This window comes from Ancylobacter mangrovi (assembly GCF_024752335.1).
Lineage (GTDB): Bacteria > Pseudomonadota > Alphaproteobacteria > Rhizobiales > Xanthobacteraceae > Ancylobacter > Ancylobacter mangrovi.
In genome coordinates this window covers 339,822-565,102 of sequence record NZ_JANTHY010000003.1, presented here as the reverse complement: position 1 = coordinate 565,102, position 225,281 = coordinate 339,822, and the positions used below count along the sequence as shown (strand labels likewise).

General features: G+C 70.3%; 201 protein-coding genes, 1 other RNA gene, 1 pseudogene and 2 riboswitches (2 of these 205 cut by a window edge). Of the genes and pseudogenes, 80 read left to right on the top strand and 123 right to left on the bottom strand.

Going from position 1 to position 225,281, the window contains the following annotated elements; all coding sequences use genetic code 11:
• The 4 genes from NVS83_RS12270 to NVS83_RS12255 form a co-directional block, all read right to left on the bottom strand.
• Window positions 1-611, bottom strand: the 5' portion of a protein-coding gene (locus tag NVS83_RS12270; RefSeq protein WP_258739551.1) for an arabinose transporter. Its footprint begins 577 nt before the window's first position; the window shows 611 of its 1,188 coding nt (coding positions 1-611); its start codon is at window positions 609-611; its stop codon lies off the left edge, out of view.
• Between the two features lie 165 nt (window positions 612-776).
• Complete coding sequence (locus NVS83_RS12265) at window positions 777-1,169, bottom strand: GFA family protein (RefSeq protein WP_258739550.1); 393 nt, start codon at window positions 1,167-1,169, stop codon at window positions 777-779.
• A gap of 74 nt (window positions 1,170-1,243) precedes the next feature.
• The gene (locus NVS83_RS12260) at window positions 1,244-2,569 is read right to left on the bottom strand and encodes an LLM class flavin-dependent oxidoreductase (protein ID WP_258739548.1); all 1,326 of its coding nucleotides are present in this window, start codon (window positions 2,567-2,569) and stop codon (window positions 1,244-1,246) included.
• An 84-nt stretch (window positions 2,570-2,653) separates the two neighbouring features.
• Window positions 2,654-3,832, bottom strand: coding sequence for an NADH:flavin oxidoreductase/NADH oxidase (locus NVS83_RS12255; protein ID WP_258739547.1), 1,179 nt, complete (start codon window positions 3,830-3,832; stop codon window positions 2,654-2,656).
• Between the two features lie 394 nt (window positions 3,833-4,226).
• On the opposite strand from NVS83_RS12255, the gene NVS83_RS12250 reads away from it, so the two are divergent.
• From NVS83_RS12250 to NVS83_RS12220, 7 genes are read left to right on the top strand one after another with little or no spacing between them, the layout of a single operon-like run.
• On the top strand, window positions 4,227-5,819 hold the full coding sequence (locus tag NVS83_RS12250) for an ABC transporter substrate-binding protein (protein ID WP_258739546.1): 1,593 nt from the start codon (window positions 4,227-4,229) through the stop codon (window positions 5,817-5,819).
• Window positions 5,819-7,225 carry an MmgE/PrpD family protein gene (locus NVS83_RS12245; RefSeq protein ID WP_258739545.1) on the top strand — a complete coding sequence of 469 codons (1,407 nt, stop codon included), beginning with the start codon at window positions 5,819-5,821 and terminating at the stop codon, window positions 7,223-7,225. The genes NVS83_RS12250 and NVS83_RS12245 overlap by 1 nt, the downstream gene beginning before the upstream one ends.
• Window positions 7,226-8,206, top strand: a complete 981-nt coding sequence (locus NVS83_RS12240; protein WP_258732649.1) for an ABC transporter permease — start codon at window positions 7,226-7,228, stop codon at window positions 8,204-8,206.
• Window positions 8,207-8,220: 14 nt separating this feature from the next.
• Window positions 8,221-9,045, top strand: coding sequence for an ABC transporter permease (locus tag NVS83_RS12235; protein ID WP_258739544.1), 825 nt, complete (start codon window positions 8,221-8,223; stop codon window positions 9,043-9,045).
• Window positions 9,046-9,053: 8 nt separating this feature from the next.
• Window positions 9,054-10,079, top strand: coding sequence for an ABC transporter ATP-binding protein (locus NVS83_RS12230; protein WP_258739543.1), 1,026 nt, complete (start codon window positions 9,054-9,056; stop codon window positions 10,077-10,079).
• Window positions 10,066-10,965, top strand: coding sequence for an ABC transporter ATP-binding protein (locus tag NVS83_RS12225; RefSeq protein WP_258739542.1), 900 nt, complete (start codon window positions 10,066-10,068; stop codon window positions 10,963-10,965). Before NVS83_RS12230 ends, NVS83_RS12225 begins: the two co-directional genes overlap by 14 nt.
• A 19-nt stretch (window positions 10,966-10,984) precedes the next feature.
• Entirely contained in the window at window positions 10,985-12,496 is a 1,512-nt protein-coding gene (locus tag NVS83_RS12220) for an argininosuccinate lyase (protein WP_258739541.1), read from the top strand.
• Window positions 12,497-12,630: 134 nt separating this feature from the next.
• Here the strand turns inward: NVS83_RS12220 and NVS83_RS12215 are convergent, their stop codons facing one another.
• From NVS83_RS12215 to NVS83_RS12195, 5 genes are all read right to left on the bottom strand, one after another.
• Complete coding sequence (locus tag NVS83_RS12215; RefSeq protein WP_258739540.1) at window positions 12,631-14,004, bottom strand: LLM class flavin-dependent oxidoreductase; 1,374 nt, start codon at window positions 14,002-14,004, stop codon at window positions 12,631-12,633.
• 41 nt (window positions 14,005-14,045) lie between these two features.
• Window positions 14,046-14,861, bottom strand: a complete 816-nt coding sequence (locus tag NVS83_RS12210) for an ABC transporter permease (RefSeq protein WP_258739539.1) — start codon at window positions 14,859-14,861, stop codon at window positions 14,046-14,048.
• Complete coding sequence (locus NVS83_RS12205) at window positions 14,858-16,117, bottom strand: ABC transporter permease (RefSeq protein WP_258739538.1); 1,260 nt, start codon at window positions 16,115-16,117, stop codon at window positions 14,858-14,860. The genes NVS83_RS12210 and NVS83_RS12205 overlap by 4 nt, the downstream gene beginning before the upstream one ends.
• 100 nt (window positions 16,118-16,217) lie before the next feature.
• On the bottom strand, window positions 16,218-17,261 hold the full coding sequence (locus tag NVS83_RS12200; RefSeq protein ID WP_258739537.1) for an ABC transporter substrate-binding protein: 1,044 nt from the start codon (window positions 17,259-17,261) through the stop codon (window positions 16,218-16,220).
• Window positions 17,261-18,421 (bottom strand): ABC transporter ATP-binding protein, encoded by a 1,161-nt coding sequence (locus NVS83_RS12195; RefSeq protein WP_374115057.1) that lies wholly within the window; start codon window positions 18,419-18,421, stop codon window positions 17,261-17,263. Before NVS83_RS12195 ends, NVS83_RS12200 begins: the two co-directional genes overlap by 1 nt.
• 629 nt (window positions 18,422-19,050) lie before the next feature.
• Between NVS83_RS12195 and NVS83_RS12190 the strand changes: the two genes are divergently transcribed.
• Window positions 19,051-20,004 carry a LysR family transcriptional regulator gene (locus NVS83_RS12190; protein ID WP_258739535.1) on the top strand — a complete coding sequence of 318 codons (954 nt, stop codon included), beginning with the start codon at window positions 19,051-19,053 and terminating at the stop codon, window positions 20,002-20,004.
• A 6-nt stretch (window positions 20,005-20,010) separates the two neighbouring features.
• On the opposite strand, the gene NVS83_RS12185 is transcribed toward NVS83_RS12190, so the two are convergent.
• On the bottom strand, window positions 20,011-21,153 hold the full coding sequence (locus tag NVS83_RS12185; RefSeq protein ID WP_258739534.1) for a LysR substrate-binding domain-containing protein: 1,143 nt from the start codon (window positions 21,151-21,153) through the stop codon (window positions 20,011-20,013).
• Window positions 21,154-21,654: 501 nt separating this feature from the next.
• Between NVS83_RS12185 and NVS83_RS12180 the strand changes: the two genes are divergently transcribed.
• Window positions 21,655-23,001: an LLM class flavin-dependent oxidoreductase gene (locus tag NVS83_RS12180; protein WP_258739533.1), complete on the top strand. Its 1,347-nt coding sequence runs from the start codon at window positions 21,655-21,657 to the stop codon at window positions 22,999-23,001.
• Window positions 23,002-23,144: 143 nt separating this feature from the next.
• Here the strand turns inward: NVS83_RS12180 and NVS83_RS12175 are convergent, their stop codons facing one another.
• Window positions 23,145-24,662, bottom strand: a complete 1,518-nt coding sequence (locus tag NVS83_RS12175) for a carnitine 3-dehydrogenase (RefSeq protein ID WP_258739532.1) — start codon at window positions 24,660-24,662, stop codon at window positions 23,145-23,147.
• Between the two features lie 10 nt (window positions 24,663-24,672).
• Window positions 24,673-25,575: a 3-dehydrocarnitine:acetyl-CoA trimethylamine transferase BcoG gene (gene bcoG, locus NVS83_RS12170; RefSeq protein WP_258739531.1), complete on the bottom strand. Its 903-nt coding sequence runs from the start codon at window positions 25,573-25,575 to the stop codon at window positions 24,673-24,675.
• A gap of 107 nt (window positions 25,576-25,682) precedes the next feature.
• On the opposite strand from bcoG, the gene NVS83_RS12165 reads away from it, so the two are divergent.
• Window positions 25,683-26,648: a GlxA family transcriptional regulator gene (locus tag NVS83_RS12165; protein WP_258739759.1), complete on the top strand. Its 966-nt coding sequence runs from the start codon at window positions 25,683-25,685 to the stop codon at window positions 26,646-26,648.
• Window positions 26,649-26,657: 9 nt separating this feature from the next.
• On the opposite strand, the gene NVS83_RS12160 is transcribed toward NVS83_RS12165, so the two are convergent.
• From NVS83_RS12160 to NVS83_RS12110, 11 genes are all read right to left on the bottom strand, one after another.
• The gene (locus NVS83_RS12160) at window positions 26,658-27,044 is read right to left on the bottom strand and encodes an ester cyclase (RefSeq protein ID WP_258739530.1); all 387 of its coding nucleotides are present in this window, start codon (window positions 27,042-27,044) and stop codon (window positions 26,658-26,660) included.
• Between the two features lie 149 nt (window positions 27,045-27,193).
• Complete coding sequence (gene choX / locus NVS83_RS12155; protein WP_258739529.1) at window positions 27,194-28,138, bottom strand: choline ABC transporter substrate-binding protein; 945 nt, start codon at window positions 28,136-28,138, stop codon at window positions 27,194-27,196.
• A gap of 201 nt (window positions 28,139-28,339) precedes the next feature.
• On the bottom strand, window positions 28,340-28,627 hold the full coding sequence (locus NVS83_RS12150) for a hypothetical protein (protein ID WP_258732631.1): 288 nt from the start codon (window positions 28,625-28,627) through the stop codon (window positions 28,340-28,342).
• Window positions 28,628-28,858: 231 nt separating this feature from the next.
• Window positions 28,859-29,080 carry a hypothetical protein gene (locus tag NVS83_RS12145; RefSeq protein WP_258732630.1) on the bottom strand — a complete coding sequence of 74 codons (222 nt, stop codon included), beginning with the start codon at window positions 29,078-29,080 and terminating at the stop codon, window positions 28,859-28,861.
• A gap of 162 nt (window positions 29,081-29,242) precedes the next feature.
• On the bottom strand, window positions 29,243-30,073 hold the full coding sequence (locus tag NVS83_RS12140; RefSeq protein WP_258739528.1) for an ABC transporter permease: 831 nt from the start codon (window positions 30,071-30,073) through the stop codon (window positions 29,243-29,245).
• Window position 30,074: 1 nt separating this feature from the next.
• Complete coding sequence (locus NVS83_RS12135) at window positions 30,075-30,938, bottom strand: ABC transporter permease (protein ID WP_258739527.1); 864 nt, start codon at window positions 30,936-30,938, stop codon at window positions 30,075-30,077.
• Between the two features lie 232 nt (window positions 30,939-31,170).
• On the bottom strand, window positions 31,171-32,415 hold the full coding sequence (locus NVS83_RS12130) for an ABC transporter substrate-binding protein (protein WP_258739758.1): 1,245 nt from the start codon (window positions 32,413-32,415) through the stop codon (window positions 31,171-31,173).
• Between the two features lie 166 nt (window positions 32,416-32,581).
• Complete coding sequence (locus NVS83_RS12125; protein WP_258739526.1) at window positions 32,582-33,682, bottom strand: ABC transporter ATP-binding protein; 1,101 nt, start codon at window positions 33,680-33,682, stop codon at window positions 32,582-32,584.
• 332 nt (window positions 33,683-34,014) lie between these two features.
• Window positions 34,015-35,244 carry a URC4/urg3 family protein gene (locus tag NVS83_RS12120; protein ID WP_258739525.1) on the bottom strand — a complete coding sequence of 410 codons (1,230 nt, stop codon included), beginning with the start codon at window positions 35,242-35,244 and terminating at the stop codon, window positions 34,015-34,017.
• Window positions 35,245-35,317: 73 nt separating this feature from the next.
• On the bottom strand, window positions 35,318-35,620 hold the full coding sequence (locus NVS83_RS12115) for an alkylphosphonate utilization protein (RefSeq protein WP_258732624.1): 303 nt from the start codon (window positions 35,618-35,620) through the stop codon (window positions 35,318-35,320).
• Window positions 35,621-35,682: 62 nt separating this feature from the next.
• A complete protein-coding gene (locus NVS83_RS12110) occupies window positions 35,683-36,951 on the bottom strand; it encodes a GTP cyclohydrolase II (protein WP_258739524.1) in 1,269 nt (422 codons plus the stop codon).
• Between the two features lie 227 nt (window positions 36,952-37,178).
• On the opposite strand from NVS83_RS12110, the gene upp reads away from it, so the two are divergent.
• The 6 genes from upp to hemA all read left to right on the top strand — a co-directional run bounded on the left by upp (window position 37,179) and on the right by hemA (window position 42,690).
• Entirely contained in the window at window positions 37,179-37,841 is a 663-nt protein-coding gene (upp, locus tag NVS83_RS12105; RefSeq protein ID WP_258732622.1) for a uracil phosphoribosyltransferase, read from the top strand.
• 19 nt (window positions 37,842-37,860) lie between these two features.
• The gene (nikR, locus tag NVS83_RS12100) at window positions 37,861-38,394 is read left to right on the top strand and encodes a nickel-responsive transcriptional regulator NikR (protein WP_258739523.1); all 534 of its coding nucleotides are present in this window, start codon (window positions 37,861-37,863) and stop codon (window positions 38,392-38,394) included.
• Window positions 38,395-38,497: 103 nt separating this feature from the next.
• Window positions 38,498-39,142, top strand: coding sequence for a HupE/UreJ family protein (locus NVS83_RS12095; protein WP_258739521.1), 645 nt, complete (start codon window positions 38,498-38,500; stop codon window positions 39,140-39,142).
• A 105-nt stretch (window positions 39,143-39,247) separates the two neighbouring features.
• Window positions 39,248-39,369, top strand: a riboswitch (guanidine-I (ykkC/yxkD leader).
• Window positions 39,370-39,520: 151 nt separating this feature from the next.
• The gene (locus NVS83_RS12090) at window positions 39,521-40,759 is read left to right on the top strand and encodes an agmatinase family protein (protein ID WP_374115056.1); all 1,239 of its coding nucleotides are present in this window, start codon (window positions 39,521-39,523) and stop codon (window positions 40,757-40,759) included.
• Window positions 40,760-40,815: 56 nt separating this feature from the next.
• Window positions 40,816-41,328 (top strand): hypothetical protein, encoded by a 513-nt coding sequence (locus NVS83_RS12085; RefSeq protein WP_258739520.1) that lies wholly within the window; start codon window positions 40,816-40,818, stop codon window positions 41,326-41,328.
• A 135-nt stretch (window positions 41,329-41,463) separates the two neighbouring features.
• The gene (gene hemA / locus NVS83_RS12080; protein WP_258739519.1) at window positions 41,464-42,690 is read left to right on the top strand and encodes a 5-aminolevulinate synthase; all 1,227 of its coding nucleotides are present in this window, start codon (window positions 41,464-41,466) and stop codon (window positions 42,688-42,690) included.
• A gap of 46 nt (window positions 42,691-42,736) precedes the next feature.
• On the opposite strand, the gene NVS83_RS12075 is transcribed toward hemA, so the two are convergent.
• Complete coding sequence (locus NVS83_RS12075) at window positions 42,737-43,855, bottom strand: AbrB family transcriptional regulator (RefSeq protein ID WP_258739518.1); 1,119 nt, start codon at window positions 43,853-43,855, stop codon at window positions 42,737-42,739.
• Between the two features lie 110 nt (window positions 43,856-43,965).
• Here NVS83_RS12075 and hemN point away from each other — a divergent pair, with 110 nt between their 5' ends.
• Window positions 43,966-45,285 (top strand): oxygen-independent coproporphyrinogen III oxidase, encoded by a 1,320-nt coding sequence (gene hemN, locus NVS83_RS12070; RefSeq protein ID WP_258739517.1) that lies wholly within the window; start codon window positions 43,966-43,968, stop codon window positions 45,283-45,285.
• A 131-nt stretch (window positions 45,286-45,416) separates the two neighbouring features.
• On the opposite strand, the gene NVS83_RS12065 is transcribed toward hemN, so the two are convergent.
• The 11 genes from NVS83_RS12065 to NVS83_RS12010 all read right to left on the bottom strand — a co-directional run bounded on the left by NVS83_RS12065 (window position 45,417) and on the right by NVS83_RS12010 (window position 59,473).
• Window positions 45,417-46,061, bottom strand: a complete 645-nt coding sequence (locus tag NVS83_RS12065) for a Crp/Fnr family transcriptional regulator (protein WP_258739516.1) — start codon at window positions 46,059-46,061, stop codon at window positions 45,417-45,419.
• 117 nt (window positions 46,062-46,178) lie between these two features.
• Window positions 46,179-46,532, bottom strand: a complete 354-nt coding sequence (locus NVS83_RS12060; RefSeq protein ID WP_258732612.1) for a response regulator — start codon at window positions 46,530-46,532, stop codon at window positions 46,179-46,181.
• Window positions 46,533-46,715: 183 nt separating this feature from the next.
• Complete coding sequence (locus NVS83_RS12055) at window positions 46,716-47,333, bottom strand: response regulator transcription factor (protein WP_258732611.1); 618 nt, start codon at window positions 47,331-47,333, stop codon at window positions 46,716-46,718.
• Window positions 47,317-48,468, bottom strand: a complete 1,152-nt coding sequence (locus NVS83_RS12050) for a two-component system sensor histidine kinase NtrB (RefSeq protein WP_258739515.1) — start codon at window positions 48,466-48,468, stop codon at window positions 47,317-47,319. Before NVS83_RS12050 ends, NVS83_RS12055 begins: the two co-directional genes overlap by 17 nt.
• A 93-nt stretch (window positions 48,469-48,561) precedes the next feature.
• On the bottom strand, window positions 48,562-49,767 hold the full coding sequence (locus NVS83_RS12045) for a pyridoxal phosphate-dependent aminotransferase (protein ID WP_258739514.1): 1,206 nt from the start codon (window positions 49,765-49,767) through the stop codon (window positions 48,562-48,564).
• A 112-nt stretch (window positions 49,768-49,879) separates the two neighbouring features.
• Window positions 49,880-50,548, bottom strand: a complete 669-nt coding sequence (locus tag NVS83_RS12035) for a PglD-related sugar-binding protein (protein ID WP_309486193.1) — start codon at window positions 50,546-50,548, stop codon at window positions 49,880-49,882.
• 66 nt (window positions 50,549-50,614) lie between these two features.
• The gene (locus tag NVS83_RS12030; protein ID WP_258739513.1) at window positions 50,615-52,600 is read right to left on the bottom strand and encodes a hypothetical protein; all 1,986 of its coding nucleotides are present in this window, start codon (window positions 52,598-52,600) and stop codon (window positions 50,615-50,617) included.
• 188 nt (window positions 52,601-52,788) lie between these two features.
• Complete coding sequence (locus NVS83_RS12025; protein WP_258739512.1) at window positions 52,789-53,970, bottom strand: DegT/DnrJ/EryC1/StrS family aminotransferase; 1,182 nt, start codon at window positions 53,968-53,970, stop codon at window positions 52,789-52,791.
• 248 nt (window positions 53,971-54,218) lie between these two features.
• Window positions 54,219-57,077, bottom strand: coding sequence for a rhamnan synthesis F family protein (locus tag NVS83_RS12020; protein ID WP_258739511.1), 2,859 nt, complete (start codon window positions 57,075-57,077; stop codon window positions 54,219-54,221).
• The gene (locus NVS83_RS12015) at window positions 57,077-58,471 is read right to left on the bottom strand and encodes a class I SAM-dependent methyltransferase (protein WP_258739510.1); all 1,395 of its coding nucleotides are present in this window, start codon (window positions 58,469-58,471) and stop codon (window positions 57,077-57,079) included. Before NVS83_RS12015 ends, NVS83_RS12020 begins: the two co-directional genes overlap by 1 nt.
• 39 nt (window positions 58,472-58,510) lie before the next feature.
• The gene (locus NVS83_RS12010) at window positions 58,511-59,473 is read right to left on the bottom strand and encodes an NAD-dependent epimerase/dehydratase family protein (protein ID WP_258739509.1); all 963 of its coding nucleotides are present in this window, start codon (window positions 59,471-59,473) and stop codon (window positions 58,511-58,513) included.
• A gap of 1,082 nt (window positions 59,474-60,555) precedes the next feature.
• On the opposite strand from NVS83_RS12010, the gene NVS83_RS12005 reads away from it, so the two are divergent.
• The 3 genes from NVS83_RS12005 (at window position 60,556) to NVS83_RS11995 (ending at window position 66,574) form a co-directional block, all read left to right on the top strand.
• Complete coding sequence (locus NVS83_RS12005) at window positions 60,556-62,886, top strand: rhamnan synthesis F family protein (RefSeq protein WP_258739508.1); 2,331 nt, start codon at window positions 60,556-60,558, stop codon at window positions 62,884-62,886.
• Window positions 62,883-64,346, top strand: a complete 1,464-nt coding sequence (locus tag NVS83_RS12000; protein ID WP_258739507.1) for a glycosyltransferase family 2 protein — start codon at window positions 62,883-62,885, stop codon at window positions 64,344-64,346. Before NVS83_RS12005 ends, NVS83_RS12000 begins: the two co-directional genes overlap by 4 nt.
• Window positions 64,347-64,447: 101 nt before the next feature.
• Window positions 64,448-66,574: a glycosyltransferase gene (locus NVS83_RS11995; RefSeq protein WP_258739506.1), complete on the top strand. Its 2,127-nt coding sequence runs from the start codon at window positions 64,448-64,450 to the stop codon at window positions 66,572-66,574.
• Window positions 66,575-66,604: 30 nt separating this feature from the next.
• Here NVS83_RS11995 and rfbA read toward each other — a convergent pair whose 3' ends face one another.
• The 5 genes from rfbA to mscL all read right to left on the bottom strand — a co-directional run bounded on the left by rfbA (window position 66,605) and on the right by mscL (window position 70,852).
• Window positions 66,605-67,477 carry a glucose-1-phosphate thymidylyltransferase RfbA gene (gene rfbA / locus NVS83_RS11990; RefSeq protein ID WP_258732599.1) on the bottom strand — a complete coding sequence of 291 codons (873 nt, stop codon included), beginning with the start codon at window positions 67,475-67,477 and terminating at the stop codon, window positions 66,605-66,607.
• Between the two features lie 19 nt (window positions 67,478-67,496).
• Window positions 67,497-68,378: a dTDP-4-dehydrorhamnose reductase gene (rfbD, locus tag NVS83_RS11985; RefSeq protein ID WP_258739505.1), complete on the bottom strand. Its 882-nt coding sequence runs from the start codon at window positions 68,376-68,378 to the stop codon at window positions 67,497-67,499.
• A complete protein-coding gene (rfbB, locus tag NVS83_RS11980; protein WP_258739504.1) occupies window positions 68,375-69,430 on the bottom strand; it encodes a dTDP-glucose 4,6-dehydratase in 1,056 nt (351 codons plus the stop codon). The genes rfbD and rfbB overlap by 4 nt, the downstream gene beginning before the upstream one ends.
• A gap of 37 nt (window positions 69,431-69,467) precedes the next feature.
• Complete coding sequence (gene rfbC / locus NVS83_RS11975) at window positions 69,468-70,028, bottom strand: dTDP-4-dehydrorhamnose 3,5-epimerase (RefSeq protein WP_258739503.1); 561 nt, start codon at window positions 70,026-70,028, stop codon at window positions 69,468-69,470.
• Window positions 70,029-70,429: 401 nt separating this feature from the next.
• Window positions 70,430-70,852: a large conductance mechanosensitive channel protein MscL gene (mscL, locus tag NVS83_RS11970; RefSeq protein WP_258732724.1), complete on the bottom strand. Its 423-nt coding sequence runs from the start codon at window positions 70,850-70,852 to the stop codon at window positions 70,430-70,432.
• 338 nt (window positions 70,853-71,190) lie between these two features.
• On the opposite strand from mscL, the gene NVS83_RS11965 reads away from it, so the two are divergent.
• Window positions 71,191-74,718 carry a PAS domain-containing hybrid sensor histidine kinase/response regulator gene (locus tag NVS83_RS11965; protein ID WP_258739502.1) on the top strand — a complete coding sequence of 1,176 codons (3,528 nt, stop codon included), beginning with the start codon at window positions 71,191-71,193 and terminating at the stop codon, window positions 74,716-74,718.
• Window positions 74,719-74,742: 24 nt separating this feature from the next.
• Here NVS83_RS11965 and NVS83_RS11960 read toward each other — a convergent pair whose 3' ends face one another.
• From NVS83_RS11960 to NVS83_RS11950, 3 genes are all read right to left on the bottom strand, one after another.
• Window positions 74,743-75,255, bottom strand: a complete 513-nt coding sequence (locus NVS83_RS11960; protein ID WP_258739501.1) for a hypothetical protein — start codon at window positions 75,253-75,255, stop codon at window positions 74,743-74,745.
• A gap of 116 nt (window positions 75,256-75,371) precedes the next feature.
• Entirely contained in the window at window positions 75,372-76,040 is a 669-nt protein-coding gene (locus NVS83_RS11955) for a response regulator transcription factor (RefSeq protein ID WP_258732592.1), read from the bottom strand.
• A gap of 97 nt (window positions 76,041-76,137) precedes the next feature.
• Window positions 76,138-76,602 carry a secondary thiamine-phosphate synthase enzyme YjbQ gene (locus NVS83_RS11950; protein ID WP_258739500.1) on the bottom strand — a complete coding sequence of 155 codons (465 nt, stop codon included), beginning with the start codon at window positions 76,600-76,602 and terminating at the stop codon, window positions 76,138-76,140.
• A gap of 117 nt (window positions 76,603-76,719) precedes the next feature.
• Here NVS83_RS11950 and NVS83_RS11945 point away from each other — a divergent pair, with 117 nt between their 5' ends.
• Window positions 76,720-77,715, top strand: a complete 996-nt coding sequence (locus NVS83_RS11945) for an alpha/beta hydrolase (protein WP_258739499.1) — start codon at window positions 76,720-76,722, stop codon at window positions 77,713-77,715.
• Window positions 77,716-77,761: 46 nt separating this feature from the next.
• Here NVS83_RS11945 and NVS83_RS11940 read toward each other — a convergent pair whose 3' ends face one another.
• The 3 genes from NVS83_RS11940 to NVS83_RS11930 form a co-directional block, all read right to left on the bottom strand.
• Window positions 77,762-78,448 carry a hypothetical protein gene (locus NVS83_RS11940; RefSeq protein WP_258739498.1) on the bottom strand — a complete coding sequence of 229 codons (687 nt, stop codon included), beginning with the start codon at window positions 78,446-78,448 and terminating at the stop codon, window positions 77,762-77,764.
• 31 nt (window positions 78,449-78,479) lie between these two features.
• A complete protein-coding gene (locus NVS83_RS11935; RefSeq protein WP_258739497.1) occupies window positions 78,480-79,094 on the bottom strand; it encodes a 2-hydroxychromene-2-carboxylate isomerase in 615 nt (204 codons plus the stop codon).
• Between the two features lie 168 nt (window positions 79,095-79,262).
• Window positions 79,263-79,694 carry a MerR family transcriptional regulator gene (locus tag NVS83_RS11930; protein WP_258739496.1) on the bottom strand — a complete coding sequence of 144 codons (432 nt, stop codon included), beginning with the start codon at window positions 79,692-79,694 and terminating at the stop codon, window positions 79,263-79,265.
• Between the two features lie 402 nt (window positions 79,695-80,096).
• Here NVS83_RS11930 and NVS83_RS11925 point away from each other — a divergent pair, with 402 nt between their 5' ends.
• Window positions 80,097-83,660, top strand: a complete 3,564-nt coding sequence (locus NVS83_RS11925; RefSeq protein ID WP_258739495.1) for a hypothetical protein — start codon at window positions 80,097-80,099, stop codon at window positions 83,658-83,660.
• Window positions 83,661-83,978: 318 nt separating this feature from the next.
• Here NVS83_RS11925 and pdeM read toward each other — a convergent pair whose 3' ends face one another.
• From pdeM to NVS83_RS11910, 3 genes are all read right to left on the bottom strand, one after another.
• Window positions 83,979-84,722: a ligase-associated DNA damage response endonuclease PdeM gene (gene pdeM, locus NVS83_RS11920; protein ID WP_258739494.1), complete on the bottom strand. Its 744-nt coding sequence runs from the start codon at window positions 84,720-84,722 to the stop codon at window positions 83,979-83,981.
• Window positions 84,697-87,276, bottom strand: coding sequence for a ligase-associated DNA damage response DEXH box helicase (locus NVS83_RS11915; protein WP_258739493.1), 2,580 nt, complete (start codon window positions 87,274-87,276; stop codon window positions 84,697-84,699). Before NVS83_RS11915 ends, pdeM begins: the two co-directional genes overlap by 26 nt.
• Before the next feature lie 67 nt (window positions 87,277-87,343).
• Window positions 87,344-88,270 (bottom strand): class I SAM-dependent DNA methyltransferase, encoded by a 927-nt coding sequence (locus NVS83_RS11910; RefSeq protein WP_258739492.1) that lies wholly within the window; start codon window positions 88,268-88,270, stop codon window positions 87,344-87,346.
• 50 nt (window positions 88,271-88,320) lie between these two features.
• Between NVS83_RS11910 and NVS83_RS11905 the strand changes: the two genes are divergently transcribed.
• From NVS83_RS11905 to NVS83_RS11890, 4 genes are read left to right on the top strand one after another with little or no spacing between them, the layout of a single operon-like run.
• On the top strand, window positions 88,321-89,391 hold the full coding sequence (locus NVS83_RS11905; RefSeq protein WP_258739757.1) for a ligase-associated DNA damage response exonuclease: 1,071 nt from the start codon (window positions 88,321-88,323) through the stop codon (window positions 89,389-89,391).
• Window positions 89,388-91,136 (top strand): cisplatin damage response ATP-dependent DNA ligase, encoded by a 1,749-nt coding sequence (locus NVS83_RS11900; protein WP_258739491.1) that lies wholly within the window; start codon window positions 89,388-89,390, stop codon window positions 91,134-91,136. Before NVS83_RS11905 ends, NVS83_RS11900 begins: the two co-directional genes overlap by 4 nt.
• Window positions 91,137-91,142: 6 nt before the next feature.
• Window positions 91,143-91,412 (top strand): DUF6460 domain-containing protein, encoded by a 270-nt coding sequence (locus tag NVS83_RS11895; RefSeq protein ID WP_258732582.1) that lies wholly within the window; start codon window positions 91,143-91,145, stop codon window positions 91,410-91,412.
• A 4-nt stretch (window positions 91,413-91,416) separates the two neighbouring features.
• The gene (locus NVS83_RS11890; protein ID WP_258739490.1) at window positions 91,417-92,784 is read left to right on the top strand and encodes an MATE family efflux transporter; all 1,368 of its coding nucleotides are present in this window, start codon (window positions 91,417-91,419) and stop codon (window positions 92,782-92,784) included.
• A 39-nt stretch (window positions 92,785-92,823) separates the two neighbouring features.
• On the opposite strand, the gene NVS83_RS11885 is transcribed toward NVS83_RS11890, so the two are convergent.
• Together NVS83_RS11885 and NVS83_RS11880 are read right to left on the bottom strand one after the other, a co-directional pair.
• On the bottom strand, window positions 92,824-93,912 hold the full coding sequence (locus NVS83_RS11885) for a quinone-dependent dihydroorotate dehydrogenase (protein ID WP_258739489.1): 1,089 nt from the start codon (window positions 93,910-93,912) through the stop codon (window positions 92,824-92,826).
• Window positions 93,913-93,918: 6 nt separating this feature from the next.
• Window positions 93,919-94,299, bottom strand: coding sequence for a DUF952 domain-containing protein (locus tag NVS83_RS11880; protein ID WP_258739488.1), 381 nt, complete (start codon window positions 94,297-94,299; stop codon window positions 93,919-93,921).
• A gap of 125 nt (window positions 94,300-94,424) precedes the next feature.
• Between NVS83_RS11880 and NVS83_RS11875 the strand changes: the two genes are divergently transcribed.
• Window positions 94,425-95,051, top strand: a complete 627-nt coding sequence (locus NVS83_RS11875) for a S24 family peptidase (protein WP_258732578.1) — start codon at window positions 94,425-94,427, stop codon at window positions 95,049-95,051.
• An 86-nt stretch (window positions 95,052-95,137) separates the two neighbouring features.
• On the opposite strand, the gene NVS83_RS11870 is transcribed toward NVS83_RS11875, so the two are convergent.
• Window positions 95,138-95,398: a YMGG-like glycine zipper-containing protein gene (locus NVS83_RS11870; protein ID WP_309486192.1), complete on the bottom strand. Its 261-nt coding sequence runs from the start codon at window positions 95,396-95,398 to the stop codon at window positions 95,138-95,140.
• Window positions 95,399-95,638: 240 nt separating this feature from the next.
• On the opposite strand from NVS83_RS11870, the gene NVS83_RS11865 reads away from it, so the two are divergent.
• Window positions 95,639-96,274, top strand: a complete 636-nt coding sequence (locus NVS83_RS11865) for a peroxiredoxin (protein ID WP_258732577.1) — start codon at window positions 95,639-95,641, stop codon at window positions 96,272-96,274.
• Between the two features lie 81 nt (window positions 96,275-96,355).
• Here the strand turns inward: NVS83_RS11865 and NVS83_RS11860 are convergent, their stop codons facing one another.
• From NVS83_RS11860 to def, 3 genes are all read right to left on the bottom strand, one after another.
• Complete coding sequence (locus NVS83_RS11860) at window positions 96,356-96,802, bottom strand: GNAT family N-acetyltransferase (RefSeq protein WP_258739487.1); 447 nt, start codon at window positions 96,800-96,802, stop codon at window positions 96,356-96,358.
• Entirely contained in the window at window positions 96,799-97,716 is a 918-nt protein-coding gene (gene fmt, locus NVS83_RS11855) for a methionyl-tRNA formyltransferase (protein WP_258739486.1), read from the bottom strand. Before fmt ends, NVS83_RS11860 begins: the two co-directional genes overlap by 4 nt.
• A gap of 81 nt (window positions 97,717-97,797) precedes the next feature.
• Window positions 97,798-98,355 carry a peptide deformylase gene (gene def / locus NVS83_RS11850; RefSeq protein WP_258739485.1) on the bottom strand — a complete coding sequence of 186 codons (558 nt, stop codon included), beginning with the start codon at window positions 98,353-98,355 and terminating at the stop codon, window positions 97,798-97,800.
• Between the two features lie 104 nt (window positions 98,356-98,459).
• Here def and NVS83_RS11845 point away from each other — a divergent pair, with 104 nt between their 5' ends.
• The 3 genes from NVS83_RS11845 to NVS83_RS11835 all read left to right on the top strand — a co-directional run bounded on the left by NVS83_RS11845 (window position 98,460) and on the right by NVS83_RS11835 (window position 101,187).
• Window positions 98,460-99,752, top strand: a complete 1,293-nt coding sequence (locus tag NVS83_RS11845) for a DNA recombination protein RmuC (protein WP_258739484.1) — start codon at window positions 98,460-98,462, stop codon at window positions 99,750-99,752.
• Window positions 99,753-99,909: 157 nt separating this feature from the next.
• Window positions 99,910-100,809: a LysR family transcriptional regulator gene (locus NVS83_RS11840; RefSeq protein WP_258739483.1), complete on the top strand. Its 900-nt coding sequence runs from the start codon at window positions 99,910-99,912 to the stop codon at window positions 100,807-100,809.
• Window positions 100,810-101,013: 204 nt separating this feature from the next.
• Window positions 101,014-101,187 (top strand): DUF1328 domain-containing protein, encoded by a 174-nt coding sequence (locus NVS83_RS11835; protein ID WP_258732568.1) that lies wholly within the window; start codon window positions 101,014-101,016, stop codon window positions 101,185-101,187.
• A gap of 241 nt (window positions 101,188-101,428) precedes the next feature.
• Here NVS83_RS11835 and NVS83_RS11830 read toward each other — a convergent pair whose 3' ends face one another.
• Window positions 101,429-101,974: a sigma-70 family RNA polymerase sigma factor gene (locus NVS83_RS11830; RefSeq protein WP_258732566.1), complete on the bottom strand. Its 546-nt coding sequence runs from the start codon at window positions 101,972-101,974 to the stop codon at window positions 101,429-101,431.
• An 11-nt stretch (window positions 101,975-101,985) separates the two neighbouring features.
• On the bottom strand, window positions 101,986-102,171 hold the full coding sequence (locus NVS83_RS11825) for a NepR family anti-sigma factor (RefSeq protein WP_258739482.1): 186 nt from the start codon (window positions 102,169-102,171) through the stop codon (window positions 101,986-101,988).
• Between the two features lie 249 nt (window positions 102,172-102,420).
• Here NVS83_RS11825 and NVS83_RS11820 point away from each other — a divergent pair, with 249 nt between their 5' ends.
• From NVS83_RS11820 to NVS83_RS11800, 5 genes are all read left to right on the top strand, one after another.
• Entirely contained in the window at window positions 102,421-103,224 is an 804-nt protein-coding gene (locus tag NVS83_RS11820; RefSeq protein WP_309486191.1) for a response regulator, read from the top strand.
• Between the two features lie 9 nt (window positions 103,225-103,233).
• Window positions 103,234-104,559 (top strand): sensor histidine kinase, encoded by a 1,326-nt coding sequence (locus NVS83_RS11815; protein ID WP_258739481.1) that lies wholly within the window; start codon window positions 103,234-103,236, stop codon window positions 104,557-104,559.
• Between the two features lie 452 nt (window positions 104,560-105,011).
• On the top strand, window positions 105,012-105,533 hold the full coding sequence (locus NVS83_RS11810; RefSeq protein WP_258739480.1) for a hypothetical protein: 522 nt from the start codon (window positions 105,012-105,014) through the stop codon (window positions 105,531-105,533).
• A 135-nt stretch (window positions 105,534-105,668) separates the two neighbouring features.
• On the top strand, window positions 105,669-106,253 hold the full coding sequence (locus NVS83_RS11805; protein ID WP_258732560.1) for a PRC-barrel domain-containing protein: 585 nt from the start codon (window positions 105,669-105,671) through the stop codon (window positions 106,251-106,253).
• 260 nt (window positions 106,254-106,513) lie between these two features.
• The gene (locus NVS83_RS11800) at window positions 106,514-109,312 is read left to right on the top strand and encodes a [protein-PII] uridylyltransferase (RefSeq protein ID WP_258739479.1); all 2,799 of its coding nucleotides are present in this window, start codon (window positions 106,514-106,516) and stop codon (window positions 109,310-109,312) included.
• A 174-nt stretch (window positions 109,313-109,486) separates the two neighbouring features.
• On the opposite strand, the gene NVS83_RS11795 is transcribed toward NVS83_RS11800, so the two are convergent.
• A complete protein-coding gene (locus tag NVS83_RS11795) occupies window positions 109,487-110,617 on the bottom strand; it encodes an acyltransferase family protein (RefSeq protein WP_258739478.1) in 1,131 nt (376 codons plus the stop codon).
• Window positions 110,618-111,024: 407 nt separating this feature from the next.
• Here NVS83_RS11795 and NVS83_RS11790 point away from each other — a divergent pair, with 407 nt between their 5' ends.
• Window positions 111,025-113,244 (top strand): transglycosylase domain-containing protein, encoded by a 2,220-nt coding sequence (locus tag NVS83_RS11790; protein ID WP_258739477.1) that lies wholly within the window; start codon window positions 111,025-111,027, stop codon window positions 113,242-113,244.
• A gap of 58 nt (window positions 113,245-113,302) precedes the next feature.
• Here NVS83_RS11790 and NVS83_RS11785 read toward each other — a convergent pair whose 3' ends face one another.
• Window positions 113,303-114,067: a M48 family metallopeptidase gene (locus tag NVS83_RS11785; protein ID WP_258739476.1), complete on the bottom strand. Its 765-nt coding sequence runs from the start codon at window positions 114,065-114,067 to the stop codon at window positions 113,303-113,305.
• 111 nt (window positions 114,068-114,178) lie between these two features.
• Entirely contained in the window at window positions 114,179-114,685 is a 507-nt protein-coding gene (locus NVS83_RS11780) for a GcrA family cell cycle regulator (RefSeq protein WP_258739475.1), read from the bottom strand.
• 442 nt (window positions 114,686-115,127) lie between these two features.
• On the opposite strand from NVS83_RS11780, the gene NVS83_RS11775 reads away from it, so the two are divergent.
• The 3 genes from NVS83_RS11775 (at window position 115,128) to NVS83_RS11765 (ending at window position 118,641) form a co-directional block, all read left to right on the top strand.
• Window positions 115,128-116,348, top strand: a complete 1,221-nt coding sequence (locus tag NVS83_RS11775) for an aspartate aminotransferase family protein (RefSeq protein ID WP_258739474.1) — start codon at window positions 115,128-115,130, stop codon at window positions 116,346-116,348.
• Window positions 116,345-117,316 (top strand): ornithine carbamoyltransferase, encoded by a 972-nt coding sequence (gene argF / locus NVS83_RS11770; protein WP_258739473.1) that lies wholly within the window; start codon window positions 116,345-116,347, stop codon window positions 117,314-117,316. The genes NVS83_RS11775 and argF overlap by 4 nt, the downstream gene beginning before the upstream one ends.
• Window positions 117,317-117,621: 305 nt before the next feature.
• Window positions 117,622-118,641 carry an Hsp33 family molecular chaperone gene (locus NVS83_RS11765; protein ID WP_258739472.1) on the top strand — a complete coding sequence of 340 codons (1,020 nt, stop codon included), beginning with the start codon at window positions 117,622-117,624 and terminating at the stop codon, window positions 118,639-118,641.
• Here NVS83_RS11765 and NVS83_RS11760 read toward each other — a convergent pair.
• The 6 genes from NVS83_RS11760 to NVS83_RS11735 form a co-directional block, all read right to left on the bottom strand.
• On the bottom strand, window positions 118,632-119,066 hold the full coding sequence (locus NVS83_RS11760; RefSeq protein ID WP_258739471.1) for a DUF1398 domain-containing protein: 435 nt from the start codon (window positions 119,064-119,066) through the stop codon (window positions 118,632-118,634). The genes NVS83_RS11765 and NVS83_RS11760 overlap by 10 nt on opposite strands.
• A 27-nt stretch (window positions 119,067-119,093) precedes the next feature.
• A complete protein-coding gene (locus NVS83_RS11755; protein WP_258739470.1) occupies window positions 119,094-119,555 on the bottom strand; it encodes a MarR family winged helix-turn-helix transcriptional regulator in 462 nt (153 codons plus the stop codon).
• 88 nt (window positions 119,556-119,643) lie between these two features.
• Complete coding sequence (argE, locus tag NVS83_RS11750; RefSeq protein ID WP_258739469.1) at window positions 119,644-120,810, bottom strand: acetylornithine deacetylase; 1,167 nt, start codon at window positions 120,808-120,810, stop codon at window positions 119,644-119,646.
• A 117-nt stretch (window positions 120,811-120,927) separates the two neighbouring features.
• Window positions 120,928-122,379, bottom strand: coding sequence for a TrkH family potassium uptake protein (locus NVS83_RS11745; protein ID WP_258732546.1), 1,452 nt, complete (start codon window positions 122,377-122,379; stop codon window positions 120,928-120,930).
• Between the two features lie 142 nt (window positions 122,380-122,521).
• Window positions 122,522-122,914, bottom strand: a complete 393-nt coding sequence (apaG, locus tag NVS83_RS11740) for a Co2+/Mg2+ efflux facilitator ApaG/CorD (protein ID WP_258739468.1) — start codon at window positions 122,912-122,914, stop codon at window positions 122,522-122,524.
• A 135-nt stretch (window positions 122,915-123,049) separates the two neighbouring features.
• Window positions 123,050-124,273 (bottom strand): O-succinylhomoserine sulfhydrylase, encoded by a 1,224-nt coding sequence (locus tag NVS83_RS11735; protein WP_258739467.1) that lies wholly within the window; start codon window positions 124,271-124,273, stop codon window positions 123,050-123,052.
• Between the two features lie 39 nt (window positions 124,274-124,312).
• Window positions 124,313-124,392: riboswitch (SAM riboswitch) on the bottom strand.
• 76 nt (window positions 124,393-124,468) lie between these two features.
• On the opposite strand from NVS83_RS11735, the gene NVS83_RS11730 reads away from it, so the two are divergent.
• The gene (locus tag NVS83_RS11730; protein ID WP_258739466.1) at window positions 124,469-125,590 is read left to right on the top strand and encodes a 2'-deoxycytidine 5'-triphosphate deaminase; all 1,122 of its coding nucleotides are present in this window, start codon (window positions 124,469-124,471) and stop codon (window positions 125,588-125,590) included.
• 12 nt (window positions 125,591-125,602) lie between these two features.
• Here the strand turns inward: NVS83_RS11730 and nudC are convergent, their stop codons facing one another.
• Together nudC and NVS83_RS11720 are read right to left on the bottom strand one after the other, a co-directional pair.
• The gene (gene nudC / locus NVS83_RS11725; protein ID WP_258739465.1) at window positions 125,603-126,559 is read right to left on the bottom strand and encodes an NAD(+) diphosphatase; all 957 of its coding nucleotides are present in this window, start codon (window positions 126,557-126,559) and stop codon (window positions 125,603-125,605) included.
• Window positions 126,556-126,984, bottom strand: a complete 429-nt coding sequence (locus NVS83_RS11720; RefSeq protein ID WP_258739464.1) for an HIT domain-containing protein — start codon at window positions 126,982-126,984, stop codon at window positions 126,556-126,558. Before NVS83_RS11720 ends, nudC begins: the two co-directional genes overlap by 4 nt.
• A gap of 349 nt (window positions 126,985-127,333) precedes the next feature.
• On the opposite strand from NVS83_RS11720, the gene NVS83_RS11715 reads away from it, so the two are divergent.
• The 3 genes from NVS83_RS11715 (at window position 127,334) to pip (ending at window position 130,835) form a co-directional block, all read left to right on the top strand.
• Window positions 127,334-128,398 carry an NAD(P)-dependent alcohol dehydrogenase gene (locus tag NVS83_RS11715; RefSeq protein WP_258739463.1) on the top strand — a complete coding sequence of 355 codons (1,065 nt, stop codon included), beginning with the start codon at window positions 127,334-127,336 and terminating at the stop codon, window positions 128,396-128,398.
• Window positions 128,399-128,553: 155 nt separating this feature from the next.
• A complete protein-coding gene (locus NVS83_RS11710) occupies window positions 128,554-129,762 on the top strand; it encodes an MFS transporter (RefSeq protein WP_258732538.1) in 1,209 nt (402 codons plus the stop codon).
• Window positions 129,763-129,884: 122 nt separating this feature from the next.
• Complete coding sequence (gene pip / locus NVS83_RS11705) at window positions 129,885-130,835, top strand: prolyl aminopeptidase (RefSeq protein WP_258739462.1); 951 nt, start codon at window positions 129,885-129,887, stop codon at window positions 130,833-130,835.
• Window positions 130,836-130,840: 5 nt separating this feature from the next.
• On the opposite strand, the gene NVS83_RS11700 is transcribed toward pip, so the two are convergent.
• Together NVS83_RS11700 and NVS83_RS11695 are read right to left on the bottom strand one after the other, a co-directional pair.
• Window positions 130,841-131,389 carry a hypothetical protein gene (locus NVS83_RS11700; protein ID WP_258739461.1) on the bottom strand — a complete coding sequence of 183 codons (549 nt, stop codon included), beginning with the start codon at window positions 131,387-131,389 and terminating at the stop codon, window positions 130,841-130,843.
• Window positions 131,390-131,523: 134 nt separating this feature from the next.
• Complete coding sequence (locus NVS83_RS11695) at window positions 131,524-132,597, bottom strand: class I SAM-dependent methyltransferase (protein ID WP_258739460.1); 1,074 nt, start codon at window positions 132,595-132,597, stop codon at window positions 131,524-131,526.
• 167 nt (window positions 132,598-132,764) lie between these two features.
• On the opposite strand from NVS83_RS11695, the gene ffs reads away from it, so the two are divergent.
• From ffs to NVS83_RS11675, 4 genes are all read left to right on the top strand, one after another.
• An RNA gene (ffs, locus tag NVS83_RS11690) (signal recognition particle sRNA small type) lies at window positions 132,765-132,863 on the top strand.
• A 170-nt stretch (window positions 132,864-133,033) separates the two neighbouring features.
• Window positions 133,034-133,270, top strand: a complete 237-nt coding sequence (locus NVS83_RS11685) for a hypothetical protein (protein ID WP_258739459.1) — start codon at window positions 133,034-133,036, stop codon at window positions 133,268-133,270.
• 274 nt (window positions 133,271-133,544) lie between these two features.
• Window positions 133,545-135,509, top strand: coding sequence for a DNA polymerase III subunit gamma/tau (locus NVS83_RS11680; protein ID WP_258739755.1), 1,965 nt, complete (start codon window positions 133,545-133,547; stop codon window positions 135,507-135,509).
• A 12-nt stretch (window positions 135,510-135,521) separates the two neighbouring features.
• On the top strand, window positions 135,522-135,842 hold the full coding sequence (locus tag NVS83_RS11675) for a YbaB/EbfC family nucleoid-associated protein (RefSeq protein WP_258732534.1): 321 nt from the start codon (window positions 135,522-135,524) through the stop codon (window positions 135,840-135,842).
• 30 nt (window positions 135,843-135,872) lie between these two features.
• Here NVS83_RS11675 and NVS83_RS11670 read toward each other — a convergent pair whose 3' ends face one another.
• From NVS83_RS11670 to ccoN, 12 genes are all read right to left on the bottom strand, one after another.
• Window positions 135,873-136,496, bottom strand: coding sequence for a hypothetical protein (locus tag NVS83_RS11670; RefSeq protein WP_258739457.1), 624 nt, complete (start codon window positions 136,494-136,496; stop codon window positions 135,873-135,875).
• A gap of 11 nt (window positions 136,497-136,507) precedes the next feature.
• On the bottom strand, window positions 136,508-137,149 hold the full coding sequence (locus NVS83_RS11665; RefSeq protein ID WP_258739456.1) for a TetR/AcrR family transcriptional regulator: 642 nt from the start codon (window positions 137,147-137,149) through the stop codon (window positions 136,508-136,510).
• Window positions 137,146-140,559 (bottom strand): acyl-[ACP]--phospholipid O-acyltransferase, encoded by a 3,414-nt coding sequence (locus tag NVS83_RS11660; protein WP_258739455.1) that lies wholly within the window; start codon window positions 140,557-140,559, stop codon window positions 137,146-137,148. The genes NVS83_RS11665 and NVS83_RS11660 overlap by 4 nt, the downstream gene beginning before the upstream one ends.
• 368 nt (window positions 140,560-140,927) lie before the next feature.
• Entirely contained in the window at window positions 140,928-142,097 is a 1,170-nt protein-coding gene (locus tag NVS83_RS11655; protein WP_258739454.1) for a hypothetical protein, read from the bottom strand.
• A complete protein-coding gene (ccoS, locus tag NVS83_RS11650; RefSeq protein WP_258739453.1) occupies window positions 142,094-142,285 on the bottom strand; it encodes a cbb3-type cytochrome oxidase assembly protein CcoS in 192 nt (63 codons plus the stop codon). The genes NVS83_RS11655 and ccoS overlap by 4 nt, the downstream gene beginning before the upstream one ends.
• Window positions 142,282-144,627, bottom strand: a complete 2,346-nt coding sequence (locus NVS83_RS11645; RefSeq protein WP_374115055.1) for a heavy metal translocating P-type ATPase — start codon at window positions 144,625-144,627, stop codon at window positions 142,282-142,284. The genes ccoS and NVS83_RS11645 overlap by 4 nt, the downstream gene beginning before the upstream one ends.
• A 41-nt stretch (window positions 144,628-144,668) precedes the next feature.
• A complete protein-coding gene (locus tag NVS83_RS11640; protein ID WP_258739451.1) occupies window positions 144,669-145,169 on the bottom strand; it encodes a FixH family protein in 501 nt (166 codons plus the stop codon).
• Window positions 145,170-145,231: 62 nt separating this feature from the next.
• Window positions 145,232-146,689 (bottom strand): cytochrome c oxidase accessory protein CcoG, encoded by a 1,458-nt coding sequence (gene ccoG / locus NVS83_RS11635; protein ID WP_258739450.1) that lies wholly within the window; start codon window positions 146,687-146,689, stop codon window positions 145,232-145,234.
• 323 nt (window positions 146,690-147,012) lie between these two features.
• On the bottom strand, window positions 147,013-147,921 hold the full coding sequence (ccoP, locus tag NVS83_RS11630; RefSeq protein WP_258739449.1) for a cytochrome-c oxidase, cbb3-type subunit III: 909 nt from the start codon (window positions 147,919-147,921) through the stop codon (window positions 147,013-147,015).
• 4 nt (window positions 147,922-147,925) lie between these two features.
• Window positions 147,926-148,081 carry a cbb3-type cytochrome c oxidase subunit 3 gene (locus NVS83_RS11625; protein WP_258739448.1) on the bottom strand — a complete coding sequence of 52 codons (156 nt, stop codon included), beginning with the start codon at window positions 148,079-148,081 and terminating at the stop codon, window positions 147,926-147,928.
• A gap of 11 nt (window positions 148,082-148,092) precedes the next feature.
• The gene (gene ccoO / locus NVS83_RS11620; RefSeq protein WP_258739447.1) at window positions 148,093-148,854 is read right to left on the bottom strand and encodes a cytochrome-c oxidase, cbb3-type subunit II; all 762 of its coding nucleotides are present in this window, start codon (window positions 148,852-148,854) and stop codon (window positions 148,093-148,095) included.
• 11 nt (window positions 148,855-148,865) lie between these two features.
• Entirely contained in the window at window positions 148,866-150,458 is a 1,593-nt protein-coding gene (ccoN, locus tag NVS83_RS11615; RefSeq protein WP_258739754.1) for a cytochrome-c oxidase, cbb3-type subunit I, read from the bottom strand.
• A 561-nt stretch (window positions 150,459-151,019) separates the two neighbouring features.
• Between ccoN and NVS83_RS11610 the strand changes: the two genes are divergently transcribed.
• A complete protein-coding gene (locus tag NVS83_RS11610) occupies window positions 151,020-151,319 on the top strand; it encodes a hypothetical protein (RefSeq protein ID WP_258739446.1) in 300 nt (99 codons plus the stop codon).
• A 156-nt stretch (window positions 151,320-151,475) separates the two neighbouring features.
• Window positions 151,476-152,129: a peptide-methionine (S)-S-oxide reductase MsrA gene (gene msrA, locus NVS83_RS11605; protein ID WP_258739445.1), complete on the top strand. Its 654-nt coding sequence runs from the start codon at window positions 151,476-151,478 to the stop codon at window positions 152,127-152,129.
• Between the two features lie 90 nt (window positions 152,130-152,219).
• Here msrA and NVS83_RS11600 read toward each other — a convergent pair whose 3' ends face one another.
• Complete coding sequence (locus tag NVS83_RS11600; RefSeq protein WP_258739444.1) at window positions 152,220-152,612, bottom strand: RcnB family protein; 393 nt, start codon at window positions 152,610-152,612, stop codon at window positions 152,220-152,222.
• Between the two features lie 404 nt (window positions 152,613-153,016).
• Here NVS83_RS11600 and cysG point away from each other — a divergent pair, with 404 nt between their 5' ends.
• Window positions 153,017-154,516, top strand: coding sequence for a siroheme synthase CysG (gene cysG, locus NVS83_RS11595; protein ID WP_374115044.1), 1,500 nt, complete (start codon window positions 153,017-153,019; stop codon window positions 154,514-154,516).
• Between the two features lie 17 nt (window positions 154,517-154,533).
• On the opposite strand, the gene hisG is transcribed toward cysG, so the two are convergent.
• The 6 genes and pseudogenes from hisG to NVS83_RS11570 form a co-directional block, all read right to left on the bottom strand.
• Entirely contained in the window at window positions 154,534-155,532 is a 999-nt protein-coding gene (hisG, locus tag NVS83_RS11590; RefSeq protein ID WP_258739443.1) for an ATP phosphoribosyltransferase, read from the bottom strand.
• Window positions 155,533-155,542: 10 nt separating this feature from the next.
• Entirely contained in the window at window positions 155,543-156,661 is a 1,119-nt protein-coding gene (locus NVS83_RS11585) for an ATP phosphoribosyltransferase regulatory subunit (protein ID WP_258739441.1), read from the bottom strand.
• 208 nt (window positions 156,662-156,869) lie between these two features.
• Window positions 156,870-157,796 carry an ATP phosphoribosyltransferase regulatory subunit gene (locus NVS83_RS23550; protein ID WP_374115054.1) on the bottom strand — a complete coding sequence of 309 codons (927 nt, stop codon included), beginning with the start codon at window positions 157,794-157,796 and terminating at the stop codon, window positions 156,870-156,872.
• Window positions 157,797-157,816: 20 nt separating this feature from the next.
• A pseudogene (locus NVS83_RS23545) lies at window positions 157,817-158,534 on the bottom strand (ATP phosphoribosyltransferase regulatory subunit); the annotation flags it as partial.
• Between the two features lie 119 nt (window positions 158,535-158,653).
• Complete coding sequence (locus NVS83_RS11575; RefSeq protein ID WP_258739439.1) at window positions 158,654-159,772, bottom strand: TIGR03364 family FAD-dependent oxidoreductase; 1,119 nt, start codon at window positions 159,770-159,772, stop codon at window positions 158,654-158,656.
• Between the two features lie 57 nt (window positions 159,773-159,829).
• Window positions 159,830-161,752: a tetratricopeptide repeat protein gene (locus NVS83_RS11570; protein WP_258739438.1), complete on the bottom strand. Its 1,923-nt coding sequence runs from the start codon at window positions 161,750-161,752 to the stop codon at window positions 159,830-159,832.
• A gap of 278 nt (window positions 161,753-162,030) precedes the next feature.
• On the opposite strand from NVS83_RS11570, the gene aptA reads away from it, so the two are divergent.
• The 3 genes from aptA (at window position 162,031) to NVS83_RS11555 (ending at window position 166,416) form a co-directional block, all read left to right on the top strand.
• Window positions 162,031-163,380, top strand: coding sequence for an omega-aminotransferase AptA (aptA, locus tag NVS83_RS11565; protein WP_258739437.1), 1,350 nt, complete (start codon window positions 162,031-162,033; stop codon window positions 163,378-163,380).
• Between the two features lie 70 nt (window positions 163,381-163,450).
• Window positions 163,451-165,928 (top strand): ATP-dependent helicase HrpB, encoded by a 2,478-nt coding sequence (hrpB, locus tag NVS83_RS11560; protein ID WP_258739436.1) that lies wholly within the window; start codon window positions 163,451-163,453, stop codon window positions 165,926-165,928.
• A gap of 245 nt (window positions 165,929-166,173) precedes the next feature.
• On the top strand, window positions 166,174-166,416 hold the full coding sequence (locus NVS83_RS11555; protein ID WP_258732506.1) for a hypothetical protein: 243 nt from the start codon (window positions 166,174-166,176) through the stop codon (window positions 166,414-166,416).
• Between the two features lie 20 nt (window positions 166,417-166,436).
• Here the strand turns inward: NVS83_RS11555 and NVS83_RS11550 are convergent, their stop codons facing one another.
• Complete coding sequence (locus NVS83_RS11550; protein WP_258739435.1) at window positions 166,437-167,756, bottom strand: hemolysin family protein; 1,320 nt, start codon at window positions 167,754-167,756, stop codon at window positions 166,437-166,439.
• A gap of 163 nt (window positions 167,757-167,919) precedes the next feature.
• Between NVS83_RS11550 and aroC the strand changes: the two genes are divergently transcribed.
• From aroC to NVS83_RS11535, 3 genes are all read left to right on the top strand, one after another.
• Window positions 167,920-169,032 carry a chorismate synthase gene (gene aroC, locus NVS83_RS11545; protein ID WP_258739434.1) on the top strand — a complete coding sequence of 371 codons (1,113 nt, stop codon included), beginning with the start codon at window positions 167,920-167,922 and terminating at the stop codon, window positions 169,030-169,032.
• A gap of 88 nt (window positions 169,033-169,120) precedes the next feature.
• Entirely contained in the window at window positions 169,121-170,425 is a 1,305-nt protein-coding gene (ribB, locus tag NVS83_RS11540; RefSeq protein WP_258739433.1) for a 3,4-dihydroxy-2-butanone-4-phosphate synthase, read from the top strand.
• Between the two features lie 151 nt (window positions 170,426-170,576).
• On the top strand, window positions 170,577-171,380 hold the full coding sequence (locus tag NVS83_RS11535) for a DUF1194 domain-containing protein (protein WP_258739432.1): 804 nt from the start codon (window positions 170,577-170,579) through the stop codon (window positions 171,378-171,380).
• A 12-nt stretch (window positions 171,381-171,392) separates the two neighbouring features.
• Here NVS83_RS11535 and NVS83_RS11530 read toward each other — a convergent pair whose 3' ends face one another.
• Genes NVS83_RS11530 through dxs form a run of 3 tightly spaced genes read right to left on the bottom strand, consistent with a single transcriptional unit; the run spans window position 171,393 to window position 175,408 of the window.
• Window positions 171,393-172,661 (bottom strand): class I SAM-dependent RNA methyltransferase, encoded by a 1,269-nt coding sequence (locus NVS83_RS11530; RefSeq protein WP_258739431.1) that lies wholly within the window; start codon window positions 172,659-172,661, stop codon window positions 171,393-171,395.
• Window positions 172,658-173,443 (bottom strand): TlyA family RNA methyltransferase, encoded by a 786-nt coding sequence (locus tag NVS83_RS11525; protein ID WP_258739430.1) that lies wholly within the window; start codon window positions 173,441-173,443, stop codon window positions 172,658-172,660. The genes NVS83_RS11530 and NVS83_RS11525 overlap by 4 nt, the downstream gene beginning before the upstream one ends.
• A 21-nt stretch (window positions 173,444-173,464) precedes the next feature.
• Window positions 173,465-175,408 (bottom strand): 1-deoxy-D-xylulose-5-phosphate synthase, encoded by a 1,944-nt coding sequence (dxs, locus tag NVS83_RS11520; RefSeq protein WP_258739429.1) that lies wholly within the window; start codon window positions 175,406-175,408, stop codon window positions 173,465-173,467.
• A gap of 273 nt (window positions 175,409-175,681) precedes the next feature.
• On the opposite strand from dxs, the gene NVS83_RS11515 reads away from it, so the two are divergent.
• The 3 genes from NVS83_RS11515 to NVS83_RS11505 are packed head-to-tail and all read left to right on the top strand — an operon-like array spanning window position 175,682 to window position 177,799.
• Window positions 175,682-176,935 carry a hypothetical protein gene (locus NVS83_RS11515; protein ID WP_258739428.1) on the top strand — a complete coding sequence of 418 codons (1,254 nt, stop codon included), beginning with the start codon at window positions 175,682-175,684 and terminating at the stop codon, window positions 176,933-176,935.
• On the top strand, window positions 176,932-177,519 hold the full coding sequence (locus NVS83_RS11510; RefSeq protein WP_258739427.1) for a protein-S-isoprenylcysteine O-methyltransferase: 588 nt from the start codon (window positions 176,932-176,934) through the stop codon (window positions 177,517-177,519). The genes NVS83_RS11515 and NVS83_RS11510 overlap by 4 nt, the downstream gene beginning before the upstream one ends.
• Before the next feature lie 28 nt (window positions 177,520-177,547).
• Complete coding sequence (locus tag NVS83_RS11505; RefSeq protein ID WP_258739426.1) at window positions 177,548-177,799, top strand: DUF1272 domain-containing protein; 252 nt, start codon at window positions 177,548-177,550, stop codon at window positions 177,797-177,799.
• A 6-nt stretch (window positions 177,800-177,805) separates the two neighbouring features.
• On the opposite strand, the gene NVS83_RS11500 is transcribed toward NVS83_RS11505, so the two are convergent.
• The 3 genes from NVS83_RS11500 to NVS83_RS11490 form a co-directional block, all read right to left on the bottom strand.
• Window positions 177,806-178,228: a DUF1284 domain-containing protein gene (locus tag NVS83_RS11500; RefSeq protein ID WP_258739425.1), complete on the bottom strand. Its 423-nt coding sequence runs from the start codon at window positions 178,226-178,228 to the stop codon at window positions 177,806-177,808.
• Between the two features lie 20 nt (window positions 178,229-178,248).
• A complete protein-coding gene (locus tag NVS83_RS11495) occupies window positions 178,249-178,524 on the bottom strand; it encodes an exodeoxyribonuclease VII small subunit (protein WP_374115043.1) in 276 nt (91 codons plus the stop codon).
• A gap of 67 nt (window positions 178,525-178,591) precedes the next feature.
• Window positions 178,592-179,521: a histone deacetylase family protein gene (locus NVS83_RS11490; protein ID WP_258739424.1), complete on the bottom strand. Its 930-nt coding sequence runs from the start codon at window positions 179,519-179,521 to the stop codon at window positions 178,592-178,594.
• Between the two features lie 203 nt (window positions 179,522-179,724).
• On the opposite strand from NVS83_RS11490, the gene NVS83_RS11485 reads away from it, so the two are divergent.
• Together NVS83_RS11485 and NVS83_RS11480 are read left to right on the top strand one after the other, a co-directional pair.
• Complete coding sequence (locus NVS83_RS11485; RefSeq protein ID WP_258739423.1) at window positions 179,725-180,717, top strand: L-threonylcarbamoyladenylate synthase; 993 nt, start codon at window positions 179,725-179,727, stop codon at window positions 180,715-180,717.
• A gap of 174 nt (window positions 180,718-180,891) precedes the next feature.
• Window positions 180,892-182,193: a cell wall hydrolase gene (locus NVS83_RS11480; RefSeq protein WP_258739422.1), complete on the top strand. Its 1,302-nt coding sequence runs from the start codon at window positions 180,892-180,894 to the stop codon at window positions 182,191-182,193.
• A gap of 678 nt (window positions 182,194-182,871) precedes the next feature.
• On the opposite strand, the gene NVS83_RS11475 is transcribed toward NVS83_RS11480, so the two are convergent.
• The 6 genes from NVS83_RS11475 to NVS83_RS11450 form a co-directional block, all read right to left on the bottom strand.
• Complete coding sequence (locus NVS83_RS11475; RefSeq protein WP_258732484.1) at window positions 182,872-183,354, bottom strand: F0F1 ATP synthase subunit B family protein; 483 nt, start codon at window positions 183,352-183,354, stop codon at window positions 182,872-182,874.
• Between the two features lie 10 nt (window positions 183,355-183,364).
• On the bottom strand, window positions 183,365-183,979 hold the full coding sequence (locus NVS83_RS11470) for a F0F1 ATP synthase subunit B (RefSeq protein ID WP_258739420.1): 615 nt from the start codon (window positions 183,977-183,979) through the stop codon (window positions 183,365-183,367).
• A gap of 82 nt (window positions 183,980-184,061) precedes the next feature.
• The gene (locus tag NVS83_RS11465; protein WP_258732482.1) at window positions 184,062-184,289 is read right to left on the bottom strand and encodes a F0F1 ATP synthase subunit C; all 228 of its coding nucleotides are present in this window, start codon (window positions 184,287-184,289) and stop codon (window positions 184,062-184,064) included.
• A gap of 65 nt (window positions 184,290-184,354) precedes the next feature.
• Window positions 184,355-185,119, bottom strand: coding sequence for a F0F1 ATP synthase subunit A (locus tag NVS83_RS11460; protein ID WP_258732480.1), 765 nt, complete (start codon window positions 185,117-185,119; stop codon window positions 184,355-184,357).
• 92 nt (window positions 185,120-185,211) lie between these two features.
• Complete coding sequence (locus NVS83_RS11455) at window positions 185,212-185,598, bottom strand: AtpZ/AtpI family protein (protein ID WP_258732479.1); 387 nt, start codon at window positions 185,596-185,598, stop codon at window positions 185,212-185,214.
• A 262-nt stretch (window positions 185,599-185,860) separates the two neighbouring features.
• Complete coding sequence (locus tag NVS83_RS11450; protein WP_258739419.1) at window positions 185,861-189,313, bottom strand: chromosome segregation SMC family protein; 3,453 nt, start codon at window positions 189,311-189,313, stop codon at window positions 185,861-185,863.
• Window positions 189,314-189,547: 234 nt separating this feature from the next.
• On the opposite strand from NVS83_RS11450, the gene NVS83_RS11445 reads away from it, so the two are divergent.
• The 3 genes from NVS83_RS11445 (at window position 189,548) to NVS83_RS11435 (ending at window position 191,971) form a co-directional block, all read left to right on the top strand.
• Window positions 189,548-190,099 (top strand): Lrp/AsnC family transcriptional regulator, encoded by a 552-nt coding sequence (locus NVS83_RS11445; RefSeq protein WP_258739418.1) that lies wholly within the window; start codon window positions 189,548-189,550, stop codon window positions 190,097-190,099.
• Between the two features lie 143 nt (window positions 190,100-190,242).
• Window positions 190,243-191,208, top strand: coding sequence for a DMT family transporter (locus tag NVS83_RS11440; protein WP_258739417.1), 966 nt, complete (start codon window positions 190,243-190,245; stop codon window positions 191,206-191,208).
• A 109-nt stretch (window positions 191,209-191,317) separates the two neighbouring features.
• Window positions 191,318-191,971, top strand: coding sequence for a methyltransferase family protein (locus NVS83_RS11435; protein WP_258739416.1), 654 nt, complete (start codon window positions 191,318-191,320; stop codon window positions 191,969-191,971).
• Between the two features lie 3 nt (window positions 191,972-191,974).
• On the opposite strand, the gene NVS83_RS11430 is transcribed toward NVS83_RS11435, so the two are convergent.
• Window positions 191,975-193,042: an FUSC family protein gene (locus tag NVS83_RS11430; protein ID WP_258739415.1), complete on the bottom strand. Its 1,068-nt coding sequence runs from the start codon at window positions 193,040-193,042 to the stop codon at window positions 191,975-191,977.
• 101 nt (window positions 193,043-193,143) lie between these two features.
• On the opposite strand from NVS83_RS11430, the gene NVS83_RS11425 reads away from it, so the two are divergent.
• Together NVS83_RS11425 and NVS83_RS11420 are read left to right on the top strand one after the other, a co-directional pair.
• Window positions 193,144-194,322 carry a site-specific DNA-methyltransferase gene (locus NVS83_RS11425; RefSeq protein WP_258739414.1) on the top strand — a complete coding sequence of 393 codons (1,179 nt, stop codon included), beginning with the start codon at window positions 193,144-193,146 and terminating at the stop codon, window positions 194,320-194,322.
• 22 nt (window positions 194,323-194,344) lie between these two features.
• Window positions 194,345-194,950: a glutathione S-transferase family protein gene (locus NVS83_RS11420; RefSeq protein ID WP_258739413.1), complete on the top strand. Its 606-nt coding sequence runs from the start codon at window positions 194,345-194,347 to the stop codon at window positions 194,948-194,950.
• Window positions 194,951-195,046: 96 nt separating this feature from the next.
• Here NVS83_RS11420 and NVS83_RS11415 read toward each other — a convergent pair whose 3' ends face one another.
• Together NVS83_RS11415 and mutY are read right to left on the bottom strand one after the other, a co-directional pair.
• On the bottom strand, window positions 195,047-195,235 hold the full coding sequence (locus tag NVS83_RS11415) for a CsbD family protein (protein WP_258739412.1): 189 nt from the start codon (window positions 195,233-195,235) through the stop codon (window positions 195,047-195,049).
• A gap of 87 nt (window positions 195,236-195,322) precedes the next feature.
• On the bottom strand, window positions 195,323-196,417 hold the full coding sequence (gene mutY, locus NVS83_RS11410; protein WP_258739411.1) for an A/G-specific adenine glycosylase: 1,095 nt from the start codon (window positions 196,415-196,417) through the stop codon (window positions 195,323-195,325).
• A gap of 118 nt (window positions 196,418-196,535) precedes the next feature.
• On the opposite strand from mutY, the gene NVS83_RS11405 reads away from it, so the two are divergent.
• Complete coding sequence (locus tag NVS83_RS11405) at window positions 196,536-197,090, top strand: DUF721 domain-containing protein (RefSeq protein WP_258739410.1); 555 nt, start codon at window positions 196,536-196,538, stop codon at window positions 197,088-197,090.
• A 121-nt stretch (window positions 197,091-197,211) separates the two neighbouring features.
• Window positions 197,212-197,898, top strand: a complete 687-nt coding sequence (locus NVS83_RS11400) for a DsbA family protein (RefSeq protein ID WP_258739409.1) — start codon at window positions 197,212-197,214, stop codon at window positions 197,896-197,898.
• 288 nt (window positions 197,899-198,186) lie between these two features.
• On the opposite strand, the gene NVS83_RS11395 is transcribed toward NVS83_RS11400, so the two are convergent.
• Together NVS83_RS11395 and NVS83_RS11390 are read right to left on the bottom strand one after the other, a co-directional pair.
• Entirely contained in the window at window positions 198,187-198,708 is a 522-nt protein-coding gene (locus NVS83_RS11395) for a VOC family protein (protein WP_258739408.1), read from the bottom strand.
• Window positions 198,705-199,814 carry a PA0069 family radical SAM protein gene (locus NVS83_RS11390; RefSeq protein WP_258739751.1) on the bottom strand — a complete coding sequence of 370 codons (1,110 nt, stop codon included), beginning with the start codon at window positions 199,812-199,814 and terminating at the stop codon, window positions 198,705-198,707. Before NVS83_RS11390 ends, NVS83_RS11395 begins: the two co-directional genes overlap by 4 nt.
• A 325-nt stretch (window positions 199,815-200,139) precedes the next feature.
• Between NVS83_RS11390 and NVS83_RS11385 the strand changes: the two genes are divergently transcribed.
• Window positions 200,140-200,724, top strand: coding sequence for a glycosyltransferase family protein (locus NVS83_RS11385; RefSeq protein WP_258739407.1), 585 nt, complete (start codon window positions 200,140-200,142; stop codon window positions 200,722-200,724).
• 18 nt (window positions 200,725-200,742) lie between these two features.
• Here NVS83_RS11385 and moaB read toward each other — a convergent pair whose 3' ends face one another.
• From moaB to NVS83_RS11365, 4 genes are all read right to left on the bottom strand, one after another.
• Window positions 200,743-201,303 carry a molybdenum cofactor biosynthesis protein B gene (gene moaB / locus NVS83_RS11380; RefSeq protein WP_258739406.1) on the bottom strand — a complete coding sequence of 187 codons (561 nt, stop codon included), beginning with the start codon at window positions 201,301-201,303 and terminating at the stop codon, window positions 200,743-200,745.
• Between the two features lie 3 nt (window positions 201,304-201,306).
• The gene (gene ypfJ, locus NVS83_RS11375; protein WP_258739405.1) at window positions 201,307-202,221 is read right to left on the bottom strand and encodes a KPN_02809 family neutral zinc metallopeptidase; all 915 of its coding nucleotides are present in this window, start codon (window positions 202,219-202,221) and stop codon (window positions 201,307-201,309) included.
• Between the two features lie 91 nt (window positions 202,222-202,312).
• Window positions 202,313-202,948: an alpha/beta hydrolase gene (locus tag NVS83_RS11370; protein WP_258739404.1), complete on the bottom strand. Its 636-nt coding sequence runs from the start codon at window positions 202,946-202,948 to the stop codon at window positions 202,313-202,315.
• A 57-nt stretch (window positions 202,949-203,005) separates the two neighbouring features.
• Window positions 203,006-203,938: a ring-cleaving dioxygenase gene (locus tag NVS83_RS11365; protein WP_258739403.1), complete on the bottom strand. Its 933-nt coding sequence runs from the start codon at window positions 203,936-203,938 to the stop codon at window positions 203,006-203,008.
• Window positions 203,939-204,168: 230 nt separating this feature from the next.
• Between NVS83_RS11365 and NVS83_RS11360 the strand changes: the two genes are divergently transcribed.
• A complete protein-coding gene (locus tag NVS83_RS11360; protein ID WP_258732459.1) occupies window positions 204,169-205,119 on the top strand; it encodes a LysR family transcriptional regulator in 951 nt (316 codons plus the stop codon).
• Here NVS83_RS11360 and NVS83_RS11355 read toward each other — a convergent pair.
• Window positions 205,112-205,555: a MarR family winged helix-turn-helix transcriptional regulator gene (locus NVS83_RS11355; RefSeq protein ID WP_258732458.1), complete on the bottom strand. Its 444-nt coding sequence runs from the start codon at window positions 205,553-205,555 to the stop codon at window positions 205,112-205,114. The genes NVS83_RS11360 and NVS83_RS11355 overlap by 8 nt on opposite strands.
• Before the next feature lie 203 nt (window positions 205,556-205,758).
• Between NVS83_RS11355 and NVS83_RS11350 the strand changes: the two genes are divergently transcribed.
• Together NVS83_RS11350 and NVS83_RS11345 are read left to right on the top strand one after the other, a co-directional pair.
• Window positions 205,759-206,868, top strand: coding sequence for a sugar-binding transcriptional regulator (locus NVS83_RS11350; protein WP_258739402.1), 1,110 nt, complete (start codon window positions 205,759-205,761; stop codon window positions 206,866-206,868).
• Between the two features lie 158 nt (window positions 206,869-207,026).
• The gene (locus NVS83_RS11345) at window positions 207,027-208,361 is read left to right on the top strand and encodes an NAD(P)H-dependent oxidoreductase (RefSeq protein WP_258732711.1); all 1,335 of its coding nucleotides are present in this window, start codon (window positions 207,027-207,029) and stop codon (window positions 208,359-208,361) included.
• A 31-nt stretch (window positions 208,362-208,392) separates the two neighbouring features.
• Here NVS83_RS11345 and NVS83_RS11340 read toward each other — a convergent pair whose 3' ends face one another.
• Window positions 208,393-208,647 carry a GlsB/YeaQ/YmgE family stress response membrane protein gene (locus NVS83_RS11340; RefSeq protein WP_258732456.1) on the bottom strand — a complete coding sequence of 85 codons (255 nt, stop codon included), beginning with the start codon at window positions 208,645-208,647 and terminating at the stop codon, window positions 208,393-208,395.
• 117 nt (window positions 208,648-208,764) lie between these two features.
• Here NVS83_RS11340 and NVS83_RS11335 point away from each other — a divergent pair, with 117 nt between their 5' ends.
• Complete coding sequence (locus NVS83_RS11335; protein WP_258739401.1) at window positions 208,765-209,280, top strand: YidB family protein; 516 nt, start codon at window positions 208,765-208,767, stop codon at window positions 209,278-209,280.
• Window positions 209,281-209,370: 90 nt separating this feature from the next.
• On the opposite strand, the gene NVS83_RS11330 is transcribed toward NVS83_RS11335, so the two are convergent.
• The 4 genes from NVS83_RS11330 to NVS83_RS11315 form a co-directional block, all read right to left on the bottom strand.
• Window positions 209,371-209,655 (bottom strand): hypothetical protein, encoded by a 285-nt coding sequence (locus NVS83_RS11330; protein ID WP_258739400.1) that lies wholly within the window; start codon window positions 209,653-209,655, stop codon window positions 209,371-209,373.
• A gap of 470 nt (window positions 209,656-210,125) precedes the next feature.
• Window positions 210,126-213,854: an error-prone DNA polymerase gene (locus NVS83_RS11325; protein WP_258739399.1), complete on the bottom strand. Its 3,729-nt coding sequence runs from the start codon at window positions 213,852-213,854 to the stop codon at window positions 210,126-210,128.
• Window positions 213,855-213,861: 7 nt separating this feature from the next.
• Window positions 213,862-215,334: a Y-family DNA polymerase gene (locus NVS83_RS11320; protein ID WP_258739398.1), complete on the bottom strand. Its 1,473-nt coding sequence runs from the start codon at window positions 215,332-215,334 to the stop codon at window positions 213,862-213,864.
• 4 nt (window positions 215,335-215,338) lie between these two features.
• The gene (locus tag NVS83_RS11315; protein ID WP_258739397.1) at window positions 215,339-216,244 is read right to left on the bottom strand and encodes an ImuA family protein; all 906 of its coding nucleotides are present in this window, start codon (window positions 216,242-216,244) and stop codon (window positions 215,339-215,341) included.
• 178 nt (window positions 216,245-216,422) lie between these two features.
• Between NVS83_RS11315 and NVS83_RS11310 the strand changes: the two genes are divergently transcribed.
• Window positions 216,423-217,850, top strand: coding sequence for an aminotransferase-like domain-containing protein (locus NVS83_RS11310; protein WP_258739395.1), 1,428 nt, complete (start codon window positions 216,423-216,425; stop codon window positions 217,848-217,850).
• Here the strand turns inward: NVS83_RS11310 and NVS83_RS11305 are convergent.
• A complete protein-coding gene (locus NVS83_RS11305; RefSeq protein WP_258739394.1) occupies window positions 217,833-218,261 on the bottom strand; it encodes a DUF983 domain-containing protein in 429 nt (142 codons plus the stop codon). The two genes, NVS83_RS11310 and NVS83_RS11305, sit on opposite strands and share 18 nt — an antisense overlap.
• A 271-nt stretch (window positions 218,262-218,532) precedes the next feature.
• Between NVS83_RS11305 and NVS83_RS11300 the strand changes: the two genes are divergently transcribed.
• Entirely contained in the window at window positions 218,533-218,751 is a 219-nt protein-coding gene (locus NVS83_RS11300) for a hypothetical protein (protein ID WP_258739393.1), read from the top strand.
• Between the two features lie 30 nt (window positions 218,752-218,781).
• On the opposite strand, the gene NVS83_RS11295 is transcribed toward NVS83_RS11300, so the two are convergent.
• Entirely contained in the window at window positions 218,782-219,381 is a 600-nt protein-coding gene (locus tag NVS83_RS11295; RefSeq protein WP_258739392.1) for an exopolysaccharide biosynthesis protein, read from the bottom strand.
• A 346-nt stretch (window positions 219,382-219,727) separates the two neighbouring features.
• Window positions 219,728-221,251: an aldehyde dehydrogenase family protein gene (locus NVS83_RS11290; protein WP_258739391.1), complete on the bottom strand. Its 1,524-nt coding sequence runs from the start codon at window positions 221,249-221,251 to the stop codon at window positions 219,728-219,730.
• 128 nt (window positions 221,252-221,379) lie between these two features.
• Here NVS83_RS11290 and NVS83_RS11285 point away from each other — a divergent pair, with 128 nt between their 5' ends.
• Window positions 221,380-222,852, top strand: a complete 1,473-nt coding sequence (locus NVS83_RS11285) for a sensor domain-containing diguanylate cyclase (protein ID WP_258732446.1) — start codon at window positions 221,380-221,382, stop codon at window positions 222,850-222,852.
• A 15-nt stretch (window positions 222,853-222,867) separates the two neighbouring features.
• Here NVS83_RS11285 and NVS83_RS11280 read toward each other — a convergent pair whose 3' ends face one another.
• On the bottom strand, window positions 222,868-223,275 hold the full coding sequence (locus NVS83_RS11280; protein WP_258739390.1) for a VOC family protein: 408 nt from the start codon (window positions 223,273-223,275) through the stop codon (window positions 222,868-222,870).
• Between the two features lie 164 nt (window positions 223,276-223,439).
• Here NVS83_RS11280 and NVS83_RS11275 point away from each other — a divergent pair, with 164 nt between their 5' ends.
• Window positions 223,440-224,213 (top strand): ferredoxin--NADP reductase, encoded by a 774-nt coding sequence (locus NVS83_RS11275; protein WP_258739389.1) that lies wholly within the window; start codon window positions 223,440-223,442, stop codon window positions 224,211-224,213.
• A 6-nt stretch (window positions 224,214-224,219) separates the two neighbouring features.
• Here the strand turns inward: NVS83_RS11275 and NVS83_RS11270 are convergent, their stop codons facing one another.
• Window positions 224,220-224,543: a hypothetical protein gene (locus NVS83_RS11270; protein WP_258732443.1), complete on the bottom strand. Its 324-nt coding sequence runs from the start codon at window positions 224,541-224,543 to the stop codon at window positions 224,220-224,222.
• A 118-nt stretch (window positions 224,544-224,661) separates the two neighbouring features.
• Between NVS83_RS11270 and NVS83_RS11265 the strand changes: the two genes are divergently transcribed.
• Window positions 224,662-225,150: a GNAT family N-acetyltransferase gene (locus NVS83_RS11265; protein ID WP_258739388.1), complete on the top strand. Its 489-nt coding sequence runs from the start codon at window positions 224,662-224,664 to the stop codon at window positions 225,148-225,150.
• 114 nt (window positions 225,151-225,264) lie between these two features.
• Here NVS83_RS11265 and ahcY read toward each other — a convergent pair whose 3' ends face one another.
• Window positions 225,265-225,281, bottom strand: the final stretch of a protein-coding gene (gene ahcY / locus NVS83_RS11260) for an adenosylhomocysteinase (protein ID WP_258732440.1). It continues 1,390 nt past the right edge of the window; 17 of the gene's 1,407 nt are visible here — the last part of the coding sequence; its start codon lies off the right edge, out of view; its stop codon occupies window positions 225,265-225,267.

Sequence of the window (225,281 nt, the reverse complement as noted above, 5' to 3'; positions counted from 1 at the left end):
GCCGCCGGCACCGTGGCGACACCCGGCAGGCGCGCAATCGCGACGAGGCCGAGGCAGGGCAGCACCGCGCTCGCGGCCATCGCCCCTGAAAAGCCGAAACGGTCGAGCAGCACGAGGCCGACCGGCCCGCCGAGCGCCAGCGCGCCGTAGATCGCCGCGCCGATCAGCGCCAGCACCCGGCCCGAGCGCGCCGGGCCGACGAGGCCGATGCCCCAGGCGATCACGCCGACGGCGACCAGGCTCTCGCCCAGCCCGAGCAGCAGCCGGCCGGCGAGCAGGATCGCGAACGCCGTCCACGGCGCCGGGGTCAGCAGCCCCGCACCGAGCGAGGTCAGCGCGCCCGCCACGTAGAAGCCGAGCCCGCGCGCCGCCGCGAGCCTCGCCCCGCGCCGGTCGGCGAGCCCGCCGGCATAGCCGCGCGTGAGGATGGTGGCGAGGAAGGCGATGCCCACGCCGAGCCCGGCCCAGACATTGTCGAGGCCGAGCTGGCGGGTGACGAACACCGGCACGACGGGAAGCGCCATGCCGACGCACAGATAGGAAAGGAAGAGAATGAGGGTGAGCAGCAGCAGGCGGGCCTGCGCCGGATCGCGGATGGACTGGAAGGGCATCGAAGGTCCCGAGGTTCAACCTCGGTCGACCGGGCGCAAAAAAAACGCACTCCGATCGACGAGGATCGTTGAGTGCGTTGGTTGACGTTAAACGCTTACGGCCAGCCTAGCTGGCGGATGCCCCTCCCTAGGCGGCCACGCCGCCGGTGTCAATGCACCCGCCCCCTATTCCTCGGATCGGCCGGTGCCCTCGCGGTCGCGCGCATAGTGGTGCGCGAGCGGGAACGGCGGCAGCCAGGATTCGCGGCGTATCGTCCACAGCTCGTAAGTCGGCACGAACCGGTCGGGCGCGTCGAGCGTGCCGAGATTGACCTCGATCTCGTCGCCACTGCGTCCGAACACGGAGGAACCGCAGCGCGGGCAGAAGAACCGCCCGTCATAGTCGCGTGTCTCGCCCACGACCGTCACCGCCTCCTCGGGGAAGATCGCCGACGCATGGAACAGCGCGCCGTGATGCTTGCGGCAGTCGAGGCAGTGGCACAGGCCGACCCGGTACGGCCGCCCCCGCGCCACGATCCGCACATTGCCGCACAGGCACCCGCCGGTGACCTGGTCCATCTGCGTCTCTCCCCGCTCGCTCGCGCCATGGTCGTCCGCCGGGGCCGTGACCGCAAGCGGCCGGTCCGGCGGCTCTACGCCATGGCCGGGCGCGGCAAGCCGAGCATCTCGCGCAGCATCGCCCCGTCATAGCCGGTGCGGTAGAGCCCGCGCTCCTGCAGGACGGGCACCACCTCGCGCCCGAAGTCGCCGAGCCCGGAGGGCGAGAGCGGCGGCACCAGCAAGAAGCCGTCCGCCGCCCCGGCCTCGAAGCGCTGCTGGATCGCGTCGGCGATCTGGACGCCGGTGCCCGCCACGGTCCAGTGCCCGCGATTGCCGGCGGTGCGGGCGGCGAGCTCCATCATGGTCAGCCCCTCGCGCTTGGCGAGGTCGATGAAAGGCTGGCGCCGGCTCAGCATGCCGGTGCCGGCCGGCAGGTCCTCGGGCAGCGGCGCGTTCGGGTCGTAGCCCGACAGGTCGATGCTGCCGAGCTTGGCCGACAGGCGCGCCAGCGCGATCGGCGCCGGGATCAGCCGGTCAAGCGCCTCGAGCCGCTCCTTCGCCTCGGCCTCGGTGGGTCCGATCGACGGCATCAGCGCCAGCAGCACCAGCACCGAATCCGGGTCGCGCCCATAGGAAGCCGCCCGCGCCTTGATGTCGGCATAGAAGGCGCAGGCCGCCTCGGTGGTGGTGTGGGTGGTGAACACCACGTCCGCCACCCGCGCCGCCAGCGCCCGCCCGGGCTCGGAGGAGCCCGCCTGCACGATCACCGGCTGCCCCTGCGGGCAGCGCGCAACGTCGAGCGGGCCGCGCACGGAGAAGTACTTCCCGGCATGGTTCAGCACGTGCAGCCCGGCGGGCTCGAAATAGCGCGGCCCGTCGCGGTCGAGCACGAAGGCGTCGTCGTCCCAGCTGTTCCACAGCCCGCGCACCACGTCGACGAACTCCTCCGCCCGGGCGTAGCGGTCCGCCGGGGCGAGGTGCTCCCGATTGCTGAAGTTGAGCGCCATGGCGACGTTGGAGCTGGTCACGCAGTTCCAGCCGGCGCGCCCGCCGCTCACATGGTCGAGCGAGGCGATGCGGCGCGCGACATGGTAGGGCTGCTCGAAGGTGGTCGAGGCGGTGGAGATCAGCCCGATATGCCGGGTCGAGACCGCCAGCGCCGACACCGTCACCAGCGGGTCGAGCCGCTCGATCACCGGGTCGGTGCTCAGCGATTCCATCGGCGCCAGGATCGGCGGCCCGACATCGGCCACCAGGATCAGGTCGAGCAGCGCCTCCTCGGCGGCGCGGGCGAGCTCCAGATTGGCGGCGAAGCTGCCATGCAGATGCGGGGCGGTGTCGGGATGGCGCCAGGCGGCGACGTGCTCGCCGCCGACCGAAAGGAATGTGCCGAACTTGATGTGCCGTGCCTTCGTCATTCTCTCTTCTGCCGGATTGTCTTCTGCTGCCTGATGAGCGGCCCGTCGCCGCCGCCTGCCTGTCCGCCGCCTTCGCCTGCCGCGTCAGCCTCCCGCCGCCGCCCGTCCCTCCGCGCCCGCAGCGGGCTGGTTGACCGGCATCCGGCCCTGCTCGATCCGCGCCTTGAGCCGGAACGAGAAGTCGCGCGGGAACAGGTCGAGATAGCCCTGAACGCCCAGCTCGCGCGCGGCATGCACCGGCCAGTCGGAGTTGAACATCAGCTCGCGCGCCATGCCGATCAGGTCGACCACGCCGCTCTCGAGGATCGCCTCGGCCTGCGGGGCGGTGGTGATCAGCCCCGGCGCCATGGTGACCGCGCCGAGCTCGGCCTTGATGCGGCCGGCATAGGGAAGGTGGAAGCCGGGAACACGTGGTACCAGCGGCATGTCGGTCGGCCCCTCGAGGCCGCCGGACGAGCAGTCGATCACGTCGACCCCGCAGGCGATGAGCTCGCGCGCCAGCGCCACCGTGTCGTCGAGCGACCACACGCCGCCCTTGCCGTCGACGCTGGAGACCCGGAAGAACAGCGGCTTGTCGTCGGGCCACACCTCGCGCACCGCGCGCGTGACCTCCAGCGCGAAGCGCATCCGCCCGGCGCGTTCACCGCCATATTCGTCGGTGCGGTGGTTGATCAACGGCGAGAGGAACTGCTGGATCAGGTAGCCGTGCGCGCCGTGGATCTCGAGGATGTCGAACCCGGCCTCTAGGCTGCGCCGCGCCGCCTCGGCCCAGGCCGCGGCGACGTCGACGATGTCGCCCTTCGACATCTCGTCGGGCACCGGAAGGTCGCGCCCGGCGGCGACCGCGCTCGCCGAGATGCGCCGCCAGGGCGGGCGGCCGGCGCGCGCGTCGTCCTGGGTGAGCGGCGCGCGATCGGCCAGCGGGCCGTGCGCGGAGGCCTTGCCGCCGGCATGGCCGAGCTGGATCGCCGGCACCGCGCCGAGGCCGCGCACCAGCTCGGTCACCTGCCGGAAGGCGGGGATCTGGTCGTCGCGGTAGAACCCGGCGCAGCCATGGGTCTTGCGCCCACGGTCCTCCACCGCCGTCTCCTCGTAGAAGACGATGCCCGCGCCGCCGAGCGCGTAGCGGCCCATATGCAGGAAATGCCAGTCGGTCGGGCTGCCCTCGACCGATCTGTACTGGCACATCGGCGAGGCGACGATCGGGTTGCGGGCGGCAACCCCCTTCAGGGCAATCGGCTGGAACAGTCGCGGCAGAGGCATGACGTCGTTCGCACCGCTACTTTCTTCGCACCGCTCCCCCGGCGCACCGGCCGGAAACGACGCGCCGGCAACCCTGTGCCGGCTCCCGCGCGAGGGGCCTCGCGCGCCGTCTATCGGCGGCCAAGTAGGGGTGTCATGTCAATGATGATCGACTTCGGTTTTTTTAAATCAGCATCAACGTTTTATGTATTTTACCCGCTAGAGGCCCGTAAATACCCTACAAAATGATGATGTAAATACGTAATTTCACGCCTCTGCGTAAAGGCGCGGGAATTTTTGCGCCCTTCCGGGCGCCCATAATCAACGAATACTGAACCTTCCACAAAAGCCGGACAAAGGGGACTCGGGTCGAATGAAGAAGGATGGGCTGATTACTCGCCGTGGCTTTGTGACGATGAGCGCCGCCGCGGCGCTCGCGCCCTATGCCGCGCCGCTGATCTCCGGCCATGCCGAAGCGCTCGCTCAGGCCAGCGACGAGGGCACGCCGAAGTCCGGCGGCAGCTTCGTGGTGGTGATCTCCGCCGACCCTTCCTCCTGCAACACCAGCCTCACCACCAGCGTGCCGGAATCGACCCTCGGCTCCTTCATCTATGAGGGCCTGACGCGCATCGAATCCGACTTCACCGCCGGCCCCAACCTCGCCTCCTCCTGGACCATCTCGGATGACGGGCTGGTCTATACCTTCAAGCTCGCCAAGGCGAAGTGGCACGACGGCAAGGACTTCACCTCCGCCGACGCCAAGTATTCGCTGGAGGAAGTGAGCGCCAAGTATGGCAGCCGCTTCAAGGCCGCCGCCTCCAAGATCAAGTCCATCGAGGCGCCCGATCCCGAGACGCTGGTGATCACCCTCACCTCCTCCTACGGTCCGATGCTGGTCTCGCTCACCGCCTATGGCGGCGCGGCGATGCTGCCCAAGCACATCTTCGAGGGCACCGACCCGCTCAGCAATCCCGCCTCGATCGACAAGCCCGTGGGCACCGGCCCCTTCAAGATGAAGGACTGGGCGCATGGCGACCACATCACGCTCGAGAAGAACAAGGACTACTGGCGCGAGGGCAAGCCCTATCTCGACGAGGTGATCCTGAAGATCATCCCGGACGGCGGCACCCGCGTGCTGGCGATGAAGGCCGGCGAGGTCGACTATTCCTATTTCTACTTCTTCCCGGTGAGCCGCGTCGCCGAGGCCAAGGCCGATCCCAACCTGCAGCTTCGCGAGAAGGCGCTGCCGGAGGACAAGATCATCATCTGGAACGTGCGCAAGGAGCCGTTCAACAACCCGAAGGTCCGACAGGCGCTCTACCGCGCCACCAACATGACCTACATCCAGCAGGTGGTTTACCAGAAGCTCGGCAAGGTCATGGTCAACCACATGGATTCGCGCCTCGGCTGGGCGCACGACGCCTCCATCGACCTGACCGAGAAGTATCCGTTCGACCTCAAGGCCGCGGCGGCGGCGCTGGACGAGGCCGGGCTGAAGCCCGACGCCAACGGCCAGCGCATGACCTTCCGCATGGCCTTCGATTCCGCCGACACCGACTACGGGCGCATCGCCCAGGTGCTGGCCAACAACTGGGGCCAGATCGGCATCAAGCTGGTCATCGACGCCGTGCCGCGCGCGGTGATGATCGAGCGCGTGTTCAAGGACTGGGACTTCGACGGCACCATCCAGGCCTATTCGACCAGCGGCGACCCCGCGCTCGGCGTGGCCCGCCTCTACGTGTCCGACGCCATCGTGAAGACTCCGTTCCGCAACGTGTCGGGCTACTCCAACCCGGAGGTCGACAAGCTGTTCGCCGAGGGGCTCGCCAAGACCGACACCAAGGCGCGCGGCGAGGCCTACAAGAAGGTCTCCGCCATCCTCGCCGAAGACATGCCGGTGTTCCCGATGTGGGAAACCGCGGCGATCAACGTCGCCACCACGCGGGTGCACGGGCGCTGGGCGTGGAGCGACGGCTACAGCTTCTGGGAAGACGTGTGGGTCGACTGATGAACGCGCAGGACATCGCCACGACCCAGGGCGGCCCGTCGCTGACGCGCCAGTTCGCCAATTACTGGTCGAGCGTCAGCTATGAGGAACTGCCGCCCGAGGTGGTGGCGATGTGCAAGCGCCTGCTGCTCGACACGCTGCTGGTCGGCGCGCGCGGCGCCGACAGCGACGATGCGCGCGCCACCACGGCGGGCGCCGCCGACGCCTTCGGCCCGCTCGCCGGCCCCTCGGCGCTGTGGGACGGCAGCGGGCGCACCGCCGCCCCGGCGGTCGCGGCGCTGATCAACGGCACAGCCACCCATGCGCTGGAATTCGACGATTTCGGCGGCTGCGGCCATTCCAGCGCCGTGGTCGTCCCCGCCGTCTGCGCCATCGCCGAGGCGGAGGGCATCGACGGGCGCGGCATGATCCGCGCACTGGCGGCGGGCTACGACCTCGCCCACCGCATGACCGCCGGCGTCGGCGGCTACCGGCCGCACAACGACCGCGGCTGGCACTCGACCGGCACCTGCGGCACCTTCGGCGCCGCCGCCGGGGCCGCCGCCGCGCTCGGCCTCGACGCGGAGCGCTTCACCTGGGCGCTCGGCATCGCCTCCTCCAACGCGGCGGGCACCTGGTCCTATCTCGGCGACGGCGCCATGACCAAGCGCTTCCATCCCGGCCGCGCCACCTCCAACGGCGTGGTCTCGGCCTATCTCGCCCGCAGCGGGCTCACCGGCCCCGCGCAAGCGTTGGAAGCCAGATGGGGCGGCTTCTTCAGCACCTATTGCGGCCCCGAGGCGGTGCCCGAAGCGGTAATCGACAAGCTCGGCGTCGCCTTCGGCGTCATGACCGCGGGCATCAAGCTGTTCCCCTGCTGCCGCGGCCTGCACTCCTCGATCGAGGCCCTGCTCGACATCATGAGCGAGACGCCCTGCACCGGCGAGGAGATCGACACCATCATCGTCCACGGCGCCGAGCGTACGCGCCGCCAGTTCTCCAAGCGCGAGATGACCACCATCCTCGACGGCCAGTTCAGCCTGCCCTACGCGCTCGCCAGCATCGCCACCAGCGGCGACGCCACGCTGGAGGAGTTCATCCCGCTGCGCACCGGCGACCCGCGCGTCGCCGCGCTGATGGAGCGCGTCGAGGTCCGCGCCGACCGCCCGCTCGGCCCCTATGACGAGCCGGACGTGGAAGTGATCCTGAAGGATGGACGCCAGCTCGCCAAGCACGTACCGGTCTCCAAGGGCGCGGCCGCCCGCCCGCCCTCGGACGCCGAACTCGCGCGCAAGCACGCGGCCATCGCCGCCCCGGTGTTCGAGCCCGAGGCGTTCGAGGCGCTCGGCGCCATGATCGCCGGCCTGGAGGATCTGAAGGACTTCCGCGACTGCACCCGTCTCCTCACCAGCGGCCGTCGTCGCTGAATGCGGTACTACATCGCGCAAAGGCTGTTCTGGTCGGTCGTCATCGTCTTCGGGATCGTGGTGGTCAATTTCGTGCTGACGCGGATCGTCCCCGGCGATCCCACGACGGCACTGGTCGGCGAATTCCCGGTGCCGCAGGCCTATATCGACCAGATCCGGCATGATTTCGGGCTCGACCAGAGCATTCCCGCCCAGCTCTACTACTACCTCGTCCATGTGGCGCAGGGCGATCTCGGCTTCTCCTTCGTCGGCCGGCAGAATGTGCTGCCGCTGATCCTCCGGCGGGCCGGCGTCACGCTGATCCTGATGCTGCCCTCGCTGACGCTCGCCTCGATCATCGGCGTGCTGATCGCGGTCCGCGCCGCGCGCCGCGCCGGCTCCTCGCTCAACACCTTCCTCACCGCGCTGAGCCTCGCGGGTGCCTCGGTGCCGGTCTTCTGGCTGGCGCAGATGCTGGTGATGCTGTTCGCGGTGCGGCTCGGCTGGCTGCCGGCGCAGGGCATGGTGTCGGTGCGGGCCAACTACACCGGCCTCGCCTATTTCCTCGACCTGCTGCGCCACCTCATCCTGCCCTCCTTCTGCATCACCATCTTCTATCTCGCCATCGTGGTGCGGGTGGCGCGCACCTCCATGCTGGAGATGCTGCACCAGGACTTCGTGCTCACCGCGCGGGCGAAGGGGCTGAGCGAGAACCAGGTCGTGGTGCGCCATGTGCTGCGCAACGCGCTGATCCCGGTCATCACCGTGATCGGCTACAATTTCGGCTACTCGCTCACCGGCGCGATCCTGACCGAGACCGTGTTCGCATGGCCGGGCATTGGCGGGCTGTTCGTCAGCTCGATCCACTATCAGGACTTCCCGGTCCTGTCGGGGATCTTCCTGCTGGCCGCGACGGCCGTCGTGGCCGCCAACTTCATCACCGACATCCTCTACGCCGTCGTCGACCCGCGCGTGCGCGTGGCGACGCTGAAGCCGGCCTGAGCGGAGGAGCCACCATGTATCCCGCTCTGAGGCGCATGTTCACCAATCCCGTCGGCATCGTCAGCGGCGCGGTCGTGCTGCTGCTGGCGCTGGCGGCGGTCGCCGGGCCGACCCTCTACCCGGTCGACCCCTTCGCGCTTTCGATGGAGGTCAATGCGGCGCCGAGCTGGCTGCACCCGCTCGGCACCGACGATCTCGGCCGCGACGTGCTCGCGGGCATGATCGAGGGCGCCAAGATCTCGCTCTTCGTCGGCATCTCCGCCGCCCTCGCCACCACCGTCATCGGCGTGCTGGTGGGCGCGGTCGCCGGCTATGTCGGCGGGCGGGTGGACGCGGCGCTGATGCGCCTGTCCGAGTTCTTCCAGGTGATGCCGACCTTCATCCTCGCCGTGCTGATCGTGTCGCTGATCGGCCCGGGCCTGACCCGCGTCATCATCGTCATCGCCGTATTGTCCTGGCCGCAGACGGCGCGCGTGGCGCGCGGCGAGATCATGCGCGTCTCCGAGCTCGACTATGTCGACGCGGCGCGCTGCATGGGCATACCGGGCTGGCGCATCCTCTATGGCGAGGTGATCCCGAACGCCATCGCCCCGGCACTGGCACTGGCCAGCCTCATCATGGCGCAGGCGATCCTGCTGGAGGCCTCGCTGAGCTTCCTCGGTCTCGCCAGCCCCGACATCATCAGCTGGGGCCGCATCCTCAGCGTCGCCCAGCAATATCTGTTCACGGCCTGGTGGCTGTCGGTGTTCTCCGGCATGGCGATCTTCATCACCGTGCTGGCCTTCAATCTTCTCGGCGACGCTCTCGCCGACGCCCTCAACCCGCGCCACGCTCACTGAGGGACCCCATGACCCGAACCATTCTCGAAGTCGACCGGCTCGCTCTCGTCTATACCGGGCGCGGCCGCGACGTGAACGCGATCCAGGACGCGAGCCTTCTCGTCAAGGAGGGTGAGGCCATCGGCGTCGCCGGCGAGTCGGGGTCGGGCAAGTCCACCCTCGCCCGCGCGGTGATGGGCCTGCTACCGCCCACCACCTCGCGCATCGTCGGCGGGCGGATCGTGGTCGAGGGCGTCGACGCCACCGGATTCGGCCCGTCCGACTGGCAGAGCCTGCGCGGCAGCTCGGTGGCCATGGTGTTCCAGGACCCGCTCAGCTTCCTCAACCCGGTGGTGCGGGTCGGCCGGCAGATCGCCGAGGGCATCGCCCTGCAGGACCCGCATGCCGACCGCAAGGCGCGCACCCGGGAGCTGCTGGAGCTGGTGAAGCTGCGTCCCTCGGTCATCGACGCCTACCCGCATGAGCTCTCCGGCGGCATGCGCCAGCGCGTGATGCTGGCGATCGCGCTCGGCTGCCGGCCGCGCCTGCTGGTCGCCGACGAGCCCACCACCGCGCTCGACGTGACGACCCAGGGCGAGATCCTCGCCCTGCTGGACGAGCTGCGCCGCACGCTCGGCATGGCGCTGGTGCTCATCAGCCACGACCTCGGCGTGCTGCGCCGGCTGTGCGACCGGATCTACGTCATGTATGCCGGCCACACCATCGAGACCGGGCGCACCGCGCAGGTGCTCGGCGCGCCGGCCCATCCCTATACGCGCGGCCTGATCGCTGCCTCGCGCCTCACCCGCGGGCCGGACGGGCGCTTCTCCACCATCGGCGGCGACGTGCCCTCGCTGCAGCAGCGCATCACCGCCTGCCCGTTCCAGCCGCGCTGCGGCTCCGCCATGCCGGTCTGCGCCGAGATACCGCCCTTCCTCGACACCGCCGAGCCCGACCATCGCGGGCGCTGCTGGCTGCTGACGCCGGAACCGGGCGGCGCGCCCGGCCTGCCCCCCGACACCCGCGCGAGCGAGGCCCGCAATGTCGGCGCCTGAGACCGCACGCGAGGAGACGGCGCAGGCCGGAAAGCCGGTGCTCGAGATCCGCAACATCTCGAAGACCTTCCACCTGCCGGGCGCCGAGGCTTTCAAGGCGGTCGACGACGTCAGCCTCTCGGTCCACCCGGGCGAGTGCGTGGCGATCGTCGGCGAGAGCGGCTCGGGCAAGTCGACCGTCGCGCGGATGGCGCTGTCGCTGCTGCGCCCGGACAGCGGGCAGGTGTTCCTCGAGGGCCGCTCGCTGCTCGACATGAGCCCGCGCGAACTGCGTACCCGCCGGCTCGCCATGCAGCCGGTGTTCCAGGACCCCTCGGCCTCGTTCAACCCGCGCCGCAGCGTGTGGTCGAGCCTGCGCCAGGCCATCGCCCAGGGCACCACGCCCGAGCCGGACATGCGCGCGCGCGCCCTCGAGCTGCTGTCCCAGGTCGAGCTGCGCCCGCCGGAGAACTATGTCGAGCGCTACCCGCACGAGCTCAGCGGCGGCCAGCGCCAGCGCCTCGCCATCGCGCGCGCCCTCGCCCCGCGCCCGCGGCTCATCATCGCCGACGAGCCGCTCTCGGGCGCGGACGTCTCGATCCGCGCCCAGATCCTCAACCTGCTGCTCGACCTGCAGGCGCAGCAGAACATCGCCTTCCTGCTGATCACGCACGACATGCTGGTCGCGCGCGCCCTCGCCCAGCGCGTGGTGGTGATGCATCACGGCCGCATCGTCGAGCAGGGCGAGACCGAGCAGGTGATGCAGTCCCCGCGCGAGGCCTACACCCAGCGCCTGCTCGCCGCCGTGCTCGACGTCGATCTCGCGCCTCCGCCGACGCCAACGCCGACGCCGGCATCCCCCTCGGCGCCGCCCGACAGCCTTCCGAACAAAGCCAGATCGGCGTGATCCGCCGGAGGATTGGGAAATGCTCAAGCAGAATTCGGCTGAATATCGCGGCTACCGCACCCCCGGCATCCGCCTCAAGGAAGAGATGATTCCGCATCTCGGCAAGGTGTATTCGAACCGCACCCAGTCGATGCTGCCGGCGCTGCACGCCTTCGACCAGGCGCACACCATCATGCTGATCGAACAGGGCGTGCTGCCGCGCGAGACCGGCATCGCGGTGCTGCGCTCGATCCGCAAGATGGAGGAGGAGGGCGTGGTCGCCGCACGCATGCGGGTGGGCGGCGGCCTGCATTCGGGCGAGCACTACGTCATCCGCGACCTCGGCGAGGAGATCGGCGGGCGCTTCCACGTGGCGCGCAGCTCCGGCGACCTCAGCTCGGTCGCCATCAACGTGCTGCAGCGCGAGCACTGCCTCGCCGTGCTGGAGGGGATCAACCGCTTCCGGTCCATGCTGCTGAAGCTGATCCCGAAGCACACCGGCTCGATCCTGCCGGGCTACAGCTTCGGCCAGCACGCCCAGCCCATGACCTTCGCCCATCTGTGGCTGTCCTGGGTGGCGACGCTGGAGCGCGACTTCGCCCGCATCCACGGCGCCTATCAGCGGGTCAACACCAGCCCGGCGGGCGCGGCCATCATGGTCGGCTCGGACTTCCCGATCGACCGCGAGCGCACGGCGGACCTGCTCGGCTTCGACGCGGTGCACGAGAACTGCGCCGACGCGATCCTCGAACTCACCGCCGACGACAGCCTCGAAGTGCCGATGGTGTTCTCCATCCTGTGCCATTCCATGGCCAAGTGGGCGGACGACCTGATCCTGTGGACCACGCGCGAATTCGACTTCGTCGAGATCCCGGACCGCTTCTGCGGCACCTCCTCGATCATGATGCAGAAGAAGAACGTCATCGGCCCGGCCGAGCTGAAGGCCAATTCCGCCGAGGCGATCGCCTGCGTCGTCTCCTCCTACCACGCGCTGAAGGGGCCGACCGGCCTGCCGATCAATGAGCGCTACCAGGCGCTCGACATGCTCTGGCGGGTCGGCGAGAGCCTGGTCGCGCATATGGACTGGTTCGGCGAGTTCCTGCCGGAGCTCACCATCCGCACCGACTATCTGCGCGAGCATTCCTGGCGCCACTGGGCAACCGCCACCGACCTCGCCAGCGCGCTGGTGCGCGGGCGCGACATGCCCTGGCGCACCGCGCACCAGATCGTCGGCATCCTGGTGCGCCTCAGCGAGGAGCGCGGCCTCACCCCGGCCGACGTCACCCCGGAGCTGCTCGACGAGGCGGCGATGCTCTATCACGAGAAACCGGTCGGCTTCACCCGCGAGGAGATCATGACCGCGCTCGACCCGGTGCTCTTCGTCGAGAAGCGCACCCTGCTCGGCGGCCCGGCGCCGAACGAGTCGCTGCGCCAGGTGGGCGTGTTCACAGCGCGCCTGGACGCGGACGAGGCCATCGTCGAGGGCATCCACACCCGCCTCGCCGCCGCCGAGACCAAGCTGCGCAGCACGGTCGACGAGCTCATCGCCTGACGGGCGGGCGCGGCGGCGGCCTCGCCGGCCACCGCGCTTCCTCTCCCCGCCGGGGAGAGGAGTCTCGGGTTTGAATCAGCGGCTTACCGCGCAAAAACCGCGCCCGGCGCGAGCCTTCGCACCCGCCGCAGCCCTCACGCGACCTCGTCGCGCGCGGGCGGGGCGGCGTAGCGGCTCGCCGGGCGGGCGAGGCCGAGATGGTCGCGCAGCATGGTGCCGCTGTAGTCCTCGCGATAGAGCCCGCGCCGCTGCAGCTCCGGCACTACCAGCTCGACGAAGTCGGTCAGGTCGTGCGGCATCACCGGGTGCATCACCATGAAGCCGTCCGCCGCGCCGGTGGAGAACCACTCCTCCATCTGGTCGACGACCTGCTTGGGCGAGCCCTTGAACAGCGTGTGCGAGCCCTGCGCCGCCCAGCGGCTGATCATCTGGCGCAGCGTCATGCCCTCCTGCCGCAGGAGCTGCTCGGCGACACCGAAGATCGCCTTGGAGGCGTTTGAGTTGGAATCGATGCGGCTCGCCGGCACCGGCTGGTCGAGGTCGAGCCCGGAGAAGTCGACCCCGGTCATGAAGAGCTGCAGCGCCGAGAGCCCGGCCGCCGGGTTCAGGCTGGCGCCGAGCCGCGCCAGCTTCTCGTCCGCCTCCTCCTCGGTGCGCCCGACATAGACCGGGATGCCCGGCATCACCTTGAGCTGGTCGGTCGCGCGCCCGAACTTCGCCATCCGCCCCTTGAGGTCGGCGTAGAAGGCCCGGCTCTCCTCGATCGAGGAGCCGATCGAGAACACCACCTCGGCGGTCTCGGCGGCGAACTCCTTGCCCGCCTCCGACCCGCCCGCCTGCGCGATCACTGGCCGGCCCTGCGGCGGGCGCGCGAGGTTGAGCGGGCCGCGCACCGAATAGTGCTTGCCCTTGTGGTCGAGCGGATGGAGCCGGTCGGGAGCGAAGTAGTAACCGCTCTCCGGGTCGCAGATGAAGGCGTCGTCGTCATAGCTGTCCCACAGCCCGCAGACGATGTCGAAGAACTCACGCGCCTTCTCGTAGCGCAGCGCGTGCGGCTCCAGCCCGTCAAGGCCGAAATTGTACGAGGTCGCCTGATGGTCGGAGGTCACCACGTTCCACGAGGCGCGGCCATGGCTGACATGGTCGAGCATGCCGAACAGCCGGGCGACGTTGTAGGGCTCGTAGAAGCTGGTCGAGAGCGTCGCGGCGAGGCCGATATGGGTCGTCTGCGCCGCCATCGCCGCCAACAGCGTCAGCGGCTCGGGCCGGTTCATCGAGTTGGTCCAGCGGGCGATGGATTCGTTCGGTCCCGGCGCCACCGCCGGGGAATCGGCGATGAAGATGAAGTCCATCTTCCCCCGCTCGGCGATGCGCGCGAGCTCGACCCAGTGCGCCAGGCTGGTCGCCGCATCATGCGGCACGCCCGGCTGGAGCCAGGCCGCCGGGTGGTAGCCGAACGCATAGGCGAAAGAGCCTAGGGCCATCTGTGCGGGCGGTCTGTGCGGCATGTCGGGTCTCCGGGGCTCGGGGGTCGGAAGGGGTCGGTCGCTCACGCCGTGCCGGCGCGCCCGCGCAGCGCCTGCATCACGAACAGCAGCACGGCGGCGAACACGACCAGGAACGTGCTGACGACGATGATCGAGGGATCGATGTTCTCTCTGAGGTTCTCGAAGATGTAGCGCGGCAGGGTGCGCTGCTCGGGCCCCGAGATGAACAGGGTGAGCACGATCTCGTCGAACGAGGTGACGAAGGCGAGCAGCACGCCGGACAGCACGCCGGGCAGGATCAGCGGCAGCGTCACGGTGAAGAAGCCGCGCACCGGGCTGGCGCCCAGGCTCGCCGAGGCCCGCGCGAGCCGCGGGTCGAGCGTGCGCAGCGCCGCCGACACCGTAATCAGCACCATCGGCGTCGCCACCAGCGTGTGGGCGAGGATCAGCCCGGTATAGGTCGCCACCAGCCCGAGCTGCGAGAACAGGATGAACAGCCCGAAGGCGACGATGATGACCGGCGCGATCATCGGCGCCAGCAGGAAGGCGGTGAGCGCGGTGGCGAGCTTGCCGGACAGCCGGCTGATGCCGAGCGCCGCGCTGATGCCCAGCACGCTCGCCAGCGCCGCGCTGGAGCTCGCGACGATCAGGCTGTTCATCAGCGCCCTTCGCCACGGGCCGGAGGCCAGCACCTCCTCGTACCAGCGCAGCGACAGGCCGGGCAGCGGGTAGTGCAGGAAGGTGCCGGAGCTGAAGGAGAGCGGGATCACCGCCAGCACCGGCGCCAGCAGGAACACCATGACGAGCGCGCTCACCACCGCATTGGCGACCCACCAGCCGCCGTGGCGGCGGACCATCTCGCGCGAGGCGCCGATCATGACTGCGCTCCGTCGGCGCCGAAGATGCGCTTGCTGGCGACGTAGATGATCAGCGTGATCGCCATCAGGATGATCGCCAGCGCCGCGGCCATCCCCCAGTTCACCGTCTGGGTGGCGTAGAAGGCGACGAAGTAGCTCATCATCATCTCCTTCGGCCCGCCGACCAGGGTCTGCGTCACGTAGAAGCCGATCGAGATGATGAAGGCGAGGCTCGCCGCCGCGCCGAGGCCCGGCAGCGCCTGCGGCAGGTAGGCGGTGAAGAAGGCCCGCACCGGCGAGGCGCCGAGCGAGGAGGCCGCGCGCATATAGGTCGGCGGGATCGCCTGCAGCACGCTGTAGAGCGGCAGGATCACGAAGGGCAGCAGCACGTGCACCATGGCGATGTAGGTGCCGAGCCGGTTGAACAGCAGCGGCAGCGGGCTCTCGATCACGCCGAGCGAGATCAGCGAGGAGTTGATGATGCCGTCCTTCTGCAGCAGCACGATCCACGCGCACAGCCGCGCGATCAGCGACACCCAGAACGGCAGCAGCACCGGGATCAGCAGCAGCCCGCGCCAGCGCGCCGAGGCGTTGGCGAGCAGGTAGGCGACGGGAAAGCCGAGCAGCAGCGCCAGCGCGGTCGCCACCGAGCTCATCCACAGCGTGCGCGCCATGATGTTGAGGAAGATCGCGTTTTCCGCCGGCGCGGCGACGATCGCCCCGTCCGGCTCCTGGCGCAGGTCGAAGGCGGAGAGGAAATAATGCGCCGTCACCGGCAGGGCGGCGCGGCGCACCACCTGCCAGATCTCCGGCTGGCCCCATTCCTTGTCGATGGCGATCAGTGCCGCGCGCGCATCCTGCGGCGGGCCGTCGGCACGCTCGAGCCGGGTCTCGGTACGGGTGAGCAGGCGGCGCGCGCCGGTCAGCTCGTAATTGAGGCGCGAGGCGAGGTGGAACAGCGAGCGCGTCTTGCCCGCCTCCACCAGGTCGCCGGCCATCGCCGCATAGACCGCGTCGGGCGGCAGGCCCTCGCCGTCCCACCGGCGGATCTGCGCCGCGACGTGGGGCAGGCTCTCGCCGACTTCCGGGCTCGCCACCGCGTACCAGAGCGTCTGCACCAGCGGCGCGCCGAACAGGGCGAGCGAGAACAGCAGCATCGGCATCACAAGCACGAAGCCGGCAAGGCGCCGGCGCCAGAGCGCGCCGCGCACTCCGCGCCGCAGCGAGGGGCGCAGCACCGCATCGGCATTGCCGGCGTCGAACACCATGTCGCTCATGCGCGGCTCCCCGGCCGGGCGCCGGCAGCAAGGGACGGCGCCGCAGCGCCGCCCCCGATCGCGCGTGACGCCACGCGGTCTTGCGTCACTGCGCCGCCAGTCACTGAGCGGCCCACGCGTTGAAGCGCTCGGTCAGGTCCTCCAGATGCTCGGCCCAGAACTCGTTGCTGGTGGCCACCGCATTGGTGAGGTTGTTCGGCGCGGTGGGGAACTCGGCGACCCGCTCGGGCTCCAGCATCGCCATCGCCTTCTTGCTGGCCGGACCGTAGGGGATCAGCTTGGCCTGCGCCGCCAGCGCCTCCGGGCTCAGCATGTACTTCATCAGCGCCAGCGCCTCCTCCTTCTTCGGCGAGCCCTTGACGATGACGAAGTAGTCATAGGTGTAGATCTGGCCGTTCCAGATATGCGCCAGCGGCTGGCCCTGGTTGTGCGCGACCGTCACGCGCCCGTTATAGGCGGCGGTCAGGGCGACGTCGCCGCCCGCCAGCCACTGCTGCGGCTGCGCGCCCGAGGTCCACCACTGGATCGAGGACTTGATGGTGTCGAGCTTCTTGAAGGCGCGGTCGACGCCCTCCTTGGTCGAGAGCACCTTGTAGACGTCGTCCGCCTTCACCCCGTCGGCCATCAGCGCGATCTCGAGGGTGAGCTGCGGGCCCTGCCGCAGGCCGCGCTTGCCGGGATACTTCTTGAGGTCGAAGAAGTCGGCCCAGCTCGTGGGCGGGTTCTTGATCTTGTCGGAGTTGTAGGCGAGCACCGTGGCCCAGCTCGACCAGCCGACGCCGCAGGGCGAGCCGAGCGCGCTCGGCACGAAGTCGTCGGTGTCGATCAGCGACTTGACGTCGATGGTCTCGTAGAGACCCTCCTCGCAGCCGCGGTAGAGGTCCTGCCCCTCGACGTCGACCAGGTCCCAGGTGACGTTGCCCGAATCCACCATCAGCCGCATCTGCGAGATGCCGCCGTCATAGGCGGCCTCGGTGATCTTGATGCCGGTCTTCTTGGTGTAGGGCTGCAGCATCGCCTTGCTGACGCGCTCGCTGGAGGCGCCGCCAAAGCCGGTAAAGGTGAGATCGCGCGCCGACGCGCCGGTCGCGAGCACGCAGAGCATGCCGGCGCCGACCAGAAATTGCCACGTGCGGGTCTTCATCAGTCGTTCTCCTGTTGGGGCCGGGTGCCGGCAGCGGAAGCGGGCGCCGTCATGGCGCGGCAATGAACGGGGTCCCAGCGCACCCCGACCGGCTGGCCCGGAAGGAGCCGCTCGGGAACCTGCTGGATCGGCAGCTTGACCATCAGCGTCTCGCCGCCCAGCGCCGAGAGGCGCAGCCGGCAGTGGTCGCCGAGATAGGTGACGTCGATCACGCTCGCGGGCAGCGCGTCGGCCTCGCCCGGGGCGGCGAGCACCATGCGCTCGGGCCGGATCGACAGCTCCACCGCCGCGCCGGCGGCGAGCGTGCCGACGGGCGAGGCGACGATGTGCGCGCCTTCCAGCGCGACCCGGCACTTGTTCCCCTCGATCGTCTCGATCTTCCCGCACAGGCGGTTGTTCTCGCCGATGAACTGGGCGACGAACGGGGTCAGCGGCGCCTCGTAGAGCTCGCGCGGGCCGCCGATCTGCTCGATACGGCCATTGTTGAACACGGCCACCCGGTCCGACATGGCGAGCGCCTCGCCCTGGTCGTGCGTCACGTAGAGCACCGTCAGGCCGAGCCGGCGCTGCAGGTCCTTCATCTCCACCTGCATGTGCTCGCGAAGCTGCTTGTCGAGCGCGCCCAGCGGCTCGTCCATCAGCACCATCTCGGGCTCGAACACGAGCGCGCGGGCGAGCGCCACGCGCTGCTGCTGGCCGCCGGAGAGCTGGGTCGGCTTGCGGTCGGCGAAGGCGCCGAGCCGCACCATGTCGAGCGCCGCGCGCACCTTCTCGCCGGCCTGGGCCCGGCGGATGCCGCGCATGCGCAGCGGGTAGCCGACATTGTCCGCCACCGACAGATGCGGGAACAGCGCGTAGTTCTGGAACACCACGCCGAGATTGCGCCGGTAGGCCGGCACGTCGGCGAGGTCGCGGCCGTTGAGGTAGATCTGCCCCTCGCTCGGCTCGTCGAAGCCGGCGAGCATCATCAGCGTGGTGGTCTTGCCCGAGCCGGAAGGCCCCAGCAGCGTCAGGAACTCGCCGGGCATGATGTCGAGGCTGAGATCCCGCACCACCGGCGCGCCGCGCGTATAGGACTTCGACACGCGGTCATAACGGACGATGGGGATGGGCGGCATGGGCGGGGCCACGCTCCCGGGCGGTATCGACACGTGCAGCATCTCGTGAACCTGTTGAAACGGCGCCCAGTACTGCAGGCACCGTGCCAAGGTACGTATCGTCAGGCTCACGGCGTGGAAAAATCACGTATCGGCCGTTTTTACCTTTTGAGATCGGCTCTGGATAGATATAACTTAACTAGAATATACATTGGGCATATACAGGCGATTACTGAATATGCAGGTGCTAAGCATTTGAACAATGCGAGATCACCTCAAGGCTTAGCGGGCGCCTTGATATGGATCAAATGCCCCCGCCGGAATAAGTGCAACAAGATTGGCTGACGCTTTGTGCGGCAGGCGCCGTATACCGGCCCTGCCCGGCAGATTGCGTGCGCACCAATGCCGCCCGCATCCGCCCCGCGCGCGCCGCCGCGGCGGGTTATAGGGTCTTGCAGCAGACAAACACACGATTGGGCGCACCCGCACCCGGAAAAGCCTTGCGTCAGCATGAAGAAAGCGATCCCGGCGCGCGGATTCACCTTGGCCGCTTAGCGGATCACGCCACCCGCGCGACCCGCTTTGCCGCGCCCGCGGCGCGCCATCCGGCGGCACGGGGCTTGCACACCCGTCACGCGGGCGAGGCCGCCGCGCTTTGCCCGGCCGGTACCCCGTGATAGGTGAAGTCGCCCATGCGATACACGCTGCGTCAGCTCGAATATTTCATCGCCGCCGGCGAGACCGGCAGCATCACGCTGGCCTCGGAACGGGTGCACATCTCCCAGCCCTCGATCTCGACCGCGATCTCCCATCTCGAGCGCGAGCTCGGCGTGCAGCTCTTCGTGCGCCACCACGCGCAGGGGCTGTCGCTGACCGCGATCGGCCAGAACATGCTGGCCGAGGCCAAGCGCCTGATCGAGCAGGCGGAGGGCATGTACTCGCTGGCCTCGGAGGCCAGCACACAGGTGCGCGGGCAGATCAATGTCGGCTGCGTCGTCACGCTGGCGCCGCTGGTGATGCCGGAGCTCGCCCATTCCTTCGAGGCCGCCTATCCCGGCACCCGGCTGCACCAGGTCTCCTACGACCAGGAAAGCCTGATCGCCGCGCTGCGCCGCGCCGAGGTCGACATCGCCGTGTGCTACGACCTGCACCTGCCCGGCGAGATCGACTTCCTGCCGTTGGCCAGCATGCCGCCGCAGGCCTGGGTCGGCGAAACCCACCCGCTCGCCCGCCAGCCGGCCACCACGCTGGAGGAGCTGGCGCCGCTCCCCTACATCCTGCTCGACCTGCCCGGCAGCCGCGAATACTTCCTGGCGATGTTCATGAAGGAAGGGCTGACGCCCAACATCACCGCCCGCTCGGCGCATCAGGAGATCGTGCGCACCATGGTGGCGAACGGCTATGGCTACTCGCTCGCCAATGTGCGCCCGCGCTCGGACATGGCGCTCGACGGACGGCGGCTGATGCGCCTGCGCATCGCCGGCGACGTGCCCTCGCTTCGGCTCGGCCTCGCCACGCTGGCGAACTTCCGCAAGTCGCGCCTGGTCGACGCGTTCCAGAGCCACTGCCAGAACTTCATCAGCGACAGCTACATCCCCGGCATGGCCGCGCTCAGCACCGAGCGCCGCGTGCTGCGCAGCGTCTGACCGCCCTCAGCCGGCGGCGAACAGCAGCCGGCAGCGCTCGGCGAAGGCCTTCACCGCCGGCTTCGGGGCGTCGCCATGTCGCGTCACCAGCGCGATGTGGCTCGGCTCGGTCTCGTCGGTCAGCGGGCGCGCGGTCAGCGCCCGGCCCTCGTAGGAAAGCCCGGAGGCCGGCTTGGTGGCGAGCAGCGCGTAGCCGAGCCCGCGCCCGACCATGCCCCGCACCATCTCGAAGGAGGAGATGCGGAAGCGCACGTTCGGGCTCAGGTTCTGCTCGGTGAACAGCGACAGGAAATAGTCGCCGCTCGGCGGGGCGTCGAGCAGGATCAGCGGCTCGTCGACGAGATCGACCAGCGACACCGCCGCATGGTTCGCCAGCGGATGGCGCTCGGGCAGCAGCACGTAGGGCGAGAGCGCCGCCAGCCGCTCGATGTGGAAGCCCTTGCCGACCGCGATGTCGTAGACCAGCGCGACGTCGACGTCGCCGTTCCTCAGGCTGTCGAGCACGCGGCGCTGGTCGCCCTCGACCAGTTCCAGCGTCACGCCCCCTTCCTCGGCGGCGAGCGATTCGACGATGCCGGGAATGACATAGGGGCCGAAGGTGTGGAACGCGCCGAGCCGGAGCGTGGTCGCCGCGATCTCGCCGCGCGGGCGGATGTCGATCGGCGAGGCGGTGCCGTAGGCCCGCTTGGCGTAGATCAGCGGCGAGCCCTCATCGGCCGAGAAGATGGTGTCGACACTGCCGAACACCACGAGGTGGCTGCCGACCCGCTGGCTCGACATGACCCGGCACTCGAAGGTCACCAGCGAGTCGATCAGCCGCGGCGCCCCGGTCGCCCCGCGGCCCCAGTCGCCGCAGGAGAACTTGTCGCCGTCCTCGGTCTTCACCCGGCTGGCGAAGCACTCGGAAATATAGAACTGGTCGTCGCGCAGCACGTTCACGCAGAACACGCCGTTGTCGATGATCGCCTGGGCGGCGGCCGAGTTGCTGTTCACGCAGATCAGCAGGGTCGGGGTGGCGGTATCGGCGGAGACCGAGGTCATGGCCGAGACGGTGAGGCCGTAGCGGCCGGCCGGGCCGTCGGTGGTGACGATGTTGACGGTGCATGCCGCGAAGCTCATGCCGGCCAGGAACTGCTGACGCAGGGTCATATCTGGCATGTCGAAGCCAACATTCATCGAGGCATTCTCCCACCCGTATTGTCGTGCATGTCGTTAAGCGGCCGCTGTCTCCTGGCCTTTCGGAAATCTGTCCGCCTCTCGACAGGCAGAAGGCCCGGCAATGTCTTGCCCTGACGTCGACAAGATCGCTCGGGGCGACGCCGCCGGGCCCGGTAGCAGGTCACGCATTGCGGATCGCATGACGAGCACTATCGGGTAGCCCCGCCCCGCGCGGGTTCGCAAATTGGATTTTCGGAACTAACGACACGGAAATTGGGAAGCTTGCGCAGCGTATCACCGGCACGCCTCCAGCAAGCGGCCGCGCGGAAACACGCGCGCGGGAAGGCAGCAGGTCGGGCGCGGGGCGGAGTCGGCCAGCCTATGCAGAAGGCCGGATTATCGTAATTTACCCGTTCCGGGCCCGGCCCTTACCGTTGCCTGATATAGATTGGCGAATCCTTCAGCCGGCAAACTGAACACGCGGAGGCGGCGATGGCGGGCAGTGCGAACATGGTCCTCGGCCTCCTCGCCATGCCCAACGGCTCGCACTCCGCCTCCTGGCGGCTGCCGGGCGCGCAGGATGGCGGCGCGATCGACATCGGCTACCAGCGCCGCCTGGTGCAGCTCGCCGAGCGCGGCAAGCTCGACTTCTTCTTCCTTGCCGACTCGCCGAGCCTGCGCGTCGACAACATGGATGTGTGGAGCCGCGCGCCCGCCTACCAGAATATCCTCGAGCCGCTGACCCTGCTCTCCGCGCTCGCCGGCGCCACCACCCATATCGGCCTCGGCGCCACCGCTTCGACCAGCTTCTTCGAGCCCTACAACCTCGCCCGCCAGTTCGCCTCGCTGGACCACATCACCGGCGGCCGGGCGGCGTGGAACGTCGTCACCACCGCCAACGACTACGCGGCCCGCAATTTCGGTCTGCCCCGGCTCCCTCCGCACGAGCAGCGCTACGCCCGGGCGCGCGAATTCGTCGACGTCGTGTTCCGGCTCTGGGACACGTGGGAGGACGACGCCTTCGTCTACGACCACGCGGCCGGCCTGTCCTACCTGCCGGAGAAGTTCCACCCCACCCATCACGAGGGCGCCGTCTTCAAGGTCGATGGCGGGCTGAACATCGCCCGCCCGCCGCAGGGCCGGCCGGTCATCATCCAGGCCGGCGCATCCGAGACCGGCAAGGCGCTCGCCGCCGAGACCGCCGAGGTTGTGTTCGGGCCGAGCGGCGACATGGCGACCGCCATCGCCTTCTACCGCGACCTCAAGGGCCGCCTCCCCGCTTTCGGCCGCGAGCCGGATGCGCTGAAGATCCTCTCCGGCATCTCGGTCGTGCTGGGTGAGAGCGAGGCCCATGCCCGCGAGAAGCTGCAGAGCTGGCACGACCTCGTCCATCCCGACGTCGCCCGGATCCGGATCGGCCAGGATCTCGGCAACAGCCTGATGGACCTGCCGCTCGACGAGCCGGTGCCGGAGGATCGCATCATCGAGGGCGCCGGCCAGCACCGCGCCTATGCGCAGGAGATCGTCGCCATGGTCCGCGAGGGGCTGACGCTGCGCGAGATCTGCCGGCGCTACAATCGCAGCCGTGCGTTCCTGTGCGGGACGCCGTCCCAGGTCGCGGACCTGATGGAGGAATGGATCGGCGCCGGCGCCTGCGACGGCTTCATGCTGTCGCCGCTCTCGCTGCCGGCCTGCCTCGAGGAATTCGTCGCGCAGGTCATTCCCGAGCTGCAGCGGCGCGGGCTGTTCCGCACCGAATATGAAGGCCGCACGCTGCGCGAGCATCTCGGCCTGAAGCGCCCCGAAAACCGCTCCGTGCCGGCACTCGCCGACGCCTGAGGCACTGCCCCGAACCGAAGCAGGCCCCCGGCGCTCGCGGACAGCGCACTCGCAGGCAGGCAGGGTGCTAACGGCGAGCTGGATCTGGCGGCTCGACGCCGCCCGCCCGACCGGCCGCCACTGAGGGCGACGACCGCCGCGCGTCACTCCGCGACGGCGGCCACCCGCTTCGCGCCGACCGACCGGCCGGCGCCTTCGGGCACGGCGAGCCGCGCATGGGCGTCGGCGATCGGGCGCAGCCGCGCCAGCACCGCCTCTGGCGCCGGGCCGGTGCGCCCGGCCGCCACGTCGACATGCAGCAGCATCTGCTCGGCGCTCGCCACCTCGCGCTCCGCTCCCGAGCCGGCGAACAGACGGTGGAACAGGTGGATGCGCTTCTCGTCCATCGCGAGAATCTGGCAGGTCGTGCGCAGCGTCTCGCCGAGGTGCGCCTCGTCGAGATGGCGGATATGGGTCTCGACCGTGTAGTAGCTGTGCCCGGCCTCGACATAGGCGAGGTCGGCGCCGATCAGCCGCAGCAGGGCGTCGGTGGTGTCGCCGAACACCTGCAGGTAGCGGTGCTCGGTCATGTGGCCGTTATAGTCGATCCAGGCCGGCGAGACCCGGCACTCCAGCAGTTCGAGCGGGCCGGACGGGTCCGCCGCGGCCGGCGCCCGCGCCCCGGCGAGCAGCCGGCGCTCGAAACCGGCCAGCAGCGCGCCGCCCCCCCAGCCGGCCCCGCCATGGCCCGCCTTCAGCGCCTGCAGGATGCCGACCAGGTTCTCATCGCGGATGCGCTCCAGCTCGCGGATCGAAAGCCCGCCCGCCTGCGCGTCCGACTGCGCGCCGATCTTCTCCACCAGCGCGTCGTCGAGCTCGACCACGTCGGTCAATCTGGTCCACGGCCATTTCAGGCAGGGGCCGAACTGGGCGAGGAAGTGGCGCATGCCGGCCTCCCCGCCGGCGATGCGGTAGGTCTGGAACAGGCCCATCTGCGCCCAGCGCAGGCCGAACGAGTAGCGGATCACGTCGTCCAGAGTCTCGACGTCGCAGATGTCGTCCTTGACCAGCCACAGCGCCTCGCGCCACAGCGCCTCCAGCAGCCGGTCGCCGACGAAGGCCTCGATCTCGCGGGCGATGACCACGCCCTTCATGCCGATCGCGTCCAGCACCGCCTTCGCCCGCTCGATCGTGTCCGGCGCCGTCGCCCGGCCGCCGACGATCTCGGCCAGCGGCAGCAGGTAGACCGGGTTGTAGGGATGGGCGACGAACAGCCTTTCGGGATGGCCCAGCCCCGCCTGAAGATCGGAGGGGAGTAGCCCGGAGGTGGAGGAGCCGATCAGCGCCCCCGCCGGCGCCGCGGCGTCGATCTGCGCCAGCACGGAACGCTTGAGGTCGAGCCGCTCGGGCACGCTCTCCTGCACCCATTCGGCATCCTTCACCGCCTCATCGAGGCTGGCGCAGAAGGCGAGCCGCCCGCGGGGGGGCAACGGCGCCTGCGTCAGCAGCCCATAGGCGCGCTCGGCATTGGCGATCACCTCGCCGACGATGCGCTGCGCCTCCGGGTGCGGGTCGAACACCGTCACGTCGATGCCGGCCAGCAGGAAGCGGGCAATCCAGCCGCCGCCGATGACGCCGCCGCCGATGCAGGCGGCGCGGGAGATGGGTGCCAGTCGCGTCATGTCCGCCTCCTCAGCGCTTCACCAGCTTCAGCTTCTCGCGCACCTCGGCGGGGCCGATGAGGCGCGCGCCCATGCCCGTCACCACGCCCGCCGCCTTCTCCACCAGCTGCGCGTTGGTGGCGAGCTGGCCCTTGCCGGCATAGAGGTTGTCCTCCAGCCCGACCCGGACATTGCCGCCCGCCAGCACCGCGGCGGCGGGATAGGCGAGCGCGTTGCGCCCGATCGAGAACGCCGAGAAGGTCCAACCCGCCGGCAGGTTGTTGACCATCGCCATATAGGTGTTGAGATCGTCCGGCGCGCCCCAGGGAATGCCCATGCAGAGCTGGATCAGCACCGGTTCCTCGATCAGTCCTTCCTCGACGAGCTGGCGGGCGAACCACAGATGGCCGGTGTCGAACGCCTCGATCTCCGGGCGCACGCCGAGCGCCGTCATCTGTCGCGCCATCTCGCGCAGCATGGACGGCGTGTTGGTCATGACATAGTCGCCGAGATTGAAGTTCATCGTGCCGCAGTCGAGCGTGCAGATCTCCGGCAGGCATTCGGCGACATGGGCGACGCGCTCGGTGGCGCCGGCCATGTCGGTGCCTGCCGCATTGACCGGGAACGGTGCCTCCACCCCGCCGAAGACGAGGTCCCCGCCCATGCCGGCGGTGAGGTTCAGCACCACGTCGACATCGGCCGAGCGGATGCGGTCGGTCACCTCGCGGTAGAGCTCGGGCCGGCGCGAGACGGCGCCGGTCTCGGGGTCGCGCACATGGCAGTGCACCACCGCAGCGCCGGCCTTCGCCGCGTCGATCGCGCTCTCGGCGATCTCTTTCGGCGTCACCGGCACGTGGGGCGAGCGCCCGGCCGTGTCGCCCGCGCCGGTGACGGCGCAGGTGATGAAGACATCGCGGTTCATGGACAGGGGCATGGCGTGGCTCCGGGCTGGCCCGCGCGGTGCGGGACGGGAGAAGCTTGACGGCAAAGCCGAACCGTGACGCAACTGTTTGCGCATCGGATTTGACACTTCGCGAAGCCATGATCTTCACCCATTCCGACGAGCCGTTGGACGTCACCCTGCTGCTGTTCCCGGGCTTGTCGCTGCTCTCGCTGGCGGCGACGCTCGACCCGATGCGCGGCGCCAACCGGGTGCTCGGGCGCACGGCCTATCGCTGGAAGCTGGTGTCGATGGACGGCACGATGCCGATGGCGAGCTGCGGCCTGCCGATCCCGGTCGAGGGCGCGTTCGACCCGGCGGCGCGGCAGGACGCGCTGATCGTGAGCGCCGCCTTCGAGGCCGCGACCTACGCCACCCCGCGCATCCTCAAGGCGCTGCGCGCCGGCGCCGCCCGCTCGCGCATCGTCGGCGGCATCGAATCCGGGCCATGGCTGATGGGCTTCGCCGGCCTGCTCGACGGGCGCCGCGCCACCACCCACTGGGAGGACCTGGAAGACTTCGCCGCCCGCTTCCCCCATGTCGACGTGCAGCCGGACCGCTTCGTGGTCGACGAGCCGGTGTTCACCACCGGCGGCGCGACGCCGGCGCTCGACTGCATGCTGTCGCTGATCCGCGCCCGCAACGGCTATTCCGCCGCGCTCGACGTCGCCAGCCTCTACATCTACGAGGAGATGGGGACCGGCTCGGACGTCCAGCCCATCGTCTCGCTCGGCCGCATTCGCTGGCACGAGCCGCGGGTGGCGGAGGCGATCCGCATCATGGAAACCCATATCGACCGGCCGGTGACGGTCGCCGCCATCGCCCGGCGGGTCGGCATCTCGACCCGGGCGCTGGAGACGCTGTTCCTCAAGACCGTCGACGCCTCGCCCGGCGCGTACTACGTCGCGCTGCGGCTGAACGCGGCGCGGCGGCTGGTGCTCGACACCAGCCTTCCCATCGCCGACATCGCCGAGCGCACCGGCTTTTCCGCCATCGCCTCGCTCTCGCGCGCCTATCGGCGCCAATTCGGCACCCCGCCTTCCGCGGCGCGCCGCGCGCGGCTCTAGCCGGCCGGCTCAGAGCTGGCCCGCCACAGCAGCCTTGTCGATGACCGACCAGACCCTGCGGATGCGCCCGGCGTCGAACTCATAGAAAACGTTCTCGGTGAAGGTGACGCGCCGGCCGTTGACGGGAAGACCGAACAGCAGGCCGGCCGGCGTGCAGTCGAAATCGAGGCGGCAGGCGATGCGCGGCGGGTCGCACATCAGGAGCCCGATCGAAAAGCGCAGGTCGGGGATCGCCCGGAAGTCCTCTTCCAGCATGGCACGATAGCCGGCGAGGCCGATGCCCGCGCCGTTATACTCCACCGCCTCGTCGACGAAGGTGCCGAGCCGGTCGAGCTCCCGCGCGTTGAGGCAGGCGATATAGCCGCGATAGGTCGCGCACAGTTCGTCGCGGGTCATGGCACCTCCCGGCTCGGGCATGGCATGAGGGTCCCACCGCTCGCGGACCCCTTCCGACAACGCACATCCGGCGGACGCGGGTCCGCCGGATGGTGCTTTGAAGATAGCCCGCAGGCGCCTCGGCGGAGCGGTCGCCTCCCCGGGGCGGCCTACAGGCCGAGCCCGCTCTTCACCGCCGGCAGGCCGGGCTTGCCGTCGAGCGAGGTGACGCCGTCGAGCCACTTGTCGAGAATGGCCGGGTTCTCCTTGATCCAGGCCCGCACCGCCGCTTCCGGCTGCATGCCCTTGTCGAGGATGTCGCTCATCAGCCGGTCCTCCATCGCCACGTCGAAGACGAGGTTGGTGAGGAAGCGGCCGACATTCGGGCACTCCTTCGCATAGCCCGGCCGGGTGAGGGTGAGCACGGTGGCGCCGCCGTCATTGGGGCCGAACACGTCGTGGCCGTCGCTGAGATAGGCGATCGGCAGGTTGACGTTCATCGGGTGCGGGCGCCAGCCGAAGAACACCACCGGCTCCTTCTGGCGGATCTTCTGCGCCACCTGGGCCAGCATGCCCTGCTCGCTCGATTCGACGAGGTCGAAGCCCTTCAGCTCGAAGTCGTTGGCGGCGATCATCTTGGAGATGGTGGCGTTCGCCCCGCTCCCCGCCTCGATGCCGTAGATCTTGCCGTCGAGCTTGTCCTTGAACTTCGCGATGTCGGCATAGGTCTTCAGCCCGGCACCATAGGCGTCCTTGGAGGTGGCGAAGCCGATCCGCGCACCTTCGAGATTGGTCGCGACCACCTCGATCTTGCCGGCCTTGACCAGCGGCACCTGGCTCGGCTCCTGCAGCGGCATCCAGTTGCCGAGGAAGACGTCGCGGTCGCCGTTCTCCAGCGACTTGAAGGTGATGGCGACCGACAGGATGGAGACTTCCGGCTTGTAGCCGAGCCCGTCCAGCACCTGGCGGGCGATCTCGGTGGTGGCCGTGATATCGGTCCAGCCGACGTCGGAGAAGCGGGGCCTGGCGCACGCGGCCGGGTCGCTGGCGAAGGCCGGCGACGCGATGAGCGCGGCGGACAAGCTGAGGCAGGCAACGAGACTGCGTGAAATCATTGCTGTTCCCCATGTTGGCGATCATGCCGCAGGCGGCATCGCAAGGGAAAGCCTACGCCGGTCGCCCGGCGCTGATTGATCGGTTCCGAAGGACGGATAACCGAATGCGTAGTCCGAGCCCGGCCTCTTCCCGCAGCGCGGGCACGCCGGACCCGCCTCCGGACGGCACCCGGGTAGCGTCGCGGCGGAGGAGGAAGTCGCTCAGCGGTTGCGGACCATCGGCTCGCGGCAGCGATAGCCGACGAAGCACTGCTTCATGTCCGAGGTCTGTATCCAGACCGGGAAGGTGGTCTCCGCCAGCCCGCAATAGCGCTGGTCCGACACGTAGCGGTCATAGATGTTCGGCCCGGTGGCCATCACCACCGCGCCCTTCTGGCGGACCATGTCGAAGGCGGCGGCGCAGCTCAGGTCGAGCGAGTTCGGCATCGACTGGGCGAGCGCCGGCGACGCGGCGAGGGGGAACGCGAGGGCGAACAGGACGGCACGCATGATGAGCCTCGGCACGCTAGGTGGGCGCCCGCTCCATCGGCGGCGGACGTATGATCATACTACGCGCGTGGGGGAGGAGCGGATCACATTGCGCGGATGCGCGGGAACAGGCGCACAGGTGCAGGCGTGGCCGCACGAGGGCGCGGCGGCATCGGGCGGGGATGCGCGGGCGTGAAGGCGCGGACGGGCGGCTGACGAGGACAGGTGCCGCGCCGGCGGGCGGCCGGAAGCTCAGCGGATGAATTCGATCGTGTCGAGCGCGATGAGCTGGTTGCCCTGATAGTTGTTGTCGTGCAGCCGGCACAGCATGAATCGGTCGGCGACCTCGATCGGGCCGTAGGCGGTGACCGTGTCGCCGCTGCGCAGCTTGATCGTCAGCGCGTGCTTACTGCTGTCCTTCGCCACTTCCTGGATCAGATCGCAGATCGTGCGCGTGCTGGTGCAGATGTTCATGGCATTTTCCCTCCCGTTTCGGCCCTTCGGACCAGCCCCTATTCGGCTCGCCCTTGCTGACGTCGTCAACCGTCAACATTTTCCGGCCTCAACGCGCCATGGAGTATCCGGTTCCTTACCGATCCGGCGCCGGCTTTTTGCCGGCCATCTGCCCCGGGGTCACTACCCCGCGACGCGGCGCGCCCGGCGCCGGCGCAGCACGGCGATGCTCACCAGCGCCACCACGATGATCGCCATCGAGAACACCGTGGTCAGCGTGCCGAGCGCATAGAGCACCGGCGTGGTGACGTTGGTGGTCATGCCGTAGATCTCGAGCGGCAGCGTGTTGAACGAGCCCGAGGTCATCAGCGTGCGCGCGAACTCGTCATAGGAGAGGGTGAAGCCGAACAGGCCGACGCCGATCAGGCTCGGCAGGATGATCGGCAGCACCACATGCGCGAAGGTCTGCCACGGCGAGGCGCCGAGGTCCCGCGCCGCCTCCTCATAGGCCGGGTTGAAGCGGTTGAAGACCGCGAACATGATCAGCAGGCCGAAGGGCAGTGTCCAGGTGAGGTGCGCGCCGAAGCCGGAGGAGTACCAGGCCGGCTCCAGCCCGGCCACGTTGAAGGCGAGGCCGATGCCGAGCGAGATCAGGATCGAGGGCACGATCAGGCTGGCGATGGTGAGGTAGAACAGCGGCCCCGCGCCGAGGAAGCGGCGGCGGAAGGCGAGCCCCGCCAGGAGCGAGACCACCACCGTGGTCGCCATGGTCATCAGGCCGAGCATCAGCGAGCGCGAGAAGGCGCCGCCGAAATCGCCCACCGCCTGCTGCTCGAACAGCAGGTTCTCAAACCAGCGCAGCGAGCTGCCGTTCATCGGGAAGGTCAGGCCCCCGTTCGGGCCCTGGAACGAGAGGATGAAGATCGTCGTCAGCGGCCCGTAGAGGAACAGCACGAACAGCACGAAGAAGGCGGTGAGCACGTAGAAGCCGGGGCCGCGCCGCTCGGAATTCATCTCACAGCTCCTTGCGGATGTTGACGATGCGCAGGATGCCCCCGACCAGCAGCAGCACCAGGATCAGCAGGATCACCGCATTCGCCGCCGCCGCCGGGTACTGCAGCAGCGCGATCTGGTTCGCCATCATCAGCCCGACCGAGGCCGACTGCCCGCCGGACATGAAGCGCACGGTGATGAAGTCGCCCATCACCAGCGTCACCACGAAGATCGAGCCGATGGCGATGCCCGGCTTGGCGAGCGGGATGATGACGTTGGTGAGGATCTGGAACCCGCTGGCGCCGGCGTCCCGTGCCGCCTCGATCAGCGAGCGGTCGATGCGCATCAGCGTGTTGAAGATCGGCGTCACCATGAACAGCGTGTAGAGGTGCACCATGGCGAGCACCACCGCGAAGTCCGAGAACAGCAGGAACTCCAGCGGCTGGTGGATGATGCCCAGACTCATCATCGTCTGGTTGAGCAGCCCGTTGCGGCCGAGGAACGGGATCCACGAGATCATGCGGATGATGTTCGAGGTCAGGAACGGGATGGTGCAGATCAGAAACAGCACCATCTGCGTCGTCGCCGTGCGGATGTGGAAAGCGAGGTAGTAGGCGACCCAGAAGCCGATCACCAGCGTCAGCGCCCACACGATGACGGTGTATTTCAGCGTGTTGATGTAGGTGCTCCAGGTCACCGGCGAGGTGATCGTCTCCTGGTAGTTGGTGAAGACGAAGGCCGGGAAGATCCGGATCGAGTCGTAGTCCCAGAAGCTCACCATGACGATGGTGGCGATCGGCAGCACCAGGAACGCGGCCAGGATCAGCGTCAGCGGCATCGCCTGCAGATAGGGCGCCAGTCGCGGGGCAAGGCGGGAGAGCGTCATGCGGCGGTTCCGGGTCGGGGCCTGCGCGTGGGAAGCCGGGCGAGAGGCGTGGGGCGAAGTCTCGGCGAGGTACGTATCGGCGGAGTCACGGAGTGGGCGAAGGCGTAGCGGGCGGCACCTGATGGAGGGCACCGCCCCCGCCGGGAGGGGGCGGGCGAGAGGCGCCGGCGCCCCCCGGCTCCGAAGCCCTCACCTCACCCCCCTCCCGGCAGGAGAGCCGTTGGCCGCCGCGTCAGGCGGCGATGAATTCGTTCCAGCGACGGACCATGTAGCGGTCCTCGTCCATCACCGAATTCCAACAGGCGACCGCGCCCATGCGCTCCTGGAAGGAGCCGCCGTCGCGGATCGCGCCGGCCGTGTACATCACCTTGCCTTCCGGCGAGAGGATGTCGGCCTTGGCCGGCTTGCCCAGCATCCAGAACGCCCACTCGTCCGGCGTCATGTTCTTCTCGGCGGTGGAGAGCACGGCCGAGTAGTAGCCCTGCCGGTTGAGATAGGCGCCGACCCAGCCGGACAGGTACCAGTTGATGTACTCGTAGGCCGCGTCGAGCTGCGCGCCCTTCAGGTGCTTGGCCATGCCGAGGCCGCCGCCCCAGGCGCGGTAGCCCTCTTCGAGCGGCTGGTAGACGCAGGGGATGCCCTTCGAGCGCACCGCCGCCACCGCCGGCGACCACATGGACTGGATCACCACCTCGCCCGAGGCCATCAGGTTGACGCTCTCGTCGAACGTCTTCCAGAAGGCGCGGAACTGGCCGTCCTTCTTGGTCTTGATGAGGAAATCGATGGTGAAGTCGATCTCCTTCTTGGTCATGTTGCCCTTGTCGGCATATTTGATCAGCCCGGCGCTCTCGCAGATCATCGCCGCGTCCATGATGCCGATGGACGGGATGTTCAGGATCGAGGTCTTGCCCTTGAAGGCCGGGTCCAGGATGTCCTTCCAGTTCTTGATCGGGCGGCCGACGAGGTCGGGGCGGATGCCCAGCGTGTCGGCGTTGTAGATGGTCGGGATCAGCGTCATCCACTGGGTCGGCGCCGAGGCGAAGGTCTTCGAATCCGGCCCTTCGACGAAGCCGACCGTGTTCGGCGCGGTGCCCTGGGCGATCGTCGATTCCGGCGTCAGCTTGCCGGTAGTGAAGATCGGGACGATCTGGTCGTAGTACTTGATCTTGGAGACGTCCATCGGCTGCAGCGTGCCGGCCGCGAACACCTTCTTGCAGATCCAGTACTCGATGTCGGCGATGTCGAAGCTGTTGGGCTGGGTGACGACGCGCTGGGAGACGGCGTCGGAATCGAGCGCCGTCATCTGCAGCGTGATGCCGAGGTCGGCCTTGCACTTCTCGGCGATGGCGTTGAGGTTCGAGACGCCGGTGCCGAACTGGCGCAGCGTGATCGGGTTCTGCGCCCAGATGGTGGGAAAGCCGGTGACGGCGCCCGAGCCGGTGGCGACGCCCGCGAGCGCGGCGGCGCCCTTGAGCATGGTGCGGCGGCTGATGCCGGCGCCGCGCGCGGCCTGCGGCCCGGCGCTCGTGGCGCCCGGCGTGGCGCTTCCCGCGCCCGTGCGATCCGTGGTCTTCCTGGTCATCGAAGTCTCCCGAGCGTTATGCAGCAGATTGGGGAACGGGCGGTTTCCTTGGGCAGTAAGGTCAGGCGGACGGCGACGCGTGCAGCATGTGGACGTCGTCCGCGGTCCAGGCGAGCGGCACCGCATCGCCGACGGACAGGGGCTTGGCGAAGAAGGCGGTCTCGGGCACCTGCACCGAGAACTCGTCGACCCCCGGAGCGGAGAGCGCGACCTGCACCTTCTGGCCGTGATACTCGATGTTCTGCACGAGGCCGGTCAGCCCGCAGCCGGTCGCGGTGCCCCCGGTATCGGCGATGTGCACGCGGTCGGTGCGCACCGCGATCTCGATCGGCTGGCCGACCTCGGCCGGCAGGCTTTCCGGCACCACGAAGGCCGCCCCGCCGGGCACCTCGAACATGATGCGCCCGCCATCCTTGCGGGTCACGCGGCCGGCGATGACGTTGTGGTCGCCCATGAAGCGGGCGACGAAGGCGGTGGCCGGGCGATTGAACACCTCGCGCGGGGTCGCCGCCTGCTCGATCCGCCCGCCATTCATCACCACCACCAGGTCGGACAGCGCCATCGCCTCCTCCTGACTGTGGGTGACGTGGATGAAGGAGATGCCGAGCTGGAGCTGCAGCTTCTTCAGCTCCTGGCGCACCCGGATCTTCAGGAACGGGTCGAGCGCGGAGAGCGGCTCGTCGAGCAGCAGCGCCTGCGGGTCGGTGATCAGCGCGCGCGCCAGCGCCACGCGCTGCTGCTGGCCGCCGGAGAGCTGGGACGGGCGACGCTCGGCGAGGTGGTCCATGTGGACCAGCTTCAGCATCTCCATCGCCTTGGCGCGCCGGGTCGCCTTGTCGACGCCCTTCATCTTCAGGCTGAAGGCGACGTTGTCGACCGTGTCGAGATGGGGGAACAGCGCGTAGCTCTGGAACATCATCGCCGTGCCGCGCTTGGCCGGGGCGAGGTCGGTGACCACCGTCGGGCCGAGCCGCACGTCGCCCTCGCTCACGCTTTCATGGCCGGCAATCATGCGCAGCGTCGTCGTCTTGCCGCAGCCCGAGGGCCCGAGCAGGCAGCAATAGGTGCCGCCGGGGATCTTGAGAGTGACGCCGTCGACCGCAAGCGCCGGACCGTAGCGCTTGGTGAGCTGGACGAGTTCGATGTCGGCACCGCTGGTCATGGTGTGGGCATGGCTCCGCCTGGCGTTCCCTGGACGTCACGCAAGCGATATGCCAATTGGCGGCGGGCAAGGTTTCCGCCGCCGGCAGCCCCGCCGAGGCGGGCGGATGGCGCCCGTCGCCGCGCGAAACGGCGGACGAACGCACATCGATTAGGCATGGTATGCGACACCTGCCCAAACTGGATACAATCTAGAGCTCGATCGTATCCAATCCGAGGATCGGTCGCCGCAACGACGGGCTCACGGGCCGGCTTGTGGGCTGCCTCATGGACGGCCGCAGCGTCTGCCGTCGCGGGACCCCGGCACCCGGGCGCCGCCGCCGCTCCTGATCCTTAGAACACCGTGCCGTCGGCGTCGATAGCGATCGGCGGCGGGCCGGCCGGCGGGCGGCGTTCGGCGGCGATGCGCCGGCCCGCGGCCCAGGTCCCGCCCTGCAGCATCTTCGCCAGCGGGAACTGCGAGGCGTCGAGCCCCAGCCGCTCGCGCACCGGGTCGGCGAGCCGGTCCATCAGCGCCACGGTCAGCGCCCGCCATTCCACCACCATCTCGCTGCCGACCGGCTGCTTCTGCTCGGGCAGCAACGGCGTGCACGGCACGATCGCGCCGAGGTCGATCAGCAGCCCGCCATTGCGGTATTCCGGCAGCGCGGTCAGCGCGTCGAGGTCGGTCACCGCGAAGCCGGCCGCCTCGAACGGCTCCAGCAGCGAATAGGTCAGCCACTGCGACAGCTTGTGGAACGGCACCAGATGGTTCGACAGGTCCGGCACCTCGACCCCCGGATGGCGCCCGACATCGCCGAGCGCGACGCCCTCCACCACCAGCCCCGCCGGCCAGATCGCCGACAGCCCGTCGAGCAGCGCCTCCAGAATGGTCGGCGCCGGCAGCCGGCCGAGCGGGGCCTTGTCGAACAGCGCGTCGTAGAGCCCGCCCGGGCGGATCACCCCGTCGCCGAACAGGTCCCTGCGGGTCGCCAGCGCGTGGCCGAGCCGGTTCAGCAGCGCCACCCGCCCCTCGAGCCCGACCAGCGGCTTGGCCTCGCTCACCTGGAAGTGGCGGGCCAGCGTGTCGGCGTCGATCCGCATCAGCGCGCCCGCATCGGCCCGCAGCGGTACCTTCGGGTCGGAGGAGAAGCCGCCCGCCTCGAACATGCGCAGGCTCGCCACCGCCAGCCCTTCCGAGCGCCCGATGGTGAGCCCGCTCGCCTCCTCGTGGTAGTACCAGGCATCGCCCGCCCCGGCGTCGAGCAGCACGCTCACCACCGCGAGGTCGATCATCACCCGCGCCCGCTCGGCCGCGTCGTTCGTGGGCAGGCGCTGCTCCAGCGCCGGCCAGCGCTGCAGCCCGCCGGCGTCAAAGTGGCGCCAGCGGCTGTGATAGGGGATGTCGAGCGTGGGATAGGCCTGCCGCGTCACCTCGGCCACATAGTCCGCCACCGTGCCGAGCGCCGCCTCGTCGACGGTGAAATGCGCCGAGCGGCCGGCCAGCACGTAGTCGAGCACCAGGTGACAGCGGGAGCGGACCGCGGCTGGCGAGCGCAGGGCGGCGAGTTCGGGCGGGATCATGCGGCGTCCTTGACTGGCTGAAGCGGGCCCGCGCCTGCGAAGGCCCCGCTCGGACGGTTCTGACAGGCGGGCGTCAGCGCCTGCGTACGAATTCGGTGCGCAGCACGAGGCCCTTGATGCCCTCGAAGCGGCAGTCGATCTCTTCCGGGTTGTCGGTAAGACGGATGGCGCGGATCACGGTGCCCTGCTTCAGCGTCTGGCCCGCGCCCTTCACCTTGAGGTCCTTGACGAGGACCACGGAATCGCCATCGGAGAGAACGTTGCCGGCGGCGTCGCGTACTGCGGAGGCCGCGGCCGCCGCGGCCGCCATCTCGGAAGCGGGACGCCATTCCCCGGTTTCCTCGTCATACACATACGCGTCGTCGTCGCCGGCCATATCCATCTCTTTCATCCTCGCACTCGCGCGCACCACCGGAGCCGGAGGCAAGGCGCAAGAGCCTATTCCTTCAGTGCGCGGCCCTGCGTCGCGTCGTATTGGCTCTGGAATCCGACGCCGTAATAGCCCGCGGAAACCTTCGCTTCCATCTCGACCCGCGCATCGGAGGGAATGAGATCGTCCGGGATCGGCACCCGCTCGACCACCTCGATGCCGGCGCGCGCCAGCGCGTTGAACTTCATGTCGCTCATCGAGGCGAAGCGGTCGATGCGGGAGATGCCGAGCCAGTGGAAGACGTCCGGCATCAGTTCCTGGAAGCGCATGTCCTGCACCCCGGCGACGCATTCGGTGCGTTTGAAGTAGGTCTCCGGCAGGTCGCCGCCCTGCTGGCGCTTGCGGGCGTTGTAGACCAGGAACTTGGTCACCTCGCCCAGCGCCCGGCCTTCCTTGCGGTTGTAGACCACGAGACCGACGCCGCCCTTCTGCGCCATCTCCACGCACATCTCGATGCCGTGGGCGAGATAGGGCCGGCAGGTGCAGATGTCGGAGGAGAACACGTCCGAGCCGTTGCACTCGTCATGCACCCGGCAGGCGAGCGGGGTCACGCCGTCGCCGATCTTCGAGGGGTCGCCGAACATATAGAGCGTCATGCCCCCGATCGGCGGCAGGAACACCTTGAGGTCGCCGCGCGTCACCAGCTCCGGGAACATGCCGCCCGTGTGCTCGAACAGCGCCCGGCGCAGCGCCCCCTCGCCCACCCCGAAGCGCTCCGCGATGCCCGGCAGGTACCACACCGGGTCGATCGCCGCCTTGGTGACGCGCACGTCCCCCTTGGGGCCGATGATGTCGCCGTCGATGGCGAGCCGCCCGGCGCGGATCGCCTCGCGGATCTCCGGCATGTCGATATGGGCGCGGGTGATGGCGATGCTCGGCCGGGCGTCGATGCCGGCGGCGATCTCCTCGGCGAACGCCTCCCCGGTCATGTGGCCGTAGGGATCGAGCGAGACGATCTTGCCCGGGTCGCCCCATTGCGGGTGCGGGCCGATCGGGTCGGAGGGCGAGGTGTCGGTGAGGTCGGCGCGGAAATCGGCGGTCAGCGAGCCGGCGGCGATGGCGAGCGCGCGATAGACCGAATAGCCGCCCGCATGGGTGCCGATGGCGTTGCGCCGCTTCGGGTCCGTCAGCGTCGCCACCACCGGGCCGCGCTCGCGCGGGGACGGGGCGCCCCAGTTCAGGGTCGGGGCGTCGGCGGCGACGCCGGTGGGCGCGCCATGGGAGGTGAGGACGATGTGGTTGCGGGAACGACCGCCTGCACTGGCATTGACGGACATGACTGGCTCGCTTCTCGTCCGGCCCTGTGCCGGGCTGCTGGGAAGCACTCAATGTGAGCGCCAATTCCCCCGTTCTGCAAGAGGTTGCGCGCGGAAGTGTTAAAAAATCGGACGAGATGGTCCGTTTTTTGTATCGGGAATCGCTCTTTCCGCTACGCTGTGGGAGGCTGGCGCGACCGCCGACCACCCACCTTCCGCCGACAGTCCCGAGCCCGAGCGAGCCGACGATGAACGCGCCCTCCGCCCCGACCCTAACCACGCCGCCTTCCACCGTCGTCGTCGATCATCCGATGATCCAGCACAAGCTGACGCTGATGCGCCGCACCCGCACGCCGGCGAACGAGTTCCGCCTGCTGCTGCGCGAGATCAGCATGCTCATGGCCTATGAGGTCACGCGCGACATGCCGATGGAGATGATCGAGATCGAGACCCCGCTCGCCACCATGCAGGCGCCGGTGGTGGCGGGAAAGAAGCTCTGCCTGGTCTCGGTGCTGCGCGCCGGCGGCGGCATCCTCGAGGGCATGCTGGAGATCCTGCCCGCCGCCCGCGTCGGCCATGTCGGGCTCTACCGCGACCCGGTCTCGCTCGCCGCGGTCGAGTATTATCTCAAGCTCCCGCGCGACATTTCCGAGCGCACCGCGATCGTGCTCGACCCGATGCTGGCGACCGGCAATTCGGCCGCCGCCGCGGTGGCGGAGGTCAAGGCCGCCGGCTGCCAGTCGATCAAGTTCGTCTCGCTGATCGCCGCGCCCGAGGGCCTCGCCACCTTCCACGAGGCGCATCCCGACGTGCCGGTCTACACCGCCGCCATCGACAGCCACCTCAACGACCACGGCTACATCGTGCCCGGCATCGGCGATGCCGGCGACCGCATCTTCGGCACCAAGTAGCGGCGGGCGGGCGCAGCCCATGCAGCGGGTCACCCTCACCATCGACGACGCGCTGCTCGCCACCGTCGACGCCTATGCCGCCCGCCACGGCTACGCCACGCGCTCGGAGGCGGTGCGCGACGCGCTGCGTGCCGCCCTTTCCGGCGCCTCGCTCGCGCCCCCCTCGCTGTTGGAGGGCGATCCCGCCGGCGAACCCGCGGCGCCTCCCGGCCCTCCGGCGGACCCCGCAGTGCCCTGCCACGCCACGCTCAGCTATGTCTACGACCACGAGAAGCGCGACCTCTCGCGCCGCCTCACCAAGGTGCAGCACGGCCACCACCACCTCGCCGTTGCCTCGCTGCACGTCCATCTCGACCACGATACCTGCCTCGAGGTCGCGGTGCTGCGCGGACCCGCCGACGCGGTGCGGAGCCTCGCCGACGAGGTGGTGACCCAGCGCGGCGTGCGCTACGGCCACCTGCACCTGCTGCCGGCGCCGGCCGACGCCCACCCGGGCCATGCGCACGATAACGCGGCGCATGATTTGCCCTCGCAGGCGCACAAGGGCGATTGACGCCGTCCCCGTCGAACGTAAGCTGACTGCGTCATTTCATCATACGCAGACGTACGCACCGGGGGCTCCCCGAAGGCGGCCTGCCCGTTCCAGAGGGGTTGTCATGTCCAACGTCGTCTCGCCGGCCCGCCGTTCCGTTCCCGGTCTCGCCCGCCACGCGGCGCGCGCCGCCCTCGCCGGCGGCTTCGCGCTGGTGCCCGCGCTCGCCTTCGCCCATCCCGGCCACGGCCCGGCGGTCGGCTTCGCGCACGGCTTCCTGCACCCGGTGAGCGGCCTCGACCACGTCCTCGCCATGGTCGCGGTCGGCATCTTCGCCGCCCAGCTCGGCGGGCGCGCCATCTGGGCGGTGCCGGCGAGCTTCGTGGCGCTGATGGCGGCCGGCGGCTTCCTCGGCATGTCCGGCATCGGCCTGCCCTTCGTCGAGCTCGGCATCGCGCTTTCCATCGTCGTGCTCGGCGGCACGGTGGCGCTCGGCCGGAAGGACTGGCCGCTCGGCGCCGCCATGGCTCTGGTCGGCTTCTTCGCCCTGTTCCACGGCCACGCCCACGGCGCCGAGATGCCGGCGGATGCGTCCGGCCTCGAATATGCCGCCGGCTTCATGGCGGCGACGTCGGCGCTGCACGCGGCCGGCATCGGCCTCGGCCTCGCCATCGGCAAGCTCTCCGAGGCCCGCGCGCCGCGGCTGGCACAGGCTGTCGGCGCCGTGGTCGCGGTCGCCGGCCTCGGCATCCTCTCCGGCGCTCTCTGAAGCCGCCGGGGCGCTTCCTCGAAGGCGCCCCGCCGAAACTTTCGGCGCCACGGCCGGCGCGATGCCGACAATCCGGGCTTCCGGTCCGCCGGGAGCCCGTCTATCGTACCCCGTCCCTAGGGTTCCGGCGCCGGTCGCGGCGCGCCTGGTCCGAGAGGGGCAGCCCGGCGCGGGGAGGCTCCCCACCACATTCGCCGGGTCCACGGCGGGACAAAAGCCCGGGAGGCTCGCGCGACGGTTTCGCGGCGCAGATCCTCCGGCTCCGCAGGGTCTTCCTCGAAACCGTCCGACAGGACCGACGGCCGGCCTCCGGCCAAGCGAGGAGAACGCCCAATGCCTGCGACCCCGATCGACGCCTTCCCGATCACCGCCCGCCCCATGGACGCCCGCCCGATCCATTCGCCCCTGGCCGGCGCCCCGGCCCGCGCCCGCGCCACCCGCGTCGCCGGCCTCATGGCCGCGCCCGAGCGCCGGCGCCGCCACCATCCCAATTTCGAGATCCGCGGCATGCAGGGCTGGAAGGCGCTGGAGGCCGAGGAGGGCCTGTCCGAGGCCGGCTGGCGCAAGGAGCAGCAATGGGCGCTCGACATGGGCCTGCCCGGCGCGGATTCGATCACCGACAAGTCGATACCGACCTTCGCCCGCGGCGAGCTGCCCCATTTCGCCGGCATCAACACCTTCCTCAAGGCGCCCTATGTCGAGAACGTGCGCGACGTGGGCAAGTACGACGCGGCCGTGCTCGGCATCCCGTTCGATTCCGGCACCACCTACCGGCCCGGCACCCGCTTCGGGCCGCAGGGCATCCGCCGCATCTCCGCGCTCTACACGCCCTACAACTACGAGCTCGGCGTCGACCTGCGCGAGCAGATGACGCTGTGCGACGCCGGCGACGTCTTCACCATCCCCGCCAATCTCGAGAAGAGCTTCGACCAGATCTCGAAGGGCGTCTCCCACGTCTTCTCCTCCGGCGCGCTGCCGATCATGCTCGGCGGCGACCATTCGATCGGCTTTCCCTGCGTGCGCGGCATCGCCGAATGCACCTCCAAGCGCATCGGCATCATCCATTTCGACCGCCACATCGATATCCAGGAGAAGGATCTCGACGAGCGCATGCACACCACGCCCTGGTACTGGGCGACCAACCTGCCGAACGTGAAGCCGCAGAACCTCGTCCAGCTCGGCATCGGCGGCTGGCAGGTCCCGCGCTACGGCGTGCAGGAGGCGAGGAAGCGCGGCACCAACGTGCTGACCATCGACGACATCGAGAAGATCGGGCTGGAGAAGACCGCCGAGATCGCGCTCGAGCTGGCCTGGAAGGACGCCGACGCGGTCTACATCTCCTTCGACGTCGATTCGATCGACTGCGGTTTCGTGCCCGGCACCGGCTGGCCCGAGCCCGGCGGCTTCCTGCCGCGCGAGGCGCTGAAGATCCTCGGCCTCGTCGCCGCCGAGGGGCTGTGCGGGCTGGAGGTGGTCGAGGTCTCCCCGCCCTACGACACCTCGGACATCACCGCCCTGTTCGGCCTGCGCGTGGTGGTCGAGGCGCTCGGTTCCATGGTCGCCCATGGCAAGATGGGCGCGCACAAGCACATCATCGACAAGCCGGTGAGCTTCTGAGCCCGGCTCCCGCCGCGCCGGGCCTTTGGTCCGGCCGGCGCGAGGAGGAGAGCGCCATGCATCGCGGCCATGACCACGATCACCCGCACGACCATTCCCACGGCACAGCACATTCGCACGCCCAGGCGCATGCACATGCCCACGCCCATGGCGGCCACAATCACGGCCCCGGTCCGCGCCCGGCGGCGCAGTGGCAGACCCCGCATCTGCCCGAGCCGCCCGAGGAGGGTGACCACGCCCATGTCGAGCCCGATCTCGACCTGGTCGAGAAGGCGTTCGTGGAAGGCTTCGGCTCGGCCTCCGACCCCACCAGCTTCCTGCGCCTCGCCCGCATCCCGTTCGACGCCGTCACCCGCGAGGGCGCGCGGGTCAGCCTGCTGCGGGTCGAGACGGACGAGGCAACCGATGTCGGCGCGGTCATGCCGCAGCTCGGCGGCGGCGCGTTCCGCTACGATCCGCTGCCTGCCTCCATGGTCTCGCGCCGGCGGCGCCTGCGATTCCTCTATTTCGACGGCCGCGCCGTGCTGCCCCTTACGCTGGCGCAGGTGCGCGACCTCGCAGAGACGTGAGCCGGGCGCTTTTCGCAAAAGCGCGCCCGATCGCCGCGTCAGGGGTTTGCCGGGTTGATCGGAACGGCTCCAAAGTTCATGTTGCCGCTCGACGCGCCCCGTTCGCTCTGTGTTCGGGGGCCGGAGTGGGTGCACATGGACTACGGACGCTTTTTTCAGGATGCCGTCGACGCGCTCAAGAACGAGCGGCGCTACCGGACCTTCGCCGAGATCGAGCGCGACACGCAGCGCTTCCCTCATGCCGTATGGCACTCGCCCGAGGGCGAGCGCGACATCGTCATCTGGTGCTCGAACGACTATCTCGGCATGGGTTGCCATCCTGACGTGGTCGAGGCTCTGTGCGCCACCGCGCGCGAGGTCGGCGCCGGCGCCGGCGGCACGCGCAACATCTCCGGCAACAGCCACGCCATCGTCGAGCTGGAAGCCGAGCTCGCCGACCTGCACGGCAAGCAGGCGGGGCTGGTCTTCACCTCCGGCTACGTGTCGAACCAGACCGGCATCTCGACCCTCGCCAAGCTCATTCCCGACTGCCTCGTCCTCTCCGACGCGCTGAACCACAACTCGATGATCGAGGGCGTGCGCCAGGCCGGCCGCGAGAAGGCGATCTTCCGCCACAACGACCTCGCCCATCTCGAGGAGCTGCTGCAGGCGGCCGGCGACCGCCCCAAGCTGATCGTGTTCGAGAGCGTCTATTCGATGGACGGCGACGTCGCCCCGATCGGCGCCATCTGCGATCTCGCCCAGCGCTACGGCGCCATGACCTATCTCGACGAGGTGCACGCGGTCGGCATGTACGGCCCGCGCGGCGCGGGCGTCGCCGAGCGCGACGGCGTGATGGACCGGGTGGACGTGATCGAGGGTACGCTCGGCAAGGCGTTCGGCGTCGTCGGCGGCTACATCGCCGGCAAGGCGGCGGTGCTCGACGCGGTGCGCTCCTATGCGCCCGGCTTCATCTTCACCACCGCGCTCCCCCCCGCCATCGCGGCGGCGGCGGTCGCCTCGGTGCGCCACCTCAAGGCCTCCGGCGCCGAGCGCGCGCGCCAGCAGGCGCAGGTCGGCAAGGTCAAGCGCGCGCTCGATCTCGCCGGGCTGCCCCAGCTCGACACCGAGACCCATATCGTGCCGGTCATGGTCGGCGACGCCGAGGCCTGCAAGGCCGCGAGCGACATGCTGCTCAACGATCACGGCATCTACATCCAGCCGATCAACTACCCGACCGTGCCGCGCGGCACCGAGCGGCTGCGCATCACGCCCGGCCCGTTCCACGACGACGCGCTGGTCGCTGACCTCGCCCGCGCGCTGACCGATGTGTGGAACCGGCTCGGCCTCTCCTTCGTGCCGCGCGCGCAGGCCGCCGAGTAGCACACGCCCTCCCCGGCCGCGGGCCGGGGATCAATCCCGCCGGAGATCAGTCCTTCGGTTCGCTCTTGTCGATCTCGACCGCCTCGGAGGGCACCACCGCCCGGCCGAAGAACAGCCGCGCGATCACCGGCACCAGCATCGCCAGCGCCAGGAAGCGCATCAGATGGTGGGCGGCGACGAAGGCCGGGTCGACGCCGAGCACGAAGGCCATGATCGTCATCGCCTCCAGCGCGCCCGGCACATAGGCCAACAGCACTTTGGGCAGCGGCTCGTCGGCGAGCCACGAGCCGAGCAGCGCGAAGCCCAGCGCCACCGCCGTCGCGATCACCAGCGCCACCACCGAATCGACCAGGAAGCGGCGCAGCGTCTCCAGCCGCGTACCGGTGAAGCGGCTGCCCGTATTGGCGCCGAGCACCGCGAAGCTGGCGATCAGCAGGAGATCCGGCAGCCGCCCCTCGATCAGCCCGAGGCCGTGGACGAAGCCGCTGGCCAGCATCGCCCCGACCATCGAGCCGCCGGGGAAGTTCGCCCGCTCGGCGACCAGCCCGCCGAGGATGCCGACACCGAGCGACATCAGGAAGCCGGCGAGATCCGGCACCACCGGCGTCACCGGCAGCGTGCCCGCCGGCTGGTGGCCGAGCCCGCCCATCACCGCGGGCAACAGCGCCACCAGCACGAACAGCCGCATCGACTGGCCGAACACCACGCGCCGCGTGTCGGCGCCGGAGCTTTCCGCCATGATCAGCACGGTCGAGAGCGCCCCCGGCACCGAGGCGAAGAAGGCACTGCGCCGGTCCCAGCGCGAGACCTTCTCGAGATAGAGCACCGAGGTGCCGATCATGACCGGCACGGAAAGCCCGAGCACCGCCATCGTCACCGGCCAGGTGGCGATGCCGCGCAGCGTGTCCGGGGTGATGGTCGCCCCCATCGAGGTGCCGATGACCACATAGGTCGCGGTGCGTATGGGCGGGGAGACGGCGACCGGCACGCCGGCCAGCGCCAGCACCGCGGTCAGCACCAGCGCGCCGGACAGCCAGCCCGCCGGCATGCCGGCATAGGCGAACAGCGCGCCACCCACGCCCGCGGCGACGAGGGTCGAGGCATAGCTTGCGAACTGGCGCGGCGAGGAGCCGAAGGTATGCGTGAACAGCTTGGGCAGCGGCATCGGGCGGATCGGGCGGGAGGCGGGAAAAGCGGCGCGAAAAGAAAGGGATGGTCGCGTCCGGTTTGCGCCGGATCAATGCGCCGATTGGCCTCCGCGGTCAAATCCGCTCCATGCATAACTCATCGCTCTTCCATGCCGAGCGCGCCGTGCCGCGCTACACCTCCTACCCCACCGCCCCGCATTTCTCGGGCGAGGTCGGGGCGGGCGAGCACGCAAGCTGGCTGTCCGCGCTGGGGCCGGAGGCGACGCTGTCGCTCTACCTGCACGTGCCGTTCTGCCCCTCGCTGTGCTTCTACTGCGGCTGCACCACCAAAGCGACGCGCCGGCGCGAGCCGGTGGCCGCCTATGTGGCGCGGCTGGAGAAGGAGATCGACCTCGTCGCCGCCAGGGCCAGCGGGCGACGCGTCGTCCACATCGCCTGGGGCGGAGGCACGCCGAGCCTGATCGGCCCCGAGGCGCTGAAGCGGCTCCATGCCCGCATCGCCGGGCATTTCGACCTCGATTCGGTCGCCGAGCACGCCATTGAGCTCGACCCGCGCGAGACCGACGAGGAGCTCGCCGATGCGCTGGCCGCCATCGGCGTCGACCGCGTCAGCTTCGGCGTGCAGGACTTCAGCGCCCATGTGCAGCGCGCCATCGGCCGCGTGCAGCCCTTCGGAACGGTCGACCGCGCGGTGCGGCTGATGCGCGAGGCGGGCGTCGCGGCAATCAATCTCGACCTCATGTTCGGCCTGCCGCACCAGACCGCGCGCGACGTGCGGCGCTCGGCGCAGATGGCGACCCTGCTCGCGCCCGAGCGGCTGGCCCTGTTCGGCTACGCCCATGTGCCGTGGATGCGCACCAACCAGCGGATGATCGATCAGTCCTCGCTGCCCGGCGCGGCCGAGCGGCTGGAGCAGTCGGAAGCCGCGCGCGAGACGCTTATCGAAGCCGGCTATGTGGCGATCGGGCTCGACCATTTCGCCCGCCCGTCCGACCCGCTGGCGCGCGCGGCCGCCGCCGGCCGTCTGCACCGCAACTTTCAGGGCTACACGGTCGACAGGGCGGATGCGCTGGTCGGGCTGGGCGCCTCGGCGATCAGCCGCTTTCCCGCCGGCTTCACCCAGAACGCGCCGGACGCGCACAGCTACCGCCGCGCCATCGACGCCGGCGACTTCGCCAGCGTGCGCGGCGTCGCCTTCACCGGCGACGACCTCAGGCGCGGGGCGGCGATCGAACGGCTGATGTGCGACCTCGCGGTGGATCTCGACGCCGACCTGATGACCGAGGCCGCCCCGCGCCTCGCCTCGCTCGCCGCCGACGGGCTGCTGAGCATAGACGGCGGCCACGTGGCGATGACCGACGAGGGCCGGCCCTTCGTGCGGCTCGCCGCCGCTGCGCTCGACGCGCGCCTGCAGGCCGGCACCGGGCGCCATTCCACCGCGGTGTGAAGGTATGGGGGCGTCGTGCCGCCCCCTCTCCCCCATGGCGGCGACGGCTGCAGCGCAAAAGGAAATGCCCCGCGCGAGGCGGGGCATAAGGCCAACGGAGGGATTCTTCTTGTGGTTATTCGCTGCCGGCCTCAGGCCGCGCCGGCGAGGCGCCGCATGCTGCCGCGATCCTGGATGCGCACCTCGTCGGCGCGCAGCAGGGCGACGAGGCCGCGCCGCTTCAGTTCGGAAAAGGCCCGGCTCACCGTCTCCAGCGTCAGGCCGAGAAAGTCGGCGATCTCCTGGCGCGTCATCGACAGGTGCAGCGTGGTGCCGCCGACCATGCCCTCGGGCATCAGTCGCAGCAGGAAGAACGCCACCCGCTCCAGCGCCGACATGCGGCCGAGCACGAGCGCGTGGGAATGCATGACGCAGAGCTGCGCCTCGAAGCGCCGCAGCAGCCGCGCCGCCAGCACCGGGTCGCGCTCCAGCGCGCTGCGCTCATGGGTGGAGATCACGGAGGGGGTCAGCGCCTCGGCCGAGCAGGCATAGGCTTCGTCATGGGCGAGGCCGAACACGTCGCCCGGCCCGAGCAGCTCGACCACCTGGCGGCGCCCGTCCGGCAGCAGCTTGGTGAGCATCACCGCGCCCTCGACCACTTCCATGATGCGGCGCGCGGGGTCGCCCTCGTGCAGCACCGTGGTGTGGGCGGCGACGCGCAGATTGGCGGCGGGTGCCTCCACCGGCTGCGGGCTGCGCGAAAAGCTGCCGGTCCGTTCCTCGATGATCTGGCGCATATTTCCCTCCGCCGTTGATCTTTCTCAATGGTAGAGGGCTTGCCAGCGCCGCACAGTTCGGTGGGCTGCGTAAGGGACTTTCCCGACCGGCCCGGACGCCGGCCGGTCGCCGGCCAGCTAGTCGCCGGTCAGCACGTGCAGCAGCGATTCCGCGTTCAGCGGCTTGCGCAGCACCCGCACCGGGCTCACCCCGCGCAGCTGGTGGTCGATCGCTCCCTGCGACTGGCCGGTGATGACCACCAGCACCGGCGGCGAGGCGAGCTTCTGCAGCCAGCGGATCAGCTGCCCGCCGGAAATCCCCGGCAGGCTGAGATCGACGATGACGGTGTCCGCACCGGCCGGCGGCGTGGTCCGCAACAGGCCCTCGGCATCGGGATAGAGGATCACCTCGTGCCCCAGATTCTGCAGAATCAGGCTGAGCGAATCGCTCACTCCGGCGTCGTCCTCCACCACATGAACCCGCACAGGCATTCTCCCGCTTGTTGCACGCGAAAGTGAGCCAGGGCCCGGCGCCCTAGCAATTCGTAGGGATGCGTAGAAAATCGAAAGGTTCCCGCCCCGCCGCCATTTCGTCCCTCGCGAGGGCAAGAAAGAGCGAGGCCCCGGCGGGGCCCGGACGGATCTTCCGCTGGCGGTGGAAGTTGCGGCGCGCCCTCAGGCGCGCATGTCCTTCAGCACGATGCGCACAAGGTCGGCGGCGTTCTTGGCGCCGAGCTTCTCCATGATGCGCGCGCGGTGCACCTCGATGGTGCGCGGGCTGATGCCAAGCACCCGCCCGGCCTCCTTGTTGGAGGCACCGGAGGCGATCTGCACCAGCACCTCGCGCTCGCGCGGGGTCAGCAGGTCGTGGCCGGGGAAATGCGCCGTCAGCAGGTCCGAGGGCTCGGCCCCGGCGCGCCGGTTATGCGCGTCGATGGCGTCGCGCACGCGCTCCACCACCGTGTCGGCGTCGAACGGCTTCTCGATGAAGTCGAGCGCGCCGTGGCGGATCGCGTCCACCGCCATCGGGATGTCGCCCTGGCCGGAAATGATGAAGATCGGCGCCGGATAGCGGTCCGCTTCCAGCTCCTTCAATATGTCGAGACCGGAGCGGCCGGGCATGTGGACGTCGAGCACGATGCAGGCCGGGACATGGGTGCGCGCGACCGACAGGAAGGCCGCACCGTCGGAGAAGCCGCGCACGTGATAGCCTTCCAGGCTGAGCACCAGGGAGAGCGCATCGCGGACCGCCGAATCGTCGTCGACGATGAAGACTTCACCCATCTGCGCCATCGGCGCCCCCCTCACCAGCAACGGCCGTGGCCGACGCGAAGGCCGGCAGGACCAAAGAGAAGCAAGCCCCCTTGCCGTGTCCGCCGGGATCGACCAGCAGGTCACCCCCGTGGTTCTGGGCGATCGTCCGCGAAATCGCAAGCCCGAGACCCATGCCGCGACGTTTTGAACTGGCGAACGCCTCGAACAGCTTGGGCAGCGCCTCGGGCGCGATTCCCGGCCCGTTGTCCTGCACGTCGAGGATCACGTCGTCGCCCTTCAGCCGGGTCGAGATGCGGATCGCCGGCTCGGGCGAGACGGAGGCGGCCTCGATCGCGTTGCGCACCAGATTGACCACGATCTGCTGGATCTGCACCGGGTCGACCGACACCGGCGGCAGCGCCGGCCCCTCCTCGCGGTCGATGCGGATGCGGTGGCGCTGGCCGAGCAGCGTCAGGTCGATGGCGTCGTCGATCAGCGGGTCGAGGTCGCGCGCGTGCCGCTCGGGCGCGCGCTTCTCCACGAACTGGCGCATGCGCTGGATGATGTGGCCCGCGCGTTCGGCCTCGCCCGCCGCCTTGTCGAGGATATCGCCGACCACGGTGTTGATGTCGACCCCGCGCGAATGGGCGCGGCGGATCGCCTGCAGATAGAGCATCAGCGCGGTCAGCGGCTGGTTGAGCTCGTGGGCGATGGCCGCGCCCATCTCGTCGATCGCCGACACCCGGGCGAGGTGCACCAGCTCGCTCTGCAGCTCGGCGAGCCGCGCCTCGCTCTCCTTGCGCGGGCGCAGGTCGCGCAGGATGCCGATGAACTGACGCCCGTCCGGCGTCGCCGCCTCGCCGACCGAGAGCTCCAGCGGAAACACCGTGCCGTCGGAATGGCGCCCGCGCACCTCACGGCCGATGCCGATGATCTTCTTCACCCCGGTGCGGATATAGCTGCCGACATATTCGTCGTGATCGGCCGCGTATTCGGTCGGCATCACCAGCTTGACGTTCTGCCCGATCGCGTCGGCCGCGCTGATCCCGAACATGGTCTCGCAGGCCTTGTTGAAGATCAGGATGCGGGCACGCTCGTCGATGACGATGATGCCATCGGCCGCGGTATCGAGCACCGAAAGCAGCCGCGCCTCGGAAACGGTCGGCTGGTCCACGGCGCTTCGCTCGTCACCAAACTCGCGCATGGCGCCAATTTGCGCCGGCCATCTGCCGCCCGCAAGCCTTCCACGGGCGGTAATAGGGGAAGATCACCGCTTCAGCCAGTCGACGAGACGATTGGTCGCTTCGCTCATCTGCGCCTCGCCGCGCGCGAAGCACATGCGGATGTAGCTCTCCCCGCCCGGCCCGAACGCCGTACCGGGGGCGAGGCCGATGCGGGCCTCGTCCACCAGCTTCAGCGCCAGCGCACGCATGTCCTGCTCGCCCTCGACGCCGAAGAACATGTAGAAAGCGCCCGGCGGGCGGGCGAAGCGCACCCGGTTCGAGGTCGCGAGTCCGTCGGCGACGATGTCGCGTCCGCGCCGCGCCCGCTCGATCTGATGGGCGACGAAGCTCTCCCCGCGCTCCAGCGCCACGATGCCCGCGCGCTGCATGAAGGCGGCGACGCCCGAGGTCGAATACTGGATCAGGTTCTCCAGCACGTCGCCCAGCAGCGGGTGGGCCTCGATCCAGCCGAGCCGCCAGCCGGTCATCGCCCAGTTCTTGGAGAAGGTCTGGACGAACAGGATCCGGTCCTCCGGCTCCATGATGTCGTGGAAGGAAGGCGCGCGCCCGCCCTCGCCGGCCTCGTAGTAGAAGCGGCCGTAGATCTCGTCGGCGACGATCCACAGCCCGTGCCGGCGGGCGATGTCGAGCACGCCGGCGAGCGCCCCGCGGCTGGCGACGAAGCCTGTCGGGTTGGCCGGCGTGTTGATGAAGATCACCCGCGTGCGCGACGACACCGCGCTCTCCAGCCGGTCGAGGTCGATCCAGAAGCCGCGCGCCTCGTCGAAGGCGAGCGGCACGTAGACCGGCCGCGCGCCGATCACCTCCGCCGCCGCCGCCGCGTTCGGCCAGGCCGGGGACGGGATGATGATCTCCTCTTCGGCCGAGAGGGTGAGCGCCAGCGCGATCTGGATCGCCTGCATGCCCGAGCCGGTGACGAAATAGCGCTCCGGGTCCTCGCTGACGCCGTAGAGCCCGGCCATGTAGCGGGCGATGGCGGCGCGCAGCTCCGGGATGCCGCGCTGCCAGGTGTAGAAGGTCTCGCCCGCCGCCAGCGAGCGGGTCGCCGCCTCGGCGATGAAGGCCGGCGTCGGCAGGTCGCCCTCGCCGGCCCAGAGCGGGATCATCCCCTCGCGCTGGCGGCCGTAGTTCATCACCTCGACGATGCCGCTCTCCGGCAGCGAGAGCGCCTGCGGGCGCACATGGTCGAGGAGGGAGGGGGCGGCGAAGGGCGGGTCAAGGGTCGTCATGAGCGCACTCGGTCGAAGCCATGGGGCGACACGGCCAAAGGACCTGTCGCCCCATGGCTTAGTGTCCCTCGCCGTCCTCGGCAATCGGGAAAGACGGCGTAGGTGGCACGGTTCAGCGCCGGCGCGAACGTGCCAGCTCGCGCGGAGACACCGCCGGATTGCCCATCACCGTCGCGCCGGGCGCCACCGATTTGGTGACCACGGCGCCCACCGCGATGGTCGCGCCCTTGCCGATGACCAGCGGCCGCCCGCGCCGTCCGTTGGTGATGGTGGCCCCGCCACCGACATAGACCTCCTCCTCGATCACGACATAGCCGGAGATCGTCGCCGAGGGGCAGATGTTGCAATGGTCATGGATGGTTACGTCATGGCCGATCGAGCACATCGGCATCAGCTGGATGTTGTTGCCGATGATCGTCCCCGGGCCGACATAGCAGGGCGAAGCGACGATGGTGCCCACCCCCACCTCGATATGGGGGAAGAGGCTGGGATAGATGTGACGGATGTCGAGCAGCCTGCCGCCGGCGGCGGCGATCTTGTCCGCCATCATCCGCCGGTGAGCGGCGTTTCCGACGGAGATGAACACATCCGGGAGCGGGTCGATCTTCAGCCAGGAATCGCGTGTGATCAGCGGCTTGCCAGCCATTTCGAGGCCTTTGTCGCCATCGATGTCGTCGATATAGGCGATGATCCGCGCGACCTTGTAGACGTCCTGCAGCATGGTCTCGAGCGCCCAGCCCTGGCCGGACGCACCGTAGATGACGATATTGGGAACTGACACGCTCTCTCTCCACTCCTGCCGGCCACGCGATCGCGACGACCCGCGCGTCGCGGCGCCCCGCCCGTCTCAGGGCTCCTCCGCCGGCTCCGCCTGCGGCAGAAGATCGAACTCCCGCCGCATCAACTGGCCGACCCGCTTTATGTAGTCCGCCCGCTTGTACAGCGAGTCATGCAGCGCTTTCAGGTCCTGGTTGACCTGCCGATACATCTCCTCATCTGCTTCGAAATCCCGGATCCGCGCGACGATGTTCGCGATCATGTCCTCCGGATCCGCGAAGATCACCGGCAGGTCCTTCAGGGTTTCCGAATGGAAGAACGTCTCGTTGTAGACGGCGAAACCGATCCCGCCCTGGCAGATGGGCTGGGCGATATAGCCGTCGAACCCCTCGCCGAAGCTGATCGAGAACATGCAGCGGCTGGCGAGGTCCATGAACGTGTCGAACGTGATCTTGAAGATTTCGACGAAGCGGTAATCGGGCAGCGCCTCCTTCAGCGCAGCGAGCACCGCCTCCCGGTACGGCGCCGGGTCGGGCGAATAGATAATGAGCTTTTCCTTGTCGCTGACATCAATCGGCTCATAACCGCTGAGGTCGACATAAGCCGGCAGTAGCAGCGTCGGCAGGTTGTAGAAATCCGCCGTTTGCTGGGTAAAGGAGGCTGGATGGGCGACCGACTGGGTCAGCTCGTCCGCAAGGACACGAAGATCTTCGAGCTCCTCCCGTCGCGGCATCATCTGGATATTCTGGTTCGTGATGTTGATGAACAGGTGCTGGCGCGAGGCCAGATAGTCGCGCAGCTCGTCCGTCACCTGCGTCATGAAGCCGGACACCATGTACTCCGGCATATGGATGTAAAGCCTCTCCACCGACTGGCAGCGCAGCAGCTGCGAGAACCGGAACACGTCCTCGCTGTTGCGGAACTTGTCGTGGCGCGTGATGGTCAGGTCGGACCTGTTGGGACGGGTCATCAGCACGACCTCGTAGCCGTGATTCCGGCGCAGCCGCCCAACGGCGCCGGCGATCGTGAACAGCGAGAGGACGCCCCCACCCATGCCTGTATGTTCAGGCACGAGAAAGACGCACAACGCCTTGGCATTCTCGATATGAGCGGGAAAGGTCGCGTCCTGCAGTTGCCGGATGATGCGCGAACCGAGCAAGGCGTTTTGCGGGGTATCGATGTCCGCGTTGGGCCGCTTCTCCCGACGGCCTCCGCGAATGTAATGGAGAAAGGGATTCATGCCGCTCCGCTCCACGTCCTCGTTGAGCATGAGATAAGCGGCGCTGTTGAAATCCGGGGTGGGATTCCGCTCCTCCTTCCAGCCATGCAGGATATAGTGAAGGACTGGATCCACGCCCGCGTCCCGGACGTCGGGATTGGCCGCGAGATAGTACGGGATGTCGAATTCCGGCCGGATCGCCGCCGCTTCGTCGAGGAGCACCTGCTCCTTGGCCGATCCTGCGCGTCCCTCCGCCCGGCCGTGCCGGACGTAGTGGACGAAAGGGTTCGCTCCCGCTTCGGCGATGTCCGGATTGGCTTCCAGATAGTACCGCGTATCGAACGACGAATTGGGCTTCCTGTATTCCTTCCATCCGAGGGTCACGAAATGGACGAGCGGATCGAGCACCGTCCCGACGACCTCCCGGTACATCGCCCCGTAATAGACTGGGTCGAATGCGTCCGCGATGGCGGCCAGATCGTCGGCCTCCCGGTCGGTCAGGAGGCCGGCATATCCGGGGCCCGGCGCGGTCGTCGCCGCCGCGGCACTCTGGGCGGCCTCCTCCCCCGGCGAGGCGAAGCGCCCCTCGCCCCGGCCATGCTCGACATAGTGAGCGAACGGATTGTCAGCGCTTCCGGCGATATCGGGATAGCGCTGCAGATAATAGGCGGTATCGAACACGGCGTTCGGGTTGCGCCCTTCCTTCCAGCCGAAGCGCACGAAGTGCAGCAGCGGATCCATGCGGGAAGCGGCAACGTCCGGATAGGTCGACAGATAGAAGGCGGGGTCGAAAGCACGCGCGACGATGGCCAGCTCCGCCTCGAGCCTATCGTCCAATGCCTCTGCCCCCATCCTCGCCCCCTTCGTTCCTGTTCCAGCCGCTTCACCTCACGCCCGGGCTCGCCGGGTGGACCGCGCGGCACTTGCGGCCGGACGCGGCCCGCCGCCCTGCGCGCAATGCCCCGAACCATGATGGCGGCGAGATCGCGGGACAATCCCGGCCCCTCGCGCCAGCCAGCCTTCGCTCACCCTCCGCCGCCGGCCCGCGCCAGCGCCTCGTGGAAGATGCTCCAGATCTCGTCGGCGCTGCCCGCATCCTCGCCGTCGTAGACCGGCAGGCACACGGCGCGGGCCGACAGAGCGGCCGCGTTCGGCACATGCGCGGCGCCGATGCCGAGCCCCACCGTCGGGTAGTAGTAGCGCCGCGCCAGCAGGCCGGAGGTCCGGCAGGCGCGCAGCACCCGCTCGGGGTCGATGCCATCGGGCAGGCGCAGCGCGAAACACTGCCAGGGCGAGCGCTCCTCCTCGCCCGGCGCCACGAAGGTCCCGAGCCCCGCCGCCTGCGCCAGCGCGTTGTAGCGCGCCGCCATGGCGCGGCGTTCCGCGAGCCGGGCGGCGAGATGATGGAACACGGCGATCGCCATCGAGGCGGTCAGCTCGTCCATCTTGCCGTTCAGCCCCTCGCCGGGCTGGAGATCGCCCAGCGCCCACAGGCCGAAATTGAGCGCCGAGCGCAGATTGTGCTGGTGCGCCGGCGGCACCACCGCGACACCGCCTTCGCCGACGCCGAACGGCTTGGTCGCGTGCAGCGAGAACAGCTCCATCGCGCCCTCGACCGCGAACCGCTCCACCACCGCCCGGTCGACGCCGATGCCGGCGGCGTTGTCGATCACCAGCGGCACGCCGTGGCGGCGGCAGACCTCGCCCAACGCGCCGATGTCGGTCCAGATGCCGTAGGGACGGACCGCGATCACCGCTCCGATATCGTGGCGGGCGATCAGCTCATCGGCGAGCGCGGCGTCGAGCACGCCGGTCACGGGGTCGACATCGCCCACCACCGCCGCCAGCCCCGCCCCGCGGATCGCCGCCGCCGTCGCGGGAAAGGTGAAGGCGGGGTACAGCACCGGGCGGTTGACGCGCAACGCGATCAGCGCCGCCGACAGCCCGACTGTGCAGTTCGCGCAGGCCACCGCCGACATGCCGGGGAAGTAGGCGACCTCCAGCAACCGCTCGAAATGCAGCGAGGAGGGTCCGAAATTCGAGTAGAAATTGCTCTGCCGCGCCCGCGAGAACTCGGCCTCCACCTCCTGTAGCACCGGCAGGCGCGGACGCACGAAGGGGAATCTCAGCAGCACCTCGGCGGCCGGGATCTGCGGGCCCGCCACCCGGGAGGGAGGGGGCTCGGCCCCCTCATTCAGCAGCTTCATGACGCGTTCTCCCCGCATGCTGCGCGCCACGGGCGGCACCGTCGCAGATCACACCGACCTGCGGACGGCGCAGCGGAAAGCCTGGCCGTGCCGGAAACACATGCATACAAATAACTTTTGTTGCCGCCGCCCCTCCCGGAACTTGCTCTCTGCACGTCGCAGCCCCGAGACCTAAGACCATAATCCAAGGCCGGAAAAACCGGAACTGCCGAGACCGCGGCCGGCGGCCATATTTGTCGGCTCACGATCTACCAGCTGGTGCCCGGCACTCTGAGCCCGGCCATGCCGAGCCCAGCCTTGCCGACGGCAAACGGGATCAGCCGCTCCAGCGCGTGCAGCACGGTGCCGTCGCCGGGCAGCGGCTCGGGCGGGTAGTCCTGCCAGCTAAGATCGAGATCGAGCAGCGGTCGAAGCCCCTCGCGCCGCGCCCAGAACATGGTGCCGAGCGGAAAGTCGAAGAAATCGGGCAGCGGCTCCTCGATCCCCATGCGCCGCGCCAGCTCCTGTGCCACCTCCCGGTTCGCGTTCCAGCCGATGACGTTCGGGTCCTCGGCGATCAGCAGGCCAAGGCCGGGATCCTCCTCGAAGGCCAGCGCCGCCGTGTCTATCATGGCGCCGCGCCCGCCGATCAGGTTGGTCCAAAGGAAGGAGCGCCAGCGCTCGCCCAACTGCGCGTCGACCGCAAGGCTGCGCTTGGCGTGGACATGGCCGATCACGTCATAGGTGTCGGCGCCGATCACGTCGGCGAGCCCGGTCAGGAACGCGCCGACGTCGCGCCCCGCATTCGGTACCGTGCGCACCTCAGAGCGGCCGGGATAGCGCGCCAGCGCGGTCGCGAGCATCTCGGCCTTGAGCGCACTGTCGGTGGTCACGAACAGGTCCGGCCGGCTGGCATTGGCGCGCAGCCGGTCGATCAGGTCGTCCGCCAGCTCGGGATAGTGGAAATGGGCATGGAGCGCGAGCCGCAGCCCGCTCTCGCGCCGCCGGCGCGGCAGGTGCACGGGGCGCGACCACGGGCCTTGCGGGCGCCCGGACTCCAGCCAGTGCACCAGCGGGTCGCGGTCGCCGTCGAGGCATGCCGCGCGGCGCGCGAGTGCGTAGAGCGTAGGATGGAAGCCGGCCACCGCCCGCCGCACCGGGCGCATCGGCGAGCGGCCGTGCTCGGTCGCCGCCACGCCGTTCCATAGCCGCCACTTGATGGCGGCGATGCGCGGCCAGTCATGCGGCGGCGTCCAACTCTCGTGCACCGTGAACAGGAGGAACGGGTCGATCACCGCCATCGCCTCGTTCAGCACCTCCTCGCCGATCGCGAGGCGCTCGGCCGCACGCCGTCCGAACCCGTCGATGTGCGCGACATAGGCCTCCATGTCGAAGGCACGCGCCGCGAGCCGGACCAGTTCCTCGCCCAGCCGCTCGCGCCCGGCGCGGTCCTCCGCCAGCCGACAGATGAGCTGCGCCGCCGCCGCGGCGTCGAGATGGGGCACCACCAGCTCGCGCGTCGCCGCCTCCTCGGCCAGCACCTCGGCGGTGCCGACGCCGCCGGCGAAGCACACCACGGGGATGCCGAGCGACATGGCGTCAATCGCCACATTGGGCTGCGGGTCGAGCCGCGAACTGAGCAGGAAGATGTCCGTCTGCCGGTATATGCCCGCGATATCGTCGACCGCCGGCATCATGGCGAAACTGTCGCCGAGGTCCGAGCGCCGGATCTGATCGTCGAGATAGACGGAATAAGTGAGGTCGTGACGCGGGTCGAAGCCGTCGCCGACCCAGACGAAGCGCAGCTTCAGGTCGGGGCGCAGGCGCCGTGCCACCACCGCGGTCTCAACGAACGCTTCGACACCCTTGCGCAACTGCACCCAACCTGCACCCAAGACGACGATCGCATCTTCCTGCCCGGGCAGGCGGAGATCCGGCGCCCGACCAACCGATGGCTGCCGAACGGGGGCGGAAAGCGGGGCGAAAATCGCATCGAGGCTCTCGCTCCCGGCATCCTCCAGCGCTCGGGACGGCGGCAGCTCGGAGCGCCCCTGCGGCAGGATATGGATCCCCGAGCGGTCCTCCAGCCCCGTCACCATCTCGAAGCTGGACTGCGCCACGACCCGTGCCGGGAACACCACCTCGCTTGCCCAGCCGAACATCTCCTCAAGCTTGGAATGTGGCCGGCTATAGGTTGCGAACTCGTGCACCAGCGCCACCACCGGCACGCCGAGCCGGCCGAGCTCGGCCGCCAGCGGCTGCGTCTCGATGCTGTTGGCGATCACATAGAGGGGGCGGTATTCATTTAGCAGCCGCTTCGCCATCGAGCGCATCTCGACCGGATTGCGCGCTACGCCGTTCAGCGGCGCCACCGAGGCCGCGGCGGCGGCACGGAATTCCTCCTCCAGGTCGCCGCCGTGCAGCAGCACCGAGACCACGCGGTATTTCGGCTCAAGCTGGCGGATGATGTTCCAGCCAAGGATCGGCGCGCCGGTGCGCGAAGCCTCGTGGCAGATCATCAGCACCGCTGGCCGCCGCCCCTCCGGCAGAGGCTCGAAGCGTATGTCGTCGGCATGGGGGCGCCCGCGTCGACCCTCCATGCGCCCGAAATCGTCGTAATGCTTGATGAGGCGCGAGTGCGGCAGGAAGGCCGTCACGTCGGGATAGTTCTCGCGGTAATAGGCCGGGTCGAAATTCTCGCTGGGCCGCAGCCCCACCGCCTCGCCCAGCAGCACGTAGTGCAGCGCCGCGTCGGGCACGTCGGGCACCCATTTGCGATAATGGGCCTCGTCGAAGCTGGCGCTGGTGGCGACTGCGCGCGCGAGCCGCTCGGCGGCCTCGCGCGTCGCCGGCATGGTCAGGCCCAGCGCGTCGAAATAGAGCCAGGCGACGGCGGGCGCCATGTCGAGCCCGATCGAGGCGAGATAGGGCGCGAGATAGGCGGTCTCGATCCCGCTCAGCGGCTCCAGCTCCTGCCGCCACCCCTCGGTCACGTAGTGCAGCGCCGCGTCCGCTTCGGGCGCGAGCCCGGCCAGCTCGCGGTAGGCGCCGGTCGAGAAGGCGAGCGAGGCCGTCAACAGTCCGGCGCCGACCGCGGCGGACTCGTCGAAATCCGGCCGGTCCAGCATCAGATCTCCTCCGCCGGGCCGAGCAGCTTCCGGCGCACGGCTTTGCGCCAGATCCGCGGGGTCACCCGGCGGATCATCTTCTCGACGCGGTCGTGGAGCCGGAAATAGCGGCTCCGCCATTGCTCGAGCTCCATCTTGAGCGTGTTGATCTCGACGCCGCCTGGCTCGTAGCGCCCGCGCAGACCGTCGAGTTCCCGTACCAGATTGGTGGTGTAGCGATGCGCGACCGTCAGCTCGTGTTCGAGCTTCGCGCAACGCTCCGCCAGCCCCGCGACATTTGCCTCGAGTTGCGCCCGGCGGGCCTCGGAATCCTCGTAGAGGTGGCGCCATTCCTTATGGTCGCCCCCCCGCCCAACCGAATTGCGGGTGGCGCCCGTCGAGGCATGGGTGCCGAGGACGGCAAAGCTGCGGCTGGCGACGACCCGGAACATCTCGCTCTCGCGCCGTGTCCGTTCGACCTCTTGGCGTGCTTGGTCGAGGCGGGCGGTCTCGTGGCTGGCAAGCAGCCTCGCCCTGTCCATCTCGCGCCGGTAATGCTCGATATCGGCGTTCAGCCGGTCGACCGAGGCGAGCGCCGTCTTGAGCTGGCCCTCCAGCGCCGCGCCCCCTTGGGCCCGCTCAAGCACGGTCCCGACCGCCCCGTCCTCGATGAACAGCGAGACGGGCGACGGCGGCAGAGCCGTCGCCGAGGCGATGGCGAGCAGACAGGACGCGTGCGGCATGCCCGCATTCACCTCGTAGCGCGCGCCACCGCGCTTCTCGAAGGTGATGAGCCCGGCCGCCGGATCGACCCCGTCCGGCGCCAGCGAGGAGCCGAGCATCGCCCGCTGCGCCAGCATGCGCACATGCGGGAAATGCCGCCGGACCAGCGCCTCCAGTTCGGCCCGGCTCAGCTCGCGCACATGGAAGGCGCTCGCCGCCGCCGCGGAAGGGGACGGCGAGGGCACGTCGCGCGCGGGCATCGAGAGGAGCAGCAGCCCGTCCGGCCGCAGCAGCCGCGCCGCGACGGCCATCACGGCCTCCGGGTCGTCGAGCCGGGGCAGCGTCTCGAAGCAGACGATGCGGTCGACACTCGCCTCCGGCAGCTTCAGCCGGCGCGCATCGCCCTCCTCGAAGCGCAGGCGCGGGCTCGCATAGCTGGCGCGCGCATGGGCGACCGCCAGCGGCGATACGTCGATACCGACGACCGAGCGTGCCACCTGCGCCAGCAACGCGCTGCCATAGCCCTCGCCGCAGCCCAGATCGATGACGTCGCAATCACGGCATAGCTCGCGGGCGAGAAAATAACGATGCAGATGTTCGATCTCTGCCTGACCGGAAATCGCCGAAGTCAGTCGCTCTCCCGTCCAGTCCAGCGCCTTGTCCGGAATGAACCTCTCGAAAATCTCCCCCAAGACTGCCTCGCTCACCTGACGGCATGACGCCTATTATTGTTAATCCAGCGTGGATACTTCGTAACCACGCTCAAAATCCGACAGCGTACGGCGGATACCATCCGAAAAACTCAGCCATGGCCGCCAATTCAGCAAATCATGCATCATCGATATGTCAAGAACGCTCACCGGAACATCATATGGCCGGCCGGCCTTTCGGCGCACCTCGAGCCGGCGCCCCAGCGCGGTCTCCAGCTCGGCCACGATCGCGTTCAGGCTGACCCCGATCCCGCTGCCTATGTTGAAGACGTGCTGCTCGCCGACATCCTCGGTGCAGGCCAGCGTCATCAGCCCGCTCGCCACGTCGGAAATGTGCACGTAATCACGCACCACTTCGCCATTGCCCCAGATCACGATCGGTTCATGCGTGAGGGCGCGATAGAGGAAGGTCGTCACCGCTCCCTGCCCGCGCGCCAGGTTCTGCCCCGCCCCGAACGGGTTGGCGAGGCGGGCGACGCGGCAGTCGAGCCCGTACTGGTTGCGGTAGCAGCTGATGTAGTTCTCGGCCGCCGCCTTGCCGGCGCCATAGGCGTTCAACGGGCTGAGCGGGTGGTCCTCTTGCACCGGCACGCGCCGCAGCCGGCCGTAAACGGTACCTCCGGAGGAGGAGAACACCAGCCGCGGCGCGTCCCCGGCTCCGCGCGCGCGCAGCGTCTCCAGCAGCGCGATGGTCGGCCCGACATTGGACGCCAGGTCGAGTGCCGGGCAGTCGTTGGCGCTCGCCGGCACCGAGCTCCAGGCATAGTGATGGACGACCGCGACGTCCTCGATCAGCTCGGGCCAAGGCGCATCGTCGAGCTCGAAGAAGCGCCAGGAAACCCGATCGCGCAGCAGTGCGGGGAGGTCGTTCGGCAGCGGTGATCGGTCGGCGACCACCACCTCGTGGCCGGCCTTGGCCAGCGCCAGCGCGACGTGGCGGCCGACGAAGCCACTGCCGCCGAGCACGAGATGTTTACCGTCCATGGCGCCCTCCATGGAAGTGGATCGTCCGGCCGCCGCCGGCGCCATGCGCCAAGTGATCGGAAAGTCGTCGGAGGATGATCGGCGAGCCGGCGCTCAACGAACGGGAGATCGGCGAACAGGAGATCGCCGAACGGCGCGAGGCTGCGCGCACGTGAGACGGCGGCCGCAGCAATTCATCGATGTCTGATTGGCGGCACGGTTCTCCCGCACCGCTCCGAGACACGCGCGCCAATTTCAGTATCCCCCCTGCCCCAACGAGCCCATAGCACCGCCGGGCGCGTCAGGCAAGTAACCCGCCACGAATATAGCGTCTTGGTAGGCAAGGACTGCGGGTTTATTTTGGTCTCGACCCGTCAATATCGTAAATACTTGATAAATACCAATAAATGGTATTTAGATAAGGTTTACGTCGAACGACCTATCCGGCGGGCCGAATTGGCGTCCACGCCTTTCCGCGCCGCGGTCAGCCTTTTGGGGTGGTTGGCGGTGCCATGTACCAGCATCTATCTGGCCGGCGCGATGTACCCTCCCGGGGACTTGGACGGCCGCCGCCTGCGTGGCGACGCTCCATGCTCGGATGCCTTCCATCGGATCGGCCCAGGGCCGGAAAGTGCGGATCACCCTGTCCGGCCGCCTGCGAAGGGCGCACCCGTTCCTCGTTAGGACAAGGCTTTAACCCATAATGCAGGCAATTTCCAATTAACACTGCATCAATCGGTGCGGCGCCGCCCGGCCGCCCCGAAACGCCGCCACCTGTTCCCGCTCACCCGCGCCACCCGGGCGTCGCGCACCAGGCGTCGCGCACCCCCTTCCCATGCCGCTCCCCCACTTGGGGATGGAAATCATACGAAAACCTATCTATCCCAGTGGCTCGATCCGCAACGCATCCGACTTCACCTAACGCGGCAGGCCCCCGCATTGGCTTCGACACCCTTGCTTTCCGGCGCATGCCGCCATCCGCTCGAGAGGGCGCTCCGCGTCCCTCTCCACATGGCGCGCTGGATGGCGCCGCGCACGGCAGGGACCGCCCGTGCCTTGCGATTCCCCATGCTTCATATCGTGCCGACAAGCGGGCCGCGCCCATGAAGATCCGGATGCCGAAATGGCTCGCCCGCCTGGCCTTCCATGCCGACGGAAGGCCGCGCGGCTTCGTGCGCCGCGTGCTGTTCCACCGCAACGGGCGCCCGCGCAGCCGGCTCAAGTTCCTGGTCCAGCACAAGTCCGGCCGGCCGCGCCAGGCCTTCCGCGACTTCATGCCGAACCCGGCGCCGCAGGTGGCGAAGGGCGCGACGGACGAACTAGCCTTCGATGCCGGCTGGTACCTCGCCAATTATCGCGACGTGCGCGAAGCCGGCGTCTCCGCGTTCTATCACTACCGGCTGCTCGGGCGCTTCGAGGGCCGCCGGCCGGCCAAGCCCCGGCGCAGCCGGCCGGTCGCTGACGCCCAGCTCCAGGTGCTGCAATACGCCCCGCCCGGCCCGCGCGCGGCGCTGTTCGTCACCCACTCGCCCCGCGGGGTCATCAAGCCCCATGTGCGGCACTATCTCGAGGCGCTGGTGCACGAGGGCATCGAGGTCTACCTCCTCGTCGCCGCCGACCAGCCCTTCGTCGGCGATGCACCGTGGCTGCGCGCGCTCTGCCGCGGCATCTTCGTGCGCGAGAATGTCGGCCTCGACTTCGCCGCCTGGGCGCACATACTGCGCAGCTACCGCGCCTTCTTCGAGTGCCGGACGCTCTATCTGCTCAACGACAGCCTGCTCGGCCCCACCAACGCGGCCGACTTCCACACGCTCATCGAGCGGATCGAGAACCACCCGGCGGCACTGGTAGGCCTCACCGACAATTACGAGCGCGGCTGGCACATACAGAGCTACTTCCTCGCCCTGAAGGCGGAGCTGCTGCGCAGCCAGCCGCTGCACGACTTCGTCCGCGACATCGTCGCCTTCGACGACAAGAACGACGTCATCAACACCTATGAGGTGACGTTCGCCCCCGCCATGCAGGCGGCCGGGCTGCGGGTCGGCCAGCTCTTCGACACCTATGACGAGCACAACTCGACCATCTTCCGCTGGCGCCAACTGCTCGCCGACGGTTTCCCCTTCATCAAGGTGATGGCGATCCGCGATGACATCCCCTTCGCCGACAAGACCGGCTGGCGCGAGGCGCTGGCGGAATACGGCTACGACGTCGCGCTCGCCGACGCGCTGCTGGACGAGCTGGCCGAACAGCGCCGCTTCCCGCTCGGCCCGCAGCCGGCGCGCACGCCGCCGGTCGTCACCTTCATCGGGCTGTGGAACTACAATAACGGCCTCGGCGCCGCCGCGCGCGGCTACCTTACCGCGCTGATGCACGCGCCGTTCCGGCGCAAGCTGCTGCCGATCCGTCGGCCGTTCCACATCCACCAGCGCATCGCCCCCACCATCGCCTGCGCCGACCTGCCGGGTCCCGCGGACGTCGCCGTGGTCCATCTCAACCCGGACGGCTGGGGCACCGTGCTCGACAAGGGCGCCGAGGCGGAGATCGACCGCGCGCTGGTGCGCGTCGGTCTGTTCGTGTGGGAATCCCCGACCCTGCCCGACTATTTCCAGCGCGGCCTCGCCGAGGTCGACGCGGTCTGGGCGCCGAGCGAATACTGCGCGGAGATCTTCCGTCCCTTTGCCCGCGGGCCGGTCCATGTCGTGCCCCATGTGGTGCCGGTGCGCGAGACCCTCGTCCCGCACGCCACCCGCACGCGGCTGCGCCGGCGCTACGGGCTCGACGAGGCGGCGCGCATCATCCTCTACGTGTTCGATGCCTCGAGCTTCCTGGTGCGCAAGAACCCGCACGCGCTGGTGCGCGCCTTCGCGCTCAGCGGCCTCGGGGCGCAGGGCTGGCAGCTCGTGCTGAAGACCAAGCACGTCGACCCGACGCATGCGGACGCCGCCGCCCTTCTCGAACTGTGCCGCGCCACGCCCGGCGTGGTGCTGCTCGACCGTTCCATGTCCGACCACGACCTCGCCGTGCTGCAGGATTCGGCCGATATCTACGCCTCGCCGCACTGCTCGGAAGGCTTCGGCCTCACCATCGCCGAGGCGCTGGCGCGCGGCGTCCCGGTAGTCGCCACCGACTATGGCGGCTCGCGCGACTTCCTCACCGGCGAGACCGGCTTCCCGGTGCGCTACGAGGACTGGACCCTGACCGAGGATTTCGGCGCCTACCGCACCGGCACGCGCTGGGCGAAGGTGGAGGAGGCCCATTTCGCTGAATGCCTCGCCGCCGCCGCCGCGCTGACCCCGGAGGCGCGCGCCGCGCTGGGCGAGCGGGCCCGCGCGCATCTGCGCGCCACGCTTTCCCCGCAGGCGGTGGCGCGGCGTATGGAGGAAAGCGTCGCCCGGCTGCTGTCGGCGCGCAGCGAGGCGGAGGGGACGCCATGAACGACTATCCCCTGACGATCCGGCTCACCCCCGCCGGCGCGCTGGCGCCCGGCCAGTCCTGGCCCCGGCCGGCGCTGGACGACTGGTACGCGCTCGCCGACCCGACCTGCCGGTTCCATCCCGACATCCGCAGCATCCTGCGCGTCGCCGCCACCGCGCGGCCGGACGTCGACATCTTCTATGGCGATGCCGTCGAGACCGCCGCGCCCGCGCGCGGGACCGCCGGCAAGGGCGCGGCGCAGGACCGGCTGATCCTCAAGCCCGGTTTCGACATCACCCAGCTCATCGCCCAGGACTATATCGGCTGGCCGCTCTTCATCCGCGGCCGGGCGCTGGAGGCGCTTGGCCCGCCCGGCCCCGAGGCGGGAGACGCCGCCGGCTACGACCTGCTGCTGCGCGCCAATGCCGCCGGCATGATGGTCGAGCGCATCGCCGAGATCCTCTCCGCCCGCGGCGCGACGCCCGCGCCCGACAACCTCGCCGACCGGCGCCACGCCGTGCGCGCCTGGCTCGACCACCGGCTCGAGGAGGCCGAGATCCTGCCCGGCCGGCTGCCGACGACGCTGCGCCTGCACCGTCCCCTCGCCGAGCCGCCCGAGGTCACGCTCGTCGTCCCCACGCGCCAGACCCTGTGCACGCTTGGCGAGGAGGCGATGCGCGGGCGCCCCCTCGTCCTCAACCTGCTGGAGAGCCTCGCCCGCTCCTCCTGGCCGATGGACCGGCTCACCGTGCTGGTCGGCGACGATATCGAGGACGGCGCCGCCTATGCGGACCGCGACTGGCCGTTCCGGCTGGAGCGCGTCGTCACCCGCCGCGCGCCGGACGAGCCGTTCAACTACGCCCGCAAGATGAACGCGCTCTGGCCGCTGGCGCGGAGCGAGTACGTCGTGTTCCTCAACGACGACATCGTCGTGCGCCAGCCGGACTGGATCGAGGCGTTGATGAGCTTCGCCTGCGACGAGGACGTCGGCGGGGTCGGCGCGCGCCTGCTCTACCCGGACGGGCGCATCCAGCACGCCGGCATGGTGGGCGGGGTCATGGGCACCTGCACCCATGTCTTCATCAAGCAGGCCGCGACCGCGCCGAGCTACGAAAACTGGGCCGACGTGCACCGCGAATATTCCATGGTCACGGGCGCGGCCTTCGCCACCCGCCGCAGCCTGCTGGAGCGGATCAACGGCTTCGACGAGCAGTTCGCGCTCGACTGGAACGACGTCGACATGTGCCTGCGCATGCGCCTGCTCGGGCTGCGCATCGTCTATACGCCCCATGCCGAGTTGACCCATTACGAGAGCGCCTCGCGCGGCGCCAGCAACCTGCCGGGCGCCGACCTCGCACTGTTCCTCGAGCGCTGGAGCGAGCTGCTGGACAATGACCCGGCCTATAATCCGGGACTGGTACGCAATTCGCCCCTGACCGCCCCCGCTCCGCTGACCTATAAGGGCTGGTGGCGCGAGTGAACCGGGCGCTCGCCGGGAGCCCGCGCACCGCGCCGGCCCACCGCTCGCGCGACGCCGATTTGCCCGCCAACCTGCCCGTGAAGTAGCGGACCCCGCCGGCCATGGCCCTCAGCCCCATCCCGCCGATCTGGCTGACGCCGACCTCTGCGCAGGACAGCCGCAGCTTCCTTCCCCCGCCCGCCCCACGCGGCGGGCGCGAGCCCGACGTCGCGACAGTGCTGTGCAGTGACGCCGAAATGCCGGTGACGGTCGAGGTCGAGGATGCCGCCGGCCATGTGGTGGAAACCCTCGTGCTGCGCCCGGGCGAACTCGCCGGGCTCGCCCTGCCGCGCGACACGGCGCGGCTCGTCCTGCGCGACGCCGGCGAGGCGGAGCCCGGCCCGGCGCGGCTCGGCCATTACCCGCTCGGGCGCTGGGCGCTGCTGGTGCACGCGCTGCGTCATGGCGCGTGGGCGGGTGCCGCCCCGGCCCGGCAGAAGGCGCTGAAGCGCGCCCTGCGCACGCTGCGTCGCCGCCTCAAGCAGGCGCTGTGGACCTCCTCCGCCGCCTCGCTGGCGGGCCTGCCCGACTATCGCCGCTTCCGCGCCCGCCATGTCGGCGACTTCGCCGAGGTGCCCCCGGCCGAGGCCGCGCCGCGGCTCGCCTTCCTCAGCGCCGCCGCCGGCGTGGCACCCGGCGCGCTCGCCGCCTGCGCCCGCGCGCTCGACGCCCAGACCGACCCGAACTTCCGCTGGATCCTCGCCCTCCCGCCCGGCGAGGCGGCCGGCTTCGCCCCGCCCGGCGCGCGGCTGACGCCCGTCCCCGTGCCCGATGCCGACCCCGCGCGCGGCCTCGCCGCCGCGCTCGAGGCGGCGGGCGATGACGAGATCGTGGTGCCGCTCGACGCCGCCGGCATGCCGACCCGCGACGCCGTCGCGCTCGTGCGCGCCACCTTCGCCCGGCACCCCGACTGCGCGCTGGCCTATACGGACGAGGAATATCTCTACCCGGACGGCGCCTTGCGCGACGGCGCGTTCAAGCCGGCCTACAACCGGCATCTCCTCGAGGCGATGGACTATATGGGCGCGCTGGTGGCGCTGCGCGGCGCTCGCGCCCGCGCGCTCGGCCTGCGCCCGGCCTTCAGCGCGGCGGCGCGCTACGATCTGCTGCTGCGCTATCTCGACGGCGTGCCGCCCGCCGCCATCCGCCACCTGCCGCGCGTCGCCTATTCCTCCGTACGCGCCAGCCCGGGCTTTGCCGATGCGCCGACCGCGCGTCTCGCCGCCGCCGCCCTCGCCGAACGGCTCGGCGTGCCGGTGGAGGTCGACCCGCTACGCCATCACCTCATCCCGCGCTTCGAGGTCCCTGCGCCGGCGCCGCTGGTGTCGATCATCATCCCCACCCGCGACCGGGCCGAACTCCTCGCGCGCACCCTGGAGACGCTGGTGGCGGTCAGCGCCTATCGCGCCTTCGAGATCATCATCGTCGACAACGGCTCGCGCGAGGACGAGACCTTCGCCCTGTTCGAGCGCGCACGCACGCTGTGGCCGGCGACGCGGATCCTCACCGACGACGGCGACTTCAACTTCTCCCGCCTGTGCAATGCCGGCATCGCCACCGCCACGGGCGAGCTGATCCTGCTGCTCAACAACGACATGGAGATCGTCGAGCCCGGCTGGCTCGGCGAAATGGTTACGCTCGCCTGCCGGCCCGGGGTCGGCATCGTCGGCGCCAAGCTGCTCTACCCGGACAGGAGCGTGCAGCATGCCGGCTTCATCGTCGGGCTGCGCAGCGGCGCCGGCAGCCACTGGTTCGCCCATGCCGCCGCCGACGCGCCCGGCTATCAGGACCGGCTGGTGGTGCGGCAGAACCTTTCCGCCGTCACCGGCGCCTGCCTGCTGGTGCGCCGCGACTGCCTGGAGGCGGTCGGCCTGCTCGACGAGGAGGCCTTCGCCGAGGAGTGCAACGACATCGACCTGTGCCTGCGCGCGCGGCAGGCCGGCTGGGAGGTGGTGTTCACCCCCTTCGCGCGGCTGATCCACCATGAATCCGCCTCGCGCGGCACCGACACCGAGCCGGGAGCGAACCCGCGCCGGCTTGCCGAGCGCGAGCGCTTCGCCGCCAAATGGGCCACGGACACGCGGACCGACCCGCATCTCGGCCCGAATTTCCGCCGCGACAACGAATATGCGCTGCGCGCGCCGGCCCCGCAGGGCAGCCGCGCCCCGCGCACCGACGCCATCGAGTGAGCGCCGTCTTGAAGTGATGGCGCGGGCGCCTCAGTGCCCCTCGTCGGCGAGACGGATCAGATAGGCGCCGTAGTTCGACTTCTTCTGCGCCTCGCCCAGCTTGCGGAGCTGATCGGCGTCGATGAAGCCCTCGCGGAACGCCACCTCTTCCGGCGCGGCGATGCGCAGCCCCTGCCGCGCCTCGAGGATCTGCACGAACTGCGCCGCCTCCAGCAGCGAATCCGGCGTGCCGGTGTCGAGCCAGGCAAAGCCGCGCCCCATCATCGAGACGCTGAGCTCGCCCCACTCCATGTAGGTGCGGTTGACGTCCGTGATCTCGATCTCGCCGCGCGGCGAGGGCTTGAGATTGGCGGCGATGTCGACCACCCGGTTGTCGTAGAAATAGAGCCCGGTCACAGCGAGGTTCGACTTCGGCTTGGCCGGCTTCTCCTCCAGCGAGATCACCCGCCCGTCCGGGCCCATCTCGGCCACGCCGTAGCGCTCGGGGTCGTGCACCGGATAGCCGAACACGGTCGCGCCCTTCTCGCGCTTCACCGCGTCGAGCAGCAGCTCGGGCAGGCCGTGGCCGAAGAACAGGTTGTCGCCCAGCACCAGCGCCACCCGCTCGTCGCCGATGAACTCGCGCCCGACGATGAAGGCGTCGGCGAGCCCGCGCGGGCTCGCCTGCACCGCATAGCTGAGCGAGATGCCGAACTGGCTGCCGTCGCCCAGCAGGTGCTGGAACAGCGCGCTGTCGTGCGGGGTGGTGATGATCAGAATGTCCCGGATCCCCGCCATCATCAGCGTGGTCAGCGGGTAGTAGATCATCGGCTTGTTGTAGACCGGCAGGAGCTGCTTGGAGACCACGAGCGTGATCGGGTGAAGCCGCGTGCCGGACCCGCCGGCGAGGATGATTCCCTTCATGTGCCCCTCGGTCTGGATTCTAGTTTTCGGCGAGCAGCCGGTCGACCACCTCGGCCGTGCGCTGCTGCCAGGGCGCGGCGCGGTAGCCGAAGCGTTCGGCGAAAAGCTCGCTCGACAGTTCGGAATTGGCGGGCCGGCGCGCGGGCGTCGGGTAGTCCGCCGTGGTGATGGCGGCGACCTCGGGCCGCCGGCCGGTATGCCTCGCCGCCCGGGCGACGATCTCGCTGGCGAAGCCGTGCCAGCTCGTCGCCCCGGTCCCGGCGAAATGATAGGTGCCGGGCACCGCCGTCCCGGCGCGGAACGCCTGCGCCGCGGCAAGGATCGCCTCGGCGATGTCGCGGGTCGCGGTCGGGCAGCCATGCTGGTCGGCGACCACGGTCAGCCGGTCGCGCTCGCGCGCCAGCCGCAGCATGGTCTTGAGGAAGTTCGCCCCATAGGCGCCGTAGACCCAGGAGGTGCGCAGGATCAGGTGGGCCGGCAGCGCCGCGCGCACCGCGCCCTCGCCGGCGGCCTTGCTGGCGCCGTAGACGCCGAGCGGGGCGATCGGGTCGCTCTCCACATAGGCGCCGGCGCGGGTGCCGTCGAACACGTAGTCGGTCGAGATGTGGATCAGCGCCGCGCCGTGGCGGGCGCAGGCGGCGGCGATGTCGCCCGGCGCCTTGGCGTTGATCGCGTTCGCCAGCTCCGGCTCGCTCTCCGCCCGGTCGACCGCGGTGTAGGCGGCAGCGTTGATCACGACGTCCGGCTTCATCGCGCCGATCGCCCGCTCGATCGCGGCGGCGTCGGCGATGTCGAGCCCGGCACGGTCGAGCGCGGTCAGCGCCAGGCCGCGCTCGCCGGCAAGGGCGGCGACCTCGCGCCCGAGCTGCCCGCCGGCGCCGAGCAGCATCAGCCCGCTCATTTGGCGAGCCCTATGCGCGCGCGGTCGTAGCGCGCCTTCAGGGGCTCCCACCAGGCGGCGTTGTCGAGATACCAGCGCACCGTCTTCTCGATGCCGCTCTCGAAGGTCTCGGAAGGCACCCAGCCGAGCTCGTTCTTCAGCTTGCTGGCATCGATGGCGTAGCGCGCGTCGTGGCCGGGCCGGTCGGTGACGAAGGTGATCAGGCTCTCGCGCGCGCCGATCCGCTCGTCCGGCACCACGCGGTCCATGATGGCGCAGATCGTCTTCACCACGTCGATGTTGCGGCGCTCATTGTTGCCGCCGACATTGTAGCTCTCGCCGAGCCGCCCGGTGGTGGCGATCAGCTCCAGCGCGCCGGCATGGTCGTCGACATAGAGCCAGTCGCGCACGTTCTCACCCTTGCCATAGACCGGCAGCTTCTCGCCTTCCAGCGCGTTGAGGATGGTGAGCGGGATCAGCTTCTCGGGGAAGTGGTACGGCCCGTAATTGTTCGAGCAGTTCGACATCACCACCGGCAGGCCGTAGGTGTGGAACCAGGCCCGCACCAGATGGTCGGAAGAGGCTTTGGAGGCCGAATAGGGCGAGTTCGGCTGGTAGGGCGTGTCCTCGCGGAACAGCCCGTCCTCGCCCAGCGTGCCGTAGACCTCGTCGGTCGAGATGTGGTGGAAGCGGAACGCCGCCTTGCCGGTCGCGCCCATGCCCTGCCAGTAGCGCAGCGCTTCCTGCAGCAGGGTGAAGGTGCCGATGACATTGGTATGGATGAAGTCGCCCGGCCCGTCGATCGAGCGGTCGACATGCGATTCCGCCGCCAGATGCATCACGAGGTCGGGCCGGAAGCCCTCCAGCACCTCGCGCACCGCCCGCCCGTCGCAGATGTCGGCCTGCGCGAAACGGTAGTTCGGGCTGTTGTCGATCTCGTTCAGCGAGGCGAGATTGCCAGCATAGGTGAGCTTGTCGAAGTTGAGGACGTCCCATCCGGCACGAACCAGGCGGCGCACCACCGCCGACCCGATGAAGCCGGCCCCACCGGTCACAACCACACGACGCGTCATCTCGAACCCTTGCTGCTCACCTCAGCGACGGTCGCTATCACAGCGTAAAGGGCGTTGCATAGTCCTCCAGCTTCGGCTGGACCCGGTCCTTGGCCGAAAGGATGGCTGCCTCCGCCGCGACCGGCCATTCGATACCGATCGCCGGGTCGTCCCACAGGATGCCGGCGTCGTTGGCCGGCGCGTAGGGCGCGTCCACCTTGTAGGCGACGATGGTGTCCGGCTCCAGCGTGCAGAAGCCATGGGCGAAGCCGTGCGGCACCAGGAGCTGCTCGCCCCGCTCCGCGCTCAGCGTCGCCGACACCCAGGCGCCGAAGCTCGGCGAGCCCCTGCGGATGTCGACCGCGACGTCGAAGATCGCCCCGCGCACCGCGCGCACCAGCTTCGCCTGCGCGAAGGGCGGGGTCTGGAAATGCAGGCCACGCACCACGCCGACCTGGCGCGAGAGCGATTCATTGTCCTGCACGAACACCGTGTCGATGCCGAAGGCGTCGAAGTCCGACTTCTTGTACGTCTCGCAGAAATAGCCGCGCTCATCGCCGTGACGCTTCGGCTGGATCAGCACGACGTCCGGCACGTCGAGACGGGTAAAACTGGTCATATCTGAGAATTCCTACCCGATGGGGATGAACGCAAGTCCCTCTGGTCAACACGACACCGCCCGCCCGTCCGCTATGGACCCGAGCGCGGCAGCCCTTTTCCGCAACCTGCCAGCAACACCGCCCCTCCCGGCCCGGTGCCGGAAGCGCGGACGGCATTCACCCCCCGATAGGCCGCCCGCCGGACGGCCCGCCTCTCCATGGCCGCCCGATGTAGCGAAATCAAGACGCCGCTCTCTCCATGCCCGGATACCCTGTGCCCGGATCGCGCGCCGGTCCCTCGAAAGTCCCGCGCCCGCGGCACTCCGCCCGACACTTCCGCCCGGAACCGGACACCACACTCCGGTCGCGCTCAAGGGTCGCGCGGCGAGCCACGCGGGCACACGGGGGGCTGTCGCGCGCCTTACGCCTTCTGCGCGAGGATGTCGCGGATTTCCATCAGGAGGGATTCTTCGCGCGTCGGCGCGGGCGGGGCCGGCGGCGGCTCGGTGGCCGCCTTGCGGCGCAGCCGGTTGATGCCCTTGACGACGATGAACAGGATCCAGGCGACGATCAGGAAGTTGATGACCACGGTCAGGAAGTGGCCATAGGCGAACACCGCCCCCTGCTCGCGCGCGGCGGCGAGCGAGTTCTCCGTCACATTGGCCGAAAGCGGGATGAAGTAGTTGGAGAAGTCGAGCCCGCCGAACACCGCGCCGACCAGCGGCATGAACAGGTCCGACACCACCGAGGTCACGATCTGGCCGAACGCGGCGCCGATGATCACGCCGATCGCGAGGTCCACAACGTTGCCCTTGACCGCGAATTCGCGGAATTCGTTCAGCATCTTGCTCACCGTCGCCTCCATGAGCTGATGGCGGAGCGCCGGCTCGCCCGACTCGCTCACCGCGCCAACTTTGGATCGCCGGCGGGGCTGCGGCAAGTCGTCCCGCGAGCGCCGTCCCCGCCCGCCTTCGCCCATCTCCCTCGTGCCTTCGTGCGCAGCAGGGCCAGGCCCGACGACGACGCGCCGGCCCGGCATCCGCGCCGCCGCCGGAACCGCAGGTTGCGCCGCTTGCCCAGCCCCGCCGTGCGGGCGCATAAAGGGCCGCGCGCGCTTGGTACATTCTTCGCGCCCACTTGCCGCTCGCCTGCCGCCGGGCGCGGCGCCCAACGGAGCCCTTCATGCTTCAGGCCTGGGTCATCATCGCCGTCGCCCTGGTCTATGTCGGTTTCCTGTTCGCGGTAGCCAGCTTCGGCGACCGCCGTCCCGCGCGCCCGCGCCGCGAGGGGCGGCCCTACATCTATTCGCTCTCGCTGGCGGTCTACTGCACTTCCTGGACCTTCTTCGGCTCGGTCGGCCTCGCCACCACCCAAGGGCTCAACTTCCTCACCATCTATGTCGGGCCGGTGCTGTTCTTCGCGCTCGGCGCGCCGCTGCTGCTGCGCATCGTGCGCCTCGCCAAGGCGCAGAACATCACCTCCATCGCCGACTTCGTCGCCGCCCGCTACGGCAAGAGCCAGGGCGTGGCGGCGCTGGTGGCGGTGGTGGCGATCCTCGGCTCGCTGCCCTACATCGCGCTCCAGCTCAAGGCGGTGTCCGCCTCGCTCATCGCCATGCTCGGCGATTTCGAGGGGCTCGGGATGCACTATCCCGTGGTCGGCGACCTCGCGCTGATGATCGCGGTGGCGATGGCGGTGTTCGCGGTGCTGTTCGGCACCCGCCACATCGACGCCACCGAGCATCAGGAAGGGCTGATGCTGGCGGTGGCGACCGAGTCCATCGTCAAGCTGGTCGGCTTCCTCGCGGTCGGGCTGTTCGTCACCTTCGTCATGTTCGCCGGCCCGGCGGACCTGTTCGCGCGCGCCGCCGAGAAGGGCGTGCTGCCGGTGCTCACGCGCGACTTCTCGGTCAGCAACTGGGCGGTGATGACGCTGCTCTCCGCGCTCGCCATCTTCCTGCTGCCGCGCCAGTTCCACGTCGCCGTGGTGGAGAACACCTCCGAGCGCGAGATCCGCACCGCCTCCTGGCTGTTCCCGCTCTACCTGGTGCTGATCAACATTTTCGTCATCCCGATCGCCATCGCCGGCCTCGTCGCCTTCCCGCCCGGCTTCATCGACGGCGACATGTACGTGCTCACCCTGCCGCTGTCGGTGGGCGCGCGCTGGATGGCGCTGATCGCCTTCGTCGGCGGGCTGTCGGCGGCGACCGCGATGGTGATCGTCGAGACCGTGGCGCTGGCGGTGATGGTGTCGAACGACATCTTCATGCCGCTGATGGTGCGCGGCCGGCGCGGCGGCGCGGAGGACGATGCCCCGCGCGCCCTGCACAGCGACATGGGCGAGCGGCTGCTGATGGTGCGCCGGGTCGCCATCTTCGCCATCCTGTTGCTGGCCTATCTCTACTACCGCTTCGCCGGCGAGGCCCAGCTCGCGCAGATCGGCCTGCTCTCCTTCGCCGCCGTGGCCCAGTTCGGCCCGGCCCTGCTGCTCGGGCTGATGTGGCGGCGCGGCACCGCGGCAGGCGCCATCGCCGGCATCGCCGGCGGCATCGTGTTCTGGGCCTATACGCTGCTGCTGCCGAGCCTGATCGACGCCGGCCTGTTCGGGCCGGACCTGCTGCTGCACGGCCCGTTCGGCATTGAGATGCTGCGTCCGCAGGCGCTGCTCGGCGTCCATGCCAGCCCGCTCAATCACGGCGTGATGTGGAGCCTCACCATCAACGTGCTGTGCTTCCTCGGCGTGTCGCTGATGCGCCCGCCGGCGCCGATCGAGCGGCTGCAGGCGAGCGTGTTCGTCGAATCCGACCGCGCCCCGACCGCGCCGAGCTTCCGGCTGTGGCGCTCGCCGGTCACGGTCGGCGAGCTGCTCGGCACGGTCTCGCGCTATCTCGGCGAGGAGCGCACCCGCGCCTCCTTCGAGAGCGTGTCGGCGATGCGCGGCGTCACCCTCGATCCCGGCCGCGAGGCCGACTTCCAGCTCATCCGCTATGCCGAGCACCTGCTCGCCTCGGCCATCGGCGCCGCCTCCTCGCGCCTCGTGCTGTCGCTGATGCTGAGGAAGCGCACCGTCTCCACCAAGGCGGCGCTGAAGCTGCTCGACGATGCCTCGGCGGCGATCCAGTACAACCGCGAGATCCTGCAGACCGCGCTCGACCATGTGCGCCAGGGCATCGCCGTGTTCGACCGCGACCTGCGCCTCATCTGCTGGAACCGGCAGTTCGGCGAGATGCTGGAACTACCGCCCGAGATCGTGCGGATCGGGGTGGGCATCGACCAGATCATCCGCTTCAACGCCACCGGCGGCATGCTCGGCCCCGGCCCGGTCGAGGAGCTGGTGCGCGTGCGGCTCGAGCGCTACGGCCGGCGCAACGCCACCTTCCAGGAGCGCCTCACCCCGCGCGGCGTGGTGATGGAGGTGCGCGTCAACACCATGCCCGACGGCGGCGTGGTGGTGACCTTCACCGACATCACTCCCTCGGTGGAGGCCGCCGAGGCGCTGGAGCGCGCCAACGAGACGCTGGAGCGGCGCGTGCGCGAGCGCACCAAGGCGCTGGAGAAGCTCAACGCCCAGCTCGCCCAGGCCAAGGCCGAGGCGGACGAGGCCAACATCTCCAAGACCCGCTTCCTCGCCGCCGCCTCGCACGACATCCTGCAGCCGCTCAACGCCGCCCGGCTCTACGCCACCAGCCTGGTCGAGCGCACCGAGGGCGTCGAGCAGGGCCGGCTCGCCCACAATGTTGACGCCTCGCTGGAGGCGGTGGAGGACATACTCGGCGCCCTGCTCGACATTTCCCGCCTCGACGCCGGCGCGCTGAAGCCCGACATCGGCGTGTTCCGCATCGACGACATCTTCAGCCAGCTCGAACTCGAATTCGCCCCACTGGCCAAGGACAAGGGTCTCACCCTGACCTTCGTGGCGAGCTGCGCCGCGGTGCGCTCGGACCGGCGCCTGCTGCGCCGCCTGCTGCAGAACCTCGTCTCCAACGCCATCAAGTACACGCCGAGCGGGCGGGTTCTGGTGGGCGTGCGCCACCGGCGCGGAAAGCTGCGCATCCAGGTGCTCGACACCGGGCTCGGCATCCCCCAGGCCAAGCAGAAGCTCATCTTCAAGGAGTTCCAGCGCCTCGACCAGGGCGCCAAAGCGGCGCGCGGGCTCGGGCTCGGCCTGTCCATCGTCGAGCGCATCTCGCGCGTGCTGGAGCACCCGATCAGCCTCGTCTCGACCGCCGGGCGCGGCAGCGCCTTCGGCGTCGAGGTGCCCTCCGCCCCGCCGATCCCGGCGCAGGCGCCGCGCACCCCGCCCCCCGCCCTGCCGGCGGCGGCGCTGAACGAGCTCGCCGTGCTGTGCATCGACAACGACCCCGCCATCCTCGATGGCATGGAGACGCTGCTCTCGGGCTGGGGCTGCCGGGTGGTGAAGGCGCACGACGTGCAGCGCGCGCTGGCGGCGCTGCGTGAATCGCGCATCGCCCCCGACGTGCTGCTGGTCGACTACCATCTCGACGAGGGCGACGGCATCGAGGCGGTCAAGCAGCTGCGCTGGAAGCTGGACCAGCACCTGCCGGCGGTGCTGATCACCGCCGACCGCTCGAAGCGCGTGCGCGACACCGCCCGCGCCACCGAGATGGAGGTCCTGAACAAGCCCGTGCGTCCCGCCGCACTGCGCGCCCTTCTGGCGCAATGGCGCGCCACCCGGGCGGCGGCGGAATAGGCGCCCCGGCCGGACGGGTCGCGCTCAGCTGCTCTCCGCCGGCTCCCCGTTCGCGGCCACGCGCGCGAAGAAGGCGAAGAACTGCGATGCCTGGCGGCGGGCGAGCTGGACGCGCCTCATGTGCAGTTCGTTGATCCGGCTGTCGAAATCGGGGTTGCGGCGATCGATGAACTTCGCCTCGACGATCAGCCGATCGGTCTCGATCCGTCCGAACTCGCGCAGTTCCCAGGTCTCGCGCAGCCGGTAATTGCCGATGAACGCGCCGCACAGGCCCGAAATCGCCGGAAGCAGGATGAGGATGGCCTGGTCCCAGGCATTCTCCGTGGACGGCCAGCCGATCGCGATCAGCACCGAGGTCAGCACGCCGAGAAGCAGGCTCAGTATGGAGAGCCCGAACCATGCGGCCTGCAGCAGGCTGCGGCGGACCACGAACCACCGGCGATCCGACCGGAGCTTCGCGAGCAGATCGTCGCGCCGCTCGGTCCTGAAGGCCCACAGATCTTCCGGGATGCGGGTCTGGTTGAAATCCGTCTCCACGGGGCGCCTCTCGTGCCGAACCGCGCAATGCTGAGCACGGACACGAGCAAAATGCAATTATAAGTTGTGAATGGCCATGGACCGCCAGCGGACCGCCGATCCGGCGGCGCTTCCGCCTACCCCGCCGCCTGGCTCCAGGTGCCGCCCTCGATCTTCGAGGCCGCGATCACCGCCTGGGTGCGGCTCTCCACCCCGAGCTTCTGCAGGATGGCGGAGACATGCGCCTTCACCGTCGCCTCGGAGACGCCGAGTTCATAGGCGATCTGCTTGTTCAGCAGCCCCTCGGACAGCATCATCAGCACCCGCACCTGCTGCGGCGTCAGCGTGGCGAGGCGCGCCACCAGCGCCCTGGTGTCGGTGTCGCCGCCGGCCGAGAGGTCGACGTCCGGCGGGGTCCAGGTCTGGCCGTCCAGAACCGTGCGGATCGCCTCGCCCATCGTCTCGACCGACGACGTCTTGGGGATGAAGCCGGAGGCACCGAACTCCATGCAGTGGCGGATGACGCCCGCCTCCTCATTGGCCGAGACCACCACCACCGGCACGCCGGGATATTGCGCGCGCAGATACATCAGCCCGGAGAAGCCCCGCACCCCGGGCATGGTGAGGTCGAGCAGCACCAGGTCGACGTCGCTCTCGCGCTCGAGCAGGGCCTGCAAATCCTCGAGCCCGCCCGCCTCGAACAGCTCCGCCGAGGGAAACCGGCGCAGCACCGCCTCGCGCAGGGCACCACGAAACAGCGGATGATCGTCGGCGATCACCAGCCGGAAGCTCGTCGTCGTATCCACGTCCCAGCGGTCCTCTCGCTCGCGGGCCGGCGCGCCCCCGCGCCGCGATCATGGTTCGGTCGTACCGGCACCGCAAGTCGGCCCCAATCGCCGAGATTTAGTTGGCATCGCCGACAAACGCCACCACCAATTCACGCCGATGCGCGTGAATACGGTGTTCCACCAGATAGAGCCCCTGCCACGTGCCGAGCGCCATCCGTCCCGCGATCACCGGTACCGCGAGATGGATGCCGGTGAGCATCGCCTTCACATGGGAGGGCATGTCGTCCGGCCCCTCGAGCGAATGGACCCAGCCCGCATCCTCCGGCGCCAGCCGGTCGAGCGCGGTGGCGAGGTCCACCCGCACGTCCGGGTCGGCGTTCTCCTGGATCGTCAGCGACGCGGAGGTGTGGCGGCAGAACACGCTCACCTCGCCCTCGCCCGCCCCGATCGCGGCGAGGAAGCCGGCGACCGCCTCGGTGATGTCGGTGAAGTCGCGCCCGCGCGTCTCGACGCCGAGAACCGTCGTGAAACGCCGCGTCACGGTGCTTTCGCGCACCTCGCCCTGCCGTATTGCCGCCATTGCCGCGTCCTTTCCTCCAGGGCCGCGCTGGACGAATGCGGCCCGCTGGGGTTGGATAGGGCGGATCAAGCCCTGATGACAGACCCGCCCAACGCTATTGTGGAGCGTCCTCAACCTATGTCTTCCCCGCTGCCCGACATCGCGCCGCGCCCTTCCGCCGCCGAGCTCGTGATCGATCCCGCCCTGTTCGACCCGGCGGCGATCGCGGCAGACACCCGCGCCATCAATGCCAGCATCGTCAAGGCGCTCGGCGCCGTGCCCGACCGCTGGGTGTTCCCGATGGCGATGCTGCGCAAGCTCAGGCTGGACGGAAAGGGCCCCTTTCCGCTCGCCCCCGAGAGCCCGTTCGCGCAGGTGATCGAGATCGAGGGCCCGCACGGCCCCGTTCCGCTGCGTGTGCTCACCCCGCCCGCGCCCGCCAAGGGCGTCTATCTGCACATCCATGGCGGGGGCTGGTGCCTCGGCTCGGCGCGCGAGAATGACGGGCTGAACCACCGCTTCGTCGAGCGCACCGGTTTCGCCGTGGTCTCGGTCGACTACCGGCTCGCCCCCGAGGTGCCCTATCCCGCTGCGCCGGACGATTGCGAGGCGGCCGCGCTGTGGCTGCTGCGCGAGGGGCCGGCGCGCTTCGGCACCGACCGCTTCGTCATCGGCGGCGAATCGGCGGGGGCGAACCTTGCCGTCGCCACGCTGCTGCGCCTGCGCGACCGGCACGGGCTGACCCCGTTCCGCGGCGCCAACCTCACCGCCGGCTGCTACGATCTCGGCCTCACGCCAAGCGCGCGCCAGTGGGGCGAGGAGCCGCTGGTGCTGAACACGCGCGACATCAACGTCTTCGTCGGCCATTATCTGCGCCAGGGCGGCGACCTCGCCATTCCCGACATCTCGCCGCTCCATGCGGATCTGACCGACATGCCGCCGGCGCTGTTCACCATCGGCACACGCGACGCGCTGCTGGACGACACGCTGTTCATGGCGCCGCGCTGGCTGGCGGCGGGCAACGCGGCCCAGCTCGGCGTCTATCCCGGCGGCTGCCACGTCTTCATCGCCTTCCCGGGCACCCTCACCGACCAGGCGCTGGCACGCAGCTACGCCTTCGTCGAGGCCTGCTGAGGCCGGGCGCCCCGAAACGCGGGACGGACGGATCGCCCGGGCGCGCCTAAAGCGCCTCGCTCTTGCCCGGCGGCACACCTTGCGGCGCGCTCTGGGGCGTGGTCGCCCCCTCGCCGTGCTCGCGGCGGAAGCGGTCGACCATTTCGAGGAAGCGGCGGAACACGTGCTCGGCCATGTCCATGGCCTTGTCGAGCTGGCGCTGCGCGTCCTCGGTCAGCTTGGTGTCATCCTCCGGCGCGGGCGCGGCCTTAGGCGGCGCATCGGGCCGGGTGGAGGAGCCCGCCCCGCCCTGCTGCGGCGGCGCCATGATGTCGGGCACGCCCGGCGTGGTGCCGCGCCCCCTCTCTAGCGCCGCGATGCGCGCCTGGAGCCGGCCGATCTCCGCCTCCAGCGCCGCCCGGTCGTCGGGCACCGCCTGGCACACCCAGGCGCCGGCCCGCTGGCTGCAGAACGACATCGCGCCGGTGCGAGTATCGAGCTTCATCAGCCCGCCCTCGACCGGCTGCATGGAAAAGCGCGCCGCCTCGCCGGCGGCCGCAGCCGGCGCCACCGCCGGCACCTCCTGCGTCGCGGCCGGCTGCGCGGCAGCCCCGCGCACGAAGCCCGGCGCGGCGAGAAGCCCGGCGGCGGCCAGCATCAGCGCCGCTATCCGCGGAACGCAGCCCGCCTTCCGCGCGGCCTCTGCTCTGATTCCTGTCCTGCCTGTGGTGGTGAGCGTGATCGTGCCGGTCATGGCCCTCACTCCTCGTTCGCCGCGGGCGCACTCAGGGCCTGTACGGCGCACGCCCGCTCGACAACGCCGCATCGAGCATATCGATCCGGTCCTGGCCCCAGAACACCTCTCCATCGAGCACATAGGCGGGCGAGCCGAACACGTCGGCCGCCACCGCGCGCTCCTCATTGGCCGCGTAGGCCGCGACGATCTCGGGCGAATCGGCGGCCGCCATCAGCTCGCCCGGCAGGTCCAGCTCGGCGAGGATCGCCGACAGCGTGGCGGGATCGCCGAGATTCTCCTCGCGCTGCCACACCGCGGCGCCGAACCGGCCGATCAGCGGCGCCACCTCGTGGCCGGCCTTCATCGCGGCGATGATGAGGCGGTCGGTGAAGCCGGACCTGAACGGCCAGAAGGCCGGCCAGATGGTGAAGTCCATTTCGCGCGCGGCGCGCCAGCGCTGCAGCTCCAGCAGCCGGTAGCGCTGGCGCACCGGATGGCGCTTGGCGAGCGGCAGGCCGCCGGTTTCGGAAAAAAGCTCCCCCAGCCCGACGGGGATGAACTCCACCCGCGCCTCGTGCCGGCGCGCGACTGCGAGGAAGGTGGAGAGCCCCAGAAAGGCCCACGGGCTCGCGGTGGAGAAATAATAGTCGATGCTGCGCGACATACTCGCTCCCGGAACCTGCGACACGAAACGGCCGGGCGCAGGCTAGAGCAAGACGGGCGATCGGGAAACGGGCGCGGCAACCTGCCGAAACGACAACGGCGCCCGCGAGGGGCGCCGCTGCCGGACAATCGAAAGGAGAGAGGGACGGGGAGAAGGTCCGCGCCGCGCTCAGGCCGCCGAACGGGCGGAGAAGGCGGTGACCATCTGGTGCAGCTCGTCGATGGCCTCTTCGATCTCGGCCTTCTGCTGCTCCAGCAGGGCGAGCTGCTCGACGCATTTCTCGCGGGTCAGGGCGAGGCCGCCGGTCGGTACCGGGCCGCCCTCGCGCAGCGCCACCATGGCCTTGATCTCGGCGAGGGTGAAGCCGAGCTTCTTGCCCTTGAGGATGATCGCGAGCCGGTCACGCTCGGCGACGCTGTAGAGGCGGGTAAGGCCCTCGCGGCGCGGGGCCAGCAGGCCCTTGTCCTCGTAGAAGCGCAGAGCGCGGAGCGTCACGCCGAACTCGCGGGCGAGATCGCCGATGGTGAAGAAATGCGGCTCGGACGCATTCGTGACCGACGATTCGGCGACGTGGTCGGTCTCGAAGGAAGTGAAATCCATGTCGACAACTCCGGGTGGATGGCGGGGTGGGCCGGTGAATTGCTGAGAATGTGACAGACCAGCTTCCGCTAGGGGAGAAAGTCGCACCCGACGTTAGGGCAACTTACTGTTAAACGGAGAACCAACCGTTTGATATAAAAGAACTTTTCTGAAAGAGCTCACGCTGCATCGCAGCATCCGCCCCGCTTCCGGGTGCAGGGCAATATCGAGAATCGAACCAAAATTGCTCGCGCAGAGGCTGTCGACATGGCCGTCGCGTACGTCTTCGCCGCCGCTTCGGAGGCGCCGCGTCCGACGCATTAACGCCGCATTTACCAAGATTTCGAAACATTCGACCGCATCAGCCTCAGCGCACGGCCGGCGATTCTCGCCCTGCCGCCGCGCCCGAGCGAGGAGATTAAGGTGCGGCAAGAAGCGGCCACGTCCGGCCAGATCGCTCCCGAAGCGTGGCGCGCGATGAGCGAGGCGGCCGAGCGCGCCGGCCTGCCGCTCGACCAGTGGCTGAAGGCCCAGCTTCTGTCGACCACCGGCCCGCAGGAAGGTGCGGGCGGCGACATCAGCGACCTGCAGCGCCGCGTGCAGGAGCTTGCCGGCCGCATCGAGCAGCTCGTCGCTGTGCGCCCCGAAAGCACCTATGCCGAAACGTCCCACGCCGAGCCCGCCGAACGCGAACCCGCTTACGCCGAAGCGGCTTATGCCGAGCCGGCCTATGCCGCCCGCGCCGACGTCGTGCCCGCCCATCCGGCCCCTGCGGCGCCTCCCGCCGCGCCGCGGGCGCCCGATTCGGCCGACGGGCGCATCGACGCCGCCCTCCGCCAGATCAACGAGCGCATCGAGGCGATGAACCGAGCCCGCCCCCGTCCCGCCGCCCGCGTCGAAAGCCGCGTAGAGGAGAACGACCGCCGCCTCGGCGACATCCTGCGCGCCGCCGAGACGGTGAGCCGCCGCGACCACCGCCTGCCCTCGGTCTCCAGCGCGCAGGACATCGAGGCCGCCGTAGCCGAGATCGCCGCCCGCCAGAGCGAGCTCGAAGGCGGCCGCGCCGAGCGCCGGCCCGACTGGCGCGTCCCGGAACGGGCACCTGAGCGGGCTCCCGAGCGCCCCGCCGAGCCGCGCCCGGCCCAGCAGCGCCCCTCGCGCTCCGCTTTCGAGGAGCCGGCCTCATTCGAGGAACGCGCTTCCTCCCCGCGTCGCCCCTCGCATGAGGAGCGCCCGGCCTTCGAGCGCTTCGCCCCCGAATTTGCGCGGCACGAATTCGCGCGTCCCGAACCCGCCCCCGAGCGCAGTTCCCCTCGCGAGCGCCCCACCACCCCGCCGGTCTCTGCCCCGCCGATCGCCTCCCACGCCGCGCCCGCACCGTCCGGTGAGGCGCTCGACGCGCTGCAGCGCGAGCTGGCGGAGATGCGCCAGGGCCTCTCCTCGCTTGCCCCGCGCCGCTCGGTCGACGAGCTCCAGCGCACCGTCGCCCGCCTCGCCGAACGGGTGGAGCGCACCGGCGCCGGCGACGACGAGCTGCGCGCCACCCTGCTCGCCCTGCGCGACATGATCGGCGCCCTGAAGCTGCCCGAGCATCCCAGCGTGCTGACCGGGCGCATCGACACGCTGGCGCGCAAGATCGACATCGTCAGCGCCAAGACCGTCGACGGCGCCGCCATCGCCCGGCTCCAGGCCCAGGCCTCGGAGATCCGCGAGCTGCTCGGCCGCGCCATCTCCAACGATGCGGTGCGCCTGCTCGCCGAGCAGGTGGCGATCCTCGCTGCCAAGGTGAGCCAGATGGCCGGCGCCGACGAGGCGCTGATCCGCTCCGCCGTCGGCGGGCTGGAGAAGCGCATCGACGCGCTATCCGAGCGCATCGCCACCCCGCCCTCGGCGCTAACCATGGACGAGATCCAGCGCCGGCTGGAGACCATCCAGCAGGGCCTCGCCGCCGCCCGCCGCGAGGGCCCGCAGGTGATGGAGACGGGGCTGCGCGACATCGCCGCCCGGCTCGAGCGGATCGAGCGCGTCGAGCCCCCCGCGCCCGCGCCGGACCATGGTCCGCGCTTCGACGCGCTGAGCCGGCAGATCGCCGAGATCACCGACAAGCTCGACGCCGCCGCCCCGACCAAGGGGCTTGGCGACCGGCTCGCCGGCCAGCTCTCCACCATCGAGCGCGCGGTCAACGACCTCTTCATCCAGATGGAGGAGACGCGCGCCACCGTGCTCGCCAATGCCGGCCATCGCGGCCGTCCCCAGGGCGGCGGCAATGGCGGCAACGGCGCCAGCCTGCTGAAGCGCGAGATCGCCGCCATCGAAGCCGCCCGCGCCGCCGCCCCGACCTCCGGGCCGGCCTCGTCCGCCGCGCCGGCACCCGCATCCGCTCCCGCCCCGGCTCCGGCTTCCGTTCAGAACGAGGCTCCCGCCGCTCCGGTGGCCGCGCCGCCTCAGGCCGCCCAGCCGGCCGTCCCGCCCGCGACCTATGCCGCGCCCTCCGAGCCGGTGTTCACGCCCGAGCCTGCCTCGATCCCCAAGCCGTTCGAGCCGCAGCTCATGCGCGCGGCGCTGGAGGAGCTCTCGCGCTCGCCGGAAGCCGCCGCCGCCTTCCGCCGGCCCGCGCCCCGTGCGCCCGAGCCTCGCATCGCCGATCCTCTGGCCGAGACCGACGACACCGGCCGCATCCCCGACGCGCTGGGCGACATCTACAGCGACGACGGGCGGCCCGCGCCCGCCCGCACCGCCGGCCCCCACGTCCCCGCCGCCGTCAACGACGACGCCGACCCGCAGGACGCGAGCGAGGACGCGCAGGAGAACCTTCAGGACGGCATGGCGCAGGGCGTCCCCGCCGGGGCCGCGCCGGCGCGCACCCAGTTCATCGCCCAGGCCCGCCGCGCCGCCCAGCCCGCCACCGTGGTCATCCCGCAGGTGCACAGCCGCATCGGCGAGCGTGCGCCGCGCCGGCCGACCCCGTGGCTGGCCCGCATCCGCGCCATGCTGCTGATCGGCCTGTGCGGCTCGGCGCTGGCCTATGGCTCCTGGCACCTCCTCAGCACGATGCGCGAGGGCCAGCTCCGCGCTTCCGGCCCCTCCTCGCTGCCCGCCACCGCGCGCGGCGCCGGCCCGTCGCTGGAGGACATCACCGGCTCGGTCGGCAGGCCGTCCACCGGCCCGGCGTCTCACGGCGACCTCGGCCTGCCGCCGCCCGTCATGCCGTCCGCGCCCGCGCCGCTCGTCCCCGGCGACACCGCGCCGGACGCCGACGCGCCGGACGGCGTCAAGCCGCAGGCGCCCGGCCCCTCCAGCTTCAACCAGCCGAGCGACCTGCCCGGCAGCATCGGCAGCCCTGCCCTGCGCGCGGCGGCGCTCGGCGGCGACCCCGACGCGGCGTTCGAGATCGGCCGGCGCTACATAGACGGCATCGGCGTCGCGACCAGCGCGGTGCGCGCGGTCGAATGGTTCGAGCTCGCCGCCAATCACGGCTCGGTCCCGGCCGCCTACCGGCTCGGCTCGATCTATGAGAAGGGCACGGAGGGCGTGCCGCGCGACGTCGCCAAGGCGCGCCAGCTCTACGAACAGGCCGCCGACGCCGGCAATGTGCGCGCCATGCACAATCTCGGCGTGCTGCTAGCGGCGGGCATAGACGGCCAGCCCGATTATCGCGACGCGGTGCGCTGGTTCCGCCGCGCGGCGGAATACGGCCTGCGCGACAGCCAGTACAACCTCGCCGTACTCTACGCCCGCGGCTTCGGGGTCGCGGTCAATCTCGGCGAGGCCTGGCGCTGGTTCTCGCTCGCCGCCGCCGGCGGCGACAGCGAGGCGGCGGCCAAGCGCGACGAGGTCGCCTCCAAGATGGATACGCGCACCCTCGCCGCCGCCCGCGCCTCGCTCGACGGCTGGACCCCGCGCGTGGTCGACGCCAAGGCCAATGGCAGCGACGCCCCGGACTGGCAGCACCCCGACAGCCTGCCGCGCAAGACCGCTTCGCGGTGAATTTCCGCCTCGCGCTGAGTTTCCGCGTCGCGGCAAGCCTCTGCGCCGCGCGCCGAGTTGTGGGTCGCTCCGACCTTCCTGCGTCCGCTGAGGCTCCTCCGCCCGCCGCTCCGGACGCGCATTCGCGCTGAACGCTACGCCTCGCGCAGGAACACCGGCCCGGTAGCCAATGTCACCCGGCAGAATCTCCGCCGGGGAAGCCACCAGGTCTGCCGCCGCGCAGCAGGTTCGGCCAAGTCCCGCCGCTCATCCCATGAAACGCTGCACTTGAAGCCCCCGCGCCGGGTGGAACCGGCGGCGCGCGACGGCGACCCGCGCCTACCGATCCGGCAGGCAGGCGTGATGGGCGATGCGGTAGGTGCGCGCGGCGCCGACGAGATGCGCCGCATAGGCGCCGGCGAACAGCCGCGCCAGCGCCGCGTCGCGGATGTTCAGCCCGCCGGCATAGGCGCCGAGCGCCGGCATGACGAGCCGCGCCCCATCGGTGGCGAAGCAGCGCCGCCTCAGACCCCGCCCGCGCACCACCAGCCGCGCCACAGGATGGAAATGGCCGGCGATCTCGCCCCACGCCGCCTCGTGCGCGGCGGCGCCCCCCTGTGCCGGCTCGTGGCGCAGGCGCAGCGGCCCGATCGCCAGCTCCGGCAAGTGCACGCCGCCGAGCTCGGGCGCCGGGTCGGGATCGTGATTGCCGGCGATCCACACCATCTCGCGTCCGCGCGCGATTTCCGCCAGCGCCTGCCGCTCGCCCGCGCCGAGCCGCCCCGCCCCGCCCCCGTCATGGAAGCTGTCGCCCAGCGTGACGATGGTGCGCGGCTTCGTGCGCTCGACGATGCGCGCCAGCAGGGCGAGCGTCGCCCGGCTGTCATAGGGCGGCAGCGGCACGCCGCGCCGGGCGAAGGCGGAGCCCTTCTCGAGATGGAGGTCGGCGACCACGAGCAGCCGCTCGGCCGGCCAGTAGAGCCCGCCGGCGGGGTCGAGCGTCAGCCACGCGCCGGCGAGCTCGATCCCCTCGCCCGCCCCGGCCCGGCCGTCCGCGTCACCCTCCGCCATCTCCAGCGCCATCCAGCGCCTCCCTGATGAGTTCGTCCTCGGCCTCCGCCAGCAGCGCCTCGGAAGCCCCGCCGGCCACCATCTCGCGGCCGATCTCCAGCATCACCGGCACCGCCAGCGGCGAGACGCGGGTGAGCGGCACATGGTCGATTCGCCCGCGAATGCGCACCAGCATGTCGGAGAGCCGGCGGATGTCCAGAAGCCCGGTCGCCGCGTCCGCCCGCGCCGCGCGCAGCAGCACGTGGTCCGGCTCGTGCCGGCGCAGCACGTCATAGACGAGATCGGTCGACATCGTCACCTGCCGGGAATTCTTCTCCTTGCCGGGGAAGCGCCGCTCGATCAGCCCGCCGATCACCGCGCATTGCCGGAAGGTGCGCTTCATCAGCGCCGATTCGGCGAGCCAGTCCTCGAGGTCGTCGCCCAGCATGTCGGCGTCGAACAGGCGGTCGAGATCGAGCCGCCCCTGCGCGACCGCGAGCGAGAGGTCGCGCACGCCGTAGATCGCCAGCGCGTAGTCGTTGGCCATGAAGCCGAGCGGGTGCAGCCCCAGCCGGTCCAGCCGGCGTGTCAGCAGCATGCCGAGCGTCTGGTGCGCGAGCCGCCCCTCGAACGGGTAGGCGACGAGATAGTGCCGCCCGCCGCGCGGGAAGGTCTCGACCAGCAGGTCCTCGCGCGCCGGCAGGCGCGAACGCCGGCGCTGGATCTCCAGCCATTCATGCACCTGCGCGGGCAGGCTCGACCATCCCTCGGGCGCGGCCAGCAGCGCGCGCACCCGCGCCGCGAGGAAGGTGGAGAGCGGGAACTTGCCACCGGCATAGGAGGGCACCTTGGGCTCGGCGGCATTCGAGCGCGCGACCCGCACCTCGTCCTCGACGATGGTGAGATATTCCAGCACCTCGCCGGCGAAGACGAAGGTGTCGCCCGGGCTCATGGTCTCGACGAAATACTCCTCCACCTCGCCCAGCACCCGCCCGCCGAAGCGCGACTTCGCGCCGGCGAGCCGCACCTTGAGCATGGTCGATTCGACGATGGTGCCGACATTGAGCCGGTACTGCTGCGCCACCATCGGGTTGGCGACCCGCCACAGCCCGTCCTTGCGCCGGCGGATGCGGGCATAGCGCTCATAGGCGCGCAGCGCGTAGCCGCCGGTGGCGACGAAGTCGACCACGTCCTCGAAATCCTCGCGCGTCAGGCCGGCATAGGGCTCGGCCGAGCGCACCTCCTCATAGAGATGCTCCGCGTCGAACGCCTCCGCGCAGGCCATGCCGAGCACGTGCTGGGCCAGCACGTCGAGCGCGCCGCGACGCTCCACCGCGCCGTCCTGCGCCCCCGCGCGCACCGCCTCCAGCGCCGCCCGGCATTCCAGCACCTCGAACCGGTTGGCCGGCACCAGCACCGCGCGGCTCGGCTCGTCGAGCCGGTGGTTGGCCCGCCCGATGCGCTGCATCAGCCGCGAGGACCCCTTGGGCGCGCCGACATTGACCACGAGGTCCACCGCGCCCCAGTCGATGCCGAGGTCGAGCGAGGAGGTGCACACCACCGCCCGCAGCCGGCCCTCGCCCATCGCCGCCTCGACCCGCCGCCGCTGCGAGACATCGAGCGAGCCGTGATGCAGGGCGATCGGCAGGTTTGCCTCGTTGATGCGCCACAGCTCCTGGAATAGCAGCTCGGCCTGCATGCGCGTGTTCACGAACACCAGCGTGGTCGTGTTGCGCTCGATCAGCGCGTAGATCTCGGCCAACGAATGGCGCGCCGTGTGCCCGGCCCAGGGCACATGGGCGACGCTCTCCAGCATGGAGAGGTCCGGCGTCGCGCCGGGCTCGGCGACCACCACATCGCCCATCTCGCCGCCCATCACCTGCGGCACCAGCCAGCGCCGCAGCGTGTCGGGGTCGGCGACGGTGGCCGACAGCCCCACCGTCTGCGCCTCGGGCGCGATCCGCCGAAGCCGGGCGATGCCGAGCGAGAGGAGGTCGCCGCGCTTGGAGCCGGCGAGCGCGTGCAGTTCGTCGAGCACGATGCGGCGGAGGTCGCCGAACAGGTGCGCGGCGTCGGCCGAGGCGATCAGCAGCGCGATCTGCTCGGGCGTGGTCAGCAAGATGTCGGGCGGGTCGCGGCGCTGGCGCTGGCGGCGCGAGGCCGGCGTGTCGCCGGTGCGGGTCTCGATGCGGATCGGCAGCCCCATCTCCGCCGCCGGCCGCTCCAGATTGCGCGCCACGTCGACCGCCAGCGCCTTGAGCGGGGAGATATAGAGCGTGTGCACGCCGGGCGGGCGGGCGCTGTTGCGCGCGCGCGGCCGCTCGGCGAGCTCCACGAGGCTGGGCAGAAAGCCGGCCAGCGTCTTGCCTGCCCCGGTCGGCGCGATCAGCAGCGAGGAGCGCCCCTCGCGCGCCTTGGCCAGCAATTCGAACTGGTGCGCGCGCGGCGCCCAGCCACGGCCGGCGAACCAGCGCCGGAACGGCTCGGGCAGGTCGGCGAGGCCCGCATCCGGCTCGCAGCCGCCCGCGCTCCGGGAATCCTCCTCCCGGACCTCGTCCTCTCGCCTGTCGTCGCGGGCGTCATCCATCGGCACGGCGAGAAGCTAATGCCTCGCCGCCGAATTGCGAGGGCAAACGCTCCGCGCGTCCCGCCCGTCACCCCTCCCGCAGCGCCACCGCGACCAGCCCCGGGACCAGGGCGCCGTTCTCCCGCCGGATCCATTCCTGCGCGCAGGAGACCAGCGTCAGCCCCGCGCCCTCCACCCGCTCGCGCATATAGGCGGGCGCATGGGCGAAGCGCAGCGTCTCGCGCAGCAGCACGCCCTCGCCCTCATGGGTCTCGTCGGTGAAGGCGACGAGACCGCCCGGCTCCAGCACGCGGCGCGCCTCGGCCAGCACCGGACCGAGATCGTCGAGATAGCAGAAGGCGTCGCCGGCGAAGACGAGGTCGACATCGCGCGCCGGCCGCTCGGCGAGGTAGGCCACCATCTCGCCCGCCGCCAGCGCGTCGTAGACCCGGCGCTTCCGTGCCCGGGCGATCATGTTGGGCGAGAGGTCCACCCCCTCCATCGCCCCGACATGGTCGTTGAGCCGGGCCGCCACCAGCCCGGTGCCGCAGCCCAGATCCAGCCCGCGCGCGAAGGCGTAGGGCCGGCCGAGCGCGGCGCAGGCCGCGGCGAGCGCGTGGTCGATCAGCTCCGGCCCGCGATAGTCGAGCCGCGCCAGCGCCGCGTCGAAGCGCTCGGCATACTGGTCGAACAGCGTGCGCACATAGGCTTCGCTCATGCTGGCGACCGCGCCGTCGAGCCGCGCCAGCCTCAGCGCAGCGCCGAGCCGGTCCTCCTCGTCGAGCGACAGCGCCTCCTCGAAGGCGCGCTTCGCCCCCGCCCCGTCGCCGCCCGCCTCGCGCGCCTCGCCGAGCAGGAACCAGCCCGAGGCATAGCCCGGCGCACGCCGCACCGCCTCGGAGAGCAGCTCGGCGGCATCGCCCGGATTGCCCTCATCCATCAGGGCGCGCGCCCACTCGATCCGGCGGTCGACCAAAGGGTCGCCGGAAGAAAGGACCAGCAGGCCGGCACTCATGGCGGGGGGTCTCGCGGAAATTGGGCGGCGAGCCCTATATCTTGTTCGTGATGCGCCCGGAAGAGCTACTTCATACCACCCCGCAGGGCCTCTATTCGCCCGCCGGCGACTTCTTCATCGATCCCGTGCGGGCGGTGCCTCGCGCGCTGATCACCCATGGCCATTCGGACCATGCCCGCCCCGGCCACGGCGCCGTGCTGGCGACCCGCGAGACGCTCGACATCATGGCGATCCGCTATGGCGAGGACTTCACCGGCGCCGCGCAGGAAGCGGCCTATGGCGAGCGCGTGAAGGTGAACGGGGTCGCCGTCACCTTCCTGCCGGCCGGCCACATCCTCGGCTCGGCGCAGATCCTGGTCGAGCATCGCGGCTGCCGCATCGTCGCCTCGGGCGATTACAAGCCCGGCGCCGACCCCACCGCGCCGGCCTTCGAGCCGGTGGCCTGCCACGTCTTCATCTCGGAGGCGACCTTCGGCCTCCCGGTGTTCCGCCATCCCGACCCGGCGGCGGAGACGGAAAAGCTCACCGCCTCGCTCGCGCTGTTTCCCGAGCGCGCCCACCTCGTCGGCGCCTATCCGCTCGGCAAGGCGCAGCGGCTGATGGCGCTGCTGCGCGCGGCCGGCCACGAGCGGCCGATCCTCATCCACGGCGCGATGGAACGGCTCACCGCCTATTACGCCTCACGCGGCATCGGGCTCGGCGAGGTGAGGCTGGCGCGCGAGGCCGCCCCCGCCGAGCTCGCCGGCTCGGTCGTCATCTGCCCGCCCGGGGCATTGAGCGACGTGTGGTCGCGCCGCTTCCCCGATCCGGTCACCGCCTTCGCCTCCGGCTGGATGCGCATCCGCGCCCGCGCCCGCCAGAACGGGGTCGAGCTGCCGCTCATCATCTCCGACCATGCCGACTGGGACGACCTGCAGGCCACCATCCTCGCCACCGGCTGCGAGGAATTGTGGGTCACGCACGGGCAGGAGGACGCGCTGGTGCACTGGGCACTGCTCGCCGGGCTCAGGGCGCGCCCGCTGCACATGGTCGGGTATGGCGAGGAGGAGAGCGAGAGCGCGCCCGATACGCCCGTTCCCGACACGCCCGCTCCTGCCGACCGGGAGGACGGCGCGTCATGAACCGCTTCGCCGCCCTGCTCGACCGCCTCGCCTATGAGCCGCGCCGAAACGGCAAGATCCGGCTCATCGCCGACTATTTCCGCCACACGCCGGACCCCGAGCGCGGCTATGCGCTCGCTGCGCTCACCGGCGCGCTGTCGTTCCGCAACGCCAAGCCCGGCCTGATCCGCCAGCTCATCGCCGAGCGCACCGACCCGGTGCTGTTCGCCCTCTCCTACGACTATGTCGGCGACCTCTCCGAGACTGTCGCGCTGATGTGGCCCGCCCCGCCGCCCGACACGGGAGACGCATCGGATGAAGGGGAAGCCGCCGAGGGCGATCCCCCCTCCCGAAGCGGCGAACGCGACCTCCCGCTCTCGGCCATCGTCGACGCCTTCTCGACCATGGGCCGCGCCGAGCTTCCCGCCGTGCTCGCCGCCCTGCTCGACCGGCTGGACGAGACCGGCCGCTGGGCGCTGCTCAAGCTCATCACCGGGGGCCTGCGCATCGGCGTCTCGGCCCGGCTCGCCAAGACCGCGGTGGCCGCGCTCGGCGAGCACGCGCCGGACGAGATCGAGCTGGTCTGGCCCGGCCTCGCCCCGCCCTATGAGGAGCTGTTCGCCTGGGCCGAGGGGCACGGACCGCGCCCCGAGACCGACGACCCCGCCCCGTTCCGCCCCGTCATGCTCTCCCACCCGATCGAGGACCCCGACTTCGCGGTGCTCGACCCGGCCGATTTCCGCGCCGAATGGAAATGGGACGGCATCCGCATCCAGGCGGTGCGCGCGGCGGGGGCGGACGGGCGCCCCGTCACCCGCCTCTACAGCCGCACCGGCGAGGACATCTCCGGCGCCTTCCCCGACCTCTCCGGCGCGCTCGCCTTCGACGGCGCGGTGGACGGCGAGCTGCTGATCCTGCGCGAGGGACGGGTGCAGTCCTTCAACGTGCTGCAGCAGCGGCTCAACCGGAAGGTCGTCTCGGCGAAGCTGATCGCCGACTTCCCGGCCCATATCCGCGCCTACGACCTGCTGGTCGAGGCCGGCGAGGACCTGCGCGAACTGCCCTTCGACGCGCGCCGCACCCGGCTCGCGGCGCTGGTCGCCGCCCACCCGGAAGAGGGCCGGCTCGACCTCTCGCCGCTGGTGCCCTTCGCCTCCTGGGAGGCGCTGGCGGCGGCCCGCGCCGACCCCGCCGCGCATGGAGCCGGAGCGGATGCGGAGGCGGTCGAGGGGGTGATGCTCAAGCGCGCCGACAGCGCCTATCTGCCGGGCCGGCCCAAGGGGCCGTGGTGGAAGTGGAAGCGCGACCCGCACAGCATCGACGCGGTGCTGATGTATGCCCAGCGCGGCCACGGCAAGCGCTCCTCCTACTATTCCGACTACACCTTCGGCGTCTGGACCCGCGAGGGCGAGCTGGTGCCGGTCGGCAAGGCCTATTTCGGCTTCACCGATGCCGAGTTGATCGAGATCGACCGCTTCGTGCGCCGCAACACGGTCAACCGCTTCGGCCCCGTGCGCGAGGTGGTGCACACCTCGACAGAGGGGCTGGTGCTGGAGGTGGCCTTCGAGGGGCTCGCCCGCTCCACCCGCCACCGCTCGGGCCTCGCCATGCGCTTCCCGCGCATCGCGCGCCTGCGCTGGGACAAGCCGCCGGGCGAGGCGGACCGGCTGGAAACGCTGGAAGCGATGATCGGCGATGAAGGCCGTGCTCCCCGTCGCCCCTCGCCCGTGCTAGGTGAGGACCGTTCGCGTGCCGAAGGAGCTTGAAGAGAGATGGCCGACAATCAGCTCACCCGCTGGATGGGTGGCTCGCCGTTCTGGGTGCTCGTGCGTCTGATCCTGCTCTGCGTGGTGGTCGGCGTCATCCTCTCCGCGCTCGGGCTCGACCCGATGAACATCCTGTCGAGCCTCGAGGGACTGGTGCGCCACCTGTTCCATTTCAGCTTCGACGCCGTCGAGAAGCTGTGGCGCTACTTCGTGCTCGGCGCGGTCATCGTCATCCCGCTCTGGCTGATCACGCGCATCGCCAGCCGCGGCCGGTGAGGCCGTGAACATCGGTGCCGACGGCCGGGTGGAGGTCACCTCCCGGCGCTTCCTGGCCATCGCCCTGCCGGCGACCCTGGCGCAGATGACGACGCCGCTGCTCGGCCTCGTCGCCACCGGCGCCATCGGGCGGCTCGGCGACGCGGTGCTGCTCGGCGCGGTCGCGGTCGGTGCGCTGCTGTTCGACTTCACCTTCTGGATCTTCGGCTCGCTGCGCATGGGCACGGCGGGGCTCACCGCCCAGGCGCTCGGTCGCGGCGAGGGCGTGGAACTGCGCGCCGTGCTGGTGCGCGCGCTCATCATCGCCGCCGCCATCGGCCTCGTGCTGATCGCGCTGCAGTTCCCGATCGGCCACGCCGCCTTTTCGCTGATGGGCGCGAGCGAGGGCGTGCATGCCGCGGCGGCGCTCTATTTCTCGATCCGCATCTTCTCCGCGCCGTTCGCCATCGCCAATTTCGCCCTGCTGGGCTGGTTCGTCGGCGTTGCGCGCACCGATATCGGGCTCGGCCTCCAGTTCCTCATCGCCGCGGTGAATGCGCTCGCCACGGGGGCGCTGGTGCTGCACTGGGATTTCGGCGTCGCCGGCGCCGCGCTCGCCAACGTGCTTGCCGAGACCGCCGGCACGCTGGCCGGGCTGGTCGCGGCGGCCCGCCTCGTCGGCCGCGACTGGCGGGTGCCGTGGCGCGCCGTGCTCGACCGCGCCCGGCTGGTCGAGACCGTCGCGGTCAACTCCGACATCATGGCGCGCACCGGCCTGCTCATGGCGGTGCTGATGTTCTTCACCACGCAGGGCGCGCGCACCGGCGACGTGACGCTGGCCGCCAATGCGGTGCTCTACAACATGGTCATGGTGAGCGCCTTCTTCCTCGACGGCTTCGCCACCGCCGCCGAGCAGGTCTGCGGCCAGAGCATCGGCGCGCGCGACCGGCCGGGCTTCCGCCGCGCGGTGCGCCTCACCCTCGCCTGGGGCTTCGGCTTCGCCGCCCCCGCGACGCTGGCGATGCTGCTGGGCGGCGGGGCGCTGATCGACCTGCTCACCGCCAACGGGCAGGTGCGCCTCGTCGGGCGCGAATTCCTGCCGCTGGCGGCGCTGACCCCGCTCATCGGCGTCGCGGCCTTCGCCTATGACGGCATCTACGCCGGCTCCGCCTGGGCGCGCGACATGCGCAACATGATGCTGCCGGCGGTGGCGCTGTTCTTCGCCGTGTGGTGGTTCGCCCAGCCGCTCGGCAATGGCGGGCTGTGGTTCGCCTATCTCGCCTTCATGGGCGGGCGCGGCCTGTTCCTCGCCTGGCGCATGCCGGCGCTGGAGCGGCGCTCCTTTCCCGGCCCCGCGTCCGCCGGTCCGCTGAGCCCGCAGTCGGGCTCCTGAGCCGGCAACGCGCGACCCGCCGCGCTCAGCCAGCCACGCTCAACCCGGGAACGGCTCGGCGAGCCGGGCGGCGACGCCGCGACCGACCAACGCGGCGAGGCTCACGCCTTCCTTCTCCAGATGCGCCAGCAGCCCGGCCTTGATCCGCTCCACCAGCCCCAGCCCCTCATAGACCAGCCCGGAATAGAGCTGGATCAGGCTGGCGCCGGCCTCGATCTTGGCGATCGCGGTCTCGGCGCTGTCGATGCCGCCGACCCCTATCAGCGGGAAGGCGCCCTCTACCCTTGCATGGCTCTCCGCCAGCATGCGGGTGGCGAGCGGGAACAGCGGCCGGCCCGAGAGACCGCCCGCCTCGTCCTTCTCCCGCGCCCGCAGGCCGGCCGGGCGGGAGATCGTGGTGTTCGCGACGATCAGCCCGTCTATGCCGCGCCGGCGGGCCACCTGCACGACGCCGTCGAGATCAGTAAGGGCGAGGTCGGGGGCGATCTTCACCAGCAGCGGCACGCCCGGCGCCGCCATGTCGCGCGCCTCGATCACCCGCGCCAGCAGCTCGTCAAGCGCCTTCTCCTCCTGCAGGTCGCGCAGGCCCGGCGTGTTGGGCGAGGAGATGTTGGCGGTGAAGTAGCTCGCCAGTCCGGCGAAGGTTCTTATGCCGGCAACATAGTCGGCCGCGCGGTCGGTGCTGTCCTTGTTGGCCCCGACATTGACGCCGACGATCCCCGCCCGTCCGCGCCGCGCCATGACCCGCGCCACCAGCCGCGCCTTCGCCGGCCCGTGGCCGCCGCTGTTGAAGCCGTAGCGGTTGATCACGCCGCGGTCCTCGCTGAGGCGGAAATTGCGCGGGCGCGGATTGCCCGGCTGCGGGCGCGGCGTGATGGTGCCGACCTCGACGAGGCCGAAGCCCGCGCCCAGCATCGCGTCCGGCACCTCGGCCTCCTTGTCGAAGCCGGCGGCGAGGCCGACCGGGTTGGGAAAGGCGAGCCCGAACGCCTCGACCGCGAGCCGCTCATCGTCCGCCCCGGCCCGGCGCGGCGGCAGGCAGGACAGGGCGCGGATGGCAAGGCCGTGCGCGCTCTCCGGGTCGATCAGCCGGGCGAAGGGCAAGGCGAGGTCGAGCAGGGCGCTCATCGGCGGTCAACCTTCCTCGGAGGAGGGGAAAATGTCGGGCGGAAACATATGCCGGCCTTCCGGGCCGAGCGGCAGCTCCCGCACCCAGGCGACGGCATCGAGCGGCAGCGGCCCGTAGAGATGGGGGAACAACGCGCCCCCTCGCGAGACCTCCCAGCGCAGCCGGCCCAGTTCCAGCGCCGCGGTGCGGACCGCGACCAGCAGCAGGTCGGCCTGCCCGGCGAAGTGCTTCGCCGCGGTCTCCGCCATCTGTCCGGCGGTCGAGAAATGGATGAAGCCGTCCGCCAGATCGACCGGCGCGCCGGTGAAACGGCCAGCCGCCTCGGCCGCCTGCCAGGGCGCGCACGGGGTGATCTTGAAGATGAGCGAAGCATTGTCCGGGGCCATGACAAGGGCTCTAGCGGTCGCCGCCCGAACTGGCAACTTTAACTCCAGGTTGCAAGTTGCCAAACATTGGACTTCTGCGAGAATAGGGTATATTTCCCATGGCTTAGATAAAAGTCCGGCCCCCCATGCTGACCCATGCCCAGATCTGGCGGGCGATCGATCGGCTTGCCGAGCGCCACGGCCTGAGCGTCTCGGCTCTGGCCAAACGAGCCGGACTCGACGCCACCACCTTCAACCGGTCCAAACGCGAACAGACGGACGGGCGGCCGCGCTGGCCCTCCACCGAGAGCGTGGCCAAGATCCTCGCCGCCACCGGCACCAGCCTCGACGATTTCATGCAGTTGGTAGCCGGCGTGCGGATGGGCGGGCGCCCGGTGCCGCTGATCGGCTTCGCCCAGGCCGGCGCGGGCGGCTATTTCGACGATGCCGGCTTTCCAGTCGGCGGGTTCTGGGACGAGATCGTCTTTCCCGACATCGGCGACGACCATGCCTACGCGCTGGAGATAGCCGGCGATTCGATGATGCCGCTCTACCGCGACGGCGACGTGGTGGTGGTCTCGCCCTCGGCGCCGATCCGGCGCGGCGACCGGGTGATCGTGAAGACGCGCGAGGGCGAGGTGATGGCCAAGGAGCTCAAGCGCCGCACCGCGCGCACCATTGAGCTGCGCTCGCTCAATCCCGAGCATCCCGACCGGATGCTCCACGACCGCGAGATCGCCTGGATCGCCCGCGTGCTGTGGGCGAGCCAGTAGGTCCGGCATCCACGAACATCCGCGCCCATGAAAAAAGGACGGCCCGCGCGGGGCCGTCCTTCCATTCGCTGGCGAAGCGCTGCCGGTCAGCAGCGCACGGCGATCCGGTTGCCGTAGCGGTCGCGCGTCCAGCACTCCCTCGGAGCCGTGGCGGCGCCGACGACCGCTCCGGTGCCGGCACCGATCGCCGCGCCCGCGGCCGCGCCCGAGCCGCCGCCGGCGATGCCGCCGATGATCGCGCCCGCGCCGCCGCCGACCAGCGCGCCCGTGCCCGCGCGACGTTCCGTGGTGGTGCAGGCCGCCAGGCTGAACGCCACCGCGCCGATTGCCAGAATCCTGAGCATCATGGTTTCTCTCCAGACTTGGCCGCCCCGAGAAGCCGGCCCCATTGATCCGGTGCGCTAACGCCCGGACCGGACGGTCGGTTCCGGCCGAAAGGCCGTTCGCGCCCGCCGCCGGCCTCGCCAGTCGCCGCCGGACCGCCGCCTCGCGCCGCTTTCCCGCCGTTTCCGTGGGGTCCAACCCTTCCGGCCGGCGGGTGCCGACACTACGTTCCGGGGGACCCTTTCCGACCCGTGGAGTTGCACATGAGCATCCGCCTTGGAGACACCGTCCCCGATTTTGAAGCGCAGACCACCGAGGGCCCGATCCGCTTCCACGAGTGGCTCGGCGATTCATGGGGCGTGCTGTTCTCTCACCCGAAGAACTTCACCCCGGTCTGCACCACCGAGCTCGGCCAGGTGGCCCGGCTGAAGCCGGAATTCGACCGCCGCAACGTGAAGGTGATCGGCCTGTCGGTCGACCCGCTCGACGCCCACGCGAAATGGGCCGACGACATCGCCGAGACCCAGGGTTTCGCCCCCAACTTCCCGCTGATCGCCGACGAGGACCGCACCGTCTCCGGCCTCTACGACATGATCCATCCCAACGCCTCGGACACCATGACCGTGCGCTCGGTGTTCATCGTCGGGCCGGACAAGAAGCTGAAGCTCTCCCTCACCTATCCGGCGAGCGCAGGGCGCAATTTCGACGAGATCCTGCGGGTGATCGATTCGCTCCAGCTCACCGCCAGCCATTCGGTGGCGACGCCCGCGAACTGGAAGGAAGGCGAGGACGTCATCATCGTTCCCTCGGTCAGCGACGAGGCGGCGAAGGAGAAGTTTCCGCAGGGCTGGAAGACGCTGAAGCCCTATCTGCGCATGGTGCCCCAGCCCGGCAAATGAGCGGGGAACAGCCCGGCATACGGGCCGGCGGATAGCCGGGAAAGGATCACGCCCGGCGTGCTGCCGCAGCGCGGGGACACCTTACGGGTCGAGCCCCCTGCCGTACTCGATGAAGCCCGAGCGCTCGGCGACGCCGTCATAGAGCCGACGCGCCTCGGCATTGGTCTCGTGGGTCAGCCAGTAGACCCGCGAGCAGCCGAGCCGGCGCGCCTCCTCCCCCACATGGGCGATCAGCGCCCGCCCGACGCCCCGGCCGCGCGCGCCCTCATCAACGTAGAGGTCGTTGAGATAGCAGTAGTCGCCGACCGCCCAGGTGGTGCGGTGGCGCACATAGTGGGCGAGGCCGAGCGCCTGCCCGTCGGCAAGCGCCAGCGCGCCCCACATCGGCTCCACCTCGTCGAGCATGCGCCGCCACGCGGTCTCGCCGACCTCGGCCGGAATGTCGACCTTGTAGAAGCGCTGGTAGCCTTGCCACAGCGGCAGCCAGGCCGCGTGGTCCTCCGCGCGCAGCCCGCGAACCTCGATCACGCCAGCACCGTGCCGGCTCCAAGCGGATTGCCGCGCAAAAAATCCGGCGCCGACATCGCCCGGCTGCCCGCCTTCTGCACCTCGACCAGCCGCACCGCGCCCTCGCCGCAGGCGATGGTGAGCGCGTCGTCCAGCACCTCGCCCGGCGCGCCCGCGCCGTCGGCCAGGCTCGTGCGCAGCACCTTCACCCGCGCCCCGTCGAGCTCGAACCAGGCGCCGGGAAAGGGCGAGAGGCCGCGCATGTGGTCGTGCACCTGCCTTGCCGGCCGGCGCCAGTCGACCCGCGTCTCGCCCTTCTCGATCTTGGCGGCATAGGTCACGCCCTCGCCGGGCTGGGGGGTGAAGGCGAGCGCGCCGCGCTCCAGCGCCGCCAGCGCCCGGCCCATCAGGTCGGCGCCGATCCCCATCAGCGCGTCGTGCAGCTCGCCCGCCGTCATGTCCGGGCCGATGGCGACGCGCTCGATCAGCCCCACCGGGCCGGTGTCGAGCCCCGCCTCCATCTTCATCACCGCGACCCCGGTCTCGGCGTCGCCGGCCATGATGGCGCGCTGGATCGGCGCCGCGCCGCGCCAGCGCGGCAGCAGCGAGGCGTGCAGGTTCAGGCAGCCGAGCGTGGGCAGGTCGAGGATCGCCTGCGGCAGGATGCGGCCATAGGCCACCACCACCGCAACGGCCGCCTCATGGGCGGCGAAGGCCGCCGTCGCCTCCTCGCCGCGCAGGGTCGAGGGGGTGAGCACCGGCACGCCGAACTGCTCGGCCGCCCGGTGAACCGGCGAGGGCACGAGGTCGAGCCCGCGCCGCCCGCCCTTGGCCGGGGCGCGCGTATAGGCGGCCACCACCTCGTGGCCGCGCCCGACGATCTCGGCGAGCGTCGGCACCGCGAAATCCGGCGTGCCCATGAAGACGATGCGCATGATGGGGCCTCCCGGGGCGGTACGTAATGGTCGGGGTGCGCGGGAAGGCGCACGGGCAAGCCACGCGAGACCGGCGGCGGCTCAGGCGCCGTCGCGCTCCTTCTCCCGGGCGATCTTGGTGAACTTCTTCACCACCCGGTCGCGCTTGAGCTTGGAGATGTGGTCGATGAACAGCACGCCATTCAGATGGTCGATCTCGTGCTGCACGCAGGTCGCGAGCAGTCCCTCGGCGTCGATTTCGCGGGTCTCGCCGCTGAGGTCCATGTAGCGCACCCGCACCCGCGCCGGGCGCTCGACCTCGGCGTAATATTCCGGGATCGACAGGCAGCCCTCCGAATAGACCGACAGCTGGTCCGAGGCGGCGATGATCTCCGGGTTGATCAGGGCGATCGGGTTCTTCTTCCGCTCGCCCTCCTCCTCGCCGTCCTCGTCCTCGCCTTCGCGCGGGCCGACATCGATCGTCACCACGCGCTCGGGCACGCCGACCTGGATCGCCGCCAGCCCGATGCCGGGGGCTTCGTACATGGTCTCGAACATGTCCTCGACCAGCGCGCGCACCTTGGCGTCGACCCGGACCACAGGGTCGGAGACGAGGCGCAACCGCGAATCGGGAATGATGACAAGAGGGCGTATCGACATGATGGCGTTGAGATAAGCGCTGCGTGCCCGCGGGTCAACGGAGCCCGGTGCGGGCGCGTTCGCCTTCTGTTCGCATCCGGTGCGGAATCTGCTACAAGCGCGCCATGGATCAGGTGCTCCTCACCCTCGCCGGCCGCCCGGTGACGCTCGCCGAGCTGGTCGCCGGGGCGGCGGGGCTCGCCATTCTCATGCTGCTCCTGCTGCTGCGCTCGGTCGCCCGCAGCGCCCGCGCCCGCGCGCTGGAGGCGGACGAGCAGGCCCGCCGCGCCGGCGAGCTGGAGGAGCGCCTTCTCGAGCTCGCCCGCAGCCAGGCCGAGACCAGCGGGCGGGTGCGCTCGATGACCGAATATCTCGCCCAGCGCCAGGGCGAGCTCGCCCGCGCCGTGGCCGAGCGGCTCGACGCCTCCTCGCACCGCATGGGCGAGAGCCTCGCCCGCGCCAGCGAGACCACCCACGAGAACCTCGCCCGGCTCAACGAGCGCCTCGCCCTCGTCGACCAGGCCCGCCAGAGCCTGGGCGAGCTCTCCGGCCAGGTGATGAGCCTGCGCCAGACGCTGTCGAACAAGCAGGCGCGCGGCGCCTTTGGCGAGGGCCGCCTGCAGGCCATCATCGCCGACGGCCTGCCCAGGGACAGCTTCGCCTTCCAGCACACGCTCGCTAGCGGCCGGCGCGCCGACTGCGCGGTGTTCCTGCCGGGCGACAAGCGCCCGCTGCTGATCGATTCCAAATTCCCGCTGGAAGCCGTCACCGCCTTCCGCGAGGCGGAGAGCGCGGAGGCACGCAAGCAGGCCGAGACCCGCCTGAAGCAGGATGTCGGCAAGCATGTGCGCGACATCGCCGAGCGCTACCTCGTCGGCGGCGAGACGCAGGACCTCGCGCTCATGTTCGTGCCCTCCGAGTCGGTCTATGCCGAGCTCAACGAGCATTTCGACGAGGTGATCCAGCAGGCGTTCCGCGCCCGCGTCATCCTGGTCTCACCCTCGCTGCTGATGCTGGCGGTGCAGGTGGTGCAGGCGATCTGCCGCGACGCGCGCATGCGCGAGCAGGCCGACCTGATCCGCACCGAATGCGGCCGGCTGGTCGCCGACGTGACGCGGCTGCGCGAGCGCATCGGCAATCTGGAGAAGCACTTCGCCCAGGCCGGCGAGGACGTCGCCCAGGCGGTGATCTCCGCCGACAAGGTCGCACGGCGCGGCGCGCGCATCGAGCAGCTCGAATTCGACCGCCCCGCGCCCGAGGCGGCGGGCGGAAACAGGGAACGCGCATCCGGAGACGCGGCGGCGGAGGCTTCGGCCGCTCCGGCCGAGCATGGGACCGAACACGGGGCCGGGGACGCCGCCGACATCCTCCCCGCCCCGCTCGGCTTCGGCGCCGCCGGCCGGCGCGCGGCGGAATAGGCCCTCGCCCCTCGCTCAACCGCCGCGCATCCCCATCCCCGCCCGCACGGGTGCGCCCGCATGTCCCGTCCCGGCCGTCCTGTTTTCGTTCGCTCCGGAAAGACAATCTGATAGATTGATAGAATCTTTCTATCGTGCGCGTAGCCGGGAAGCGTGTGTGATCGACCGTTTTGAACTTTTGCTGGCGCTCGCCAAGGAGCGCCATTTCGGCCGTGCGGCGGAAGCCTGCGGCGTCACCCAGCCGACGCTGTCGGCCGGCCTCAAGCAGCTCGAGGAGCAGCTCGGCGTGCGCCTGGTGGAGCGCGGCTCGCGCTTCATCGGCTTCACGCCGGAGGGCGAGCGCGCGCTGCAATGGGCCCGCCGCGTCATCGGCGACGTGCGCGCCATGCGCCAGGAGATCGCCGGCATGCGCAAGGGCCTGGCCGGCCATCTGCGCATCGCCGCCATCCCCACCGCCATGCCCATGCTGTCCGAGCTGACCACGCCGTTCCACGAGAAGCATGCGGACGTGCGCTTCACCCTGATGTCGGCGAGCTCCAACGAGGTGCTGCGGCTGATCGAGAATCTGGAGGCCGACGCCGGCGTCACCTATCTCGACAACGACCCGCTCGGCCGGGTTAAGACGGTGCCGCTCTACAAGGAAGGCTACCGCTTCCTCACCTCCGTGCACGCCCCGCTCGGCGACCGCGCCAGCGTGACCTGGGAGGAGATCGGCCAGGTGCCGCTCTGCCTCCTCACCCCGGACATGCAGAACCGGCGCATCGTCGACAAGCAGCTCGCCGAAGCCGGCCACGCCGCCATCCCGATGCTGGAGGCGAACTCCACCATCGCCCTGCTCTCGCATGTGCGCACCGGCAAATGGGCGAGCGTCGTCGCCAACACGCTAGCCGACGTCTTCGCCTTCCCCGCCAGCATCCGCTCAATCCCGATCGAGCAGCCCTCGGTGCTGCACCAGATGGGGCTGGTGGTGCTCGACCGCGATCCGATGACGCCGATCGTCACCGCGCTGATGCAGGAGGCGCGCAGCATCGCCGCCACCCTCGCCACGCGGATCTGACGCCGGCCCGCGCGCAACCGAATCCCGCGCGTCGCGCCTCGGCGGCGAACCGAACCCGCCGGCCGAACTCCGTGTCGCCCCGATGCCACCCGCAGGCACCGCTTTCCGCCCGCTCACGCCATGTTTAGCCGGGTGGGAACCGGGCGAGGCCTGCGTCGTTGTCCTGACGACGCGGCTCTGCCGCATAGCACAGTGGAGGCTCACATGCTCGGTTGGGCGCTGACCTTTCTGGTGATCGCGCTGATCGCCGCGGTCCTCGGCTTCGGCGGCATCGCCGGTACGGCCATCGGGATCGCCAAGATCATCTTCTTCGTCGCGATCATCCTGTTCCTCATCTCCGCCGTCTTCGGCATGATGCGCGGGCGCGGGGTTCCCTGATCCCCGCCGGCGCCGCCGGACGAAAAGTTTCGGAACAGAAACGAAAACGCCTCCGCACCATGCGGGGGCGTTTTTGTGTGTGCCTTTCAGCGGCGCCCCGGAGGGATCGACGGGAAGAGATCCCCCAGGATAGCGGCGCGTCACCGGTTCACATGCATACGCACGCAAACGCGGAACGGCACGCGCCGCCTGTCATGCCGGCGCGTGCCGAAGCTGGTGCAAAAAGGGGATAAGGAAAAGCCTAGCCGGCGGCGAGAACCGCCCGGGTGGTCTTGTCGGGACCGAAATCCTCGACATCCTCGATCGCCAGCAGCTCACCCAGCCGCCGCCGCGCGCGGTTGACGCGGCTCTTGATGGTGCCGACCGCGCACTGGCAGATATCCGCCGCCTCCTCGTAGGAGAAGCCCGACGCCCCCACCAGGATCAGCGCCTCGCGCTGGTCGGAGGGCAGCTTGTCGAGCGCGGTGCGGAAATCCTCGAAATCCAGATGCGTGTTCTGGTCCGGATTGCTGGTCAGCGTGGCGGCGAAATTGCCGTCCGAATCCGGCACCTCGCGGCGGCGCTTGCGGTATTCCGAGCGAAACAGGTTGCGCAGGATCGTGAACAGCCACGCCGGCAAATTGGTGCCGGGCCGGAAGCTGCCGATGTTTGCGAAGGCGCGCAGCAGAGTCTCCTGCACCAGATCGTCGGCGCGGTCGACGCTGCCGCTGAGCGAAATGGCGAAGGCCCGGAGATTCGGGATCGCCGCAATGATCTCGTCGCGCAAGGCCGGATCGAGGTTGGTCACCGCCGCATCCCTCACTTGTCGCCGGATTCCGAGCTTTTCGGACCCTTCGCATCGAGCTGCGCCAGGAGATCCATGAATCGGTCCGGCACGCCCTGCCGCACGACGTCGTCATACATGGCGCGCAGATGCTGGCCGATCTTGGCCTGAATTTCGCTGCCGAGGCCCGACTCGTGCGAGTTCGGCAGATGTGTGTTCATCAGGGTGTCCGCGCTCGCGGTCCCGCCCCCGGACTGCTCATCATTCATTGTCTTTTTTCCCGACATTGAGCCTCCGAACGCCTGGTGTGGAGGGATGGCTCCGTCGCTGCCTGCCAACCGATAACAACGAAAAGGACAGACAGTTCCCGGTGCCAAACAAATTTCGAAACGATTTAGTACGCACTATGGAACCGCAGGGCCGATGTCACGTTAATGATGGCTTGGTCACGCATTCCGGGGAGATCACGTGTGAGCACATCCCAACTCGTCGCGCAGCACCTTCCGTTCCTGCGCCGTTACGCTCGCGCACTCAGTGGAAGCCAGTCCGCGGGCGATGCCTATGTCACGAGCCTGCTCGAGACGCTGATTGCCGAGCCGAGCACCTTCGACCAGACCAACGGTCCGCGCGTCGGGCTCTACCGCCTGCTGACGCAGCTCTGGAACTCGGTGTCGATCAATGCTGAGGTAGACAAGGGCCCGCTCCCCATCCAGGGTGAGCAGCGCCTCGGCCACATAACGCCGGTCGTGCGGCAGGCGTTCCTTCTCGTCTCGCTCGAAGGCTTCGCCGAGGAAGAGGCGGCCGCCATTCTCGAGATCGACGTGCCCACGCTGCGCAACCTCGTCGAGGAGGCCGGCCGCGAGCTCGCCGCGGAGATCGCCTCCGACGTGCTCATCATCGAGGACGAGCCGTTCATCGCGCTGGACCTCGAAGGGCTGGTAGAGAGCCTCGGCCACAGGGTCACCGGCATCGCGCGCACCCATTCGGAAGCGGTCAGCCTCGCCCGCCGCAAGGCTCCCGGCCTGATCCTGGCCGACATCCAGCTCGCCGACGGCTCCTCGGGCCTCGATGCGGTCAACGAGCTGATCGAGAGCGTCGATGCGCCGGTGATCTTCATCACCGCCTACCCCGAGCGCTTCCTCACCGGCGTGCGGCCGGAACCGGCCTTCCTCATCGCGAAGCCGTTCCAGCCCTCCACCGTCGCCGCCGTCATCAGCCAGGCGCTATTCTTCGATCGCAAGGCACGTCCCCGGGAGCAGCGCGCGACCGCCTGATCCCGTCGAATGAACGATACGTTTCTCGGCTACGTGGACGACACCGCGCGGTTCATTACCGTGGTGGCATCCCTGGGTATCGCCTGCGGTCTGCTGCTGCTGCTCAACCGGCGGCGCAACCTGACCGCCCGCATGTACCTTCTCGGCTATGTTCTGACCGGGCTGGTGCTGTCGTTCGGGCTGCTGTCGCTGCTGGCGATGTTGAACGCGGCGCAGGCCATTCCCAGCCTGCAGACCGCGATCAGGGTCGGGCTCGCCGCGCTGAACCTCATCGGCGTTGCGGTGCTGTGGTACAATTTCCGTGCCCTGGTGAACCTGCCCGCGCCCGACTATGTGGCGCGCGAGCAGCGCCGGCTTATGCTGGAGCTCGCCACCGCGCTGCAACGCTACGAGATGGCGCTGCGCGGCTCGAACGTGTCGATCTTCACCCAGGACCGGGACCTGCACTACACCTCGGTGTCGAACCCGCTGTTCGGCTTTCCGGTCGACCAGGTGCTCGGCGCCACGGATGCCGACCTGCTCGGCGAGGCGCGCTCGCACCCCATCGTCATCCTCAAGCGCGAGGCGCTGCTTTCGGCCGAGGCCCGCAAGGGCGAGACCGAGGTCGAGGAGGACGGCGCGAAATACTGGTACGACCTGCATATCGAGCCGCTGCGCGACCTCTCCGGCAACACGGTCGGGCTCACCGGCGCCGTGGTCAACGTCACCGAGCGCAAGGAGAACGAGCGCCATCTGCGTCTGCTGATGCGCGAGCTCACCCACCGCTCCAAGAACCTGCTGGCGGTGATCCAGGCCATGGCCCGCCAGACCGCGCGCCATGCCGGCTCGATCGACGCGTTCGTCGAGGTGTTCAGCGCCCGGCTGCAGGCGCTCGCCCGCTCGCACGACCTGCTGGTGCAGGAGAGCTGGCACGGCGCCTCGCTGGCCGACATGGTGCGCTCCCAGCTCGGCCATCAGATCGACCGCGAGAACAGCCAGGTCGAGGTCAGCGGGCCGGATATCTTCCTCAAGCCCGAGGCGGCGCAGAATATCGGCCTCGCCCTGCACGAGCTCTCCACCAACGCCGCCAAATACGGCGCGCTGTCGGTGCCCAGCGGGAAGGTGAACATCACCTGGGGCCGGTGCCCGCCGGAAGCGGGCGGCGGCTTCGAGCTGTCCTGGCGCGAGAGCGGCGGCCCGCCCGTCTCGCCCCCGCGCGAGCGCGGCTTCGGCTCGCTCGTCATCGAGCGCAACCTCGCCCGCGCCCTCGACGGCGAGGTCACGCTCGACTTCGCCCCGACCGGGCTCAACTGCCAGATCAAGGTTCCCCAGGCCCACCTCCTCGCCGGACGCTGAGCCGGCGACGGAGGACTTCCCGCACGTGGGAAGGAGGCCTCGCACGGAATGGTCGTCCCGCGCGGCTCATCGCGGCCGCACGCTTCGACATGCTCCCCCGCGCTCCCGCTCCGCGCACGCGCTCGTGATGGCACCGGGGAACCAATGCGTTTCACCAACGTTAACCACGCGGCGGACGGGGAATAAGTCCTGTCGCGCCTTTGCCAGTGATCCTCGCCCGTCGGACGGTCCCGCCGGGAGCGCGTCGTGCGCTCCCGCGATCGGATTTCCACGTTCCGTATTCGGGTTGGGATGCCGCGGCCGGCGCCGCGGCGGGTGCTGTTCCGGTATCGGGCCGGAAGACACCGTGGGGCGCCGGGATCGAGGCGACGGGGGAGCGGGCGCGGACGATCGGCACGGAGCCGGTTGGGGCGCGGGCCGGCCACGCCGCCCAGGGAAGTGGGAGAACGCAGATGGTTCGCATCGGCAATGTGGTTCTCAGGTCATCGGTCTATCTGGCCGGCGCCGCGACCGGCGTCGTCGTGGCGCTGCCGCTGATGGCGGCATCCTTCGGTGCCGTGGCGGCCTCGCGGGCGGTGCCGCCGGTCGTCGCCATCGGCGAGATGGGCCCGCACGAGCCCGTCTACCAGGCCTCCATGGTCAACCGCGCGGCCAAGGGCCCGCGGCTCGACATCGGCATCCCGACCGCCAGCACGGCGGGCGAAGGGGCGCCGGTCGCCATTCCCGTGGGCGCCACGACCTTCGCGCCCCCCGTCGTCCCGGCCACCGCGCCGGGCGCCATGACGCCGGCGGACGCCACGCCGTCCGCAATTCCCGCCTCGACGATTCCGGCTTCCGCCATCCCCGGCTCCCCGGCCCCGACGCGGGCCATGGAGACGCCGCGCGGCTGCCTGTCGTCGCTGGGCGTCACCAAGTCGAATCTCGCGACGGAAGAGATGACCGTGTGCGTCGCCGACGCCTCGCTCATCAATTGAAATATATTGAAACAAGACTTCAGAGCGTCAGCAAATAATACCTAGGAACTAACCTTTAGGTACTTCGTTGTTGAGGCAGTACGGTTCACCTGACCGGCTTACTGAGACAGTCTTTTCCATATCAGGAGAGAACGAATGACCAGCAAGCTCGCCACCCTCACCGCGATTACGGCCCTGTCGCTCGCGCCCGCCGTGGCGTTTGCTCAGAGCCCCTCCGGTACCGACACCACCACCCCGCCGGCTGCCACCCAGACCACGCCTCCGGCGTCGAGCCCGCAGGCCCCCGCGGCCGAGATGCCCGACTCCACCATGCCCAACGCGTCGGGTTCGACCAACGCCATGCCGAACAGCAGCGCCGACGCGACCAAGACCGTCGCGCCGAACACGCCGAAGTTCGTCAGCACCCAGTCGAGCGGCCAGTGGCTCGGCTCGGACCTGATCGGCACCGACGTCGTGACCTCGAATGACGAGGACCTCGGCTCGATCAGCGATCTGGTCGTGGAGCGCGACGGTACCATCGTCGCCGCCGTGATCGACGTGGGCGGCTTCCTCGGCATCGGCGCCAAGCCGGTCGCGGTGTCCTTCGACTCGCTGACGCCGACCCCGACCGACAACGGCCAGAAGATCGTCGTCGCGCTGACCAAGGAAGAGCTGAACGCCGCTCCGGAGTTCAAGACCCTTGAGCAGATGCAGGACGAGTCGGCCTCGAAGACCAACTGAGGCGCGTCGGCCGGGTCGTGAGTTGAATGACCGGCATCTCGTGAGTTCGACCGCGATCGCGGTCCCCGCCTAGCGACGTCATGCATCACATGCGACGTCAGGACGGACATGCCCGGCCGTGCGCCGGGCATGTCGCGTTTTAAGCGAAGGGTTTCGAGGCAATTCGCCTGCTCGCCGCGCCGCGGCGCACCAATCGCGGCAACGCACGATGACGCGGCGGGATGGATCGGTTAAAGCGGTGGTCCGATCAGGACCGCACCATGAACGACATCCGCCGCCGCAAACGCCCCGAGACCCCCTTCAAGGAACTGTTCGACATCGACGCCATGCGCGTCGAGCTGTCCGCGCTCGCCCGCGAGGTGCTGGGAGGGGCCAAGGGCGGCGGCGAGATCGAGCTGCGCGGCCAGCTCGCGCGCCGCCTCAAGGTCGCCTACCAGGAAGGCCACAAGACCGCCGAGCGCTGGCTGATGCAGGACGGCTCCGGCCGGCGCTGCGCCGAGCGGCTCTCGCGCCTGCAGGACGAGATCCTCCAGCTCGTCCATGAACTGGTGGTGAAGTTTCTCTACCCCGCCGACAACCCCTCCACCGCCGAGCGCATGGCGATCGTCGCGGTAGGCGGCTACGGGCGCGGGTTGATGGCGCCGGGCTCGGACACCGACATCCTGTTCCTGCTGCCCTACAAGCAGACCGCCTGGGGCGAAAGCGTCGCCGAGGCGATGCTTTATGTACTGTGGGACATGGGGCTGAAGGTCGGCCACGCGACCCGCTCGGTCGACGAATGCATCCGCCAGGCGCGCGCCGACATGACCATCCGCACCGCGCTGCTGGAGGCGCGGCTGCTGCTCGGCGAGCAGGCGCTGTTCAACGAGCTCGCCACCCGCTTCGACAAGGACGTGGTCGAGGGCACCGCCGCCGAGTTCGTCGCCGCCAAGCTCGCCGAGCGCGAGGAGCGGCTGCGGCGCGCGGGCCAGTCGCGCTATGTGGTCGAGCCTAACGTCAAGGACGGCAAGGGCGGCCTGCGCGACCTGCACACCCTGTTCTGGATCGCGAAATACGTCTACCGCGTGCACGAGACGCGCGAGCTCGTCGCCAAGGGCGTGTTCACCGCAGAAGAGGCGAAGATCTTCCGCCGCTGCGAGGATTTCCTCTGGTCGGTGCGCTGCCATCTGCACTTCCTCGCCGGCAAGCCTGAGGAGCGCCTCTCCTTCGACCTGCAGCGCGAGATGGCCGAGCGGCTCGGCTATATGGAGCATCCCGGCCTGAAGGACGTGGAACGCTTCATGAAGCACTATTTCCTCGTCGCCAAGGACGTGGGCGACCTCACCGCCATCGTCTCGGCGGCGCTGGAGGAGCGCCACGACAAGCCGGTGCCGCGGCTCAACCGCATGATCGCCCGGCTGCGCCGCTCGCCCAACCGCAAGCTCAAGGAGAGCGCGGACTTCATCGTCGACCACGACCGCATCAACGTCGCCGATTCCAGCGCCTTCGGCCACGACCCGGTCAACCTGATCCGCATCTTCCAGCTCGCCGGCAAGCACGGCCTCGCTTTCCACCCGGAAGCGATGCGCCTCGCCACCCGCTCGCTCAAGCTGATCGACCAGCGGGTGCGCGAGCATCCCGAGGCCAACCGCCTGTTCCTCGAGATCCTCACCTCGCGCAACGCGCCCGAAATCGTGCTGCGGCGCATGAACGAGGCTGGCGTGCTGGGCCGCTTCGTGCCCGAGTTCGGCCGCATCGTCGCGATGATGCAGTTCAACATGTACCACTCCTACACGGTGGACGAGCATCTCATCCGCTCCATCGGCGTGCTGTCGCAGATCGAGCGCGGCGACCGGGCCGAATACGGCCTCGCCAACGAGCTGGTGCAGCAGATCAAGAACCGCCAGTTGCTCTATGTCGCGATGTTCCTGCACGACATCGCCAAGGGCCGGCCGGAGGACCATTCGATCGCCGGCGCCCGGGTGGCGCGCAAGCTGTGCCCGCGCTTCGGCCTCTCCTCCAGCGACACCGACACGGTCGCCTGGCTGATCGAGCAGCACCTCACCATGTCGAGCGTCGCCCAGTCGCGCGACCTGTCGGACCGCAAGACGATCGAGAACTTCGCGAGCGTGGTGCAGAACCTCGAGCGCATGAAGCTGCTGGAGATCCTCACCACCGCCGACATCGCCGCGGTCGGGCCCGGCGTGTGGAACAACTGGAAGTCCCAGCTGCTGCGCACGCTCTATTACGAGACCGAGCCGGTCGTCACCGGCGGCTTCTCGGAGACCAACCGCGCCCGGCGCGTCGCCCGCGCGCAGGCCGAGTTCCGCGCCGCCGAGCAGGACTGGGACGCCGAGGCGATCGACGCCTATGTCGCCCGCCATTATCCCAGCTACTGGCTGCAGACCGATCCCGGCCAGCAGGTCGCCCATGCCCGCTTCATCCTGGCGGCGGAAGCCGAGGGGCGCGCCCTCGCCACCACCTCGCAGACCGACGTGCGGCGCGGCATCACCGAGCTCACCGTGTTCGCGCCCGACCACCCCAAGCTGCTCGCCGTCATCGCCGGCGCCTGCGCGGCGGCGGGCGCGCACATCGTCGACGCGCAGATCAGCACCACCACCGACGGCCGCGCCCTCGACACCATCGCACTCACCCGTACGCTCGAGCGCGACGAGGACGAGCTGCGCCGCGCCGACCGCATCGCCGCCGCCATCGAGAAGTCGCTCTCGGGCGAGATCCGCCTGCCCGACGTGGTGGCGAAGAAGCTCACCCGCCGCCCGCGGGCCTTCACCGTCGAGCCCGAGGTGACGCTCAACAATTCCTGGTCGAACCGTCACACCGTGATCGAGGTCTCCGGCCTCGACCGGCCGGGCCTGCTCTACGGGCTGACCCAGACCCTGTCGCGGCTCAACCTCAACATCGCCTCGGCCCATGTGGCAACCTTCGGCGAGCGGGCGGTGGACGTGTTCTACGTCACCGACCTGATGGGGGCGAAGATCCTCGGCGCCGCCCGCCACTCCGCCATCCGCCGCGCCCTGCTCCACGTGCTCGACGCCGACGACGAGGCCAACGCGGCCTGAGGCGGGGCTTCCGGCGCTGACCCTGCCGGCGTCCGCCCGCCGCGTGCGGGCGTGACCCGCCGACACGGCGGGCCGGCGTCATCCCGCCACCCAAAATTGCCCCCTTAGCCCTTCCTGGCGGGTTCCCGTCGGGCCATCCGCGAAATGGTCCCGCGAATGGCCCGAACCGCGAACCTAACTGGTGGCGTGGCGCCGGCCGGTGATCCGGTTGCGCATAGGCTTTTCTACGAACAGGAAAAGCAGTGTCGAGACGGTGAGCGTCAGGACCAGATAAACCGACAGCGCCAGCCAGGGCGGCCACGCAGCTAGCCCTTCGACGAACCTCGTGATGACGACGAGGATGATGAAGTGAACCATGTAGATGGCGTAGGAAATCTCGCCCAGGAACACCATCGGAGGTACCGCGAGCAGGCGGCTGATAATGCCGTTGCCGTTCGCCAGCGCGATGATCAGCAGCGCGAATGCGGGCACGAGCCCGTTGGACAGGTTCATCCATAGCTGGACGCGCTCGCCGAAGACGATATCCAGCCCGCGCATTTCGGTCATGTGGTAGCCGAGCCACCAGCCGAAGATGACGATCCCGATTTCAACCGCGGATGCGAGGATGAACGATCTGGGCAGCAAATGGCGGAAGCGCATCCATGCTAGGCAGCAACACATCCCGACCATGAACTGGAACAGGCGAGACAACGGATTGACCAGTCCCAGGGCCTCAGCTGTGATTGTCGACGGAGCGCCGGTCATGGGGATCGAAAGGACGGCGGTAGCCCAAGCGATCATGAAGCCTGAAAGCAACGAGGCACCGAGCTTCCAATGCCAGTTCCTCGACAGATTGCGCCGCAAGACCGGAAACAGGGCGTAGAAGAATGCTTCGTTCGACAGCGACCAGCTCACCGCATTGAACGAGAAGGCCGCCCCCATGGTCGGCCACCAGCTTTGCAGGAGCACCAGATTGAGGCCGGCTATCGCCGCCGTTTCGAACGGCGTCGGGAATACGGTGTTCACCGCGAGGACGATGGCAGCGATGAAGGTAACAAAATGCAGCGGCCAAACCCGCGCAAACCGGGCGATATAGAAGGCTCGTAGCCGCCTCGGTCCTTTCACGTCCTCATAGACATAGGTGAGGATGAAGCCTGACAGAACGAAGAACAGGGTGACCCCGTGCCCGAGCGGGTACTCGACAGCCGGAACGCCGAAATTCCCATTCAAATGGAAGATGACGACCCCCAACGCGGCAAAAAACCTGAGACCCGTGAGTGCGTCTGGACGCGATTTTTGAAATGGATCGACGGCACCGGAAGTCATATGCGCCTACTGGAAGAACACTGCGGATCGGCACTATATCCGTTGATCGTTCTTTCCATAGCGGCTCGGGGCTGCGGGCGAGATGCTCACTGCTCGAGCACGTGGACTTTGATGCCGACCTACGCGGCGGCTGCCGGGGCGTCCACGAAGATCGTCAGCCCCGGATAGCCGACCCGACCGCCACCCCATCGCAGGCCCGCCGCAGACGGCGCAGGAACCGCATGTCGTCGCGGGTCTCCCGCCGGTCCCGAAACGGCCGGGAACACCCCTACCCGAGGGCCGTTGAAAACAAAGGCGTGTCACAAAATAGCCTGTTAGGCCCCTCTTAAACGGCCCGATTTAGGGTTCGTTTACCGGCCGCAACGGAAGCGGGGACGCTGATCCCGGAAGGGGCAAGGGGAATGGGCATGTTCGCAGGTCGAGGCAATGGCGAGCGGCGCGAGCCGGTGTTGAGCACGCCCGGCTTCCGGTCCGAGCTGCGCCTCACCTCCGAGGACCGCCCCACCCTCGATTCCGCCCCCATGGCGCGCGAGCGCGGCGCCTCGCGCACCGGCGCCGCCGCGAAAGCGGGCAAGGGGAGCGGAAACGGGGGCGGACGTGCCGCCGGCAACCGCCAGGGCGGCTCGCGTGCGGCGAACGGCGGCGGCGGGCGCGGCACCGCGCGCCCCTCAGGCGGTGGCGGCGGACGTGGCGGACGCCCGCGCCGCGGACGCTTCGCCCGGCTGCTCTACTGGGGCTTCGTGCTGTGCATCTGGGGGGGCATCGGCCTCGCCGGCCTCATCGCCTACGAGGCGAGCCAGCTTCCCCCGATCCAGAACCTCGCCATTCCCGAGCGCCCGCCCACCGTCACCATCAAGGGCGTCGACGGCACCACCATCGCCACGCGCGGCGAGATGGGCGGGGCCAGCGTGCCGCTGCGCGCCCTGCCGCCCTACCTGCCGCAGGCCTTCGTCGCCATCGAGGACCGGCGCTTCTACTCGCATTTCGGCCTCGACCCGCTCGGCCTCGCCCGCGCGATGTTCGTGAACATCACCACCGGGCGGCTGCGCGAGGGCGGCTCGACGCTGACCCAGCAGCTCGCCAAGAATCTGTTCCTGACCCAGGAACGCACCATCTCGCGCAAGATCCAGGAGCTCATCCTCTCCATCTGGCTGGAGACCAAGTACTCCAAGAACCAGATCCTCGAGCTCTATGTGAACCGCGTCTATTTCGGTGCCGGCGCTTATGGCGTGGAGGCCGCCGCCCAGCGCTATTTCGGCAAGTCCGCGCGCCAGCTCACCCTGTCGGAATCGGCGATGCTGGCGGGGCTGGTGAAGTCGCCCTCCGCCCTCGCCCCGACCCACAATCTCGACGGCGCGCAGGCCCGCGCGGCCATCGTGCTGGGGGCGATGGAGGATGCCGACTTCATCTCCCCGGAGATGGAGAAGACCGCGCTCGCCCATCCCGCCACCCTCGCCAAGGGCCGCGGCCCGGATTCGACCGGCTATGCCGCCGACTGGGTGATGGACCGGCTGAAGGCCGCCATCGGCCCGATCGACCACGACCTCGTGGTCGAGACCACGCTCGACCCCTCGCTGGAGGCGGTCGCCAGCGATGCGCTGAAGACCACGCTCGACAAGGACGGCAAGAAATACGGCGTCGAGCAGGGCGCGGTGGTGCTGATGGACACCAATGGCGGGGTGAAGGCGCTGGTCGGCGGCAAGTCCTATGAGGAGAGCCAGTTCAACCGCGCCGTCACCGCCAAGCGCCAGCCGGGCTCGGCCTTCAAGCCCTTCGTCTACCTCACCGCGCTCGAGCGCGGCCTCACCCCGGAAACGGTGCGCGAGGATGCGCCGATCCAGATCAAGGGCTGGAAGCCGGAGAACTACTCGCACAAATATCGCGGCCCGGTGGAGCTGAAGACCGCCCTCGCCTTCTCGCTCAACACGGTGGCAGTGCGTCTCGCGATGGAGGTCGGGCCAGCCGAGGTGATCAAGACCGCGCACCGGCTCGGCATCACCTCGAAGCTGGAGCCCAACGCCTCGATCGCGCTCGGCACCTCGGAGGTCTCGGTGCTGGAGCTCGTCGGCGCCTACGCGCCCTTCGCCAATGGCGGGGTCGGCATCACGCCGCACGTCATCGAGCGCGTGCGCGACGCCTCCGGCAAGGTCATCTATTCCTACGACCAGCCGAGCCGCGGCATGGTGATGGCGCCGCCGCACGTCGCCATGATGAACCGGATGATGCGCGAGACGCTGCTGGTCGGCACCGCGCGCCACGCCGACCTGCCGGGCTGGCCGGCCGGCGGCAAGACCGGCACCAGCCAGGACTACCGCGACGCCTGGTTCGTCGGCTACACCGGCCGCTTCGTCGCCGGGGTCTGGCTCGGCAACGACGATTCCTCGCCCACCAAGCGCGCCGGCGGCTCGGGCCTGCCGGTGACGATCTGGAGCGAGGTGATGAAGGCTGCCCACAAGGGCCTGCCGGTGGTTCAGCTTCCCGGCACCGGCACCTACCAGCCCGGCGACCTGCCGCCCGGCGACGTGAGCGACGAGCCCATGGTCACCAGCGAGCCGCAGCCCTCGGACGGGCACAAGCCCGCCACCATCGACAACTGGCTGCTCGACAAGCTGTTCGGCCGCGGCTGAGGCGGGGGCCCTCTGCCCGCCCGCCTTTGTCTGCGTGGCCCACCCGGAGCCCGCGCGGTTATTCCCCCGTGCCGTAGCGGTGCAGCTCGGCGCCGTGCTTCTTCAGCCAGCGCTCGGCGGCGTGGCGCTCGGGGAACAGCCGGTCGACCAGCGCCCAGAAGCGCGGGCCGTGGTTCATCTCGCGCCGGTGCGCCACCTCGTGCGCGGCGAGGTAGTCCAGCACGAAGGCCGGGGCCAGGATCAGCCGCCAGGAATAGGACAGCGCCCCGTTCGCGGAGCACGAGCCCCAGCGGCTCGCCGTGTCGCGCAGCGTCACCCGGCTGATCGAGACGCCGAGCGCGCGCGCATGGCGGTGCGAGGCCTCCACCAGGTCGCGCCGCGCCTCGCGCTTGAGGAAGTCGGCGACCCGGCGCGGCACATGGGCGACGTTGCCGGCGACATGCAGCACCGGCTCCTCCTCGCCCCCCGTCCACACCGTGCCGCGCGCCTCGGGCCGGTGGACGATGCGATGGGGCACGCCCCGCACCGGGATCACCGCGCCCTCGACGAAAGCCACCACCTCCGGCAGACGGGCGAGCCGCACCTCAATCCAGCCGACATGGCGGCGGGCGAAGTCCAGCGCCTCGCGCAGCGATCCGCGCTCGGGCATGGTCAGCACCACGTCGCGCGTCGCCGCGCGCACACGGAGCGTGTAGCGCCGGGCCCGGGCGTTGCGCTTGAGCGTGACGGCGACCTCGCCGGTCGTCAGCTGCAGCGTGACCTGGGACGGTTCGGGATGGACCGGCGCCTTCTGGCGCGCGGTCTCTCGGGCGCGGAACAGCATCGCGGGCGGCCTCGGGCGTATCGTGCCGGAATCGGGCCGCCATTATGGGGACCGGCGGGCCCGGGCGCCATAGGCGCGCGCCCGGCCTTCGGAGCCCCGCTTCGCCCCCTCTCAGCGCGCGGCGCGGCGCCGGCTGCGGTCCTGCACCGGCTGGTAGGCGATGCGCGCGTGGAAGGCGCAATAGGGCAGGCCGATCTTGGTGCGGCTGCCGCAATAGAAGAAATCGTCCTTGCCGGGGTCCCCCACCGGCCAGCGGCAGGTGAACTCGGTCAGGTCGAGGATGGTGCAGCGCTCGGCCATCGGCACCACATTGGCGACCGGATCCGGCATTTCCTCCGGCTCCGGCTCCACCGCCACCCGGGCGGCGGTCGCCAGCGCCGTGTTGCCGTGGATGACCGGCCGGCTCGACACGTTGCTGGTGGTCACCGGGCGCGGCTTGCGCGGGCGCGGCGCCGGGGCGCTCATCGGCTTGGCGCGGCCGGAGAGCCCGAGGCGGTGCACCTTGCCGATCACCGCATTGCGGGTGACACCGCCGAGCTCGGCCGCGATCTGGCTCGCGGAGAGCCCTTCGGACCAGAGTTTCTTGAGCAACTCGACGCGCTCATCCGTCCAGTTCATCGCTGTGCCTCCTTCGCCTTCCCGGTCTTGGCCTTCCCAGGGCGCGGGCGGAATCCTTCAGCCCTCCGGCCGAGGGGAGCCCCGACCAGGATGAACGCCGCTAACGCCACAGGAAATGCCGCCGCACGAGATGTCGTATCTGACAGGCAGGAGGCTACAATATGCGTAGACTCGCGGACAGTAGGTTCACGTCCGAAACGATTGTTTTCCCCAATTGAGAGTCCGCGCGGCAACACTCCGGCGAGGAGCCGAGTCGGATCAAGGACTTGACTCGGCAGCGCTTCAGGGCCGCGGGCGCGCCGCTGTTGACCCCTGCGGCCTCTTCTATAGAATTCGACGCATCGGGTGCCGCCCCCGCAAGGGCGGCACGTTTCGTTTTGGGACTGCCCCTGACCCGCTACCGAGGCGGCCGCGGGCGCGTGGAGAGAGAGGGAGGGGACAGATGATCGATCCCATCCTGCCGACCTATAACCGTGTGGACCTCGTCTTCGAACGGGGAGAGGGCGCCTGGCTCTTCACCAAGGACGGCGAACGATATCTCGACTTCACCGCGGGCATCGCCGTGAACGTGCTCGGCCACGCCCATCCCCATCTGGTGGCGGCGCTGACCGAGCAGGCCGGCAAGCTCTGGCACATCTCGAACGTGTTCCGCATCGAGGGCGGCGAGCGTCTGGCGAAGCGCCTGACCGAAGCCACCTTCGCCGACACCATGTTCTTCACCAATTCGGGTGCGGAAGCGCTGGAATGCGCGATCAAGATGGCGCGCAAGTACCACGACGCCAATGGCGCGCCCGAGCGCTACCGCATGATCACCTTCGAGGGCGCCTTCCACGGGCGCACCCTCGCGACCATCGCCGCCGGCGGCAACCCGAAATATCTGGAGGGCTTCGGCCCTGCCATGCCCGGCTTCGACCAGGTGCCGTTCGGCGACCTCGCGGCGGTGCGGGCCGTCATCGGGCCGCAGACCGGCGCCATCCTGATCGAGCCGGTGCAGGGCGAGGGCGGCGTGCGTACCGCCTCGTGGGCGTTCCTGCGCGAGCTGCGCGCGCTGTGCGACGAGAAGGGCCTCCTGCTGATCCTCGACGAGGTGCAGTGCGGCGTCGGGCGCACCGGCAAGTTCTTCGCCCATGAATGGTCCGGCATCACGCCGGACATCATGGCCGTGGCGAAGGGCATCGGCGGCGGCTTCCCGGTCGGCGCGTGCCTCGCCAAGGAAGAGGCCGCCAAGGGCATGGTCGCGGGCACCCACGGTTCCACCTATGGCGGCAACCCGCTCGCCATGAGCGTCGCCAATGCGGTGCTCGACGTGGTGCTGGCCGAGGGCTTCATGGAGCAGGTCCAGACGACGTCGGCGCGGCTGCGCCAGAAGCTCGCCGAGCTGAAGGACCGCCACCCGGCGGTGATCGCCGAGGTGCGCGGCGAGGGCCTGCTGGTCGGCCTGCGCACCCACGTCCCCAACACCGACCTCGTCGTCGCCCTGCGCGCGGAGCACATGCTGGTGCCGACCGCAGGCGAGAACGTGGTCCGGCTGCTGCCTCCGCTCACCATCGGCGAGGAGGAGATCGAGGCGGCCTTCACCCGGCTCGACGCCGCCTGCACCAGGCTGGAGAGCGGCCTCAGGCCCGAGGCCGAGAAGCAAGCCGTGAAGGGAGCGGCGGCATGAACACGAACGCACACCCGACAAATGCGCCCGCCAACGGCGCGGCCAATGGCGCCGTGAAGCATTTCCTCGACCTCGACCTGCTGCCGCCGCAGGAGCTGCGCGGGCTGATCGAGCTCTCGCGCGACCTGAAGAGCCGGCGCCACGAGGTCGCGGCGGAGAAGCCCTTCGGCGGCAAGGTGCTGGCGATGGTGTTCGACCAGCCCTCGACCCGCACCCGCATCTCCTTCGACGTCGCCATGCGCCAGCTCGGCGGCGAGACCATCATGCTCACCGGCGCCGAGATGCAGCTTGGCCGCGGCGAGACCATCGCCGACACGGCGAAGGTGCTCTCGCGCTATGTCGACGCGATCATGATCCGCATCCTCGACCACCACGCGCTCGAGGAGCTCGCCCGCCACGCCAGCGTGCCGGTCATCAACGGCCTGACGCGCGACAGCCATCCCTGCCAGATCATGGCCGACGTCATGACCTTCGAGGAGCATCGCGGGCCGATCACCGGGCGCACCGTCGCCTGGACCGGCGATGCCAACAACGTGCTGGCCTCCTGGGTGCAGGCGGCGCAGCGCTTCGACTTCGCGCTCAACGTCGCCACCCCGCCCGAGCTCACCCCGCGCCCGGCGCTGGTCGACTGGGCGCGCGCGAACGGCGCGCGGGTGAATTTCGGCACCGACCCGGAGGCGGCGGTGGAGGGCGTGGACTGCGTCGTCACCGACACCTGGGTGTCGATGGGCGATGCCGAGTACGAGCGCCGGCACAATTTGCTGCGCCCCTACCAGGTCAACGGCGCGCTGATGAAGCGCGCCGCACCGGACGCGATCTTCATGCACTGCCTGCCCGCCCATCGCGGCGAGGAAGTCACCGACGAGGTGATGGACGGCCCGCAGTCGGTGGTGTTCGACGAGGCCGAGAACCGCCTGCACGCGCAGAAGGGCATCCTCGCCTGGTGCCTCGAAGGCGCCGCGGCGTAGCCGCAGCGGGAAGGCAGGCGGCGCCAGGAGGCAGCCGCCGCCCCTCTCACTAGTGAAAGCGGAAACGCTGGCGCGCCCCTCTCCCGCTGGGAGAGGGGACATTGGCACGCCCTTCCTCACCTCCGCCGAGAAGTCGGAGAGACGCGCCCGAGCAATCGCCCTATCCGCGTCGCGCGTCCGACCTCGCCGCCTCCCCCGGCCCCGAACCTGCGACGCCCCGCGCCGCAAATCCCCGCCGGTACCCATATGCGCCGCCCCCCTCGCATTCGGCCCGGGGCTTGCCTATATGGGCGCACGGAGCCGCCATGACATCACATACCGATCCCCATAGCCGCGCGCCCGCCGCCGAAGCGGTGGACGACCGCGTTACCCCCTTCCACGTCGACGGGCTCGACGTGCGCGGGCGCATCGTGCGCCTGGGCACGACGCTCGACGCCGTGCTCGCCCATCACGACTATCCGCCGGTGGTCAAGCGCCTGCTCGGCGAGGCGGTCGCGCTCACCGTGCTGCTCGGCTCGACGCTGAAGATCGAGGGCCGCTTCATCCTGCAGACCCGCACCGACGGGCCGGTCGACCTGCTGGTGGTGGACTTCACCGCCCCGCAGGACGTGCGCGCCTATGCCCGCTTCGACCTTGAGCGCCTGCGCGCGGCCGAGGAAGCCGCGTCCGCCGGCGCCGGGCCAGACAGCGGCGTCCTGCTGGGCTCCGGCCATCTCGCCATGACCATCGACCAGGGCCTCTCGGCCAACCGCTACCAGGGCGTGGTGGCGCTGGAAGGCGGCGGGCTGGAGGCGGCGGCGCACGAGTATTTCACCCAGTCCGAGCAGATCCCCACCCGCGTACGCCTCGCCGTCGCCGAGGAGGTGCGCCCGGGCGGCGCCGCCTCCTCCTGGCGCGCCGGCGGGCTGATGGTGCAGTTCCTGCCCACCGAGGGCGGGCGCATCCGCACGGCCGACCTGCATCCGGGCGACGCGCCCGAGGGCACCGAGATCCCCGAGACGCAGGAGGACGACGCCTGGGTCGAGACGCAGTCGCTGATCGGCACGCTGGAGGATGTCGAGCTGGTCGACGGCGCGTTGTCGAGCGAGCGGCTGCTGTTCCGCCTGTTCCACGAGCGCGGCGTGCGGGTGTTCGACGCCGAGAACGTCGTCGCCCGCTGTTCCTGCTCGCGCGAGCGGGTGATGAACGTGCTGACGAGCTTCCCGCCCGAGGAGCGCGCCGACCTCGTCGAGGACGGCAAGGTCTCGGTCACCTGCGAGTTCTGCGGGCGCAGCTACGACTTCCGGGCCGAGGAGATCGTCGAGGCCGAGGGCCCTCAGGGCTGAGCCCGGCGCGCGGCACCCGCCGGCGGGGCCGGGAACGGCTCGACATGGGTCTCCGCGGTGCGCCCGATATAGAGCGCGCGGCGGCCGGAGAACGAGACCACATAGCCCGCGCATCCCGCCTGCACCGCCTTGCGGCAGAAGCCGCCATAGGTGTAGCCGGGCGCCTGCTGCTGCGCCTCGCGGATCGCGGCCTGGACCATCGCGCCGTCGAAGCGCGCCGCGACCGGCCCACCGGCCGCGCGGGCGGGCAGTTCGAGGCTCTCCCCGTCCGGCAGGTAATAGGTCGCGACCGCGCGCCGGAAGTCGACGGCGTAGCCCTCGAATCCGGCCTGTGCCAGCGTCCCGACGATCTCGGGAAAGCTCCGTGTGCCGTCCTCGGCCCCGGCGAGGCAGGCCCGGGCGACGGCTTGCTGCTGTTCGTTCATGGACGTGCTCCGTGGATGACGACGCAATCAGGCGACCGGCACGCCGCGCATCCCGCCGCGCTCGGCCAGGCGCTTCAGCAGGCGCTCGAGGCTCGCGCGCTCCTCGTCGGAGAGGCCAGCGAAGAACTCCTCGTCGTTGCGGTCGGCCAGCGCGGCGAGTTCGGGCACGAGGCCCGCGCCGCGCTCGGTGAGTGTGAGGGTCTGTGCCCGCCCGTCCCGCGCGCTCGCCTCGCGCCGTAGCAGCGCCTTGGCGATCAGGCGGTCGGCGAGCTTGGTGATGGCGCCCCGCGTCATCCCCATCTCGTCCGCGACGCGGCTGGGCGGCATCGGGTCGCGGCCGTAGAGGGTGCGCAGCACGCACCATTCCGCGACCGTCACCTCCCGCTCCGCCAGCTTCTGCGCGAAGGCCTGCGAGGCGTGGTTCGACACCATGCGCAGCCAGAAGCCGAGATGGGTGGTGAGGTTCGAAACCGTGGAGATCGAAGCCATGGCCCTCTCTTTGGTTGACTAGGAAACTATATCGAATCAGTTTCCTAGTCAACCATATTCGCAAGGCGGCTCTGTACGCCGGGGCGGCTCAGGGCCGCCCGCACTCGGCAATCAGCCCGGCGAGGAAGCGCTCGCAGGCGCGAAGCTGGCTCACCTCGATGAACTCGTCCGGCTTATGCGCCTGGTCGATCGAGCCCGGCCCGCAGACGATGGTCGGAATCCCCTGCTCCTGGAAGTGCCCGCCCTCGGTGCCGTAGGAGACCGTATGGGTCCGGTTCTGCCCGGCGAGGCGCAGCGCCAGCAGTTCGGCCATCGAGCCCGTCTGCGGCGCCAGCGGCGGCACGGTGTAGACCGGCACCGTGCCGATCGAGGCTTCCGGCGCGCTCGCCTTCAGCTTGGGCAGCACCACCTCCTCGGCGAAGCGCTCGAAGCGCGCCAGCAGCGGGCCGATGTCGAACTCCGGCAGGCCGCGCACGTTCCAGCGCAGCGCGCACTGGCGCGGCACGATGTTGCCCGCCGTGCCGCCCTCGATCACCGTCACCTGCACCGTGGTGCTGGGCGGGTCGAAGCGGCCGGAGGGGTCGCCGGCCTCGATCAGCTCGGCGCGATAGCGGTCGAGTTCGCCCACCAGCTCGGCGGCGGCGAAGATGGCGTTGGCGCCGAGCTGCGGCATCGAGGAATGCGCCTCGCGCCCAGTCACCGTGGTCACGAAGGCCATGCCGGACTTGTGCGCGTCCACCACCCGCATCGAGGTCGGCTCGCCGACGATGCACGCGCGGGGCAAGGGCAGGTCGACGCCCAGCTTCCGCACCGCCGGCACCACGCCGGTGCAGCCCACCTCCTCGTCATAGGAGACGATCAGGTGGATCGGCGTCGCCAGCTTCGCCGCCGTCATCGCCGGCACTGCGCCGAGGCAGGCGGCGAGGAAGCCCTTCATGTCGCAGGAGCCGCGCCCGTAGAGCCGCCCGTCGGCGGGCGTCAGCGTGAACGGGTCGCTCGACCAGGACTGGCCGTCCACCGGCACCACGTCGGAATGGCCGGACAGGCACACCCCGCCGACGCCCGGGGGCCCGATGGTGGCGAACAGGCTCGCCTTGTCGCCGGCCTCGCTGGGGATGGTGACGCTCTCCACCCCGTAGGCGGAAAGATAGTCGCGCACGAAGCCGATCAGTTCGAGGTTGGAGTTGCGGCTGGTGGTGTCGAAGGCGACCAGATGGGCGAGAAGTTCCTCGGTCGTGGTCGGTCCGGCCAGCATTGCGTTTCCTCATCGATGGTACGCCGCAGCATAGGCTGCTTCGGCGCCGCACCCAATCCCGCAATGGCGCCGTCCCCGGCCGGATTCGCCCCACCCCCGCGCCTCGGCGGGCGATGCTCAGCGCCGCCAGAAGCTCGGCAGAAACAGCACCAGCACGGTGAACAGCTCCAGCCGCCCGAGCAGCATCGCGAAGGACAGCAGCCAGATCACATGGTCCGGCAGGCTGGCGAAGTTCTGCGACGGGCCGACCACCGGGCCGAGGCCCGGCCCCACATTCGCCAGCGCCGTAATCGAGGCTGAGAACGAGGTGATCAGGTCGAAGCCGAGCGCGTTCACCACGATGCCGATCACCAGGAAGGTGGCGAGGTAGAGGAACGCAAAGGAAAGCACCGAGGCCACCACGTCGTCGCCGATCGGCTTGCCGCCGTAGCGCACCGGGAACACGCCGTTGGGATAGATGATGCGCCGCAAATGCTGGCCCAGCGCCGAGCCGAGGATGGCGATGCGGAAGCTCTTCATGCCGCCCGCGGTCGAGCCGGTGCAGGCGCCGAGGAACATGACGATGAAGTAGAGCGCATCGGTCGGCGGTCCCCAATTGGTGTAGTCGACCGCGACGAAGCCGGTAGTCGACATCAGCGTCACCACGTTGAACAACGCGTGGCGCATCGCCTCCTCGCCATGGGCGATGTTGCCGCGCACCTGCTCGACGAAGGAGATCAGCGCGAACAGCACCACGAGCGACAGGAACAGCCGCACCTCGGTGTTGGCGACCAGCCGGCTGAAATCGCCGGCCAGCACGCGCACATAGAGCACGAAGGGCAGCGAGCCCGAGAGCATGAAGAAGATCGCCGCATACTCGATCGCCGGGCTGTGGAAATAGCCGATCGAGGCGTCATGGGTGGAGAAGCCGCCGGTGGAGATGGTCGCCATGGCGTGCGCCACCGCGTCGAAAACGCTCATGCCGCAGATCGCATAAGTGAAGGCGCAGGCGACGGTGAGCAGCACATAGGTGCCGACGATGCCCTTGGCGAGCTGGGCCGCGCGCGGCAGCACCTTCTCCGACTTGTCGGAGGATTCGGCGCGGAAGAGCTGCATGCCGCCGATCCGCAGCATGGGCAGCAGCGCCATCGCCAGCACGATGATCCCGACGCCGCCGTACCAGTGCAGGAAGGCGCGCCAGATCAGGATGCCGGCCGGCCGGTGATCGAGCCCGGAGATCACCGTCGCGCCAGTGGTGGTTAGGCCCGACATCGCCTCGAAATAAGCGTCGGTGAAGGAGAGCGCGGTGTTCGCCCACATGAAGGGGATGGCGGCAAACGCCGAGAGCAGCCCCCAGCTCGCCGTCGTCAACACGAAAGCCTGGCGCAGGTCGAGCTTCTCCACCTCGCTGGTGCGGCCGGCGAGCCAGAGCGAGAGACCGACGAAGGCGGTGATGACCGCCGCCGCGGCGTAGACGACGTAGTCCCCCTCGCCCGTGACGACGTCCACGAGCGCCGGAATCATCATCGTGGTGCCGAGGATGGTAAGCAGCACGCCGAGGATGGCGGCGATCGGGCGAAGATCGATCACGAGGGGCTGGGACCGTGTATCGCGACTGAGGCTCGGCGGCGTGCCGGCGTGAGACTCGGCGCACCATAGCCGCTTCGCCGGGGCGCCGGAAGCCGCCGGGAGGAATGAGGTGGAGCGGTCCGTCGGCCGCGCGGTTTCGCCGTCAGTTCAGCGTGCGCGCCGCGCCCGGCAGGTCGAGCGAGAAGGCCGGCACTTCGGCGTCGAACATCTCTCCGCTCTGGGTGACGAGGTTGTAGCTGCCCTCCATGATCCCGGTGGAGGTCGGCAGCGGCACGCCGCTCGTATATTCGAAATGCGCGCCCGGCGGCAGCACCGGCTCCTCGCCGACCACCCCGGCCCCGCGCACCTCCTGCACCCGACCGAGCGCGTCGGTGATGATCCAGTGCCGCGACTTGAGCTGCACCGTGTCGACGCCGAGGTTCACGATCTCGACCGTATAGGCCCAGAAATACTGGCCGCGCTCGGGATCCGAGCGCTCGGGCGAGAAGCGCGGCGTCACCGTGACCTGCACGCCCTTCGTCGTCGCCCGGTACATGAAGTCTCCTTCCCGCCCCGCCGCTCGGGGTCGATACGGCTCCAGTCAAGGGCTTTTGGCCGGCAAGGGCAAGGTGGGGCGGCCTCACGAGCACGTTTCGTCCCACCGCCCGGCGCCGCCGGCCCGCCCTTCGCTTCAGAGCGCCTGCAGCGCGCGCACGGCGTCGTCGGTCAGGTCGTCGACATGCTCGAGCCCGACCGAGAGCCGCACCATGCCGTCGGAGATGCCCATCTGCGCCCGCGCCTCGGGAGTGAATCGCTGGTGCGTGGTGGTCGCGGGATGGGTGACGAGGCTCTTGGCGTCACCGAGATTGTTGGAGATGCGCGCCACCTTCAGCGCGTTGAGGAAGCGGAAGGCGCCGGCCTTGCCGCCCTCGACCTCGAACGTCACCAGCGTGCCGCCCCCGCGCATCTGGCGCCTGGCGAGATCGTGCTGGGGATGGTCGGCGCGGTAGGGGTAGATCACCTTGGTCACGCCGGGCTGCGCCGCCAGCCGGTCCGCCAGCGTCGTCGCGCTCGCCTGCGCGCGCTCGATGCGCAGCGGCAGCGTCTCGAGGCCCTTGAGCATCACCCAGGCGTTGAAGGGCGAGACCGAGGGGCCGGTCTGGCGCAGGAAGGTCTGCAGGTGGTCGGTCAGGAACTTCTCCGAGCCCAGCACCACGCCGGCGAGGCACCGCCCCTGCCCGTCAATGTGCTTGGTCGCGGAATAGACCACCACGTCGGCGCCGAGGGCGAGCGGGCTCTGCAGCATCGGCGTGGCGAACACGTTGTCGACCACGAGGCACGCGCCGGCCGCCTTCGAGATTTCCGCCACCGCGGCGATGTCGACCAGTTCCAGCGTCGGATTGGTCGGGCTCTCGAGGAACAGCACCTTGGTCTCGGGCCGGATCGCCGCCTTCCAGGCGTCAAGGTCGGTGCCGTCGACCAGCGTCGAGGCGACGCCGAAGCGCGGCAGCAGTTCCTCGATCACATAGCGGCAGGAACCGAACAGCGCGCGCGCCGCCACCACATGGTCGCCCGCCTTGAGCTGGCACAGCAGCGCCGCCGTCACCGCCGCCATGCCCGACGCCGTCGCCCGCGCCATCTCGGCCCCCTCCAGCAGCGCGAGGCGGGTCTCGAACATCGCCGCGGTCGGGTTGGAATAGCGGGTGTAGATGAAGCCGGGGTCCTCGCCCTTGAAGCGGGCCTCCGCCTGCTCGGCGGTGTCGTAGACATAGCCCTGGGTCAGGTAGAGCGCTTCCGCGGTCTCGCCGAAGGGCGAGCGCAGGATGCCGCCATGCACGAGGCGCGTGTCCGGGCGCAGCGCGGCGATCTCGGCGGGCGAGAGCTTGTCGGTGGAGGAACTGGCATTGGAGGACATCGGCGGCTCCGGTCATAAATGCCGGGGCGCCCGCGCAAGAGATGCGCGTCCCCGGCCTTTTAGCATCCTTGTTTAGCGTGGCGGCAAGCCGGCCGGCTCAAAGGACCACGTCAGCGGCAATTACTCCCGCCGCCCGCTTGGCGTCAAGGGGCGCGTCCGGTAAACCGAACGCACGCTGCGGGACGGAGTACACGCGTGACGGATTTTGGTCTGACCGGCGAGGGCATTCTGCCTGGCCATGCCATCGAGGCGCTGGCCGGGCGCGGCGCCATCCTCTCCGCGCGCCCCTTCGACGAGGACCAGGTGCAGCCGGCGAGCCTCGACCTGCGGCTCGGCCCGGTCGCCTGGCGCATCCGCGCCAGCTTCCTGCCCGGCCCGCGCGAGACCGTGGCCGAGCGGCTCGACGGCGTGCGGCTGCACGAGCTCGACCTGTCGGGCGGCGAGGTGCTGGAGACCGGCTGCGTCTATCTGGTGGAGCTCGAGGAGGCGCTGGCGCTGCCCGCCGACATCGCCGCCTCGGCTAACCCGAAGAGCTCGACCGGCCGGCTCGACATCTTCACCCGCGTCATCGCCGACCGCACCCGCGCCTTCGACGTGGTGCCCGCCGGCTATCAGGGCAAGCTCTATCTCGAGATCAGCCCTCGCACCTTCCCGATCCTGGTGCGTCAGGGCTCGCGGCTGTCGCAGATCCGCTTCCGGCGCGGCGACGCGCGGCTCGACGAGGCCGAGCTCGCCGCCCTCAACACCTCCGACCGGCTGGTCGACGCCATGAGCCCGGACGTCGCCGGCGGCGGCATCGCGGTCAGCGTCGACCTGTCCGGCGCCGGCTTCAGCGGCCTGCTCGGCTTCCGCGCCAAGCGCCACACCGGCCTCATCGACGTCGACAGGCGCGCCGCCTGCGAGGTCGAGGACTACTGGGAGCCGCTGATGACGCGCGGCCGGCGCGAGCTCATCCTCGACCCGGATGCGTTCTACATCCTCGCCTCCAAGGAAGCCGTGCACGTGCCCCCGACCCATGCGGCGGAGATGGTGCCGTTCGACCCGCTGGTGGGCGAGTTTCGCGTCCACTATGCCGGCTTCTTCGACCCCGGCTTCGGCCACGCCGCCGCCGGCGGGCTCGGGGCGCGCGCGGTGCTGGAGGTGCGCTCGCGCGAGGTGCCCTTCATGCTGGAGGACGGCCAGATCGTCGGCCGCCTCGTCTATGAGCGCATGATGGAGCGCCCGCGCACGCTTTATGGCGAGGCGCTCGGCTCCAACTACCAGGCCCAGGGCCTGAAGCTCTCCAAGCACTTCCGAAGCTGGTCGCGCGAAGGCTGAAGGCGCGCCGGCTCACCCCGCCGGCGGGTCGCGGCCCTCGACGAAGGCGCGGATCAGATGGTGGGCGATCGCCATCTGCGGCGGCGCCGTGAGCCCGTCGGGATGGGTGCGCGCGAGCAGCAGCGCCGCCTCCTCGCGCGCGAACCAGCGTGCCCCTTCCAGCTCCACCGGGTCGATGGTGATGTCGGTGCTTTCCGCCTGCAGGTGGAAGCCGATCATCACCGACATCGGGAACGGCCAGGGCTGGCAGGCGAGATAGCGCGCCTGCCCGGTGCGGATGCCCGCCTCCTCCCAGGTCTCGCGCCGCGCCGCCTGCTCGAAGGTCTCGCCTGGTTCGACGAAGCCGGCAAGGCACGACCACATGCCGGGCGCGAAGCGGGGCGAGCGCCCGAGCAGGCACCGCTCCCCGTCTACCGTGAGCATGATCACCACCGGATCGGTGCGCGGGAAATGCTGCGCCCCGCATTCGGGGCATTCGCGCCGCCATCCGCCCTCGCCGACATTCAGCCGACCGCCGCAATTGGAGCAGAAGGTGCGCCGCGCGTGCCAGGCCAGCATCGCCTTGGCGGTGGCGAGCTCGCCGATCTCCTCCGCGCTCACCAGCCCCTCGACCGCGATGCTGCGCAGGTCGACCATGTGCAGGTCCTCGCGCTCGGTCAGCGGCGCCAGCGCCGCCGCATGCAGCGGCAGCACGAAATGCGGCGCCAGCCCGTCGAGCCCGAGCAGGCAGGCTTCCGCCGAGCGCCCGCCAAGCCCGGCTGCCTCGGAGAGCGGGAACAGCGCGCTGAAGCCCCCCTCGGTCCGCCGCAGCACGATGGTGTCGCCGGCGATCAGGCAGGCCAGCGCGCGCGGATCCTCCAGCAGCGCCGCCGCCTCGCTGCGCCTCTCGCTGGCGCGGTCGAGGCTGGCGCCGGTATAGCCGAGATGCGGCCAGGGGCCGAAACGCTCGAGCACGGTGTCCCTCGTCATGCCGACGCTCCCAGCGCCGCGCGCAGCTTGGAGCCGAACATCATCGCCTGCGGCGCCGCATGGCTCCGGCGCTCGCCCACGCCCCATACCGGGCCGGGCCAGGCCGGATCGCCCTCGAAGCGGGCGATCACGTGCACATGGAGCTGGCGCACCATGTTGCCGAGCGCGGCGACGTTCAGCTTGTGGCAGTTCGTCACCGCCTTCAGCGCCCGGCTCGCCGCGTCGATCTCCGCGCTCAGCGTCGCCCGGTCGGACGGGTCGAGGTCGATCAGCTCCACCAGCTCCGGCCGGCGCGGCACAAGGATCAGCCAGGGAAAGCGCGCATCGTCCATCAGCCGCACGGTGCACAGCGAAAGATCGGTCACCGGGAAGCTGTGGGCCTCGAGGCGCGGATCGAGAAGGAAGGCGGGCGTTTGCGCGGTCATCGCTGGGCGGGGCTCGATTCGGCGGTCGGAAGGAGGAAGGGCGGTCGCGGAGCTGACGGATGGAGACGGGGCGACGCCCACCTATACCCGGAAGGCAGGCGCCGGCGCCATCCGCTTCGCCGGCCATCAGCCATGCCGCCCGCCCGGCTCTTCACATAGGCGAGAACTTACCGCCGGGAAGCCCCGTCCCCGTTGACGGCGGCCATGTCGAGACGCGAGCATGGACGGCGGAGGGGGCTCCCGCGCATCACATGCCACGCCCTGATACGGCCACGTCGCGACGCATGCGTCACGGCGGCCCGGCCGCGTCACGGCATTCCGGCGGTGCGCGTTCATCGGAAAAACGATCATGTTCCAATGCATCGGCTATGCGGCCCAGGATGCCGCGTCACCGCTCGCGCCGTTCAGCTTCGAGCGCCGCGACACGGGCCCGCACGACGTCCATATCGAGATCCTGTATTGCGGCGTCTGCCATTCCGACCTGCACCAGTCCCGCAACGACTGGTCCAACTCGCTCTACCCGATGGTACCGGGCCACGAGATCGTCGGGCGGGTGGTGGGCGTCGGCGCGCAGGTCACCAAGCTGAAGGCGGGCGATTATGCGGGCGTGGGCTGCCTCGTCGATTCCTGCCGCGAATGCGCCGCCTGCACCGCCGACCTCGAGCAGTACTGCCTCAACATGCCGACCCCGACCTATAACGGGCGCGAGCGCAACGGCGAGGCACTCACCTTCGGCGGCTATTCCGACCAGATCGTCGTTGACCAGCGCTTCGTGGTGAAGATTCCCGACACGCTCGACCTCAAGGGCGCGGCGCCACTGCTGTGCGCGGGCATCACCACCTATTCGCCGCTGAAGCACTGGAAGGTCGGCCTAGGCCAGAAGGTCGGCGTCATCGGCCTCGGCGGGCTCGGCCATATGGGCGTGAAGTTCGCCAAGGCGCTCGGCGCCCACGTCACCATGATCACCACCTCGCCGGAGAAGGGCCGCGACGCGCTCCATCTCGGCGCCGACGAGGTGCTGGTCTCGCGCGACGCGGACGCCATGGCGAAGGCGGCGGGGAGCTTCGACTTCCTGCTCAACACCATCCCCGTCGGCCACGACATGAACCCCTATCTCGGCCTGCTCAAGCTCGACGGCGCCATGGCGATCGTCGGCGCCCTCACCCCACTCGACCCGGTGCTGGGCGCCCACCTCATCATGGGCCGCAAGAGCATCGCCGGCTCGGCCATCGGGGGGCTCGCCGAGACGCAGGAGATGATCGATTTCTGCGCCGAGCACGGCATCCTCGCCGACATCGAGATGATCGCCATCGCCGACATCAACGCCGCCTATGAGCGGATGCTGAAGAACGACGTGAAGTACCGCTTCGTCATCGACATGGCGTCGCTGAAGGTGGCCGCAGCCGCCGCCTGAGGCCAGGTCCGCCGCCAGCGGCAACACAGAAAACGGCCATCGCCGGCATGCGCGCCGGCGATGGCCCCTGCCCGCAAGCCTCGATTGTCGATGATGCGGCTTTGTTCTAGTGAAGGGGCGCGCCGCCTTCCCGCGGCCGCCCGAGTGCCCTTCCGATGACGATGAACGCCCCGGCGGAGCTGGCCCGCCGCTCCGCCATGCCGGTCCTGGTCGCGCTGAGCGTCGCGCATCTGCTCAACGACATGATGCAGTCGCTGATCCCGGCGATCTACCCGATCATCAAGCAGACCTACGCGCTCGACTTCGGCCAGATCGGCCTCATCACCCTCGCCTTCCAGATCTCGGCCTCGCTGCTGCAGCCCGCCGTCGGGCTCTATACTGACCGCCGGCCGATGCCGAACTCCATGGCCATCGGCATGGGGTTCACCTTCGTCGGGCTGATCGGCCTCGCCTATGCCGGCAGCTTCGCGCTGCTGCTCACGGCGGCAGCGTGCGTGGGCATCGGCTCCTCCATCTTCCACCCGGAAGCCACCCGCATGGCGCGCAGCGCCTCCGGCGGGCGCTACGGCTTCGCACAGGGCCTGTTCCAGGTCGGCGGACAGTTCGGCCAGGCGGTCGGCCCGCTGCTGGCGGCCTTCATCGTGGTGCCGCACGGCCAGGTCAGCCTCGCCTGGTTCTCCGCCGTCGCCCTGCTCGCCATGATGATCCTCGGCTGGACCGCGGCCCGCCATGCCGAGCTCGACGCCGCCCGTCCCGCGCGCCGCGCGGGGGCGCCGGGCACCGAGCCGCCGGCCCGCCCGCTGCGGCAGGTGCTGCCCGCGCTTCTCATCCTCATCGCGCTGCTGTGCTCGAAGACCGCCTATACGGCGAGCTTCACCTCCTTCTACACCTTCTACCTGATCGAGCAGTTCCAGGTGTCGGTGCAGGTCTCCCAGCTCATGCTGTTCCTGTTCCTCGTCTCCTCGGCGGCGGGCGTGCTGTTCGGCGGCATCGTCGGCGACCGGATCGGGCGCAACAAGGTGATCTGGTTCTCCATCCTCGGCGCCCTGCCCTTCACCATCGCCCTGCCCCATGTCGGGCTGGTGGCGACCGCGGTGCTCACCGTGGTGATCAACCTCATCATGTCGAGCGCCTTCGCCGCCATACTGGTCTACGCCATCGAGCTGCTGCCGCACCGCGTCGGCCTCATCGGCGGCTTCTTCTACGGGCTGGTGTTCGGCCTCGGCGGGCTGGCGGCGGCGGCGCTCGGCCTGCTGGCGGACCATTACGGCATCGACGTCGTCTACCAGCTCTGCGCCTTCCTGCCGGCCTTCGGCCTGCTCGCCTGGTTCCTGCCGAGCCTCAGGTCCGCGCGCGAAGCATAAGCGCGCGGGCGGGTGCGGCGCCGGGCGGCCCTCCCGGCCGTGCCCGGCGGGCGTAGAATGGCATCGTCGCCCGTGAGTCGACATCCCGCCCGTCCCGCTCCGCCCCTCCGCCGGAACCCGCCATGACAGACCTGCGCACGCTCTACCCGCCGATCGAGCCCTTCGAGAGCGGCATGCTCGACGTCGGCGACGGCCATTCCATCTATTACGAGCGCGTGGGCACGAAGGGCGCCAAGCCCGCCGTGTTCCTGCATGGCGGGCCGGGCGCGGGCATCTCGCCGGACTATCGCCGCCTGTTCGACCCCGCGCGCTACGAGGTGGTGCTGTTCGACCAGCGCGGCTGCGGGCGCTCGGTGCCCTATGCCGACCTCACCGACAACACCACCTGGCACCTCGTCGCCGACATCGAGCGGCTGCGCGAGACCTTCGGCTTCGAGAAATGGCAGGTCTTCGGCGGCTCCTGGGGCTCGACGCTGGCACTCGCCTATGCCGAAACCCATCCCGACCGGGTGTCGGAGCTGATCCTGCGCGGCGTCTACACCCTCACCCGCGCCGAGCTCGACTGGTATTACCGCTTCGGCGTCTCGGAGATGTTCCCCGACAAATGGGAGCGCTTCCTCGCCCCGCTGTCGCCGGAAGGCCGCGCCGACCCGGTCCGCGCCTATCGCGCCCTGCTCACCGGCGACGACGAGGCGAGGAAGCTCGAGGCGGCCAAAGCGTGGTCGATCTGGGAGGGCGAGACCATCACCCTGCTGCCCAACCCGGCCTTCACCGCGCCCTGGCTGGACGGGCATTTCGCCCTCGCCTTCGCGCGGATCGAGAACCACTATTTCTTCCACAACGCCTGGCTCGACGAGCGCCAGCTTCTCGACAACGCGCATCGCCTCGCCGGCATTCCCGGCGTCATCGTGCACGGGCGCTACGACATGCCCTGCCCCGCCCGCTACGCCTGGGAGCTGCACAAGGCCTGGCCGGATGCGCAGTTCCACCTCATCGAAGGCGCCGGCCACGCCTATTGCGAGCCGGGGATACTCGACCGGCTGATACGGGCGACGGACGGGTTCGGAGGATGAAGCGGTCAGGGGCCGACCGCTACGGGCATCGGCTGACTAAGCAATCGAGGCAACAGGCATTTTGCTGCAAGCCCGAAAGCCACCCAGTCCAAACGACCGCCAATCAGCGCTCCGTTGACAGCGCTGGCGTCGGAATTGAACCCCGGCGTTTTCAAAACCCATCGAGCTCGATCACGACCTTCCCCGGAGAAATATTCGACTATGTGCTCCTTCATATTTCTAAGATCACGGATATTTTTCCTCGAAAAAGAGTCTATCTCTGAATAATCAATATCAATACAAATACCCAGAGATATAGTCCAATCTCTATATTCAAATAATTTGTTTGCAGCTATACAAAAATAGTGATATTCCGTTCGCAACATGCGGTCATGAAAATGACTACGATCTATCATAGTATCTAGTTTAGTATTTTTTCGATCATTATTCATCTTCGCGAGCCGCTCATATTGAGCGCAGACGGCCATAGTCCAGTCAAGTAATCCTTCAAATGCCATAAAGCGCTCTTGATCGAGCGTCATAATTTGAATTTTCGCATGTTTCTTCTTACCCATCTGTGACACCTTCACGATCTTGGCGTCTCCAGTTTAGTCCGCGACAAGCTGCCCGCGGAAGCGGTTCTCCCCGACTGGCTCAGTGCCGGGAGAGCCCTTCGCTACCCCACCTAAAGGCCCTCTGTCATTTCACCCTACCCCACCTTACGCAGCAGCGCCGAATGGATCGTCATCGGCTCCAGCAGCGGCTGGGGCGCTGCGAGCATGCGGGCGTGCAGCTCCGACTCGAGCCGCGCGGCGAAGGCGGTGCGGAACGCCGCGTCCCGCGCCGGGTCGAGCGCCGCGATGAGGGACGGCATGAAGGGCGCGCGGAAGAAGCCGAGATGCCGCCCGGCCAGGGCCTCGGCGTCGCTATCGGCGCGATATGCCGGCCAGAACGGATCGGGCATCGGGCGTGCCTCCTCCGCCACCATCTCCAGCCCGGCGAAGGCGCCGGAGGCAAATGGCGCGCGCAGTTCGTCCAGCCGGCGCTCATAGACGAGGAGCGTCATCCGCCGGCGCTCCGCCGTCGTCAGCATCCCCTCGCGCTCCATCGCCTCGAGCGCCTGCTGCGTCCAGTCCATCAGCACCGGGAACGTGGTCGCCACGCCCTCGCCGAGGCACGGCTGGACCACGACCAGCGCTCCGCCCGGCTTCAGCTCGCGGGCGCGGCTGGCGAGGAAGCGGCGCCAGTCCTCCGCTGCCTGGGCAGCGAAGCGCTGCTCGACCGCCGGATCGGCGAGATGCGGCCAGACATGACCGGCGTCAGTGACCGGCGCCGCGCTCAGCCAATGGGCGGCGAACGAGCTCCAGCCGAAATCGACCGAGCCGGACGGCAGCACCTGGTCGAAATGCGACCGGCCGACCGCCGAGGCGAACACGTTGGCGTCGGCGCGCAGATAGCTTTCGCCGTCGTCGCGCAGCAGCAGGAACAGCGCCGCGAAGTCGTTGGCCGGCTGGTCGACATGCACGACCGAGATCGCCGGCTCCGCGCCGATGAGCGCCCGCGTGCGGGCCAGCGCCTCGGCGAGCGGCCGCAGCGAATTGCGTCCCTGCGCACAGCCGTAGTCGGCCAGCACCACCGGCCCCGATGGCGCCATCGATGCGAAGGCGGGGGCGATCATCGGCAGGCCGAAGGCGCCGCCCGTGGCCTGGTGGTGGGAATGGTCGTTGTAACGGCCGCCGGCCTCCATCGGCGCCGGCTGGCGCTCCCCCGCGTCGTCGGCCATGCTGCGCTCCCCCGATCCCGCGCGTTCCGCCGCGGTCCCGTGGCCAGTCTGCACGCAATCGCCCGCGACCCGAAGCGCAGACGCGCAGCTCGCGAACCGACGGCCGCCCCGCACCGCCCCCGCATCCAGCCCTTGCATCTGCCGCCCATCTGCCCGATATAGCCGGCGGGAGGTTGGCGGTGGACGAGCCACTCGCCAACCGGGTCAGGTCCGGAAGGAAGCAGCCCCAACGAGCCCGGTCTCGGGTCTCTGTCCAGCCTCCCACCCTTTTCCCGTCCCGGCCGACGACATGGCGCCGCCCGCGCGCGGCGCGACGGCTTCCCGCTCGGCCCCGCGCACGTTCCCCGCGCGCTTGCCGTTGCGGATACTTGCCTCGCCCGGCCTGCCGCTCTAGGCATTTGCGGCGCTTCCCCTGTGCAGCACCGGAGTGATCCCCATGTGGGCCATCGTCATCGTCGCGCTCAACGCCCTCACCGGCCCGCATATCCGCGTGGTCACCAAGCCGGCCGAGGTCCAGCACGTCTTCGCCAGCGAGGAGGCCTGCCAGTCCGTGCTGAAGGCCGACATCCCGTCCAAGCTGAAGGACGAGACGCGCAAGGCCTATGAGGACGGCTACCGCCGCTATTTCTGCGTGCGCGTGCGCGACGCGGATTCGCTCAGCCCCGGCAAATAGGCCGCGCGGCCGCCCGGCCCATCCGCTCCCCCGATCGCCGAACCGTTCCGCCGCGCCGCCTCCTCGCGGGCGCGGACGGGCGGCATTGCGGCCGGACGCCGGAAATTTCCCGTCCCGAGGCTCCCCTTCTTGCCCCTCCCGCACCGGGCGATGATATGAAGGGGCCATGAGCGACATCAGAACCAGCGAGAGCGACATCAGCCCCGGCGACGGCGATATCGGCACCGCCGGCAACGGCGGCGGCCCGGAAGGCGGCGCCGTCGAGACGCCGGCCATGCCCGGCCTCGGCCTCGATTCGCCCGCCCCCGGCGCCTCCCCGCCCGCCGCGCCCTACCGCGTGCTCGCGCGCAAATACCGCCCGCAGACCTTCGCCGACCTCATCGGCCAGGACGCGATGGTGCGCACGCTCCGGAACGCCTTCGCCTCCGGGCGCATCGCGCAGGCCTACATCCTCACCGGCGTGCGCGGGGTGGGAAAGACCACCACCGCCCGCATCCTGGCCCGCGCGCTGAACTATGAGCCCGCCGACGGCCCGGCCGGCGCGGGCGCGCCGACCCTCGACATGCCCGCCCTCGGCCGCCACTGCCGCGACATCATCGAGAGCCGCCATGTGGACGTGCAGGAGATGGACGCCGCCTCCAACACCGGCATCGGCGACATACGCGAGATCATCGAGGCCGCGCGCTACAAGCCGGTGCTGGCCCGCTACAAGGTCTTCATCATCGACGAAGTGCACATGCTCTCCACAGCCGCGTTCAACGGCCTGCTGAAGACGCTGGAGGAGCCTCCCGAGCATGTGAAGTTCATCTTCGCCACCACCGAGATCCGCAAGGTGCCGGTCACCGTGCTCTCGCGCTGCCAGCGCTTCGACCTGCGCCGGGTCGAGGCCGGCACCATGGCGCGGCACCTGCGCGCCATCTGCGAGGCGGAGGAGGTGGGCATCGACGTCGAGGCGCTCAGCCTCGTCGCCCGCGCGGCGGAAGGCTCGGTGCGCGACGCGCTGTCCCTGCTCGACCAGGCGATCGCCCATTCGGGAGCCCAGTCGGCCGGCGGCACCGTGCATGGCGAGCAGGTGCGCTCCCTGCTCGGCCTCGCCGACCGCGGCCGCGTCATCGACCTGTTCGAGGCGCTGATGAAGGGCGAGGTCGGCCTCGCCCTCACCGAGCTGCGCGAGCAGTACGATTCCGGCGCCGACCCGGCGGTGGTCGTCGCCGACCTCGCCGAGTTCACCCATCTCGTCACCAAGCTGAAGATCCTGCCCGAGACCGCCGACGACCCCGCCCTTGTGGAGGCCGAGCGCACGCGCGGGCGCGACTTCGCCGAGAAGCTGTCGATGCGCGTGCTGGCGCGCGCCTGGCAGATGCTGACCAAGGGCCTCGCCGAGGTGCAGCAGGCCGCCAAGCCGATCCAGGCGGCCGAGATGGTGCTGGTGCGCCTTGCCTATGCGAGCGACCTGCCCACCCCGGACGAGGCGCTGCGCCGCCTGCGCGAGGGATCGTCCGCGCCCGAGAGCCAGTCGCCGTCCCCGGCCGCGCCCGGCAATGGCGACGGCGCGGGCCGCAGCGCGAGCGCGGGCGGTGGTCCGGGCTCGGGCCCCGGCGCCGCGCTGGCGGCCGGCGGATCGCGTGGCCTTGCCGCGCCGGTCGCGTCCTCCGCGCCCTCTCCCGCCCCGACATCCGCCCCCGCTGCGGCGCCCTCGGCGGCGAGCCATCTCTCGCTGGCCGCGCGCGGCGAGCCGCGTCCCGCTCAGGCGCCGGCGCGCGAGCAGGCTCCCACGCTCGCCATCGCCAGCCTGCCCGAGCTGGTGGCGCTGGCGGCGCAGAAGCGCGACCTGCGCCTCAAATTCGCGCTGGAGAACCACATCCGCCCGGTCGCCTTCGAGGACGGCCGGATCGAGGTGGCTCTCGCGCCCGGCGGCTCGCCGGTGCTGGTGCAGGAGCTTCAGGCCAAGATTTCCGAATGGACCGGCCGGCGCTGGCTGGTCGCGCTCTCCCAGCACGAGGAGGGCGAGCCGACGCTGGCCGAGAAGGCCGCCGCCGAGCGCGACGCGATGATGACCGGCGTGCGCGCCGACCCGCTGGTGGCCGCCGTGCTGGCGCGCTTCCCCGGCGCCTCGATCGTCGACGTGCGCGCGCAGGCGCCGGACGAGGGCCCCGCCCCGGTCTCGCCGGACGAATACGAGATGATGGCCGCCGCCGGTCCCGACGACGACCCCTCGGACGACGATATCGAATTCTGATCAGGAGCCCCCATGAAAGACCTTCTCGGCATGATGTCCAAGGTGAAGGAGATGCAGGCCCGCATGGAGCAGTTGCAGGCCGATCTCGAGGCCACCGAGGTCGAGGGCGCGGCAGGCGGCGGCATGGTGACGGTGCGCCTAACCGCCAAGGGCACGCTGAAGGCCATCGCCATCGACCCGAGCCTGCTGAACCCGGATGAGGCGGAGATCCTGGAAGACCTGATCGTCGCCGCCCACACGGAAGCGCGCAGCAAGGGCGAGCGGCTGATCCAGGAGAAGACCCAGGAACTCACCGCCGGCCTGCCGATCCCGCCGGGGATGAAGCTGTTCTGAGGAAACCTCTCCAGTCCCGATCCCCGCGACCTATGGCGGGATCGGGGCCCAGAGATCCAGCATGGCGTCGGCAATCTGGCGCCGCTCGATCCGGCGCACCCCGCCTATCCGGTAGTCATAAGGCTCCCACATGGCGGAGCCGCGGAGCGACAAGCCTATTTGCATGATGAACGTACGCTCGGGGTCCGCCGGATCATAGGTTTCGACCCGCTCCGGAACTCCATGTTCATTCACCGGCCCCACCTTGAGAACGCCAGTTCTCTTTCCGCCCTCCAGCTCATGCTTTTCCATCGGCATCCTCAGTACGCCGAGATCCCGAAATACGGCCTTGAAGGCGTCGGTCTTCTCGACAGCCACGCGTTCGTTGACGACGCGAACGACTTCATAGGCGCTGCCTACCCACATCTCGGCCAGATGCAGCGCGTGATCTTCGCCTGAACCGACGTCGATGTCGTGCCGGATTGCATCGGCGATGTCGTCCTCCATGCATCGGAGCAGGACGTCCAGTTCGCCGATACGTTGAATGGCCACGGGCAGTAGCGATCTCGGCAGCCTGTAGCCGATCATCGCCACCGCTCTCCAGCGCTGCCTTATGGCTTCCTGCCGCTGCGCCGCCAGCGCGAACGCCGCGCCGATGTGTTCAGTCACGTTCATGCGTCGGCTCCCTACCGCGCCGCCGCGACGATCCCCTCCACCGCCCGGGCGATCTCGCCGGCGCGGGCGCCGAGCGAGCCGTCGAGCCGGCCGTAGAGCGCGAAAACCGCCGGCTGCACCACGCAGCCCAGCGCCATCGCTCCCGCCAGCGTCGCGCGCGCGGCGGGCACGCCCGCGCGGGCCAGCATCCGCTCCACCGCCGTCACCACATTCGCCTCCGGCGCCTCCGGCACATGAGCGAGATGGTCGTGCTGGTGGATCAGCAGATAGGCGAACAGCGCCGGCTCGGCGTCAAACAGAGCGCATGCGAGCTCGACCACCGCGGCGAGCTTTTCCGCCAGCGTCGCCTCGCGCGCGTCGATGGCGCAGATCTTCCCCGCCAGCGCCGCGTAGCGCGAGAGGAACAGCGCCCGCGCCAGCTCCTCCTTGGAGACGAAGTGCCGGTAGAGCGCGCCCTCGCTCACCCCCGCGCCCTGCGCGATGTCGCGCACCGAGGTGCCGTCGATCCCCTTCTGCGCGAACAGCCGCAGCGCCTCGGCCTCGATGCGCGCGCGCGTCGCCGTGCCGTCGCGTCCGCGCCGGGGAGCGGGCCGGCCCGCCGATCCGCCTTCCGCGATGCGTTCCGCCGGCAACCGTCGCGCGGGCGCGCTCATGCGCCCTCTCCCACCGGCGCCCTGCCGCGCGCGGCGATGACCTCCAGCGCCTTCACCCGCGCCTTGGTAAAGTCCACCTTGCCCGAGCCCAGTAGCGGCAGCTCGTCCATCGGCAGGATCTCGGCCGGGATCATCAGTTCGGTCACGCCGAGCTCGCGCCCATGTGCCTGCAGCGCAGCCCGGGTCAGGTCGGAGGCGGTGGTGAGCAGGATGACGCGCTCACCGCGCTTGGCGTCCGGGACCGCGACCGCGACATGCTCGGCATCGGGCCGCAGCGCCGCCACCATCGCGTCGACCGCCGCCAGCGAGATCATTTCGCCGGCTATCTTCGCGAAGCGCTTGGCGCGGCCGCGAATGGCGACGAAGCCCTCATCGTCCACCGCCACGATGTCGCCGGTGTCGTACCAGCCGCCCGCCGGCGGCTCGATCACGCCCGGCTTCTCGGCCCGCAGATAGCCGAGCATCACGTTCGGCCCGTGCACGTTGAGCCGCCCGCCCTCGTCGATGCCCGGCACCGGGTCGAGCCGGTAGTTGATGCCCGGCAGCAGCCGCCCGACGGTGCCGGCGCGGTTGAACATCGGCGTGTTCACCGCCAGCACCGGGGCGCATTCGGTCACGCCGTAGCCCTCGAGGATGCGGTGGCCGAACTTCTCCATCCACACCCGCCGCGTCTCCGCCTTCACCGGCTCGGCCCCGGCGACGACGAAGCGCAGCGAGCGGAAGTCATAAGGGTTGGCGGTGCGGGCATAGCCCATCAGGAAGGTGTCGGTGCCGACGATGGCGGTGGCGTTGGTGGCGTAGACCATCTCGGGAATGATCCGGTAGTGCAGCGGCGAGGGGTAGAGGAAGGTCTTCAGCCCCGAGACCATGGGCAGCACCAGCCCGCCGGTCAGCCCGAAGGAATGGAACACCGGCAGCACGTTGAACATGATGTCGGCGGGCGAGAAGTCGATCCGCGCCGCCACCTGCGCGACGTTGGTCAATATGTTGCGGTGGGAAAGCACCACGCCCTTCGGGCTTCCCTCCGAGCCGGAGGTGAACAGGATGAAGGCCGGCTCGTCCGGGCTCACGGGCTTCGGCGCCGGGGTCGGCAGCAGGCCGGCGAGCTTGTCGAAGCCGGTCACGCGCCCGCGCAGCTCCTCGCTGGTGAGGATGCGCACATGGCGGGCGAGCTCGGCCACCTCGCTCTCCAGCCGTGCCTTCTCGACGAAGGTGGTGGAGGTGATCACCAGCTTCACCTCGGCCGCCTTGCACGCGGCGACGAGGTTCACCGCCCCGGCGGTGTAGTTCAGCATCACCGGCACGCGGCCGTGGCGCGACAGGCCCATCAGCACCACCGCGATGCCGGCGGCATTGGGCAGCAGCACGCCCACGCGTTCGCCCGGGCCGGTCTCGGCGGCGAGCTTGTCGCCGAGGATCTTCGCCCCCATCAGCAGCTTGCGATAGGTCAGGCTGCTGCCGAGCGGGTCCTCCACCACGGTCCGCCCCTTGCCGAGCCGCACCGCCGTCTCCTCCACCGCCTGGTAGACGGTGATGCCGGTATGGCTGGTCTCGAACACGAGGTCGGACATGATGTCGTAGAGCGCCGCCCCGGCCGCGCGACGCCGCCGCCGGCCGATCAGCTCCGGGTCGATCTGGATCCGCTTCGGCGGCAGGATGGTGACGCGCACCTTGGGGAACAGGCGCTTGCGGGTCTGGTCGGTGGTCAGGCGCGAGAAATAGGTCTGCTCCAGCCCCTCGATCCGCACCGGGATCACCGGCGCCTCGGCCTTGTCGGCGATCAGCGCCGAACCGTCATAGATCTTCATGATCGAGCCGGTCACGGTGATCCGCCCCTCGGGGAAGATCACCAGCTGCTCGCCCTCACGCACCAGCCGGATCAGGTCGCGCGTCGCCATCGGCCGGGTCGGGTCGAGCGGGAAGGCGCGCACCAGCTTGAGGAACGGCCTGATCCACCAGCGCTTGGCGATGGTCGCGTCGACCGCGAAGATCGGGTCGTTGTCGAGCAGCGCCATGATCAGCGGCGCGTCGAGGAAGCTCACATGGTTGATCGCGATCACCGAATGCGGGCCGTAGGCGGACAGGTGCTCCTGCCCCTTCACCTCGACCCGGAACAGCACCTTGAACACCAGCCGGATCAGGTCGCGCATCACATGGCCGCGGAAGGCGCGCCCGACCATCACCGCCACGACGAGGCTGGCGAGGCCGATCAGCGCCACCAGCACCGGCGCAGAGAGGCCGGCGAACTGCAACGTGGCGATGAACACCGCGCCGGCCACCATGAAGGCGGCGTTGAGCACGTTGGTGCCGGCGATCACCCGCGCGCGCTGCTCCTCGCCCGCCTCGGCCTGCACATAGGCGAAGGTCGGCACCACGAAAGCACCTCCCGAGGCGGCGAGCCCGACCAGCGCCAGCGCGGTCTCGAGCCCGATCGGCGAGGTGAGGAAGGCGTACCAGCCGAGCTCCGGCACCGCCGGCTCATGGGCGCCGATCAGCGCCGCCAGGGCAAGGCAGAACCCGCCCATCGTCAGCCCCGCGAACGGCACCACCGCGAGCACGATCCGCCCCTCGGAGAGCTTGGCCGCCAGCGTCGAGCCGATGGCGACGCCGATGGTGAACAGCGCCAGGAACAGCGTCACCACGCTCTCCCCGCCGCCGATATCGTCCTTCACCAGCGTCGGCAGCAGGGCGAGCACCACCGCGCCGACCAGCCAGAACCAGGAGACGATCAGCGCCCCCTGCCAGGTCGCCTTGCGCCGGCGCAGCTCGCCGATCAGCGCCCGCGTGCCGCGCCAGACGTTGCGATCGATTACGAGGTCCGGCGCCGCCGCCAGCGTGGGCGGGATGTTGCGCGCGAAGATCCACGAGGCGATGGCGAAGGCAAAGGTGAAGCCGGCCACCGCCCAGTCGCCGGTATGGGTCATGGCGATGCCCCCGCCCACCGTGCCGGCGAGGATGGCGGCGAAGGTCGCGGTCTCCACCAGCGCGTTGCCGGCGACGAGCTCGTCCTTGGCGAGATGGTCCGGCAGGATGCCGTACTTCACCGGACCGAACAGCGCGCTGAGGCAGCCCATCAGGAACAGGCCGACCATCAGCACCGGCAGCGACTGCATGACGAAACCCGCGCTCGCCACCAGCACTACCCAGACCTCGACGAATTTCAGCCGCCGCGCGATCAGCGACTTGTCGTAGCGGTCGGCGAGTTGGCCGCCGAGGCTGGAGAGCAGGAAGAAGGGCAGGATGAAGATGCCGCCGGCCAGCGTGATCATGGCGCCGCCATTCTCGACCGCGAGCCCGTAGAGAATGAGCAGCGCCATGGCGTTCTTCACGAAATTGTCGTTGAACGCCGAGAAGAACTGGCACCAGAACAGCGGTGCGAAACGCCGCGCCGCCATCAGCCGCGTGAACATGGACCGTCCTCCCCCATCAGGCCGCCCTCGCGCCGCCCTTATGTATGTGAACGATCACTTACATAAAATGAGGAGGGGGTCAAGAAGAGGCGCGCGCAGCCCGTGGGTCCGCGTCCGACAAGCACTGATTTCCCGGCAACGGCAGGCTTCCAACCAAGGCCGACGGTCGTCGGCGCATGATCGGGGCACATCCGGCTCGGCGCAGGTTCATGACCGGCGGAGGGAATCCCGTTGCGGTTCTTCGGAAAGCTGAAGGGATGGAAAGGCAACGCCGGAGCCGCGCGATCGCCGACAAGGAAAGACGTCCGACTGCCGGCTTCGGCCGCCGGCAATGCTCTCCGGTGTCGTGCCGCCCCGGACCGGCGCCGCTACACCAACGCCCCGGCCAGCGCGGCGATGAGCAGCGCGCCGTCGTGCAGCGCGAGTTGCGCCCGCGAGGGCGTGCCGCGCTCGTGCAGCATCAGCGTGGCGGCGAGGGTGGCGAGCGACCAGCCCGCCCCGACCGCGAGGAACGCCGCGACGATGCCCGCCGCCTCCGGCAGCAGCCGCACCATCGCCGCCGCAGCGAGGCAGCCGGCGAGCGCGACCATCGCGAGCGGGGCGGCGCCGATCCGGCGTGCGATCCAGCCGCCCGCAAGCGCCGGCGCGTACATCGCCACCACGTGCCAGGCGACGAAGCCCGAGATCGCCGGGACGCCGATGCCGCAGCCGGCGAGCGAGAGCGGCGCCCCGGCCATGGCCGAGGTCATCGCCCCCCAGGCCAGCGCCCCGAGCGCGAGCGGCGCCGCCATCGCCCGCCAGCCGAGCGCGCGCGGCGCCCCGGCGGCCGGCGTCGCCGCGCGCATCGCCTCGACGGTGAGGTCGGCATGGGAGAAGCGCGCCTCGGGCAGGCTTACCGCGAAGGCGAGCGCGCCGAGCTGGGCGAGCGCGGCGAGCAGCAGCGTGCCCGCGAAGGTGTAGGGCGCGGCCAGCGCCTCCGCCCCGCCCGCCAGCAGCGGGCCGGCGAGACCCGCCAGCGCCCCCGCGCCAAGGAGCCGCGCCACCGCACCGGCCCGTCCCTGCGCGCCGGCACCGAAAGCGGCCGCGTGGCGATAGAACATGCCGAAGCCCTGCGCCGCGCCGAGCCAGGCGGCGCCGACCACCAGCAGCGGCAGCGCCGCCACCATCATCGCATAGGCGCACACCACGCCCCCGGCGACGCCGAGGCTGGCGCCGAGCGCGAAGCCCGCGCGCCGGCCGAACGTGTCCAGCAGGAAGCTCGCCGGCAGGCTCGCCACCGCCGCACCGGCGAGGAAGGCGGCGAGCGGCAGCGCGCCCAGCGGCACCGGACCGTAGCTCTGGCCCGCCGCCAGCATGGCGCCGGCAAGCGGCAGCACGCCGAGCGTCAGCGCCTGCGCCAGCACCACCAGCGCGAAGCCGCCCGCGAGCCGCCCCTCGCCGATCGGCCGGCGCAGCGCGCGCGGGGCGTCCTCCGGGCAGGCGCAGGCGAGCCGCCCGGCGCGCGCCTCGTAATCCTCGAACAACCCGTCCGCGCTCATCGCCGCCCGGCTCCATGGGGGCGCGCGTCGCGGGCATCGTCGTCGTGAAGATCGTCGTCGCTCAGCACCCGCACCGCGGCGCCGTCGAGATCGTCGTACTGGCCGGTGCGCAGCGACCACATGAAGGCGGCGAGGCCGAGCAGGCCGAGGCTCAGCGCCGCCGGCACCAGATAGAGCAGCACGGTCATCGTGCGTCCTCCCTCGTGCGGCCCGGGGTCACGGAGGCCGGCGCCTCGAAATCTGCCTCGAACACCGCCATCTCCCGCCCGCCCGCGCGCCGCGCGCGCAGCGCGTTCAGCGTCACCAGCAGCGACGAGCCGGACATGGCGAGCGCCGCCACCAGCGGCGTCACCGCGCCGGCGATCGCCAGCGGCACCGCAACCGCATTGTACATCACCGCGATGGCAAGGTTCTGCCGCATCAGCGCCCGCGCCTTGCCGGCGATGGCGAGCGCCGCCGCCACCGGCGCCAGCCTCTCGCCAAGGAACACCGCATCCGCCTGCGCGCGCGCCACGTCCGCCGCCGTGATCGGCGAGATCGAAACATGGGCGCTGGCGAGCGAGGGCGCGTCGTTGATGCCGTCGCCCACCATCAGCACGTTGCGCCCGCCGGCTTCCAGGCTCTCCAGCACCGCGATCTTCTCCGCCGGCCGGGCCCCGCCCCACCAGTCCTCGACATGGAGTGCGGCCGCCACCGGCGCCACCGCCTCGCGACGGTCGCCCGACAGGATGACGATGTGCCGCCCGGCGCGCCGCAGCGCCTCGACCACCGCGCCCGCATCGGGCCGCAGCGCCTGGCGGATCTCGATCAGCGCCCGCCTCTTCCCGAGGCTCACCGCCACGTGGGACGTGCCGGGCGCGCCCTTGGTGTCCGCTTCGTCGAATCCGCAGAAGGCCGGGCTGCCGAGCCGCGCGGTCTCGCCCCCGACCACGCCCTCGACGCCGAGCCCGGCGACCTCGCGCACCTCCTCGGCCGGCGCCGGATCTGGCGCGGCGGCCGCGATCGCCCGCGCCAGCGGATGGGTGCTGGCATGCGCGAGCCGCCCCGCCGCCGCCATCAGATCGGCCGGCACTGCGTCAGTGTTGGCGATCGCTGGCTCGGGCAGCGTCAGCGTGCCGGTCTTGTCGAAGGCGACCGCGTCCGCCTCGGCGAGCCGCTCCAGCGCGTCGCCCGAATTCAGCAGCACGCCGCGCCGCATCAGCGCCCCTGCCGCCACCACCTGCACGGCCGGCACCGCCAGCGCCAGCGCGCAGGGGCAGGTGATGATCAGCACCGCGACGGCGATCAGCGCCGCCTGATGCAGCGAGGCCCCGGCGATCAGCCACCCGGCGAGCGAGAGCGCGGCGGTGGCGTGCACCATCGGCGCGTAGAGCCGCGCCGCGCGGTCGGCGAGCCGCACATAGCGCCCGCGCGCCGTGGCGCCCCGGTCGAGCAGCCGCTCGATCTCCTGAAGGAAGGTGTCCTCGCCCACCGCCGTCGCGATCAGGCGCAGCGCGCCGTCCTGCACCAGCGCGCCGGCGTGCACGGTCTCGCCGGCGGCGAAGGTGCGCGGCAGCGTCTCGCCGGTGACGAGGCTCTCGTCGACCGCCCCGGTGCCGGAGAGCACCCGCCCGTCCACCGGCACCCGCTCGCCCGCGCGCACCACCACCTCGTCGCCCGGCTTGACCGCGGCGGCGGGGACGGTGACGAGGCTGCCGTCGGCGCCGATCCGGTTGGCGCTGGTGGCGCGAAGCGCGGCGAGATTGCCCGCCTCGGCGCGGGTCCGGCGCCGCATTGCCTGGTCGAGATAGCGCCCGGTCAGCAGGAAGAAGAGCAGCATCACCGCCGAATCGAAATAGGCGTCGCGGGCATGGTTGAGCGTCTCGAGCACGGAGACTCCGAGCGCCAGCATCACCCCGAGCGTGATCGGCACGTCCATGTTGAGCGAGCGCGCCTTCAGCGCCCGGAACGCGCTCTGGTAGAAGGGCTGGCCGGCGTAGGCCGCCGCCGGCAGCGCGATAAGCGCCGAGAGCCAGTGAAACAGGTCGCGCGTCTCCGGCGTGATGTCGGACAGGTTGCCCGACCACACCGAGACCGACAGCAGCATAATGTTCATCGCCGCGAAGCCGGCGACGGCGAGGCAGCGCAGCAGATGGCGCGAGGCGCCGCGCTCGCTTTCCTCCACCCGGTCGGCCTCGAACGGATAGGCGCGGTAGCCGCGCCCCGCCAGCGCCGCCATCACCCCGGCCGGTCCGGGCTCGGCGCCGGGTGCCCAGGCGACGGTGAGGCGATGGGTGGTGTAGTTCAGCCGCGCCTGCGCGACGCCCGGCTCGGCCTCGGCCGCGTCCTCGATCTCGTCGATGCAGGCGGCGCAGTCGATGCCCTCGATGGCGAAGGCCATCTCCACCAGACCGCCCGGCGCCTCGTGCAGGAACAGCGACAGGTCCTGCGCGCCCGGCTGTGCGCCGGCGTCCGGAATGGCCGCCCCGGCCCGCGCCGCGCGAGCCTCACGCGCGGCAGCCTCTCGCGCGACAACCTCGCGAGCGGGCATGCCGAAGCCCGGCGCCCGCATCTGCGCGCCCGTCGCCATGCCTATTTCACCAGGATGCGGTTGGCGGAGCGGAACTGGCGCTCGCCGTTCCGGCTCAGCTCGATCATCAGCTCCCACTGGCCGGGCGCGATGTGGTCGCTCGCCCGCCAGCGGCCGGGCCCGACCGGCTCGGGGGTGAGCTTCTCGTCATAGCGCCGGTCGGTCGGGTGGTGGAGGGTGAGCGCCAGCTCGGTGCCGACGATCGGCAGCCCCTGCGCATCCTTCGCGCTGACCTCGATCCGGCCGGTCTCGATATGCGCGTCGACGCTCCAGTGCCGCGCCGCCTGCGCGGCCGCGGCCTCGCTCTCCTGCCGGAACAGCAGGCCCGCCTGGTAGGAGCTCTCGGTCTCGACGCCACCGAAGGTGGTCAGCGCCTCGCGCACCAGGAAGAAATTGGCGACGAAGACGACGCCGAAGAAGCCGACGAACCAGACCAGCACCGTGCGGCCGGTGACCGGGCGGCCGGGATGCTCGTCGATCGGGCCGGTGACGGGCGAGGCCATGGCGTACTCCCTTGCAAGGCGGTTCGGACCGGAACCCTCCGGCGCCCGCGGTGGCGCGGCGCTCAGGGGCCCTTGAAGTGGTCGGGCGCCGAGCTGGTCTCGCCGCTGGCGACGTCGGTGATCTGGAAGCTCATCTCGAGCGAGGCGTTGGCCGGCAGCCGGGCCTCGGTCGAGACCAGCGCGCGCAGCTCGAAGGTCTGGTCGGGGCCGACCTCGACCACGGGCCGGCCGTCCTCCATCCCGGTGGTGCCGCCGGCGATCTCGAGCCGCGCCTGCGGCACGCCCGTCACCGAGATGGCGAAGCGGCGCGGCATGGACTGCTTGTTGACCAGCCGCAGCGTGTAGGCGTTGCGGATCGCCCCGTCGGAAAGCTGCACGAAGAGCGGGTTGCGGTCATGGATCACCGCGACCGATTCCGAGCCGCGCATCGCCAGAGTCGCCACCATGATGCCGCCGACGATCACGATCAGCGCCGCGTAGAGCACGGTGCGCGCGCGCAGGATCTTCGTCACCGGCGGCAGGCCCTTGATCCGCCGCTCGACGTTCATCTCGGTGTCGTAGGCGATCAGCCCGGTCGGACGGCCGACCTTCTTCATCACCGTGTCGCAGGCGTCGATGCACAGCCCGCACTGGACGCAGGAGAGCTGGCTGCCGAGACGGATGTCGACCCCGGTCGGGCAGGCGGCGACGCATTGCCGGCAGTCGATGCAGTCGCCCGCCGGCAGTCCCTCGAGCTTCAGCGCCTCGGTCTTCTTGAGCGAGCCGCGCGGCTCGCCGCGGTCGTAGCGATAGGTGACGTTGAGCGCGTATTCGTCGGTCAGCGCCGCCTGGATGCGCGGCCACGGGCACATATAGGTGCACACCTGCTCGCGCATGTGGCCGGCGAGCACATAGGTGGTGAAGGTGAGGATGGCGATCCACAGATAGGCGACCAGCGGCGCCTCGCCCTTCAGGAGCTGCATGGCGAGGGTCGGCGCGTCGGCGAAGTAGAGCACCCAGGCGCCGCCGGTCCACCACGCCACCATCAGCCAGAGCGCGTGCTTGGCGGCGGCCTCGAAGGCGCGCTGCGTGCGCGAGGCGTGCTTGAGCTTGTCGCGCCGCTGGCGCGGGTCGCCCTCCACCATGCGCTCGATCGCCTGGAACAGGTCGGTCCACACGGTCTGCGGGCACAGATAGCCGCACCACAGCCGCCCGGCGACCGCGTTCATCAGGAACAGCACCAGCGCCGCCAGGATCAGCAGGCCGGTGACGTAGTAGATCTCCTGCGGCCAGATCTCGATGAAGAAGAAGTAGAAGCGCCCGTTGGCGAGGTCGACCAGCACCGCCTGCGAGGGCGCGTTCGGCCCGCGGTCCCAGCGCACGAAGGGCAGCAGGTAATAGATGCCGAGCGTGATGACGAGCAGCGTCCACTTGATGCGGCGGAAGGTGCCGTGCACCGCGATCGGATAGATCTTGCGCCGCGCCTCGTAGAGCGGGCCCTCGATGTCGGTATCCATTTCCGCTTTCGTCGCCACGTTCATCTTGCCTGTCCCGGCCTTTCCTCGGCTCCTTTTAGGCGTTCGAGAATAGGCCGTTGATCCGGTCCATGCCGGGCGGGAAACTGCTTATGCGGCGGCACGCCGCTGAGGCGCCCCGCCGCAGCCGGACGCTGCGCGCAACTTCGCTTGAAGCCCTCGGAGGCAGGGCGCGGGAAGGGAGTGAGGGGGCTCGTCCGCCCCCCGGCCGGAGCCCCCTCACCGGCGCGCCGCGGCCCGCTCGCTCATGCGGGTGCGAAGGCCGCGGGCGCCTGATCCGGCGCCGGTTCGGGCCGCCCCTCCGCCGCCCGGCCTCGCCTGTCGGGCGCTTACTTTCCGCCGCCCAGCGCGTGGACATAGACCGTGAGCGCCTTGATGGTGCTCGGGTCGAGCCGGCCCGACCAGGCCGGCATGATGCCGCCGCGCCCGTTGGTGACGGTGGCGACGATCGTGTCGCGGTCGGACCCGTAGAGCCAGATGGCGTCGGTCAGGTTCGGCGCCCCGAGCTCGGGATTGCCCTTGGCTTCCGGCCCGTGGCAGGCGACGCAGTTGGCCTCGAACACCTGCTTGCCGGCCTCGAGGTCGGTTGCCCCCTCCGGCGTGTGGCCGGACAGCGAGAGCACGTAGTCGGCGACCGCGAACACCTGCGGCCGGGTCAGGATGCCGTCGCGCCCGAAGGCCGGCATGTCGCCCATGTGCCCGCCATCGTCGGTCGAGCGCGCCCCGTGCAGGATGGTGTTCTGGATCTGCTCCAGCGTGCCGCCCCACAGCCAGTCGTCGTCGTTGAGGTTGGGATAGCCCTTGGCGCCGCCGGCGCCCGCGCCGTGGCACGGCGCGCAATTGTCGCCGAACGCCGCCCGGCCCTGTGCGCGGGCGAAGGCGAGCAGCTCGGGGTTGGCCTCGATCTCTTCCAGCGAAGCCGCGTCCAGCTTGCCGGCGAAGGCGGCGCGCTGGGCGTGCAGCGCCGCGAGGTCCGCCTGGATCGCCTCGCGCGAGTTCCAGCCCAGCAGGCCGGAGGTGTAGCCCGAGACCAGCGGCCAGGCCGGATAGGCGAACCAGTAGACCACGGCCCAGGCGATGCAGGCATAGAACAGCCACAGCCACCAGCGCGGCAGCGGGTTGTTCAGCTCCCTGATGCCGTCCCATTCGTGGCCTGTGGTCGACACGCCGGTGACGGCGTCGACCTCGTGCTTGTGCGCGTCCTGTGCGTGTGCGTTCTGCGCATGAATGTCGGCCATGGTCTCAGTCCTCGCTCAGAGGCAGGCGGGCGGCTTCGTCGAACTCGCTCTTGCGCCGCGGGTTCAGCGCATAGGCGAGCACGCACAGGAAGATCGCGACGAAATAGACGAGGCCCCAGGTCTGGGCGAACTCGGCAAGGGCGCGGTAGGTCTCGTTCATGTCATGCCTCCTCAGCGCACATTGGCCTTGTCGTCATAGAGCTTGAAATCGACCATGGTGCCGAGCGCCTGCAGGTAGGCGATAAGCGCATCGGCCTCGGAAAGCAGGGCGGGATTGCCGTCGAAGTCGCGCTGCTGGGCGCCCGGATAGCGCTCGTCGAGGGCGTCGGCGTCGGCATTCGGGTCGGCCTGAGCGCGCAGGTCGGCGAGCGCGTTCTCCACCATCTCGGGCGAGTAGGGCACGCCGAGCTCGGCCTGGGTCGACAGGTCCTCGGCGATGTACTCGCCCTTCAGCCGGGTGCGCGCCAGGAACGGGTAGCCGGGCATGATCGAGCCCGGCACCACCGAGCGCGGATCGGCGAGGTGCTGGCGCTGCCACTCGTCGGAATACTTGTTGCCGACGCGGGCGAGGTCCGGCCCGGTGCGCTTGGAGCCCCACTGGAACGGGTGGTCGTACATGCTCTCGGCCGCCAGCGAGTAGTGGCCGTAGCGCTCCACCTCGTCGCGCAGCGGGCGGATCATCTGCGAGTGGCAGTTGTAGCAGCCCTCGCGCACATAGATGTTGCGCCCGGCGAGCTCGAGCGGCGTCCAGGGACGCACGCCCGAAACCTTCTCGATCGTGCTCTTGAGGTAGAACAGCGGCACGATCTCGACCAGGCCGCCGATGGCGACCACGATCAGGATGCCGATCACCAGCCAGATCGAGTTCTTCTCGAAGAAGGCGTGCTTGGCCCAGAGCGAGGTCGGGGTCTTCTTGGTTGCGGCTTCAGCCATGATGGGGATCCTCACTCGGCCGGCACGAGGGACGGCGCGCGCGCGCCTGTGTCGGCCTCGACCGCGTCGGGCTGGCGGATGGTCATGTAGAGGTTGAAGGCCATCAGCAGCGCGCCGAGCAGGAACAGCACCCCGCCCACCGCGCGGATGATGTAGAAGGGATGCATCGCCTCGACGGTCTCGATGAACGAGTATTCGAGGAAGCCGAGCGAGGTGTAGGCGCGCCACATCAGGCCCTGCAGGATGCCCGCCACCCACATCGCCGAGATGTAGAAGACGATGCCCAGCGTCGAGATCCAGAAGTGCCAGTTGACGAGGCGCAGGGAGTAGAGCTCGCGCTTGTTCCACAGCCACGGCACCAGGCAGTAGATGGCGCCGAAGGAGATGTAGGCGACCCAGCCCAGCGCGCCCGAATGCACATGGCCGATGGTCCAGTCGGTGTAGTGGCTGAGCGAGTTCACCGCCTTCACCGACATCATCGGCCCCTCGAAGGTCGACATGCCGTAGAAGGCGACCGAGACCACCATCATGCGGATCACCGGGTCGGTGCGCAGCTTGTCCCACGCGCCCGAAAGCGTCATCAGCCCGTTGATCATGCCGCCCCAGGAGGGCATCCACAGCATGATCGAGAAGGTCATGCCGAGCGTCTGCGCCCAGTCCGGCAGCGCGGTGTAGTGCAGGTGGTGCGGGCCAGCCCAGATGTAGAGGAAGATCAACGCCCAGAAGTGGATGATCGACAGCCGGTAGGAATAGACCGGCCGGTCGGCGCGCTTGGGGATGAAGTAGTACATGATGGCGAGGAAGCCGGCGGTCAGGAAGAAGCCGACCGCGTTATGGCCGTACCACCACTGCACCATGGCGTCCTGCACGCCCGACCACACGATGTAGGACTTGGGCGAGAACACCGAGACCGGAAGGCTCGCATTGTTGCCCAGGTGCAGCATGGCGATGGTGACGATGAAGGCGAGGTAGAACCAGTTCGCCACGTAGATGTGCGGCTCTCTGCGCCGCCACAGCGTGGCGAGGAACACCAGCAGGTAGGTCACCCACACCACCGTCAGCCACAGGTCGGCGTACCATTCCGGCTCGGCATATTCCTTCGACTGGGTGATGCCGAGCAGATAGCCGGTGCCGGCGATGACGATGAAGAAATTGTAGCCCAGCACCACGAACCACGGCGCCAGCTCGCCCGCCAGCCGCGCCCGCGAGGTGCGCTGCACGACATAGAACGAGGTGCCGATCAGCACGTTGCCGCCGAAGGCGAAGATCACCGCCGAGGTGTGCAGCGGCCGGAGCCGGCCGAAGGCGGTCCAGGGCAGGTCGAAATTGAGCCAGGGAAAGGCGAGCTGGAAGGCGATGATGACGCCGACCGTGAAGCCGGCAATGCCCCAGAACATCGCCGCCACGGTGGCGAACTTGACCGGCCCCATATTGTAGTTGGGCTTGCCGGCGATCTCGAGCGGGGACAGCGCGGCCGGCCGCTCCACATAGCGGTTGAGGATGACGAACACCGCCGCCACGCTCGCCAGCGCCGAGAGATAGGCGTGGAAGGCGTAGCCGGGATCCTGCGCCCGCGAGGCGACGGTGATGCACACCAGCGTCATCACCGCGAACACGAAGGCGAGGCCCCCTTCGCCGAATGTCAGCTTCTTGCGGCCGGATTGATCGACACCTGGCTCGGTGGCGCCCGACCCGCCGTTTTCCTGCCTCGTGGCGCTGCTCAGTTGCGTCATGCGACCCTCCACGCCCCCGATCTCCTTGGATCTGGAACGACTCCATTCAATCGGGTCGACCATTCGCCTTGCGGCACCCCGGCAGCCTTGATTCAGGTCAAGGCTACGGGTCTTCACGGAGGCGCGAGGTGGCGGCGGAACGACGCAGCGGAACGCCGATGGGGAACCCGTCCCTTCCCGCTTACCTCCCGCCGGCCGCGCCTCCCGCCCGCCGCGGGGGCACCCGCCCCCGCTCACCCGGCGGCACGCCTGCCCGGCAGCCCGCCGCTTTCGCCGCTAAGGCCCGTCCCGCGACCGGATGCGGCCTTGCGGCGGGTCGGCGATGGCGTCTAAGAGGACAGGGCGTCCGCAAGGACGCGACGTCTGGGAAAGCACGGCGGCCGGGGAATATCGGGGCGCCGTGTCGGGGCCGTTCGGGGGACAGACCACAGCATGATCCGCTTCCTGTTGCGCTTCGTCGGCATGTGGCTGCTGGCCGGCGGGTTCGTCGCCCTCGTGCTCGATGGCGTGCGCTCGATCGCCTCCTCGAGCCTGGTGATGACCCCGCTCGGCGTCACCTGGCTCGCCACCAGCGAGACCAGCCTCGCGCGCGCCGAGGATCTCGTCAGCTCCAACCTGCCCGGCGCGACGTGGGAGACGGTGATGGTGCCGCTGCTGCAGGCGCCGCTCTTCGCCGTGCTCGGCGTGCTCGGGCTCCTCCTGATCCTGATCGGGCGCCCGAAGCGCCGCTGACGCCCGGCGCGCCGGCGACCGGATCGCGCACGCGCGCACCCGCACCCGCCGCCCTTTCCCGGCGGCACGGCCACGCTTGCGCGATCGCACGGCGCCGCCCTCGCAAGCGCGGCCCGGAATGACTACATTAGGCAGCGGAAAACGAGGGACGAAGCCATGTTCTTCTTCAAGAAGAGTCTCGACCTGCCGACCCCCGACACCGCCCTGCCCGGGCGCCCGCGGCCGATCCCCACCTCGGTCCGCCATGTGGTCAACGGCCACGACCTCAAGGGCCCCTATCCCGAGGGCTACCAGACCGCGATCTTCGCGCTCGGCTGCTTCTGGGGCGCGGAGCGCAAGTTCTGGCAGACGCCCGGCGTCTGGGTCACCGCGGTCGGCTATATCAACGGCATCACGCCGAACCCGACCTATGAGGAGACCTGCACCGGCATGACCGGCCACGCCGAGGCGGTGCTGGTGGTCTACGATCCGGCGAAGGTGTCCTACGACGAACTGCTCAGGCTGTTCTGGGAGAGCCACGACCCGACCCAGGGCATGCGCCAGGGCAACGATGTCGGCACCACCTACCGCTCCGGCATCTATGTCACCTCGCCCGAGCAGCGCGCGGCGGCCGAGGCCAGCAAGGCGGCCTATGACGCGGCGCTGAAGGCGAAGGGTTTCCCGCCGATCACCACCGAGATCGTCGACGCCCCGACCTTCTATTTCGCCGAGGACTACCACCAGCAATATCTCGCCCGGAACCCGAACGGCTATTGCGGGCTGGGCGGCACCGGCGTCTCCTGCCCGATCGGCACCGGCGTGAACGCCTGAGACGTCATCCCCGGAAAGTACGAAGGGACGCGGCACCGCCGCGTCCCTTTCTTTTCAGCCCAACTCATTGGGGAGCGCGTCTGCGCCAGCTCAGCCGCCCTGCGCGATCGACGAGATCAGACCGCTGACGATGCCGATCATCAGGTACTCGTTATTGACGCGCACCCACTTGTAGCCGCGCGGCGGCGGGGCGAGGTGATAGCGCCGGTAGTCGGTCACGACGTTCTGACGGTAGCCGGCCGGCAGCCGCTTCCCCCGCGACCACTGCGAGTGATGGGGCTGCGCATGATGTGGCTTGGCCTGCACATGGTGCTGGGCGCGCCCGTTCGCCTGCGCGTGCGGCGGCGGCCCGTGCCGGGTGGGCGTGTTGTGCGGCTGCGCGTAGGGAGGCTTCTGGTGCCCCTGCGAGGACCCACCCTGCGCGAACGCCATGGGGGTGCCAAGCACAGACAGAAGAGAAGCGGCAATAACCAGTCGTTTCATGACGTATACTCCAAGCGCGATGTGTCGTTTCACACCATCTATGACAGGAACGATGCAGCTCACGACATGAACGCCCAATGAATACGTTCCTAAACAATTTGTAATGGAGCGATGACAACGCCAGGTATTGCGCAGGTACTCTCCAGTTGGGCGCCGATTAGCTGGATCTCCTTCGTGATGCAGGCCACACGCGGGGAGACAATCCGCAAGCGCCCGGCCGGTTCCCGCAAACATGGCAGTTGGCCAATGCGTTGCGCGTCCCGCATGGCGCCCGCTTCTGCGGCAGGTCGCCCGCCACGCTGGGGCAGGCAGCCCATAATTCACATTAAAATATCGTTTATTGACTGGAATAAACGCACCTTGTATGTGTTAAACGATCCCGCTCATTGCCGGCACCTGATGTCATGACTGAAGCCGACCGCTCGCCCGTCCCAACCAACCGCACCGCCCGGCCCGTGGCCGCGCGCATGTCGGCGCTTGCCCGGCTGCCGGTGTTCTTCGCCCTTCAGGGCCGGCGCGTGGTGCTGGCCGGGGGCTCGGAGGCGGCGAGCTGGAAGGCGGAGCTGCTGTCCGCCGCCGGGGCCGAGGTCGAGGTGTTGGCCCCCGCCCCCTGCGAGGATCTCCTGGCGCTCGCCGCCGCCCCGCCGGACGGACCGGTCCGCCTCGTCGCCCGCGACTGGACGCCGGCCGACCTCGACGGCGCCACCCTTGCCATCGGCGCGATGGACGAGGACGAGGAAGGCGCGCGCTTCGCCGCCGCCGCCCGCGCCGCCGGCGTGCCGGTCAACGTGGTCGACAAGCCGGCCTTCTGCGATTTCGCCTTCGGCGCCATCGTCAACCGCTCGCCGCTGGTGGTCGGCATCTCGACCGACGGCGCCGCCCCGGTGTTCGGCCAGGCGGTGCGGGCCAAGATCGAGGCGGTGATCCCGCAGGGCTTCCGCCACTGGGCCGAGGCGGCCCGGAACTGGCGCCCGCTGGTGAGCGCGCTCGGGCTCTCCCATCACGGCCGCCGCCGCTTCTGGGAGCGCTTCACCGCGCGCGCCCTGGAGGCGCCCGAGGCCGAGCCCGCCCCCGCGCTGCGCGATGACCTGCTCGCCCGTGCCGAGTTCGAGCGCGGCGCCGCCGGGCGCGGCTCGGTGGCGCTGGTCGGCGCCGGCCCGGGCGACCCGGAACTGCTCACCCTCAAGGCGGTGCGCGTGCTGCAGTCGGCCGACGTGGTGCTCTATGACGATCTCGTCGCCCCGGCGGTGCTCGACGTCGCCCGCCGCGAGGCGAGGAAGATGCTGGTCGGCAAGACCGGCTACAAGCCTTCCTGCAAGCAGGACGACATCAACGCGCTGATGGTCTCGCTGGCGACGCAGGGCAAGCGCGTGGTGCGCCTCAAGGGCGGCGACCCGATGGTGTTCGGCCGTGCCGGCGAGGAGATCGCCGCCGCCCGCGCCGCCGGCATCCCGGTCGAGGTGGTGCCCGGCATCAGCGCGGCGCAGGGCGCGGCCGGCCGTCTCGCCGTCTCGCTCACCCATCGCGACCATGCGCGCCGGCTGCAATTCGTCACCGCCCATGCCCGCGACGGCCGCCTGCCGCGCGACCTCGACTGGTCCGCGCTCACCGACCCGGCCGCGACAACGGTCGTCTACATGCCCCAGCGCACCTGGGCCGAACTCGCCACACAGGCCATCGCCGCCGGGCTAGATCCGGCGACGCCGGCGATCGCGGTGTTCTCGGCCACGCGGCCGGAGGAGCGCCAGGTTCCCGCCACCGTCGGCACGCTGGCGCCGGCGCTGGAGCGGGCGGTCGCGGAAGGCGCGGGCGGGCCGTGCCTCATCCTGTTCGGCCACGCCATCGGCGAGGCCGCCGCCTTCGCCGGCGAGCTGGAACGCGAGGCCCTCGCCGCGCTCGCCTGAACCGGCTTGTCCGGGCCTCAGTCGGCCGGGGCGAAGCCGATCCGCGCTTCCAGCTTCTCGTAAAGCGGGTTCTCGGCCGCGAACACATAGTCGAGCGGGCCGACCGAGACCGTCGCCGCCCCCTTCTCGCGCAGGAACACGGCGAGCGCGTGCAGCGTGTCGGGCGGGCAGTGCAGCGTCACCATCCCCGAGGAGGTCGGCGCCCCGAACGGCGCCACCGCCCCGAAGCGGCGCACCGCCTCCTGCACGATCGCGCTGTCACAGGCGGAAAAGCGCGTCTTCACCTCGCGCATGGTGGCCGCGCGCTTGGCTGCCGTCACCCGGTCGAGCAGCGCCCGCGCCGCCGCACGCGCCGCCGGGCTCCAGTCGGCGTGGAGCGAGGCGACGAGGTTCGCCTCCGAGCGCAGCATCACCCCGTCCTCGATCACCTTCAGCGCATTGGCCGCCAGCGTCGAGCCGGTGGTAGTGATGTCGATGATCAGCTCCGCCGTCCCCGCCGCCGGCGTGCCCTCGGTGGCGCCCAGGCTCTCGACGATGCGGTAGTCGACGATGCCGTGGCGCGCGAAGAAGGCGCGCGTCAGGTTCAGATATTTGGTCGCCACCCGCACCCGCCGCCCGCGGCTGGCGTGGAAATGGGTCGCCACGTCGTCGAGGTCGCGCATGGTGCGCACGTCGATCCAGGCCTGCGGCACCGCCACCACGACATTGGCGAAGCCGAAGCCGAGCCCTTCCACCAGCAGCACCTTGGCGTCGGCGTCGGCGATGGTCTCGCGCACCAGATCCTCGCCGGTGACGCCGAGATGCACCGCGCCCGAGGCGAGCTGGCTGGCGATCTCGGAGGCGGACAGATACGCCACCTCCACGCCTTCCACGCCCGACAGCGTGCCGCGATAGTCCCGCGCCCCGCGCGACTGGGTGAGGTTCATTCCCGCCCGCGCGAAGAACGCGCTCGCATTCTCCTGCAGCCGGCCCTTGGAGGGCACGGCGACGACGAGCGATGATGCCTGTGCGCTCATCTCCGCTCCCTCATATGCGCGCTTCGGCGGCGTCGAGCCGGCCGAGCCAGACCGCGAATCCCACCGCCGGCACCGGGTCCGGCGCGCCGAGCCGGGCGAGCAGCCCGTCATAGCGCCCGCCGGCCACCAGCGGCGCGCCCGCGCCGTTCTCGTGCAGCTCGAACACCATGCCGGAATAGTAGTCGAGCGGCCGGCCGAAGGCGGCGGCGAAGCGCAGCCGCTCCGGCGCCACGCCCTGCGCGGCGATGAAGTTGGTGCGGCTCTCGAACGAATCGAGCGCCGACGCGAGGTCGAGCCCCGCCTCGTCGGCGAGCGCGCGCAGCGCCCGCGCCGCCGTGTCCGGATCGCCCGCGATGGAGAGGTAGCGCTCGATCACCGCCACCTTCTCCGGCGCCAGCCCTTCCGCATCGCCCGGCGCCGCCTGTTCGAGGAAGCGCTCGGCGATCTCCGGCACGGTGCGTCCGCCCACGGTCGAGATGCCGGCGATGGAGAGCAGGTCCGTCACCAGCGCGTGCGCCGCCGCCGGGTCGGAGCCGGCGAAGGCGGAGAGCACGCCGGCATAGGCGCCCGCGCCGCTGCCGCCCGGTCGCGCCTTGAGCGCGGCGAGATCGGCACCGAGGTCGCCCGAGCGCGCAAAATCCTTGATCAGCCGCCGCCGCCAGCCCGGCGGCAGGTGCAGCGCGTCGAGCAGGGTGGCGAACAGCCCGGCATCGCCGAGCCGGATGGTGGGGTCGATCACCCCCCACAGCGCCGCCGTCTCCAGCCCCAGCGCCAGCAATTCGGCATCCGCCGCCTCGCGGTCGGCGCGGCCGAAGGATTCGACGCCCGCCTGCAGCAGCTCGCCATTGGCGACGTCGGAGCGGAACACGGGACCCAAATACGCGAAGTCGCGCGGCTGGGCGGCGCCGTCGGCGATGTATTGCCGGCACACCGGCAGCGTCAGGTCCGGCCTGAGGCACAGTTCGCGCCCGTCCGGGTCGGTGGTGATGAACATGGTGCGCCGCATCTCCTCGCCCGACAGGTCGAGGAAGGCATCGGCGGGCTGCAGCACCGGCGGCTCGACGCGCGCGAAGCCGGCCCGCGCATAGAGCGCGAGCAGTTCCTCGGCGTGGTTCGTCGCGGAGAGCATGGAACGGGGTCTCGGCTCGTGGTTCGTGGATCTCGGACGTGGGTCTCGAACGCGGCGCCGGGATCGGTCCCGGCCTGACGGATCTTCGGGCCTGACGGCGCGGTATGTCCGTCGGGCAGCGCGCTTCTAGCAAAGGGGGGCGGCGGGGTCCATGCGCACGGCCGCCCGCCGGCAACCCCTGCGCAGCGATCGGCCCCGCGCGGCGGCCTCAGCCCAGCGCCTCGCCGTGCGGGACGCCGTGATGGTCCAGCACCTCGATCACCTTCGCGACCAGCTCGTCCTCGGCGCAGGCGAACTGCGCCGGCCGGCTCTCGCGCCATTCGGCATTGTCGGTGATGGCGGCGGCGGCCTTGGCGCCCTCGATCAGGTCCTTGATCTGAACCTGTCCCGCCGCGCGCTCCTCCGAACCCTGGATGACGACGCAGGGGCTGTTGCGCCGGTCGGCATATTTGAACTGGTTGCCGAGGTTCTTCGGGTTGCCGAGATACATCTCGGCCCGGATGCCGGCCTTCCGGAGCCTGGCGACGAGGCCCATGTAGTGGGCGACCTCGTCGCGATCCATCACCACCACCACGACCGGGCCGTACTCCGGCGCGGCCTCTGCGCCCTTCAGGTAGGACAGGGCCGAGGCAAGGCGCGAGACGCCGATGGAAAAGCCGGTCGCCGGCACGGGTTCCGAGCGGAAGCGCCCGACCAGCCCGTCATAACGCCCGCCCCCGCCGACCGAGCCGAACCGCACCGGGCGGCCCTTCTCGTCCTTCACCTCGAAGGTCAGCTCGGCCTCGAAGACCGGGCCGGTGTAATATTCGAGGCCGCGAACGACTGAGGGGTCGATGCGGATGCGATCCGGCCCGTAACCGGCGGCTTCTGTCAGCCGAGCGATCTCCGCCAGCTCTTGAATGGCCTCGGCACATTGAGGAAAGCTGGTGGTCTTTCTCGCAAGTTCAGCGACCGTATCTTTGTTGGATACGCGAAAATTCCCGGTTTCGAGATCAACCTCAGCACCGAAGATGAGCCGATCAACGTCAGTCCAAGCTTCTACGTCAAACCTAGTTCTGTCGTCCGTCGAACGACTATCCTCCGCTCCGCTAAATCCGGGATGGTCCAGGCCGGGGCCACTAATCAGGACACCCAAAAGCGGGCCGAACTGCTCAACCGACAGTCCCGCGCCCTTGGTGAAGTCGCCGCTCTTGGCCTCGGGGTTCTCCCACCTGCCATCTCCGAGGAGATCCCGCACGCCCTTGATGCCAACCTTGTCCAATTTGTCGATCGCACGCAGCACAGTGAGTCGACGGCCAGCATTTTCTTCGCCACCAATCCCCATGCCATCGAGCAGTCCATCGAGAAGTTTGCGGTTGTTGACCTTGATCACATAGTCGCCGCGCTTGATGCCCAGCGCTTCCAGCGTGTCCGCCGCCATCATGCAGATCTCGGCGTCCGCCGCGACGGTCGGCGCGCCCACCGTGTCGGCGTCGAACTGCATGAACTGGCGGAAGCGGCCCGGTCCCGGCTTCTCGTTGCGGAACACCCAGCCCGCCCGGTAGGAGCGGAACGGCTTGGCCAGCCGGTCGAAATTCTCCGCCACGTGGCGGGCGAGCGGGGCGGTCAGGTCGTAGCGCAGCGAGAGCCACTGCTCGTCGTCGTCCTGGAACGAGAACACGCCCTCGTTCGGCCGGTCCTGGTCGGGCAGGAACTTGCCGAGCGCGTCGGTGTACTCGACGAACGGCGTCTCCAGCGCCTCGAAGCCGTAGAGCTCGTAGACCTTGCGGATGGTCTCCAGCATGGCCCGCGTGCCGGCGAGCTCGGCCTGGCCGCGATCGGCGAAGCCGCGCGGCGTGCGGGCCTTCAGTCGGCTGGTCTTGTCCTTGGCCATGATGGGCGTCGTTCCTGCGGGGTCGTTCGTGGAAAGGTCTCGGTCGGCGCGGGTTTAGTTGATGGCTCGCCAACCAGCAACCATCGGCCGCCTCGCGGGCCCGTCGAACCGGCCGCGCGTCAGTCGAACAGCTCGGCCACCGCCTCCTCGGCGATGGCGAAGCCGGTGGAGGCGCCGGTGCCGCTCGTCACCACGACGAGGCGGATCGCCGGGTCCGGCCGGTCGATGAAGGCGAGCCGGTCCGGCGCGGAGGCGTAGGTGCCGGTCCAGCGCTCCACCACCCGCTCCGGCCCGGCCCCGAACAGCGCCGCATATTCGTCGAGGATCAGCTCGTCGACACGGGCCGGCGCGAACGGGTCGGGCGTCGGCGCATAGTGATGGCTGTCGCCGATGACGAGCGAGCCGTCGGCCGACTGCACCACGATCAGGTGCACCCCGTTGGCGAGGTGCTCGCCTTGTTCGGCCGCGAGCCGCCGCTTCAGCGGCTCGGCCTCGGGGAACTCGGCATAGCCGAGATAGCGCGCCAGCGAGAGGTCGGTCATCACCGCTCCGGGCAGCCGCCCCAGCCGCGGGTCCGCGACCCTCAGCATGTGCAGCTTGCAGCGGGTGAGGCCGTAGGGCTTGAAGCGCTCGCCGAGCAGGCTGTGGAAGTCGTCGCCCGGCGCCACCACGAGGCGCGCGGCATGCACCGGCCCGCCCGAAGTGTCGATCCGCCCCGGCTCGATCCCCGTCACCGCGGTCTCGCGGCGGAAGTCGACGCCCTCGCTCTCCAGCCAGGCGGCGAGCTTCGGGATCGCCTCGCGCGATTCGACCCGCAGGTCGCGCGGGCTCCACATCCCGCCCGTCACTCTGCCCTCCAGCGCCGGCAGGCGGGCGCGGGCCTCAGCGGGTGAAAGCCGCGCGCAGCCCTCCCCCATCTCGCTCGCGAGAAAGGCGTCGAGCACCGGCAGCGCCTCCGGCCGGCGCACCGCGACGAGCAACCCGCGATGGACGATGTCGATGCCCGCCTTCGGCGCCACCTCGGCCCAGATATCGCGCGTGCGCATGGCCCGGCGCCAGCACTCGCCGCGCTGCTGGCCGGTCACGGTGACGAAGCCGAAATTGCGCACCGAGGCGCCGTTGGCGCGCGCGTCGCGGTCGACCACCACCACGCGCAGCCCGCGTCGCAGCGCCGCCAGCGCGTGGCCGAGGCCGACGACGCCCGCGCCGACGATGGCAAGATCGAAGCGTTCCGACATGGGTGATCCGATGACGCGTGCGGGAAGTGGGAGAGCGGAAGGCGGGGGCCGGTAGGCTCAGTCCGCCGCGGCGGAGGATTTGGGGATCGGCAGGCCGGCATCGGCGAGGTCGTTCGCCACCCGGAGCGCCACGGACGGATCGGGGAAGAAGCGCTCGATCATCAGCCTGGGCTCGGTGCGCCAGGCGGGCGCGATCTCCACCAGCTTGCGCAGGTCCGACTGCGCCGCCTCGCGCTCGCCGGCCATGTTGCTGGCCAGCGCCCGCGCCAGCAGCCCGGGCGCGTAGCCGTCGCCCATGAGCTGGTCGGCGGCGGAGGCCGCGCCCGGCGCGTCGCCGCGCAGATAGGCCGCGATCACCCGGTAGAAGTCGACCCAGGGCGGCATGCCCGGCGCGGCCTGGGTCGCGCTGGCGAGCATCTTCTCGCCGCGCTCGACCTCGCCGAACGCGATCAGCCGCCCAGCGAAATCCGCCAGCACGTCCATGTCGTAGGGGTTGAGCGCCAGCGAGGTCTGGCCGGAGGCGATCGCCGCCGAGCGTTCGCCGCGGAAGAAGTGCACATCCATCAGCACGCGCTGGGCGAAGGCGCTGGTCGGCTCCAGCTCGACCGCCTGCTCGGCGGCGGCCAGCGCGCGGTCCAGTACCGGCTGGTCGGAGCGCGGCTCGACCCCGGTACGGATCTCGTCGAGGTCGAGCTCGGCCAGCAGCGCATAGCCGAGCGCGAAGGTGCTGTCGGCGGCGACGGAACGCTCGAGGCACTGCCGCGCCCGGCGATGCTCGGCCGGCAGGTAGCTGCGCCAGTAGGAATAGGCGTCGAGCACGCAGCCATAGGGGCCCGCCTTGTCCGGCCCGCCGGAGGCGGTGACCCGCGCCCGCGCCCGGGCCTGGATCACGCCATAGGGCTCGGCGATGGCGGCCATGATGTCGCGCACCAGCGCCACCTCGGTCGCCGAAGGGTCCCCGCCCGGCTTCAGGCTGTCGAACTCGCGCGACCACACGATGGTCCCGTCGCACAGGTCCGAGAGCCGCAGCAGCACCGACATGCTGCCGTCCTCGTGATTCTCCACCAGCCCGCCGAGCGCGAAGGCCGAATAGGGCGAGACGCCCGCGCTGCCGCAGCTCACCACCGGGTGCACCTCGGGGCTGGCGAGCACGTCGAGCATGTCGAAGCGCGCCAGCGCGTCGCGCACCCGCACCTCGATCGCCCGCGCGGTGAACTCGCCGCTGGTGACGACCCCGGCGCTGCGGGTGATCTCGCTCGGCGGCAGCGGCGCGCCGCCGGTGGAATCGAACGGGCGCACCTCAACCATCGGCATGCCCAGCCGGTTGGCGCGCTCGATCGGGCGCAGGGCGATGCTCGACACCAGCGCACGCCAGGCGACCGGCTCCACGGTCTCGATCGCGATGCCCGCCAGCACCACCGCCACCAGCAGCACCAGCGCGCCGGCGACGAAGCCGCGCAGGCTCCAGCGGCGTCCGGCGTCGGCGGGGACCAGCACCACCGGGTCGCCCTCGTCCGGACCGGCCGGCTGGGTCGCGGGCTCGGCCGTGCCGGGTACGGGCACGCCGACCCCGGCATCGCTCGGCCGGCGCGGCGTGAACTGCGGCACGTAGCTGCCGCGCGGCACCACGATCTCGATCTCGTCATTGGCGCCGGCGCCGGCATAGTAGCGCTCCAGCGCCCGACGCAGGCGCGTCGCCTCCACCCGCACGATCGGGTCGGCCTGCGGATCGAAGGAGGCGTCGCGCCCCAGCGCCTCGACCGCGATCGTGTAGCCCTTGATCGCGTCGCGGCGCCCTTCCAGCGTCGCCTCCACCACGAAGCGCAGGATGTTGGAGAGCTGCGGCGAGGAGCTGAGTTCCTCGGAGTCCAGCACGCTGGCGAGGGCACGCCGAACCTGCTCGGGCGGCACAGCATCCGCCGCCGCGTCGGTCGAAACCGGCACGTCGTCCGACGGTTCGGTGTTCGTGCTGTCGAGCACTCGGCGGTCCTCTCGCGGCGGCCGACGGAATGCGCTTCCGCGAACGGCCTGTCAAAAAACCTAACGCTAGGTGACTCTAGCACGGCTTGCGGCGAGTTGATGGCCGCACGCGCCCTTCGAGGTCAAGCCGCCCGTGAGGTGGAAAGCGCGGCCGGCTCATGACATAGAAGGGATCGTGATCACATCATCACAATTTCTCGTAAGCGTATCGATGCTCACGCATTGTACATGACTAAAATCACGGCCCCGTCCAGCGAGCACTTCCCCGGAGACCGATCATGTCCGTCGCCTACGATTTCGATGCCGTCAGCACCACGACGCCGAACGACCTCGAAGCCTTCTGGATGGGTTTCACCGCGAACCGCGCCTTCAAGGCCCGCCCGCGCATGGTCGCGCGCGCCAAGGACATGCACTATTTCACCCCCGAGGGCCGGCCGATCCTCGACGGCTCGGCGGGCCTGTGGTGCGCCAATGCCGGCCACAGCCGCGACCCGATCGTGCAGGCGATCCAGAAGCAGGCGGCCGAGCTCGACTTCGCGCCGACCTTCCAGTTCGGCCACCCGACCGCCTTCCGCGTCGCCTCGCGCATCGCCGAACTGGCCCCCGGCGATCTCGATCATGTGTTCTTCTGCAATTCCGGTTCGGAAGCCGACGACACCGCGCTGAAGATCGCCCTCGCCTATCACGCCCTCAAGGGGCAGGCGACGCGCACCCGGCTCATCGGCCGCGAGCGCGGCTATCACGGCGTCGGCTTCGGCGGCACCTCGGTCGGCGGCATTTCGCCCAACCGCCGCTTCTTCGGCAGCCTGCTGCCCGGCGTCGACCACCTGCCCTCGACCTATGACCGCGAGAAGCAGGCCTTCTCCAAGGGCGAGCCGGAATGGGGCGCCGAGCGGGCCGAGGCGCTGGAAGGGCTCGTCGCCCTGCACGACGCACAGACCATCGCCGCCGTCATCGTCGAGCCGATGGCCGGCTCCACCGGCGGCCTCCCCGCGCCCAAGGGCTATCTCAAGCGCCTGCGCGAGATCTGCGACAAATACGGCATCCTGCTGATCTTCGACGAGGTCATCACCGGCTTCGGCCGCCTCGGCTTCCCCTTCGCCGCCGAGCGCTACGGCGTGGTGCCGGACATGATCGCCTTCGCCAAGGGCGTCACCTCCGGCACGGTGCCGATGGGCGGCGTGATCGTGCGCAAGGACATCTACGACACCTTCATGAACGGCCCCGAGCACGTCATCGAGCTGTTCCACGGCTACACCTATTCCGGGCACCCGCTGGCCTGCGCCGCCTCGCTCGCCACGCTCGACCTCTATCGCGACGAGGGCCTGTTCGAGCGCGCGCGCGCCATCGAGCCGATCTTCGCCGACGCGATGATGGGCCTGAAGGGCAAGCCCGGCATCCTCGATATCCGCACGGTCGGCCTCGTGGCCGCCTTCGACATGGCGCCGAGCGCCGAGGGCGCGGGCAAGCGCGGCTTCAAGGCGATGGAAGTGGGTTTCCACGACAACGGCATCATGTTCCGCGTCACCGGCGACACCATCGCCGTCAGCCCGCCGCTGATCATCAGCGAGAGCCAGATCGGCGAGATCGTCGACAAGCTGAGCAAGACCATCGACGCGGTGATGTGAGGGCGGCACCTCCGCGACGAGGGGGCGGGGCCTCGCGGTGCCGCCCCCGATTCTGCTATCTGCAGGCGCCATGCGCGCCTTCGACACCTCGCTGCCCATCGATGATGCCCTGCCGGCGCTGACGGACGCCCTCGCGGCCGGCACCGCAGCCGTCCTGGTCGCACCGCCCGGGGCGGGCAAGACCACCCGCGTGCCGCTGGCGCTGCTCGACGAGCCGTGGGTGGCGGGGGGCAAGATCCTGGTGCTGGAGCCGCGGCGCCTCGCCGCCCGCACCGCCGCCGAGCGCATGGCCAAGACCCTCGGCGAGAGCGCCGGCGCCACGGTCGGCTACCGCGCCCGCTTCGGCTCCAAGGTCGGCCGGACCACCCGCATCGAGGTGATCACCGAGGGCATCTTCACCCGCATGGTGCTCGACGACCCGGAGCTTTCGGGCATCGCCGCGGTGCTGTTCGACGAGTTTCACGAGCGCAGCCTCGACGCCGATCTCGGCCTCGCCCTCGCGCTCGACGCGCAGGGCGCGCTGCGCGAGGACCTGCGCCTCCTCGTCATGTCGGCAACGCTGGACGGCGCGCGCGTGGCCGGCCTGCTCGGCAAGGCGCCCGTGGTCGAGAGCCTCGGCCGCCTGTTTCCGGTGACGACCCGCTATCTCGGGCGCGAGCCCGGGCGGCCGGTGGAGCGGCAGATGGCCGACGCCATCCTGCGCGCGCTCGCCGCCGAGGACAGCTCGATCCTCGCCTTCCTGCCCGGCGCCGCGGAAATCCGCCGCACCGAGCGTCTGCTGCGCGAGGCGGTCCGCGATCCCGCGGTCGAGATCGCCCCGCTGTTCGGCGCCATGGACCCGCGCGAGCAGGACCGCGCCATTTCCCCCGCCCCGCCGGGCCGGCGCAAGGTCGTGCTCGCCACCTCGATCGCCGAGACCAGCCTCACCATCGAAGGCGTGCGCGTGGTGGTGGACTGCGGCCTCGCACGCCTGCCGCGCTTCGACCCCGGCGTCGGCCTCACCCGGCTGGTGACGGCCCGCGTCTCCCGCGCCGCCGCCGACCAGCGGCGCGGCCGCGCCGGGCGCACCGGGCCGGGCGCCTGCTGGCGGCTGTGGAACGAGCCGGAGACGGCGAGCCTGCCGGCCTTCGCACCGCCGGAAATCCTCGCCGCCGACCTGTCGCGCCTCGTCCTCGACCTCGCCGTGTGGGGCGTGCACGATCCCGCGAGCCTCGCCTTCCTCGACCCGCCCCCCGCCCCGGCCGTGAACGAGGCCCGCGCCCTGCTGCGCGAGCTCGGCGCCCTCGATGCCGACGGCCGCGTCAGCGCCGCCGGCCGCGCCATGGCCCGGCTGCCGCTGGAGCCGCGCCTCGCCCGGATGGTGATCGAGGGCGCCCGGCGCGGCGCGGCGGAAAGAGCGGCGATGATCGCCGCCATCGTCGGCGAGCGGGGGCTCGGCGGGGATTCGCCCGACCTCCTCCATCGCCTCGACGACCTCCGGCGCGAGCGCTCGCGCCGCGTCGAGGAGGTGCGCCGGCAGGCGACCGGCTGGGCGCGCGAGGCGGAACGGCTCGCCGGCCCGCCCGACCGCGAGGCGTCCCCGCCATCCGCCGCCGCGCTGCTGGCGCTTGCCTTCCCCGACCGCATCGCCCGCGCGCGCGGCGACGGGCGGCGCTTCGTGCTGGCCAATGGCCGCGGCGCCGCGCTCGACCCGGCGTCGTCGCTGGCGAGGGCGCGCTTTCTCGCCGTCGGTGAGGTGGCGGGCGAGGCGGAGGAAGCACGCATCCTGCTCGCCGCCGAGCTGGACGAGGCCGAGATCGAGAGCGCGTTCGGCGACCTTATCGAGGAAACGGTCGAGACCAGCCTCGATCCCGCCTCGGGGGCGCTGCGCGCCCGCCGCCTGCGCCGCCTCGGCAGCCTTGTCCTTGCCGAGCGCACCGCGCCGCTGGCGCCGGGCCCGGAGACCGCGCTCGCTCTGGCAAGGGCCGCCGCCGCGCGCGGGCTGGAGCGGCTCGGCTGGTCGAACCACCAGCGCCAATGGCTCGACCGGGTGCGCTTCCTCCATGCGAGCGCCCCCGACCTCTGGCCGGACCTGTCGCCGGAGCGGCTCGCCGCCACCGCCGACGACTGGCTCGCCCCGGCGCTCGAAGGGGCAACCTCGCTCGGCGCGATCGACGCCGACCGGCTCGGCCAGGCGCTGGCGGGGCTGCTGCCCTGGGACCTCGCGCGCCGGCTGGAGGAGGAGGCGCCGACCCATGTCGAGGTCCCCACCGGCTCGCGCCTGCCGATCGACTACGCCGCCGAGGGCGGCCCGCTGCTCGCCGTGCGCGTGCAGGAACTGTTCGGGCTGAAGACCCATCCGGCCATCGCCCATGGCCGGGTGCCGCTGACCCTCTCTCTGCTCTCGCCCGCGCACCGGCCGATCCAGGTCACGCGCGACCTGCCCGCCTTCTGGGCCGGGTCATGGGCCGATGTGCGCGCGCAGATGCGCGGGCGCTACCCGAGGCACCCCTGGCCGGAAGACCCGGCCAATGCCGAGCCGACCCGCCGCGCCAAACCGCGAAGCTGAACCCTGTCGCGCGGCTGAGCCCTATAGCGTGGCCAGCCCTGCCGCGCCGACGGCCGACCGGGCCTTTCCGCCCGCGCCCGGCACCTTGCTACCCCTTGTCCGTAAAGCATTAACCACGGGTCGAGAGTCCGGAAGGTGACGCTGCGCTTTAACGCGTGGTCAACATCTGCGGCCCAAGGTGTCAGCACAATAAAATCTGTCTTCAGGCAGATCGGATGCAGAAAAGCGCAAGCAGAGAACGGATCATGAGAGAGCTGGTGGAAAGGGAGCTGGTTGATGGCCGTCTGGCCGGCCGCCGTCCGGCCTATGGCCGGCGCACCGCGGTCGCCCGCCGCCCGCACGGCACCGGCCTCGAATACGGCCTGATCGCCGCCGCCCTCGCGGTCGCCATCGTCACCGTCGTCGCCGGGCTCGGCGCCCGCTATGGCGGCGCGCCGGACACCACCCCGCCGGCCATCGCCGGCGCCGTGCAGCACGCCATCGACTGAGGCGCGCCCGCGCGCGCGGTTCAGCCGGCCAGCGGCGCCCGCCGACGCGGCGTGACGGCGCGGCTCACCAGCAGCTTGTCGACGCGCCGACCGTCCATGTCGACCACCTCGAACCGCCAGCCCATCGCCTCGAAGCACGACCCCTCCTGGGGCAGCGCCTTCATCTCGTGCAGCACGTAGCCGGCGGCGGTGTGGAAGCCGGCATCGGGCGGCACGCGGATCGCCAGCGCCTCGGCGAGCTCGTCGATCGGCGTCGCGCCGGCCACCAGATAGCTGCCGTCGGCCCGCTCCACGACGTGAGGGCTCACCTGCCCCGTCTCGTCCAGCACCACCGTGCCGGCGATCGCGTCGAGCAGGTCGGCCGGCGTCAATATGCCGACCATCGAGCCATATTCGTCGACCACGAGCGCCAGCGGCGATTCCGCGTGGCGCAGCGACTTCATGGCGTCGAGCGCCCCGGCCGTCTCCACCAGCACCGCCGCCGGCTTGACATACTGGCGCGGGTCCGGCGTCTCGCCGTTCAGATAGGCCTCGAGCAGGTCGCGTATGTCGATCACGCCGACGCTCTCGTCCGGCGTGCCCTCGCAGGCGGGCATGCGGGTATGGCTGGTCTCGCGGATCGTCTGGCGGACGGTCTCGGGGTCGTCATTGAGGTCGATCCAGTCGACATCGGTGCGCGGCGTCATCACCGCGCGCACCGGGCGGTCGGCGAGCCGCATCACCCCGGCGATCATGCGCCGCTCGTCCGGGTCGATCACGCCGGCCGTCTCCGCCTCGGCGACGATGGCGCGGATCTCCTCGTCCGAAACCTTGCTCTCCTCGTGGCTGCCGGTCTCGCCGAGCAGGCGCAGCACCATCCGCGAGGACAGGTCGAGCAGCCAGACCGCCGGCGCGGCGATGCGCGAGAGCAGCATCATGCTGGGCGCGACAAGGCTCGCCAGCCGTTCCGGGCTCTGCAGCGCGAGGCGCTTGGGGATCAGCTCGCCGACGATCAGCGAGACATAGGTGATCGCCGCCACCACCAGCGAGTAGCCGAGCCCGCCGGCCATGCCCGGCGACACGCCGTGCTGGCGCAGCCATTCGCCCAGCATGTCGCCGAGCGTGGCGCCGGAGAAGGCGCCGGCCAGGATGCCGATCAGCGTGATGCCGATCTGCACCGTGGAGAGGAAGCGTCCGGGATCGCCTGCCAGCGCCAGCGCGATGCGCGCACCGTGCGAGCCGCCATCGGCCATGGCGCGCAGCCGGGCGGGACGGGCGGAGACGACGGAAAGCTCGGCCATGGCGAGGGCGCCGTTGATCAGCACGAGCAGCAGGACGACGGCGATTTCGAATAGTGGCATCGGGGGATGGGAGCAGCCTCGTTTCGCCATTATGGAGCATGGAGCATGCCTTGGCCATGGCCGGCGCCCGAAGCCGCGCCCGCCGCCCCTCGCGCCGCGTTTGACGCCCGCCCGCCGGGCGCCTAAAAGCCGCCGAGCCTTCATTGCGAGCGCGAATTCCGGCATGTCCTTCAACACTTTCGGCCAGCTCTTCCGCGTCACGACCTTCGGCGAAAGTCACGGGCCGGCGATCGGCGGCGTGGTGGACGGCTGCCCGCCCGGCATCCGCTTCCGGCTGGAGGACATCCAGGCCGCGCTCGACCGCCGCCGCCCCGGCCAGTCGCGCTTCACCACCCAGCGCCGCGAGCCGGACCAGGTGAAGGTGCTCTCCGGCACGATCGAGGACAAGGACGGCGTGCTCACCACCACCGGCACGCCGGTCGCGCTGCTGATCGAGAATGTCGACCAGCGCTCGAAGGACTATGCGGCGATTTCCGAGAGCTACCGGCCCGGCCATGCCGACTATGCCTATGACCGCAAATACGGCCTGCGCGACCATCGCGGCGGCGGGCGCTCCTCGGCCCGCGAGACGGCGGTCCGCGTCGCCGCGGGCGCGCTCGCTTCCAGGGTGCTGGCCGGCGTCACCGTGCGCGGCGCGCTGGTGCAGATGGGCGAGATCTTCATCGACCGCTCGCGCTGGGACTGGGACGAGATCGACCGCAACCCGTTCTTCTGCCCGGATGCGGACGCGGCACAGGCGATGGCGGAATATCTCGACGCGATCCGCAAGTCCGGCTCCTCGGTCGGGGCGGTGATCGAGATCGTCGCCGAGGGCGTCCCGCCCGGCCTCGGCGCGCCGGTCTACGGCAAGCTCGACGCGGATCTGGCGGCCGCCTTCATGAGCATCAACGCGGTCAAGGGCGTCGAGATCGGCGAGGGCTTCGCCAGCGCCGGCCTCACGGGCGAAGCCAATGCCGACGAGATGCGCATGGGCAATGACGGCGCGCCCCTGTTCCTGTCGAACCATGCCGGCGGCATTCTCGGCGGCATCTCCACCGGGCAGCCGGTGGTGGCGCGCTTCGCGGTCAAGCCCACCTCCTCCATCCTCACCCCGCGCCAGACCGTGACCCGGCACGGCGAGAACGCCGAGATCGTCACCAAGGGGCGGCACGACCCCTGCGTCGGCATCCGCGCGGTGCCGGTGGGCGAGGCGATGATGGCGTGCGTCCTCGCCGACCATGTGCTGCGTGCGCGGGCGCAGGTGTCCCCGCCGCCGGCCTGGCCGTTTCCGCGCTGATTCCACTCCAATCCTGCAATTTCAGTATTGCTGAAAAATCTTCGCGGGTTTCATTGCAGCCGAACCTCGCCGGTCCTAACATGCCGGCATGAAGCTCGCGGACTGGCTCACCCTGACCGGCACGACCCGCAGCGCCTTCGCGCGCGCCGTCGGCCTGTCGCCGGCGAGCATCACCGCTCTGTGCAACGACCAACGACCCTGGATTTCCCGGGAGGCCGGCTCGCGCATCGTCGCGGCGACCGGCGGCGCGGTGACGCCGAATGACTTCCTGGGGCTCGAAGGCGTAGAGGTGGCTAACATGACCGACAATCTGCAGTCCCGCGTCGAAGCGGCGATCGAGGCCTTCGCGCGCGGCGACATGCTGGTCGTCACCGACGACGACGACCGCGAGAACGAGGGCGACCTCATCCTTTCCGCCATGCACGCCACGCCGGAGAAGCTCGCCTTCATCGTCCGCCACACCTCGGGCATCGTCTGCACGCCGATCACGCTCGAGCACGCCAAGCGGCTGCGGCTCAGCCCGATGGTGACCGACAACGACGCACCGCACGCCACCGCCTTCACCATCTCGGTCGACTACCGCCACGGCACGACCACCGGCATTTCCGCCGAGGACCGCACCGCCACCGTGCGCGCGCTCGCCAACCCGAACGCAGGCGCGGCCGACTTCGTGCGCCCGGGGCACATCTTCCCGCTGATCGCGCGCGAAGGCGGCGTGCTGATGCGCTCGGGCCATACCGAGGCCGCGGTCGACCTGTGCCGGCTCGCCAATGTCGAGCCGGTCGGCGTGATCTGCGAGCTGGTGAACGACGACGGCACCGTGATGCGCGGGCCGAAGGTCGCCGACTTCGCCAGCGAGCACGCGCTGACGCGGATCTCGGTCGCCGACCTCATCGCCTATCGCCAGCTTCGCGAGAAGCTGGTCTCGCGCACCGCCGAATTCGCCGCCCCGACGGTGGTCGGCGAGATGCACGGCATCTCCTACATCACGCCGTTCGAGCCGGTGAACCACATCGCCCTCGTGCACGGCAAGATCGGCGACGGGCGCGACGTGCTGGTCCGGCTCCACCGCGCCGACCCGATCGGCGACGTGTTCACCGGCGGCAAGGCGATCCGCGCCTCGCTGGAGCGCATCAAGGCCGAGGGCCGCGGCGTGCTGGTCTATCTGCGCGACGGCACCGCGGGCGTTCCCGCCACGGCGGTGGGCGGCGACGAGAAGATGGAGAGCGCCCGGCTGCGCGACGAGAACTGGCGCGAGGTGGGGCTCGGCGCCCAGATCCTGCGCGACCTCGGCATCTCCTCGATCCGCCTCCTCGCCTCGCGCGCCCGCACCTATGTCGGCGTGGCCGGCTTTGGCATCGAGATCACCGGCACCGAAACACTGGACGTCTAGGCCCGCCTACCCTGGTAGCGACGCTCACGCGAATGGCATCGCGCGCGGCGCCCTGCCTGCAATTTCGCCTTTCTGGCCGCCGCGCAGCCGTGCCACCATTATTGTGACGCGTCTCTGACACGTCGAGGTCCCGTCACCGACGGAGGTCGCGATGTCGTGCGTGCGCCTTTTCCAGGTTGCGTTTGCGTTGCTCGCGGGTGCGCTGGCCAGTTCCGGCGCCTGGGCGGACGAACCGGTCGACGTCGAGCTGGTGCTCGCGGTCGACGTGTCCTACTCGATGGATCTCGACGAGCTCGCCCTCCAGCGGGAGGGCTACATCAAGGCCGTGACCTCCCCCGAGTTCCTCAATGCGCTAAAGCTCGGCCCGAACGGCCGGGTCGCCATCGCCTATGTCGAATGGGCAGGCATCGAGGACCAGAAGGTCGTGGTCGACTGGACCTTCATCAGCAACAAGGCCGAAGCGGAAGCCTTCGCCGCCGCCATCCACGACGCGCCGCTGCGCCGCGTCTACCGCACCTCGATCTCCGGCGCGATGGAGTTCGGCGCCGACCAGATCGAGCATAACGGCATCCGTGGCCTGCGCCGCGTCATCGACATCTCCGGCGACGGCACCAACAACCAGGGGCCGATGGTCGAGCCGACGCGCGACGACCTCGTCTCGCGCGGCATCACCATCAACGGCCTGCCGCTGATGCTGAAGGAGCCCGCCGGCTCCATGCTCGATATCGGCCAGCTCGACGTCTATTACGAGGACTGCGTCATCGGCGGGCCGGGAGCCTTTGTCATCCCGGTGCACGGCACCCACGAATTCGCCGACGCCATAAAGACCAAGCTGGTGCTGGAGATCGCCGGCGTGGTGCCGCCGACGCGCGAGCTGGTGCAGCGCGTGGCCGACAAGCCGCGCATCTCCTGCACAGTCGGCGAGCGCATGTGGATGGAGCGCTGGGGCAACTGAGCGACCGGCCCGTCAGCGCCGGAACACGCCCACCAGCTCCACATGGGGCGAGTAGAGGAACTGGTCGACCGGAGTCACGTGCTCCAGCCGGTAGCCGCCCTCGGTAAGGATCGCGGCATCGCGCGCGAAGCTCGCCGGATCGCAGGAAACCCCGACCACCAGCGGCACGGCGCTCGCCGCGAACTGGCGCGCCTGCGCCTCCGCACCCTGGCGGGGCGGGTCGAACACCACCGCGTCGAAGCCCTTCAGTTCCATCGGCAGCAGCGGCCGCCGAAACAGGTCGCGCGCCTCGGCCGTCACCGGCTTGAGGCCGGAGGTCCCGCGCACGGCGCGCAGCAGCGCCTCCACCGCCGGCACCGCGCTCTCATAGGCGGCCACCCGCGCCTCGCCGGCAAGGCGCAGGGCGAAGGTGCCCACGCCCGCGAACAGGTCGGCGATCCGCCGCCGTCCCGTCACCGCCTCCTGCACCAGGGCGGACAGCACCGCCTCCCCCCGCGCCGTCGCCTGCAGGAAGGAGCCGGGCGGCAGCGTCACCCGCGCGCGGCCCATGGTGACGAGCGGCGGCTCGCGCTGCAGCACCAGCTCGCCATGGCGCGTCAGCCGCGCGAGGCCGAGCGTGCCGGCCGCTTCCGCCAGCGCCGCGACGCGCGCCGGCTTCAGCGGGCCGCTGCCGCGCACGTCGAGATCGAGCCCCGTCTCGGTCGCCGTCACCTGGATGTCGAGCGGCTTGGCGAGCGGGGCCAGCACCTGCGCCACCGCCCAGGCGGCGGAAAGCGCGCCGGCCATGGAGGGCGCGAGGATCGGGCAGGCGTCGATGGCGACCACCGCATGGCTGCGCCGCCCGGCGAAGCCGACCGCGAGCAGATCCTCCCCGCGCCTGGCGCTGCCGCCCGGGCTGCGGGCGTGGAACGTCGCGCGGCGGCGCCCCTCGCCATGGGCGGTGACCAGCGGCGCCACGTCCGGCGTCAGCCCGACGCGGGCCAGCGCCTGCGTCACCAGCGTGCGCTTCCACGCCTCATAGGGTTCGCGGCTCCAGTGCTGCAGCGCGCAGCCTCCGCACTGGCCGACATGGCGGCAGATCGGCTCGATCCGCTCCGCGCTCGGCTCGACCACCGAGACCAGCCGCGCTCGGTCGCCCACGCGCTCCACCTCCACCAATTCGCCGGCGAGCGTCAGCGGCACATAGACCGGCCCTTCCGACGTCGTCGCGACGCCATCCCCGCGATGGCCGAGATGATCGATGGCGAGCTTGACGCGCTCCGCCTCCGCAAGCCGGCTCATCGTGGCATCTCCCCGCGCCGCGCGACCAGCAGGAACTCCTCATTGCCGTCGCCGCCCGCGATCGGCGAAGCGAGGCGATGGGTCACGCTCCAGCCGAGCTCCGCGAGCACGGCCGCAATCCTGTCCACCGCATCGGCGCGCGCCTGCGCGTCCTTGACGATCCCGCCCTTGGAGAGCCTGTCGCGCCCGACCTCGAACTGGGGCTTCACCAGCGCGGCCAGCACGGCCGCGGGCCCGGCATGGGCGAGCGCCGCGGGCAGCACCTGCGCCAGCGAGATGAAGCTGACATCCATGACGACGATGTCCGCCGCCGGCACCGCGCCCGGCGCCAGGGCGCGGATGTCGGTGCCCTCGAGCGACACCACCCGCGCGTCGGCCCGCAGCCGCGCGTGAAGCTGGTCGCGCCCGACATCGACCGCATGGACCCGCCGCGCGCCGCGCGCCAGCAGCACCTGCGTGAAGCCGCCGGTCGAGGCGCCGACGTCCAGCGCCTCGAGCCCCGTGACGTCGAGCCCTGCCCGGTCGAGCGCGGCCTCGAGCTTGAGACCCGCGCGCGACACCCACTCATAGGCCTCGCGCGCCTCGATGACGGCGCCGGCAGCGATCATGTCGGAGGCTTTGGCGACCTGTCGCCCGTCCGCGCTCACAAGGCCGGCGGCAATCGCCGCCTGCGCGCGGGCGCGGCTGTCGAACAGGCCGCGCTGCACCAGCACCCGGTCGGCGCGCTGGCGCCCCGTACCGGCCGGTCCGTCCGCCAGCTCGCCGGGCATGTCGCCATTCATCCTCGCCGCTCCCGGCGGGGCTCAGCCGCGCAGGAGCGCAAGCGCCGCCGCGTCCTCCGCGCGCCCGAGCGCCGCGAACACGCCGCGCACGATGCCTTCCGCGTCGAGGCCGGCCTCATGAAGCTGGCCCGCGGGGCTCTCATGCTCGATGAACCGGTCCGGCAGGTGAAGCGTACGCACCTTCAGCCCGTGCTCGAGCGCCCCGACCTCGGCCAGCATGGACAGCACATGGGCGCCGAAGCCGCCGACCGCGCCTTCCTCGACCGTGATCAGCACCTCGTGCGCGCGCGCGAGGCGCAGGATCAGGTCGCGGTCGAGCGGCTTGGCGAAGCGCGCATCGGCCACCGTGGTCGAAAGGCCGAAGCCGGCGAGCTGCTCGGCGGCGGCCGTGCAGGCGGCGAGCCTTGTGCCGAGCGACAGCAGCGCCACCTTGGAGCCCTCGCGCACGATCCGCCCGCGACCGATCTCCAGCGGCTGGCCGCGCGCGGGCCGCTCGACGCCGGCGCCCTCGCCGCGCGGGTAGCGGAAGGCGATCGGCCCCTCGTCATAGGCGGCAGCCGTCGCGACCATGTGCACGAGCTCGGCCTCGTCGCTGGCGGCCATCACCACCATGCCCGGCAGCGTCGCCAGCATCGGCACGTCGAAGGCGCCGACATGCGTCGCCCCGTCCGCCCCGACCAGACCGGCGCGATCGATGGCGAAGCGCACCGGCAGGCGCTGGATGGCGACGTCGTGGACGATCTGGTCGTAGGCGCGCTGCAGGAAGGTCGAGTAGATGGCGCAGAACGGCTTGTAGCCCTCGCTCGCCAGCCCGGCGGCGAAGGTCACCGCGTGCTGCTCGGCGATGCCGACGTCGAAGGTCCGGTCCGGGAAATGGTGGCCGAACAGGTCGAGCCCGGTGCCGGCCGGCATGGCGGCGTTGATGGCGACGATGCGCTCGTCGTGCCGCGCCTCCTCGACCAGGCTCTCGGCGAACACGCTGGTATAGGTCGGCGCGTTCGAGGCCGCCTTCCGCTGCGTGCCCGTGGCGACGTCGAAGCGCTGCACGCCGTGATACTTGTCGGCCGACTCCTCGGCCGGCGGATAGCCCTTGCCCTTCTGGGTCACGACATGGACCAGGATCGGCCCGGTCTCGGTGTCGCGCACATTGCGCAGGATCGGCAGCAGGTGGTCGAGATTGTGCCCGTCGATCGGGCCGACATAGTAGAAGCCGAGCTCCTCGAACAGCGTGCCGCCGGTCCAGAAGCCGCGCGCGAACTCCTCCGCCCGCGCCGCCTGACGCCCGAAGAACTTCGGCAGATTGCCGGCGAGCTGCTTGGCGGTCTCGCGCAGCGAGCGGTAGGTCCGGCCGGAGATCAGCCGGGCGAGATAGGCCGACATCGCCCCCACCGGCGGGGCGATCGACATGTCGTTGTCGTTCAGGATGACGATGAGCCGCGAATCCATCGCCCCGGCATTGTTCATCGCCTCGTAGGCCATGCCGGCCGACATCGCCCCGTCGCCGATCACGCAGACCACGTTGCGCCGCTTCAGCCCGGGATCGCGCGCCGCTTCGAGGTCGCGCGCCACCGCCATGCCGAGGCCGGCGGAGATCGAGGTCGAGGAATGGCCGGCGCCGAACGGGTCGTATTCGCTCTCGGCACGGTTGGTGAAGCCGGACAGCCCCCCGCCCTGGCGCAGGGTGCGGATGCGCTCGCGCCGCCCGGTCAGGATCTTGTGCGGATAGCACTGGTGGCCGACATCCCAGATCAGCCGGTCATAGGGAGTATCGAAAACGTGATGCAGCGCGACCGTCAGTTCGACCACGCCGAGCCCCGCGCCCAGATGCCCGCCGGTGACGGACACGGCATCGATGGTCTCCTCGCGCAGCTCGGCGGCAAGCTGCTGAAGCCTGTCGTCCGGCAGGCTGCGCAGATCAGCTGGTTCGCGGATCGCATCGAGAAGAGGGGTGGAGGGACGGGTCAATTACGTCTCCGGTCACGTCACGTCGGTCTTAAAGGCAAATGCGGTGCCGCGGACGAAGTTCAATCGCATACACAATGCTTTCTTCAGGTGCAACGCACGCGCGTCCCTGCCGGCCCGCGCCCGCCATGGCTCCGACGCGGTGCCGCACCCCGGTGCGCCCGCCGCAACAGGATGTGGAGACTGCCTGCCGGGCATGCACAAATGTTGGCCTACCGCCACGTCATTGTTTAGAACCGCCGCATGATGAACGTGGCGCCCGAGGGCGTTGATTCAGTGGAACGGGACCCGCAGACCGATGGCGGGAATGGCGGCCGGCGGCTCGTCCTCTTCCTGCCCGGCCACGACCCGACCGACATGGACTATCACCACGACCGCTTCGTCTACCAGGCCGGCCTGTTCGCCGCGCTGTGGGGGGCGCAGGTGGAGGTTTCGCCGCGCCTCGACGACGGCACGGGCGTGGCCGCGCGCTGGGACGTGTCCGCGCACGGCCCGAACTGGCGCATGCGGACCGACTACCGCATCCTGCGCTGGGACGACATCGTGGTCGCGCTTGATGAGCGATCCGATCCGCGCCGGCTCGTCGGCGGCTTCCGGGGGCTCTGGGAGGTGCTGGTCAGCGGCACGGCGCGGCGCTACATCAAGGCGAGCCCGCGCTACTGGTTCTTCTTCGCCTTTCCCTTCGCCATCGTCGCGCTGTTCGCCGCCGGTGGCATTCTCGCCGGCTGGCTGGCCGGCCATCTCGCCGCCGGCGCGATGCCCTCGCCGCTTCCCCTGCTCGTCGGCCTCGCGGTCGCGGGCGGCGCGTTCTTCACGCTGTTCCACCGGCCGGGTCGCGACTGGCGCCTGCACCAGGCGCTCGACGACTGGGACCTCGCCCATCACTACCTCCACGACCGCGCGCCCGAGCTCGAGGCGCGGCTGGACCGCTTCGCCGACGTCCTGGTCGAGGCGGTGCGCTCGGGCGGGCATGACGAGATCCTGCTGGTCGGCCACAGCCTCGGCGCCACGCTCATGCTCGGCGTGATCGAGCGGGCGCTCGCGCGCGAGCCCGGCCTCGCCCGCTCCGGCACGCGGCTGTGCCTTCTCACCTGCGGCGCCACCATCCCCAAGCTCGCACTGCACCCGAAGGGCGAGAAGGTGCGCGCCGCCGCCCGCCGGGTGGCCACGACCGAGGGTCTGGTCTGGGTCGAGTACCAGGCCCGCCACGACGCCATCAATTTCTACAAGTTCCACCCGGTCACGCTCGCCCGCGCCGATTTCGACGACGAGGCGCCGGTGCAGCCCCTGCTGCGCAACGCCAACATCAAGCGCATGCTGACGCCGGAGAAGCTGCGGCGGCTGCGCTGGCACACCATGCGCATCCACTACCAGTTCCTGCTGGCCAATGAGCGGCGGGCCGCCTACGACTACTTCATGTTCGCGCTTGGCCCCATCCCCTTTGCCGAACTCAGCCTCCGGCAGGATGGGCCGATCGGACGGTTTACCGCCGACGGCGCGCTCATCGCCTCAACGACGGACGTTCCATGAATCTGCTTGTCGCCGCCAAGATCATCTGGGCCGCCGGTGTGATCGGGTGGTACCTCATCCGCCTGCCCTTCGAACGCCGGGTGAAGCGCGAGCGCGTGGTCGACGCGCGCCACCGCGTGCGCGAACTGGTGCTGCTCTCCTGCTCGACGCTGGGGCTCGGCATCATCCCGCTGCTGTGGGCGACATCGAGGCTCTTCAACGCCTACAACTATCCCTATTCGCCGTTTCAACTCGCGCTGGGCACCCTCATCTTCGCGGCCTCGCTGTGGCTGTTCCGACGGACCCACAAGGACCTCGGCCGCAACTGGTCGGTGACGCTGGAGATCAAGGACACCCACAAGCTGATCACCGAGGGGGTCTACCGCTATGTGCGCCACCCCATGTACTCGGCCTTCTTCCTGTGGGCGCTGGCGCAGGCGGTGCTGATCCCGAACCTCGTCGCCGGCCCGGCCGGGCTGATCGGCTTCGGCATCCTCTACGCCTTCCGCATCGGGCGTGAGGAGGCGATGATGCTCGACACCTTCGGCGACCAGTACCGCGCCTACAGCGCCCGCACCGCGCGGCTCGTGCCCGGCCTGTACTGACCCCGCGCCGACCGATCGAGGACGGACCATGCTGGAGCTGAGGCCGAACTGCGAATGCTGCGACCGCGACCTGCCGCCCGGCTCACGGGACGCTATGATCTGCACCTTCGAGTGCACCTTCTGCGCCGGCTGCGCCGCCGACGTGCTCGGCGGCACCTGCCCCAATTGCAGCGGCGAACTGGTGCGCCGGCCCGTCCGCCCACCCGCCGCGCTGGCGCGCCATCCCGCCGCCACCGCGCGCACCTTCAATCCCGACTGCCGCAGGAAGCTTACCGCCTGAGCGCCGTCAGCCGCCGATGAAGCGGGCGGCGGCGAAGCCCTCCGCCGCAACCCCGGTGCACAGCTCCGACCACTGGCAACGCGCGCAGGCGTCGCGGATGGTGCCGGCCGCGAAGGCGGCGCGCATCGCGCTCACCTGCTCGCGGCCGAGCGGCACGCGCGCCCCGGGCCGAAGCTCCGGGCCCAGCACGGACCGCAACGCCTCGATCGCCTCGCCATCGCGGGCGGCGATGCGCGGCTTCAGGCAGTGATGGCCACCCTCCAGCATCGGCGCGCAGATCTCGTCGGGCCCCTCGACCAGCACCGCCTCCTCGCCCGCATTGAGCCGGGCAACGACGCGCTCGTAATGGGCGACGAAGGCGGGGGTGTAGCCCTTGCCGACATAGGTGAGCAGGCACAGGAGGTGATGGGCGCGCAGGCGGACGCTCATGGTGAGCCGCGCCTCGCCGGCTAGTCGCCGTCGAGCGGCTGGGTGCCCGAGGGGCGGCCGTCGGCGCCGAGGGTGATCTTCTCGACCCGTGCCTCGGCGTCCTTCAGCAGCGCGTCGCAGCGCGCCTTGAGCGCCTCGCCGCGCGCATAGAGGCTGATCGATTCCTCGAGCGGCACGTTGCCGCTCTCCAGCTTGGCGACGATCGATTCGAGCTCGGCGAGCGCCCGCTCGAAGCTCATCCCATCAACGTCCGTCATGCCGCCGGTCGCCGGATCGCCGCCCGTCCTGTCGCTCATCGCCGTCTCCCGCTGCGAGTCGCGTCCTTATACAGTCTCGCACCCGCCGGTTCGACCCCGGCCCGCCTCACCCGCGCATCAGCGCCGTGACATGGGCCGAGGCGGAGCGCGCCAGCCCTTCGAGGTCGTAACCGCCCTCCAGCACCGAGACGATCCGACCCCCGCAATGCTTGTCGGCGACGTCCATCAGCTTCTTGGTCACCCAGGAGAAATCGTCCTCGAGCAGGTTGAGCGCGGCGAGCGGATCGCGCGTATGGGCGTCGAACCCGGCCGAGATGATGATGAGCTCCGGCCCGAACGCCTCGACCCGCGGCAGGATCCGGCTTTCGAACGCCTCGCGGAACTGCACGCCGTCATCGCCCGGCCGCAGCGGCGCGTTGACGATGTTGTCGGTCGTGCCGCGCTCGCCGACCGCGCCGGTGCCCGGGAACAGCGGCATCTGGTGGGTCGAGGCGTAGAGGACGTCGGGATCCGACCAGAAGATTTCCTGCGTGCCGTTGCCGTGATGGACGTCGAAATCGACGATGGCGACGCGCCCCAGCCCGTGCACCGCCCGGGCGTGGCGCGCGGCGATGGCGGCGTTGTTGAACAGGCAGAAGCCCATCGGCGTGCGCGTCTCGGCGTGGTGTCCGGGCGGGCGCATCGAGACGAACGCGTTCTTCACCTTGCCCGAGAGCACCTCGTCGACCCCGAGCACGGCGCCGCCGACGCCGCGCCAGATCGCCTCGCCGGTGCCGGGCGACATGACGGTGTCGCCGTCGATCCGCACCAGCCCCTCGGTCGGCACCGCCGCGTCCAGCGCATCGACGAAATCCTCCGGGTGCACGCGGATGATGTCCTCGCGCGCGCCGAGCGGCGCCTGCTCGCGGGCGAGATTGGCGAACTTCTCGTCCTCGAACACGCGGTTGAGCACCCGCACGCGGTCCGGCCGTTCGGGATGGCCGGCCGGGGTGAGGTGTTCGAGGCAGGCGTCGTGCTGGATGAGAAGGGTGGTCATGGCGTTCCCGGATGCTGCTCTGCGTATCGTTATGGATGCGGCTATTATCTAGGGCATGGTGGACGATATGCCACGTGCGCCCGCCGAACCAGCCGAAGCCGCCGGCCATAGCGCCTCGCGCCGGACTTTCCCCAGCCGCGACGCGGTTGACCTCGCCCCCTCGAAATCCTATTCGACCCCGCCTTGTTGCGGAGAGCAATAGCGTGAACGCGCCCCGTCAGCCGCGGACGACCCGCCTCGTGCCCGCCGATGCGCCCGGCATCGCGCGGGCGGCGCAGCTCATCGCCTCGGGCGGCCTCGTCGCCCTGCCTACGGAGACGGTGTACGGCCTCGCCTGCGACGCCACCGATCCCGTGGCCGTCGCCAGCCTCTACGAGGCGAAGGGGCGCCCGACCTTCAATCCGCTGATCGCGCATGTGCCGGACGTCGACGCCGCGCGGCAGGTCGGGCACCTCACTGCCCCGGCGCAGATGCTGGCCGATCGCTTCTGGCCCGGCCCGCTGACCCTCATCGTGCCGGCCCGCGAGGGGGCCACCTGCGCGCTCGCGCGCTCGGGGCTTTCGACGGTGGCGATCCGCGTGCCCGGCCACGAGGTGGCGCGGGCCGTGCTGCGGGCGGTGGGGCGGGCCGTCGCGGCGCCGAGCGCGAACCGCTCCGGCCACGTCTCCCCGACCACCGCCGGCCACGTGCTGGCCGATCTCGACGGGCGCATCGATCTCATCCTCGATGCCGGCCCGACCCCGGTCGGGGTGGAATCCACCATCATCGACTGCACCGGCACCAGGCCGGTCCTGCTGCGTCCCGGCGGCCTGCCGCGCGAGGCCATCGAGGCGGCGCTCGGCGCTCCGCTCGCGAGCCCCGCCGCGCCCACGGCCGAGACCGCGCCGCTCGCGCCCGGCATGCTGGCCTCGCATTACGCGCCGTCCGTTCCCGTCCGGCTCGGCGCGCGGGAGGTGCGGCCCGGCGAGGCGCTGCTCACCTTCGCCGCCGCGCGCCCGCCCGGCTTCGAGCAGGCGAAGGCGTGCCGCGATCTCAGCCCCTCGGGCGATCTGGTGGAGGCGGCGGCGAACCTGTTCGCGCATCTGCGCGATCTCGACGCCAGCGGCGCCGATTCCATCGCCGTGGTGCCGCTGCCCCGGCAGGGCCTGGGCGAGGCGATCGCCGACCGGCTGGGCCGCGCCGCCGCGCCCCGCTGACGCCTCATCCTATCCAGAAATGGCCATGCCGGCGCCAATCGGCGGCCAAGCGCCGCCGGCATTAACCCCCTCGCAAGGTTAATACGCGACAACCATGAAGTCATGAACGCGCGGTCTTGCCTGTCGCCGGCAAACCACGCGGGCGGCGCGGTTCAGTTGTTGCGTAGGCGTCGGATGCGGATCAAGTCTCGGGTCAAGAACTTCGGAATCAGGCTGGCGCTGCTCGCGGCCATGGTGGTCGGCGGCAGCGTGAGCATCGGTCCGCAGGACATTCGTGACCTTCTGGCCCACCAGCCAGGCGTCGCCGAGCGCGTCCGCTTCTCCATGCTCTCGGGCTCGCTGCACGTCCTCAAGGCCTCGACCTTCGCCTGGCCCTCCCACTCGGCGCTGCTCGCCAGCTCCGCCATTCCCGAGGCGCCGCATGCGGTGCCGCTCGGTTTCGACATCAACCGCACCGACAAGGGCGACCGGCTGGCCATGGCCCCCATCGCGCCGGTCGACGCCGCGCCCGACGAGCCGGGCCCGCTCGCCCTGGCGGGTGACATGACGCCGGCGGGCACGAGCGGTGCGGGCACCGCGACCACCACCGCATCCACCGGCGGGACCGGCACCGGGACGGGCACCGGCGTCGGCACCGGCTCGCTCGCCGATGCGGGCATCGGCACCGACCCCGACGAGGCGGCCGATGACGACACGGACGCGCCGAACGCGGCCGCGCGCGCCACCGAGGGCGTCTACTCCGTCGCCGCCGGCGATCCGACCGGCGACCCGAGCCAGCTCGAGGATGGCGGCGGGCCGGCGGTGACCCTCGGCCCCGACGACGGCGACGCCGCGGACGACCCCAATGCCCGGACGGCCGAGGCCGAGGAGCAGCTTCCGCTCTACCGGCAGTCCGCCTTCATCTTCGGCTATGACAGCGTCGCGCTGCCGCCGCAGCCCTTCCTCCATTCCGAGGACCCCGACGACGACGGCGGCACCACCACCGCCGAGAAGTCCGGCGACCCGGACGACGATCAGGCCATCGACGGCCCGAGCCCGGCGGAACGGCTCGGCCTCACCGGCAAGCGCCTCGCCCGCTCGGTCAAATGCCTCGCGGAAGCGGTCTATTTCGAGAGCCGGGGCGAGCCGCTGCGCGGCCAGATCGCGGTGGCGCAGGTGGTCGTCAACCGTGTCTTTTCCGGCTACTACCCGGCCGATGTCTGCCGCACGGTCTACCAGAACGCCAAGCGCAAATTCGCCTGCCAGTTCACCTTCGCCTGCGACAATGTGAAGGACGTGGTGACCGAGCCGGAGCTGTGGAAGCAGGCCGAGCAGATCGCCGACGACATGCTGAACGGGCGGGTCTGGGACGAGAAGGTCGGCCGCGCGACGCATTATCACGCCCGCTCGGTGCACCCGCGCTGGGTGCGGGAGATGCGCAAGCTCGACCGGATCGGCGCGCACACCTTCTACCGGCCGCGACGCTGGTCGAGCTGACGCGGGTGTGCCTTGCACGCCGATGCGGCGGCGCATCGGGCCGGACGGATGGCTCGGCCGCGCGCGCGAGCCCGGCGGGCGGGATACTTTTTCCGAAAGCGTCGCTGTCTGCGGACGACTCGACTGCGCGCCAGAACCGGGTGGGCGATGTAATTCCCAAATCGCCAGTGTCTGCGGACGGCTTGTTCGGGCACCGGAGCCCGGTGGGCGCATATATTTTTTCTAAAGGCTTGTTGTCGGCCGGGGTTCGATCTCCCGGTGGAAGCTCGTTGCGACGTGTTGCCCACGCCGGCGCCGCCGAAGGAGGAGCCCGGGTCCTCGGCCGCGCCGGGCCCATTCGGCGTGGCCTCCGCTTCCTGCGTGATTTCCGCTTCCTTGAATGACCGCCGCTTCTTGCGCGATCCTCGCTTTCTTCCTGCGCTGTCCTCGCGCGGGGCCTGAGACTGGCCAGAAGCGGGGGATACGATCCGACGGCATTCGCCCGGTCATCGGCGCGCTCCGTCGCGGACCAGCACCGGCGCGCAGCCAGCCGCCACCGCCCCAAAGCGCCCGCACCCGGCCCGCTGTGCCCTGCCCCGAACACCCAGTCCGAACCGATCGCCACAGGCCCGCAAACGCAAGATGCCCGGCGCGAGGCCGGGCATCTGAAAACGTCATCGGAAAGAAGTCAGCCGCCGGTCAGTTCAGCTTCGACTTGACCTCGGAGACCGCCTCGTCGAGCAGCTTGTCGGCGGTCTTGCCCACCACATTGGCGGTCAGCAGCGTCTCGGCCGCCTTCACCGCCGCGTCGGCGGCGGCCGCCTTGACGTCGGCCAGCGCCTGCGCCTCGGCCTGCGCGATCTTCTGCTCCGCCATCTTGGTGCGGCGCGCGATCATGTCCTCGAGCTTGGTCTTGGTCTCGGCGGCGAGGCGCTCGGCCTCGGCCTTGGCGGTGGTGATGATCGCCTCGGCCTCGGCTTCCGCCTCGCGCTGGCGGCGCTTGTATTCGGCCACCAGCTTCTGCGCCTCTTCCTTGAGGCGGCGCGCCTCTTCCAGCTCGGCGCGGATGCGCTCGCCGCGCGAGTCGAGCGAGCGCGCGATGCCGGAGAAGGCACCGGCCCGGATCACGATCGCCATGAAGATGACGAAGGCGATGGCTACCCAGAGTTCGGCTGTACCCATTTCCGCGCCCTCAGCTCTTGATCGCGTCGTCGACGGCCGCCTCGACCGCCTGCGGCACCGGGGCGGAGCCCATCAGCTCGCCGACGATGGCACCGGCCGCGTCCACGGCGATGCCGCGCACATTGGCCATCGCCGCCGTCTTGGTGGTCGCGATCTGCTCCTCCGCCGCCGCCAGCTTGGCGGCCAGCTCGGCTTCCAGCGACTTGCGGCTCGCGTCCGATTCGGCCGAGAGCTTGTCGCGGGTCTCGGTGGCGATGCCGTGCGCCTTGCCGCGCGCGGTGGCGAGCGCGTGCTCATAGGCCTGCGCGGCTGCCTCGCTCTCCGCCTTCAGCTTGCCCGCCTCCTCGAGATCGTCCGCGACCCGGTCGTGGCGCTCCTCGAGGATGTTCGCGATGCGGGGCAGCGCGATGCGGCTCATCAGCAGGTAGAGCGCGCCGAACGCGATCGCCAGCCAGATGATCTGCGAGGGGAAGGTGTGCACGTCGAAGGGCGGAAAGCCCCCGCCATGCGCTTCGGTCGACGGCACCTCGAACTCCACGCCGTCACGCGGCGGCGTGCCGTGCGCGACGGGTGCGTCCGCCTGGGCGATGACGAGAATACCGGCCGGACCCTGGGTCTCGGGCATGGTTCAGGCTTCCTTCAATGGAACGTCGGCTTTTGACGCCACGGACAGGCCGCGCGGCGGCCCGCCCGCGACGCTGAAGGCGTCAGACCACGAACAGCAGAACCAGCGCGACGACCAGCGCGAAGATGCCGAGACCTTCCGCGAGGGCCGCGCCGATGAAGGCGCGGGCGAACTGGCCGTCGGCGGCCGACGGGTTGCGCAGCGCGCCCGAGAGGAAGTTGCCGAAGATGTTACCCACACCGATAGCGGCAAGGCCCATGCCGAAACAAGCGAGACCGGCGCCGAGGAACTTGGCGGCAATCGGATCCATGGTCTTCTCCTATTGAATTTCGCTGATTGAGTTGAAGGCTGGATGAGTGTCCCGCGACGCGCCGATCAGTGCCCCGGATGCAGCGCGTCGTTGAGATAGATGCAGGTCAGCACCGCGAAGACGTAGGCCTGCAGGGCGGCGACCAGGAATTCGAGCGCGGTGAGCGCGATGACCATGGCGAGCGGAAGCGTCCCGCCCAGCAGGCCGAGGAAGCCGCTGGCGCTCATCATGACGATGAAGCCGGCGAACACCTTCATCGCGATGTGGCCCGCGAGCATGTTGGCGAACAGACGCAGCGACAGGCTGATCGGGCGCGAGAGGAAGGAGATGACCTCGATCACGACCATGAAGGGGAGCAGGAAGGCCGGCACACCCGAGGGCACGAACAGGCCGAGGAAGTGCGTGCCGTGGCGCATGAAGCCGTAGATGATCACGGTCAGGATCACCACCAGCGCCAGCATGGCGGTGACGATCAGGTGGCTCGTCACCGTGAAGCCGTAGGGGATCATGCCGATGAAGTTCGCCACCAGCACGAACATGAACAGCGAGAACACCAGCGGGAAGAACTTCATCCCCTCATTGCCGGCGGTCGAGCGCACCATCGAGGCGACGAACTCGTAGGACATCTCCGCCATCGACTGCAGGCGGCCAGGCACCAGCGTGCGCCCGCGGGTGGCGAAGGTGAGGAAGAAGAAGATCAGCGCTACGATGCCGAACATGAACGCGGCGGAATTGGTGAAGGCGAGCTGGACACCGCCGGGCTCCCCCAGATCCACGATCTTGAGAATGTGGAACTGGTGGATCGGATCGATCACGCTTTCGCTGGCCATCGCCGGTCGCTGCCCTCAAACGCGGCGCCGTCCGGCGCCCGCCCCGTCTCTGGCACCGGCCCTGCGCCGGCACCGTTCAATTCAACTGTCGCTCACGCCCCGCCTTCCGGCGGCGTTTTCCGGCCGGTTTCCCCGGCGGCGCGCATCATGTTCAGGATGCTCGCCGCGAAGCCGAGCAGCAGGAACACGATGAAGCCCCATGGCGAGGTGCCCAGAAGGCGGTCGAAGCCCCAGCCGAGGCCGGCGCCGACCAGCACCCCGGCGACGAACTCGCTTCCCAGCCGGAAAGCCAGCGTCATCCCCGCCGAGGTCGATGTCCTGTCCTTCGACAGCGACACCTCTTCTTCGTCCACCTTGCGCTCGGCGCGAACCTTGTCGATCGCGCGGCCGAGCCCATGGAGCCTGCCCGAAAGCTCGGCATCGGAGATTTCCGGCGAGCCCGAACCTTTCTGGCCGTCCGTTTTGTCCCGGTCGTCCATAACCTGCGCTCGAGCCCTGCCAGAGAAGGATTTTCCGACCCCGAAGCCGGGCGCACCATAGTGATCGCCCCAAGGGGTGTCAAGGATATGAGCGCATCTTTTAACCTATTGAAAAATAACTACAAAATTGACGGGTGGACAGCCTGTCGCAGCCCTTCGGGACGCGCCCCGGCACCAAGGGAAGGTCATAACCATGTTTTTGGCATACCAGGCGACGTGACGGAATACGCCGAACGCCGCATCGGCCCGGAACGGGCGCCGATCAGCTGGCCTCGCGCCAGCTTTCGGCGGTCGCGAGATCGACCGAGACCAGCTTCGACACCCCCTGCTCGGCCATGGTGACGCCGAACAACCGATTCATCCGGCTCATCGTGATCGGGTTGTGGGTGATGGTGACGAATCGCGTCTCCGTCAGCCGCTGCATCTCGTCGAGCAGGTTGCAGAAGCGCTCGACATTGGCGTCGTCGAGCGGGGCGTCGACCTCGTCGAGCACGCAGATCGGCGCCGGGTTGGTCAGGAACACGGCGAAAATCAGGGCCATCGCGGTCAGCGCCTGCTCGCCGCCCGAGAGCAGCGAAAGCGACTGCGGCTTCTTGCCCGGCGGCTTGGCGATGATGTCGAGCCCCGCCTCCAGCGGATCCTCCGAATCGGTCAGCACCAGCCGGGCCTCGCCGCCGCCGAACAGCGTGCCGAAGAGCTGCTGGAAATGGCCGTCCACCACCGCGAAGCTCGCCTGCAGCCGTTCGCGCGCCTCGCGGTTGAGGCCATAGATGCCCTGCCGCAGCCGCTTGATCGCCTCGGTCAGGTCCTCGCGCTCGGCGGCAAGACCCTGCTGGCGGGTCTCGATCTCGGCGAGTTCCTCCTCGGCGCGCAGATTGACCGCACCGAGCCGCTCGCGCTCGCCTTTCAGCCGGTCGAGCTCGGCTTCCACCGCGGCGAGCTGGGGAAGCGCCGAATCACTGTCGAAGCCGGCGATCTCGCGGGCGTTCTCCGGCGTGCCGTCGAGCATGTCGGCGATCTCGCGCATCAGGTCGTCGCGGCGCTGGCGCAGCGCCTCGTGCCGCGCCTCGCCGCGCGCACCGGCCTCGCGGGCGGCCGCCAGCGCGTCGAGCGCGGCACGCGCGGCGCGGTCGGCCTCGTGCTGGGCGAGCTCGGCGGCGGCGAGCCCGTCCGATGCCTCGCGGCGCGCGGCTTCCGCCTTCGCGGTTTCGTTCAGCAGCGCGCGGCGGCGGCCGGCGAAGAGGTTGGGCGCGTCGTCGAGCTCGGCCCGCTCGTGCCCCGCCTCGGCGAGCCGGGCCTCCAGCGCCGCCACCCGCTCGCCCGTGCCCGAGGCGCGGGACTGCCAGGACGCCTGCTCGCCCCGGATCGCGGTGAGCCGGCGCGCGCGCTGCTCGCGCTCGCGGGCGACGCCCTCGGCATGGGCGCGCGCCTCGGCCAGCGCCGCCCGGTCCTGCGCCACCTGAAGGCGCACCTCGGCGAGCCGGGCCTCGCTTTCCACCATCGGCGGCAGTTCCGTCACCGCCTGCCGGGCCTCCTCCAGCGCGATCGCCGCGTCCTCGCGCTCGCCCTCGACCCGCTCGAGGCTGGCCGCGAGCGCCGCGACCCGCGTCGCCTCCTCGGCCGAGGCGCGCTCGGCGCGGGTGAGTTCGTCGCGCGCCGTCTCCATGGCCCGCAGCGCGGCACGCCGCGCATCGCGGGCGGCGTTCTCCCGGTGGCCGGCGCCGCGCAGCACCCCTTCGGCCGCCTCCAGCGCCGCCCTGTGGGTGGAGACGACCGCACGTGCCTCGATCAATTCGGCCTCGATGTCGGCGAGGCGGTTGCGCTCGGCGAGGCGCCGCGCGGCGGCGGTCGGCGCATCGGCGGCGGCGTCGAGCCCGTCCCAGCGCCAGCTATCGCCTTCGCGCGACACGAGGCGCTGGCCCGGCTTCAGCAGCGGGGCGAGACGCCCGCCGTCCGCGCGCTCGACCACGCCCACCTGGGCAAGGCGCCGTGCGAGCACCGTGGGCGCCTCGACATGGCGCGAGAGCGGCTCCGCGCCCGGCGGCAGCGAGGCGTCGCCCTCGCCCGGGCGCAGCGACCAGTGCACCGGGGCCGCCGGATCGTCCGGCGCGTCGAGATCGTCGCCCAGCGCGGCGCCGAGCGCGGCCTCGTAGCCGCGCATCGCCCGGATCGAATCGAGCACCGGCTTCCAGCGCTTGGCGGTGCCGACATCGAGCAGCTTGGCGAGCGTGCGCGCCTCGGTGTCGAGGCGCTGGGCCGTGCGCTCGGCCTCGGCCAGCGGACGCCGCGCATTGTCGAGCGCGGCGCGCGCCTGCGCATGGGCGGCCTCGGCCTCCTGCGCCGCGGCCTCGGCGGCGGCGAATCGCTCCTGCGCCCCCTCGGTCGCGGCGCGGCGCTCCTCAAGCCTATGCGCGCCCGCGCCCGCCTCAAGCGTCCGCCGCTGGCCGGCGAGCTGCTCGTTCTCGCGCTCCAGCCGGGCAAGCCGCTCGCCCGCCTCGCGCACGGCGCGCTCCAGCGCCCCGCGCTGGGCGGCACCCTCGGCGAGGGCGGCGGTCGCATCGGCGAAGGCGCGCTCGGAATCGGCGAGGCGCATCGCCGCCTCCTCGCGCGCGGCGAGGACGTCGCTCTCCATCTCCTCGGCGCCGGCCTGCGCCTCCTCGAGCTCGATGGTCTCCTCGACGAGCCGCTCCAGCATTTCCTGCGCGTCGGCGGCGAGCGCGCGCTCGCGCTCCATGTCGCCGCCGAGCTGGACGAGCCGGCGGTCGAGCTCCTCGCGCCGCGCGCTCGCGCGGGCTTCCTCGCGGTCGAGTTCGCCCTGCGCCAGCACGAGGCGCTGCAACGTCGCGGCCGCCACCGCATCGGCCTCGCGCAGGGCCGGAATGCCATGCGCGGCGATGGCGGCCTGCCGCGCCGCCTCGCCCTGCGCGATCGTGCAGGCGGCGATCTCGCGCTGGGCGAGGTCGAAGGCTTCTCCCGCCTCGCCGAGCGCGCCGGTCACCTCCAGCCAGCGCAGCCACAGCAGCGCCGCCTCGTTGCGGCGGATGTCGGACGACACGGCGCGGTAGCGCGAGGCCTGGCGCGACTGGCGCCGCAGCGCGTCGAGCTGGCCGCTGATCTGGCCGATCACGTCGTCGAGCCGGGTCAGGTTGGTCTCGGCCGCGCGCAGCCGCATCTCCGCCTCGTGCCGGCGCGCATGCAGGCCCGCGACCCCGGCCGCCTCTTCGAGCAGGCGCCGGCGGGCGGAGGGCTTGGCACCGACGATCTCGCCGATCTGCCCCTGCCGCACCATGGAGGGCGAGCGCGAGCCGGAAGAAGCGTCCGCGAACAGGATCTGCACGTCGCGCGCGCGCACCTCGCGCCCGTTCACGCGGTAGGAGGAGCCGGCCTCGCGCTCGATCCGCCGCGAGATCTCCAGCATGTCGGCTTCGTTGAAGATGGCGGGGGCCGAGCGGTCGAGATTGTCGACCACCAGCATCACCTCGGCGGTGTTGCGCGCCGGCCGGTTGGTGGTGCCGCCGAAGATGACGTCGTCCATCCCCTCGGCGCGCATCGCCTTGTAGGAGCTCTCGCCCATCACCCAGCGCAGCGCCTCGACCAGATTCGACTTGCCGCAGCCATTCGGCCCCACCACGCCGGTGAGGCCGGGCTCGATCAGCATGTCGGTCGGCTCCACGAAGGTCTTGAAGCCGGTGAGGCGCAGCCGGGTGAATTTCATGACGCCAGCGTGCCGTCGCCGAGACACAAGTTCAAGTGGAGGCGGGCGCGCGATCCACGAGATGTTGCGTTCCTGACCGCTTCTTTCCGGCCCGATCGTCCTTTCCGGCGAGCGGGCTCGCGGCAGATCGGACAGCGCTTCTGACCAAAGCCTAATTGCCACGCGGCACGCCCTGCCCGCATTCTCCTTGCGAACGACCGATCCTGCTTCGAAACCGGCATCAGGAGGCAGAACATGCGTCCGCCTGCGCTCGACATGTTCGATCTGCGCATCCTGCGCGAGCTTCAGGAGGATGGCCGGCTCACCAACGCCGAGCTGTCCGAGCGCATCGGCCTTTCGCCCTCCCCGTGCCTGCGGCGCACGCGGCGGCTGGAGGAGGAGGGCCTGATCGCGCGCTACCAGGCCCGGCTCGACGCCAGCCGGCTCGGGCTCGGCGTGCTGGCCTTCATCCAGGTCCATCTGGAACGGCAGGTCGAGGAGGCGGCCAACGATTTCGAGGCCGCGGTGATGGCGCTGCCGCAGGTGATCGCCTGCTACAGCGCGACCGGCGACAGCGACTACCTGCTCCAGGTGGTGTGCGAGGATCTGGAAGGCTTCGCCCGCTTCGCCCACGACATCCTCATGGGCCTGCCCGGCGTGCGCGGCGTGCGCTCCTCACTCGCGCTCAAGCGGGTGAAGGAGAGCGGCCGGCTGCCGCTCGAGCATCTGCGCCCCACCCCTCTCGCGGCGGATTTGGCTGCCGAAAAAGAGGGCAATGGAACGCGAAGCCCAGGAAAGCGGCCCTGAGCGGCAGAATCTGCCGCCATAGCGCGGACGCGCGACCAACAACGCAAGGACATGCCGCATTGGGTCAACTACACTGACCTATATCGGCAATGCGGCGATGCCCTACCGGCAGCGCCTGTCCTTCGGACCCTGGGAGACGCGTCATGGCATTCGTGGCAGACACGTTGAATCCGTTGGTTTCGCGTACCGCCGGCAGCGCCCGCGCCGGTCTCGCCGGTTCGCCCGCGACCTTCGCCGCGCTCGCCCTCACCGGGGCCGCGCTGCTCTGGTCGGGCAACTTCTTCGCCGGCCATCTCGCCGCCGACGTCGTCTCGCCCGCGACCTTCTCGGCCCTGCGTTGGGCGCTCGCCTTCGCGCTGCTCCTGCCCTTCACCTGGCGCGAGCTGGCGCAGAAGCGGGGCGAGATCGCCCGCCTCTGGCCGCTCTGGGCCGCCTCGGGCGTGCTCAACATCGCCGTCTTCACCGTGCTGATCTATGCCGGCCTCGCCCGCACCACGCTGGTCAACGGCTCGATCATCGGCTCGGCCGCGCCCATCGTGGTCGGCCTCTTCGGCTGGCTGATCCTCGGCGAGCGCACCAGCACGCGCTCGCGCCTCGCCCTCGCCCTCTCCACCGCCGGCGTGGCGCTGATCGTGGCGCGCGGCGACATCGGCAACCTGATCGGCATGGATCTGCGCGGCGGCGACATGCTGCTGTTCCTCGGCATCTCCGCCTTCGCGCTCTATGCCGTGCTGCTGAAGCGCTTCCCTTCCACGCTGTCGCCGGCCGCCGCGCTCGCCGCCAGCATCCCCTTCGGCCTGCTCGCCCTCGCCCCGGTCGCCGCCTGGGAGATCGCGCAGCGCGGCTTCGACGGCGAGGCGGCCGGCACCACGACGATGCTCATCCTCTATGTCGGCAGCCTGCCGACCTTCGGCTTCGTGCTCTGGGCGCGCGGCGTCGCCGTGCTGGGGCCCACTCGGGCCGGCCAGTTCCTCCAGCTCATGCCGGTGTTCGGCGCCGCGCTGGCGGTCGGGCTGATCGGCGAATCGCTGCACCTCTACCACGCGCTGGGCTTCGCGCTGGTACTGTCCGGGCTCGCCCTGCGCGACCGTCGCCTCGCCCCGGCGTGACGGCGGCGAGGAGCGAGCGCGCGGCGAAATGACGCCGGGCGCCTGAAAAAAGCCGCGAGCGGGGTATGAAGGAGGGATAAATCCCGTTCGCCGCCCGTGGAAGGCCTCAATGAGCAACGCACAACGCACGCCTCGCCCCTCGGCCAGCTTCGACATCGCGGCGGTCCAGAGTTCGCGCAAGCTGGTGCTTTTCATCCTCGGGGCGGCGGCGGTCGGCGTGCTGCTGTTCGGCCATTCGCTGTGGCCGGACGAGGGCGAGAACAACCTCCACGAAACGATCGAGACGATCGGCCTCGCGCTGATCCTCGTCGCCATCGCCGGGCGTACCTGGTGCTCGCTCTACATCGGCGGGCGCAAGAAGGCGACCATCGTCGAGGTCGGCCCCTATTCGGTGTGCCGCAACCCGCTCTACGTCTTCTCCTTCATCGGCGCCGCCGGCGCCGGCGCGCAGTTCGGCAGCGCCACGGCGGCGGTCGCGGCCGCCATCATCACGGTGCTGGTCTTCACCGTGGTGGTGCGCAAGGAAGAGCGCTTCCTCTCCGAGGCGTTCGGCGAACCCTATCTCTCCTACAAGGCGCGGGTGCCGCGCTTCCTGCCGAAATTCGGCCTGTGGCGGAACGTCGACACGCTGGAGATCCGCCCCCGCCTCGTGGTGCGCACCTTCGTCGACGCCTGCGTCTTCCTCGCCTCGATCCCGCTCGCCGAGGGCATCGAGATGCTTCAGGCCCACCACGTTCTGCCGGTGCTGTGGATGGTGCCCTGACGCTCAGCGCCCGAAGCGCGTGAGCAGGTGCCGCCCGACCCTGTCGAGGCCGAGCGCCACCATCGCGAACGTGCAGCCCACCGCGACGTCGACCAGCCGCTCGATGATGTCGTGCGAGGCGCCGGCGACGCTGCCGGCCACCAGTTCCAGCAGCAGCATGATGAAGGCGGTGAGCGCCGCCGTCCCGAGCGCGCCGTGGAGCTGTTGCGCCGGCCAGCGGATCAGCGCCGCCACCGCCATGCCGACCAGCAGCGCGGAATGGGAGGGCAGCACCGCGCCATAGGCGAGCGCCAGCGCCACCCCGATCGACGTGCCGAGCAGCACCTGCCCCATCTGCTGGCGGCTGGAGAGCGCGTCGGCCCTCAGCACCAGCACGATGGCGATCAGCGCCCAGTAGGGGCGGTGCAGGCCGAGCGACAGGCTGCAGATCAGGGCGAGCGGCACCGCGATCGCAACCGAGGCCGCGAACACCCAGCGCGGCCCCTCGGTGGCCCGCAGGCGCGCCAGCACCTCCGCGAACGAGGGCGCGGTGGAGGGCCGCAGCGTGCCGGTCAGCAGGTCCCAGGCGATGGAGACCGCCCAGGCATAGGCGGCGAACGCCGCGACCACGAGCACGTCGCGCCCGGCCAGCGGCGCGTAGAGGGCGCCGATCGCCAGCGTCAGGCACATGAAGCGCGCCGCCGCCGCCGCGCTCGGATCGATGCTCTCGACCAGCGCGTAGAGCGCCCCCGCTCCCGCAAAGGCGACGAGCAGCAGGCCGGTATGGCCCGCCGCCAGCGTCCCGACCCCGGTGCCCGCCACCACCACAAGTCCCGCCACCGCCATGAGGGTGAAACGCTGGGGCGCCGGCCCGCCGGTGTCGAGGGCGAAGCTCAGGATCGAGGTGACCATGGCGTAGACCAGCCAGGTATCGACGCCCACCAGCGTCCCGGCCGTGATCGGCGCCATCACCGTCAGCGCGAAGCGGATGGAGCGGGCGATCAGCCCGTCGCCGTGCCAGCGCGACGGGTCGGGCGATACGTCCCCGGGAAAGGCATCGGCGGGCGTTGCCGGCGGCGGCATGTCGGCCATGTCGCGATCCTCACCCGATACCTTTACTCGGTATTTACCCTGACCAACGGACATTGTGGATACGAATTCCGTAGCGTCCTGTAAGCGTCGGGTAAGCGTTCATGAAGCTGGTGGTGCGTAATGGGGAGGCCCGCCGGGTCTCCCGTCCGGGAGCCTCGCGCTCCTCCGGCCTCGATAGCGGCCTTCCCCTCGATTCGATCCTGCGGGGCGACTGCATCGCCGAGCTGTCGCGGCTGCCCGCGCGCTCGGTCGACCTCGTCTTCGCCGACCCGCCCTATAATCTGCAGCTTCAGGGCGAATTGAAGCGGCCCGATGACAGCCGCGTCGACGCGGTCGACGACGCCTGGGACAAGTTCGAGAGCTTCAAGGCCTACGACGCCTTCACCCGCGCCTGGCTGCTCGCCGTGCGCCGGGTGCTGAAGCCGACCGGCACGCTGTGGGTGATCGGCTCCTATCACAACATCTTCCGCGTCGGCTCCCTGCTGCAGGATCTCGATTTCTGGATCCTCAACGACATCGTCTGGCGCAAGACCAACCCGATGCCGAACTTCCGCGGGCGGCGCTTCACCAACGCCCACGAGACGCTGATCTGGGCCGCGCGCGATGCCGGCGGCAAGGGCTACACCTTCAATTACGAGGCCATGAAGGCGGCCAATGAGGACGTGCAGATGCGCTCCGACTGGCTGTTCCCGATCTGCTCGGGCGGCGAGCGGCTGAAGGATGAGGAGGGTGGCAAGCTGCACCCGACCCAGAAGCCGGAGGCGCTGATCGCGCGCATCCTGCTCGCCTCCTCGCGGCCCGGCGATGTCGTGCTCGATCCCTTCCTCGGCTCGGGCACCACGGCGGCGGTCGCCAAGCGGCTCGGCCGGCACTTCGTCGGCATCGAGCGCGACGAGGCCTATGCCGAGGCCGCCCGCGCGCGGGTCGACGCGGTAGAGCGCCTGCCCGAGGCGGTGCTCGCGCCCGCGCCCAGCGCCCGCGAGGCGCCGCGCATCGCCTTCGCCGCGCTGATCGAGCGCGGGCTGATCGCGCCCGGCACCCTGCTCACCGACGCCAGGAGCCGCTTCCGGGCGCTGGTGCGTGCCGACGGCACGCTGTCGCTGGAGACCGCGCCGGGGCTCGGCATGGTCGGCTCGATCCACCGTGCCGGCGCCTTAGCCCAGGGGCTCGACGCCTGCAACGGCTGGACCTTCTGGCACATCGAGACCCGCGAGGGCCTGCGGCCGATCGATTCGCTGCGCGCGCTCGTGCGCTCGGAAATGGCGATGGCGGCGGAGTGAAGCCAGCAACGGGACGGCGGCCATGATCACCCTCTACGAGCAGCCCGATTCCGGCAATTGCTACAAGGTCCGGCTCGTCGCCGCCCATACCGGCCGCGCGCTCGAGCGGGTCACCGTCTCCTCGCGCGACGGCTCGACCCGCACGCCCGCCTATCTCGCCATGAACCCGATCGGCAAGGTGCCCGCGGTGAAGCTCGCCGACGGGCGCTTCCTCGCCGAATCGAACGCCATCATGCTGCATCTCGCGGAAGGAACGGCGCTGCTGCCGGCCGACGCCTATGACCGCGCAAAGGCCTATGAATGGCTGTTCTTCGAACAGTACAGCCACGAGCCGGCGATCGCCGTGCGCCGTGCCTTGCTCACCTATGCCGAGCGCGCCCACCTCGCGACGCCAGAGCGCCTCGGCGCGCTGCTGGAGGCGGGAAACGCGGCGCTCGCGGTGATGGAGGCGCGCCTGGCGCGCGCGGACTGGCTAGCGGGCGACGCCTTCAGCGTCGCCGACATCGCGCTCTACGCCTACACCCACACGGCGGAGGAAGGCGGCTACGACCTCGCGCCCTTCCCCGCCATCCGCGGCTGGCTCGCGCGCGTCGCCGCGCTGCCGGGCCATGTCGGGCTGCTGGACTGAGCGGCACGAGCCGCACCGCGCTCGAGCCCCTTTCGGCGCCCGCCAACGGAAAAGGCCGCCTCGCGGCGGCCTCTCCGTCCCGGCAGGCGGGGCGTGTCAGTGGGCGGCCTTCTTGACCGCATCCTTGGCCTTGCCGACGACCTTCTGGCCCTCGCCCTTCAATTCCTGCACCTTGCCCTCGGCCTGGAGCTTCTTCGAGCCCGTCGCCTTGCCGGCCGCCTGCTTGAGGTTGCCGACCGCCTCGTTGGTGTGGCCCTTGGCCTTGTCCATCGTGCTGCTGCTCATCTTCGTCGTCTCCCTAAGTCCCGCCCGTGCGGGACGCGCGCCGGACAACGCGCGGAGACGCCGCCGGTTCATTCCGGCCGCTCAGAATTAGTCGATGTATTGCAATACCTTGACCATGACGCTCGGAAAGGCCTCGGCCTCGAAGCCCGTGCGCGGCACCCAGCGGTGACCCGAAGGCGCGGGCGTGGCCGCCGGCACGCGGGCGCGCCAGAGCGCGAGCTCGAGCGCGAAATGGCTGAACACGTGGCTCACGCGCGCGTTCAGCGCCGTCCACTGCGCGGTCAGCGGCGCATGCGCCAGCGGATCGGCGAGGGCCTGCGTCTCCCACGGCGTCGAGGGCACCTCGCTCATGCCGCCGAGCAGCCCCTTCGCCGGGCGCGAGCGCACCAGCACCGCACCGTCCGCCCGCACGACGAGGAAGGCGACACCCTGCCTGGTCGGGCGCGCCGCCTTGGCGGCCTTCAGCGGATAACGCTCGGGCGTGCCGCCGGCATGGGCGGCGCAGTTCTCGCGCCACGGGCAGAGCGCGCAGGCGGGCTTGCGCGGGGTGCAGATGGTGGCGCCGAGATCCATCATCGCCTGCGCGAAATCGCCGAAGCGCGCCTGCGGCAGCAGCGTCAGGGCCAGCGCTTTGAGGCGCGCCTTCGCTTTCGGCAGCGCCTCCTCGAGCGCGAAAAGCCGCGCGACCACGCGCTCCCAATTGCCGTCGACCGGGGCGGCCCGCCGGTCGAACGCGATCGCCGCGATCGCCGCCGCCGTGTAGGGGCCGACGCCCGGCAGAGCCAGCAGGGCCGCTTCCTCCTGCGGGAACCGGCCGCCATGGTGCTCGACCACGGCGCGGGCGCAGGCGTGCAGGTTGCGCGCCCTCGCGTAATAGCCGAGGCCGGCCCAGCGCGAGAGCACCTCCTCGAGACGCGCGCCCGCCAGCGCGCCGACATCGGGCCAGCGGGCGAGGAAGTCCGCGTAATAGGGGCCGACCGTCACCACGGTCGTCTGCTGAAGCATGATCTCGGAGAGGAACACATGGTACGGGTCGGCCCGCTCGCCCGGCGCCGCGCGCCAGGGCAGCCGCCGCCGGTGGCGGTCGTACCACGCGAGCAGCGCGGCGAGCGGCGGAGGGGGCAGGCGGGACGCCGTGGAAGGCGCGGACGGAAGGCGGGCTGGATTGGCGGCGTCGGCCATGCGATCCTCGGAATGGAAGCCCGGCAGGGTGGCGGCCCGGCGCCGTTCCCGCAAGGCATTCCGCCCGAACCGCCTTTTCCCCCGCGCCCCTGCCGGCCGCCGCCTGTGGATTTCCCTCATGCCGCCCAAGCCGCCCGGCTCATACGTGCCCCGATCCTTCGCCCCCCGGCCGCTGGCGGACCTGGTGGACGCCACCATCTCCGAGAGCTGCCGCCAGCGCGGCATCGCCTCGGTCGAGATCGTCACCCGCTGGGCCGAGATCGTCGGCGACGTGATGGCGGCGCGGGCCTTGCCGGTCAAGCTGGTCTGGCCGAGCCGGCCGGAGAGCCCGGAGCCGGGCGTGCTGCATGTGCGCGTCGAGGGCGGCTACGCCATCGAGCTCCAGCATCTCGGCCCGGTCGTGGTCGAGCGCGTCAACCGCTATTTCGGCTGGCGCTGCATCGGCCGGCTGGCGCTGCGCCAGGGGCCGGTCGCCAACCGGCCCGCGCGCCCGCCCCGCCCGGCCGAGCCCGACGCCGCCGCGCGCGCCGACATCGCCCGCCGGCTGGGCCCGTTCGAGGACCCCGAGCTCGCTGCGGCGCTCGCCCGTCTCGGCGCGCTGGTCGCGCGCGACCGCCGCACGCCGGCGGCGCCGGCCCCATCGCGGCCCTTGCGCATGCGGCCGCGGCGCTGACACTTCACGCAGCGGTGACAAAGACCAGCGGTGCCCCACCGTTGCCATGTTCGCGCGCTGCCTGTAGGCGCATTCCGTCCGGGCCGACCGATCGCCCCGGCACCTGTTTTGGAGACCGACCATGATCGATCGCCGTCGCTTCCTCGAAGGGCTGGGGACCGCCGCCCTCACCGCGGCCGCCCTGTTCACGATCGCCAGTCCGGTGAGTTTCGGCGCCGGCCAGATCGCCTTCATCAGCAGCGCCGAGGCGCAGACGGTGGAGATGGCCAAGCTGATGGCGCCGGGCGCGCTGCCCGATCTGGTGCTCGGCAAGGCCGACGCGCCGGTCACCATCGTCGAATACGCCTCCATGACCTGCGGTCACTGCGCGCATTTCCACGAGACCACCTACCCGGTGCTCAAGGAAAAATACATCGACACCGGCAAGGTGAAGTTCATCCTGCGCGAGTTCCCGCTCGACATCGTCGCCAAGGCCGCCTTCATGCTGGCCCGCTGCGCCGGGCCGGACAAGTACTACCCGATGGTCGACACGCTGTTCGAGACCCAGAAGAGCTGGGCCTTCACCAACAACCCGGCGCAGGCGCTGCTCACCATCGCCAAGCAGGGCGGCATGACCGAGGAACAGTTCAACGCCTGCCTCAACGACAAGAAGCTGGCCGGCGAGGTGGACCAGGTGGCCGAGCGCGGCTCGAAGGAATTCGGCATCGACGCCACCCCGACCTTCTTCATCAACGGCAAGAAGATTTCCGGCGCGATCAGCCCGGACGAGCTCGACAAGGAGCTCGAGCCCCTGCTCACCGCCAACTGAGCCGGCGAGAGGCTGGGTCGGCGAGAGGCTGAGTCGGCAAGAACGCCGCGGCGAGAGCCTGAGCCGGCAGGAGCGCGCGGCGGCGAGGGCTGGCGGCGATCCGAGCGGCCGCGGCAGTGAGAGCCCACGGCGGTCCAGGCGGCCGCCGTGGCGAGAGTTCGCGGCGGCGTGAACGGCCGCCCAAGCGGCCGCCACGTCTGCCTGCCAAGGCGAGCCGGCTCCGCTAGTCCGTCCCCGCGGCCTTCATGCCGCGGGAAGCCCGCGGGCATCGCGACGAAGGGCACGTCCTCACGCCGGCAGGATCAGCCGGCCCTCCTCGTCGAGCCCGAATCCGGGATTGTGCGCGATCTCCCAGGGGTAGCCGTCGGGATCGGCCACATAGCCGGAATAGCCGCCCCAGAAGGTCGCCTGCGCCGGCCGCAGCGCCCGCCCGCCCGCCGCCACTGCGCGGATGAGCGTGGCGTCGACATCGGCCCGGCTCGCCCGGTTGCAGGCCAGCGCCACGCCGCCGAACTGGCCGTGCCGGCCGTCGACGACGCCGGCATCGGTCGCCAGCTCATGGCGCGGATAGAGCGCCAGCACCACCGGGCCCGCCTCGAGGAACACCACGCCCCCGGCCTCGCGCACCTTCCGCGCCAGGCCGAGCTTCTCGTAGAAGGCGGCCGCGCGCGCGAGATCCGCCACGCCAAGCGTCACCAGCGACAGGCGCAGCGGCGGGACCTCCCGCCCTCCCCGCCGCACCGCCTCGCGCGTCAGTTCCCGGGCCGGCGCGTCCTCCGGCCCGTTCTCGCATTCCTCCACCGCGATCATGCATCCTCCCCGAACAGCGACAATTGCTCACCCTTGCGTGGCGGGCGGTTGAAGGCCCGCGTCGTCAGGCGCGTGTGGCGGCGGTTCAGGCCGAGCCGCTCCACCGCGATCTCGAAGCGCCGCGCCATGGTCCAGGCATAGGGGCCGCTGCCGGTCATGCGATGGCCGAAGGTGGAATCATATTCCTTGCCCCCGTGCAGTTCCCGCAGCTGCGCCAGGACGTGGCGGTAGCGATCCGGGAAATGGGCCAGCAGCCACTCCTTGAACAGGTCCTTGATCTCCAGCGGCACGCGCAGCATCACATAGCCCGCCTCCGACGCGCCGGCGGCGGCGGCGGCGTCGAGGATGCGCTCCATCTCCATGTCCGTCACCGCCGGCACGACCGGCGCCACCAGCACGGCGGTGGGCACGCCCGCCTCGCTCAGGCGGCGCAGCGCATCGAGGCGGCGCATCGGCGTCGCCGCGCGCGGCTCCATCACCCGCGCCAGCTTGTGGTCGAGCGAGGTGACCGACAGCGCGACCTTCACCAGCCCCCGCTCGGCCATCGGCGCGAGGATGTCGAGGTCGCGCAGCACCAGCGCGGACTTGGTGACGATGCCGACCGGATGGCCGAAATCGCTCAGCACCTCCAGGATCCGGCGCGTCAGTCGCCATTCGCGCTCGATCGGCTGGTAGGCGTCGGTATTGATGCCGAGCGCGATGGTGCGCGGCTCGTAGCCCGGCTTCGCCAGCTCCTTCGCCAGCAATTCGGGCGCGTCTGCCTTGGCGAACAGCCTCGTCTCGAAGTCGAGCCCGGCCGACAGGCCCTGATAGGCGTGGGTCGGGCGGGCGAAGCAGTACACGCAGCCATGCTCGCAGCCGCGATAGGGATTGATCGAGCGGTCGAAGCCGACATCGGGCGAATCGTTGCGGTTGATGATGGTGCGCGCCCGCTCCACCGTCACGTCGGTGCGGAAGACCGGCAGCTCGTCGAGGCTCTGCCAGCCGTCGTCGAACGCCTCGCGCGCCTGCGGCTCGAACCGGCCCGCCGCGTTGGAGAGCGCGCCCCGGCCGCGCCGGCGCCCGGCCTCGACCGACGGCCCGGCCGGCTCCGGCCCGCCATCCATTTCCGACAGCGTCGAGGTGTCCCGCGCCTGCGCGCGCTCCTCCTTCTCCCGCATCGCCCGCCGCTCCTCGGCCAGCCGGCCGAGATGCTTCGGCGCCGCCGCCGGCGGCGACTTTTGTCGGGGGAGAAGTTCGGTGCGGCGTTCCATGCCGGATTCTTAGTCCAGCCATAAGAACATATCAAGAACATACATCGAAATGCGGAAGACGCCGCTTCACGCGCGCGGACGCCTGCTATAGGCAGGGCAACGCCTTGCGCTTTGCGTGCAGGGTCCTCAGCCGCACCGCCCTCCGCCCCCTTTCCGCTTCAGGGAGCCGCAGCCAAGCGTGATCTCGGTCGTCGTTCCCACGAGTGGGTCCCACCGCCTCCTGATCCCCGCGCTCGCCTCGCTGGTCCCGGGCGCCGCCGCCGGCGTGGTGCGCGAGGTTCTGCTGGTCGACACCGGCGCCTCGCCGGAAATCGCCGAAATCGCCGATGCGGCGGGCTGCGAGTATCTGCGCGGCCCGGCCGATGCCGGCGCGCGCCACCGCCAGGGCGCGGCGGCGGCCCGCAGTCCGTGGCTATTGTTCCTGGAGCCGGAAGGCATCCTCCAGGAAGGCTGGGCCCGCGACGTGCGCGCCTTCACCGACCAGGTCGATCGCATCGGCGCCGCCGACCGGCGCGCGGCCACCTTCCGGCTCGCGCTCGACGGTTTCGGCGTGGCGCCGCGGCTGAAGGAAGCGGCCGCCGTGGCGCGCCACGCGCTCACCGGCCGGCCGCGCCCGGAGCAGGGGCTACTGATCCATCGCCGCTTCTACGAGGCGCTGGGCGGGCACGAGGCCGGCGCGCAGTCCGCCCGCCGGCTGGTGGCGCGGATCGGGCGCGGGCGGATGGTGCTCCTGCGCTCGCAGATGCTGCTGCCCGAAAGCTGAGACCGGCCGGCCCGTGTCTCAGGCCGGCGCGCGCAGCTTGCCGCGCTTGAGGTGCTCGTCGAGCCTCGGCAGGATCTCGACGAAGTTGCAGGGCTTGTGGCGGATGTCGAGCTGGTGGACGAGGATTTCGTCCCAGCCGTCGCGGCAGGCGCCCGGCGAGCCCGGCAGGCAGAAGATATAGGTCGCGTTGGCGACCCCGGCGGTCGCCCGGCTCTGCAGGGTCGAGGTGCCGATCTTGCCGAACGAGATCATGTGGAACACGGTCGAGAAGCCCTCCATGCGCTTCTCGAACAGCGGCTCGATCGCTTCGGGCGTCACGTCGCGCCCGGTGAAGCCGGTGCCGCCGGTGGTGATCACCACGTCGACCCCCGCATCGGCGATCCAGCCGGCGACCCGCACGCGGATGGTCTCGACATCGTCGGGCACGATGGCCCGGTCGGCGAGTTTGTGGCCCGCCGCCGCGATCCGCTCCACCAGCGTGTTGCCGGAGCGGTCGTCGGCGAGGACGCGCGTGTCGGAGATCGTCAGCACCGCGATGGCCAGCGGCACGAAAATCTTCTCGGCGGATTCGGCACTCATGGTTCAGTTACTGCTCTGGAACGTATTGCACTTGCCCATCGAGCCGGTGTCGAGCCCGGTGCGGAACCACTTCACCCGCTGCGCCGAGCTGCCATGGGTGAAGCTGTCGGGCACCACATAGCCCTGCGCCTGCTTCTGCAGCTTGTCGTCGCCGATGGCGGAAGCCGCGTTCAGCGCCTCCTCGATATCGCCTTCCTCGAGGATCTGCCACTGCTGGTCGGCATGGTGCGCCCACACCCCGGCGAGGCAGTCGGCCATCAGCTCGACCCGCACCGAGAGCGCGTTGGCTTCCGACCGCGAGACCTGGCGCTGGCGCGCCTGCACCTTCTCGAGAAGCCCGATCTGGTTCTCGACGTGGTGGCCGACCTCATGGGCGATGACATAGGCGGCGGCGAAGTCGCCGGGCGCGCGGAAGCGCTGCTTCATCTCCTGGAAGAACGAGGTGTCGAGATAGACCTTCTGGTCCAGCGGGCAGTAGAACGGCCCCATGGCCGACTGCGCGGTGCCGCAGGCCGAGCGGGTGGCGCCAGAGAACAGCACCATGCCCGGGTCCTGGTAGGTCTCGCCCTGCGCCTTGAAGACGGCGGTCCACACATCCTCGGTCTGCGCCAGCACGGTAGCGGCGAACTGGCCGATCTGGTCGCTCGGCGCGCCCTGCTTGCCCGAGGGCGCCGGCGACTGCTGCTGGCTGTAGCCGCTGTCGCCGCCGCCCATCAGGATATCGGCGCCGCCGATCAGCACCGCCGGATTGATGCCGGTCGCCCAGGCGATCAGGCCGATGATGATCAGCCCGCCAATGCCGAGGCTGCCGCGCCCGCCGGGTATGCGCCCGCCGGGCCCGCCAAATCCGCCGCCGAAGCCGCCACTGCCGCGGCGGTCCTCGACGTTGTCGCTACGCCGGAAATCCTCCCAACGCATATTGGCCTCCACTGCCTGCCATTGCGGCATGATAGTGATGCAGCCGCGCCGTGGCAGCAATGCGGATGACGGCAACATGTTCCCTAAGGGATCATGCCGCCGCTTCCGCCGGGGCGGCGAGCCACCCTTGGGCGAGGCTCACATCGGCCTGCGAGAGGCCGTGGCCGGCGGGCAGCAGCCGGTGCTCGACACGCGCGCCGGCCGCCCGGAGCTGGCCGGCGAGCCGCTCGGCGTTTTCGCTCGGCACGATCGGGTCCATCGCCCCGGAGAGCAGCAGCACCCGCGTATCCGAGGGCGCTGCCGCGGGGGGATTGGCGAGCGGCACCATGGCGCGCAGCAGGATCGCCCCGGAAAACGTTCCCGGCCGCAGCAGCAGCGTCGCGGCGGCGATGTTGGCGCCATTGGAGAAGCCGACGGCGACCGGGGTGGCAAGGCCATAGGTCTCGCGCGCCTCGCGGACGAAATCGGCGAGCTCGCCCGCGCGCCGGCGCACGTCCTCCTCGTCGAACACGCCTTCGGCGAGGCGGCGGAAGAAGCGGGGCATGCCGCCTTCCAGCACCTTGCCGCGCGGGGCGAGCAGCGCCGAGCCGGGCGAGAGCATCCGCCCGAGCCCGATCAGGTCGTTCTCGTCGCCGCCGGTGCCGTGGAGCAGGAGCAGCGGAGGAGCGTCCGCTTCGGTGGCGGGTTCGAAGCGATGCACGAAGGAAAGCGGAGCGTTCGCGCTCATGACGGCCTCCTCGTCTGGATGGGAAGGCGCCGCCCGCGAGAGGGCGGCGCCGGGATGTCAGGCGATCTCGGGAAGCACCGACTCGATCTGGCTGCGGCTGCCTTCCAGGAAGTCGGGCAGCTTCAGCGCCTCGCCCAGATGCGCCAGCGGCTCGTCCGCCGCGAAGCCGGGGATGTCGGTCGCGATCTCGAACAGCACGTGGCCGGGCTCGCGGAAGTAGATGGAGCGGAAGTAGTTCCGGTCCTTCTGCTCGGTGGTGCGGATGCCGTGGTTCTCGTTCAGCTTCTTCACCATGGCGAACTCGGCCGCGTCGTCCGCGGCGCGGAAGGCGATGTGGTGCACCGAGCCGCCGCCCATGCGGGCGGGCAGGAAACCGCCGGCCTCGTGGATGTCGACGACGCCGCCGATATCCGTGCCCTCGGCCTTGAAGCGCACCAGCGGGCCCTCGCGGCCGACTTCCTTGAAGCCGAACACGTCGGTCAGGATGGCGCCGGTCGGCGCGGCCTCGGCGAGCAGGAGATTGACGCCGTGGAAGCCGCGGATCGCATGCTCGGCCGGCACGTCGGTGCCGATCCAGGCCGGCTCGTTCTCGATGCCGGGCACGCCGATCAGCGCGAGGCGCATGCCGTGCGGGTCGCGGAAGGCGAGCACGCTCTCGCCGAAGCGGCGGATGATCGGCTCATGCGAGACGCCCTTCTCGACGAAGCGCTGGGTCCAGTAGCCGATCGAGGCCGCCGGCACGCGGAACGCGGTCTCCTGCGTCTCGCCGATGCCGAGCCGTCCCGGCGCCACATGGTCCCACGGAAAGAAGGTGAGGATGGTGCCGGGCGAGCCGGCCTCGTCGCCGTAATAGAAATGATAGGTGCCCGGATCGTCGAAATTGACCGTCTTCTTGACGAGGCGCAGGCCCAGCGTGCGGGTGTAGAACTCGACGTTGCGGCGCGCATTGCCGGCGATCGCGGTCACGTGGTGGATGCCGTTGCGGATCATGGTCTAACCCTCCTGCGAACCCGCCTGGGGCTCGCTTCGATCGGTGAGCGCGACATCCGCGCTCGTCTTGGCGAGGAAGATAATCCGGCACTGACGCAATGGAATGCCCATTCAATTGCGTTGACGCAATCTCACTCCTGCTGCTATGGTGCCCATCGTTGCGGAGCTGATTTCGACTGCCATCGCAGAGACTTGGTCGGGCCCGCGGGTCCGGGAGCGGGGAGACGCCGATGGCCGAGCCTTTCAAGAACCTCGCCTGGGACGATTTCCGCCTCATCAAGGCCGTGGCCGACGCCAAGGGCCTGCCGGCCGCCGCGGCCCAGATCGGCGTCAACCATTCCACCGTGTTCCGCCGGCTGAAGCAGATCGAGGAGAGCCTCGGCGCCATCCTGTTCGAGCGCCACCGCACCGGCTACGCCCTCACCCCGGCCGGCGAGGAGCTGGTCGCGCTCGCCAACCGGCTCGACGAGGAGATCACCGCGGTCGGGCGCAAGCTGGCCGGCCGCGAGCCCGCCCCCTCGGGCGAATTGCGCGTGACGGTGCCCGATTCGCTGCTGATCCATCTACTGGTGCCCATCCTCGCCGGCTTCCGCGAGCGCTACCCCGAGGTGCGGCTCGACATCGTGCTCTCCAACCAGGCGCTGAACCTGTCCAAGCGCGACGCGGACGTCGCCATCCGCGCCACCGACCATCCGCCGGAGAACCTCGTCGGCCGCCGGGTCGCCCGCATCGCCTGGGCGCTCTACGGCCGGGCCGAGGACTTCCCCGAGCCGGGCGAGGTCACGCAGGAGCAGCTCGACGCCCGCAACTGGGTCTCGCTGGGCGACAGCCTCGGCTCGCTCAAGGCGGTCAAGTTCGTGCAGGAGCATGTCGCGCCCGAGCGCGTCGGCTACAAGATCAACAGCGTGCTCGGCCTCGCCGAGGCGGTGGAGGCGGGCATCGGCATCGGCCACATCCCGTGCCTGATCGGCGATTCGCGCCCGTCCCTGGTGCGGCTCGGCCCGCCCGACGACGACTATGCCGCCGATCTGTGGCTGCTGACCCATCCGGACCTGCGCCATTCGCCGCGCGTGCGTGCCTTCCTCGACTTCCTGGCCGGCGAGGTCGCCCGGCACCGGCGCTTCATCGAAGGCGAGGCCGGCCACCAGAAGGGGCTGGCGGCGAGCGACGCGGCTATTTGAGGCGCGAGAGCAGCGTGTCGCGCACCGTGGTGAGCTGCGAGGTCAGCGCGGCGATCTCGGACATGTCGCGATCGATGCAGCTCCCCATCTCGCGCGGGATGTTGACGGCCTCGCGGCGCAGCTCCCGGCCCTTCTCGGTGAGCAGGATGCGCACCTGCCGCTCGTCGGTGGCGTCGCGCACGCGGCGCACCAGCCCGGCCGCCTCCAGCCGCTTGAGCAGCGGCGTGAGCGTGTTGGTCTCGAGCAGCATCTTCTCGCCGATCTGCCCGACCGTGAGCCCGTCCTCGCCCCACAGCGTCACCATGGCGACATATTGGGGATAGGTCAGGCCCAGCCGGTCCAGCATCGGCTTGTACACACGGTTGAAGGCGTGATTGGCCGAATAGACCGCGAAGCAGAGGAAATCGTCGAGCTTGAGTGTGTCGTCGGCGGGCATGTTCACCTGTTGGCACAGCCGGTAATGATTAGACGGCTTTGCGGGGGAAAGGTGCCTCGCGCGCGACATGACCACAAGCGGGTTTTTGCGTAAGCCACCCTGACAAATGGGGCCTACCGCGATTTGAACAAGCAGGTGCGCTCCTCTATAGCATCGCCGATGCGAGCGCTGCCGCTACGTCTTTGGAGGGAAAGAGGAAGCCGATGACGGGGGGAGCCACGCCCAAGCCAGATGCCCTCGTCCGCCCGGGTTCCGGCAAGGATGGTCGCGGCAAGGACGCACGCGAGGCGCCCGCTGCGCCGGCGACCGCCGCCTCCACCCCCGCCGAGCCCGCCGAGCCCATCCACGGCGAGCTCAGCGCCACCGGCCGGCGTTCGGCCCGGCTGCGGCTGCGGGCGGCGTGGATGTACTATGTCGAGGGCATGACGCAGAGCGCCATCGCCTCGGCGCTCGACATCGGCCGCGTCACCGTGGTGCGCCTGCTGGCGGATGCGCGGGCGCTGAACGAGGTCAAGATCTCGCTCAGCCGCGAGATCGCCGAGCTGCCCCGGCTGGAGATGGGCCTGCAGAAGGCGTTCGGCCTGCGCGAGGCCGTCGTCGCCCCGCTGTCCGGCCCGCTCGCCGACCCGACCAGCGCCATCGGCGCGGTCACCGGCCAGTTCATCTCCGACCTGATCCGCCCGGACATGAAGATCGGCTTCGGCTGGGGCCGCACGCTGATGCGCGCGCTCGGCTTCATCGACGAGAAGAACGTCGCCAACGTGTCGGTGATCTCGCTTCTGGGCGGCATCACCAAGGCCAAGCAGTACAACCCGTCGGAATTCGCCTGGCAGCTGTCGCGCCTGTTCCAGGCCGACTGCCACCTCATCGCGGCCCCGGCCATCGTCGACAGCGTCGAGACCAAGCGCGCGCTGATCGAGCGCTGCGGCCTCGGCACGGTCTACTCGCTCGCCCGCGAGATGGACGCCGTTGTCCTCAGCGTCGGCGAGATGGAGGGTGACAGCACCTCGATGCGGTTCGGCTTCTTCACGCCGGACGACTGGGCCTCGCTCATCGCCGCCGGCGCGGTGGGCGACGTGGTCTACAACTTCATCGACATCGAGGGGCGGCCCATCGACCACCCGGTCAATACGCGCGTGATGTCGATCCCGATCGAGACGCTGCAGGCGACGCCCGAGCGCATCCTCACCTCCGGCGGGCCGGGCAAGACGCAGGCGGTGATCGCCGGGCTGCGCATGCTGCGCCCCACCGTTTTCATTACCGACGAAGTGACCGCGGCCGCCGTGCTCGACGCGGTCGGCGCGGATTACTGACTGCAGAATTGCCGCAGCGCACTATTTTCCTTGGCCTCAATGTCGAGTACCGAAGGACGTGACGCGGCCGCGGCACGCGATGCGGGGCAGATGCTCGCGGCGGGTCGCGCCGGCACGGATGGGCCGGCGGATGCGCGGTCGAAGGAAGGGTGTGAGTGATGCTCGGGGCAAAGGGGATCGTGCGGTCGGGCATCGCCGCCGAGCTCGAACAGTGGACCGCGGCCCATGGCCCGGTCACCATCGGCCTCGCCGGCGCAGGGCAGATGGGCACCGACCTCATCGTGCAGGCCGCGCTGATGCCGGGCGTGCGCATCGGCGCCGTGACCGAGCTCAACGCGCAGACCGCGATCGACGCGGCGCTGATGGCCGGCCACCGGCGCGAGGACGTCGTGTCCGCCTCCTCGCCCAGCCAGATCGACCGCGCGATCGAGACCGGCCATATCGCCCTCACCGACGACTACCGGGCCATGTGCGCGGCGGGGAACATCGACGTGGTGATCGACGCCACCGGCAGCCCCAATATCGGCACGCTGGTCTCGCTGGAGGCGATCCGCAACGGCAAGCATGTCGTTCTGCTGAGCGTGGAGGCCGACATCACCATCGGTCGCTTCCTCAAGCAGGAGGCGCGCTCGGCCGGCGTGGTGCTGACCGGCGCGGCGGGCGACGAGCCGGCCGCGACCATCGAGCTCATCGGCTTCGCCCAGGCGCTCGGCTTCGAGATCGTCTGCGCCGGCAAGGCCAAGAACAACGCCTTCAAGCCCGACGCCGTGCCCGACGAGTTCGCCGAGGAGGCGAAGGCGCGCAACATGAACCCGCGCATGCTGGTCGAGTTCGTGGACGGCTCCAAGACCATGGTGGAGATGACCGCGCTCGCCAACGCCACCGGCCTGGTGCCGGACGTGCCCGGCATGCACGGGCCGGCGGCTGACCGCGAGGCGCTGGCGCAGGTGCTGTGCACCCGCGAGGACGGCGGCATCCTCTCGCGCGCCGGCGTGGTCGACTACACGCTCGGCAAGGGCGTGGCGCCGGGCGTGTTCTGCATCGTCAAGCCGCGCCATCCGCGCGTGCTGGAGCGCATGGCGGACCTCAAGGTCGGCCCCGGCCCCTGCTTCGCGCTGATCCGGCCGTTCCATCTCACCAGCCTCGAAGTGCCGCTCTCGGCGGTGCGGGCGGTCATGAGCGGGCGGCCTGACATGGAGGTGCTCGACCATCCGGTAGCCGAGTGCATCGCCGTCGCCAAGCGCGACCTGCGGCCCGGCGACGTTCTGGGCAGGATCGGCGAATACGACTATCGCGGCTTCTGCATGGGCTGGCGCGACGCGCGCGACGGCTTCGCCCTGCCGCTCGGCCTCGCCGAGAAGGCAAGGGTGCTGAAGCCGGTGCGCGCCGGCGAGCAGCTCACCTACGACAATTGCGCGCCGGACGAGGCGCTGCTGGTCACCCAGATCCGCCGCCGCCTCGACCAGGCGGACGCGCAGTATCTGGCGGCGTAGCGGTCGGAGGCGCTGCGCCCGGCGGGCTGTCTCAGGCCCGTCGTCCGGCCACCGCGCCGTAGACGAACAGCACCAGCACGGCGCCGACGACGGCGCCGATGAGCCCGGCGCCCTCGCCCGGCGCGTACCAGCCGAGCGCCTGTCCGAGCCAGGTGGCGACGAACGCCCCGACAATGCCGAGGATCGTCGTCAGGACGAATCCGGACGGTTCATTGTTGCCGGGCATAATGAACTTCGCGATGATGCCGGCCGCGAAGCCGATGATGATCGTCCAGATGAAACCCATGCAACGTCTCCATATAGGTCGCGCCGAAGCGTGGTGACAAAGTGGGACGCAAAGGAAACCTGTTCGTTCGTCGTTGGTTTCCTTGGCGCATAAGAGCACTTCCGAGGAGGAAACGTCATGACCAATCGTGGATTTCCCTCGATGACTGCGCTGCTGGCCCTTCTGGCGGTCGCCGGATACCAGAATCGCGACAAGATCATGGAGATGATGCGCGGCGCGACGGCCGGCGGACAGGGCGGGGCGAGCCCGCAGCCCGGCCCCTTTGGCACGCCCGCGCCGTCCGGGACGGAGAATGCCGGAACGGGCGGTCTGGGCGGGCTTGGCGGGCTCGGCGGCCTGCTCGGCGGTCTTTTCGGCGGCGCGGCGGCCTCCGGCAACGTGGTTCAGGACGGGCTCGGGGAACTGCTCGAGCGCTTCCGCGAGACCGGGCACGGCGAAGCCGATACATGGGTCGGCAACGGCCAGAACCAGCCGATCGACGACCGCAATCTCGAGCACGCGCTCGGTCCCGACGTGATGGACACGCTCGCCCGCGCCACGGGCCTGTCGCGCGAGGAGCTCCTCGCCCGGCTGTCGCGCACGCTGCCGCAGGCGGTCGATTCCTACACGCCGAACGGCCGGCTCGAAGGCTGACGGCAGCCCCGCCGGCCGGAGCGCGATCCCACGGCTGGGTTCGGGGACGCGGCGTGGGCGTCGATGCGCCGGGCCGCGGTCGCCGAAGGCTTACGCCGTTCCCGGCTTCGTGCCGCCGGCCAGCCCGGCGAAATGCGCGTCGGCGAGGCGCGTCTCGGCCTCGTTGAGCGCATGGGCGAGCTGGCGCACCTGCTCGGGGTCGAGCACGAGCTGCAGCGCCGGCACCGGATCGCCGGGCTTGAGCGGGGCGGCGCCGATCTCGATGCGCAGCCCCACCTTCTCGGCGCCGAACAGCGCGGTGGTGAAGGCCTGCATCGGCCAGACCTTCAGATGTCCCTTGTCGTCCTTTTCCCAGTCGTCGAAGCGGCCGGCCATGGCGGTCTCCCTCGGATCGCGGCGCGGCGCGCGGCGCCGCAGGTCTGAGTGATCCCTAGCACCGATCCGGGCGTGCGCGACAGACCCGGCGACGGCGGGACGGTCGGCCGGACCATGCCGCGGCCGTCGCGTGAGGGACCCGAGGCCGCCTTCGCGAGCTCGCGCGGTCCGAAGCAGAAGCAGATGGAACGGCACGCCGGACAGAGGCGCCAAGGAAGGCGTCCGGGCAAGTTCTGGAAATATCGAAGCGGGCGTGGGGATAAGGCTGCAAACAACGCTCCGCCGACGCGCCCCCACCGGCCCCGCGCCACCATGCGCCGGACACTCAGCGCCGGACGCGGGGCATCGCGCACCACACCGGCTATCGGCGGGTGTGAGGCGAACGCGAAAGTCGCGCCGGCCCGATGCCCCTTGCCTTGCCTTGCCTTGCCTTGCCTTGCCCCGCATTCCCGGCGCAGGTCCGCACGGCCTCAATGGAAATCGCGCGATTTCGGCAGCAGCCGCACCTGGCGCGGGTGGCCATGGCCGGCCTGGCCCGCGCTCAGCCGCCCGCCGGTCCGCCCCCGCGCCCGCTCGTCCCGCCCCGGATCGATCTGCGGGGCGGGAACGACGGCCTTCCCCGGCCCCTCCCCTCCGGCCGCCTCGCGCGCGGGCGCCTCGAACAGCCGGCCGAGCTCGGCGGAACGGTCGAAGACCCGCTCGCCCATGATGTGGACGACGCCCTCCTTGCTCTTCTGCACCCGCCCCTCCACCACGGCGAGGCGCGCACCCATCACCTCGGCCCGGAAGCGTTCGAACTGGCGGGTCCACAGCAGCACGTTGACGATGCCCTCCTCGTCCTCCAGCGTCATGAAGATGGCGTTGCCCTTGCCCGGCCGCTGGCGCACCAGCACGATCCCCGCCACCCGCACATAGGCCCCGTCGCGGGCGCACGCGACGCCGGCGCTCGACAGTACCCTCTCGGCGGCGAAGACCGGCCGCAGCATGCCCATCGGGTGGCCCTTCAGCGAGAGCCGCGTGGTCTGGTAGTCGACCGCGATGTGCTCGGGCAGCGGCATGTCGGGCAGGCGCGCCTCCGCGTCCGCGCCGAGCTCGCGCGCATCGGCGGCGGCGAAGAGCGGCAGCGGCGCGTCGTCCGGCAGCCGCCGCACCGCCCAGGCGGCCGCCCGCCGGTCGAGCCCCATGGAGCGGAAGGCGTCCGCCTCGGCGAGCCGCGTCAGGATGGCGACCGGCAGGCCGGAGCGCCGCGCCAGCGTCTCCACGTCGCCGAAGCCGCCGCCCACCGCCGCCCGCGCCTCCACCAGCCGCTTGGCCGCCTCCTCCCCGACGCCGTCCACCTGCCGGAAGCCGAGCCGCAGCGCGAGCCTCCCGTCCGCCCGGCGCTCCAGCGTGTTGTCGTGGAGGCTGTGGTTCACGTCGGCGGCGCGCACCTCCACCCCGTGCTCGCGCGCGTCGCGCACGATCTGCGCCGGGGCGTAGAAGCCCATGGGCTGGGAGTTGAGCAGGGCGCAGGCGAAGGCCGCCGGGTGCCGGCATTTGATGTAGGCGGAGATGTAGACCAGCTTGGCGAAGGAGGCGGCGTGGCTTTCGGGAAAGCCGTATTCGCCGAACCCCTTGATCTGCTCGAAGCAGCGCGCGGCGAAGGCGGGGTCGTACCCGCGCGCGCTCATGCGGTCGATCAGCATGCTGCGGAACTGGCCGATGGTGCCGAGATGGCGGAAAGTCGCCATGGCCCGGCGCAGCTGGTTGGCCTCGACGTCGGAGAACTCGGCCGCCACCATGGCGAGCTGCATCGCCTGTTCCTGGAACAGCGGCACGCCGAGCGTACGCTCCAGTACGCCGCGCAGCTCGTTCGGGTCGTTCGGCGGCGCGGGCGAGGGGTAGTCGACCTTCTCCAGATCGTCGCGCCGGCGCAGATAGGGGTGCACCATGTTGCCCTGGATCGGACCGGGGCGGACGATCGCGACCTGGATCACGAGGTCGTAGAGGCTCGCAGGCTTGAGGCGCGGCAGCATGTTGATCTGCGCCCGGCTTTCCACCTGGAACACGCCGATGGAATCGCCCTTCTGCAGCATGGCGTAGACGTCGCCCTGCTCCCTCGGCACCTCGGCGAGGCCGTATTCGATGCCCTCGTGATCGCGCATCAAATCGAGCGCCTTGCGGATGCAGGTGAGCATGCCGAGCGCGAGCACGTCGACCTTCATCAGGCCGAGCGTGTCGATGTCGTCCTTGTCCCATTCGATGAAGGTGCGGTCCTTCATCGCCGCGGGCCCGATCGGCACCGTCTCGTCGAGCCGCCCGCGCGTCAGCACGAAGCCGCCCACATGCTGGGAGAGGTGGCGCGGGAAGCCGAGCAGCCGGACGGCGAAGCCGATCGCCCGCGCGATCACCGGATTGCGCGGGTCGAGCCCCGCCTCGCGCGCCTGGCTCTCCTTGATCTCGTCGCCCCAGCTTCCCCACACCGTGCCGGCGAGGCGGGCGGTCACGTCCTCGGTGAGGCCGAGCGCCTTGCCGACGTCGCGGATCGCGCTGCGCGGGCGATAGGAGATCACGGTCGCGGCGATGCCGGCCCGGTGGCGCCCGTAGCGCTCATAGATGTGCTGGATCACCTCCTCGCGCCGCTCATGCTCGAAATCGACGTCGATGTCTGGCGGCTCGCGGCGCTCGCGGGCGATGAAGCGGGAGAACAGCAGGTTGCTGGCGGCGGGGTCCACCGCCGTGATGCCGAGCACGTAGCACACGGCCGAATTGGCCGCCGAGCCCCGCCCCTGGCACAGGATGCGGTTGCGCTGGGCGAAGTCGACGATGTCGCGGATGGTGAGGAAATAGGGCGCGTAGTCCAGTTCCCGGATCAGCGCCAGCTCGGTGTGCAGCTGCGTCTCCACCTTGGGCGGCACGCCCTCCGGGTAGCGCATGGCGGCGCCGCGCCAGGTCACCTCCTCCAGCCAGTCCTGCGGCGTGCGCCCCGGCGGCACCGGCTCCTCGGGATATTCGTAGTGCAGCTCGCCGAGCGAGAAATCGATGCGGGCGAGGAAGTCGCGTATCTCCTCCACCGCCTCGGGCGCCTCGCGGAACAGGCGGGCCATCTCGGCCGGCGGCTTCAGGTGGCGCTCGGCATTGGCCTCGAGCAGCCGCCCCGCCGCCTCGAGGGTCACGCCCTCGCGGATGCAGGTGAGCACGTCCTGCAGGTCGCGCTGGTCGGGGTGGTGGTAGAGCGCGTCATTGGTGGCGATCAGCGGCACGCCGGCCTGCACTGCTAGCGCCTTCAGCGCCGCGAGGTGCCGGCGGTCGTCGCCGCGCCGCGCCATGGTGGCGCCGAGCCAGAGCGAGCCGGGCGCTGCCTCGTGCAGCTTCGCCAGCGTCCCGCGAAGCCCGGCGACTACCTGTGCCGGCAGGTGGCGCGGCGGCATCAGGACCAGCGAGAGGCCGCGCGCATCGGCGAGGAGGTCGTCGAGCCTGAGATGACACTCGCCCTTGATGCCGGCGCGCAGATTGCCGACCGTGAGCAGGCGGGTGAGCCGTCCCCAGCCGGCGCGGTCCTGGGCATGGGCGACGATATCCGGCGTGCCGTCGGCGAAGACCAGCCGCGCGCCGACGACGAGGGTGAGGGCGAGCTGCGGCGCCGCGCCGCGCTCGGCCGCCTCCCCGGCGAGCGTGCGCACGACCCGCTCCAGCGCATCCTCTTCTTCCGGCGGGGCGGTCGGGCTGGAGAGGGCCGCGCCGGCGTCCTTTCCGGGCGCCCGGCCCTGCGGAGGCGGGGCCTCCGGTGCCGGACGCCGCGAGGACGAAATCGCCGATACCGGGCTCCTCGATATCGGGCTCTGCGAGGCCGGATCACCTGAGGCCGGGCCTTCCGGCGCCAAGCCTTCGGGTGCCCGATCCTGCTCCCTCTCGCCGAGCGCCTGCGCCGGCTCGGACGGAGCGCCGTCGGCCGGTTCGCCGGTGCCGGCCTCCGCGGCCTGCGCGTGCCGCGCGAGAACCGCCGTCCGGGCCTGCCACGCCTCGGCATAGACCTCCTTCGCCCGCTCCACCGCCGCATAGGCGCGCACCACGCCGGCCACCGTGTTGCGGTCGGCGATGCCGATGCCGGCATGGCCGAGGGCGAGCGCCTGCGTCACCAGCGCCTCCGCCGGCGAGGCCCCGCGCAGGAAGGAGAAGTTCGAGGCCGCGACCATCTCGGCGAAGAAGGGGGTGCTCATCGCCGCCTCACGCGAACAGGCCGTGCAGGAACCAGCGCGGCGCGGCCGGCTCGCGGTCGTAAAGGCCGGCGCGGAACAGCCAGAAGCGCCGCCCCTCGCGGTTCTCGACACGGAAATAGTCGCGCGTGAGCTCGCGCGCATGCGGGGCTCCGGGCACGCCGCCGGGCACGCGCCACCATTCCGGGGCGATCCGCTCGGGCCCCTCGGCGCGGGTGACCTCGTGCACCACGCGCCGCCAGCGGAAGCGCAGCGGCGGCCCGTCGGGCACCTCGGCCAGCGCCTCGACCGGCTGGGGCGGGTCGAACAGGGTGAGCGGGCGCGGCAGCAGGAATTCGGGGCGGGCCATGGGCGGCACCGGCTCGCCCGCCGGCACCTGCACGCTGACCCGCTCCGGGTCGTGGGTGTCGCGCATCGAGAAGCGCAGCACCCGCTCGCGCCCCAGCCGCACGGCGAGCCGGTCGGTCAGCTCCGCGACCTCCTCCTCCGCGACCGCGCGCCCGTCGAGGCTCACCTGCGCGGGGGTGAGCGACTCGGCGCGCAGCACGGCGAGCCGCACCAGATCGAAGCCGAAGCCGGGATCGATCGGGTCCGCCAGCGCCGCGATCCGCTCGCGGTAGAGCCGCATCAGCGCGGGCGCGTCGCGCGAGGGCCGCGCGGTCTCCACCTTCAGCCGCCGCACCGCGCCGTCGGCCCGGAAGAACGAGGCCTCGAAGGCCCGTCCGCCCTCCCCGCGCGCTTCCAGCATCAGGGCGAGGTCCCCGACCAGCCCGGCCAGCGCGCCCTCTATGTCCTCCGCGCGGCCGATCGGCTCGGCGAAGCGGCGCTCGGCGATGCAGGCCGGCAGCGGCCGGCGCGGCACGATGCGCACGTCCTCATGGCCGAGCGTGCGGCGCAGGCGCACCAGCAGCTCCTCGCCGAAGCGCGCGGCGAGCGGCGTGCCGGGCCGCTCGGCGAGGTCGCCCATGGTCTTCAGCCCGGCCCGGGAGAGCCCGCTCGCGATCGTCTCGTCGATGCCGAGCAGGGCGACGGGAAGCGGCGCCACCGCCCGCGCCTCCCCGCCCGGCGGCACCACGCCGCCCCGGCTCGCCCGCGCCAGCGCGCGCGCCGCCTCCGGCGTGCCGGCAATGACCGCCGTGGCGCCGAGCCCGCGCCGCTCCAGATGGTCGAGAAGGCGCGCGCGCATCATCGCTTCGCCGCCGAACAGATGCGCGCAGCCGGTGATGTCGAGCACCAGCCCGTCGGCGCCGTCGAGTGCGACCAGCGGCGTCCAGCGGTCACAATCGTCAGCGATCGCCTCGAGAAAGGCCGCGTCCGCCACCGGGTCGTGCTCGATCACGGCGAGGTCGGGAATGCGCGCGCGCGCATCCGCCAACGTCAGGCCGGGCGCGAGCCCGCACCGGCGCGCCTGCCGGTCCACCGCGACGAGGCGCAGCGCGTTCTTCACCGTCTCGACGAAGACCAGCGCCGCCGGCGCGGGCAAGCCGTCAGCCCGCGCGGCGGAACGGCGCGACGGCGCGCTCCCGCCCCGCCGGCTTCGCTCCAACCGGTCCGCCGGCAGGAACGGGAACCACAGCGCGAGGTAGCGCGGGGAGGTCGCGGAAGGAACATGTCTCACGGTCCCACTCCAGTTTCCATGTGCCCCCTTCCACCGGCCGTCCCTCGGGCCCGCCGCGATGGCGCAGCAGGCGCACCTCGAAGGCCGGGGCGCCGGGGGCGTGGCCCTCCAGCGGCAGCGAGGGAACGGGCGCCACCCGCCAGCGCGTCGCCACGGCGGTGGGAACGCTCCGCGCCGCCCCGCGCAGCAGCAGGCCGGTGACGCCGGCCGCCGCGGCGCGCAGGCAGAGGCGGCGGGTGGCGGTGAGGTCGAGCACCTTCGGCGCGCCCCAGATCTCGATCAGCACGGCCCCGAGCGCGGGACAGCGCAGCGCGTCCTCGCCCGCGCGCAGCGCCGCCGCCGCGTCCGGCGCCCGCACCAGCACGAGGCCGGCGGGATCGATCCCGAGCCCGGCAAGGCCGGCGGCATCGAGCCGCCCGAGCTCGGCCTCGGCCATGTCCTGCCGCACCCAGAGCACCGGACGGGCGCCCGGCCGCAGCGGCACGGGAGGGGCGTGCCCAGAGCCCGCGAGCGGAAGAGGCGCTGGAGACACGGGCATGGGGGGCAGGTGCGCCGCCTGCCCGGCCCGCAAGGCCAGCGCCAGGGCGAAGCCGGCCGCTGTCGGCTGGTCCGCGCCCCGCTCCGCCTGCACCTCGTGCAGCGTCCCGCGCCCGAGCGCGATCTCGCCGGTCCCGGCGGCGCCGAGGGTGAAGGAGGAAGCCTCGCCGGGCAGGCGCTCCGCCTCAAGCCCGGCGAGCAGCTGCCTCAGCGCGGAAACGTCTCGGGCAGGGCCCATCGTCGCGCTCACATTAGTTCATGTTTTGTTCTCATAAAGACGACTCGTTCCGCCTCGCGAGTCAAGCCTCCTTGCGAAACAGGATGCGCGCGCAGGGGCGGGACGGCATAGTGCGCTCCTGCCTGCACGGGGCGCCGGAAAGCGCGCCGCGCCCCGGCAGGCCGGGAGTAGCGACGCCATGCAAGACACCGAATCCTCCCGCCCCGCACCCCTCGCCCCCGTTCCCTTCGACCCCGCCTCGACGCCGGACTGGATCGGCCCGCTCGACCGCGCCGCCGGCCCGCTCTACGCCCAGATCCTCGCCGCGCTGGAGGATGCGGTGGCGCGCGGGGTGCTGCGCCCGGGCGAGCGCCTGCCCACCCAGCGCGCCCTCGCCGAGCAGCTCCAGGTCGATCTCACCACGGTCACGAGGGCCTATAGCGAGGCGCGCCATCGCGGGCTGATCGACGCCGTCACCGGGCGGGGCTCCTTTATTCCCGGCGGCTCGGGCGCGGCCGTGCCGGCGCTCGACCTGTCGATGCTGATGCCCCCGCCCCCGCGCGGCCTGTCGCTCGGCGCGCTGGTCGAGCGCGGTCTCGCCTCGCTCCTCGCCCGCTCCAATGCCGACGTGCTGATGGCCTATCACATCGGCCCCGGCGCCGCGCCGGACCGGCTGGCCGCGACGCAATGGCTGGAGCCCGTGCTCGGTGCGGTGGACCCGCGCCGCGTGGTCGTCACCCCCGGCACCCAGCCCGCGCTGGCCGCCCTGCTCTCCATGCTGGCCCAGCCCGGCGAGGTGATCCTGGCGGAGCCGGAGACCTATCCCGGCTTCCTCGCCGCGAGCGCCGCGCTCCGCCTCGCCGTGACGCCGGTCGCCTGCGACGCGCAGGGGCTCGAGCCCGAGGCGCTGGCGCGCGCCTGCGAGACGCTGAAGCCGCGCGCGCTCTACATCCAGCCGACCATCCAGAACCCGACCACCCGCACCATGCCGCCGGCGCGGCGCCACGAGATCGCGGCGGTGGCCAGCGCCTACCGCCTCACCGTGATCGAGGACGATCCCTACAGCCGGCTGATCGACCGGCCCGCCCCGGCGCTCGCCGCCCTGCTGCCGGAATCGGCCTATCACGTCGCCACCCTCGCCAAGTGCCTGACGCCCGGCCTGCGCACGGCCTTCGTCACCGTCCCGCAGCGCGAGGATCCCGAGAGGCTGGCGGCGGCGCTGCGCGCGCTCACCCTGATGCCGGCGCCGCTGATGAGCGCGCTGGCGACGCGCTGGATCGCCACCGGCACCGCGACCCATCTGCTCGGCGCCATACGGCGCGAGGCGCGCGAGCGCCAGCGGCTGGCGCGGGACCTGCTGCCCGCGGGCAGCCACGCGCATCCGGACGGGCTTCACGTCTGGCAGCCCCTGCCCGCGCGCTGGGACAGCGCCCGCCTCATCGAGGCGGCGCGGCGGCAGGGGCTGGGGATCATGCCGGCCGAGGCCTTCAGCGTCGACGGCACGGCGCGCCGGGCGGTGCGCATCGCGCTCGGCGCGGTGGCCGACCGTGCCCGCCTCGCCGAAGCGCTCGGCGGGCTGGCGGCCCTGATCGAGGGGAAGGAAGAGCGTTCAGGCGCGCGGGGCTGATCCTGCCGGCCCGCCGGCGGGCGCGCCGGGAACGGAGGGATCGACGAGACGCCCCTCCTCGGCCTTGTAGAAGTACTGGCTGGCGACCAGCCATCCCTTCAGCGGCCGCAAGGGCGGAATGCAGGTGGCGAGCATCACCGGCACGGTGGTCACCAGATGCACCCAGTAGGGCACCTGGAACGCCACTTCGAGCCAGAGCCCGAACGCCACCGAGGGCACGCAGCCGAAGCAGATGACGAAGAAGGCCGGCCCGTCCGCCGGATCGGCGAAGGAATAGTCGAGCCCGCACACCTCGCAGCGCGGGGCGATCTTCAGGAACCCGTTGAAGAGATGGCCCTGCCCGCAGCGGGGACAGCGCCCCTTGATGCCGCATTCGAAGGGCGACAGCTTCGGCCATTCGCGATTGAGCATGGCAGCCTCCTGCTTCGGATCGGAGGCAGGAACCGCCGCCCGACCCCGCTCATCTGGGCGCGGCGGCATACAATGTCAACGAAACCGCCCGATTGCATGGGCATTCACGGGCAATGCATGGGGCGACGAGGCTTTTCCGCCGGGTGGCGAAGCTGACGGTACCGGAGGGGGACGTTAACCAATCCCGCGCAAGGTGGTCGACGGGCGCCCACCCACCGATTCGCCGTCCCTTCGTTCATCCGTCGAAAGTCGCTTCATGAGTAGCAGCCTTATGAGTAACGTCATTCCGTTCCCGGCAAGGCTTCCCGAGCCCGACATCGCCTCCGATTCCGCGCCCGATATCGACCTGTTCACCGCGGTGGACGTCGCCATTCGCGACCTGCGCGACATCGCCCGGCGCCTGCATGGCGACGAGAGCGGGCAGGAGCAGGCCGAGCAGTGCCTCGACATGCTGACCCGGGCGCTGGAAAGCGCGCGCGACGTCGGCTGACTCCTGAACGGTCGACCCGGGCCTTCGCGCTCAGCCGAACAGGCTCTTGAGCAGGTAGAGCCCGGCGTGCACGAAGCCCCAGATGACGCCGGACACCACGCCGAGCGAGGCGACCGCGCACAGCATGCCGACGAGGATCCAGACCCCGTCGCGCTCCAGCACGCCGAGCGCCAATATGCAGATGGCGAGCGCGGGCAGCATGTTGCCGAGCGGGATCGGCAGCACCAGCACCGTCGCCAGCACGAAGCACATCACCCCGATCACATATTCCGCCGGCGGATGGGCGAGGATGCCGAGGCGCGGGCGCAGCAGCCCCTCGGCCTTGGCGAGCCAGGGCGTGGCGCGGCCGATGAAGGCGGCGAAGTCCCTGCGCGCCACCGAGCGGCGGGCGATGAAGGGCGGCAGCCACGGCTCGCGGCCGAGCGCGAGCTGGGCGGTGAGGAACACCAGCGGCGCGCCGAGCACGGCCGAGGTTCCCGGCGGCGTCGGCAGCACGTTGGGCAGCGCGAAGATCAGCATCAGCGGCCCGAACGCCCGCTCCCGCATCACGGTGAGCAGATCGCCCACGGCAATGCGTTCGCGCTCCACATCGTTGGCGATGCGGTTCAGCACGTCGGACAGGCGAAGCACTTCGTAGTCTTCCCCGCCCGGAATTTTGGCGCTGTCGATGTCGGACGGCATATCGGACGGCACGGCGGGCGACACTCCTCCCCGGACGGCGGACGACTCTCCACCGCTGGCCCGTCAGATAAGCACTGATTGTGACATTAACCAGAAGCGCGGAACTCGGGGGGAACGCGCGAGGCGCCGGTTCAGGTCCAGCTGAACAGGAAGGCCCCGACGGCGATCAGCAGAATGATCACCGCCGCGATCGAATGTTTCACGGTCCAGTCATGCATGGTCATGCGCGTTTCTCCACCCTTTGACGCTGGTGTGAGGCCTGCCGCGCCCTGCGTCAACCTCGGCCCGCGTGCGGCTAGCCGTGGCGCAGATGGAACGACTTCGGCCGGGTCAGCATCTCGAAGCCGATGCGCGAGAGCGAGGCGCCGCGCCCGGTGTCCTTCACGCCGGTCCAGGCGAGGCCCGGATCGAGATAGTCGCAGCGGTTCATGAACACGGTGCCGGTCTCGATCCTGTCGCCGAGCCGCTCGGCGGCGTCGAGGTCGGCGGTCCAGATCGAGGCGGTGAGGCCGTAGACGCTGTCGTTCATCAGCGCCAGCGCCTCGGCATCGTCCTTCACCTTCATGATGCCGACCACCGGGCCGAAGCTCTCCTCGCGCATCACCGACATCGAATGGTCGACGCCGGTCAGCACCTGCGGGGCGAGATAGGGCGTGCCCTCGCGGCTCGCCGGGAAGGAGGCGGGGTCGATATGCGCCTTGGCCCCCTTTGCGGTCGCCTCGGCGGTCTGCCGGCGGATGAGGTCGGCGAAGCGCCCCTGCGCCATCGGGCCGAGCGTGGTCGCCTCGTCCAGCGGATTGCCGAGGACATAGTTCGAGGTCAGCTCGACGAAGCGGCCGACGAAACGGTCATAGAGGCTCTCATGCACATAGATCCGCTCGATGCCGCAGCAGCACTGGCCGGAATTGTAGAAGGCGCCGTCGACGAGGTTGGCGACCGCGAAATCGAAATCGGCGTCGGCGCGCACATAGGCGGGGTCCTTGCCGCCGAGCTCGAGGCCGAGCCCGGTGAAGGTGCCCGCCGCCGCCCGCTCGATCGCGCGCCCGCCCTCCACCGAGCCGGTGAAGTTCACGAAGTCGACCGCGCCGGAGCCGATCAGCCGCGAGGTCTGCTCATGGGTCAGCACCAGATTGGTAAAGAGCCCGGCGGGCAGGCCGGCGCGGTCCATCGCCGTCTGGAAGCGCTCGCCGACCAGTATGGTCTGCGCCGCATGCTTCAGGAACACCGCGTTGCCGGCGATCAGCGCCGGGGCGATCGTGTTCACGGCGGTGAGGTAGGGGTAGTTCCACGGCGCCACCACCAGCACCAGCCCGAGCGGGTCGCGCTTGATGTAGCGCCGGAAGCCCGGGCGCTCGTCCGGCGGGATCAGCGGCGCGAGGGCGGATTCGGCCATTGCGGCGACATAGCGCACGCGCTCCTCGAAGCCGCCGAACTCGCCGCCATAGCGCACCGGCCGGCCCATCTGCAGCGCGAGCTCGGGCACGATCTCCTGGTTCATCGCCAGCATGGCGTCGAGGAAGGCCAGCACATGGGCCGAGCGCTCCGCCACCGGCACGCTCGCCCATTCGCGCTGCGCCGCCCGGGCCGCCTCCACCAGGCCGGGAAGGGCGGCGTCGCTCGCGGCGGGGCGGCGGGCGAGTTCCGATCCGTCGATCGGCGAGCGGCAAACAATATCGTTCATCGACCTACTCCGGCACCACCTGCGCCCCTGACGTCGGATATAGCCTGACGCCCGCTCCCGCGTCCAACGGCGCGATGACGGAGCTGACGTCACCCGGCGAGCCGCTTCGCGCACCCGTTCCGGGCGCGAACCGCGCATCAGGGTGCACAAATTGGAATGATTGGTCCATTTATTCGGTCGCCTGGCATGGCCCGGGCGGATATTTTACGGGCCGCGCACGCCCTTCATGAGCTACAAGGGCAGCGTTGATGAACAGTGGACCAGACATGCTCCATCTGACGAACGGCACGCTGACGGACAGCGATTCCCGCGATTTCGTCGAAATGTTCGACCTCGCTCCGATCTCGCTCTGGCTGGAGGACTTCAGCGCCGTCGGCGAGCTGTTCGCGACCTGGCGCGCCGAGGGCGTCACCTCGCTGCGCGACCATCTGCGCGGGCACCCCGACCGCGTCGCCGAATGCTCGAAGCGCATTCACGTGCTGAAGGTCAATCGCCGCACGCTGCAGCTTTTCGAGGCCGACAGCCTCGCGCACCTCGTCGACAATATCGGCCGGGTGTTCCGCGACGACATGCTCAAGACGCACATCGACGAGCTGGCGCAGCTCTGGGACGGGAACCTCACCTTCGCGAGCAACACGGTCAACTACACGCTCAGCGGCCAGCGGCTCGACATCCAGCTCAAGGGCATCGTGCTGCCCGGCTACGAGCAGAGCCTGGCGCGGGTGCTGCTCTCGGTCGAGGACGTGACCGAGCGCGAGACCGCGCGCCGCCAGGCCGCCCGCGCCGAGGAATATGCCCGCGGCCTGTTCGAGCATTCGCCGATCTCGCTGTGGGTCGAGGACTTCTCGAGCATCAAGCAGCTGATGGATGACGTGCGCATGCGCGGCATCACCGATCTGCGCGTCTTCACCGACGTGCATCCCGAATTCGTGCAGCGCTGCCTGAGCGAGGTGCGGGTGATCGACGTCAACCAGCACACGCTCGAGATGTTCTCCGCCCCCAGCAAGGCGGCGCTGATCGGCAATATCGGCTCGGTGTTCCGCGACGACATGCACCGGCATTTCCGCGAGCAGCTCATCGAGCTGTGGAACGGCCACCTGTTCCACCAGCGCGAGGTGGTCAACTACACGCTGAGCGGCGACGAGCTGCACGTGCACCTTCAGTTCTCGGTGCTGCCGGGACACGAGCACGACTGGTCGCTGGTGCAGATCGCGCTCACCGACATCACGGCGCGCAAGAAGGCCGAGGCCTATCTCGAATATCTCGGCAAGCACGACGTGCTCACCAAGCTCTACAACCGCTCCTTCTATGTCGACGAGCTCAACCGGCTGGAGCGCAAGGGCCCCTTCCCGGTCACCGTCATCATGGTCGACCTCAACGATCTGAAGCAGGTCAACGACCAGCTCGGCCACGCCGCCGGCGACACGCTGCTGCGTCGGGCCGGCGAGGTGCTGTCCAAGGCGGTCGACAAGCCCAACTGCGCGGCGCGCATCGGCGGCGACGAGTTCGCCGTGCTGCTGCCCGGCACCGACCGGGCGGGTGGGCTCGCCGTGATGGAGAACATCGAGAAGCTGGTCGAGCTGAACAACCAGTTCTACTCCGCCAGCACGCTCGCCCTCTCCATGGGCCTCGCCACCAGCGTCAATGGCGAGCGGCTGGAGCAGGTGGTCAAGCGGGCCGATTTCGAGATGTACGAGGCCAAGCGCAACCAGGAGGGCGGCGCGCACGGGCGCGACTGAGGCGGCCGGGCACGCTCACCCCTCCGCCAGCCCGTCCGCATGGACGAAGCACAGCTTGTTGCCTTCGGGATCGCGGCCATAGGCACCGTAATAGTCCGGCCCGTAATGCGGCCTGAGGCCCGGCGCGCCCTCGTCGGTGCCGCCCTGCGCCAGCAGCGCCTGCCAGGCGGCGTCGACCGCGGCGCGCGAGGGGGCGGCGAAGCTGACCTGCGTGCCGTTGCCCCAGGTGGCGGGCAGCCCGTTGAACGGCATCTGGACGAAGAATTGCGGCCAGCGCCGGCCGGGCATCACCCACATGGCGCCGGGCGGGCCGCCATCGTCCTCCGCCTCGGCCCGTATAAGGCCGAGCGGCGCCAGCACCGCGTCGTAGAAGGCGGTCAGGCGGCCAAGATCGCGCGCGCCCAGGATGATATGGCTGAACATTGACCTGCCTCATGGGCTCGTGCATCCGGCGCCGACATGTTCCATCCGCACCCCCCGCCCGCGCAAGCGAGAGTCGACAGCCGCCACGGAGCGCAGTAAACGGGGCACAGGGAATTACATGGACTTCCGGTTTGTTTGGAAGTTTTCACAAAAATGGTTCGTAAATGAGCAACCTTCACCACGAGCGCGTGCTGTCCGTCCACCACTGGACCGATAATCTGTTCACCTTCACCACCACGCGCGACCAGGCGCTGCGCTTCAAGAACGGCCAGTTCGTGATGATCGGCCTCCAGGTCGAGGGCAAGCCGCTCCTGCGCGCCTATTCGATCGCCAGCGCCAATTACGAGGAGACGATGGAGTTCTTCTCCATCAAGGTGCCGAACGGCCCCCTCACCTCGCGCCTCCAGCACCTGAAGGTGGGCGACGAGATAATTGTCGGGCGCAAGCCGACCGGCACGCTGCTGGTGGACTATCTGGTGCCCGGCCGCCGGTTGTACCTGCTCGCCACCGGCACCGGCCTCGCGCCCTTCATGAGCCTCATCAAGGACCCGGAGACCTACGACAATTACGAGAAGGTCATCCTCGTGCACGGCGTGCGCACGGTGGCCGAGCTCGCCTATCAGGACTTCATCGAAAACGAGCTGCCGGACAACGAGTATTTCGGCGATCTGGTGCGCGAGAAGCTGATCTACTACCCGACGGTGACGCGCGAGCCCTACCGCAACCAGGGCCGCATCACCGACCTCATCACCTCGGGCAAGCTGTTCGCCGACCTCGACCTGCCCCCGCTCGACAAGGAGGACGACCGCGTCATGCTGTGCGGCAGCCCGCAGCTGCTCGACGACATGCGCGTCATCCTGAAGGACAGGGGCTTCGAGGAAGGCTCGACCACCGAGCCGGGCGACTTCGTGATCGAGAAGGCGTTCGTGGAGAAGTGATCGCCGTCAGCGCAGGCGACGGTCGGGACCCCAGTTGGAGTTCCACGGCGAGCCCTCTTCGCGCGCGGCCTCTTCGGGCGAGAGCACGCGGTATTCGGCGTCGATGACCGTGGAGCCGCTCGCCCGGCCCCGCGACTTGCGGCCGCCGAACAGGCGGTAGGCGAGGCCGGCCAGGGCGAGGATCGGGAACACCACGAGGAACACGCTCGCCGCGACCAGCGCCAGCGCAATGCCGACGGCCACGGCCACGGCGACCACCAGCGCCACCTGCCACCAGCTCACGCGGCGGACGGTGAATCGCATGCGGTCGAACGGATCGGTAGAGTTCATCCTTGGTGTCTTTCCTCCGGAGTGGTCGCCCACTTTCTTGGAATATGGTAGCGCCTCGCCGTCCTGCCAGCATCGGACGGCGAAAATCGGGCGCGCTCGCCCTGCGGAGACCGATCGGATGATCATACGTCCTGCGGCGTTGCCGGACCTGCCGGCCATTCTCGCCATCTACAACGATGCCGTGCTGACCTCGACCGCGATCTGGAACGACTCCCCCGCCGACCTGCCGAACCGCGCGCTCTGGCTCGCCGACCGCCACGCCAAGCGCTACCCGGTGCTGGTCGCCGCCGAGGGCGAGGAGGTGCTCGGCTATGCGAGCTTCGGCGATTTCCGCCCCTTCGACGGGTTCCGCATCTGCGTCGAGCATTCGGTCTATGTCGCGGAAGGCGCGCGCGGGCGCGGCGTTGGCCGGCAGCTGGTCGAGGCGCTGTTCGAGCCGGCGCGCGCGCTCGGCAAGAAGGTGATGATCGGCGGCATCACCGGGGGCAACGCCGCCTCGGTCGCGCTGCACCGCAAGCTCGGCTTCGTCGAGACCGGCTACATGCCGGGCATCGGCACCAAGTTCGGCCGGCGGCTCGACCTGGTGCTGATGCAGAAGGAGCTGTGAGGCCGTCTGGCCCGCCGTTCCGCCTCAAAGCCCGCGCGAAAACGACGAAGGCCGGGACGGGCCCGGCCTTCGCACCTGTCTGATGGATCCGCGCCGACGCCGCCGGCACCCGCCTCAGTAGCGGTAGTGGT

Excerpts from the sequence above, each read along its gene's own strand:
- NVS83_RS12265 (WP_258739550.1), bottom strand. The coding sequence starts at position 1,169 with ATGGACCAGGTCACCGGCGGGTGCCTGTGCGGCAATGTGCGGATCGTG.
- NVS83_RS12260 (WP_258739548.1), bottom strand. The coding sequence starts at position 2,569 with ATGACGAAGGCACGGCACATCAAGTTCGGCACATTCCTTTCGGTCGGC.
- NVS83_RS12255 (WP_258739547.1), bottom strand. The coding sequence starts at position 3,832 with ATGCCTCTGCCGCGACTGTTCCAGCCGATTGCCCTGAAGGGGGTTGCC.
- NVS83_RS12250 (WP_258739546.1), top strand. The coding sequence starts at position 4,227 with ATGAGCGCCGCCGCGGCGCTCGCGCCCTATGCCGCGCCGCTGATCTCC.
- NVS83_RS12245 (WP_258739545.1), top strand. The coding sequence starts at position 5,819 with ATGAACGCGCAGGACATCGCCACGACCCAGGGCGGCCCGTCGCTGACG.
- NVS83_RS12240 (WP_258732649.1), top strand. The coding sequence starts at position 7,226 with ATGCGGTACTACATCGCGCAAAGGCTGTTCTGGTCGGTCGTCATCGTC.
- NVS83_RS12235 (WP_258739544.1), top strand. The coding sequence starts at position 8,221 with ATGTATCCCGCTCTGAGGCGCATGTTCACCAATCCCGTCGGCATCGTC.
- NVS83_RS12230 (WP_258739543.1), top strand. The coding sequence starts at position 9,054 with ATGACCCGAACCATTCTCGAAGTCGACCGGCTCGCTCTCGTCTATACC.
- NVS83_RS12225 (WP_258739542.1), top strand. The coding sequence starts at position 10,066 with ATGTCGGCGCCTGAGACCGCACGCGAGGAGACGGCGCAGGCCGGAAAG.
- NVS83_RS12220 (WP_258739541.1), top strand. The coding sequence starts at position 10,985 with ATGCTCAAGCAGAATTCGGCTGAATATCGCGGCTACCGCACCCCCGGC.
- NVS83_RS12215 (WP_258739540.1), bottom strand. The coding sequence starts at position 14,004 with ATGCCGCACAGACCGCCCGCACAGATGGCCCTAGGCTCTTTCGCCTAT.
- NVS83_RS12210 (WP_258739539.1), bottom strand. The coding sequence starts at position 14,861 with ATGATCGGCGCCTCGCGCGAGATGGTCCGCCGCCACGGCGGCTGGTGG.
- NVS83_RS12205 (WP_258739538.1), bottom strand. The coding sequence starts at position 16,117 with ATGAGCGACATGGTGTTCGACGCCGGCAATGCCGATGCGGTGCTGCGC.
- NVS83_RS12200 (WP_258739537.1), bottom strand. The coding sequence starts at position 17,261 with ATGAAGACCCGCACGTGGCAATTTCTGGTCGGCGCCGGCATGCTCTGC.
- NVS83_RS12195 (WP_374115057.1), bottom strand. The coding sequence starts at position 18,421 with ATGCTGCACGTGTCGATACCGCCCGGGAGCGTGGCCCCGCCCATGCCG.
- NVS83_RS12190 (WP_258739535.1), top strand. The coding sequence starts at position 19,051 with ATGCGATACACGCTGCGTCAGCTCGAATATTTCATCGCCGCCGGCGAG.
- NVS83_RS12185 (WP_258739534.1), bottom strand. The coding sequence starts at position 21,153 with ATGACCCTGCGTCAGCAGTTCCTGGCCGGCATGAGCTTCGCGGCATGC.
- NVS83_RS12180 (WP_258739533.1), top strand. The coding sequence starts at position 21,655 with ATGGCGGGCAGTGCGAACATGGTCCTCGGCCTCCTCGCCATGCCCAAC.
- NVS83_RS12175 (WP_258739532.1), bottom strand. The coding sequence starts at position 24,662 with ATGACGCGACTGGCACCCATCTCCCGCGCCGCCTGCATCGGCGGCGGC.
- bcoG (WP_258739531.1), bottom strand. The coding sequence starts at position 25,575 with ATGCCCCTGTCCATGAACCGCGATGTCTTCATCACCTGCGCCGTCACC.
- NVS83_RS12165 (WP_258739759.1), top strand. The coding sequence starts at position 25,683 with ATGATCTTCACCCATTCCGACGAGCCGTTGGACGTCACCCTGCTGCTG.
- NVS83_RS12160 (WP_258739530.1), bottom strand. The coding sequence starts at position 27,044 with ATGACCCGCGACGAACTGTGCGCGACCTATCGCGGCTATATCGCCTGC.
- choX (WP_258739529.1), bottom strand. The coding sequence starts at position 28,138 with ATGATTTCACGCAGTCTCGTTGCCTGCCTCAGCTTGTCCGCCGCGCTC.
- NVS83_RS12150 (WP_258732631.1), bottom strand. The coding sequence starts at position 28,627 with ATGCGTGCCGTCCTGTTCGCCCTCGCGTTCCCCCTCGCCGCGTCGCCG.
- NVS83_RS12145 (WP_258732630.1), bottom strand. The coding sequence starts at position 29,080 with ATGAACATCTGCACCAGCACGCGCACGATCTGCGATCTGATCCAGGAA.
- NVS83_RS12140 (WP_258739528.1), bottom strand. The coding sequence starts at position 30,073 with ATGAATTCCGAGCGGCGCGGCCCCGGCTTCTACGTGCTCACCGCCTTC.
- NVS83_RS12135 (WP_258739527.1), bottom strand. The coding sequence starts at position 30,938 with ATGACGCTCTCCCGCCTTGCCCCGCGACTGGCGCCCTATCTGCAGGCG.
- NVS83_RS12130 (WP_258739758.1), bottom strand. The coding sequence starts at position 32,415 with ATGCTCAAGGGCGCCGCCGCGCTCGCGGGCGTCGCCACCGGCTCGGGC.
- NVS83_RS12125 (WP_258739526.1), bottom strand. The coding sequence starts at position 33,682 with ATGACCAGCGGTGCCGACATCGAACTCGTCCAGCTCACCAAGCGCTAC.
- NVS83_RS12120 (WP_258739525.1), bottom strand. The coding sequence starts at position 35,244 with ATGATCCCGCCCGAACTCGCCGCCCTGCGCTCGCCAGCCGCGGTCCGC.
- NVS83_RS12115 (WP_258732624.1), bottom strand. The coding sequence starts at position 35,620 with ATGGCCGGCGACGACGACGCGTATGTGTATGACGAGGAAACCGGGGAA.
- NVS83_RS12110 (WP_258739524.1), bottom strand. The coding sequence starts at position 36,951 with ATGTCCGTCAATGCCAGTGCAGGCGGTCGTTCCCGCAACCACATCGTC.
- upp (WP_258732622.1), top strand. The coding sequence starts at position 37,179 with ATGAACGCGCCCTCCGCCCCGACCCTAACCACGCCGCCTTCCACCGTC.
- nikR (WP_258739523.1), top strand. The coding sequence starts at position 37,861 with ATGCAGCGGGTCACCCTCACCATCGACGACGCGCTGCTCGCCACCGTC.
- NVS83_RS12095 (WP_258739521.1), top strand. The coding sequence starts at position 38,498 with ATGTCCAACGTCGTCTCGCCGGCCCGCCGTTCCGTTCCCGGTCTCGCC.
- NVS83_RS12090 (WP_374115056.1), top strand. The coding sequence starts at position 39,521 with ATGGACGCCCGCCCGATCCATTCGCCCCTGGCCGGCGCCCCGGCCCGC.
- NVS83_RS12085 (WP_258739520.1), top strand. The coding sequence starts at position 40,816 with ATGCATCGCGGCCATGACCACGATCACCCGCACGACCATTCCCACGGC.
- hemA (WP_258739519.1), top strand. The coding sequence starts at position 41,464 with ATGGACTACGGACGCTTTTTTCAGGATGCCGTCGACGCGCTCAAGAAC.
- NVS83_RS12075 (WP_258739518.1), bottom strand. The coding sequence starts at position 43,855 with ATGCCGCTGCCCAAGCTGTTCACGCATACCTTCGGCTCCTCGCCGCGC.
- hemN (WP_258739517.1), top strand. The coding sequence starts at position 43,966 with ATGCATAACTCATCGCTCTTCCATGCCGAGCGCGCCGTGCCGCGCTAC.
- NVS83_RS12065 (WP_258739516.1), bottom strand. The coding sequence starts at position 46,061 with ATGCGCCAGATCATCGAGGAACGGACCGGCAGCTTTTCGCGCAGCCCG.
- NVS83_RS12060 (WP_258732612.1), bottom strand. The coding sequence starts at position 46,532 with ATGCCTGTGCGGGTTCATGTGGTGGAGGACGACGCCGGAGTGAGCGAT.
- NVS83_RS12055 (WP_258732611.1), bottom strand. The coding sequence starts at position 47,333 with ATGGCGCAGATGGGTGAAGTCTTCATCGTCGACGACGATTCGGCGGTC.
- NVS83_RS12045 (WP_258739514.1), bottom strand. The coding sequence starts at position 49,767 with ATGACGACCCTTGACCCGCCCTTCGCCGCCCCCTCCCTCCTCGACCAT.
- NVS83_RS12025 (WP_258739512.1), bottom strand. The coding sequence starts at position 53,970 with ATGAAGCTGCTGAATGAGGGGGCCGAGCCCCCTCCCTCCCGGGTGGCG.
- NVS83_RS12020 (WP_258739511.1), bottom strand. The coding sequence starts at position 57,077 with ATGCTGGACCGGCCGGATTTCGACGAGTCCGCCGCGGTCGGCGCCGGA.
- NVS83_RS12010 (WP_258739509.1), bottom strand. The coding sequence starts at position 59,473 with ATGGACGGTAAACATCTCGTGCTCGGCGGCAGTGGCTTCGTCGGCCGC.
- NVS83_RS12005 (WP_258739508.1), top strand. The coding sequence starts at position 60,556 with ATGAAGATCCGGATGCCGAAATGGCTCGCCCGCCTGGCCTTCCATGCC.
- NVS83_RS12000 (WP_258739507.1), top strand. The coding sequence starts at position 62,883 with ATGAACGACTATCCCCTGACGATCCGGCTCACCCCCGCCGGCGCGCTG.
- NVS83_RS11995 (WP_258739506.1), top strand. The coding sequence starts at position 64,448 with ATGGCCCTCAGCCCCATCCCGCCGATCTGGCTGACGCCGACCTCTGCG.
- rfbA (WP_258732599.1), bottom strand. The coding sequence starts at position 67,477 with ATGAAGGGAATCATCCTCGCCGGCGGGTCCGGCACGCGGCTTCACCCG.
- rfbD (WP_258739505.1), bottom strand. The coding sequence starts at position 68,378 with ATGAGCGGGCTGATGCTGCTCGGCGCCGGCGGGCAGCTCGGGCGCGAG.
- rfbB (WP_258739504.1), bottom strand. The coding sequence starts at position 69,430 with ATGACGCGTCGTGTGGTTGTGACCGGTGGGGCCGGCTTCATCGGGTCG.
- rfbC (WP_258739503.1), bottom strand. The coding sequence starts at position 70,028 with ATGACCAGTTTTACCCGTCTCGACGTGCCGGACGTCGTGCTGATCCAG.
- mscL (WP_258732724.1), bottom strand. The coding sequence starts at position 70,852 with ATGCTGAACGAATTCCGCGAATTCGCGGTCAAGGGCAACGTTGTGGAC.
- NVS83_RS11965 (WP_258739502.1), top strand. The coding sequence starts at position 71,191 with ATGCTTCAGGCCTGGGTCATCATCGCCGTCGCCCTGGTCTATGTCGGT.
- NVS83_RS11950 (WP_258739500.1), bottom strand. The coding sequence starts at position 76,602 with ATGGCGGCAATACGGCAGGGCGAGGTGCGCGAAAGCACCGTGACGCGG.
- NVS83_RS11945 (WP_258739499.1), top strand. The coding sequence starts at position 76,720 with ATGTCTTCCCCGCTGCCCGACATCGCGCCGCGCCCTTCCGCCGCCGAG.
- NVS83_RS11940 (WP_258739498.1), bottom strand. The coding sequence starts at position 78,448 with ATGACCGGCACGATCACGCTCACCACCACAGGCAGGACAGGAATCAGA.
- NVS83_RS11935 (WP_258739497.1), bottom strand. The coding sequence starts at position 79,094 with ATGTCGCGCAGCATCGACTATTATTTCTCCACCGCGAGCCCGTGGGCC.
- NVS83_RS11930 (WP_258739496.1), bottom strand. The coding sequence starts at position 79,694 with ATGGATTTCACTTCCTTCGAGACCGACCACGTCGCCGAATCGTCGGTC.
- pdeM (WP_258739494.1), bottom strand. The coding sequence starts at position 84,722 with ATGGCGCTGGAGATGGCGGAGGGTGACGCGGACGGCCGGGCCGGGGCG.
- NVS83_RS11915 (WP_258739493.1), bottom strand. The coding sequence starts at position 87,276 with ATGGATGACGCCCGCGACGACAGGCGAGAGGACGAGGTCCGGGAGGAG.
- NVS83_RS11910 (WP_258739492.1), bottom strand. The coding sequence starts at position 88,270 with ATGAGTGCCGGCCTGCTGGTCCTTTCTTCCGGCGACCCTTTGGTCGAC.
- NVS83_RS11905 (WP_258739757.1), top strand. The coding sequence starts at position 88,321 with ATGCGCCCGGAAGAGCTACTTCATACCACCCCGCAGGGCCTCTATTCG.
- NVS83_RS11900 (WP_258739491.1), top strand. The coding sequence starts at position 89,388 with ATGAACCGCTTCGCCGCCCTGCTCGACCGCCTCGCCTATGAGCCGCGC.
- NVS83_RS11895 (WP_258732582.1), top strand. The coding sequence starts at position 91,143 with ATGGCCGACAATCAGCTCACCCGCTGGATGGGTGGCTCGCCGTTCTGG.
- NVS83_RS11885 (WP_258739489.1), bottom strand. The coding sequence starts at position 93,912 with ATGAGCGCCCTGCTCGACCTCGCCTTGCCCTTCGCCCGGCTGATCGAC.
- NVS83_RS11880 (WP_258739488.1), bottom strand. The coding sequence starts at position 94,299 with ATGGCCCCGGACAATGCTTCGCTCATCTTCAAGATCACCCCGTGCGCG.
- NVS83_RS11875 (WP_258732578.1), top strand. The coding sequence starts at position 94,425 with ATGCTGACCCATGCCCAGATCTGGCGGGCGATCGATCGGCTTGCCGAG.
- NVS83_RS11870 (WP_309486192.1), bottom strand. The coding sequence starts at position 95,398 with ATGATGCTCAGGATTCTGGCAATCGGCGCGGTGGCGTTCAGCCTGGCG.
- NVS83_RS11865 (WP_258732577.1), top strand. The coding sequence starts at position 95,639 with ATGAGCATCCGCCTTGGAGACACCGTCCCCGATTTTGAAGCGCAGACC.
- fmt (WP_258739486.1), bottom strand. The coding sequence starts at position 97,716 with ATGCGCATCGTCTTCATGGGCACGCCGGATTTCGCGGTGCCGACGCTC.
- def (WP_258739485.1), bottom strand. The coding sequence starts at position 98,355 with ATGTCGATACGCCCTCTTGTCATCATTCCCGATTCGCGGTTGCGCCTC.
- NVS83_RS11845 (WP_258739484.1), top strand. The coding sequence starts at position 98,460 with ATGGATCAGGTGCTCCTCACCCTCGCCGGCCGCCCGGTGACGCTCGCC.
- NVS83_RS11835 (WP_258732568.1), top strand. The coding sequence starts at position 101,014 with ATGCTCGGTTGGGCGCTGACCTTTCTGGTGATCGCGCTGATCGCCGCG.
- NVS83_RS11825 (WP_258739482.1), bottom strand. The coding sequence starts at position 102,171 with ATGAACACACATCTGCCGAACTCGCACGAGTCGGGCCTCGGCAGCGAA.
- NVS83_RS11815 (WP_258739481.1), top strand. The coding sequence starts at position 103,234 with ATGAACGATACGTTTCTCGGCTACGTGGACGACACCGCGCGGTTCATT.
- NVS83_RS11810 (WP_258739480.1), top strand. The coding sequence starts at position 105,012 with ATGGTTCGCATCGGCAATGTGGTTCTCAGGTCATCGGTCTATCTGGCC.
- NVS83_RS11805 (WP_258732560.1), top strand. The coding sequence starts at position 105,669 with ATGACCAGCAAGCTCGCCACCCTCACCGCGATTACGGCCCTGTCGCTC.
- NVS83_RS11800 (WP_258739479.1), top strand. The coding sequence starts at position 106,514 with ATGAACGACATCCGCCGCCGCAAACGCCCCGAGACCCCCTTCAAGGAA.
- NVS83_RS11795 (WP_258739478.1), bottom strand. The coding sequence starts at position 110,617 with ATGACTTCCGGTGCCGTCGATCCATTTCAAAAATCGCGTCCAGACGCA.
- NVS83_RS11790 (WP_258739477.1), top strand. The coding sequence starts at position 111,025 with ATGTTCGCAGGTCGAGGCAATGGCGAGCGGCGCGAGCCGGTGTTGAGC.
- NVS83_RS11785 (WP_258739476.1), bottom strand. The coding sequence starts at position 114,067 with ATGCTGTTCCGCGCCCGAGAGACCGCGCGCCAGAAGGCGCCGGTCCAT.
- NVS83_RS11780 (WP_258739475.1), bottom strand. The coding sequence starts at position 114,685 with ATGAACTGGACGGATGAGCGCGTCGAGTTGCTCAAGAAACTCTGGTCC.
- NVS83_RS11775 (WP_258739474.1), top strand. The coding sequence starts at position 115,128 with ATGATCGATCCCATCCTGCCGACCTATAACCGTGTGGACCTCGTCTTC.
- argF (WP_258739473.1), top strand. The coding sequence starts at position 116,345 with ATGAACACGAACGCACACCCGACAAATGCGCCCGCCAACGGCGCGGCC.
- NVS83_RS11765 (WP_258739472.1), top strand. The coding sequence starts at position 117,622 with ATGACATCACATACCGATCCCCATAGCCGCGCGCCCGCCGCCGAAGCG.
- NVS83_RS11760 (WP_258739471.1), bottom strand. The coding sequence starts at position 119,066 with ATGAACGAACAGCAGCAAGCCGTCGCCCGGGCCTGCCTCGCCGGGGCC.
- NVS83_RS11755 (WP_258739470.1), bottom strand. The coding sequence starts at position 119,555 with ATGGCTTCGATCTCCACGGTTTCGAACCTCACCACCCATCTCGGCTTC.
- argE (WP_258739469.1), bottom strand. The coding sequence starts at position 120,810 with ATGCTGGCCGGACCGACCACGACCGAGGAACTTCTCGCCCATCTGGTC.
- apaG (WP_258739468.1), bottom strand. The coding sequence starts at position 122,914 with ATGTACCGGGCGACGACGAAGGGCGTGCAGGTCACGGTGACGCCGCGC.
- NVS83_RS11735 (WP_258739467.1), bottom strand. The coding sequence starts at position 124,273 with ATGTCCTCCAATGCCAGTTCCTCCACCGACAAGCTCTCGCCCGCCGAG.
- nudC (WP_258739465.1), bottom strand. The coding sequence starts at position 126,559 with ATGACGAGGGACACCGTGCTCGAGCGTTTCGGCCCCTGGCCGCATCTC.
- NVS83_RS11720 (WP_258739464.1), bottom strand. The coding sequence starts at position 126,984 with ATGACCGCGCAAACGCCCGCCTTCCTTCTCGATCCGCGCCTCGAGGCC.
- NVS83_RS11715 (WP_258739463.1), top strand. The coding sequence starts at position 127,334 with ATGTTCCAATGCATCGGCTATGCGGCCCAGGATGCCGCGTCACCGCTC.
- NVS83_RS11710 (WP_258732538.1), top strand. The coding sequence starts at position 128,554 with ATGACGATGAACGCCCCGGCGGAGCTGGCCCGCCGCTCCGCCATGCCG.
- pip (WP_258739462.1), top strand. The coding sequence starts at position 129,885 with ATGACAGACCTGCGCACGCTCTACCCGCCGATCGAGCCCTTCGAGAGC.
- NVS83_RS11700 (WP_258739461.1), bottom strand. The coding sequence starts at position 131,389 with ATGGGTAAGAAGAAACATGCGAAAATTCAAATTATGACGCTCGATCAA.
- NVS83_RS11695 (WP_258739460.1), bottom strand. The coding sequence starts at position 132,597 with ATGGCCGACGACGCGGGGGAGCGCCAGCCGGCGCCGATGGAGGCCGGC.
- NVS83_RS11685 (WP_258739459.1), top strand. The coding sequence starts at position 133,034 with ATGTGGGCCATCGTCATCGTCGCGCTCAACGCCCTCACCGGCCCGCAT.
- NVS83_RS11680 (WP_258739755.1), top strand. The coding sequence starts at position 133,545 with ATGCCCGGCCTCGGCCTCGATTCGCCCGCCCCCGGCGCCTCCCCGCCC.
- NVS83_RS11675 (WP_258732534.1), top strand. The coding sequence starts at position 135,522 with ATGAAAGACCTTCTCGGCATGATGTCCAAGGTGAAGGAGATGCAGGCC.
- NVS83_RS11670 (WP_258739457.1), bottom strand. The coding sequence starts at position 136,496 with ATGAACGTGACTGAACACATCGGCGCGGCGTTCGCGCTGGCGGCGCAG.
- NVS83_RS11665 (WP_258739456.1), bottom strand. The coding sequence starts at position 137,149 with ATGAGCGCGCCCGCGCGACGGTTGCCGGCGGAACGCATCGCGGAAGGC.
- NVS83_RS11660 (WP_258739455.1), bottom strand. The coding sequence starts at position 140,559 with ATGTTCACGCGGCTGATGGCGGCGCGGCGTTTCGCACCGCTGTTCTGG.
- NVS83_RS11655 (WP_258739454.1), bottom strand. The coding sequence starts at position 142,097 with ATGAGCGCGGACGGGTTGTTCGAGGATTACGAGGCGCGCGCCGGGCGG.
- ccoS (WP_258739453.1), bottom strand. The coding sequence starts at position 142,285 with ATGACCGTGCTGCTCTATCTGGTGCCGGCGGCGCTGAGCCTCGGCCTG.
- NVS83_RS11645 (WP_374115055.1), bottom strand. The coding sequence starts at position 144,627 with ATGCCCGCTCGCGAGGTTGTCGCGCGAGAGGCTGCCGCGCGTGAGGCT.
- NVS83_RS11640 (WP_258739451.1), bottom strand. The coding sequence starts at position 145,169 with ATGGCCTCGCCCGTCACCGGCCCGATCGACGAGCATCCCGGCCGCCCG.
- ccoG (WP_258739450.1), bottom strand. The coding sequence starts at position 146,689 with ATGAACGTGGCGACGAAAGCGGAAATGGATACCGACATCGAGGGCCCG.
- ccoP (WP_258739449.1), bottom strand. The coding sequence starts at position 147,921 with ATGGCCGACATTCATGCGCAGAACGCACACGCACAGGACGCGCACAAG.
- NVS83_RS11625 (WP_258739448.1), bottom strand. The coding sequence starts at position 148,081 with ATGAACGAGACCTACCGCGCCCTTGCCGAGTTCGCCCAGACCTGGGGC.
- ccoO (WP_258739447.1), bottom strand. The coding sequence starts at position 148,854 with ATGGCTGAAGCCGCAACCAAGAAGACCCCGACCTCGCTCTGGGCCAAG.
- ccoN (WP_258739754.1), bottom strand. The coding sequence starts at position 150,458 with ATGACGCTGGTGTGCATCACCGTCGCCTCGCGGGCGCAGGATCCCGGC.
- NVS83_RS11610 (WP_258739446.1), top strand. The coding sequence starts at position 151,020 with ATGATCCGCTTCCTGTTGCGCTTCGTCGGCATGTGGCTGCTGGCCGGC.
- msrA (WP_258739445.1), top strand. The coding sequence starts at position 151,476 with ATGTTCTTCTTCAAGAAGAGTCTCGACCTGCCGACCCCCGACACCGCC.
- NVS83_RS11600 (WP_258739444.1), bottom strand. The coding sequence starts at position 152,612 with ATGAAACGACTGGTTATTGCCGCTTCTCTTCTGTCTGTGCTTGGCACC.
- cysG (WP_374115044.1), top strand. The coding sequence starts at position 153,017 with ATGACTGAAGCCGACCGCTCGCCCGTCCCAACCAACCGCACCGCCCGG.
- hisG (WP_258739443.1), bottom strand. The coding sequence starts at position 155,532 with ATGAGCGCACAGGCATCATCGCTCGTCGTCGCCGTGCCCTCCAAGGGC.
- NVS83_RS11585 (WP_258739441.1), bottom strand. The coding sequence starts at position 156,661 with ATGCTCTCCGCGACGAACCACGCCGAGGAACTGCTCGCGCTCTATGCG.
- NVS83_RS11575 (WP_258739439.1), bottom strand. The coding sequence starts at position 159,772 with ATGTCGGAACGCTTCGATCTTGCCATCGTCGGCGCGGGCGTCGTCGGC.
- aptA (WP_258739437.1), top strand. The coding sequence starts at position 162,031 with ATGTCCGTCGCCTACGATTTCGATGCCGTCAGCACCACGACGCCGAAC.
- hrpB (WP_258739436.1), top strand. The coding sequence starts at position 163,451 with ATGCGCGCCTTCGACACCTCGCTGCCCATCGATGATGCCCTGCCGGCG.
- NVS83_RS11555 (WP_258732506.1), top strand. The coding sequence starts at position 166,174 with ATGAGAGAGCTGGTGGAAAGGGAGCTGGTTGATGGCCGTCTGGCCGGC.
- NVS83_RS11550 (WP_258739435.1), bottom strand. The coding sequence starts at position 167,756 with ATGCCACTATTCGAAATCGCCGTCGTCCTGCTGCTCGTGCTGATCAAC.
- aroC (WP_258739434.1), top strand. The coding sequence starts at position 167,920 with ATGTCCTTCAACACTTTCGGCCAGCTCTTCCGCGTCACGACCTTCGGC.
- ribB (WP_258739433.1), top strand. The coding sequence starts at position 169,121 with ATGAAGCTCGCGGACTGGCTCACCCTGACCGGCACGACCCGCAGCGCC.
- NVS83_RS11535 (WP_258739432.1), top strand. The coding sequence starts at position 170,577 with ATGTCGTGCGTGCGCCTTTTCCAGGTTGCGTTTGCGTTGCTCGCGGGT.
- NVS83_RS11530 (WP_258739431.1), bottom strand. The coding sequence starts at position 172,661 with ATGAGCCGGCTTGCGGAGGCGGAGCGCGTCAAGCTCGCCATCGATCAT.
- NVS83_RS11525 (WP_258739430.1), bottom strand. The coding sequence starts at position 173,443 with ATGAATGGCGACATGCCCGGCGAGCTGGCGGACGGACCGGCCGGTACG.
- NVS83_RS11510 (WP_258739427.1), top strand. The coding sequence starts at position 176,932 with ATGAATCTGCTTGTCGCCGCCAAGATCATCTGGGCCGCCGGTGTGATC.
- NVS83_RS11505 (WP_258739426.1), top strand. The coding sequence starts at position 177,548 with ATGCTGGAGCTGAGGCCGAACTGCGAATGCTGCGACCGCGACCTGCCG.
- NVS83_RS11500 (WP_258739425.1), bottom strand. The coding sequence starts at position 178,228 with ATGAGCGTCCGCCTGCGCGCCCATCACCTCCTGTGCCTGCTCACCTAT.
- NVS83_RS11495 (WP_374115043.1), bottom strand. The coding sequence starts at position 178,524 with ATGAGCGACAGGACGGGCGGCGATCCGGCGACCGGCGGCATGACGGAC.
- NVS83_RS11490 (WP_258739424.1), bottom strand. The coding sequence starts at position 179,521 with ATGACCACCCTTCTCATCCAGCACGACGCCTGCCTCGAACACCTCACC.
- NVS83_RS11480 (WP_258739422.1), top strand. The coding sequence starts at position 180,892 with ATGCGGATCAAGTCTCGGGTCAAGAACTTCGGAATCAGGCTGGCGCTG.
- NVS83_RS11475 (WP_258732484.1), bottom strand. The coding sequence starts at position 183,354 with ATGGGTACAGCCGAACTCTGGGTAGCCATCGCCTTCGTCATCTTCATG.
- NVS83_RS11470 (WP_258739420.1), bottom strand. The coding sequence starts at position 183,979 with ATGCCCGAGACCCAGGGTCCGGCCGGTATTCTCGTCATCGCCCAGGCG.
- NVS83_RS11465 (WP_258732482.1), bottom strand. The coding sequence starts at position 184,289 with ATGGATCCGATTGCCGCCAAGTTCCTCGGCGCCGGTCTCGCTTGTTTC.
- NVS83_RS11460 (WP_258732480.1), bottom strand. The coding sequence starts at position 185,119 with ATGGCCAGCGAAAGCGTGATCGATCCGATCCACCAGTTCCACATTCTC.
- NVS83_RS11455 (WP_258732479.1), bottom strand. The coding sequence starts at position 185,598 with ATGGACGACCGGGACAAAACGGACGGCCAGAAAGGTTCGGGCTCGCCG.
- NVS83_RS11450 (WP_258739419.1), bottom strand. The coding sequence starts at position 189,313 with ATGAAATTCACCCGGCTGCGCCTCACCGGCTTCAAGACCTTCGTGGAG.
- NVS83_RS11445 (WP_258739418.1), top strand. The coding sequence starts at position 189,548 with ATGCGTCCGCCTGCGCTCGACATGTTCGATCTGCGCATCCTGCGCGAG.
- NVS83_RS11440 (WP_258739417.1), top strand. The coding sequence starts at position 190,243 with ATGGCATTCGTGGCAGACACGTTGAATCCGTTGGTTTCGCGTACCGCC.
- NVS83_RS11435 (WP_258739416.1), top strand. The coding sequence starts at position 191,318 with ATGAGCAACGCACAACGCACGCCTCGCCCCTCGGCCAGCTTCGACATC.
- NVS83_RS11430 (WP_258739415.1), bottom strand. The coding sequence starts at position 193,042 with ATGGCCGACATGCCGCCGCCGGCAACGCCCGCCGATGCCTTTCCCGGG.
- NVS83_RS11425 (WP_258739414.1), top strand. The coding sequence starts at position 193,144 with ATGAAGCTGGTGGTGCGTAATGGGGAGGCCCGCCGGGTCTCCCGTCCG.
- NVS83_RS11420 (WP_258739413.1), top strand. The coding sequence starts at position 194,345 with ATGATCACCCTCTACGAGCAGCCCGATTCCGGCAATTGCTACAAGGTC.
- NVS83_RS11415 (WP_258739412.1), bottom strand. The coding sequence starts at position 195,235 with ATGAGCAGCAGCACGATGGACAAGGCCAAGGGCCACACCAACGAGGCG.
- mutY (WP_258739411.1), bottom strand. The coding sequence starts at position 196,417 with ATGGCCGACGCCGCCAATCCAGCCCGCCTTCCGTCCGCGCCTTCCACG.
- NVS83_RS11405 (WP_258739410.1), top strand. The coding sequence starts at position 196,536 with ATGCCGCCCAAGCCGCCCGGCTCATACGTGCCCCGATCCTTCGCCCCC.
- NVS83_RS11400 (WP_258739409.1), top strand. The coding sequence starts at position 197,212 with ATGATCGATCGCCGTCGCTTCCTCGAAGGGCTGGGGACCGCCGCCCTC.
- NVS83_RS11395 (WP_258739408.1), bottom strand. The coding sequence starts at position 198,708 with ATGATCGCGGTGGAGGAATGCGAGAACGGGCCGGAGGACGCGCCGGCC.
- NVS83_RS11390 (WP_258739751.1), bottom strand. The coding sequence starts at position 199,814 with ATGGATGGCGGGCCGGAGCCGGCCGGGCCGTCGGTCGAGGCCGGGCGC.
- moaB (WP_258739406.1), bottom strand. The coding sequence starts at position 201,303 with ATGAGTGCCGAATCCGCCGAGAAGATTTTCGTGCCGCTGGCCATCGCG.
- ypfJ (WP_258739405.1), bottom strand. The coding sequence starts at position 202,221 with ATGCGTTGGGAGGATTTCCGGCGTAGCGACAACGTCGAGGACCGCCGC.
- NVS83_RS11370 (WP_258739404.1), bottom strand. The coding sequence starts at position 202,948 with ATGAGCGCGAACGCTCCGCTTTCCTTCGTGCATCGCTTCGAACCCGCC.
- NVS83_RS11365 (WP_258739403.1), bottom strand. The coding sequence starts at position 203,938 with ATGATCCGCAACGGCATCCACCACGTGACCGCGATCGCCGGCAATGCG.
- NVS83_RS11360 (WP_258732459.1), top strand. The coding sequence starts at position 204,169 with ATGGCCGAGCCTTTCAAGAACCTCGCCTGGGACGATTTCCGCCTCATC.
- NVS83_RS11355 (WP_258732458.1), bottom strand. The coding sequence starts at position 205,555 with ATGCCCGCCGACGACACACTCAAGCTCGACGATTTCCTCTGCTTCGCG.
- NVS83_RS11350 (WP_258739402.1), top strand. The coding sequence starts at position 205,759 with ATGACGGGGGGAGCCACGCCCAAGCCAGATGCCCTCGTCCGCCCGGGT.
- NVS83_RS11345 (WP_258732711.1), top strand. The coding sequence starts at position 207,027 with ATGCTCGGGGCAAAGGGGATCGTGCGGTCGGGCATCGCCGCCGAGCTC.
- NVS83_RS11340 (WP_258732456.1), bottom strand. The coding sequence starts at position 208,647 with ATGGGTTTCATCTGGACGATCATCATCGGCTTCGCGGCCGGCATCATC.
- NVS83_RS11335 (WP_258739401.1), top strand. The coding sequence starts at position 208,765 with ATGACCAATCGTGGATTTCCCTCGATGACTGCGCTGCTGGCCCTTCTG.
- NVS83_RS11330 (WP_258739400.1), bottom strand. The coding sequence starts at position 209,655 with ATGGCCGGCCGCTTCGACGACTGGGAAAAGGACGACAAGGGACATCTG.
- NVS83_RS11325 (WP_258739399.1), bottom strand. The coding sequence starts at position 213,854 with ATGAGCACCCCCTTCTTCGCCGAGATGGTCGCGGCCTCGAACTTCTCC.
- NVS83_RS11315 (WP_258739397.1), bottom strand. The coding sequence starts at position 216,244 with ATGGGCCCTGCCCGAGACGTTTCCGCGCTGAGGCAGCTGCTCGCCGGG.
- NVS83_RS11310 (WP_258739395.1), top strand. The coding sequence starts at position 216,423 with ATGCAAGACACCGAATCCTCCCGCCCCGCACCCCTCGCCCCCGTTCCC.
- NVS83_RS11305 (WP_258739394.1), bottom strand. The coding sequence starts at position 218,261 with ATGCTCAATCGCGAATGGCCGAAGCTGTCGCCCTTCGAATGCGGCATC.
- NVS83_RS11300 (WP_258739393.1), top strand. The coding sequence starts at position 218,533 with ATGAGTAACGTCATTCCGTTCCCGGCAAGGCTTCCCGAGCCCGACATC.
- NVS83_RS11290 (WP_258739391.1), bottom strand. The coding sequence starts at position 221,251 with ATGCGCGGTTCGCGCCCGGAACGGGTGCGCGAAGCGGCTCGCCGGGTG.
- NVS83_RS11285 (WP_258732446.1), top strand. The coding sequence starts at position 221,380 with ATGCTCCATCTGACGAACGGCACGCTGACGGACAGCGATTCCCGCGAT.
- NVS83_RS11280 (WP_258739390.1), bottom strand. The coding sequence starts at position 223,275 with ATGTTCAGCCATATCATCCTGGGCGCGCGCGATCTTGGCCGCCTGACC.
- NVS83_RS11275 (WP_258739389.1), top strand. The coding sequence starts at position 223,440 with ATGAGCAACCTTCACCACGAGCGCGTGCTGTCCGTCCACCACTGGACC.
- NVS83_RS11270 (WP_258732443.1), bottom strand. The coding sequence starts at position 224,543 with ATGAACTCTACCGATCCGTTCGACCGCATGCGATTCACCGTCCGCCGC.
- NVS83_RS11265 (WP_258739388.1), top strand. The coding sequence starts at position 224,662 with ATGATCATACGTCCTGCGGCGTTGCCGGACCTGCCGGCCATTCTCGCC.